Below are 230,686 nucleotides of genomic sequence, written 5' to 3'. Positions count from 1 at the left end.
TGCGCGCTTCACAATCGGCACATCGTACGGAATGCCCGGATTCTTCACCATCAGATCATAACCGGCATCCAAAAGTTCTGGTTTTTGTTCCCCAGTTACCACGGTAAAGCCCGCCTGCTGTAATTCTTGGGCTTCCGTATTTTGGGCTAGGGGTTGTACGTCACTGACCGTGACCTGTGCGCCTAGCCGCTTCAACAATTTAGCGGCGTTAAAGCCACTCTTGGCCAGCCCTAACACTAACACCCGTTGGTTGGCATACGTCGTGATTTGTTTCATAACTGCTCGCTCTCCGTTCCAAATAGTTTAAAAGGGGATTTCTACGGTAAACCTGCCCCCAAAATGTCAGACAAGTCAAACGTTGCCCCGAGGCACCAAACTAGTCGCTGCCCCTAAAGTTTAACGTACTCAATTCAAAAAATGGGCTAACTTGACCCTAACGAGCCCAGTTAGCCCATTAGCCGGAATTTGGTTTTACTTTGCAAGGATGGCCCAGACACCCGTCAAGGCCGTCAATAAGCCCACACCCCAGAAGGTGAAGTCAATCTTCCACTCACTCCAGCCTAACATTTCAAAGTGATGGTGAATCGGACTCATTAAGAAGATCCGCTTCCCCGTCAACTTAAACGAGGCCACTTGCAAAATAACACTGGCCGTCTCAATCACGTAAACCAGGCCAATCCACAGTAGGGATAATTCATGGTGCAACAGGATCGATACGGCGGCTAAGGCGCCCCCTAACGCTAACGATCCGGTATCCCCCATAAAAATCTTGGCCGGTTTGTGATTAAAGATCAAGAAGCCTAACAGACTGCCGACTACGGCAAAACAAAAGATACTAATATTTACTTGATGCTGTTGCCAAGCCACGACCCCGTAGGCCGCAAAAGAAATGCTGGCGAGGCCACTGACCAGGCCATCTAACCCGTCAGACAAGTTCACCGCATTGGAGAACCCAACCAACCAGATAATGGCAAAGATGGCATACAACCACCCCATGTGCCATTCACCCAGACCGGGAATGGCTAACGACATGGGTAACTGTTCGTGAGCGTACACCCAGAAGAGCAGGAGTGCCCCTACGATTTGCCCCAACAACTTCTGCCAGGCCTTTAATCCCTCATTTTGCCGGTGAAAGAGCTTAATACTGTCATCCCACGCGCCCAAGAAACCATAGAGCACCAGAATGAACAATAAAATCCAAGTGGTGGACAATACGTGATGCGGCGCCAACGTCCAACTAGTCGCCAACGTCATCACAATGATGGCAATGATGAAGAGTAAGCCACCCATGGTGGGGGTTCCCGACTTTTTCTCGTGCCAAGTCGGACCCTCTTCCCGAATCATTTGTCCTTCATGCCGCGCGCGAAAGTATCGAATTAGTGCTGGCATAAACGCCACCGTAATTATTAAGCCCCCAAGAAAGGGCACAAGTGCAGTTATCATGTTCTCTACTCAATCCTTATTCTCATTTATTTTGTTTCAAAGTGATAGTCAATGCCGACCCCGTTGAAACGGTCGTGCCCGCCTTTAAACTCTGCTTGGTCACGTAACCATCCCCGTTGACGGTCAGCTTAATGCCCACCAACTGTGCTAATTTTACCACATCACCCTTCGACCATCCCGTCAAACTTGGTAAGCTGACGGTGCCGCCGGTGGTGAGAAAGACTCGCTGGTCTTGGTACAGCGCCGTTCCCGCACTGACCGATTGTTTTTGAACCTTCGTGCCGTTCCCTAACGTCGTCACGGTCATCCCCAACTTGCTCAACTGATTCGTGGCAGTGGTGGTGGACTTCCCCGTAACCGTCGGCATCTTCACGGTCTTCGTGGTGGTCGTGCTATCTTCCTGTAACGCTCGCGCCATGACGGGCTTCATGATCGACGCTAGCAACTGCGTGGCGGTTTTGCCACTCAACCGGGGCTGTTTCATGGTGATATACATCACGTACTTAGGGTGACTTGCGGGAACCATGGCCGCCACGGAATAAAGGTAATTGTCATCGCCCGACAGGTAGCCGGACTTACCATTGCTGACCTGGGCCGTCCCCGTCTTAACGGCAACCTTATAACCGCTCATCTTATAATCGCTACCGATACCGTAACTCTTGTACACCACGTCTTCCATGTGCTTACGCACGGCCTTAGCGGTCTTGGCGGTAATCGGCGTCCCCACCTTAGTTGGTGAGTAAGCCTTGACCGTCTTGTTGGTGTTCGGGTTGACCACCTTACTGATCACGTACGGCTTCATCATTGTTCCGTCATTGCTGACCGCCGTTAAGGCTTGCAACATCTGAAAGACGGTGACTTGAATCCCCTGGCCAAACGAAGTATCCGCCTGCTCGATGGGCCGAGTGAAGGCAATGCTACCGCTCAGCTCCCCGGGTAATCCGGAGTTGGTACTCTTCAGGAAGTGGAAGCGATTGATATACTTCTTCCAGGTTTTAGCGCCCATCTGTTGTTCCAGGTGCGCCATCGCCACGTTACTGGAAACCGCAAACCCCTTGTCATAGGTGATGGTCCCCCACCCGGAGGTGTTCCAATCGGGCACAATCTGATTACCAATCATGTATCTCCCGGATTGGTAAGTGGCGTTACCGTTGTAGTTACCGCTATTGATGGAAGACGCCAGGGTGAAGATCTTCATGGTAGACCCGGGCTCGTAAGCGTCCTGGACTAGGGTATTGCGCCAAACCTGACCCAACCCCGCCTTAGTCGTCGCGTTAAACGTCGGTCGCTGGGTGGCCGCCAGAATGGCCCCCGTCTTGGCGTTCATCAACACGGCGTTCATCGAGTTGGCCTTGACCTGACTCTGCACGCTACTCATCTCAGTTTCTAGCAGCGTCTGCAATCTGGTATCCAGCGTGGTGTACACGTTGTCCCCATTTTGGGCCTTCTTATACTTCTGCTTAGTACCTGGTAGCTGGTAACCGTACATATCCTTCTTGATCTTCTGGGAACCGTCCTTCCCCGTCAGTTCCTTGTTAAAGGCTTGCTCGATTCCCATGCTCCCGGTTAAAGTGGTCTGATTGTCCTTGGTGGTGGCCTGAGCTAGCCCAATCAGGTGAGAAGCGAAGACCCCGTTCGGGTAGAGTCGCGATTCCTGTTGGACAAAGTTAATGCCACTTAAATGATAACTTTGGATTTTTTGCTTGGTCGCCAGCGAAATGTTCTGCCCCGCCGTCCCAAATTCCACTTGAAAGGGTGTTCCCTTGCTGGGATTCAGGATGCTCAGGGCCTTCTTTTCACTAATTGGTAGGTACTTCGCTAGGACCTTAGCAATTTTAGGCTTATTTGTGGCATACAATTTCTGATTATTCAACCCAACTTGCCGCTTGTCTAATACCACGTAGAGTGAGTACACGCTGGTATCTTCAGCAATGGGTTGATCATTGGCGTCATAGATGGTCCCGCGCTTGGCCTTCAACGTTTCGTTTGCCGTATACAATTTCTGGGCCGCCGCGCTTAAATTCACGTTTTGAACCTTCTTACCAATCGAAATGTAAGAAAAACGCACCGCAATGAGGATAAAAACGCCGATGAAAAGGAAAAACAGAAACTGGCCAACGATCTTCCGGTTTCTGCGCGCGTTCGTATTCTTCATGGGATGCTTTGGGGAATCATTCATTATTTATTAACAGTCCTTATTCGCGCATTTTCCAAACTCAGTCCTTGCTTCTGCGCAACCTTATCCAACCGACTCCGACTCTGCAACTCGTTAATCTCTTGTTGCGCGTTGGTATTACGGTTTTGATAAGTGGCCGTGGTCTGATTAATTGTTTGTAAATCATGTTGAGCATTACTCATTGCGATTTTGGCGGAGACGACACAAACCATCAATACAGCCAACACTAAACCACAGGCCGTGACCAGACATTTCTCAAATTTGGAAACGGGTAATTTTTGTCGTTGCGGTTGTCCTTGGGGTTGGCCCTGGGGACGAACCCGCGGTTGTGGGTGTTCTATGTTTGGGCGTCGTTGCGGTTCCGTTGTTAACGGAACGGCTTCTGCTAAGCTATTTTGCGCCATAAATAATCATCTTCCTATGTCGAATAATTAAGTTCTCATCAGGGGGCTTATTAAAGCTTTTCTAAGATGCGTAATTTAGCACTATGAGCTCGGTGATTGGCGGCCAATTCCGCCGCTGAAGGCAGAATTGGTTTCCGATTAACCAAGCGATAATCCGGTTGCATATTTTCTGGAATCACCGGCAACCCGTGTGGCAGATCGGGTAACGATGATTTTTCACGAAACATGGTCTTCACCAGCCGGTCCTCCAAGGACTGGAAGGTAATCACACTGATTCGTCCGTGGGGCGCCAATAACGTGATGGCTTGCTCCAGCGAGGCTTCCAACGCTCCTAATTCGTCGTTCACGGCGATTCGAATTGCTTGGAAAACCTTCTTGGCGGGATGCCCCCCGTGGCGCCGAGCCGCCGCGGGGATCCCCTCCTTAATGATGTCAACCAACTGTCCCGTGGTGTCGATGGGTGCGGTGGCGCGATGGCGTTCGATGGCGCGCGCGATGGGTTTGGCAAACTTTTCTTCGCCGTACCGGTGGAAAATGCGCATCAAATCGTTAAACGACCATTCATTGACCACCGTCCAAGCCGTCAACGGCGCGGATTGGTCCATCCGCATGTCGAGGGGGGCATCGTGTTGGTAACTAAATCCCCGATCAGCCTCATCGAACTGCGGTGAAGAAACGCCTAAATCATACAAGATACCGTCAACCTGAGTGACCCCTCGTGCGGCCAACTGGGCTTGAATATCCCGGAAGTTGCTCTTGATAAACGTCACCTTACCGGCAGCTAGTGCCACCGCCAAGTGTTCTTGATTATAGTCGATGGCGGTTTGGTCTTGATCAAAAGCGTACAAGTGGCCGGTTGTCAACTGTTCGAGAATATGTTGACTGTGGCCACCGCCACCCAGCGTGCAATCCACATAGGTGCCGGTTGGTTGAATGGCCAACCCGGCCACCGCTTCATTTAAAAGTACCGTAACATGATGAAAGTCTTCCAATGGGCACGCTCCTTTCGCCAAGATCTTTTAAAGATCAAAGTCAATTAGATTTTCTGCAATATCGTCAAAGTTGGCTTCGGCTGTGGCGGAAAAAGCCGCCCAACGCTCAGCACTCCAAATTTCAAACCGGTTGGCTACCCCCACGATGACGCACGCCTTCTCCAGGTCGGCGTGCGTGCGTAATGTCTGGGGTAGATTGATGCGGCCCTGTTTATCCAGGTCACATTCCGTGGCCGCTGAATAGAAAAAACGCACAAAGGCCCGGGCATCTTTCCGGTTCACTGGTAAAGTTTTGAGCTTATTTTGTAACGTTGCCCATTCCGACATGGGGTAACCGAATAAACACCCATCCATGCCCCGGGTCACCACAAAATGCTCGCCCAATTGCTCACGAAACTTAGCGGGAATAATCAGCCGGCCCTTGGCGTCAATTGAATGCTCAAATTCGCCCATGAACATAGCCATTACCCCCTACTTGTAACTATTTCCAAGTTTACCACACCCCCCCACTTTCTACCACAACGTTTCCGAATTTTTATAAATTTCCCCACCAACACCAAAAAAGCCACGGCGAACACCTGTTCACCGTGGCTGAAACCGCTTTTTGACCCACCGTCAAAATGGGTCAATAATCAATTGAATTCATATTTATGCATTATTCTAACTAATTGTAAGTAGGAAACAACTCACAAACCCTAATAGCCAATACAGATCCGATAGGCGCCAAAATGTCTTCATAAATTGCGGATACAATAGCTCATGATTATGGATTGCCTGAGCCAAAGCCACCCCAATTCCAATCAGCATCCACCCCATGACTAGCCAGGGTAAGAGGTCGCCCGCGCCACTAGGGACGAGAACGATACTACAGATAATTAATAACGGCGTCATCAAATCCCAGGTAAATAATGCCGCGGGCCAATGGCGCCGAAACAGCCGGCGGACAGTGGAAATCACCAGCCACCCCAACAGTAAGATCACCAGCTGCCCCGCGGGTGATGCCCAAAATTCCATGTCGATCCCCCCATGCTTAACTTCCGTTTTATTATAGAGATTTCGTGATTAACTTGCAATTCGATTTGTCGCCGTCTTTCCCCCACAGAAATGCGGCCAACGGTTGCAATTCCGCCGCACCCACGGTACACTATTTGGGTAGCAACGCACGTAAAGAGGTGGCTTAAGCTAATATGGAAAAGAAAAAGAAATCAACGTTTCAAAAAATCACGAACGTTTTCGTCTGGATTATGATTATCGCAACTTTAGGCTCACTGATCTTTGGGGCCATTTCCTCAATCATGACTTCCTAATCACGGCTAACTTTGACTAAATCTAAAAATGACGCCCCACCACAAACATACTGGTGGGGCGTCATTTTTGTGTTGCAGTTAGGTAGGTCACTAAACCAACCTACGATTGCGGCGGAGTCGTCGAATCCGCCGACGGCTCCGGTTGTTTATAGACCTGGCGGGGCTTACTGCCCTCTTGCGGACCAATGTAGCCCCGTTGTTCTAGATCGTCAATGATCCGGGCGGCCCGATTATAACCAATTCGGAACCGGCGCTGCAGTAACGAGGTGCTAGCCTTTTGTTGGTCCACTACAAAGGCTAATGCGTCATCGAACAGGTCGTCATCACTGTCTCCCTGCTCACTTTGCTGCATTTCTTCGTCGGTCACCATCATATCTTCATCGTAATCGGCCGTTTGTTGCTGCTTAATGAAGTCGACCACGTTGCTAACATCTTCATCGGGAATAAACGCGCCCTGGACCCGGACGGGTGAATTAGCATCCACCGGTTGGTAGAGCATATCCCCCCGCCCCAGCAGTTTTTCGGCCCCATTGGCATCCAGAATGGTCCGCGAATCGATCCCACTGGATACCGCAAAGGCAATCCGGGACGGCACGTTGGCCTTGATCAACCCGGTGATGACATCCACGGAAGGTCGCTGGGTGGCCAAAATCATGTGAACACCGGCGGCCCGTCCCATTTGCGCTAAACGGATAATAGCGTCTTCTACTTCGCTGGACACCGTCATCATCAAATCGGCTAATTCGTCGACGATAACCACGATGTACGGTAAGGTCGGCCGCGCCTGATTGTCTTCGGCGTTAGCCTTCTTCACGAAGGCGTTATACCCCGAGATTTTACGCTGCCCGAACTGCGAGAACAACTCGTAGCGTCGTTCCATCTCGGCCACCACTTTATGTAACGCGCGAGCGGCCTTCTTGGGCTCGGACACGACCGGGGTCAACAGGTGGGGAATCCCGTTATAAACGCTTAGTTCCACCTTTTTAGGATCGATTAGCATCATCTTTACCTGGTCAGGCCGGGCGTTCATCAAGATACTGGTAATAATCCCATTAATGGCCACGGACTTCCCACTTCCCGTTGCTCCGGCAATCAGCAGATGGGGCATCTTGGTCAGATCCATGGTGACCACTTGTCCCGTGACGTTACGACCCAAGGGTACCTCTAAGGGATGTCCCGGGTGTGGCGGTTGGGCTTCGACCACGTCACGAAAGGCTACGGTGGACACTTCTTTATTCGGCACCTCAATCCCAATCAGGGATTTCCCCGGGATTGGCGCTTGAATGCGGATTCCCTTAGCCGCCAAAGCCAAGGCTAGGTCGTCGGCCAAGTTAACAATCCGGGACACCTTGACCCCAATAGCGGGATGCAGTTCGTACTCGGTTACCGAGGGACCTAAACTGACGTTTTTCACCTCGGCGTCCACCCCGAAGCTGTCTAACGTTTGCTTCAAAATTTTGGTGTTAGCATCGATGGCGTTGACCTCAGCGGTCTGATCAGCCGGCGGTACCTGTTTCAACAAGTCCGGTGTCGGCAATTGATAGTTCGGATCAACCTCGGTATTTCCCACTAATGAATCGGCCGTTGCGGTGTCAGCTTCCGCATTCTCTGGGGTCGGCTGTGGTCGCGGCGTTTCGTTAGCCGCAACGGTCACGTGATAGCTCGGCTGGGCTGGCGTTGCCGGCTGAGTCGGCTGTTCGGGTGGCGTCGGTGCTTGTGACGTGACGGTACTTCGTGGATCCGGTAGGTCCTTATCAGCCGTTGAGCCCGTATCCTGAACATCCTGGTGTCGAGCTTGGATTGCCGCTCGCCCACGTTGTACGGCTTGCGTCAAGCTGCCCAGTCCCCGCCCTAACCACTGACCAATTCGTTGTAAAGCGTGTTGCACATCGGTTAAGGGAATCTGAAAGAAGACCAAAACGCCCCCAGCCATCACTAGCCAGGCAGCGATTTGTGCGCCGAGCAGGGCAATCAACCAAGCAATCACGGTGAGCGCCAGCGCCCCCACCAGGCCGCCCCCTAAGTCGGTAGTCCGGCCACCAGAAACTAGGTCGGCCAAGCCACTATGCCAAACCGTATTGAGGAACCCACTATGCTGATTAGCCACTGCAAAGGCCGTGGCACTCGCCCAAAGCAGCCAGCCACCATAAATCAAGCCACTGCCCAGCCAATAGTGGTGCGCCAGTTGGGGCCAAGTTCCCGTCACGGCTAGGGTCACACCCAAAGCTCCCAGAACTACTAGTCCAAATGGGTAGGTCTCCCCCACCACCAGACGAATCAGATTGGCCCAAAGTGTGCCCAACAACCCAAGGTGAAAGAGTCCCAACGCGGCTAGCACCAACAAGACCAAGCCCACCACGTTCCGGGTGTACGGAAAAGGTTGGGCACTCTTCCGCTTAGTCGTCCGCCGCCGCGTGGTCTTGCGGCGGGTTGTTTTTCGTTTCGTCGCCAACTTGCAGTCTCCTCTCTAAACTTAGCGTTATTTTAATTTGTCGTGAGGGTAACGGTGAATGCGTTCCAGATTCGGAAAGGCCTGTTGCCGCAAAACTTCGTAAATCACAATGGCCGCACTGTTCGATAAGTTTAACGCCCGAATATGACCGTCATCTTGGGGAATCCGGATGCACTTTTCTTCGTGTTGGCGCATGAACGGTTCCGGTAACCCGGTCGTTTCCTTCCCAAATAGGAAGTAGTGGTCGTTATCGTTCAACGAATAATCGGGTTCCGTGTAATCCTGTTCGGCAAACTTCGAGACCAAGTATAGCTGGGTCGGATCGGCAATCGAGTCTAAAAAAGCGGGCAGGTTGTCGTGGTAACGCACATCCACCTTATCCCAGTAATCCAAGCCGGCGCGTTTCAAGTGCGCATCATCGACCGAAAATCCCAGGGGTTTGATTAAATCTAAAACGGTATCAGTTCCGGCACAGGTCCGGGCGATGTTGCCCGTATTGGCAGGAAATAGCGGTTCAAATAACGCAATATGGTTGGTCATAGTTTCTCTTCTCCGTTCTCTTCTCAAACATTCGTTCTGTTTCATTATTATAGTCAACTCCGCTGGCCTTTGACAAGGTCGGACCCACAAAAAAAGCAGCTCCTCGGTGTGGGCACGGCGAGGAGCTACCTTAGTGAAGTACTACTTGTCAGTCGCTAACAGTTACCCGCTGATATCGACCGCCAAACGATTTCTCACTGCTCAATATAACACGCCGTTGTCAGGTCTTCAAGGGGCACGCCAGATTTCTTTTAACGGTTTACCTCGCTCGGTTGTGCACATAATAACGTCACGTCGACCGTAATCGCGGGGAACGGCTGCGCGGCAACTTGGTCGAGTCGGTCCTGATCGGCGCCCCAGTGCATCGGCGTCATCAACATCAAATCGGCAAACCGTTCTGGGGCAACCGGGACCTGGTAGCGAATTCGTTCGCTGGTGGCCTGCGGATAATGTTGTTTGAAAAGTTCCAAAACATTGCTGTTGTCGTACTGGGCATGGGCGTTACCGGCCGGGAAAATGGCCTGCCGCAGTTCGATCAGGTAATCAGCGTTAGGAATCACCTTCAAGAGTTGCCCGCCCGGCGCGATGATCCGGTTGAATTCCTTGTAAGCCGACGGCGAAAACAGATCCAATACCGCCGTAAATTGCTGGTCGGTAAACGGCATCTGCGCCAAATCGGCCACGCAGAAAAAGGCCTTGGTGTCGAGTTGGGTCGCCAGGTTGATCCCCGGCTTCGAGATGTCAAATCCCACGGCCGTGTCCTGGCCGTTCCGGTGCGCCAACACGGCGGCTAACGGGGTCCCTTCCCCACACCCAACATCTAAAATCGTTTGGGACGTTGCCGGCAGGTGAGCCGCAAAAGCATCGGTGATTCCGGTAAACAGGCCGGCCTGCAACATCCGCCGCCGGGCGGCCAACATCGCGTCATCGTATTCGCTGGCCACGGCCCGCTGCATGAAGTACAGCATCCCCTTCTTGGAAAGGTCAACGTTGTGGCCCTGGGGACAGACTAAACTATGTTCGGCCACGTGGTCGTACGGGTCGTGACACACGGGACAACGGAAAAGGCCGGCATGCCGGTCTAAAAAGGCCGCGGCCCGATCAATCTTTTTCATATACTTTCTCGCGCTCCAATCGTCACTAAGGAGCATCCCTTTACTTCCGGCCCTCAGTCTGCGTAAAATAGTGAGTGCATCTTAACCACACTTACCTATTTAACGCATCGTATTTTGGTCGAACAGCTTCCCGGTACCCCCGTGAAATAAGTGCATCCATTGTACCATATTCCCCGGAAGTGTCGGCTGATTCGCCCAAGTTTAGAAAGGATGATCGGTTTTGCGATTAATCGAACCGTTATTAGAAAACTACGGCCCCCTGTTGGCCGCTGCAGAAGCCGGAGCCAAACGCGTCGCCCTGGCGGACAACCTCGCCGTGGGCGGGACCACCGTCAGCAAGGGCGTCATGGGCGAGGCCGTTCGGTACGCCCACGAACACCGGATGAGTCTCGACCTGGTGATTGCACCGCGGGGCGGCAACACGCCCTACGACGACGTGGAAATTAAAATCATGGAGGCCGACCTCCTCGAAGCCCAGCAGCTCGGCGTCGACGGCGTAATTTTGGGTGCCCTCGACGCTAACCGCCGCATCGACCGCGAAGGCTTACGGCCCCTAGTGGCCGCGGCTGGCGGCATGACCATGACCTTTAGTACCGACTGGGACGCCATTCGGCCCCAAGACCGCGGGGGCGCCATCGACTGGTTAGCCACCCAGGGCTTTGAAAGGGTCCTGAGCGCCGGGGACCCCACCGACCGGTTGGCCGACTGGACCGCCACTAAGCGCCTGACCGACAGTGCCGGGTTGACGCTGGTGCCGGCCGAAGTCGCCGCGACGGATATCCCGCAAGTCGCCGACGCACTCAAAGTCAACTTCTTTCTGGGCACCAACAGCCTAATCCTTTAATTAAATCAGCCCATTTTAAAAGAGATGTCCCCCAGGTACTTTCGCCTGGAGGGCATCTCTTTTCGCTGCTTGTGAGTCTGTCGTTACAGGTCGCCCCGGCGGAAGGCTTCGATCATGCTCCACGACAAGCTCAACGTAGTATCGTCGTGGGGCAACTCGTCGCGCCGGAACCACTTTGCCTGGGACAATTCATCGGTCTCTAACGTGAGGGGGAGACTCTGGTCCAACTCCGCCACAAAGCCCACCAGTAACGCGTGCGAGGCCGCCCAGGGTTGACTACCCCGGTAGCGAATGTGGTGCACGCTCAGTCCGACCTCTTCGTGAACCTCCCGGCGAACCGTTTCTTCGAGGGTCTCCCCGATCTCGGCGTACCCGGAAATCAGGGTATATTTGTCGTAACCGGTCAAAAACTTAGTCAACAGGAGCTGGTCGCCGTGCGTGACCGCCACAATGATTGCCGGGGCAATCGTGGGATAAATCTTCTGGCCACACTGCGGACAAGTCAAGGCCCGTTCAACGGTGTCTGGCACGTACGCGTGACCACAGTGACTGCAGAACCGATGGGTGGCGTACCACCAGCCCAGTTGAGCCGCCGTCGCCGCGGCAAAGCCCAACCACTGGGGCGTCAACCGCCGTAACGCCGCGACCGGAGCGTACCGGTACCGGGGCGGTGACCAAAAAGATAGCCGTCTGGTCGATCGTCAACAGGTACGTAGCTTGGGCGGGCGTTACCGCCCAGGTCTGGGTGACCGCGGTCCACCGCGGCAACGTTTGCGCTTGGTCTAACAGCACGTGTTGGTCGTGGTAGACCACCACGAAGTCGTCAGGCCGCGGCGTGCGGGGCCCGTGAAATTGATTATCTAAACGGTGTGGAGCAATATCTTGAAACAACGGGGACACCAACTTTCAATTCGAATAGTCCCCATCTTGCGCGTCTAGCTCAAATTAATCAATCGCTTAGCTCCGGGGAGCGTGCCGTCTCATCCGTTTACGGCAACGTGTCGGTTGCTGGTACCAACAGTCCCTGAGCGACCGAATAGCGGTAAGCCTGTTCGTAGCGTGGGTACTTACCCTTTAACCGTTTTTCCAACTGCGTCCAGTACTTGGGATCATGGGTAACCTCTAAGACCATTTCTAAGACCCGTTGGCGGGCGTTGCCCTGCTTCGCCACCCGTAACCGGTCAATTTCGGTATCAAACAGGGCGACAAGTTCTGCCGGTTGTTGCCCGACTAACTGTTCAAAGGCGGCAAACCCGGTCGGGAAGAACCGTTCAAAGACGTACTTAGCTTGGACCACCGTGCTTTTTTCGACCGGTTGGCCCTGCTCCACAAAATACAAGTAACGTGCCAGGATGTACCCCGCAATTTCGGCGTTCATCTGGTGGTGCCGCACGTGAAAGCTACCGAAAAAATTAGTGATGCGCAACGCTTCGGCCTGATCCGCCGGCGACAACCTGCCCGCCCGTAATAGCCGGGCGACCATCAGCACACTAAAGCGGTTATCCGTCCGGGCGCTACTCATGAGATACGGTGCACTATCCTGCGGGGCTATCTCGTGAGCAAACCAGAAATTAAGCAACACCCGGCTGGCATTACCGCTCTGCTCGCACTCCCGCCACAACGCCCGTTCCTGTTCGGTGGTCAGACCGGGCAACCGGTAAGCTACGGATTCCACGTAATCAGCGGCCTGTTCCTTAAGCTCCGGGGTAATTTGGCGTAACCAGGGGTGCGGCGAAAAGTCTTGATTGGCCGCAAAGGTCTGAAGTTCTTGGTATTCGGTCGCCGTCATCTTCCCAACCAGCTGATCATTGGGTTGCCGTAAGAGGTGTAAGAGCCGCTTGGTCGCGGTCTCCGTCACCACCGGTTGCGCGGGTGCGGGCGTTTTTTTCCGCCACCACCGTGACTTGGGTGCGGCATCATCCGGCAATGATTGCGCCAAGAAGGTGTCCAGGACCGCTTGCGAATTCAACGTCACGCCCAGTTCGTCGTGGACCAGGTGGCGAACCTGCCCCGAGTGAAAAAGGTCCGAAAACTCGATGGGCCCACTGATCTCCCCTAACCGCTTTTGGCTGAGGAGACTCCCGATACGAAAATGCGTCGCTAGTAGGCCAAAGTAGGCGGCGTACAGACGGTGAAAGAACTGCGGAAACTGGGTACCCCCGTTGCGGGTGTAGGTGTCGAGATCACCCAACAAGAATTGAAAATTAATTACCCGGTAGTAGTCGCGTAAGACCGGATAGTCTCGGATGAACGGGTAAATGAAGAACTGAATATTGGCGACTAGCCCTCGTTTAAAGGTCAGCGCCGCAAAATCAAAGTTCAACAATTTCGCCACGTCCTGTCGGTACCCCAGAAACGAGAAATCGGCGAATTGCAGCAGCCGCCCGGTCCGGGCCTTGAAAATCGCGATTTGGCGGTCAAACTCGCGGGGCAAACTGGTGAGTCCCCGTTGCTTTTGCACGGCCGCCACGTAAGGTAACGGTTCGGGCTCGTCCAGCATCTGAATTAGCCGCCGAGTGGTGGGCATCGCCCGATCAGTTCTGGTCTTTAGTACCATAGCATCTTCTGGAATCATATCCAGCGCTGCTTGAATTTGGGTTGCTTGACGCCAATAATTAACGGAACCCGTGGTCGTCTCCCCAATCGTTTGATCGATTGGTTTAGACGTCACCACGGCCACCTGATTAGTGGCTAACTGTTGGGCGAGCCCCGGTACCGTCGCCACTTCACCTTCCCAGGTGCTTAAGACAACCCCTTGGATAATGCCTTGATCCCGACACCGTAAAAGGTAATCCAGCATCAACCGAAAATCGACCTGATCCCGTAACGTTCCACAAATCACTGCCCATACCGTTCTCACATTAACAACTCCTAGCTATCGTCCAAGATTGAATTGGAGACTTTTGTCTTCTCGATTAATGTTCCATTCCGAGAGATCACTTTTTTTCTGAATAAGTCCCTGGATAATTTGTTCAAAATCTGCCGCTGTCACCCAATTGGGTTGAAATTTAGTCATCTGATTATTCGCCTGGATAAATCGCAGGGTGCATCCGACGGTCGGCTTACCCCAGCAAATCTCCAAAAGACCACCGTATGGCAACGCGGTGGGATAGGTGGCAAACTCACCATCACTATTAAAAAATGCGTCCCCTAAGCCATAGATCACCGGATGGCCATCTAGCATCTCTATCCCCTGCAAGGCGTGCGCACCGTGTCCCACAATCATGTCTGCTCCCGCCGCCACCAACTGTTTTGCCAACCGCCGTTGTTTAGTGGTGACATCTCTAAAGTCTACGCCCCAGTGCGGCGAAACAACGATTAAGTTCTGCGGGTGATCCTGACGTTCCTTTTTTATTTTTGCCAGAAGGACTCCCGTGATGGGCGCTACTCCCCATTTATCAATCAATGGGTACACGTTCAATTGCCGATAATTCCTGTCGTTATACCAATATCCGTTAAACACGGTGAGCGTGCCCTGGCCGGTTTTAATCCGCAAGGGAACGGTCGCCTCGTCGATATCTCGTCCCACCCCGATATGCGTCATCTTGGCCTGATCCAAATACTTAACCGACTCACGTAATCCGGATTCTTCATAATCCGCCCCATGATTGTTCGCCATCAACGCAACGTTTAAATTCGCCCGCTTAAATGCCGCCAATGTGGGTTGGGGCTGACTGCCCAATACAAATTTCTTTAATTGCCACAGGCGAGAATCCTTTAAATCATCAACTAAGGCCGATTCCATATTAAAAATATTCAAATCCGTTTGTTGCAAGTATGACTGTAGTTTTTCAAATGTATAGTTATATCCTTGCGTAACCAAGGGATCCCACCGGTTTCTTTTCTGCCGGCGCGCCGTGTAAAATTCTCCCGGGTAAACATCTCCAATAATTGTTATGGTTGGCTCCTTAGCCCTCACCGCAAGTTGGGGCGTCGCATAGTCCGAGTCGCCATTTTGTAAAGCCGTGGTCTTTTGGTGCACCAGCTGCGACAAGACGACCTCCCGATCGTAACTACTCGTCGCCCCCAAAACTACATACAGATAGCGCCGATCAAACGCAATCGCGGACTCACCATTTTGGCCCCAAAAATAGCCTCCCAGCAATTGTCCCTTTTTTACTAACATCGTTGAAGCATAGAAATATTTTTCATGCTGGACAACGTCCGTCTGATGTAGCAAATCCAAATTCTCTGACGGTAAGTGACTCAACAAAATCCCCAGGGTGATCAAGTCTTTTCCACTGTAAGTTTGTTTAACCGTTTGCCGGACCCGTCCCGTTTGGTTGGCAAGGGCTCCCTTTAAACTTTCGTAGCCAGGTAACGAGCGGTACCAACTACTCATCTTTCTAGCGGTCTGTTCTCGAACCATTTGACAAATGGCTAGCGCCACGATGGGTTCCGAAGTGGTTAGCATCAAATTGAGTAATTGTCGCGCATTGACCCGTTCATTAACTGAAAATAGAGAGGTTCGCTGGTCGTGCTTTAATAATTCCGCTGTTACAGTGAGGGTGGTTGTCGGTAAAATTCTTTGATTGCTCATTAGCCTCAAAAAAATTAAAAGTGTGGCCACGTTACCTAATCCAGCATTCACGACCGTTTGTTCATCACCGATACTCTGACAAATTTTGTGCTGCTCTAAATCATACTTTTGCGCCAAAGACACAACCGCTTCACCTCTCTTCCTCAAAACTCACGTTGAATTGGATTTCTTCGCTGATCCTGCATTAATCCAACTTCAATTTCATCTCGAATTGTGCATAAACAATGGCCCGGTCGCTTTTCCAGCCATCACCCCCGTGCCTACATGTCGCCCTATTCCGCAGGGACCTCATCTCGAAAGACCGCCAACTCTTCGGGCGTCCCTAAGACGTGCACGGCGTCGGCCGGAATCGTCTTGACCGTGATGGTCCCCCGGTGTTCTTGAATGAAGTAATGGTAAAACGGGGCCACGTAGGTCTCCCCGTAATCTCTGCGGACGTCCGCAGCGTGGTGGTGATACAGCCCCGCAAAATCCACGAATCGGTCGAAATAGTAAAACCCGACCGACGCTAAATCAGAGATTCGTCGCTTCTCGACCACGTCGACCACGTGGTCCTGATCGTCAAGCTTGACGAACGACCAATGATCGCCGGGCGCCTTAAACGTGGTCAAATGACCGTCGCATGCTGCCAAATCCGCGCGTAAGATGTGACCCGGTTCCACGTAGGTATCGATGTTATAGATGGCCACCCCCTCGTGGGGATTCATGGCCGGCATGGCCGCCATCACGGTAGCCGCCTGTCCCGACGTCACGGCATCGATTGGGACGATTTCGTAGTTCTCAATTTCTGCCGCGGCAATCAACTGTTTCAACTGGTCGCGGTCATAGGCGCCTTGCCGGACCACGAACACAAACTTTTCATTTTTAAAATCGCGTAACGAGTCCATGGCCCACTCAAAGAGCGTGCGGCCCCGTACCACAATTTCGTGCTTCGGCTGAGTATAGCCCACCTGCCGAAAGCGCGACCCGCGGCCCGCCATTGTAATCACAACTTGCATGGTTATCCCTCCGTTATCTTCGCCATAAACGGCGCAAACTTGGTGACGCCAACCGCCAACATGGCTTTTTGCCGCTGTGGCTTATCCTGGTGGAGCGGAATCATACTCAAGAAGAGCAGTGATTCGATCAATTGCACCTGCCGGTAGGTCGCCGCATCGCCTAAATGCTCACGTAACCGCTGCTCGAATAATTCGCCGACCTGCCGTTCGTTCCCCGTCACGTCGAGTTCGTAATCGATCTGCCCCGTCGTATCCGCACTGACCTTGAACATGTCGGAAATGATGTAATCGTATTTCCCCGAGAAACTGTGCATCATTTTGGCGTAATCGTACTTGGCGTCCCCGTAAATATCGAACCGGCCGAACTTCCCCCGGAGATCGATCAATCGCATCACGTGTTGGGCGTTGTCGTACAACACGTTACTCATGCAAAAGTCCCCGTGGATCACGCTAAAGTGGTCACCGGTCAGCACCCCGGATTGGGCCAACACGGCTGGCAGCGCTGTCAAAATTTCCGTGATGCTGGGGTAAGTTTGCCCGTTGATTACCAAGGGTTGTTCGGCGATTTGGGCAAAGAATTCTTGTTCGTCAACTAGCCGGTTCAAGCGGTCAACCGTTTTATTCAAATACATTTCCGCAACGGTCTCCTGGTATTCGTCCGGAGCCACTTGGACTCGATATTGTCCCATTTCGGACCGCAGGAAGAACAGTTCATCAACGATTTCGCGCCAGAATCCCAATTCTAGGTTTCCGTAAAGAAACAAATTATGCAGACTTTCATAGGAAAAATATTCCATCTCCACGAACGGCGCGTTGTAGTTTAGCGAGTAGTCAAAAATTCGGGGCGCTAAGTACGCCAAATTCTTGGGTAACTTCAGGTACCACTGGATCTCTCCCAAGAACTTATCGACGTCGGTACTTTCTTTCCGTAAAATTCCCCGTTGCGAGTCAATGGTAGTGTGGTTAAAGAAGCGGGCTTCCACGGCTTGCTTGGCTTCCACGTACTTATCACTATGCCCGAAGTCCAGCCAGTGCTGCGCGGTCAGTGGCGTTAGTGGATAGACTTGATTGTAACGACACAGGTTGGTGTAAAAATCCTGATCAGCTTGCCAATAGTCGCTTAACCAGTCCCCCGCTTGGAGGGTGAAGACACCGACTGCGGCTTGTAAATCCGTGGTCGGTTGTGTCGGCACCACCTTATCGTTAAAGGTCAATTGCTGCTGGTCATCAACCGTCACGGTAGTCCACCGACCGGCGTCCCCCACGGGATGGGTCCAAACCACGTCGGGCTGGGTGATATCTTCAACGGTAACTACGGTGTCCCCAAAGACCAGCGTCAACGTCCCTAAAGGCCCCTGGTCCTGCAGCTGCGCCAAAACCTGGGCCACCGATTCGCTCAGCGTCAACCCGTCGGCGACCTCTAAGGGTTGAATCGCCAGTTCCCGGTATTGAACGTAATCGGTGATTGTGGTGTCGGTTGCGTTGACCGCAATGAACAGCCGATCGTAGACGTCAAGGTATTGGGCCACGGTGCGGTCGAGAATCCGTTCCCCGTCGGTCACGGGAATCATCGCTGGATAGATGGCCCCGAAGTTTTGCTGCATGTCTTCGGCAACCTTTGCGGCCGAGAGCATTACTAAGGTTTTCAATGCACGTCACGCTCCTTATCTACTAGGGCTTCGAGTTCTGCCGGGGTGTGGTTGAGAAATTCACTGGGGCGAAACGCCCGGTCGTCGATGTAGTAACCACCCCGGCCGGCCCAGGGTTTGCCGAACATGATTTCATCGTACGGCACATCGTAGCGGTCTAACCATTTGGCCGTAACGGGGGCCGTGTACTTGTTGATCTGGCCCAAGTTGCCGTTGTAGGTCCGCATCTGGCGCGAGGTGAATAACACGATCCGAAATCCAGCCGTTTGGTAGGTTCTTAACTGCTCAATCACGCTGGGCTTCGGGGCCACATCGAGGTAACTTTGTTCGGGTGTCTTGAGGTCGCATAAGGTGCCGTCAATGTCGACAATTAAGCTGGTTGTTTGATCCATAATGGCATTCCCCCCATTGGTCTGCGTGAATCACTTAGCCGAGTGTGGCCGCGATTGGTTGCGCTGTGCGGGTCGTTTGCTGATCGAAGTAGTCCAAGAGTTCCTGCCACTTGGCAAACACGGCGTCTTCGGAGTAGCGCTGAGCGTTAGCGTAAGCGGCTTGCCGGTACTCATCAAGCTGCTTCGGGTCGGCAAGCAATTGCCGCATGGCCGTCGCCAGTTGATCGACCTGTCCGTCTTGGGTCAGCACCCCGCTGACACCGTCTTGAATGATGTCGCTAGGCCCGTATTTAACGTCGTTGGCAATCATCGGTACCCCGTGGGCCTGAGCTTCCAGTAAGGTTAAGGAGAACCCTTCCGCTCGACTTGGCAGTACGCCTAACACGGCCCGGTTATAAACGGCATTGATGTCGTCGGTGTAGCCCTTAAACAGGACGCTGTCTTCAAGGTGCAGGTCCGCGACCTGTTGACGTAGCGCCTTAGCCGCATCCCCGTTAGCGTACCCCCACAGTTCGAGCTTGGCCGCCGGAAAGTCTTGGTGGATCCGGGCAAAGGCTTCAATCGAATGGTTCTGTTGCTTTTCGGGCGCCAACCGCGCCACGTGCACGATCAGATCCTTTTGACGCTGGGCTTCCGTGACCTGCGGCGCCGCTAACGTCTGATCACTGACGTAACCCACCGGAATCGTGAAGGCCGGGATGTTAGTCCCAAACCGCGCCGCCACGTCACGCGATTGTTCCGGCGTGGCCGAAATCACCGCGTCCCATTGCCGCCAGTTGTCCAACGCGTTTTGGTAATTGTTGTTCAACGGCGAGTGCAACATGTCGCTGGCGTCACTCACGTGATTGTTGTGGAGGTGTAAGACCCGGTAAACTGGTGTGCGCATGTGGAACAGGCCCCAGTCGCACTCCACGGTCCGGTCACAAATCATCACGTTGGTTTCCCCGTTGGCGTTAAGTTCGTCGTAGAAGAACCGCGTCAATTCGTTCATCCCCCGGAAGGTCCAACTGCCCTGCTTGTAGTTCAGGACCCGCCAGCTGATGCTTTCCTGGCCGGCCCGGTTCAAGAGGTGACTCTTTTCCACGTGGACCTGCCCGTCGGGACCGAAATACTGTTCGAGGGCGATTTTGCCGTCCCAATCGAAGTTTTGTTCCAGGCATTTAAAGCCCCGCACGTCCCACCAGGTCATCTTCAACGTTCGGCCGTTAACGTCGAAGTACTGAATATTGCTAATCTCGTCCGACTGTGCATCACGTAAATAAATGATCATCAGCAGTTTGCCTTGTACGAAGACCTGACACTGTTTATCTTTACGCGTCTGCGTGCTATTCAGGGGCAACGCCAAGGATTGTAAGGTTACCTTGCGGGTGGGCACTTCGGCACTCCCACAGAAGAATTCGAATAAGTTCACGAAATTTTGTCGGTCGATGTGGGCCTGGGCCAACACGTCGGTCAGGTTCATGGCAAACATCCGGGTGACGATTTTGGCGGGAACACCGTGTTTTTGGAACAACCGCAACCGCATGATTTCGGCATGTTCAATTCCCGATTTAGAAAATTGTAGATTATCGTTTAAGAAATAGTACATCGTGCTTCCTCCTTTACGCCAACACACGTTGCCAGCGGTTCCAAACTTTTCGGTGGGTCCAGGTGGTATGGGCATCTTGATAAGCAGCTGTGCTTAGCTTGGTCAGCTTGGCTGGGTCCTGGAACAGGCCCGCAATCTTCTCGGCCATCGCCAACGGATTACCCGGAGCAATCAGGTAACCGTTTTGATCGGAGGTTACCAGCTCCTTGACCCCATAGTTGAACGGGTAGCTGACCACCGGAATGCCGTGGGCCATGGCTTCCAACATCGCTAGGGGTTCGGCATCGGCCAGTGACATGTTAGCCATCACCTGATACTGATCATATTTTTGGACGAGTTGGGGATCATAGTCCTTGAAGGTCACCTGTCCCGTTAACTTCAGTTCGGCGACCAAGTCCGTCATCTGTTGCACGTACTCTGGTTGGCCGTATCCATACAGATCAAACATGGCGTCGGGAACCCGGTCTTTGACCAACGCAAACATTCGCAGCAGTTGGTCAATTTGCTTGTCTGGGGCGATTCGTCCCGCATAAAGTAGGCTGTGGGCCCGCCGCAGATTCTGGGCTACCGGTTGAGCCTCGGCCCCTGTTTTGGCCAGCGGCGTCGTGGTCACCGGTGGAATCGCCGTGACCTTAATTCCCGGAAAACGGGCCGTAAGGTGTTCGGCCTGCTTGGCACTAGCCGTCACGAAGCCATCAAATTGTTGATAATGGTCGAACGCGGGCTGTAAGAACCCGTCCAGCTCCGCGTGTAATGGGTCGTTAGGATTGCGGACGTGGTTAATGGGGAGGTACAGAATCTTACGCGCCGCATTGGTTAAGCCCAACAACGGTTTGACCGCCGTCCCCGGGCGATCCCCAATGAAGGTGGTTTGGCCTTGATCTTGACGAGCTAATTCCTCCAAGAAGAAGGCAAACAGGTCGTCGGCGTTCTGGAAGAAGCGATCGCCCTTGCCCTGATAGTCCTTCAAGATAATTCGTGACGTGAGCGGATTGCCCGCCGTATCGGGCACCAGGTACTCGTCCATCACAATGCGGCCTTGCGGCGTGTAGTAACGTTGCATCATCAATTTGCCATTTTGTCCGAAGTACTGGGTCGTTGACTTAAAGCCCCGCCAATCCCATAAATCCGTTTCGATGGCGTTCCCCTGGACGTCGAGAAACTCTTGGTAGAAGACCCGGCCAATGGTTCCCGGAATGAATCCCACGTGACTGGTCAACATGTCGCCGTCAGCCACCTTGCTGACGTTGGCACCCACCGTGATTTCGGATTCTACGGGTAGATGTAAATCGGTCGTATGAATGACCTGCGGCGTCACCGCCGTGGCTTCCTGGAAGAAGTCGTACATGTTGACCACCGCCGAATCGGTCAACTCGAAATCGGTGAGCGTGCGGTGCAGGAGCCGGTCATAGATCTTAGTTACGATTTGGGCCGGCTGGTGGTAATGGTTGAAGAGTTTCACCCGGTTCATGGCCGTATGTTCCACACTCGAATTTTTTTGTAAGATGTATTCGTTAATAAAATAGTACACAGCACTCACTCCATTTCTCGTTTAATTTTCCCACGGGTATTTCCCGTTCTTATCCCGCTTGGTGTGCTTCATCATATAGGCGGTCCGTTCATCCATGCGCTTACGGGTCTTTTTTTTGTTCCGGGCCCGCATCACTAGGACCAGCACGCCCAGAATCACGAACAGTAGCATCCGAATGAAGAATTGGATGCGTTTATAGGCAATGGCGGCGGCTAAAATCGTCATCTAATCCCCCCTTGATTCGCGTAGTCGTAGTAGTTGATCAACCCGGAAAGGAAGTGTTCACAGTCGTCGATTCTGGTCCGGAAATTATCGTGGCGGGCAAAGAACCCCCCCGATAAACTTTTCGGGATAGTAGAAGTACATCGCTAACTCCGGCTGGAAGCTGCCGGTCAATAGTTCGTAACCGGCCCGGTAGCGCCATGCCTGCCGCAACCGACCGAGATCGTATGGTTCCAACAAATCCTCATTACCAGTGCGCTTGATCACGTCGGTCATCTTGACCGCCGCGTTCAGCAATTCGAGTAACGTCGGGTACGCCGTGTCCCGTTGCTCGATGAAGGTTAGATGGTCGTAAACGTTTTGCAGGCCCATCTGCATATAGTCTCGGTTGGCCGGAAAGATCTGCAAGGCCTCATTAATGGCGTAGGACAACCAGTGATCGTGATACTTGCCGTAGTTGTGGGCCACCATGAAATCAAGTGTTTGTTGGATCAAGTGAGCCACGGCATCGTCCTGGGTAATTTGATATAACCGGGCTAACGCAAAGGTGATTTCACCTTCGTAGTAGATGATGCGGAAGGCTTCCTTGACGGTCAGGTCGGGGTTCAACACGTGATTGAACCGTCCCGACGGTTGCAAGAATCGGGTCACGCCGTGGTAGGTTTCCAAAAGAACGGGAAGAAACTCCTCATCGTGCGCAACCTCCTGGTACTTGCAGAGCGCTAAGATCAGCATGGCTTGCGCGCCCAACTTTAATTCCGGCGTCTTGTTCTTACGTTGCTCCACCACGAAGCGGGCCCCGTCCGTGATGGTGGTCAACTGGTCAATGCCCCACTGAATCGCCTGCTTGACTGCCGGTAGGTCCGCCGTCTGCCCCGTAAACGCGATGGCTTCCAACAAGGCGTAAATGGACGAAAAGTGCCGCACGGTATTGTAACTACTAAGAATGCGCTGCTGGGCGGGATAGTAACCATAAATGAACTTACCATCAGGCTTGATCTGTCGTTGTAGGAACCGTTCCCCCGCATCAATGGTGGTTCGTAGCGTTCCGTTGAGGTCGGTGAGTTGGCGAATCCCCCGACTCGGCGCCGATTGGTCTAATTCGTAAATCTGGTCCCCGTCAAAGAAAATTCCCGCCGTTAAAAAGGTCCAGACATAGGGCGTCTGCGTCAACTCTGGCACGGTTTGGCCGTTCCGCCGAGTCAGATACCGTTGAACGGCCGCGAAATCGATCCAGCTAGCCGACGCGTTTTTCCCAATCTTATGTTGTGGACCGGGCTTAAAGAAGGCGTGACCGTTGATTTCCATTTCCAGGAGCGCCGTGTGAAATTCGGCATCAAAACTGACGCCTTGCCGCCAATAGTTCATGCGTGGCATCGCTTTCAATTTCTCCTGTAACTGCACTAACGTGATCCGTTGAATCGACTGGACGACGTCAATCCGTACCCAACTCGTCAATGGAGTGGCCGCTAGTGCGTCAGCAATCTGGTCCCAGGCCTGATTAAAGCTGGTCCCTTGAACAAATTGCACGGTCGCTCGGTGACGCTTATCGGAAACGGATAAGGCTAACCGTACCGTTCCCGTCGCCACGTCCTGAACGTTTCCGAGATTTACCACGTGCATTTTCAATTCTTTGATTGCTGACTTTTTCATTGGATCACCCTCCTGAATGTTTTTTGAAAATTTTATGTATGATACGTCATAGTTCGACCTATGACGTATCTGTTATTTAACTTGATTGTACTAACCTAATTTGAATATCGAAACTAATTAGACTCAGTTTTACTTATCATTTTGCTTACGTCGCTTACCGAAGAACCACCAGGAACCGCCCCCAGCGGCAATCAGAGCCGCAAGTGCGCCCCAAAGGGTCTTGGCATGATTCGTTTCCTTGGCTGGGTCCGTCTGGTTAGCACTATTCGTGGCATCATCCGCCGTCCCGCTCGTCGTTGCGCCAGCCGCGGCTTGCTTGGATTGCTTATCTGCTGGCGACTTTGAACTATCAGTTGAGTCACTCACAGCCTGGTCTGTTGCTGACGCTGCTGTGAGATCAACCACCGGCGCTGCCGTCGTTGCCGCATCAGTCGTCCCTGCCGGTGCAGCTAATGCAGTTGGCACTGCTGACGTTGTGATCGTTTGACCAGCAGATGCTGGTGTTCCGTAGCTAACCGGAGCAACGGTGGCATTAGCACCGCCCGTAGCTGCGCTGGTCGTGTTACCACCATTGTTAGTGCCACCACTGGTGTTGGCGCCAGAACCGGTGTTAGTGCCAGAACCCGTTCCATTTCCGGAATCGACTCCCAGATCACCACCGCCACCAGAGTCAATATCAGAATCACTGTCGGAATCCAGGTCACTGTCAGAATCTCCGCCAGAACCAGAACCGCTACCAGAATTGTTATCGGAGTCGCTGTCAGAGTCTGAATCGCTGTCCGTGTCGGAGTCACTGTCGGAATCGGAATCACTGTCGGAATCCGAGTCGCTATCTGAATCTGAGTCACTATCCGTGTCGGAGTCACTATCCGAATCCGAGTCACTATCCGAATCCGAGTCACTGTCGGAATCTGAGTCGCTATCTGAATCTGAGTCACTATCGGAATCAGAATCACTGTCGGAATCGGAATCGCTATCCGCGTCCGAGTCACTGTCGGAGTCCGAGTCGCTATCTGAATCCGAGTCACTATCCGAATCCGAGTCACTGTCAGAGTCGGAATCAGAGTCGCTGTCCGTGTCCGAGTCACTGTCAGAGTCTGAATCGCTGTCAGAATCAGAGTCGCTATCAGAGTCTGAATCACTGTCTGCGTCAGAATCACTGTCGGAATCGGAGTCGCTATCTGAATCAGAATCACTGTCGGAATCAGAGTCGCTGTCGGAGTCTGAGTCGCTGTCGGAGTCTGAGTCGCTATCTGAATCGGAGTCGCCGTCAGAGTCTGAATCGCTATCAGAGTCTGAATCGCTATCTGCATCGGAATCACTATCCGAATCTGAGTCACTGTCAGAGTCTGAATCGCTGTCAGAATCAGAGTCGCTATCAGAGTCTGAATCACTGTCTGCGTCAGAATCACTGTCAGAATCTGAGTCGCTATCGGAATCAGAATCACTATCCGAATCGGCATCACTGTCGGAATCTGAGTCGCTATCGGAATCGGCATCACTGTCGGAATCTGAATCGCTGTCTGCATCAGAGTCGCTATCAGAGTCCGAATCACTGTCTGCGTCAGAATCACTATCCGTGTCGGAGTCGCTATCGGAATCAGAATCACTGTCGGAATCTGAGTCGCTGTCAGAATCGGCATCACTGTCGGAATCTGAATCACTGTCTGCATCAGAGTCGCTGTCAGAGTCGGAATCACTGTCAGAGTCCGAATCGCTGTCTGAATCAGAATCACCGTCAGAATCTGAATCGCTATCGGAATCGGTATCGCTATCAGAGTCGGAGTCGCTATCTGAATCGGAGTCGCTATCCGCATCAGAATCACTGTCGGAATCAGAGTCGGAATCACTGTCAGAATCTGAATCGCTATCGGAATCGGTATCGCTATCCGTATCTGAGTCGCTGTCAGAATCCGAATCACTATCGGAGTCGGAGTCACTGTCTGAGTCAGAATCACTATCCGCGTCTGAATCACTGTCGGAATCAGAATCACTATCCGCGTCAGAGTCGCTATCAGAATCCGAATCGCTATCTGTGTCAGAGTCACTGTCAGAATCCGAATCGCTGTCAGAGTCTGAGTCACTGTCTGCATCCGAATCACTATCGGAGTCCGAGTCACTGTCAGAATCGGAGTCGCTATCCGCGTCAGAGTCGCTATCCGCGTCAGAGTCACTGTCAGAATCGGCATCACTATCGGAATCGGAGTCACTGTCCGAGTCTGAATCACTATCCGAATCGGCATCACTGTCGGAGTCTGAGTCACTGTCAGAATCAGAATCACTATCGGAGTCCGCGTCGGAATCCGAATCACTATCCGAATCGGAGTCGCTATCTGAATCAGAGTCGCTGTCGGAATCGGCATCACTATCCGAGTCGGAATCACTGTCCGAGTCGGAGTCGCTATCCGCGTCCGAGTCACTGTCAGAATCAGAATCGCTGTCGGAATCGGAGTCGCTATCCGCGTTGGAGTCGCTGTCAGAGTCGGCATCACTATCGGAGTCTGAATCACTATCGGAATCGGAGTCACTGTCTGCATCCGAGTCACTGTCGGAGTCCGAGTCACTGTCAGAGTCGGAATCACTGTCAGAGTCCGAATCGCTGTCGGAATCAGAATCGCTATCTGAATCCGAATCACTGTCAGAATCTGAATCGCTATCGGAATCGGTATCGCTATCAGAGTCGGAATCACTGTCCGAATCCGAATCGCTATCTGAGTCAGAATCACTATCCGAGTCAGAATCACTATCCGAGTCAGAATCGCTGTCCGTGTCGGAGTCGCTGTCAGAGTCGGAGTCGCTGTCAGAGTCGGAATCACTATCCGTGTCCGAATCACTGTCCGAATCGCTGTCGGAGTCTGAATCGCTATCCGCATCAGAATCGCTATCAGAGTCTGAATCACTATCTGCATCCGAGTCACTATCGGAATCTGAATCACTGTCCGTGTCGGAGTCACTATCGGAATCTGAATCGCCGTCAGAGTCTGAATCGCTATCCGAGTCAGAATCGCTATCTGAATCGGCATCACTATCCGTGTCCGAATCACTGTCCGAATCGGTATCGCTATCTGAGTCGGAATCACTATCCGCGTCGGAGTCGCTATCTGAGTCTGAATCACTATCCGCGTCGGAGTCGCTATCTGAATCAGCATCACTGTCGGAATCAGAGTCGCTATCCGCGTCGGAGTCACTGTCAGAGTCCGAATCGCTGTCGGAGTCCGAATCACTATCCGCGTCAGAGTCGCTATCTGAATCAGAGTCACTGTCGGAATCGGAATCACTATCCGAGTCTGAATCACTGTCGGAGTCCGAATCACTATCCGAGTCTGAATCACTATCCGAGTCTGAATCACTGTCGGAGTCCGAATCACTATCCGCGTCAGAGTCGCTGTCTGCATCCGAGTCACTATCCGAGTCTGAATCGCTATCCGAGTCTGAATCACTGTCGGAGTCCGAATCACTATCCGCGTCAGAGTCGCTGTCTGCATCCGAATCACTGTCAGAATCGGTATCGCTATCCGAATCGGAGTCACTGTCAGAGTCGGAATCACTATCCGAATCCGAATCACTATCGGAATCGGCATCACTATCCGAATCTGAGTCGCTATCTGAATCTGAGTCGCTGTCGGAATCGGAATCACTATCGGAGTCCGAGTCGCTATCTGCATCCGAATCACTGTCAGAATCGGCATCACTATCGGAGTCCGAGTCGCTATCTGAATCCGAATCACTGTCAGAATCTGAGTCACTGTCTGCATCCGAATCGCTATCCGTATCTGAGTCGCTGTCAGAGTCCGAATCGCTATCTGCATCCGAATCGCTGTCGGAATCAGAATCACTATCGGCGTCTGAATCACTATCTGCATCCGAGTCGCTGTCGGAATCAGAATCACTGTCAGAATCAGAATCACTGTCAGAATCCGAATCGCTGTCAGAGTCGGAGTCACTGTCTGCATCCGAATCGCTGTCGGAATCCGAGTCACTATCTGCATCCGAATCGCTGTCGGAATCAGAATCACTATCGGCGTCTGAACCACTATCTGCATCCGAGTCGCTGTCGGAATCAGAATCACTGTCAGAATCAGAATCACTGTCAGAATCCGAATCGCTGTCAGAGTCGGAGTCACTGTCAGAATCCGAATCACTATCGGAGTCCGAGTCACTGTCAGAATCGGAGTCGCTGTCCGCATCAGAATCACTATCGGAATCAGCATCACTGTCGGAATCACTGTCGGAATCCGAATCACTATCAGAGTCGGAATCACTGTCCGTGTCCGAGTCGCTGTCAGAGTCTGAATCACTATCGGAATCGGAGTCACTGTCCGAGTCTGAATCACTATCGGAGTCCGAATCACTATCAGAGTCGGAATCGCTGTCGGAGTCAGAATCGCTATCCGCATCAGAATCGCTATCAGAGTCGGAATCGCTATCGGAATCAGAGTCGCTATCCGTGTCCGAATCACTATCTGCATCGGAGTCGCTATCAGAGTCGGAATCACTATCGGAATCAGAGTCACTGTCCGAATCGGAATCACTATCAGAGTCAGAGTCGCTATCAGAGTCAGAGTCGCTATCTGAATCAGAATCACTATCCGAATCGGCATCACTGTCCGCGTCAGAGTCGCTATCTGAATCGGAATCACTGTCCGCGTCAGAGTCACTATCTGAGTCGGAGTCGCTATCTGAGTCGGAATCACTATCCGAATCAGAGTCACTGTCGGAATCGGCATCACTATCCGAGTCAGAATCACTATCAGAATCGGCATCACTGTCGGAGTCCGAATCACTATCCGCGTCAGAGTCGCTATCTGAATCCGAGTCACTATCTGAATCGGAATCACTGTCGGAATCGGAATCGCTATCTGCATCAGAGTCGCTGTCTGAATCCGAGTCACTATCTGAATCGGAATCACTGTCGGAATCGGAATCGCTATCCGCGTCCGAGTCACTATCGGAGTCAGAATCGCTATCTGTATCAGAATCACTGTCAGAATCGGAGTCGCTATCCGCGTCGGAATCGCTGTCCGAATCCGAGTCGCTGTCCGCGTCAGAATCACTATCTGAATCCGAATCACTATCGGAGTCAGAATCGCTGTCCGCATCAGAATCACTATCGGAGTCACTATCTGTGTCCGAGTCACTATCCGAATCGGAATCGCTATCTGCATCAGAGTCGCTATCCGAATCCGAGTCACTATCCGAATCGGCATCACTATCAGATTCTGATAGATCTTCCGCGGCCACCGCTAAGTCTGCATATGAATGAGCATCGTTGGCGGCACTTGAGGCTTTGTCTTTAGCCTCAGCTGCCGAGGACGCAGCCTGTGAAGCTTCTTTAGCATAGCTAGACGCCGCAGAGTTATCACCAGCAGCTTCAGCGGAACTAGCCGTTTCATAAGCGGTCGAGGCAGCTGCCGCAGCTGAGGAAGCCGCATCCGCCGCCGAACTGGCTACCGCGGCAGCCGAGACTGCCTGATCCGCGTAGGAACTCGCCGTTGAGTTCTTGTCAGCGTATTGGTTCGCAACGTTTCCGTAAGAACTAGCCACGCTAGCATAAACCCCGGCCTCATTGGCTGCCGAAGCGGCTAATGAAGCGGAAGATGAAGCCGCTTCACCCGCAGAAGAATTTACGGTCAGTTGTCCGGCCCCTAACGTGATACTGGAAGTCCCGGATTTAACCACTAAATAGTGGTAGATTGCAAATTTAATCCGAATTTTTGGACAAATTGGTCAGCATAACCTGATACGGTGTTTGCCAGTCGAGTATTTTAAGCGGTCGCTGGTTAATTTGGAGTAACGTCGTCGTTAAATCTTGAGCACTAATGTGCTCAAAACGAGTCCCCTTAGGATAAAAATAACGTAAATTCCGATTAAAGCGTTCATTACTACCACGTTCAGCTGGCGTATAAGCATGACAGTAATAGGTCTTAATACCATATTGTGATTCAAATGATACTAGCCCACTAAACTCAGTACCACGGTCCACAGTAAAACTGTGCACCGGTCCATTAAAAGTTGTTAGGAACTTAGTCAGTGCTTCATTAACACTCGCTGTCGTTCGATCTTTTAACCGGTATGCCCAAAGGAACCGTGATTTTCGATCGATTAAAGTTAATAAAACTGCCTTACTATGCCCACGAGGACCAACGACTGTATCTAGTTCAAAATCGCCGATGCGATTACGTTGATTAATCATCATGGGACGCTGTTCAATTGATCGCCCCAAAGATTGATTATATTTGGATCGTTGGTCAACGTTACGCCGTTGGCGTACGCCATGTTCAGGTAGATCATTCAAGGAGAAATCAATTCTCCCCTGATTTAGCCAATTATAAATAGATTTAGTAGCTAGTTTAAATTCGTGAGCAATCATTCCTGGTGACCAGCTTAGACGTAAATGGTTGAGAATTTTTTGCTTTAACTCATCGCTCAGCTTAGTTTTCCGACCACATCGTGATCGCTTGTATTCGGCATCTGTTTGTGCTAATTCAGCCTGATAAGGTTGACATCGAGATAATTCATAAGAAATTGTTGACGGTGATCGGTTCAGCCGAACGCCCATTTGGATATTGGACAGCCCTAGTTCACAAAAGGTTTCGATTTTAATTCGTTCGGAATAGGTTATACTAGACAAAAGATCAGCTCCTAAAAGATGGGTTTGTGGTAAACACCATTTTAAAGGAAGCTGATCTTTTTTGTCCGAACAGCGTTCGGATTAATTTTACAATCTACCTAGTAGTATCCGCTATCACTGGTTTTAGCACTATCCAACGTTAACGTTGAGCTAGTCGCACCTGCGATTGCCGTCCCACCGGAAGTGGCATTAGTCTTGGAATAATACCATTGGTAGGTGAAGTCTGACGTATCGTTAATGCCTCCAACCGGCTCCATCGTCACCGTCTCACCCGCATTAACGGTCTGATCTTGTAACCCATTGCCGACCGTCACATCCTTAGTGGCCGAGAAGGTTGACCCATCAGCGTTGGTGACCGTTGCTGTCAACGTGACCTTACCAAACGCAGTATCGGAGGTCGGTATCAGCAACCCATCTTCGTTCACCGTCGCGATAGATTCGTCACTCACGGACCAAGTCACCGTTCCCGTGGCGTTACCAGGGTTAGTGGTGGCCGTGTAAACGCCCAATGAGGAATTTAACAGGTAATCTGCCCCGGAAATTTCAATCCCTGTTGCGGCGATGTCCTTGTCATAGACGTTAACCTGAGCCAAATTACTGTAGAAGTTTGTCGTCCATACGGGCAGTGGCTGAGGGGACAAACTGTAAGCACCTCGGAATTGGAAGACTAAGCTTCCCGTGAAGTCGCTCTTGGTGGTTACCGTCAGCGTGTTAGAAAGATCCGCCAGGTTCAAGACGCTCGTGTTACTCTTCTTGGAATAAGACTCGATAATCCCTTTTTCCTGAGCCGTATCCATGTCGTACCAAACGCCTTCATACTGCACGTACCAGAACGATTTAGTTGTTGCGCTCACTGTCATTAAACCGGTTCTGGAACCACCCGTTAACGTAAACGTGCTCCCCGAAGTAGTCGAGGTAACCGGTGTTGGCTGTTGCGTAATTCCCCCGGTAATGACCCAGCCAAACAAGGTGCCGGCATCCCCGTTAGGAATGAATTTTCCACCATCCAGATTGTTCGAGTAAGCCTGAGCTTCGATGGCCGCCGAGCTTGCTAATTCGGCAGCGGCCGTCGCTTCTACCGCATAGGAACTCGCGTCTGCGACCGACTCATTGGCCGCTGAAACGTAGGAACTCGCTTCATTAAAGTTACCCGCCGCCACGGCTGAAGATGCCATGGTCATATAGTTATTGGCTGCCGCAGCCGCTTCAATTCCTAACGTCGCCGCAGATTGCGCGTCTTCCGCGTAGGCACTGGTTAAAGCCGTGTAGGAAGCCCCTAAGGCGGTGTTCACCGTATTCGCCGTTGCTAAAGAGTTAGCCACTTGTGCGGCCGAGTATCCCATCGAGTTGGCAAGCGAATTTGCAACACTCGCGGCACTGGCCATGGACGCGGCATAGGAGAACTGCGTGTCAACCACTGTTTTGGTCGTCATTGCCGCTGCACTAGACGCTGCGCTTAGATTATCTTTAGTCAAAATCAGGTAAGTGTTTGCATCATCTGCTGCGCTGGACGCCGAGGCAAAATCTTTCCCCGTAAACGTCGCGGCTAACGATGCGGCCGAGCTGGCGGCTGCCGCCAAGGAACTGGCGGTGCTGGCCGCAGAATTGGCCTGATTCAGATACTCCAGGGCCGCCGAATTCATCCCCGGTGCCGACGAGTAGGCATTATTGGCATTGTTAGCGTGTGATCCCGCCGCCACGGCCGCACTAGCCGCCGCGCTGGCTGAAGCCGACGCGGCTGCCGCGTAACTGGAGGCCAGATAGTCTGCCGTGCCCTCTTGGCCCTCACCTTGGGCCGCCTTTTCTAGGGCGGTGTCCACTAAGCTCAACGTTTTAGTTGCCGCCGTACTGGTCAGAACATTGTAGGAACTGGCTGCCGTTGCCGAACTCGCCGCCATAGCCGCGTAGGAGCTGGCTGCTTCATAGTTGCGGCTCGCTTCATTTTCGGCCGCTAAGCTTTGCGCCTGACTGGCCGCCGTCGCCGCCGATTCGGCTAACGTGGCGTAGGAGTTGGTTTCCTGGGCACTGCTAACGGCCTGATTGGCCACAGAACTCGCCGTGATCCCGCTCATGTCCGCGATTTCGTACATGTTATCGACCGCGGAACTGGCCGCTGCCGCTGCCGCCGAGGCGTATTCGCCGGCTAGGTTCGCCGAACTGGTCGACTGGGTCGTGTAATCCCCCTTGGCATCCGTGACCACTACCGTCACCACGTTAGACGCCGAGGAGAAGGACGAGGTCCCTATGATTAAGGTCTTGCTTCCGCTGGCGACCGCTTGATAATAGTAGGTTCCGGCGGTATTCATCGTCGCCGTATAAGTACTATTAGTCCCGTCAACTGCGATCCAGTTCTGACCATCCGAAGACACGTACCAGGTGTAGGTCACTTTGGACGTTGAGTACCCCCCACTATTTTGCAAGCTAGTGGTCAACCCAATCGTTTCCCCCACGTTCAGCGTATCGTTTGCGATGGCCAACGTCGTGGTCACGTTTTTATCCGTATCCGTCTGCTGGTTGGTTACGTTGGTTTCAAACGACTGGGCAAATGCCGCTGCGCTGGAGGCTTGCTGCATGGCTTCCTGGGCCGTGTTGGCTGCCGAAGATGCTACCCGGTAAAGGGAGTTGGCTTCCTTAGTGGTGGTTGCCACTGCCGCCGCAGCGGCCGCACTACTAGCCATCGTGGATGCCGTCTGGGCATCGACCGCGTAACTGGCCGCAGTAGACGCGTACAGAACGGACTGATCTCCGCTGTACTGGGTGGCATCGTTAGCGTAACTAGCAGCTAACGTTGCGCTACTGGAAGCTAACTGGGCACTACTGCTGGCCAAATTCGCGGCGTTGACGACCGCCATTCCAATGGCAGCGTTTGCAGCGGATTGTGCGGTACTATCCGCGTCGCTAGCAACTTGGTAGTTGGTCGTAGCTTGGCTCGCTAAATCACGGGCCGTGACCAGCGCCTCACTAGCGGCTAAATAGTCACCGCTAGTTGCCGCACTATTGGCCGCGTTGTAAGCGGATTGCGCCGCGCTGGCAAGACTGTTCGCCGTAATAGCCGCACTGGACGCCACCATTGCGGCGCTGTTAGCTTGCGAATACGCCGATAAGGCCGCCGAATTGGTCTTGTCGTACTGCGTGGCTTCGTACGCGGCACTGGCCGCAGCCGAAGCCGTGCTAGCGGCTTCGTTAGCCGCACTGGCGGCCGAGAACGTGGCACTGTTGGTGCTGCTGATTAGGTCCTTGATATTTTGCGCAGCCGCTAATTCGGCCGCACTAGCCGCGCTGGACGCATCACTGGCATAACTTACGGCGACTAACGCGTAAGATTCCGCGGCCAACGAAGCGGTCGCGTATTTCGTCGCCATGTCTGCGGCGCTAGACGATACCGAAGTCGCATTTAAATACATGGACGCCAAACTATTGTAATGCAACGCCAAATCGGCGGCCGTCGAAGTGGCCGCATAAGCACTCTGCGCTGCACTATTGGCCGTCTGCGTGGCCGTCACGTTGACCAGTTCGGCGTAACTGTTAGCCGCCGTCGCGGACGATGAAGCCCCCGCCGCAGCGCTGGTCACCGTATTAGCGATCGAATCGAAATTCGACTCATCGGTAGCAGCTGAACTGGTCGAATCAATAGTCGCTGGTGTCGCGACTGTCGTGGTGACACTCTTCTTGGTGGTCACCGTGCGACTAACCGCCGAGGTCACGTTCGTGGTCAACGTGACATCCGTCACCGTTTGCGCCGCTAAACTAGCGGCCGCCGATTGAATGGCCGCCGCGTTATCGGTGGTCTGATTAGCCGCCGTGGCCGCCGCACTGGCTGCGGTCGTCGTGGCAGCCGTAGTGGCACTCGTGGCGTTAGCTGTCGATTCAGTCGTGGCAGCACTAGTTGCCGCTGAACTGGCCGTGGTACTTTCCACCGTTTGATTATCGGCGCTGGCACTGCTAGTCGTTGTGTCATTAGTCGTTGTCGCTTCATTAGTAACTGTTTCGCTAGTGGTCGTTGCTTGTGAATTAGCCGATGAGGTTGTCGTCGCATCGGTTGTCGTGGTCCCACTGGTTAGGGATGCTTGCGACCCAGAAGTATGCTTCATACTCTCCGAATCAACGCTTGCTGAGTCATCTGCCTAACTGGTCGTATCCGCATGTCCGGTCAACTGTGGGGCGCTTAAAAGTGAGAATGACGTGATGGCGGTAAAAACCCAAACCTTCCCTGCCTTAAACATCTTATATCTCAACTTAGGATCGCCGTTCACAGCTTTATTCCGCATGGATTTCACTTAGGACGTCCTCCTTTAGCTTGTATCTGCACTGGGGTATAAGTCTGAATAATTATTTCAGTAAGTAGATAAGCGATTCGCCAGCAGCACAACCTGCTGCTAGTACCAATTAATCAATCGATAATCGCTTATTTATTGAGTTATACTAGCACACATACACTATGTATACCATTAAACAGAGAACATTATTTGACTGTAATTGTTTAAATTAAATCTTTAGTTTGTCAGGTTTACGCCGAATTATTCCGGAAAATTAAATTTTTAATCGACGTCTTAATTTTCAAAAACATCATCTTAAATCCTTGTACATCCCACAATTTATAGGCTTTTAAAATGCTGCAAGTAAGTACTTGCAATACGCTTTTTCATTCTTAATTTTCAAAATCATAGTTTTGAAAATTAGCTGGCGTACGCGTCTTAGGATTAAAAATCAGCGCATTTCATTTCTATCCACATTGACTATTTTGTGCAAACACGGCTTTTTTATTTGTAAAATTTATTTTTATTTGTAAAATTCTCTGCGCAAAAAATAAAATAATAGATTCCAAAATTGCGTCAAACGTTTGGCCGCCCCCCAGTCACCTTAGTGATAACCACCCTTGCCACGTCAACTTTTTCGCTCAAAAACGCCCATTCTAGCAGTTCGCTAAAATGGGCGTTAAAGATATCGTTTTAAGCTAAATTAACTTCTCTTGGCGGATGACCCGGGCCATATCCGGGGGTAGCGGGGCGTAGCAGGTAATCCATCGTTCCAAAAACGGCTGGTAGAACCGTACTCGCGCGCAGTGTAAGGCCTGGCGGTGAATCCACGGATTCGTAGGCTGACCGTACAACCAATCTCCCAGTAACGGATGGCCGATCGCCTGGCAGTGCACCCGGATCTGATGAGTCCGTCCCGTGTGCAGCTTCAAGGCCAATAACGTAGCCGTTTGTGACCGGGAACGCACCCATAATTCTGTGGTGGCGGCACGGCCATCCGGGCGGACCTGCCGCTTGATAAACGAGTCACCGGCCCGACCGATAGGCAGGTCGATCAACCGATGATCCACCGGTACTCGGCCCCGGGCAACTGCAATGTAACGTTTGTCGAGTTGCCCTAATTTAAGTTGCTTATCCAAAATAGAGTGAGCAAAGTGGTGTTTGGCGAATAAAACCGCCCCACTGGTCTCCCGGTCCAACCGCGTAACAATATGCGTAACGTTACTAGGCGCATCAATCGCTATCAAGTGTCCCTTGACCCGATTGGCTAATGTATCGTCTGGATAAAGATGCGACGGCACCGACGCCATCTCAGCCGGCTTGTTAACCACCAGAAAATGCTCATCTTCGTAGAGAATATCTAACGACCCGTGAGACACCGCCACGTGATCGTTCGACGCTTCCGGAGGTAACTGTAACCCCACCTGCTGACCCGGGTGCGCCATGGCGATTACACGTACCGCTTGGCCGTCCAACGTGACAACTCCCCCGTGAAACTTGACCCGTTTCAGATAGGTTCGGGTGACCCCGTGGGCCATCAAGACGGTCCGGACGTGCACGGGACTAGTCCCACCCACCGTCCAAGCAAACGCCGTCATGAGCGCTCCCGGCCGATGAACGAGGTCTCGACCCGCTGCCAGAAATGCGTGTGCCGATATTCCGCAAACGAAATTCGTTGCTGGGCAATCCGGTAAGTAATGGCCTTGACTGGGCGCCCCTCGATGCTGAGTTGATCACACATCAAGACGTTTCCCGCCGACTCCGTGGGTTCGATCCGAATCCACTCGTCATCGGGGATAATCAACGGTGACCCTAACGTTCGAAAGACCAAATTGTTGATTGACGCAATTTCTGCCATTTGAATCGCGTTAAAGCGCGGGTTAATCACCGCGCCACCGACGGATTTATTGTAGGCCGTCGACCCGGTTGGCGTGGAGATACACAGGCCATCCCCTCGGAAACTTTCAAAAAATTCACCTTTAATGTACACATCGGCGACCATGGTTCCCGATACCTTCTTGATGGTTGATTCGTTCAGCGCCAGTGCCTGATCGGAGTGCGTCCCGTCCGCATAATCCACCTGAATGGTCAGCAACGGGTAACTCACACTTTGGCCGTTATCCTGCACCAAGCTTTGGATCAAGTCGTTCACTTCGTAGTCCCGCCAATCCGTGTAAAAGCCCAGGTGGCCGGTATGAATCCCCACGAAACGAATCTTGTCCAACCGGTCGGTGTAATGGTGAAACGCCGATAATAACGTCCCATCCCCACCGACCGTCACCACAATGTCGGGATTTAAACTATCGATTTCGACACCCCCCGCGATTAAGCCGCGATGTAGTGCCGTGGCCACCTTCCGCGAAGATTGGCCGTTATTACTATAAATAGAAACCTTCATCTTATTTAGTCGTCCTTATCGTGAGTTGGTGTCGTCGACCCCTGCTTACCCTGCGGCGTGTAATGCTGCGCTTCTTGAATCTCTTCGCGAATTTCGGACATTTCCGTATCCAACTTAAACGCAGCCTCGGCCGCCCGCTGTAATCGTTGGCTTAAATCGTCGGGAAAAGCCCCCTGGTACTTATAGTTCAAGGAATGCTCAATGGTGGCCCAAAAATTCATCGCCAACGTCCGTACCTGGATCTCCGCCAAAATCTTTTTTTCACCCGTGACTAACTGTACCGGATACTCCACCACGATATGGTAAGAGCGGTAGCCACTGGGTTTTTCGTTATGAATGTAGTCCCGTTCTTCTAAAATCGTCAAGTCCGTTCGTTGACGTAACAAATCAACGACCTGATAGATATCTTCGACAAACTGGCACATGATTCGTAAGCCCGCAATGTCTTGCATGTCCTGTTCCAGCCGTTCCTCAGCGACGTGCCGGCGCGTCATTTTTTCCTTAATACTGGGCACCGGCTTTACCCGACCGGTCACAAATTCGATGGGCGAGCGCTGATTCTGGTTTTCAAATTGCTTACGCATCCCGCGTAACTTCACCTTCAACTCGCTGACGGCTTGTTGATAAGGCAATAAAAATTGATCCCAATTTTCGATCATCGCGACTTCCCCCAACCTTAATTCCACATTTCACCTCTCGATTTTACCATATTTCGGGGTAAATCGACTCTAATTCCCCACTTTCCCCGGAAAACTTGTGAATTACTTTTCAAGTTCCAGAAATGGCTTTCATAAGGCGTTTAGCTTTACCTCTATGCAAAAATGTTGCATGATTAGGTTGCGTCAAAACGTAACGGCCCTTAACGACCACAAACAAACGTTCTGATTGCGTTTTTTTCATTTTTTGCTAATGTAGTGATATTGTGACTTTTAAATTTGGTGCCTCAACGCGCCAATTGAGGACAGATTATAGGAGGAAGCAATGTGTTAGAAGTCTATTTATTCGTCAACCCATTGGGCGCACGGTGTATGCGATCCGAGCGCAACATTATGAAGTTGGCCGATCACCTCAATAGCAAGGTTTCGTTTCAATTTGTGCCGTTGCTCAATCAGCAAATTATTGAACAGGCCTTAGCTTCAGTTCATCCTTCGTTAGCCGAACGGAATGCTTGTTTTCAGACCTATTACCAAGCCATTTTAGCTTATAAGGCGGCCCTTTTTCAGGGGAAACGTAAGGGGCGGAACTTCTTACTGGATATGCAAACTGCCATCGTGAACCAACATCAAGATTTCTCAACCGAGTTAACGCTCGCCTTAGCCCAAGCATCGCACTTAGATTTGGATATGTTTCAGGAAGACTGGGCATCTGATCTGGCTAAGCAGGCCTTTCAGACCGATCAAAAGTTAGCCGCTGAGATGAAGATTCAACAAGCCTCATCCGCCGTCATCTTCAACTGTGACGTCTCCCAATATGGCTTATTACTCGACGACGTGACCTACGAATCCCTCTGTGACGTTTGTGAAAATCAGGGTGTCGCCACCAAGGCTTCCCTCATGCAAGAACTTGGTTACCCCCAACCGGCTACCGCCGCTAATGACGCCCATCGGCCTCATCTCCACGTACTTTAACGGTAGCTGAATCGTTTTACCGCAAGACCTCCCCCAAGGACGGTCTTTTTTTCTGTCCTGTTTAACTAACGGTCGCCCTAGACACTATGATATGATGGACCCACTAATTTACTGAAGGGGCGACACTATGTCTATTGCCATCGTTACCGATTCCGCGGCCTACCTGACCCCGGCACAACTTAACCGTTACGCTATCACGGCCCTCCCCATTACGGTTATCCTGGGCGCACACCAGTACCCTGAATCCGATTTATCAGCCACGACCTTTTACGACTACCTCCAAAGCAATCAGCCGTTACCCACGACCGCTCAGGTTTCCTTAGGTCAGATTGAAACGGCCTACGATCATCTGGTTCGTCAAGGCGTGACACAAATCATTTCAATTCACCTCTCCAGTGGGATTACTTCGTTTATGGACAACTTACGGGCCTTTTGCCAGACCTACACCAAGGCCGAAGTCTACCCCATTGACTCACTCATGGCCAGCGCCGGTGAAGCCAATCTGTGCTTACTGGCCGGTCGTCTGATTGAAGCCGGCTACGACGCTGCTGCCATCGCCCACGCACTCCTCACGTTACGCGACACCCAGCAGGTCTACTTCGCCGTCGACAGCCTCCGCCATCTCTCCCGAACCGGCCGACTGAGTAACCGCTCGGCCATGGTCGGCAGTCTGTTAAACATCAAGCCCCTGCTCACTTTTGACGATGCTGGTAAGATTGTCGCTATTGGTAAGGAACGCACCATGCGCCGCGCCTTTCAGTACATGGAAGCCCACCTAGCCACCGATCTTGACCAGGTTGACTACCCCTTACTGGCGACAATTATCGACGCCAACAATCCGGAACTAGCCCAACGGTGGCAGGACCACTTGGTGACGCAGTTTCCCCAGATACGATTCAATCGAAGTCAGTTGGGACCGGCCATTAGCGTGCACACCGGTGAGAAAACCATGGGGCTCTTCTGGCAACAGGACTGGCAAGAATTTTAATTTAGAGCTAAAAAGCGCGACTCCTGCGGGAATCGCGCTTTTTTTGGTATCAATTAGTTTTGCTTAAGCTGGTGAGCCAAGGTGGCAAATTCCTTTAATCGGTCGGCAAAGGTCTGAAAGGCCGTTTCCAAATAATCTGGCTGGGTCATGTCTACTCCGGCACGCTTCATCACATCAAGTGGCAGCGCTGAACTACCGGCTTTCAGATAACCTAAGTAGGCATCCCGCTTGGCCGGATCGCCACTCAAAATCCGCTGGGATAACGTGGTGGCTGCCGCGAAACCGGTCGCGTATTGGTAAACGTAGTAATCGTAATAGAAGTGCGGAATTCGGGCCCACTCGTCAGCAATCTGCGGATCCGAAATGACCGCATCCCCGTAGTACCGTTGATTCAACTTCCCATAAAAATCACTCATGAAGTCAGCGGTCAACGACTTGCCCGCTGCGGCCTGCTGATGAATGTAGTCTTCAAACTCCGCAAATTGCGTCTGCCGGTAAACCGTCCCCTTGAACCCGTCTAGGTAATGGTTGAGCACGTAAGCCCGCACCTTGGGATCCGTCTGGGTCTTTAACAGGTAGTCGGTTAGCAGATTTTCGTTGGTCGTCGAAGCAATTTCGGCCACAAAGATCGAGTAATCTCCGTATTGATAAGGTTGATTACTGCGGGTGTAGTGACTGTGAATGCTGTGTCCCATTTCGTGGACCAGCGTGAATAGACTTTCCAGACTGTCCTGCCAGTTCAGTAAAATGTACGGCTTAGTATCGTACATTCCCCCTGAGTATGCCCCAGAACGCTTCCCCTGATTTTCAACCACGTCGATTGCCCGGCCAGCAAACATCTTTTGCACGTTAGCCCCATAATCAGGACCTAGCACGGCCAGGGCCTTTAATGCCTCGGCTTTGGCTTGTTCATAGGTGTACTTCAGACTCGGTTCCCCGGTGATGGGCGTATAAAGATCGTACATATGCAATTCGGGGAGTCCCAGCAGGTCTTTGCGTAACGCGACGTATTGGTGTAAGAGGTCTAAATGGTCATTCACGGAACGAACCAGGGTGTCGTAGACCACCGAAGGAATATGATTGGCACTCATGGCAGCTTCCCGAGCACTACCGTAATGCCGCACCTGAGCCGTGAAATTATGCGTTTTAACCTCGCTGGAAAGTGTTGCGGCAAAGGTATGCCGGAACTGCTGGTAAACGCTATAGAGGGCCTTAAAGGCCTGCTCACGGACCTTAGGCGTGGTGGATTCTAGCAAGACACCATATAGCCCTTGCGATAACTTCACGTCGTTGCCATCTTCGTCCTGTACCACGGGAAACTGTAAATCGGCGTTATCCAGTACCCCATAGGTCTTCTCCGAGGCCGCAAAAATGTCACTGGCACCGGCCAAGAGTCGTTCTTCCGGAACCGATAACGTATGCGCGCGTTGGCTTCCCAGTACATCAAAGAAGTGTTGGAAGGCGGCCAACTTGGGTTCCGCCGTCACCAATGCCTGCAGTTGTTCAGCGGAAAGTGCCAACACTTCAGGTTCAAACCACGCAGTGGCCGTCGCGACCGTTGCCACCAGAGCACTGGTCTGATCAGCGAAATCTTGATATTGTGCGTTCCCGGTATCCCGATCGTTTTTCAATGACGCGTACACGTAAGCCCGCTCAAGTTGCCGGTTCAACGCGAAAACGGCCGTGGTGACCCAGTACAGCTCGGTACCACTTTGGGCCAAGTGCCCCTTTAACTGGGCGATCGTTTGGGCCTGCTGCTTAATCTCGGCTACGGCCTGGATAAACGCCGCATCATCGGCATAAATGGGGGTCAGGTCCCAGGTTAGGGCTTCAGGGACCGCGGATCGTTCTGGAATTTGTCGCATATCTAATTGCCTCCTTAAAAGTTCTCTAGGCCTAGTGTAGCACTTTAACCACTTAACCTTCGCAGCCAAATTTCATTTTTCTCATTATTTTTTAATCATCAAAGTTGTTCGGACCGCCACCGCGGTTGCCGGCGAATCCGCCAGCCGCCCGGTACCACATCGAGATAACCCCGTTGCACGAGTTCGGTCACAAATTGTGTTTGTAACCGCGCTAGCAAGTGCGGAAAGCTCACTCGCACGGTCTGGACGTGTCCGCCCACCAAATCCAGACAGTTCTGCGCGATCGGTCGCAACCGCGCCGGGGTCAGCGGGCCTTTCAACGCAAAGAGTGCCGTGCCAAATAGGATTCGCCACAATAATATTCCTTGGCCCAAGACGGGGGGTGTACAGTCGGTGGCGGCGAAAGCGGCCGGAAACCCCAACAAGTGATGACCACGCAGATACAAAAACTCTTGAATTGGCCGCAACTGGGGGGTCGCCCGGGCGAGTTCCTGAGCCCAGTGATACCGTACCCGGACTAACGAGAGCTGCGGATAAGGATCCACTCGGGCTGGCCCCGCCATCAACGCCGCCAGATTCGTCACCCGCGTCACCTGCCCCCCGTAGTGCCCCGCCACATCCTGATAGAGATGGTGAGTTAACTGTAACTGCCGGTGCTCGACATCCCAGAACAGCAGGCAAAGTTCCCAACGGGGTAACCAGCCCATAAACCGCTCAATTAACGCCCAGTTCAATCGTTGTCGTCGGTAGCGATGGCCTAAGAGCCAAAACGGGTAACAACTTAACTGGTGATAGCCTGCCGTTCGCTCACTCACCCGCCCCAGCGCCAACGGGCTACACTGAAACTCCACGGCCACCGGTTGGGGCGTCCTGGCCACCCAGACGTCGGCCCGTTGCTGCACCGTAGGTAAGACGTGTTCCAGTTCGGTGGTTCCCCAAGCCGCAAAAAAAGTCGCTAACTGGCGTTTCCCCGTTAAATGCTCGGTGGTCTCACCTTCTCCTTGAATCGTGCAGGGACTCTGGGGTAAATGCGCAAAATACGGGATAACCTGTGCTCCTCGGTGTAATCGCACCGGTTCGTGACAGGCCGGACATCGATAATCTTCGCGGCGCGTGGCGTTTTGGGCGTCAACTAAGCTGTTTGCAAGTTCTGCAAGTAACATACAATCCCCTCCTTACAGATAGGTCCGTAAGAAGCGATGATTTAATCAAAAAAAAATAACCCTCATCCACAATGGACCAGGGTTACAGGTTGCCAGTTAGGCTTGTTTCGGGAAGTGGGCAATCACCTGATAGATGGGCCCCTTCGCCGAGAATTTTTGTTCATATTCGGTTTGAATATCTTCGACGTCATCGGTGGCTTGGTGTAAATCCAACCACACCCCGTCAAAAACCATCCCGAAGTTGTTTAGACTTTGGAGGGAATATTCAAATAGGCCCCGATTATCGGTCTTGAATTGCAGTTGGCCTGCGGGGGCCAAGACATCTTGGTAGTGAGCCAAGAAAACGGGTGATGTTAACCGCCGCTTAGCGTGCCGCGACTTTGGCCACGGATCCGAAAAGTTTAGGTACAAGCCCGCCACTTCTCCGGCAGCAAATAGCGTATTTACGGCCTCACCATCCGTGTGGACCATTTGAATGTTGGTCAGTTCGCTAGCCACGACCTTCTTCAAGGCCACAGCAATCACAGACATCTGAATTTCGATCCCGATAAAGTTGCGTTCCGGATGTTGCCGGGCCATCTCGACAATAAACTGGCCCTTCCCCGTTCCGATCTCAACGTACAGGGGTTGCTCCGTCGGGAAACGACTTTCCCAGTTACCCTTCAAGGTTTCCGGCGCCGTCACCATCAGTTCATCATGTTCGGCCAGGTAGTCTTTGGCCCAGGGTTTGTTACGCACACGCATGTAAAACGTCCTCCTTAAGACGAACGGCGGGTATGGAAGTTGGCTCCCACCCCGCCGTCAAAGTTAATCATGTACTGACTCACGCGTCAGTTTCTCTAATAAAATCAAGTGTTGGTTCATCAACTGGAAGCGCTGCTGCTGATAGCTTTCGGCAATCACAATGATGCAGTGCATCCGCGCGTACCAGTTCACTCGCGCCGTTAACGTATCCGTCACGCGCTCGCCGTAGTCGCGCAGCCACCGTTGCCATTCTTCCAATGGCACGTACTCACACAACAACGAGCCCAGATCGAAGGCCGGATCCGCAAACGTCGCGGCATCCCAATCGACCAGATATAATCGTTGGCGATCGGATAACAGCCAATTTTTATGGTTCAGGTCACCGTGACAAACTTCATACGCAGTCGTGGGCAATTGTGGCTGTTCCGCGTTCAACGCCTGTAAAGCGCGTTGAATCAACGGATGTTGGCTCAGCTCCGGCGCAATGGTCGGCGTTAAACGGTCCAACAATTGGGCGGGCGTCGTAGAACGGCCGCCGACTTTGGTCAACATGTTATGAAGTAGTTCGGAATGATGCACCTTGTGGAGTAAGCGGGCCACGCGTTGTTGGCGCATCTCAATCCGGTGAAGGGTGCGGCCGTTCAGCCATTCTTGGGCGGTCATCACATCGCCGGTGGCCAACCGTTGCGTCCAGACCAGCCGGGGGGTGATGCCTTCCATAGAAAGCGCGGCTAAAAACGGTGACGCATTTTGCTTTAGGAAAACCTTTTGGGAGGCCTTAGTCCCCATAAACGCCGTTCCGGTATTGCCACCCAATGGGTATAATTGCCAGCCATCGCGTATATTTGGTGTCATCGTGCCACCCCTTCCTCAATTTGTCAGCTATCATCCATTTTAAGGGGCAACGGTGACAGCGTCAACCTTTATTTTTCGCCGCACGCTTCAGGCGTTGAGGCGTATAAATCCGGGCCAGATAGCCCACCTCAATCGCGGCAACAACAAAGGTCACGCCAGCCGTCAAAAGGTCGCGGTTGACGGCCACCACCACTAACCATAGCAGGATGGCGGTGGTAGTTAGAATCCCCGTAACCAACGTGACAAAGCTTCCCAGTCGTTGGTCCCAACTCAGAGGATAGACGTGCGTAAACACGATGTCGTCATACTGCTGAAAGAACGGCAACAACTGAAACCCGATCAAGTAGATGAATAACGCCGTTAAGATGACGGGCAGCCATCGTCCCTGAATAAAGGCCAGTAGCAGCATCCCAATCACGGTTAACCGTACCACTAACCCGCTAAACTCGGTTCCCCGTAACATCCCCCGGCTATAGAGATAGAGATAGGTCTTGTCGTGTCGCACCGGAATCCGCCGCAACAAGCCGTCTAGATACCGCCGCCGATGAATCGTTCCTCTGACCATGGGCACGTCGGTAAATAGGTTAAAGAAACGGTAAATCCCCAACATGCGGTTATCCTCGATGGCGATTTGTTCACGCCACCGGATCTGCTGATGTTCCCAATGCCGTTGAAACCACCCGGCGACCGCAATGTCAGCCACCAAGCTCAGACCAGCCGCCAAATACGGCGTTACCCACAGGGCTACCGCCAAGATGAGGAGGCTCACTCCCCATTTAACCGTCCAGTGATTCATCCGCCGTTGCCCGGTGACTTGGTAAGCACTCGCCAGATCCAACCGCAAGAGCGTGTCCTTCAAGAGAACCTGCGCTACAACCAAACCGGCGACCTGAACCAACGTCCAGGCCAACGTCACCCGCAAAAACGGGGTCAGAATAAACAATAAAATCAGCTGAGTCGCCTGGGCTAGCCACAGACTGTACCGACGGGATACGACCAAGTAAGCGTGCATGGCGCGTTCCTTAGGCAGCAAGAAGACCCGGTCGGCGTCCTCAATCAGGGTGGCCAACCGTCCTACCTGCGCGGTCGTTGCCAACACCGCCAAGGCCACGATGGGCGCCCACCACAGGCCGTTAGTCAGTTGTTTCAGCACGTTAGAGTAGCCCAATCCCAGACCACCCAAGAAAAAGAGCAACGCAAAGACAAAAAAGTCGTTAAAGACCAGCCGGAGATACTTGGCCATTTCCCGGAGATGGCGTTGCCGGCGAGTTTTAAAGAGACCGATCATGCGCGGTCGACCTTGGTCATCGAGAGGTAAATATCGTTCAGTGATTCCCCCGCTTCCGGAAGAGCGGCTTGTAATTCACTTAACGTGCCCTCAGTCTCGACCTGACCCGCATGTAATAACACAAACCGGTCACAATACCGCTGAGCCGTATCCAAGACGTGCGTCGACATCAGAATGCTAGCGCCCTGTTGCTTTCGTTGTTCAATCAAGTTCAACAGGTCGTTGACCGCCAGCGGATCCAACCCCAAGAAGGGTTCATCAATAATGAACAACTTCGCCTGCGTTAAAAAGGCGCAGACGATCATGACCTTTTGTTTCATTCCCTTAGAGAAGTTAGCCGGGAACCAATCCAGCTTATTATCCAGCCGGAAGGTCTTCAACAGCTGGTGGGCTGTGTCCCAAGCCTGCTGCTGATCCAGGTCATAAGCCATCATGGTCATTTCCAAGTGTTCGCGTAACGTTAGTTCTTGGTACAACACCGGTGTCTCGGGGATATAGGCAATCTGTTGCTTATAGGCCTGGCTATCCTGCGCAATCGTGACGCCGTTAATGGTAATGGTCCCCTTATGGGGCGTTAATAATCCAATAATATGGTTGATAGTGGTCGACTTACCAGCCCCGTTTAGGCCAATCAACCCCACCAGTTCACCGTCTCGCACGTCAAAGCTAATATCTTTTAAGACGGGAATTTGGGAGTATCCTCCCACGACATGGCTAACCGTTAATGCCATCTAATCATCCCTTCGTGTTTGAAATTCTCTGATTAATCGTCAACCGAGCTCAGCCCATGAATGCGGCCGACCGTTAACGCTTTTCACCGACGGGCCCCGCCAAATCCCCCTTACGGCATTCCGCGTTGGTCCACGTCGAACCGCCTTATTATACCATAGCTCCCCGGGCAAACGAGCAATGCGCCTGAACCTGGACCCGTTGGTGGTGTATAATGGATGAAATCACTACGAAAGAAGGAGTTTCCATGGAACCAATGACCCTTGACCCCCACTATGACGATGATTGCATCTTCTGCAAGATTCTTAAGGGGGACATCCCGAGTTATACCGTTTATGAAGACAACATCGTGAAAGCCTTTCTGGACATTTCCCAAGGCACCCCCGGCCACACGCTGGTGATCCCGAAGACCCACGTTCAGGATATCTTCGCCTACGACACCGACCTAGCTGCCGCGGTCTTCGCACGCATCCCCAAGATTGCTCGCGCCGTCAAAGCCGCTAATCCGGCTATCGTTGGCATGAACATCGTCAACAACAACGGGACGGTGGCCTATCAATCCGTCTTCCACTCCCACTTCCACTTGGTTCCTCGTTACAGCGACGATGACGACTTCCGGATGATCTTCAAAGACAATTCTGACCAATACACCCCGGACAAATACACCGCCATCCAAGAACAAATCAAGGCGCAACTGGAGGACTAACTTATGGGCTTAGGACGTTTTATGGCTGGCGTGGGCTTAGCGGCTGGCGTTGGTTTGGCTACCTATCTAACGTTAACGCAGCAGGATCCCCGTACTTGGGGCCGGAAGGTTCAGCACTCCGTTCAGCAAACGACCCAGCAACTCGACGACATTCGTCAGGCTAAGGCCCGGGTCGCGACCAACGCGCGCAAGCTTTCCGACGCGATCGAAGACGGGACGCAAACTTTGAACGCCATTCAAACACAAATTGACAAGTTCCAATTCAAGGTGGCCCCCCGGGTGACCGCAATTGAAGCGACTTTGGCCCGCCTAGAAGCTCACGAATCTTGAAGGTTTTGTAAAAGTTCCGGGACCTTTTTAGGTTTGCCACTTTTTGTGTTATGATGTCTGAGTATGGTGTTTACACCAATTTTGATGAATGGATGTGTTGAGGAATATGAAGAAATGGTTTATCGCCCTGGCCGGTGTGCTGTTATCAGTAACGCTTGCCGGTTGTGGGAGCCAGACCGTTGCCACAACTAACGGTGGCAAAATTACCGAAAGTGCCTACTACAGTAGCTTGAAGGGAACTTCTTCCGGTAAGCAAGTCTTGCAACAAATGATCTTAAACAAGGTCTTAGAAAAGCAATACGGTAGCAAGGTCAGCAAGTCGGCCGTTACCAAGCAATTCAACAAGTACAAGTCTCAATACGGTTCTTCCTTTAACAGCGTACTGTCCCAAAGCGGCATGACGCAATCCGGTTTAAAGACCGAAATTCGGTCGAACTTATTGCTGAAGGAAGCCGTTAAAGACAACGTCACGGTAACCAACGCGCAATTGAAGAAACAGTTCAAGAGTTACGAACCAAAGGTCACGGTAGCCCACATCTTAGTTGCTAAGAAGTCGACTGCCAACAAGATCATCAGCGACTTAAAGGACACCAAGAAGAGCAACTTGACGACTGAATTCACTAAGTTGGCCAAGAAGTACTCTACGGATTCGGCAACGAAGAACAAGGGTGGCGCTTTGTCCGCCTTTGATAGTACCGACACTTCTTTGGACTCAACCTTTAAGAAGGCGGCCTTCAAGTTAAAGACTGACGAATACACCACGACGCCTGTCAAGACGCAATACGGTTACCACGTCATCTTGATGAAGAACAACCCTGGTAAGGGAACGTTGAAGCAGCACAAGGCTGAATTGACGCAACAAATTATCGACAACGACATGAACGACAGCACTGTCTTACACAACGTTGTTTCCAAGGTCTTGAAGAAGGGTAACGTTTCTATCAAAGATAACGACTTGAAGAACATCTTATCCGACTACCTGTCCTCAAGCAGCTCGTCATCTTCTAAGTAATCCCAACGCAATTTCTAAAAACACGCTTCGTCCATTGACGAGCGTGTTTTTTTGTTTATGCCGACCTTGCTCCCGTCACGCGACGTTAATTCATCAAATAGGCCCTAGCCCGTGTCGATCGAATCGGCATGGGCTAGGGCCTGTTTGAATTGCCACTATCATGACTAAGTCATTGTCGTTTAATCGGAAAAACAGTTGCGACTGTCATGCACCACGTAACCAGTACCGCTTCCCCGCCTTAGCTTTCCGGTTTCGGCTGATTGGGCGCTTGGTTGGGCCGGTAGAACCGCCGACCATCCAAGGCAAAGACCCGTTCGGAAAATTCACCCGGCGCCGTGTGATCGACCACCGTGTCCAGCATCATAATCGAGGCATCGAGTTCATCCAGCTGATGCAAGACCTCGGCTTCACGCAACGCGGGGCGCACCGGCGAGCCGTATTCCAGTAAGCCGTGGTGACTGAGCACCATGTGCCGCAACAAGAGCACGTCTTCGGCTTGTGGATCTAACTTCAGGGGGTCACAGGCCCGGACCAGTTCGCCGTCTAACAGGACGATGTGCCCCACCAGATTACCGGCCAAAGTGTAAGTCGTGGCTTTAGGTCCGGATAACTCGATGGTTTTGCCCAAGTCGTGCAAAATTGCTCCTGCATACAGCAACGAAGAATTGAGGTCCGGATACTGCGCCACCACATGATGTGCTAATTTCAGAATTGAGATCGTGTGAAACGCCAATCCCCCCTGGAAGGCGTGATGGTTACTCTTGGCTGCCGGATACGTGAAGAATTGATCACGATACTGCGTTAATAGCTTCCGGACCAGCCGTTGCCAGGTGGGTTGCTCAATTTCAAAAATCGTTTGGTTGATATAATCTTCCATCGCTTCGCGGGACATCGGGGCCCGTTCAATAAAGTCATTCGCGGTTAAACCCGTCTCCGCTGGTGCCACCTGTAGGTGAAAAATCTTAATCTGGGGGTGAGTCTGGTATTTCTCCCGTCGCCCCTGCAGGTGGACCACTTGTCCAGCCACAAAGTTCTCAATATCGCTGGGTGACGCATCCCAATACTTACCGGAAATTTCTCCCGAACGGTCCTCGAACACCATGGCAATGTAAGGTTTCCCGTTCTTGGCCGTCCGAACGTCAGCGGACTTCAACAACACATAGAGGTCCACCGCATCGTCCACGGCATAGTCTAACAACTGTTTCTTGGTCGTCATTCGAAAATCCCTCCTAAACTGAGGTTAATCTGAGCACCCGGTTAGTCGGCCCCTGCACCACGTTCTGCGCCGCGGTATCCGCCGTCAATAGAATAATTTGTAGGTGGTGGCCCAACTTCGCTAATAATTGGTAGGCCGCTTGACGCCGGTCCGCATCGAAGTTCACCAGCCCATCGTCGATAACAATCGGCATGGCGGCTTGGGGCTGCATAACCACGGCAAACGCCAACTTAACAGCCAGATCAAGCTGTTCGGCGGTCCCCCGGGACAATTGTCCCACGGTCCGCCAGGCTCCATCGGCCCGCTGTACCCGTAAGGTCGCCGCAGTTAATTCAATTTTAGTATACCGGTTTTCGGTGAGCTGCGCATAAAAATCTCCCGCCTGCGCCACAATTTGTGGTAACCGGTCGCCGGAAGCGGCCTCTAGCGTCGCTGCTATCCATTGACTGGTCAACCGGTCGAGTAACCATTCCCGGGCGGTAGTTTGCATCTGCGTTTCCAAATTGGCTAATTTTTGACGCAGAGTGGCTTGGGTCCCACTAGTGGTCAAATGGGTCAATTGACCGGCGAGTGTGGCGAGTTGGGTCGTCACCGTGTCTAATTGGTGCTGTAAATCGGCGGCCGTCGTCTGGGCCGTCGTCGCCGCCTGGGTCAGGGTCGTTAGATCAGTCTGCTGCAGCTGCGTTAACCGCGCGGCCCCCAGCTGAGTGGCGAGGGCCTGCCGCTGGGCCGCACGATTTCCCTGTTCACGAATCGTCTGGTATTGCTGATAAAATTCAGTCTCATCGCTGACGTTACGCGTCTGTAAAAAGGTGCGCTGGGCAGCCTGAGCCGTAGTCAAGGTGACCTGATCCCGTTTTAATTGTGCGGTCAATCCCGCTAACTCCCCATCTTGTGTCGCGAGTTGTTGCTGCGTGGTTTGCAATCGTTCCAATTGTGCGAGCACCTCCCGCAATTCTTGCTGGGCTAACGAAGGTAATAATCTCGTCACGGCCGTGTAGAAGTCCTGCTGCGTCGCTGCCGTAGCGGCTAACCGTTGATGCACGCTGTCCAATTGCTGGGTCAGGCGCTCCCATTCCCCGATAGCGGCCTGCGCGGCTAGCCACTGTTCGGCCGGCAACCGCCCCAAGTCGTGCGCGGCCCCGATGGCGTCGATCTGGTCGGTCACCTCATCGATCCGTTGCCCACCTTCACGTAGCTGGGCTTGTAAATCCCGGATGTCGTCGCTCAATTCCTGCAACTGGCGACTGGCGGGTGTCTGACTGTCCACGATAAAGACTCCATAATAGCCAATCACGATTCCTAGCGCCGCCCCGACCAGCTTAAACACGGTCCCGGGCAAAAACATGGCCCCAATTAAGGTGACCAGTCCCGCGGCTAACCACCCGACCTGCTTATCCGCCAGGGGATTTCGCGATTGACGGGTCGGTTGTAGGCGGCGATAATCCTCGTTGGCCTGATTAAGCTCCTGTTGAAGCCGCCGGCGTTTCTGGTTAGCTAAGGTCAGGTTATCCTGCAACTGCTTAAATTGTTGGGTAGTTGCTAACGAAAACGGGCGGGGCATCCGGCCGGCCGTCGTCGCGTACTGCCGCTCGATTCCTGTGGTGCGTTGCTCCAGATCCCGTTGTTGGGCTAGTAAGCGGGCGCGTTCCTGTTCGGTCTCCGTTACCGTCGGCAGCTGTTCTAACAGCGGGGTCAACTGCGGGGTGACCTTCAAGGCTTCCTGAAAGAGTTTTGGCAGCTGAGTATGTGATTGTAAATTCTGCAACCGCTGCTGATCGGCTTTTAAGGCGCTTTGCGCTGCGGTCACCTGGCTGGTCACCCGCTCAAAGGCCGTCACGTCGTCTTCCGTAAAGCCCGTGTCTGGAACCGAAACCGTTTGTCCTAAGTCGACCCACTGTTGGTAGATCGGCCAGGCCTGCCGCTGCTGCGTTAGCTCATCTACTTGCCGCCGGGCGGTCGCTAATTTCTGCTGTAGGTCCGCTTGTCGCTGATGCGCGGTTGCTTGATCCTGCAGGAGTTGCCAGTAGGTTTGATAGGCGGCGTTGGCCTTTTCTAGACGATCGGTGAGCTCTCGGTGCTGACGTAGTTGTTGGTTCAGCAATGGATTACGTCCCTGCGGCTTATACCGCTCGTCAGCCGCCTTATCAAGTTGCTGAGCTTGGGCCAACCAAAAATCACTACCCACCGCGCCCACGTGCCGTAAGTGAGCCACAACCGCTTGCTTAGAGGCCTGAAATACGGTGCCTAAGCGTCGTTCGTCGAGGGCGTACACGTTGGCGAAGAGTTGCGCGTCCACCGGGGCTAATAATTTCGGTAACTGTGTCGCGGGTAACGCCAAATCCGTGGTGAGGTTTTTTAACGTCACCTTACCACCCCGCGCACCGTCTACCCGGGTGACCTGATAGGTATTGCCGTCCTTCACCAGCTCTACGCTCCCCCCGAACCGGCTACCATCGAGTGGTTCGTAACGCAGCTCGGGGTGTTTTTTGGTAGGGAACCCAAATAAAATCGCCGTGATAAATTGCGTAATGGTGGACTTACCAGCCTCATTGGGTCCCAATAAGACGTTCAACCCCGGCGCAAGCTCGAAGGTTCGGTCGTGAAATTGACCGAAGCCAAATAGCGTGAGTCGTTTAAGATACATCGGTGTGCTCCCCCCTTAACCATTGATTGAGCCGCTGACTGGCTGCTTGCTGCAAGTCCTGCGGTGCCACCTGTTCTAACCAATCCGCCAGGCTGGGCTCCTGGGTCAACTTACCAAAAACGGTCTGTAAATTAGCCGGTGTGAAGACCTGCGCCGCCCCACGCGCCCAGTAATCTTGGTCCAGTTGAGGCGCCGCTAGCGGAGTGGTTGTGGCATGTACGGTCAGCCGGACAAAGTATCGCTGGGCCGCCTGCAACGCCGCCCGCTGGGTCCGCTGTAGCAGCGTCGGCCAATCGGCTAAACGCGCCTGATCAGTTGCGCTTAACGGTTGGGTCGTTTTGATGGTCAGAGCGGTAAGCGTCGGCAACTGGGCGGGATGTTCCGTTAACCAGGTCACCACTGCCCGTCCCAACGCCACTAGAGTCGTGGCCTGGGTGGTTAACGTCGCCGTTTCCCAGGCCAGTACCGCCGTGGGAAAGAACGTCGGCACCAACTGCCGGCCCCGACTGGTCACCAGGTAAGCCCCCCTGGCGCCGGTCTCGTTAACGGCACGCCCTTGTGGATTTCCCGCGTAGACAATGGGCGGTTGGGTCGCTAAGACCTGGTGCTGGTGAATGTGCCCCAACGCCCAATAATCGTAATGCTTTGGCTGTAACTCGGCCAGGGTAAACGGCGCGTAGTGATCGTTGACCCCGCCCGTGGTTACCGCCCCGTGCAGCATTCCAATGTGCCAATCCGTTGCGGCGTGCGCCGGATAGGTTGCCGCGACATCGGCGGTAACCCACCGTTGGGGGTAACTGAAGCCGCTGATGGCCACGGTCTCACCCGACCCTAACGTCAGCGTCGTCGTGGTGACCTGCGGGCCAAAGACCGTCACGTTATCCGGATAAGCCACCACCTGGTGTTGGTCGGTGGCATAGTCGTGATTGCCAAAGCTAATCACGACCGGAATTTGGGCGGTTTGTAACCGCGTAAACTGATCAAACAGGTAGGCTTGCGCCGCCACGCTCTGCTCGGCCCGATCGAACAAATCGCCCGCCAACAACACAAAATCGACGTGTTCGGCTAGCGCCCGGTCGAAAATTTTGGTTGCCGCATCGAAGGTCGAGCGTCGCACCCGGGCCGCCAACTGCGCGGGCAAACTGGTCAGACCTAGAAACGGGCTATCTAAATGTAAATCGGCGGCATGAATAAATTTCACGGTTGCTCACTGTCCCTTCAAAAAAATCGCCGGTGCGCCCCTCATAAAGAAGGAAGACACCGACGATTGATTTTTTAGCCTCGATAGATATTTTGGATCGGCTTGGTAATCGTACTGTTTAAGTCGTTTAAAATCTGATTGACGTCTTTTTCCTTCGCCATCAAATCCTTAATGGCCGGCTTAGCCCCCACTTGGGTGGCTAATTCCTGAGCGTGCTTGAGTTCATCATCACTCAGGTCTTGTCCGGACATTTGCTTTTGTTGCAAGTTCATCTGTAGCATTTGAAAGTCTTGGAATAACTTGTAGGTATCCGCGTCCGCCTTCATCGTGGTAAAGGCAGCTTGGAGTGCTTGGTATTCCGGCGTTGCTTGTAATGCTTGAGCGACACTGGCGCCCAAGTCTTTTAGGTTTTCGGCCATGTTGGGAGTTCCTCCTCGAATTTAAAACGTTCATCTAATATTGTACCATGCTTTGCAACCGCTCCCTAGGAGAGATTGTAAATTGATGCGGTCTTTTGCGTCTCGCGCGTAACCTAGTCGATCACTGATTTCGCCTTTTCCCACCAGGACTTGACCTTGTCGGCCACGTTATTAAACGACTTACCGGCGTTATCAATGCCCTTCTGGACGGAATCCCAGATATCCGTCGAACTGGACGACCCACTATTCTGGGCGTTGGCCAGCGTCGACGCATCCTTGGTGTCAAACGAAGTTCCCTTGGTGTTCGGCAAAATCCCCTGCATCTCGGCCTGGAAAAGCGGGCCTTCACCGGTGCCGCTAACGTCTTCCAAGTGATGCTTACTACTGGTGCTATCGAACCCTTCCCAGGTAGTGACCACGACGTCAGGCGTATAACCGACGATCCACTTATCCCGGGTGGCATCGGCGTCCCCGTCGGCCTCGGTACTCCCGGTCTTCCCGGCAATCGTGTAACCGTAGGGTTTAGCCGTTGTCCCCGTTCCGTAATTGAAGACGCCCATCATCATACTGGTCATCTGTTTAGCGGTCTTACTGGACATGACCTTGGTCGACTTGGCCGCCGTGTCGTTAGTATCAACGACGACGTTACCCGAAGCGTCGACAATCTTACGGATATAGTGGGCCGAATGCATGGTGCCACTATTGGCAAACGCCGTATAGGCCTGGGCCAATTGCTGGGGAGAAACCCCGGTCTTCAAGCCGCCCAGCGCTAAGGCTAGGTTCTTATCCGACTTGCTGACGGGCAGGCCGAACTTCTTCACCGATTCATACCCCTTGTCTACGCCAATCTTATTGAGGAGCCAAACAGCCGGCGCATTAGAACTTTGGGCGAGCGCCTGATACATCGGTAATTTACCACTATAGACGCCCCCGTAGTTGTGCGGGGTGTACTTGTTACTACCATATGACTGCTTCTTATCGGTCAACTGAGAATCGTAGTAATAGCCGTTCTCCAACGCGGGAGTGTAAACCGCCAACGGCTTAATGGTCGAACCGGGTTGCCGGCGCATTTGCGTGGCCCGGTTGTACCCCCGGAAGACGTGTTTGCCCCGACCACCGACGACGGCCTCAACCCCCCCCGTATTCGGATCGATGGCGATGCTAGCCGCCTGGACCTTGGTGCCATCGCTGGCGTTTGCCGGGAAGTAGGCGTTGTTCTTGAAGAGCGTCTGCATCTGAGTTTGGTTCCCTTGGTCAAGGGTGGTATAGATCTTGTACCCTTTATTCATGATTTCGGATTCGGTCAAGCCATATTTACTGATGGCTTCATTAATCACGGCATCAAAGAAATACGGGTACTTATAACTATTCTTATAGGTGTAGTTGTCGTTCGTCGTGATGGCGGTCGCCTGATACTGCTTGGCCTGGGCCGTCGTGATGGCTCCGGTCTGCGCCATAAGGCCTAGCACCACGTTTCGGCGTTGCCGAGCGGCCTGGGGGTGATCAATCGGATTGTACCCGTTCGGATTGGTCAACATCCCAGCTAAAACAGCGGCCTGCGGAACCGTTAAGTTGGCCGCGGAAGTCCCAAAGTAACGTTCAGACGCATCCTGGACGCCCCAGACCCCGTTGCCGAAGTAAGCGTTAGTCAGATACATGGCCAAGATGTCCTTTTTACTGTAGACATTTTCGACTTCGATCGATAAGAAGAGTTCCTTGAACTTCCGGGTAAAGGTCTGTTCCTGCGTCAAATAGGCGTTCTTCACCAACTGCTGGGTTAACGTACTCCCCCCACCACTGATGTAGTCCCGACCTAATAACTTATTTTTGGCGTACAAATAAAAGGCCCGACCGATCCCCTTAACGGAAAACCCGTGTTCCTTATAGAAATTCCGATCTTCCGTCGAGATGACCGCCTGTTGAATGTTTGGCGAAATTTGCGATAACGGTACGGATGTCCCCTTCTGCGAGTACAGCGTGCCTGCTTTCTTGTTGTGCCGATCATAAATCTGAGTGGGGTTATCCAATGCGGCCTTTAAATCGCCGACGTTAGCGGTTTTAGCCATAAAGGTGAGATAGCCACTCATCAGTAAAAAGCCGGTCAGCAGAATCACGATCAGCCACCGCGTCAACTGAAACCGACGCCAGAAGCGCTTGAAGCGCGCTTTGAATCCCCGTTCGGTTGTTGGGTTTGGTTGTTGGTTATCCATGAAATAGCCTCTTCTAATAGAAAATAGACGCTAGGACTGAGCTGCACTCAACGGTGGTCAAAAAGTCGGCCACGGTGAGGCCGGAAACTAGAGACCCGGTCCGCACGTCAGTGGAAAGATGGGCCCACCTCGGGGTGAGTCCCACCACATAATATGCTCTATTTTAGCATAGACCGGCCCCCATGCTAGGCTTTCACGGAAACTTTATGAAGCTTTAAGCCACCTTAAAAACCAACGAAAACCCGATCCAGTCCCTGGATAAAACGGGGGCTGGATCGGGCTTGATAAACCGTCCTAGTGCGCCACGGCAGTGCAAGTCAGTCTTGAAAAGACTTTTAGGCCAACTTTCCCAACAACGATGCGCGTTTTGTGACCGGTTAATGACCAAGTAAATGGGCCGTTCGAGCGACCCCTTGCGTTTTTAGACCACGTTCTAGTGAACAATTTCTGGATTCATTTCAGCAGCAATCCGGTCGTGCAGTTTTTCAGCCACGGCCGCGCTGGGACTGATGATAAAGATGGTATCGTGACCCGCCAACGTCCCCGCGATCTCGGGTAGATTGAGGTCGTCAAAGATGGCTGCTAAGAGGTTTCCGTTGCTCGGCAGCGTTTTCAAAATATTAACGAATTCGACGCGGGTCAGCCCGGTAACCACCTCGTTAATGGTTTCACGGAGGTGCTCTTCCTCACTCCGATTACCCGCCTTAAAAATGGTATAGCGCAGATGGCCGTGCCCATCCTGGGCCTTCACAATCTGCATCTCGCGAATATCGCGAGAGATGGTTGCCTGGGTCGCCTGAATATCTACGGCTTGAAGCCGTTCCATCAGCTCTTCTTGGGTGCCGATGGGATACTGGTTAATCAACTGCTCAATGCGTGCTTGGCGAATGCTCTTCTTCATGACAAAATAGCCCCCTCCGCATAAAATTGCATTGCGTAAAATCCAAGAATGGGGTTTTCGCCACCAATCATTGAATATTTATGAACTCAGTGTACCAAATATTCGTTTTCAACGCAAAAAAAGGCACCATTGCCGCTCAGCAATGGTGCCCTTCTGGCTAATGCCCATGATTACATTTCGTCTGGTGCTTGAACCCCTAAGAGCCGCAGCGCTTCCTTCAAGACCGTCGACACGGCCTTGACTAAGGCTAACCGCGCAGATAATTCCGCATCCTCGGTCAGAATCTTGGCGTGCGCGTAGTATTTGTTAAAGGTCTTGGCTAACCGAATCGCGTACTTGGCGATTACGGATGGTTCCAATTCGTCGCAAGCCATCTTTACGATTTGCGGGAAGTCGGCCAGTGCCTTGATCGTATCCCAAGCCAACGGATCGGTCAGCTGATTAGCTTCGGCCTGCACGTCAACGTGGGCCGCCTTCCGCAGGATACTTTCGGCCCGGGCGTGGGCGTATTGCACGTACGGCCCCGTTTCCCCTTCAAACTTCAACTGGTCGGCTAGAACGAAGTCAATGTTGTTAGTCCGTTCGTTCTTCAGGTCACCAAAGACGATGGCCCCCACCCCAACCTGCTTGGCTACTTCATCCTTGTTAGCCAACGTGGGGTTCTTTTCGGCAATTTCTTCTTGGGCCAACTTGACGGATTCTTCCAGCACCTTGGCCAACAAGATAATCCGGCCGGACCGGGTGGACAGCTTCTTGCCATCAACGGTGATCAGCCCGAACGGCACGTGTTGCAAGTTCGGTGCCGACTTCACGCCCATCTCTTCCAAGACCGCCTTCAATTGCTTGAAGTAGTAGGTCTGTTCGGAGCCCACGACGTACAGGTTCTTGACGGGACTGTAGGTCCGATCACGGTACAGGGCCGTCGCGATGTCTCGCGTAATGTACAGCGAAGCCCCATCACTCTTCAGGATCAAGGCCGGGTTCAGGTCGTACTTGCTTAAGTCAACCACTTGCGCGCCTTCGGATTCTACCAGCAGGTGCTTGTCCTTCAAGAGTTGCACCACTTCGGCTAATTTATCGTTGTAGAAGGCTTCCCCGTTGTAGGTGTCGAACTTAACGCCCAATTCCTTGTAAACGGCGTTGAATTCTTGTAAGGAAACTTCCCGGAACCATTCCCATAACTTGTGAGCCTCGGGATCGCCGGCTTCCAGCTTGCGGAACCATTCGCGCGCTTCGTCGTCGAGTTCGGGTTTATCAACGTCTTCCTTGTGGAAGCGAACGTAATATTCCACCAACTTATTGATGGGGTCCTTCTTGACGTCGGCTTCGTTCCCCCACAGTTTGTAGGCGGTGATGAGTTTCCCGAACTGGGTGCCCCAGTCCCCTAAGTGATTATCCTTAATGGGGTGGTAACCGTTCTTGGTCAAAATATTCGCAATCGAGTTCCCAATCACCGTGGAGCGCAAGTGGCCCATGGACATCGGCTTAGCGATGTTCGGCGACGACATATCGATCGGCACGTTACCATTGGCACCGTCCTGGTTCTGACCGTAATCAGCCCCGGCCGTTAAAACTGTCTTTAACGTATCGGCACTGTACCCCGCCTTATCGAAGAAGAAGTTCAGGTAAGGTCCCACGACTTCCACCTTTTCAAAGTCGGTGGTATCGAGCTTCGCTGCAAGGTTTTGCGCAATTTGTTGTGGTGCTTGGTGCAGCAACTTAGCTAAGGTAAATGTCGGGAATGCAAGGTCCCCTTTATCTGACGTCTTGGGCCGTTCCAGCTTAGCCTGCACATCTTCAGCCGTTAACTGACCATCTAGGGCTTGCACCAACACAGCGGTCACTTTTTGTTTGTAATCCATCCGAATTCCTCCTTGATTAAGCGGGTCCCCGAGACAAAAAAACGCCCCTTACACTTGCTGTAAGAGACGAGATTTTCCCGCGGTACCACTCTAATTGACTTTAACAGTCCACTTAAATGATTAATTCATCTTTGACCGGCTAGTCCGTTTCGAGTCATCGATTAGTCCGGCTATCACCCACCCGAACTCGCTGTGTAATCGACTTAACCCTACTCATCTAACCGCTGATACTAAAACCTTCGAATAAAATAAGAAAGACGGCCCAAATTGGCCGCCTCATTCGAAAGCGGGTGACGGGAATCGGACCCGCGACACAAGCTTGGGAAGCTTGGATTTTACCACTAAACTACACCCGCACAACACAAATGAGTATAGCATACCATTTGTGAGTTGTCATTACTTTTTGCAAAAAAATTCAAATTTTCTATTTTTATCCTAACTTAGTCCTGGGGAGCACTGGTCAATTTGGCCGTTGACTTCCGAACCACGGCACGGTTATTCATATCGCCAACCGCCGTTTTGTCGGCCGGATCATAATCTCTGATTTCAACCAGAACTGAATTATCATACACCTTCGTGATCTCACCGGTAAAATTGTGTTCCAGCGGGCCAAACTTCTTGGCCTTGATGTAATCGCCAACCTTGAGCGCATCCTTTTCGGGTGTCTCAGTCTTTTCCGTCTTATCAGCCATCACTGGTCGCCCCTTTCATCATGCAATATCCCATTATAGCCAAGTTCTTCAAGGACCGCAAGCACCTTGTTTGGCGTTTGCAACTGAATTGTAAGGTGTTTGCAACAATCTGAAAAAGCCGAACCATGTATCCGGTTTCGCCAATTAGGCCCGCAAAACCCGATATTTACCACGATTCAAGTCACGATGTTCACACAATCTGGTTTGATTCCCGAACGACAAAATACTTCATCCCAAGTTCTCCCGGATACCCAATCGTGAAAAGATACGTTATAATCGAACCATTGTTGCACGGAAAAAATTGAGGATGAGCCACTTACCATAGGAGGAGAACTTATTATGAAGAATTGGCACCATTGGGTGGTTCGAGGCACCGCCCTCGTTGCTGGCTGTTTAGGGCTGTGGTTAGGGACCACAACCGTTGCCAGTGCTAACACCATTAACGACTACATTGCAAACCAGGGGTACGGAACACCGACCATCACACAAAACATCTGGTCCGGTTTTCCCAAGCTAAAGTATCGCAATAACCGGCCCGAGGGCGTGGTGGTCCACGAAACCGCCAACCCCAACTCGACGATTTATAACGAAATCACGTATATGAAGAACAATTATCAAAATGCGTTCGTCCACACGTTCATCGATGCCAGTCACATCATCAACATTGCGAACACCAACTACCTATCCTGGGGATCGGGCTATCAGGGTAATCAGCGTTACGTGCAGTTCGAACAGGTCGAAGTCCACTCTAAAGCGGCCTTCGCTAGCGAATTGAACAACGCCGCCTACTACACGGCCTACGTCTTAAAGCAGTACGGTTTAACGCCCCAGTACAAGTCAACCGTGCTCTCACACCACAACGTATCGACCCTACTGGGGGGCACCAACCATACCGACCCGGATGGTTATTGGTCTAGTAACGCCCGGAGCTACTTCGGAACGACCTACACCATGACCGATTTCATGGCCCTGGTGAATACCCAGTACGCCAAGTTGGGCGGCACCGTCACGACCCAGCCGGATACTAACACGACGACGGACTCGTCGTCTAGTTCCACCACGACCAGCAAGCCCCACGTGACGGCGGCTAAGAAGACGGTGACCTACAACCACGGTGGCAATAACGAAACTGCGACGTTGGCGAACAACTACACCAACTGGACGGTCTACAACCACGTCAAGGGCACCAAGGGTGCTTACAAGATCGGTTGGGGCCGCTTAAGTAGCGATCACCGGGGCACCAAGGTTTACGTCGACAGTCGTGGTGTCAAACGCGGCGGTTGGAGTGGCACCTGGTACCGGATTCGCTTTGCGAAGAACTCCGGGTACAAGTACTGGGTCTACAGTAAGGTCTTGAACTTCCCGAAGGTCACCTACAGTGACGCGAGCGGCAAGGCCACGTTGAATACCACCACTAACGCGCCCCTGTATAACCACGTCCTAAACTCGACCTACCTGTCCAAGACTACGGCCCACACTAGTGACTTTAGTGCGGGAACCACCGTCAAGGTCAATAAGAAGGGCTACAAGGCCACGGATGCTTCAACTTGGTATCGCGTGACCTTAGCCGGTAAAACTTACTGGGCCAACGAAAATAGCCTAAATTTCTAAACCAGCGTTTCATCCGAAGCGGTTGTGACTTCACCAAAGTCACGACCGCTTTTCTATGTCTAGTCAAAGGCAGCTTGCGGCCATCATCCGCCCCACTTGGTTCTGAAGAGACCAAAACGTGTAGCCCCCCCAATGAGCCCAACACCGCCACTGCGACCTTCCCCCGTTCTTTTGTTCATCTTTAAAACCCATTTTCGCCTGGGTGTCTTCGGCCACTTAACCTACTGGTCAACGCTGATCTGCCAGATGATTGACAGCCCTAATGATCACGCATAACTTAATTTTTAGTTATCAGTGGTTAAATTAATGCCGCGGTAGGACTCAGGTATGGTAGGCTAAAGTTAAACGTTTGGGGGAAGGAAGCGATTGTATGTGGTTAGCCCTACACTTTTGGACTTGGGTCGTGCTGACGCTGTCCGTACTGCTCGGCTTAACGCGACATGCCGAAAAGCGCGTCACCCAATTTCTCTTACTGGCGCGCTGTGCTTACTTAATCATGATTATCAGTGGCGTAGTCCTCAGTATTCGCACTTTTGGCCACAATCCATTCTTAGTGAGTCTAAAGTTTGCCTTGGGGATCGGGACCATCGCGTTAATTGAAATTAGCTTCGGTCGCAAAATGGAACGGGATCAAACCCATCTGGTGTACTTTATCATGGGGGTCGTTGGCTTGATTACCGCCGGACTGGGTTTAACGCTGGCCTTTAAGTAACGTGGTCACGGAAGACCCGCCCGTTTCCTAGAACAACCAAAAGCGTCGTCAGAGAGTTCAACCTCCCTGGCGACGCTTTTTGAATTCTTATTTTTTCTGTAATTCAAGTGCCTTTTCCAATGTTCGGTCCACCAAGATGGACTGCCCGTCGGCCACCGGATACTTGGTTTCCGGTTCTCGTTCGTTGGCTAAGGACAACTCCGTACAGCCGAGGATCACCACATCGGCGTGTTGATCCTCAACCATCTGCCGGACGATATTGTGAAATAAGGCCGCATCCACCGTATTATTTTCTTTGATATCGTCGTAAATCAGTTCCATGGTCTGCTTTTCAATGGCCGCCGTGGGCAAGACCGGCGTCAAGCCCGCACGGTTCAACTCATCTTCGTAAATCTTATCGGCGATGGTTCCCCGCGTTCCGGTAATCCCGATGCGCTGAGCTGCCGGATATTGGCGTTGAATCTCCTTGACCGTTTCACGTGGCATGTGCAGGATGGGCACGTCCGTCGCCGCCTGTAAGTCATCAAAGAAATAGTGCGCCGTGTTGCACGGCAAGGTGAAGAATTCCGGTTTCAACAAGCTCTGTTGCCGGATATCCTCCAATAAACTGGGCAACGGGCTCTCCTGGGTGTGGTCCAGAATGTAGGTGGTCCGGTCTGGTACCGTCGCGTGATTTACCAAGATGTAATTCAAATACTCCTGATCAGCGTGCGCTGGTGTCCGTAAGTTCAACTGGTGCAGGTAACTTTCGGTGGCCATGGTGCCCATGCCGCCAATAATCGTAAAGAATTTTTGCATAAGTCTTACCCCTTATTTTCCGCAAAGTACTTCTTGAAGTTAACCGTGTAGTTGTGTTCCATCCACTTAATCAAGGCCCACCGCTTCAGATTCATATCCTGATCGTACCGGTAAGTCGTCCCGTAGTGGCCCGCCGCAATCAACTTCAAGGCGCGTTCCTTATCCGCATTCTCTCGGGTATATTGTTTAAAGACCTTGACGGGTACCCCGAGCCATAAGGCGTGTTGGGTCTCGTCTTGGTTGCCGTAAACGGTCGGGGCGTCCTTTAAGCTGTGCTTCACGTAGTCCTTAACCACCCAATCGGCCAGGTTGTAACCATTCAACGTGACGAAGAAGCTGCTCCGGCCCTGCCGTAAGTTGATTTCAAATAACTTGAAGGACTGATCACGCGAGTCGTACTTCATATCAAAGTTAGCGTAACCGGTAAAATTGATGGCTTCCAAGAACTTTTGAATGTCCTGGTAAATCGTTTCGTTGTATTCCGGAATGATCGCCACGTAGTTACCAATGGCCGACGGGGCACAGTCTTCCAATAGCGGGTGGCCCAGACACATCATCTTAACGTGATGGTCTTGATCCACGTAGGCGTTAAGCACCCGCATGTTACTGTCATCCCCGGGGATGAAGTCTTGCAAAATCAGGTCCGAAGTGTACCCGTTAGCGTAAATCTTCCCCACGATATCCTTGAACTCGGCCTCCGATTGAATCCGGAAGGCCTTCTTGCGTCCCTCGAAATGCACATCGAGCCATTCAACACTGTTGGCGGGCTTGAGGGCTACCGGGTAACCAAACGGCTGATCGATGGGTTGACCACTGGTGGCTTCGGCCTGGGTAATGATCCGCGTGTGCGGGTAAGGCAAGCCATATTGGTCACAAACCTTGTAAAAGTTCTCCTTATTGTTCAACTGGCGTAACTGATCGTAATCAATGTACGGGCAGATGAAGACGTCTTCGAGCTCGGCCTTATGCTTACTGATTAGCTCGGCGTACCCATCCCCGCACCCAATCAAAATGACGGGTTCGGGATGGTTGGCGTAGCGTTCCTTTAATTTGCGCATGGTTTCGATCCAGACGGGGTCCTCATCGAACCCGGGAATCAATTCCAAGTTAACGACTTTGGTGTAGCGAGTCGGTGCCAGTTGAATGCTGGCGAAGGCCTGCACGGGTTGGTGGTACAGATCGTAAAACGACCGGGCCATCCCGTAAACGTTAAAGTCGCTCCCCAATAAAACTGGGGTAAATTTGACGCCGTTTTTGGTTTCCATAACTAAACAAAGTCCCTTCACAACTACTTATGCAACGTTTGCGGTTGCTGATTTTTTATCATATTGATGCGTGGTCCCTTATCGGGATAAACCCGGTCGCCTACCAGTCGTTACTGACGGCAGCGATCCGGTAATGCTGAGTCCCGGATTAGGTTAATTAGCACAACGCTTAGGTTGAAACCCGCGTGGGGCAATTCGTCAGCGGTTTAGCCGCCGTGAACGTCCTACTCCGAACCTACCACAACTCTTTAACAGAATCGATAGTTATGCTCAAAAAATACTTTTTCCTAATAAACAAAGTGCGTTTCACCGGTTAGCCCCGTGCGGAATCAATCAAAAAATCAAGGTTGTTAGCGGACGAGTCCAATAACAACCTTGATCGTTAGTGGCGCAACTCTACGTCGTCGCCGATTATTTAGATTTGGGTCCGGTGCACCAGATCCACCGTCTTGGCCGTAGTGTCTTCTGGGAAGTACACTTCGTACCAGAGAATAAACGTGTAGATGGTGAAGATCTTTTGCATACTGGACTTACCGTTGATGTGTTCGTGCAAGATATCCATCAAGGCTTCCGTGTTGAAGAACTTGTGCGCCACGTCGGAATTGAACGCTTCAATGATCCGTGACTTGTAAGGTTCTTCCTTGATCCAGGTTGCGATTGGGGATGGGAAGCCCATCTTTTCCTTCTTCGCGACCCGTTCTGGTAGTTCCGCTTCAGCCGCCGTCCGCAGAGAAATCTTGGTTTCGTCCGCGTGAATCCGTGTCTTGACTGGCATGGTGGCCGCAAACTTAGCGACTTCCTTATCAACCAATGGCGTCCGGACTTCCAGCGAGTTCGCCATACTCATCCGGTCGGCCTTGTGCAAGATGTCATAAGGTAACCAGGTGTTGATGTCGAAGTATTGCATCTGCGTCATTTCGTCTAAGCCCTTCACATCATCGAAGAGGTGTTGGGTGTAGGCCCCGGCGTCTTGGTTGAGCTTCGGGTTCTTCAAGATCTTGTTTCGATCGTGATAATCGAACACGTAGTTAACCCGGTAGTAACGTTCGCTCAACGGCTCCGCCCCCCGGACTAAGAACCGGCGACCATGGAACCGTGGCAAGCGTTCGGCAATCGCACCTAAGCCCTTCCGAATCGGCTTTGGGACCCACTTTTGGTAACGTTCGAACGGAATGGCTTCCAGGTAGGTGTTGTAGCCACCGAAGAATTCGTCGGCCCCTTCACCAGACAAGGCCACCTTCACGCTCTTGCGCGTCCCCTTGGACAGGTAATACAGTTGCATGGCCGACGGGTTGGATAACGGTTCGTCCATGTAGTACATGATGGTTGGTAGGATATCGAAGTAGTCGTCACCAGTCATGTACAGTGGCGTGTTCTTCTGCTTGATTTCCTTGGCAAATTCCGTGGACCAACTCAATTCACTGTACTTGGAGTTCTTGAACCCTAAGGAGAAGGATTGAATTGGCTTTAGCTTGGACGCTTCGTTCAGCACGTAGGAAGAATCGATCCCACTGGATAAGAAGCTCCCGACTTCCACGTCGGCAATCATGTGGGCCTTCACGGATTCGTCCACGATACCGCGAATCTTCTTGGCATCTTCTTCGACCGTTTGGCTGTTGTCGATGTGATCATAACTAAACTTAAAGTACCGGTGCGTTTCCGTCTTACCGGCCTTGTGTAAGAAGTATTGACCCGGTAAGACCTTGTAGACGTGCTTAAACATGGTATCGCGCGACGGAATAAATTCAAAGCTCAGGTGAATCGGTAAGAGTTCTTCGTTGAATTCCTTCTTGAAGTTCGGGTGTTCCAAGAACGCCTTAATTTCAGACCCCCACAGGAAGGTATCGCCATCATCATAGTAGTATAACGGCTTAATCCCGAAGTGATCGCGGGCACCGAACACTTCATTTTTGGTCTTGTCGTAAATCACGAAGGCGTACATCCCCCGTAACCGGTCGAGCAGCTTGGGACCCCAAGCGTCGTACCCGTGAATCAAGACTTCGGAATCCACATCCGTTTTGAATTCGTAACCTAACTTCTGCAGGTCGGCCCGAATTTCTTGGTAGTTATAGATTTCACCATTAAAGGTCAAAACCTTGGTTTGGTCCCGGTTGTACATCGGTTGCTTCCCGTGAGCTAAGTCAATGATTGACAACCGCCGGAACCCCATAACAGCTTGGTCATCGCTGAAGTAGGCCTCGTCATCGGGCCCCCGGTGTTTGATGCGATCCGCCATATCGTTAATGGTATTAGCGGGAACATCCTTTTGGTTCACATAACCAACGAATCCACACATGTGCGTATCCCCTTTTGATTTTAATCTGTCTGTTGTTACTCTAAGCCTCTATTGAAACACAACACTCATCATTTTAGCAAATTTAATTGGTGAATACCATCATCTGACGGATTCTTTACCAGACCGTTAACAACTGTTCCAGACCAGTTTCGCCGCGCCGTTTACTGCGGCGCGACCGCCTGTAATTGCGGCGCATCGACCACCTGAATCGAGCGCCGGCCACTGGTGATGATGGCGCCGGCCGTAACTAACTGCTTGAGCTTACGACTGAGTGACTCCGGCGTCATCCCCAGATACGCGGCTAGGTCCTGCTTACTCATCGGCAGCGTCACCGTCGTGGCCTTACCCTGACTAAGATCCACCAGGTATCCGGCTAAACGGGGCAACGCATCGGGAATTGCCAGTAAGGTCGCCTGGTGTTCGGCACTTTTCAGCCGGACCGCCAGAGCACTAAGCAAGGCTAGGGCCAGGGGCGGCAGCCGCCGGACCAAGTCGGTCAGGGCGTCACGAGAAATCGTGCAGAGTTCCGTGGTCTGGGTGGCCTCGGCGTAGTTACTGTGAATTTCATCCGTAAATAGGGCAATCTCACCGATGAAGTCGCCCGGGTTTAGTACCCGTAAGACCCGTTCCTTACCATCATCAGCCAAGTGGTACAGTCGGACTTGCCCGGTGTTGACGATGTACAACGTCTGGGACACCTCTTCGGGCCGGAAAACGGTCTGCCCCTTCTTCGCGTGAATCGGCCGGGTCACCTCAGCGACCGAGGTCAACTGCGGCTGAGCCAGTTGTTGAAAAATTGGCACCCCAGAAACGCATTCCAATTCACGGGCCAGCGAATGTTGATGCTCTGCTACGTGTTCTACCATTATTCTGCCGTCCTTTCTGTCAATTCAACCTCTATTTTAGCAAATTTAGCCCTAAAACTGCGAAAATATGTTCCGATTAGAAAATGTGCTATATTAGGATTAACTTTAAGCAGCGGTCACTGCTAATGCTAGTAGCGATCATCCGGTCAACCGGCAGTGCCGCCACCCTTGTCAGGAGGAATTCTTGTGACCCGTCAAACGCATCAAGCCTGCACCTCATTTCTAGCCGGGAAGCTCGCCACCCTCGATGGCAGCACCCTCATCGCCCGCAACGAAGATAACTCGGTGGCCATCTGGCCCAAGCGGACCCTGGTACACCCGAAAAACGAAGCCCGCAACCTGCACTTCGTCTCTAAAAATAACCAATTTACCACCACCCTCCCCGCAGCGGCCGCACAGTACACCGCCGTTCCCGATAGTGACCCCAGTGCGGGTGATTACGGCGAAAGCGGCATCAACGGCCATCAGGTGGCCATGAGCGCCACCGAAAGTGCCTACACCAACAGTCGGGTCCTGGGCGTCGATCCTCTGGTCCCTGACGGTCTCGCCGAAGACGCCATGTTAACGGTGGTGCTCCCCTACGTCGACTCCGCCAAGGCCGGTATTCAACGCCTGGGACACCTGGTCAGCACACAGGGGGCCGCGGAAACCAACGGGGTCTTGTTTAGTGACCTCGACGACGTCTGGTACATGGAAATTCTCAGTGGGCATCACTGGGTGGCCCAACGCATTCCCGACGACGCCTACGCGGTGGTGGCCAACCAACTCGCCATCGAAGACGTCGATTTCGACAGCCCCAATTTTCTGACTTCGCCCAATTTGCGGCAATTCGTCCAGAGCCACCGGCTGAACCCGGACGGTGGTCGCTTCAACTCCCGGCACATCTTCGGGACTCACAGCGATCAAGACGCCCACTACAATACCCCCCGGGTCTGGTTCGGCCATCATTTGCTGACCCCCAGTGCCTTTGAGGAACCCACCAGCATGGACCTGCCCTTCATCCAACACGCCGAACGGAAGATTGGACTGGATGACGTGGCCGCCATTTTAGGCTCCCACTACACCGCCACCCCTTATGATCCGTTGGGCACCGGGAGCCCCGCCGACAAAACCAAGTTCCGGGCAGTGGGCCTGGCCCGCACCGAAAATAGTCACATTCTCCAGCTTCGGCGCGACGTCACACCCCAACGGGCCGGGATCATTTGGCAGGCCTTCGGTAACCCGGCCTTCAATCCTTACGTCCCGTTCTTTGCGGCCGGTGACCAACTAGCCCCAGCCTACGCGGCGGCTAACCCCACCTATAGTGCCACCAACCCTTGCTGGCAGGCCAAGCTGTTAGAGGTACTCAGTGAGGCCCACTACCACCAAAACCGCGCGTTACTGGACGATTTTCTGAAAGCCAGTCAAAGCCAAGGTTTCCAACGGGTCACCGCGGGGGACCAACTGGTTTCCCCGTCCGCCCACGACCTCGGGACCTTTAACGCTGCGACTGCCACGGCCTTTATGGCCGCTCTCCAGACGCAAATTGGGCGGTTGGTCCAGGCCAACGCCGAGCAATCCGCGCTATCATTTACCATGGACGCAAATTTGTAAATTGATATCGTTTTCATGGGAACTGCGGTATAATAAAACCAGTAACTGATCCTGAAAGGAATGATTGTGATGGATGAAGTGGTACTTTTCAATCCCGGCGATTCTATTGGTAACTTCCACGATTATAACGAGGCCATTCAAACGGCGCAGATCTATCGGGACCGGCACCTGGACTCAGGACACGTCCTCGTGGTGAAGAGCCAAAAGGGAGAACCGTCCTTCGACATCTTCTTGGCGGACCAAAAGCTTAGCGACGCCAACATCAAGACGTCCCAGAAGTATACCGTGTCTAAGGAAATTAACTAGCGAATACTCAAAGTGCCGTGGCGATTGCCACGACACTTTTTTGTTGAAACGTTCCTGCCAAAAAGGCCGCTCAAAACTCTAGCACTTCTGGTGCTGGAGTTTTGAGCGGTCTTTTTTAAAGTTTTACCGAACTAGGGTTGAAACACGGCCTGATCAAAGGCCCGTTTCAGATACTGTCCGGTCACACTCTGCGGGTTAGCACTCACGGCTTGCGGCGTCCCCGTGGCGACCAGTTGACCGCCCAGTCGACCACCGCCGGGACCCATGTCGATCACGTAATCAGCGTTAGCAATCAACTCCAAATCGTGCTCGATGGCCAGCACCGTGGCGCCCTGTTGTAGCAGTTGATCGAAGACTCGGATCAGTTGTTGAATGTCTAAGGGGTGTAAGCCCACCGTGGGTTCGTCGAAGACAAACAACGTACCGGTTTGGCGTTTGCCCAACCGTGAAGTTAATTTCAACCGTTGGGCCTCCCCACCGGAGAGTAACGGCGTACTTTCACCCAATAGCAGGTAACCCAGCCCCATATCATGGAGCGTCTGTAGCGTTTGTTCGATGCCCTTCTCGGTCGCAAAGACCAGTAACGCTTCGTCGACGGAGAGCGCCAGGATATCGGCAATGCTGTAGTCGTGCCACTTGATGGCCAGCGTTTCGCGGTTATACCGTTTCCCCTGACACTGTGGGCAGACCTGGGTGATATCCGGCAAATACTGGACGTCTAACGAGATTTGCCCGGTCCCGTTGCAGACCGGGCAGGCCCCCGCCGCCACGTTATAGGAAAACCGGCTGGCGGTGTAGCCCTTGGCTTGGGCCGCCGGGGTCGCCGCAAAGAGTTTCCGGAGATGGGTCAAAATATCGGTGTAGGTCGCCACCGTGGAGCGGACGTTCTTGCCCACTGGTACGGAATCGACCACGACCACGTGCCGCACCCCGTTGCGTTCCAACTGCTTAACGTGTTTCGGCAACGGCGTCTTGGCCACCTGAGCCTTGATGGCCGGAATTAGACTGTCCAACACTAAGGTGGTCTTGCCGGCCCCGCTCATCCCCGTGACCGTGGTCAGGCGGTTCTTAGGCAGCTTGGCCGTCACGTCGTCGATGTTAAAGCGGTGTTGGACCTCCAGCCCGATGGCCCCCTTGGCCCAGAGTTGTTCGGCGGGCACCTGCGGCCGCTGCCGTAAGGGCGCCTGCCCCGTTAGAAACGGCGCAATCAACGACTTAGGACTGTGAGCCACCTGCGCAACGGTCCCGTGATCGACCACGGTGCCGCCCAGTTTGCCGGCGCCCGGACCAATCTCCAGCACGTCGTCGGCCGCGGCGATGATCCGTGGGTCGTGGTCCACGACTACCACGGAATTGCCCTGGGCCACCAAACCGCGGAAGGTCTTGATCAACCCGGTCACGTTCGCCGGGTGCAGCCCCACCGAGGGTTCGTCCAATACGTAAAGCACGCCGGTCGTTGCACTGCGCAGGGTCCGCCCCAACTGAATCCGTTGGAGTTCCCCGGTCGATAACGTTGCGCCCGGGCGACTTAACGTCAGATAGTCGAGCCCCAGGTCAAATAGCGGTTGTAGGCTATCTTTGAGTTCGCTGACCAAACTAGTGCCCATCTCGTGCATCGCAGCGGGTAACCCAGCCACGATGGTGTCCGCAAACTGCGTTAAGTCGCTTAACGGGAGGTCACAGAGTTCGGCAATATTGCGGTCATTAATGGTCTGCTGCAGGAGTTCTGGCTTCAAACGCGTGCCGTGACAGGTCGGACAGGTTGAGAAGGTGTAAAACTTGTTAAGCTTGGCAATCGTCCGCTCGTTCTTGGTGGTCTTCACGCTGTCCTCGACCGCCGCAAAGGCGTTTTCGTAGACGGCGTTATCCATGTGAAAGATTTTACCCTTACTGCTGGGAATGTTGAGCGACACCGTTTCCTTCTTGCCGTGCAGGACCCGTTGCTTCATCTCATCGCTAAGATCCTTGTAGGGCACGTCGATGGGAATGCCGATCGCATCGGCCACCACCGGCATGAAGTTGCGTCCCGGTAGGTGCCAAGAGGCCACCGCCCCCTCGCGCAAGGTCTGGTTCTCGTCGGCAATGATCAGGTCGGGGTCCAACTGCCGGACCTCGCCTAGACCGCCACAGGTGGGACAGGCGCCATCGGAATTAAACGCAAAGTCTTCGGCCCCGGGTGCCGTGAAGTGCACGCCGCAGACCGGGCAGGTCAGATGACCCATGTTGCCCGCCACGTCGAGCGTCGGCTTCAGCCGGTGACCGTTGGGACAGACCGGTGACCCCAGCCGGGAGAAGACCAGCCGGAGGATATTTAGGCTTTCGGACATGGTCCCCACGGTCGAGCGGACGCCGGGAACCGCCGGCCGTTGTTTCAGGGCCAGCGCCGAAGGCAAGTATTCGACGGAATCCACTGCGGCCTTACCGACCTGGTTGATGCGCCGCCGGGTAAAGGTCGACAGCGCGTTCAGGTAGCGCCGCGCGCCCTCGGCGTAAAGCACGCCCATGGCCAAAGAAGACTTCCCCGAGCCACTCCGACCGGTAATGGCGACAAATTTGTGAAGCGGAATGTCAACGTCGAGGTCCTTTAAGTTGTTGACCCGCGCGCCCCGTACCTTGATGGCTTGGGGTAATTTAGGTGTTGCTGACATGTCATTTCCCCTTTCGTCACGAAATGTTTAACAGATTAATTTTCCCGCTAAGTGCGGGAGAGGGCAAGGAAAGACACTGCCAATCGTTGATAGCGTAAAAAGCTGCGGCAACGCTGCTAACCGCTGAACTCGTCTTAGCTGAGAAACTATGCATGATTTTAACAATCTACATTGAATAAAAGCCCGTCCCCACTCAGGAACAGGCTCTATTTACTATTTATGGGCTACTTTTACCCGGTACCAATTGCTCGTCAGTCCTTGATAGCCATACTGATTAAAATACTGCTTCAAGCACGCACGTTTCTTTCCCGCAACCCGCTTAGTGGTTCGTTGGAAATAATCCCGGCTGGTCCGCGTAACGCCATTTTGGCGCCAAAGAATCGAAAACTTAGTTTTGGTATCTTACTTCACGGCATGCCGCTTAGCCAACTGATACTTAGTCGCTCCTGAGCGATCCGTCAGCGTCATAGACCGCCGTGTGACCTTCATCTTTGTCCAGCCGAGCTTTTTCGAGTTATAGGTATACCAAGTTCCTCGCATCGACTTCGGCAAGCTAGCGCTAGCACTAGCCTGAATCCCCGTAGCTAACGCGAGACAAATAATCATTGCTAACCCCATCAGGCATAAAGCCTTAGCGCCTTTTTTCATCATTAACCACCCTCATTAGCATTTTTTAATAGCGCGTGTAAGACCGGACCAGATTTCCCATCGCATCCCGGCCAACAATGGCCTGTCCTGCCCAGGTAAACGCTAGATGCTTAGCGTTCAACAACTTAAACTTCAGATTGCCGGTTTTACCATAATGTTTAATTTGGCCACGAACGATGTAAGTACGTCCGGTCTTACGCCATTTAGGCCGTGTAATGTAATGATGATCATTCGGCAATAACACATGTACTTTCTTTTTGGTAAACGTCACCCTTAGACGACTAACCGGAATTTTTTGAACATCCGCTCCCATGTAGGAGATTGCCTTGGTGCGCCATTTGCCCCGTAACGCGGTTGGAATTCCCGTATGCCATTTAGCCTTTGCTTGGGCTTCCGTTGAGCCCAGCGCACCAAACAACCCTAACGCGAGACTACCGACTATTAAGCTTCTTATTTTCAAAATCCCCGCTCCTGTCTCATCACATTATTCCCTGAATCCCTGGTTGATGTTCCCCCTGTACGTGAACGAATAATGGGGTTTAAAGTGCGTATAGTAGGCCTGAAACCCGCCATTAGTTGGGAGAATTAGAATATGGCGCTTTTTATTTTGAATTCGCTTATACGCTGAGCGAATATTAAAACTACCCATAGCTTTTCCTTTACGGGCAATACTGTAGTATGTATGGTGGCCGCTCTTAAGTTTCGAGACAGCTACCCGCTTAGCGCCATACGCCAAGTTCATGTCGGGATCACTATGGCGAATACTGTGCTTCGTGATGACCATCTTATCTAATCTGATTTTATGATTTAGCCGGTACTCAAATTGAAAGTACCAGGTTCCTCGTAAGACTTTAGGGGTCGTGTAGGCCTTTTTCGCTGCCCGTGCGGTCGTCAGATTACCTGCTGGAAGCATTAGGAAGCCCGTCATGACCGCGACCAAGATCCTCTTTAGTTGCACCCTAGCAAACCTTCCTTCGCTAATGACTTTTCCTTTAGACGTTTACATCTGAGATTGGTACGACTTAATGCCAAACGCTTTTTTCATGAAGCTCTTGGTCACGGGTTGATAACCCCCACTTAACCAAACCTGGTGTCCCTTTTTGATTGGCTTAAGCTTCATTCTATCCGTGGACCAACTTGACTTCTGTTTTAAATGAATCGTCCAATACCCAGCTTTATTCGGCTTCTTGCTAATGGTAAAGGTCTGATTGACTTTTACCTTTTTACCCAAATGTAGTACCTTGTCTTGTTTATAACCCCAGCGTCCCTTGTCGTAAAATCCGACGGTACTCCGCAGCGTCTTTTTAGTGATCTTCAGATAATACGGAACCTCAGGTGCGGTTTGAAACCATTCGCCCCGTAGTGCCTTGGGGGTAGTCCGGGCTTGGGCACTGGCCGTGACTGGCGCCAACCCGAGACTTCCAGTAACCGTCATGACGCCCAAAAGTGCCAAGCCCTTAACTAAGCTAAGTTTTTTCATGTTTTATTCACCCATTCTTTACCGATGTTAACGAACCTATTTGATCTTTTCGTTTGTGATCGCTTCAATGTCCGCTTTCGCGATTTTACTAATATTTTTGCGAATATGTTTCATATCGTGCTTATTGGTAATAAAGCCCGTTTCAATGAGACTATAGTCAATCCCGCGGCGCCGCAACACGTTACAATTCCGCAAGTTCGTTCGGAAGCTGTAACCCCGGTAACCCGGATTGAGTCCCACATACTTCTTGATGACCTTCGCAAGACGCTTGTCCCGAGCAGTTGGCTTTCGCTTATGAATAATGACATGACCACCATGCCCGCCGGCCGCATCTAAATGAAACATGATCACCGTCGTCTTTTTATTAATCTTATACGACCCCTTGTGGAACACTAATGTGTCGCGGACAATATTGTGCTTGGGGTTGTAAAAGGTTACCCGACTCCCCTTCACTTGCTTAGCATACTTTTTCAATTGCGGTAACAGGTGCTGCCGTAAAAATCGGGCTTCATTAGTGCCGTTGCCTTGCGCACCGCCATCCCCGGCACCGTGCCCCATTACCAATAGATAATGGTGTTTAGCTTTCGGCTTCACGGTCTTTGCAGCTGTAGTCGTGGTCGCCTTGGCCTGTGCCGTGGTCGTGAACACACTACCAACCGTTAACGGTAGCAATAATAAACTTAAACTAATCCACTTTTGCCATTGTTTCATCCTGAATCCCAGACTCCTCTATGCTATGTATTTTTTGGTTCGTGTTGTTTCAACGTTTGCTTGACCCACCGCTGTGAATAGCCATATTGATCCGAGAGCTCCTTGATGGTCATCGTCGGATAATTCTTTAAAATGGCTCGAGTGGCCCCCTCACGGTCATACAGCTTCATGGGTAAATTCAGCTGTGAGCCCCGAAACTCTTCATAAAATTGTAACAGCAGGTCACTGCCGAGGAGTTCGTCTAACCGTTTATACGTTGGTTGGAGCGCATCCTTATCTATCATCATACCTTCCACCACCTCAAACTATTTTTCTGACGTTATGTTAGCAAACTTTCATGGCAGATAAAAACCTGAGCAGCAGTAAACATTACACGTTAAAGTAACTGTTAAATTACTTAGAATTTAACTGAACGTAGTGCCGCACCGTCCGTTCTGCTAAATCGTACTTCTGACTTAGCTGGTGAACAGACAGGCCCCGTTGATGGTCGAGCTGAACTTGCCGGACCGTGATTTCATGCCGCACCAGTCTAAGGGGAAAGTTCACGGTACTTCCCCGAAAGTTTTTAAAGAGGCAAATTACAAGTTTAATCCGAACAAGCCCGGAATCTTTCAATGGCAGTCTGTTGATGATGTATTTTTAATGGTCGTTGATTAATTAGTTCAAGTGCTGCTAGGATCTCATCAGTCGTTACTTGGCTAAAATTGGTCTTTTTCGGGAAGAACCAGCGTAACCGTCTAGGCAAATTCTATAATTAATCCGAACAGAAATTAAAAAGCCCAAAGCAATCACTTACAATGGTAGTAGCTAATTCCAACCAATATAGGGAGTGATTACTTTGGGTACATCTACTTTATCACGTTTTCAACGTGGCGCACTAGCACAACTGGTCAATGAAGGGAATAAATCTTACCAAGTAATGGCTGACGCCTTAGGCGTCGCCAAAGCTACGATTAGGGGCTATGAGTTGGACCGGGTTAAACCTTATGATCCAGAATTAGCTCAGCAAGATGCAGATCGCAGAAGGCGGAATTGCGGTCGTCGTTCGATGCTGACGGCAGCATTAGCGACTTTAATTACCAATCACTTACGATTAACCTGGTCACCAGAAACCAGTTGCGGCCGCTTATAACTTGAGCACTGCGTCAATTTATAATTGGCTTAATCGTGGCTGGCTCCCATTCAAATTGACTGATCTACCCAATCGGAATGTCCGCCAGCACCGAGTGAGCGAAAATCGTGGGAAATTTACAAGTGGGACTTCAAGTCGAACAACGGCCAACAACTGTTAATCAACGGTTAGCTTTTGGTCATTGGGAAGTAGATACGGTGCTTTCTAGTCGAAGTGAGTCACGATCATGTCTGGTTACATTCGTAGAACGTAAGACCCGACTTCTATGGGCCATCAAAGCCCCTAATAGAACGGCTAAGGCTCTAAACACCGCCTTTGGCAAGTTTATGGGGGCCTTCGGTCCCCAAGTAAAATCCATTACTGTTGATCATGGTAAAGAGTTTGCCAATTATCAGGCCTTAGAACAGGATTATCAGATCAAAGTTTATTTTGGGCTTATTCACCATGGGAGCGAGGTTCCAATGAATATTTTAATAGAGGTAGATTGTAAAATTAATCCGAACGCTGTTCGGACAAAAAAGATCAGCTTCCTTTAAAATGGTGTTTACCACAAACCCATCTTTTAGGAGCTGATCTTTTGTCTAGTATAACCTATTCCGAACGAATTAAAATCGAAACCTTTTGTGAACTAGGGCTGTCCAATATCCAAATGGGCGTTCGGCTGAACCGATCACCGTCAACAATTTCTTATGAATTATCTCGATGTCAACCTTATCAGGCTGAATTAGCACAAACAGATGCCGAATACAAGCGATCACGATGTGGTCGGAAAACTAAGCTGAGCGATGAGTTAAAGCAAAAAATTCTCAACCATTTACGTCTAAGCTGGTCACCAGGAATGATTGCTCACGAATTTAAACTAGCTACTAAATCTATTTATAATTGGCTAAATCAGGGGAGAATTGATTTCTCCTTGAATGATCTACCTGAACATGGCGTACGCCAACGGCGTAACGTTGACCAACGATCCAAATATAATCAATCTTTGGGGCGATCAATTGAACAGCGTCCCATGATGATTAATCAACGTAATCGCATCGGCGATTTTGAACTAGATACAGTCGTTGGTCCTCGTGGGCATAGTAAGGCAGTTTTATTAACTTTAATCGATCGAAAATCACGGTTCCTTTGGGCATACCGGTTAAAAGATCGAACGACAGCGAGTGTTAATGAAGCACTGACTAAGTTCCTAACAACTTTTAATGGACCGGTGCACAGTTTTACTGTGGACCGTGGTACTGAGTTTAGTGGGCTAGTATCATTTGAATCACAATATGGTATTAAGACCTATTACTGTCATGCTTATACGCCAGCTGAACGTGGTAGTAATGAACGCTTTAATCGGAATTTACGTTATTTTTATCCTAAGGGGACTCGTTTTGAGCACATTAGTGCTCAAGATTTAACGACGACGTTACTCCAAATTAACCAGCGACCGCTTAAAATACTCGACTGGCAAACACCGTATCAGGTTATGCTGACCAATTTGTCCAAAAATTCGGATTAAATTTGCAATCTACCTATTAACCGGATTATCGTTAGCAGCATGTTCTGACGACTCTGCGGACACGTCATCATCCAGCACAACAGATACCACTAGTAAACTTGCTTCTACTTCCTCTAGTTCGTCCTCTGAAGTACCAGCTGAGTATGGCGCCGCCTTAGATAAAGCAAAATCTTATGCCACAACTATGAATATGTCGGAGCAAGGCGTTCGTGATCAATTATCTTCATCTAGCGGCGAAGATTTCCCAGACAAAGCTGTAAACTATGCAATGAAAAACCTTACCGGTGTTGATTGGAACAAAAATGCCTTGGAGAAGGCCAAATCTTATCAGAAAGATATGGATATGTCCGATAATGCCATTAGGGAGCAATTAACCTCATCGGCTGGTGAAAAATTCACTGCTACTCAGGCCGAATATGCCATTCAGCATCTGAATGGTTAGTCTTTAAGATCCACCGCAATTCAATTCTGCTTAATAAGCTTTAAAAAATACAGAAAAAATGCTCCTCTCGCGGGGAGCTTGCACTATCCCCCCGCGATAACCAGGCATTAGTTCGACTTTAGTAGCGAAAAACAGACCCGATACGGATGTCTTTAAAAGCTGAATTTGGAGGTGGAAGTATTGTTTAAAAAGTCTTTAATGGTTGTCCTTGCAACTATAGTGTTTAGTGGCACAACTATATGCATCAATCAAGCTACAACCACTAACGCTAAAAAATTAACGCCTAATTTAATCAGAAAATACTATCCAAAGGAATATAAGATAAAGGTCAAAAAGACTCGCCGCGCCGCCATCGTTAAGTACCGCAAACGTGGTGGATTCTATATCGCTGGCCACGTCACCATTCACAAAGGAGAAACTGTACGAACCTATTTTCGTGGTGCCGGTCCCTTTGAATGGCAAGTTACTGGTGGAAAACATGGGAAATATACGACTAAAAACAAAAAATATTCTGTGAATTGGACCAACACCAATCAATTTAAAATTCTACATGCTTATCCCATTCCAAAGACCCCGGTTTAGAACCCTACTTAATTCATAACAGAATAAAAAAGGACATCCATCACTAGATGTCCTTTCACGTCATATCAATGCCCCGAGCAGGATTCGAACCTGTACTTGGTTTCCCAAACAGCGACCTGAACGCTGCGCGTCTGCCAGTTCCGCCATCGGGGCATTTCTTAACAACAAATAACATCTTACACTATCTGGTTAAAAAAGGGAACCCCTTTTTTAACTTTTTTTCTGTGGAAAGGTAATTGCCGTGCCATAACCGTGCACCACCAGGAACTTCGGCGCTACGTTCATCTGAACCACCTCGGTATTGAAGCGCACTTCGATCAAACCATCCGCGCCCGCCTCCTGTGCCTGCCGCATCAAATCCTGCTTCACCTGGTCAAACAACGGGTCGAAGCGCTCAAATTCGTCCGGTTTTTCCGACGTCAGCATCGTGTGCGCCGTTGCCGTGATGATGCCCTGAATTGCGTGTGAGCGATTTAGCCCACCTGTCGTCATAAACATGGTTATTCCCCCGTTTTCACACTCATTACTTCTATAGTGACCTATCCGCTAAAGCTTGTCAATCACCATCACCGATCCGGTCAGGACAGCTTAATGGTCCCTCGTCGAAGCAGCCAGGCCATCAGCAATGCTCCCAGAACCACTCCCGTAAAATTCGTGATGACGTCGTTAATATCAACCCAGCGTCCCAGACTAACCAAAGCATTACCGATAGCCTGGCCACCTTCAAGGGCTAGCCCGGTCCCCAGCCCCGCTAAGAGCCACTGCGGCCAGCGGAGTCGGGGCCAATTTAACTGTAACAACATTCCTTGGGGCATGGTCATCACGATGTTTAGCCAAAACGACGTGTCCATATCGGCCGGGTCAAAGGGTCGTAAGACCCAGACGCCACCGGACCACCAACTCGTATGGATCTGGGCCAGCTCACCGTTGGTGCCGAACGAAAAGGCCACAGGCGTCCAGGTTAGCGCACTCAACCCCCAACAGCCTAGCCACCATAGCGCTCGCCGATAGTGGTGCCGCCGACAATTCTTCACAATGACTAACAGCCAGACTAGGCTGACCAAACCAAATGGTACCCATCGACTCATTCTCAATCCCCCTCTTATAAGTGAGGTTTAGTATAGGCCAATTCATTGACGGACACAACGCTCCCGCTGATTCCGTGTTTTCCTCCCCAACACCTTGACGACGTCAGCCGCCCAACATTTGGTCAGATTTGACAACTTTTTTGAGATTATCCGTTTAGCCTTTAAACGACTAGCCTTCTTTCTGTCTCCCATCACACCATTCCCGCTAATCAGAAACCATCCTTCGCCCTCGCTGGGAGTAACCACACCTAGGTCAACCTGGCTAAATCTGTCAATTCGTCACTTTACTTTGCTTTACTGTCGAAATTTGGTAACTTCTCCCGGTCGTTAATCAACGTATTAATGGTTAGCACGGGGAAATACCACCGTTTACTGTTAGTTCCGTTGAGCACAGGTCCCCAGCCATGAGGGACTTAGCGCAACTTTAAAGACAACCGGTTGAATTTTTGCGTCATAAGTGTTTCTTTTTTGACCCCATTCTGGTAAACTTGCGCAATTAGTAAGTTTCCCCACCAAAGTCCCCTTTGACCAATCAATCTTCCCTATTAGTGAATGGGGTGACGATTTTTGGGGAAAAATGATAATTTACCTAATTATCATTGAACTGGTCGATGGGTCTGCTATATAATTATCATGATGTTACAGTTTTGTCATGATGTGGTCTTGGCAAGTGAACCCTAGCGAGTTTTTCTACTTGCTAATGACAATTAAATTGTATACAATACTATTTGAGATAAAGAAACGAGGCCGCGGACATGTCTGAAGTTACCCCGGTATTACTGGACGAACAACTTTGTTTCTCCCTCTACTCTGCCAGCAAGAAGTTCAATCACTTCTATCAAAGTGCCTTAGCACCCTTTAAGTTAACCTACCCGCAATACATTGCGTTGTTAGCTCTTTGGGAAGATGCACCCTTAACGGTCCACCAGTTAGGCCAACGGTTAGAACTTGATAGTGGGACGTTAACCCCACTGCTGAAGCGGTTAGAAAAGCAAGGTTGGGTGACACGGGTGCGGAGTCGCACCGATGAACGCCAGGTTTTGATTCATTTAACGGCAATGGCCACGGCCAAACGCGATGAAGTTTATCAACGTATCGGCCAATGCCAAACCCTCTTGGGAATGTCGGACGAAGAAATCGAAACGTTAATGACCGACTTAGTGACCGTCAAAGCCCAACTAGATCAGGTTAGTCACCAACGTCTGATCGATAAACAGGTTAACCTACAAAAATAGCTTACACATCAAAAAAGTGCCCACCATTAGTTGGTTGGCACTTTTTTCGTTTCATTCAACTTGTTCGGTCAGACATAGAGGCCCCACAACAGGATGCCCATCGCCAGTAAGTTATTCAGACCATGTAAAATAATGGTGCTCTGTAACTTACCGGTCTTACGGTAGATGTAGGCGAAGGTCCCACCCATGACGGCGTAAATCAGCCAACTGGCAACCGTTGAATTGGCGTGAACCAACGCAAACGCGATACCACTGATCACCACGGGGGGCCAAAACGACAGCCCGTCTAGACAACCGTCAATCAAAATCCCCCGGAAGATGAACTCTTCGATGAAGGGGGACACACAAATTGCTGTGAAACTAAGTAATACCTGAACTAACAGTCCCTGTTTCAGCAACGCCGCAATGGCCTGATTATTCGCCGTGCTGACCTGATGGAACCACACCCGATTCAACCACGTCAACCCCTGCTCAACCACCAGAATGAAGACGTAGCCTTTGACCATCATCCCCCAATCAGCACGGGTCAACCGTTGCCACCGTGGAGAAATCCGCTGGTATACCCAGGCGGCTAACCCTACGGTAACCCCAAATCCTAGTAGATAAACCCCACTCCACAGAACTCGCTGCCAGCCGTTAGGCGTCGTTAAGGCTAATAGGGGGCGTTGGATCACCCCCGTTAGAATGACCAACCCAATCAGCCATAGCCAATTCTGATTACTAACCCGTTGTTGCGGTTGCGGCACGATTGCCATCTCCCTTGTTTTAAAATAAAAAGATGCGGTACTATAGAGTTGCGGATGAGTTTGGACCAACCTCCAACTTGTGCGTGAGGATTCTGTCCTCATTCAACAGACAGATTTCATTTTACTCCCCCAAAGTAGATGAAATTTTTACAACATAATCCCCCAATTATGTTGTAACCTTACTCTTTGGCCATTGCGACTTATCGTAATGGCTTTTTTTAATGCGTTGAATGTTCGTCATCCTCATCTAGGTCTTCAGCAAGCGGTCGTCGCCACAAAAACCAATATAGTGGGAAGCTAGCCAGGGTGCTCAATAACAGTCCCCCAAACCCCACGGCCCACTTGGCCCAGCCAATCAATGACCAGCCTAAAATAGCCCAGATGGTCCCGCCCACGATGGCCGCGGGGACCAACATGATTAATAAGGAAGCTAATATTTTCAATGAGACGGCTCCTTTCTATCGAACGACTCGGTTGAGATAAATTCTACCATAAGTTCTTCGCAAAGTGGGCTCTGCGACGCGTTTCTTTTTGTTAGCGGTTACAATAAAGATAATCGGCATCTTCCGGGTGACCCCCCGTCGTTAACTCCCTGAACCACAGCAGGTTGGCCGGCTCCCCCAATTGAATCGTTCTTCAATTTCTGCAACCGATTGCAATTTTGCTCTGGCGGGTTTTGTGCTACGATTATTTTGGAGCTGATTTGGGGAAATAATTGTCATTTCCGTCAGTGGCGTCTAAGCTTGAATGTGAAGCGACACACGAAATTGACAGAAAGGAAGCCGATTCAGTTTTGAAAATCATCACACTTCACGTTTTGGATGACGCCCTACAGGTCAGCTACACCCCAGCGGACCATACGCATCCGCAACGGTCGTTCACCATTGCCTATAACGCCGAGCAGACTATCGGGGAGAACCTCGAAAATCTTCGGGTGAAGTTAGTGGGCCTGGCCGTTGACGCGGCCGTGGTCGACAATGCCTTAAGTTACCCCTTCTCCGATACGGTGGTGGGCATCAATCATCAGCGCATCGATATTGGTCTAGCCATCACCAACATGCTTAACATCCCCGTGGTGAGCCAACAGGCCGTTCAACAACACGGCCTCACCCAAGCGTTGGCCACCAAACGCGACTACTTGACCTGGCACTTGGACTATTACGGCCAATATCAGGGAAAGTGTAACTACGGCCAAGAAGCCATGTTAACCGTGGGAAACGGCTTCTTTGGGGTCCGGGGGGCCTACGTGGAGGCCCACGCCGATGCCGATAACTATCCCGGTATGTACGCCGCCGGATTATACGATCAACTAACCACTAATCTCAACGGCCGCCAAGTGGTTAACGAGGACCTGGTTAACCTCCCCAACGCTCAGGCGCTGACCTTTGGCGTCGATCACCAGACGCCCTTTCAGATTAAGGCCAGTGACATTCAGGACATCTATCGCAGCCTTGACCTGCACACCGGGGCACTGACCACGACCATGCTGGTCCAACTGTCCACCGGCCACGCCCTGCAGATTGAAACGACCAAACTAGCGAACTTCAAAGATTGGCATCGTCTGGCAATTCGTTATCGGGTGACCCCCCTCAACTTCGCCGGGAGCCTTCAACTCTACTCCGAAATTGATGGTAGCGTTATCAATAGCAACGTAGACCGGTATGCCGCTTTCGATCAGCACCACCTTCAAATCACCGGTACCACTCAGCAACCCGAAACAATCTACCTCGAAGGCCAGACCAGAACCTCACAGGTGCACTTTGTCTTCGGGTCACGGCTCACCGGGCCCGGTCAAGCTCAGGCCACGCCGACCGACACCCAGCCACACGCCCAACAACGGGTGCGGCAGATGCGTTCGGTCACGGTAGCCCCTCATCAGACCTACACCTTTGAGAAAAACGTGGTCTTCTTCACCGACCGCGAAACAACCACGAACCTGATGACCGCGGCCACCCACGAATTACCACTCGCCACCTTCGCCGACACCCTGAACAGCAGTACGGCTTACTGGACCAAGCGCTGGGGGCAAGCCGATATCCAAATCACCGGAGATATCACCGCTCAGAAATTGATTCGGGTCAACCTCTACCACCTTTTCTCGGCGGTTCAGGCGATTAGCTCGGGGAAAATCGACGCCTCGGTTAACGCCCGGGGGCTGGACGGCGAAGCTTACCGGGGTCACGTTTTCTGGGACGAGATGTTCGATCTCCCCATCTACGCGTTAAACGATCCTCAACTGGCCCGCCAACTGCTCCTTTACCGCTATCGGCGACTTCCCGCGGCCAAACAAAATGCGCGACAAGCCGGGTACGCCGGGGCTATGTACCCTTGGCAATCCGGTACTAAGGGCGACGAGCAATCGCAGGTTGTCCATCTGAACCCGTTAACCAACACCTGGGATCCCGACTACTCGTCACTGCAACGCCACGTGTCGTTGGCCATTGCCTACAACGTGCTCCTATACGTGCACGTCACGGGAGACCAAGACTTCATGGTGCGTTACGGCTTAGAAATGCTCCAGGAAATCGTGCAATTCTGGCTCAGTAAGGCCCAATTAGATCCACAAACGGGCCGTTACACCATTGATCAGGTCATGGGCCCCGATGAATTTCACGAAAACTACCCGAACGCCGACACAACGGGCTTGGCGAATAACGCCTACACCAATCTCATGGTGGCCTGGCTGTGCCAACAAATCATCCAGGTTCGGCACCGATTGGCCCAAGCAGCCGTCACGGCTGTGGACCAGCGAACCGGCTTTACCGCCCAGACGTTGACCCAACTCGACCAGGTGGGCCATCACCTTAAGCTCGATATTAACGATCAGGGCATCATCGGTCAGTTTGAGGGTTACTTCAAACTCCCCACCCTCGACTTTGCCAAGTACCAGAAAAAGTATGGTGACATCTCCCGGATGGACCGGATCTTAAAGGCTGAGGGTAAAACGCCCGACGCCTACCAGGTAGCTAAGCAGGCCGACGCGTTAATGGCCTTCTATAATTTAGATGCCCCACAAGTGTTGGAGCTACTAACCCAATTAGGGTACTCGTTGCCTAAGGGAGCCTTAAGTCGCAACCTGCAATTTTACCTGGACCGCACCACCCACGGTTCCACCCTATCGCGGATCGTATACGCGGCATTAACCGCCATGGCCGATCATCAGGACCAATCCTGGCAGCTTTTCTCTCAAGCCCTTTTATCCGACTACTACGACATTCAAGGTGGTACCACGGCCGAAGGTGTCCACTTGGGCGTAATGGGGGCCGTAACGTTCATGTTGACGCGTTTCTACGCTGGCGTAGACGTCTTGGCTTCCCACGTCACAATTGCGCCGCACTTGCCTCAAGCCTGGCAAGCTGTACGTTTCCGCCAGACCGTGCGTCACGTCACCTATGACCTCACCATCGATCACCATCAAATTCAGATTACCGCAGATCAGGATAGTACCATCGAATTCAAGCACCAACCGGTTGCGCTGACCGCTCATCAACCCGTTACACTTACCTACTAACTTTTTTTAAGGAGTGTTCATTATGACCAAATTTGCAGACATCAAGGGCTTCGTTTTCGACCTCGACGGCGTTATCACCGACACGTCCGTCTTACACGGCACCGCTTGGCACCAACTCGCTGACTATTTAGGTGTGGCGTGGTCCAAGGAACTAGCGGACGGACTGAAGGGAATTAGCCGGATGGACTCGCTGGAGATGATCTTAAAGGCCGGCGGGAAAGAAAACGACTATACGGCCGACCAAAAAGTGGCATTGGCCGCCAAGAAAAACACCAACTACGTGGCCGAGGTCGATAAGATGACGCCCGCGAATATCCTTCCCGGGATGAAGGCCTTCCTCGACGATATTCGCGCTAAGGGCTACCTATTGTCCCTGGCTTCCGCTTCCAAGAACGCCCCGCGCGTCTTGGCTAAGTTGGAATTAACCGATTACTTCCCCGAAATCGTCGACCCAGCCAGCCTTAAGCACGGCAAACCGGATCCCGAGATCTACACCAAGGGTGCCCAACTCCTAAATCTGGATCCCGCACAATGTGTGGGCTTGGAAGACGCCGCCGCTGGGGTTCAAGCCATCAACGCCGCCGGTGAGACCTCACTAGGAATCGGTGATGCAACCGAACTGGGAGCTGCCGATATGGTCTTCGCCGACACCTCACTGGTAACCTTAGCCAACATCGAAAAGCACCTGGCCTAATCCCTGAACGGCACATCGTTCAATTAGGCCCATGGCCGCTTAATTGGTGAGCATGAACGCAAAAATGGCCCTTATTCCTGTACTGGGAGTAAGGGCCATTTTAGGCCTTAAAGTATCATTTTCGGCACCGTGGCTACAAATCTGATTGTAACCCGGTTAAGAACCGAGGGTGAACCAGTAGTCTTAATGCAGGCCCGCTGAATCTCATTACTTTTAATCTTTAATCAATGAGGTTAAAGTGCTTGAGTCCCCGAACGATTCCGTCCGTCTGGTTGGTAGTGGTCACGTAAGCCGCTTGGGCCTTGGCCGCCGGCACCCCGTTTTCCATGGCAATTGGCACATCCACTTCGTCAAACATCTGCAGGTCGTTAAACCCATCCCCGAAGGCATAGGTCCGCGCCGTTTCCAGGTGAGCCGCTTGTAGGAACGTTCGAATCCCGGTTTGCTTGCTGACGCCCGTGACCATGGTATCCAACGCGCGCGGGTTATTGCGCACAAAGTTGAGCTGACCGGCAAACCGGTCCTGATACAATTTTAACTTATCGCGGTTAAACACGTTTAAGAAGTTGATGGGCTGCGTACGGTACCAGTCTGGGTCCACCACAGCGTGGAGCCGCAAAAGCTGAAAATTATCCCGGGTGTCCGGTGTCGCCTGACTCAGCCGAAAGCCCCGGTTGTTAAAGTAGCCCACCGGGTCGCCCTGCTGTGCGGCGAACTGGGTGACCGCCGTTAACACGGTTGGCTCAATCACCGCGGCCGAGAGTCGCTGCCCCTGATACTGAACGTAACTACCGTTGGCGCTGACCACGGCATCGATTCCCGTGGCGTCCAACACGTCCTGAATTTCAAAAATGTTGCGACCGGTCGCAATTACCGGTAGCCCGTCGTGGCTTTTTAATTTCTGAATCGCGGCAATGCTTTCGGGTAACACATTCTTGGCGTTATCGAAGAGCGTCCCGTCTAAATCAAAAAATACGACTGCTTGCGTCATTCTGTTAATCCCTCCAAATCCACTATTACCAACACTTCCATTATACAACAATGCCCAAACTCGCCAAAGTGGACCGGAAATTTCTCGCAAGTAGATGTGGTATTGGTAATTTTTGTGGTACACTATATCTTGTATTTTCTATAAAAGAGGGGCTATCATGGTGATAATTACAGCAGGAATGATTGGGGTCGGTAAGACGACCCTTACAGGCAAAATTGCCGCACACTTGAACACACAAGCATTTTTCGAACCGGTCGGTGATAACCCAGTGTTACCACTCTACTACCGGAACCCGAAGCAATACGGCTTCTTGCTGCAGATTTACTTTCTCAACAAGCGGTTCAGTATGATCAAGCGGGCGTTGGCCGACGATAACAACGTCCTGGACCGCTCAATCTACGAAGATGCCCTCTTCACGCGTGAAAACAACGCTGAAGGGAACATCACGGATACGGAACTGGAAGTCTACTTAAACCTTCTGGACAACATGATGAACGAGCTGGACGAAATGCCTAAAAAGGCACCGGATTTGTTGGTTTACGCCGACGCCGACTTTGACACGATCCTCCACCGGATCAAGAAGCGGGGCCGTGATTACGAACAATTCGACAACAATCCCGAATTGGAAGCCTACTACAAGAAGATGTGGACGGCCTACAAGGGTTGGTACGACGACTACGACGTCAGTCCTAAGATCAAGATCGACTTACAAAAGTACGACTTGGAAACGCCGGGAAACATCGACATCGTCTTAGGTCAGATCGACGATGCGTTGAAGGACATCCGCGTGAACGCGTAATTTTTATGGACAACGACTGTGCCTAGTGCGGTCGTTGTTTTTTATTGAGGACACCAAAAAGCCACCGATAATCGGTGGCTTTTTATCGTTTAATTCTGATTCGTTTCGGAGGGTAATAAGATAATTTGACTATCCCCATCGTCGTAAGCCAGGACCGTCTCCGGCAGGTTCGAACTATAGGCGTAGTCGGTATCAAAGGCGGCCCCGAAGGTCTGTTGGGCCTGCTCGTCCGTTTGCACGTACTCAAAGGTCGTGTGCCCTTGATGGTTGTGGAGTTTAAACGTGAGTAAGTTATCTAGCGGGAACAGGCCTTGCAGATCCTGATCGATAATCTTCCAAACCACATCAATCATTTCACCCGGCAGAACGGCTACGGTTCCGTAGCTCGCATACCGCGCATGATTACTTTCAAACATTTGATCGCCTCCACTCGTTATCTCGCTAACCTTAAACTATATTATAGCGTAACTTTTCTTAAAACGGGACTAATTACCCCTGTTTGCCGGTTAACCGTTGGGTCCCCTTCCGATCCAAAAAGTTGACCATAAAGGAAATCACAATCAAAATTACGGCCGCGATAAAGATGACGTGCAATCCCTGATACAGGATGCCGTGAAGTGTGGGCAACAGGTCACTCGGTAAACTTTTAGCGGTCTGCGGGTTGATCAGCTGATTCATCATGGTCAGGCTGGTTCCCTTGTGTGTTGCCACACCGCGAGCCATGGCCAGATTCATGATGATCCCAAAGACGGAGATCATGATGGTCTGCCCCAGCGTCCGCGAAAGGGTGTTAAACGAGGTGGCCACCCCGACGTCTTCGACCGGCACCTGGCTCTGAACGGTCACGGTCGTGGTGGTAATGGTAATCCCAAAACCGGTCCCACAGATGGCCGCAATCACGAAGAAGCACCAGAATGGCGTGGTCATCGGTACAAAGGCCATCAATAAGCCACCCACCAAAATGAAGCTCAGACTGATATTGATAATTTGGTACGGTGTATGCTTGAGCATTAAGCGGCCGGCGATAAACGAGCCCACGATCCACATCAACGAACTGGGCGTGATGGCAAATCCGGCCTGAGAAGCCAAGAGACCTAACAAGCCCTGAGTCCAGGTTGGGAGATAGACTTCAAAGCCCATCAAGAACCCACTCACCAACGCGGCAATCAGATTTTGAATCACGAAGGTCCGGTTCTTAAACAAGGTTAACGGGATCAACGGGTCGGCCGTGCGCTTTTCCTGGCGCAAGAACAGCCAGAAGGCGAGCACCGTGACCACCAAGCCGGCGACGACCCAGGCGACGCTGAGCTGCCCGTTTCCCAAGAGCTGGAACGTCAGCATCAGGGCTAATAAGCCCACGGACAGCCAGAGACTCCCGCCCCAATCCATGGTGAATGGTTTACGCTCGAAGTTGTCGTCCAAGAAAAACCAGATTAACAACACCGTAATAATCCCAATCGGAATGTTAATAAAGAAAATCCAGTGCCAACTCAACTGGTCGACGATAAAGCCCCCCAGTAATGGCGCGACCACGGCGGCAATCCCCCAAGCCGACCCGTTCAGGCCCATGACCCGGGCCCGTTGCTCGACCGGATAGATATCCGCCAAGATGGTAAAGGACACCGGCATGATCGCCCCGGCCCCGATCCCTTGCAAGGCACGCCAGGCAATCAAGGTCTCCATACTATGGGATAACCCGGACAGTGTCGATCCCACAATAAAGATCAATAACCCGGCTAAAAAGATTGACTTACGACCGACCGTATCGGCCAATTTACCGTAAATCGGCGTGGCTAACGCGTTAGTCAGTAAAAAGATTGAGAAGACCCAGTTCATCAGGGCCACCCCGTGTAGGTCCCCAACGATTGTTGGCATGGCCGTGGACACGATGGTTCCCTCGATAGCCGACATGAAGGTCGCGACGAAGACGGCCCCCGTGACGACCCCAACGTTAGTGTGTTGCTTACTCATCATTCAAAAAAATCCTCCTACCGTTGGCCCGCCACAACGTTTTTCAGTAGTCAAAAATACCTACCGCCCAAGTTTGTTTCAAACTGTCCTTAATTATCCGGGGTTCCGTTTCAAATTACAAGCCCTTTGCTTGATAATTTTTACCGTTAGCACCAGATAAGAGTGGGATAAAAGGCGGTTAGCTGGCGAGCATTAACGTCGTAAGGCAGATCATCCTAGGCCTGGATTGTCTGTCTTACGGGGTTAAGCGGAACCAGCTGCCTTTTGGCGCACGTTTCGACACCAGATATTCGGAAACGAAAAAAGTCTGAGATTTTGGTCCCAGACTCATCGTCATCAAGCTTCCGTTCCAAACGCCGTGAGGAGCTTAGCGGTATACAAGGCCGCCTGCTGGTAGTCGGCGACCCGCACGTTCTCGTTAGGTGCGTGGGGACCGGAGCCCGCCCAGGTACTGCCCACCGCGACGATGGGGGCCTGCACAGCGGCGAAGAAGGGGGCTTGCGGCCCGGTACCAGCCATGTTAGGTACCAACCGGACCCGGTCACCGTAAACCTCGTGGGCCGTTTGCACGGCGGCTTTCACGAACGGTGCGGTCAGGTCGGAACGAAACGGCGCTTCCCCCAGTAGGTAGGTTACCTGAACGTCGGCAAACCCATTCCGGCCGAGCTGATCACGAATCAACTGGGCCTGACGCTGCGGATCTTGCCCCGGCACTAACCGACAATCGACCTTGGCCGTGGCGGTCTTCGGAATCACGGTCTTGACCCCTGCGCCCTCGTAACCACTCGATAACCCGTTGATGGTCATCGTGGTGCCGTTAACCAATTCAGTCACCGGGTCAGCCGTCACGAACGGCCGCTTGAGGCCAAAGTGCCGTTGGACTACCTCACCATTGAAGGTCATCGCGGCCACGGCTTGTTGTTCGGCTGGACTCAACGGTCGAATATCGTCGTAGAACCCGGCGACCTTGATCCGGTTATCGGCGGTACGTAGGGACGCCAACGCTTGCGTCAACCGCCAGGCCGCATTGTCGGCGTAGGCCCCCAAGGAGGAATGCAGGTCCTTGTCCGCTGTGGTCACACTAAGTTCTAGACATAGGATGCCCTTGGCACCACAGGTCACCTGAAAGTTCTCGTCGGCGTCCTTACCGCCGGTTTCCCAAACCACAGCGTCAGCGGCTAAATCGGTGGCGTGCTGCTGGGTCATCTGAGGAATATGGCGACTCCCAATTTCCTCTTCCCCCTCGACCACGAATTTCAGGTTGCAGGGTAAGCCACCGCTCGCTTGCAGGGCCTTGACGACCGATAACCGTAGCATTAATTCTCCTTTATCATCAGCAATCCCCCGCGCATAATAACGGCCGTCTTGTTCGGTCAGGGTAAAGGGATCGGTCTGCCATTCGGCTAAAGGTTCGGGTGGCTGTACGTCGTAGTGATTATAAAACAGTAATGTCCGGTCGGCGTTACCGTGCGGGCCAGCCGCTAAGGTAGCGAAGACAAACGGGTTGCTGCCCGCTACGTCACGCCAAACCTGGACTTGGGCGCCTAACGCTTCAAATTCGTGGGTCAAAAAGTCGACGGTGGCAGCGATCCCCCGGTTCTGTGCGGAAACGGTCTGGAGCTTGAGGTAGGCGGCCAACCGGTCACGGTCGGCGGCTAGCGCGGCGGTCACCGCGGTGGTTAAAGCTGACATCTAATCATCCTTTCAAAAATTATTTCCAGTAAGCGTAACGGTATTGTGCGGCCAGATTATAGGTTGAATAGTGGATCCCGCCCACTTTATCACTGACCAGATTGACTTGTGACTGCTGATATAGGGGGTTGAAGATTCCGAGTTGCATCCCGCGTCGATTGGCCTGTTTGAGGAGTGCCATTCGCTTCTTGGTGTTCGTTTCCTGGGTCGCCCGGGTCATCAGCTGGTTATATTGCCGATCATTATAGTTCGAGAAGTTGATGGAGTTGCCCTTTTCCAGCAGGTTCAGGTTATTCGTCGGATCCGGTTCATCCCCGGTCCACCCGAACATCGCCACGTCAAAGTTCTGTTTGAACATCTTATTGATTTCCTGTTGTAACGGTACCGCCGTGATGGTGACCTTCAACCCTGGCATGTCCTTTTCCCACTGACTTTGGATATATTCTGCCACGTTTTTAGAGCCATCGGTATCGTTACTCAGGAGATTGATGGTTTGATTGCCGCCACCCAATTCCTTTTTTGCCTTGGCCCATAGGCGTTTGGCTTGCGCATCGTTATGCTTGGTATAATTCCCCGTGCTGACCGCAAAATCTTGATTACCATTATTCGGATCGGTTGTCACCCCCTGGGCAACTAGGTTTAATAACGGCTTGGACCCGTCCTGATTAACCTTTTGCGTCAACTGCTCACGGTTCAAGGCGACATTGGCCGCCTTGCGGAAATTCGCATTGGCGCCTAGTCGGTTCTGCTGATTAAAGTATTGCAGTGAGACCGCGGTCGTTAGGGTCGTGCGCAGTTGCTTGGCCAATTTGGCATTATTTTTAACGCCCGGAACGGCACTCCCACTGATAGCCGTCTCTTGAACTTTCCCGGCGGCAAACAGTTTTTCGGCGGTAGAGGAATCCTTCACGACCTGCACGTTAATCTGCTTGAGCCGGACACTCTTAGCGGCGTAATATTTGGGATTCTTAACGTATTCCCAAGTGGTCTTGGTCCCGTTCCACTTCTTCAACACGTACGGGCCGTTCGCCGCCACGCGATCCGAATTGGTGCCGTATTTGGCGCCATACTTCTTAACCAATTTTCGATTAACCGGTAAATATTCGGTGGCCGCTTCATAGTTAAACGAGGGGTTCAACTGACTTAACGTGATTTGTAACTTGTACTTGCCCAGGGCCTTGACCCCTAAAGCCGAGGGTTGCTTCTTCCCGTTTTGCACGGCCGCATAATTTTTAAAACTAGCAAAGCGGTTCGCGTACTGAGCCTTGGTGGTAGGGTCAACCTGACGGCGAAAGGACGTCACAAAGTCTTGCGCCGTGACGGCATCCCCGTTACTCCACTTGGCATCATGGCGTAAAGTCAGCGTATACGTTTTGCCCTGGTTAGTTGGTTTAACCACTTTCGTCGCCATTCCCGCAACGACCTGCCCACGATTATTCAGCCGGTATAGGCCCTCTGTGGTTTGCTTCATCATGTAACCGGAATAGGCATCCGTGGCCTTGTTCGGATCAGCCGTCTGCATTTCGGAAGCCATGGTCACGTTTAGCGCTTTGCTTTGCTCCTGATTGGCGGAAGATGATTGCCCGCAGCCAGCTAAGCCACTAATCGCCACCGCCACCCCCATTAGTCTTAATGCCACTCGTTTGTTCATCGACAATCCCTCCTAATCCTCGCTTCCAATTTCGGTAAACGCCAAAAAGCGCCCTGAATAAAGTTCTGCCTTTACTCAGGACGCTCCCGCGCGGTACCACCTGTTTTGCGACCCGTTCCGGGCCACCACTTCACGTACGGCCAATGGCGATACGCTAGCACGATAATGGGTGCCACCAGCACGGTTACTGTCGTTTCACCGCGTAACTCCGAAGTGATTTTCACGCCTTTAATCTGTCTCCCCTCGCACCCACCGGGAGTCGCTTGTCCAGAACCAAGTCGCTACTGTCTTCATCAACGTTATTTTTGTTGCGATTGATGTGTTTTAGATTAAATATTGATGAGAGATATGTCAAGCTTATTTTCATTATATTTTAATTTTAGGGGGTTTATCTACGCTTTTTAAACGAAAACCAGCTCATTAAAAAAAGCGCCAACCACCGACAAGTTATCAGTGGCTAGCGCCAATTAATTGAATTAAGCTTGATCGGCCTTCAAAGCCGCCTTTAAAGCATCAACCTTGTCCAGGTGTTCCCATGGCAAGTCAATGTCGGTCCGGCCAAAGTGACCGTAAGCCGCCGTCTGCTTGTAGATGGGCCGCTTCAAATCCAGCATTTGAATAATCCCGGCTGGACGTAAGTCGAAGATTTGCCGCACGGCAGCAGCGAGCTTACTCTCGGCCACCTTGCCCGTCCCAAAAGTATCGATGGACACGGAAACGGGTTCCGCCACCCCAATCGCGTAGGCAATTTGAACCTCACACTTTTGAGCCAAATCGGCCGCCACGATATTCTTGGCGATGTACCGGGCGGCGTAACTAGCTGACCGGTCCACCTTAGTGGCGTCCTTACCGGAGAAGGCCCCGCCACCGTGACGAGCAGCCCCACCGTAGGTATCCACGATAATCTTACGACCGGTTAGCCCGGCATCCCCTTGGGGACCACCAATGACGAAACGGCCGGTCGGGTTGATGAAGTACTTGGTTTTCTCGTCCAACAATTCGGCCGGAATCGTGGCCTTCACAACCTGTTCAATCACGTCCTGACGAATCTGATCCAACGTCACGTCGGGATCATGTTGGGTACTTAGGACCACCGTGTCGACGCGTAACGGCTTGTCGTTGTCGTCGTATTCTACCGTGACCTCTGCCTTGGCATCCGGCCGCAGATAAGGGATTGTCCCGTCTTTACGCAACTTAGCAATTCGCCGCATCAGCGCATGACTTAACGTGATGGGCAGCGGCATGTATTCGGGCGTTTCGTTGACCGCATAGCCAAACATCAACCCCTGATCGCCGGCCCCAATCTTATCGAGCGGATCGCCGTCGCCTTCCCGTGTTTCCAAGGAATCATCGACCCCTTGGGCAATGTCGGGAGACTGTTCGTCGATGGCCACTAAGACGGCACAGTTATCGCCATCAAAGCCGTATTGACCGTCGGTGTAGCCGATTTCCTTGATGGTTTGCCGAACAACCTTTTGGATGTCGACGTAGGCTTTGGTCGAGATTTCACCAAAAACCAAGACTAACCCCGTGGTGACGGACGTTTCACAGGCCACCCGTGAATCGGGGTCCTGGGCTAACAACGCATCCAAGATCGCGTCACTGATCTGATCAGCAATCTTATCCGGATGTCCTTCAGAAACGGATTCCGAAGTAAATAAATGTCTTTCTTGCACTTGAATATTCCCCCTAGCTATAGTGGACGTCAGAGTTGACCGATAATCTCAACGTCGTTCGGTTACAAGGCAGCTTCACGGTCACCCGTGAATCCTATCGGGAATTGACTCATAACTTAAGCAGTTTAACACAAATCTCGGCGACTGACAAAGATGTCCCGGACAAAATTAGCGAGTAACCGTTGACCCCGCCAGCCACAACCACTATGATGAAAGATAACTTTAACTTTGTCGAAATGGAGCGATTCCATGGCCTATCTCACGGCTTTTATCAAGAATCGGACGGTACAACAACTCGTCATCTTTACCGCCTGTCAAAACTTACTTTGGTGGTTGGTGGGGTCGACCGCCTCTACGGGTACCCCACTGGCTTGGAACGTCAAACTCTGCCTGGTCGGCTACGGGGGCTTAGTGGCCGCCGGCTATTTTCTGATTTTACGCCACCGTTTTCACTCAACCATCGGTCCCATCCTGGTAGTGGCCGCGGCCACGCTGGGACTGCTCGCCGCCCCTAGTGAGCACCTGATTCAGCTCTTTGCGATCTTACTATGCGTTTTTTTGGTGCTGACCTACATCCCCCAATTAGGACTTCAATCAGTCTATGGGCTGATTGTTTTTAGTTGTCTCGCGGCTTGCGGGGTGCCCGTGATTTTATTTCTGTTGCGTAATCACTATCTGTCCAGCCAATTTTTGGTCACCTTGCTTCCGATTATTGCCAGCTACCTCGCCCTGTTCGAAAACTACTATTTGCTAGCAGATCTCGATTGGCGCTTGACCTTGATCACCCCCGCCATCTTTGCCCTGACCACGTTGTTGCTGGCCTTTTCTTGGGCCGGGGTTCTGGCCATTCTGTTGGTTGGGGGCCACTGGTGGTTACAACGGCATCTAAAGAGCCACTACCAACTGGTCATCACCGGGGTCGTTCAGGTGCTCGTCGGTTATTTGGTGCTCAAATAACGTTAGGGACTTAACCTTTCTGACCGCAGACCAGCAGACTTTAAAGTTTCGCTAAGCCCGGGGTTCGGACATGAGTTCTCCGACGGAAATATGCTAGAATGAAGCATCATCTCGTAATGGAGGAACCCATACATGCCTGAAATCAAAGTGGTGGGCGATATTCGCAGTGGCAAGTACCAACCCACCCTGACTGGCAACGCCATCGTGGACGCTGCGTTAATCGACCATTTCTGTCAACAGCTCGCAGCCGCCTTGCATCTACCGGGACAACGAATCCAAGCTGAACACCACTGGGATCAAACCGTTGATAACCAGACTATCTACATTATTGATAACCGGATCTGGCGAGCCAGTGCCACTCCGGGCGATCATCATAATGTGATTACGGTGTCGGGGAGTGATCTCCAACGGGGCCGCATCACGGCCGCCTATCACCGGTTACTCAACGTGTTACCCCACCCGTCTACCACCAATAATTGACGCAACCAACCTGACCTATTCGTCCGGCTGGTTGCGTTTTTTGGTGGGGTTACTACGTATAGTCATGAATGGCTAAGAACCCCTGTTGGAGCCAAACGGCATGGGGACTTAGTTGCTGTTGAAGGTGCATTAAGCCATCCACCCAAGCCATTTCTTGACCGTGTACCCAAATTTGATTTTTCTCCCAGTAAAGATGATGGGCCTGCACCGTATAGATTCGCTGTATTTTACAACCGAGTTGCCGGTAGTTTAAAGTCTCTAACACGGTCCCTTGTGCCACCGGCTGCCGATGAACCTGATCCAGGTGTTCAACCGTATAGGTCCGTTTTCGGTGAGAACCGTGCTCCACAACCGCTAATTGATAGGTCAGGTTCACTCGTTCTCCCAAAAACTGCCCTACCGTTCCAAAGAAGTTACGTCGAAAATGGGTTAACCCCGTGACATCTTGGAAAAATAACCGCTGCTGTTGATAAGGAGCCAGTGGGCCTAAAACATCTTCTAATTGCTGAATAACACGTCGTTGAATCGCGTTAACCATGAAAAAACGCTCTAATAATTGACGTTGCTGTTCCGTTAAGGGCTGCCGCCCAGGAAAGTGATCTTCGTACCGACTCATTGTTCGCTTCCTTTCAGTGGTAACCCTTAGCGGCTATCCACTGAAGACTATATCATATAACATTCACTAATAACACTAGTGATTATTAATCAATCGTCTGGTCTAGTTGTGCGTTTTTTCCGCAAAGGGATCGTGATTTTTCATGGAATATTCAAGATAACGGTCGCAAATTGAATAAATAGTTAGTTTAATGTGAATTGGACCAAAACTATCAATAACAATTTTTATGAAATTCTTTTGGTACTTTTTGTTTGGTCGCCAAACTTGTGCTCCGTAGCCAATACCGGTATATTATGGTTAGTTAAGTTGAAGGAGGAACTAGCATGTCAGTAACTATTTTAGTGACCACCACCGAACATATTCCTGGCCACGATTACGAGGTACTCGGTGAGGTATTTGGCCTAACCACGCAGTCCAAAAACGTGATTCGCAACCTGGGCGCGTCCCTGAAGAACGTTGTCGGCGGTGAAATTAAGGACTACACCAAGATGTTAGACGAAGCCCGCAATATTGCTGTCGATCGGTTAAAGCAAAACGCCGCCGACATGGGAGCTGATGCCGTTGTCATGATGCGCTTTGATTCCGGGTCAATTGGGACGGACATGCAATCCGTTGCCGCTTACGGTACCGCTGTTAAGTATCGTTAGACCTGTTTCTATTGAACAAGCTATGCCCGATGACCCCTGCTAAGAGCGGCTCATCGGGTATTTTTGGACTTCTGTCTCATAACCTTAAATTGAGCCTAGTGCGGCCGTTCTCTCGCTTATTGCCCCCTAATCTGTTATCAGTGAGCATCGGCGGGACAAGGCGACATTCTTTTGGATAACAAAAAAAGTAGCTTATGCGTTAATCACACATAAGCTACTTTTGCAGACGAGGTGTTACTTCTGATACCGGAGGTGGGGTTCGAACCCACACGTCCTCAACGGACACTGGATTTTGAGTCCAGCGCGTCTGCCAGTTCCGCCACTCCGGCAAAAAATATTTGATTGGATACACCCAAGTCAAAGGTGGTAATCGGATTCGAACCGACGATGAAGGTTTTGCAGACCTCTGCCTTACCACTTGGCTATACCACCATAATCGTCTATCCAATCTGACTGGACCAACAATCCTCAGAAAATGCCCCAATCATAGGGCGGTATGTGGGAATCGAACCCACGCGTGCCGGAACCACAATCCGGTGTGTTAACCCCTTCACCAATACCGCCATAACATTACAACAGGGATAGTAGGAATTGAACCCACACCGACGGTTTTGGAGACCGTAGTTCTACCTTTAAACTATATCCCTATATGATGGAGGGGAGTGGATTCGAACCACCGAACCCGAAGGAGCGGATTTACAGTCCGCCGCGTTTAGCCAGACTTCGCTACCCCTCCATAAATGGCGCGGGACGGAATCGAACCGCCGACACATGGAGCTTCAATCCATTGCTCTACCGACTGAGCTACCGAGCCATTTCACCATTCATGTAATGTTGTTGTGTTAAATTAATAATAACATAACAACGGTCCGTACGAGACTCGAACTCGTGATCTCCTGCGTGACAGGCAGGCGTCCTAAACCAACTAGACCAACGGACCATAATAAAGTTATGTTACCAATGGAGGATACAGGGCTCGAACCTGTGACCCTCTGCTTGTAAGGCAGACGCTCTCCCAACTGAGCTAATCCTCCAAAATGACCCGTACGGGATTCGAACCCATGTTACCGCCGTGAAAGGGCGGTGTCTTAAACCACTTGACCAACGGGTCATGATAAAATCATGATGATACATCTGACAACGGAGAGTGAGGGATTCGAACCCTCGAAACAGGTTAGTACCCGTTTACAGCATTTCCAATGCTGCTCCTTCAGCCGCTCGGACAACTCTCCACTATAAAGCTCCGGCAGGCGGGCTCGAACCGTCGACAACCTGATTAACAGTCAGGTGCTCTACCAACTGAGCTATGCCGGAATAATCGCGTGGCAACGTCCTATCCTTGCAGGGGGCGATCCCCCAACTACTATCGGCGTGCTGAAGCTTAACTTCTGTGTTCGGCATGGGAACAGGTGTATCCTTCAGGCTATCGCCACCACACTATTGAGAGCTTATTCCCTCAAAACTAGATATTACCAATTGATTTTCTTTGAGAACACCACTACTTGGTTAAGTCCTCGACCGATTAGTATTGGTCCGCTGCACACCTCACGGTGCTGCCACTTCCAACCTATCTACCTGATCATCTCTCAGGGGTCTTACTTCCATAAAGGAATGGGAAATCTCATCTTGAGGCGAGTTTCACACTTAGATGCTTTCAGCGTTTATCTCATCCATACATAGCTACCCAGCGATGCGCCTGGCGGCACAACTGGTACACCAGAGGTATGTCCATCCCGGTCCTCTCGTACTAAGGACAGCTCCTCTCAAATTTCCTACGCCCGCGACGGATAGGGACCGAACTGTCTCACGACGTTCTGAACCCAGCTCGCGTACCGCTTTAATGGGCGAACAGCCCAACCCTTGGGACCGACTACAGCCCCAGGATGCGATGAGCCGACATCGAGGTGCCAAACCTCCCCGTCGATGTGGACTCTTGGGGGAGATAAGCCTGTTATCCCCAGGGTAGCTTTTATCCGTTGAGCGATGGCCCTTCCATACGGTACCACCGGATCACTAAGCCCGACTTTCGTCCCTGCTCGACCTGTCTGTCTCGCAGTCAAGCTCCCTTCTGCCTTTACACTCGTCGAATGATTTCCAACCATTCTGAGGGAACCTTTGGGCGCCTCCGTTACTTTTTAGGAGGCGACCGCCCCAGTCAAACTGCCCACCTGACACTGTCTCCCGCCACGATAAGTGGCGCGGGTTAGAGTGTTCACACAGCGAGGGTCGTATCCCACCAACGCCTCCATCGAAACTAGCGTTCCGATATCTACGGCTCCGACCTATCCTGTACAAGCTGTGTCAACACCCAATATCAAGCTACAGTAAAGCTCCATGGGGTCTTTCCGTCCTGTCGCGGGTAACCTGCATCTTCACAGGTAATATAATTTCACCGAGTCTCTCGTTGAGACAGTGCCCAGATCGTTACGCCTTTCGTGCGGGTCGGAACTTACCCGACAAGGAATTTCGCTACCTTAGGACCGTTATAGTTACGGCCGCCGTTTACTGGGGCTTCATTTCTGGGCTTCGCCGAAGCTAACTCATCCACTTAACCTTCCAGCACCGGGCAGGCGTCAGCCCCTATACTTCATCTTACGATTTTGCAGAAACCTGTGTTTTTGATAAACAGTCGCCTGGGCCTTTTCACTGCGGCTACACTTGCGTGTAGCACCCCTTCTCCCGAAGTTACGGGGTCATTTTGCCGAGTTCCTTAACGAGAGTTCACTCGCTCACCTTAGGATACTCTCCTCGACTACCTGTGTCGGTTTGCGGTACGGGTAATTAATATCTAACTAGAAGCTTTTCTCGGCAGTGTGACATGGAGCACTTCCCTACTAAAATTCGGTCCTCATCACGCCTTGTCCTTAGCGATAAGCATTTGACTCATCACCAGACTTGACGCTTGAACGCACATTTCCAATCGTGCGCTTGCTTTAGCCTCCTGCGTCCCTCCATCGTTCAAACAATATTAACTAGTACAGGAATATCAACCTGTTATCCATCGCTTACGCCTTACGGCCTCAGCTTAGGTCCCGACTAACCCTGGGAGGACGAGCCTTCCCCAGGAAACCTTAGTCATTCGGTGGATCAGATTCTCACTGATCTTTCGCTACTCATACCGGCATTCTCACTTCTAAGCGCTCCACTAGTCCTTGCGATCTAGCTTCGTCGCCCTTAGAACGCTCTCCTATCACGCGACATAGTCGCGTCCACAATTTCGGTAATGTGCTTAGCCCCGGTATATTTTCGGCGCAGAGTCACTCGGCTAGTGAGCTATTACGCACTCTTTAAATGGTGGCTGCTTCTGAGCCAACATCCTAGCTGTCTATGCAATTCCACATCCTTTTCCACTTAGCACATATTTAGGGACCTTAATTGGTGGTCTGGGCTGTTCCCCTTTCGACGGTGGATCTTATCACTCATCGTCTGACTCCCGGATATAAATCTGTGGCATTCGGAGTTTATCTGAATTCAGTAACCCATGACGGGCCCCTAGTCCAAACAGTGGCTCTACCTCCACGATTCTAAATCCGAGGCTAACCCTAAAGCTATTTCGGAGAGAACCAGCTATCTCCAAGTTCGTTTGGAATTTCACCGCTACCCACACCTCATCCCAGCATTTTTCAACATACACGGGTTCGGTCCTCCAGTGCGCTTTACCGCACCTTCAACCTGGACATGGGTAGGTCACCTGGTTTCGGGTCTACGTCAACTTACTGAAACGCCCGTTTCAGACTCGCTTTCGCTACGGCTCCGGTCTTAACACCTTAACCTTGCAAATTAACGTAACTCGCCGGTTCATTCTACAAAAGGCACGCTATCACCCATTAACGGGCTCTAACTAATTGTAGGCACATGGTTTCAGGAACTATTTCACTCCCCTTCCGGGGTGCTTTTCACCTTTCCCTCACGGTACTGGTTCACTATCGGTCACTAGGGAGTATTTAGCCTTGGGAGATGGTCCTCCCGGATTCCGACCAGGTTTCACGTGTCTGGCCGTACTCAGGATCCTGAACTGAGGGTTAACGATTTCACCTACGGGGGTATCACCCGCTCTGCCACACCTTCCCAGATGTTTCGGTTATCCTTAACTTTGGTAACTCAAATGTTCAGTCCTACAACCCCACCGAGCAAACTCGATGGTTTGGGCTGTTCCCCGTTCGCTCGCCGCTACTTAGGGAATTGATTTTTCTTTCTCTTCCTGTGGGTACTTAGATGTTTCAGTTCCCCACGTCTGCCTCAACTTGAGTATGTATTCGTCAAGTTGTAATCATCGGTAAAGATGATTGGGTTTCCCCATTCGGAAATCTCCGGATCAAAGCTTACGTACAGCTCCCCGAAGCATATCGGTGTTAGTCCCGTCCTTCATCGGCTCCTAGTACCAAGGCATTCACCATGCGCCCTTCATAACTTAACCTAACGGTCACTTCGTGACCGCTGATTAATTGAGTATTAGCGAATAAACTAATTAAAAAACTCAAAATAAACGCGGTGTTCTCGGTTTAATTATCTTTAATAATTAAAGGAAAATAATTGATAATATCTAGTTTTCAAAGAACAAACTTGATGCTCTCGCATCAATGGAGAATAACGGGATCGAACCGTTGACCCCCTGCTTGCAAAGCAGGTGCTCTCCCATCTGAGCTAATTCCCCATATCGACCTTACGGTCAATGGGCATAAATGGACTCGAACCATCGACCTCACGCTTATCAGGCGTGCGCTCTAAACCAGCTGAGCTATACGCCCAAAAAAGCACATAAGGTTTGAGGGTAGACCCCTCAAAACTGACCATTGTTCCGACAAAGTATGTGTAGCCTCCGTATATTCCTTAGAAAGGAGGTGATCCAGCCGCAGGTTCTCCTACGGCTACCTTGTTACGACTTCACCCTAATCATCTGTCCCACCTTAGACGGCTGGCTCCCGAAGGTTACCCCACCGGCTTTGGGTGTTACAAACTCTCATGGTGTGACGGGCGGTGTGTACAAGGCCCGGGAACGTATTCACCGCGGCATGCTGATCCGCGATTACTAGCGATTCCAACTTCATGTAGGCGAGTTGCAGCCTACAATCCGAACTGAGAACGGCTTTAAGAGATTAGCTTGGCCTCACGACTTCGCAACTCGTTGTACCGTCCATTGTAGCACGTGTGTAGCCCAGGTCATAAGGGGCATGATGATTTGACGTCATCCCCACCTTCCTCCGGTTTGTCACCGGCAGTCTCACCAGAGTGCCCAACTGAATGCTGGCAACTGATAATAAGGGTTGCGCTCGTTGCGGGACTTAACCCAACATCTCACGACACGAGCTGACGACAACCATGCACCACCTGTCATTCTGTCCCCGAAGGGAACGTCTTATCTCTAAGATTGGCAGAAGATGTCAAGACCTGGTAAGGTTCTTCGCGTAGCTTCGAATTAAACCACATGCTCCACCGCTTGTGCGGGCCCCCGTCAATTCCTTTGAGTTTCAACCTTGCGGTCGTACTCCCCAGGCGGAGTGCTTAATGCGTTAGCTGCAGCACTGAAGGGCGGAAACCCTCCAACACTTAGCACTCATCGTTTACGGCATGGACTACCAGGGTATCTAATCCTGTTCGCTACCCATGCTTTCGAGCCTCAGCGTCAGTTACAGACTAGACAGCCGCCTTCGCCACTGGTGTTCTTCCATATATCTACGCATTCCACCGCTACACATGGAGTTCCACTGTCCTCTTCTGCACTCAAGTTACCCAGTTTCCGATGCACTTCTTCGGTTAAGCCGAAGGCTTTCACATCAGACTTAAGTAACCGCCTGCGCTCGCTTTACGCCCAATAAATCCGGACAACGCTTGCCACCTACGTATTACCGCGGCTGCTGGCACGTAGTTAGCCGTGGCTTTCTGGTCGAATACCGTCACGATGTCAACAGTTACTCTGACACCCGTTCTTCTTCAACAACAGAGTTTTACGAGCCGAAACCCTTCTTCACTCACGCGGCATTGCTCCATCAGACTTTCGTCCATTGTGGAAGATTCCCTACTGCTGCCTCCCGTAGGAGTCTGGGCCGTGTCTCAGTCCCAATGTGGCCGATTACCCTCTCAGGTCGGCTACGCATCATCGCCTTGGTGGGCCTTTACCTCACCAACTAGCTAATGCGCCGCGGAACCATCCAGAAGTGATAGCCGAAGCCACCTTTCAAACAAAAACCATGCGGTTTTTGTTGTTATACGGTATTAGCACCTGTTTCCAAGTGTTATCCCCTGCTTCTGGGCAGGTTTTCCACGTGTTACTCACCAGTTCGCCACTCGTTCCAATGTTGAAATCAGTGCAAGCACGTCAATCAACGGGAACTCGTTCGACTTGCATGTATTAGGCATGCCGCCAGCGTTCGTCCTGAGCCAGGATCAAACTCTCATCTTAAAAGATGATAAGCTCGAATAGCTCATCGATTGTTGTTACATTTTTAAAGCGAATTGACTTCGCAAATATTGTTTGGGTTTGAACCTAAATCCAAACCGCCCTACACATATTTGGTTTGTCGAAACAATGTTCAGTTTTCAAAGGTCTACCAAGTTGTCATAAGAAGCAATTGCTTCGTGACAACTTTTAAAGTATATCATGTCGATAATATCGTGTCAACAACTTTTTAAACATTATTTTGAATAAATATTAAATGTTTTGCGAAGAAATTGAATAAATATTCTCAACAACGGTTACTATCATAACAATTATCCAACCGACCGTCAAGCCTTTTTTTAAATTGTTAATCAAGGGATGTTGCCGTTGCCATCACGTTTGTTTCCGTAAATGACAACAGAAATTAGTTTACCAATATCTCCGTCCGGGGTCAAGCAAAAACTGAATATTTACTGAAATTAATTTCAGCTACAGACTGTTAACCACACAAAAGCCCGCCATCACTAGGATAGCAGGCCTTAATTACGACTTATTTGAGTTCTGGAGCATCCGTCTTGTAGTCCGAAACGGTACTCTTACCGTCATGCTTAGCCAAGACACTGGTCTTTTCTTCCTTCTGTGCCTCAGCCAGTTTTTCCATGGCTGGTTTGTACTTATAGGTAAAGCTACTCTTATTAACCTTAGTAAAGCCCTTAGGTGTGTAGAACCGCAAGAGATCCCCATAAATCACCCGGTCAGACAGCGAGAGTTCCGTCGTCACGTGGTTTTGCAGTTGATCGACCTGCTTTTTCTGCGCACTAGTTAATTTCAGCACCTTCCCCGTCTGGGTATCATACACGGTACCCCCGATCTTGGTATAGGTTGGTGAGACAAAGTTCCCGTTTCTAAACGCAACGGTCTGATTCCGGTTCTTGGCCAACAAATCTTGACCAAACTGAATCGTATTGGTGTTCTTCACCCCTAAGAGATCTAACAAGGTTGGCAAGACATCAATTTCGCCACCGTACGTATGGTTGATGCCCCCCTTGAGACCCTCCGCATGAATCATCAGCGGAACCTTCTGGAATTGGGCTAAATCAAAATTAGTAACCTTGCTCTTCCCCAACAGTTGGGCAATGGCCGGTCGGTGGTTGTTAGAAATTCCATAGTGATCCCCGTAAGCCAAGATCACACTATTCTTATAGAGCCCCACCTTTTTGAGGTAACTGATGAATTCCGCAAACGCCTGGTCCAGATAATGGGCCGTTTGGACGTACGGATCGACCGTCTTGTCCCCGGTCTTAGTGGCCGGAAAGTCGACGTTCTTCTTATCTAACTCGTACGGGTAGTGGTTGGTCAACGTAATGATCTTCGCGTAGAACGGTTGCGGCAACTGTTCGATATACTTCGCCGAATCGCGTAAGAAGATCTTATCCTTTAACCCGTAACCGACACTGTACCCCGCCTTTTGCTGATAATAGCTCGAACTAAAGAAGTACTGGTAACCCCACGACTTATAGGTGTTGTCTCGGTTCCAAAAGCTTGGAACATCCCCGTGAAAGGCCGCGGTACTATACCCGCCCTCTTGGCTCAGGATAGCGGGTGCCGCCTGGAACGTGTTTTGCGTCCCGTAAGTCGTCATGGCTGACCCCTGCGGCAACCCAAAGAGCGAGTTTTCCAACATCATTTCAGCGTCGGACGTCTTCCCTTGGGCCACCTGATTATAGAAGTTATCAAACGACAGGGTATGTTGATTATGGTAGAACTTATTCAGCGTCGGGGTAACTTCCTTCCCGTCCACCTTATAATCCAATAGGAATTGCTGGAAACTCTCCAAGTGAATGATAAAGACGTTCTTGCCCTTTTCCTTTCCATAATAGGAAACGTTGGGACTCACGCGGTTTTGCTTTAGGTACTTCAAGACACTCTTCATATCACTGGCGTTCGCACTAGCTCGGGTGGCGCTTTCCTTTTGCGTCTGATAGGCGTTAAAGGCCGCATACTCGTTTAACCCGAGGTACTTAACAATATAATTATTGTCAAACGTCCGGGTTAGCAGCCCGGAACGATCAGCGTTAGCCATGCCGAACTCCGCAAACATTAACCCAAACGACAACACCGAAATGGTGAACGCGTAGCGCCGTTTAAACGGCCGCGGATCAATGCGAATCACGTGGGTTAGGAGCAACCCGATCAAGATAATTAAATCGAGATACACAAAAAAATCATACAGGTGGGTAATCTGCGCGAGACTCTTACCCAGGTTGTTTTGGACGTCGCTAGAGCCCTTCATGATCCCGAACGACAGGAAATCCGAGAATTCCCGGTAATAGACGACGTTCGCGAAAATCCAAGTCGACTCTAAGAAGTCAATAATCAGCATCAGCCAATACGCCAACCGCCCCCGAAAGTATAACGCGATCCCAAAGATGAGTAACGCGGCGGGAATGGGGTTAATCAGCAATAAGAACTGCTGCACGCTCCCCTTGGCTCCCAGTGTAAATTCGGTTTGGTAGGCAATGTACGTCTTAATCCAAAATAAAACGACGATCAAGAGGAAGAACCCCATACGGGTATTCACCCAGTTCATCCTTCGTTTAACAAAGTTTGCCATGAGACTGCCTCCACAAAATAATTAACATTACTCCAGTATAACGGATAGCGCTGGGTAATCAATTCTAACGGGCAACCTTTGGAAAAATTCAACTTTTCAGCCTATAAAAAAACAAAACTATGGCACCCATAGTTTTGTTAGTTATCCGTCAATAAATCAAATAATTCGATAGCCACTAAATCAATGTTATCAAACTCGAAGGTCGTTTCCGGATTGTGTTCGGTTAACGTATAAGTCTTGTTCGCCGCGTTGTAAACCACTGTGGCTTGTTCAACGCCTTCCTTTTCGAATCGACGGGGTTGTGGCTCGTCGGTGGCATCCTCTTGCATCGCCTTTAAGCGATTGATGATGCCAATCAGTTGAGATTCTTCCATGATTGGTCCCCTTTCTGAGCTTCACTATGATTTTACCAAACTTAGGGGCAGATGACACGCCTTAATCCAAAAAACTCACAGATTTGTGGGGCCACTTTCCTCAACAACCTTGTCCGGTTTAATCACCATCGCCACCAGACCGGTCAACATTCCGAAGTAGTAAGTCAATAACCGCCACAAGATCATGGCCAAGACCAGCTTACTGTTCGACGCAATGTAGCTTTTAAAAATCATCTCAAAACTGTACTCGGCCCCCCCAGAGCCCCCCGGAATGGGGAATAGGGAGATCACCATCACAATCAGGACGTGCATACTGGTGACCATCACGATATTGGCCGTGGTGTAACCTAAGGCCAGCATGATAAAGTACGGAATCAAGTAGTAGAACAACAGCTGAAAAAACGTGATCACGAAGACCCGTAGCATCAGCTTGCCCTTCCCACTAATCCGCACACTCTCGGCATAAAACGAATCGATTTTACTATCAATGTTAGCCGCCATCCGCTCATAACGGGCCGGCTTCATGAACCAGTGCATCGGGTAGAGAACCACCGCCACGGCTCGCTTGGTGAAGGCGTGCCAGAACATCACCATCAACAGCCCAATGATGACGGCCAGGTGAATGGTGAAGCCAAACACCACCAACCAGGCTAACGCATGCAGCTTATCCTGGATGTAGTGGAAGCCAATCACCAACGCAATCAAGAAATTGATCACGATCATCGATTGAAAGACCACGAACTTCATCAATAAAATGGAGCTGGCCTTCCCCGCATCAACTCCCGTTTGCATCAGCGCGATCAGTTGTGCCGGCTGCCCGCCGGACGAAAACGGGGTAATCCCGTTGAAGAGCTGTTCCACCGCCGGAATCCGCAGGGCGTCTTTGAACGAAAAGCCCTCGATTCTGTCGGAGATGAAGACCTTAACGATCACGGCCTCCAGCCCCAGATACAGCAACATGCACACAACGGCCACGCCAAACCACCAAAAATTAATATGCACAAAATCGTTAATCAACACGGGGAACTTAATGTCCCGTAACGAATACGCAAAGATGACAATCCCGAGGAGCAGCATCAACGTCAAAACCCATTTATTTCGTCGTGTCATCGCACTACCCCTCTTTTGCTTGTTGCTGGTAGAAGTCCCGCCAAATCTGAGTGAGGTGCTCCTCCGAATAATGGTCAGCCGCCGCCAAACTGCGCTGGTGCCAGTGTTCTAGGGCTGCCGCATCATGGGGTAAGCTGGTTAATAACTGATCCATCTCCGCATAGTCCTTAGCGGGTTGGTAATCGCCGGCGATGATGGCTTGATACAAATCCAACTCGCGGAGCAACACCGGCGTCCCCGTACTGAAGGCCTCCAAGACCGACATCGGAAAGAGTTCGTTAAAGGACGGTAGCAAGAATAAATCGGCTAAATTATAATAGTCTACCAATTTATCCCGATCAACGATCCCCGGAAAACTCAAATTAGCCGGGGGATTATCCACCACCCGTTTGAGTTCCGCATAGCCATCGGTAATCCGACCAAACGAAAAACCGCCCGCCCAGATGAACTGAATCTCCGGGTGATGTTCGGCCAACTTGATAAAGTCAAAGAGCCCTTTACGTTCCTGGATTTGCCCAATGCCTAACACCGTAAACTTAGTGGCGGGATAGTCGTATTGTTGGCGCAACGCCTGTTTTTGCGCCGCATCAACCGGATAAAATTCCTGGCGACTCACAAAGTTGGGGATATAAGTAATTCGATTCTCTGGAATCCCATAGGCCACTAACTTAGGAATAAACGTGGGATTGACCACCACAATATGGTCCATTCGCCGGTAAAAGGCAATCACATATTTATAAAAAATCCCCCGAAAAGGTTGGGGAATCTTGAGACTGCCCTCTAGCGTTTCTGGCAAAAAATGGACGTAGCCAATCTTGCGACCCCGTCCGGGCAAAAACGTCGATAAGTAATAGGAAAAGTTAATCGTATGGTAGTGCGTCAAATCCGCCCGTCCATACTGGTTAACGGTCACCGTAAACTCCTGTGATAATCGGGTTTTAAGCAGGTTCATGAGCTCGTTATACGCGCTGCCGACCCCCTGACCCTTCACCGAATCCGCGGCGGAAAACATGTTGATTTTTAACATTCAAGTACTCCTCTAATTACTGAAATCCGGGGTGTCTTCGTGCGCTTGTTCGTAACTGACCTGCGCATCCCGGTAAAAATTAATGATGCGTTGGCCAAACGTATCCGCAGAAATCTCGGACAGCTTGCGGGCCAGCAGGTCAGGATCCTGTTCATCATCCCCGTGTAACAGGTAATCGATCACATTTTTGATCATATCGTCCGGATCCTTAAAGGTCACTCCCAGGGCCCGACTCGACAACAGTTCGTCGGTATACGGACTGGTCATGACCACGATCTTGGTTCCGGCCGCCATGGCTTCAATGTAGGTTAGTCCCTGAGACTCAGAATCCGACGACGATAAGAAGACGTTGGCCATGTGGTAGTACCGAAAGACATCGTCGTTGTTAACCTCCCCGGTGAAGGACACGTGGTCCGTCAACTGAGCGTCTTTAACCTGTTGTTCCAAGTCTTCACGTGCCGGCCCATCCCCGACAATCAGGAGTTGCGCGTTGGGCACCTGGGCCAAGATCTTAGGCATGGCCGCAATACTAGCGGTGATGTTCTTCTCGTAAGCCAACCGACTTAAGGATAAGATGACCGGCGTATCGGGCGCAAAGCCTAACTTTCGCCGCAGATCCGCAGTATCCGGTTGTTCATATTGGTGCAGGTTGACCCCCGTAGGAATCACCCGAATCGGCGCCTTAACGCCATAGTCACTCAGCGTGGTCAGTACCCGATCACTGGGTGCCACCACGCCGGTTAAATGGTAACAAAAAGCCAGCGTCCCTTGTTTAACGTGGACGGGTTTTAAAATTTTGCCGTTCGCCACGTAATGTAAATAGTCCTCATACATGGTGTGGTAAGTGTGTAGACACGGAATCTCTAAGTTCCGGGCGACAAACTTACCGATCCACCCCATCGAAAATTCCGTCTGAGTGTGGACGATATCAAGATTTAATTCCTTTGCGATTTGGTAGGCTTGAAAGAGTCCCCGTACGGCAATCCGCCGGTCCGTAAACGATACGAAGGGAATGCTTGAAAAACGAAAAACGTTGCGTTCATAGACATTCCGCTCCACGTGCGGGTCGGTGGTCGTAAAGATATACACCTGATGCCCCTGCTTTTCCAACTGGTCCCGCAGCGTCTTGATGGACGTTGCAACCCCGCTTACTTGAGGGAAATAGGTATCCGTAAATATGCCGATATTCATTGCCAATCCCCCTTGTATCTGGCTATGTTCAAAGTTTTTGGCGCCATGTGTTATACAATCATCACAATTATATGGGTTTGCCTAGATGATTGCAAACCACAACCAGTATCCGACCCAAATAAACGGGGGTAAGCCCCCACCCGGATGCAAAAAACAGCAAGGTAATTCTCAATTTATCGAGAATTGCCTTGCTGCTTTAACCATTTATTCTTAGGTACCGCCGCATGAACGGTGCCGCAACGTGCCCCAAGGGCCGCCGGCGCCGCGCTTGTCTAACCGATCGGCTTAAGTTAAGAGTCCCGGCACCGCCGCTTGAACCATCGTAATGACCTCTTGGCTGGTGCTGGCCTGGTTCAGCGTCGTTTCCACCAATCCCTGCAGGTCGTGAGCGCTTAATTGCCCAATGAGCCGCCGAGTCTTGGCAATGGCCCCCGCACTCATCGAGAACTCGTCCAGCCCCATCCCCAAGAGTAACGGTACGGCGATCGGATCGCCGGCCATCTCGCCACACATGGCCACCGGAATTCCCGCACCGTACGCCGCCGCAATCACCCGGTTAACCAACCGTAAGATTGCGGGATGGTACGGTTGGTAAAGGTAGGCCACGTCCTGATTAGTTCGGTCGGCCGCCATGGTGTAGCCAATCAAATCGTTGGTCCCAATGCTCATGAAGTCTACTTCCTGGGCAAAACGATCGGCTAATAGGGCCGCCGCGGGAACCTCAACCATCATGCCAATCTTAATCTCTCCCAGCGGGACCTGCGCCACCGTTAGCTTCGATCGTTCGTCGTCATAGATCGCCTTGGCCTGCCGAAATTCATCAAGCGTGGTAATCATGGGAAACATGATCCGCAGTTTGCCGAAGGCCGAGGCCCGCAGTAACGCTCGCAATTGACTTCGGAAGATTTGCTGATGCGTTAGGCTCTGGCGAATGGCTCGGGTCCCCATGAAGGGGTTGGTCTCCGGTTTAGATTGAAGATACGGTAACGGCTTATCACCACCGACATCTAGGGTTCGAATCACCACCGGTCGCGGCGCCATGGCCGCTAAGACCCGCTGGTAGGTGGCAAACTGTTGGTCCTCACTCGGCAGCCGGTTGGCGTCCATATAGAGAAACTCCGTCCGCATCAGCCCCACGGCTTCGGCATCGTGCTGCAAGACGCCGGGTAAGTCGTTGACCGTCCCAATATTGGCGGCCACCGTCACCCCGACCCCGTCCTTACTAACCGTGCCGTGATGCTGCGATTGACTCAAATGCTTCAAGTTAGCCGCTCGTTCATGCATCGCCGCTTGGGCCGTTGCTAATTCGTCAGCGTCAGGGGCAACCACGACTTGCCCCCGGGTGCCATTCAAAATGACCATATCGCCGTTAGCCAACCGCTCCGTGGCGTGCTGGGTTCCCACCACCGCGGGAATGGCCATTGAACGCGCCAAAATCGACGAATGCGACGTCCGGCCACCCAAATCGGTCACGAACCCTAAGATATTGTGCGGGTTAATCGCAACCGCATTCCGGGGAATCAAATCGTGGGTGACCACGATGACCGGCTGATTGATTAACGCTAAATCCGGTAGACTGACCTGTAAGAGGTGGGCGGTCACCCGCTTCGTCACGGCGCGTAAATCCGTCAGTCGTTCTTGTATATACGGATTATCCGTGAGGCCCTTAAATGCCGCTTCACGTACCCGAACCACCGCGGTCAAAGCTGCTTCGGCGTTAATCCGCTGTTGCCGAATCCGTTGTTCGACCGCCGTGATCAATTCCGGGTCCTGGAGCAAATCAATGTGCGTACTAAAAACCTGGGCACTATCAGCACCCAGGTTTTTAGTCGCACGAGTTTTAATTGTCTCAACATCGGAGACGGCTGCTTCAAGGGCCCGATGGAATCGATTTAATTCGTAATCCAGATTAGTGATTGCCCGCTGTTGGACGGTTAACTGTGGGTCGACCAAGCGATAAACCTGACCACACACAATTCCGTCACTCGCGGCAATTCCCTTGAGCATCGCTCTCATTAGTCAGACAAGCCCTCTTTTTTCAGCGTTTCAGCAACGGCAGTCATGGCATCGGCTTCGTCGTCACCGTCCGTCGTAATCGTAATGTCGGCGTTTTGACCAACACCCAAAGACATAACGCCCATGATGGACTTTAAGTTAACGGACTTGTCTTGGTATTGTAAGCTAACTTCAGAGTTGAACTTACTTGCTGCTTGTACCAATAAAGTGGCGGGACGGGCGTGGATCCCCGTTTCTGCCGTAATATGAAATTCGCGTTTTTCCATAATTGATCGATCTCCTTTAAGCTTCGGTTGATAATTTAGCGAACGCAGCGTCTTTTGATCTTGCGCATTGATCAAACAACCATTCGACGCAACGTCTACCTACTTAGAATATCAATCTTGCCTTTAAATTACAAGTGATACCTGAACCGCTTTCATTGTCAGTCTCATAGGTGCTCTCGCGGCCCACTCCACCGTCAACCGGTTGTCAGCCATTAACTTGTTCTAGTCCTAATTATAGCATGATTCCACCAGAAACGACGATGCTGACCGCTTTTCCGGTGGATTTATTCGACCAAGCAGCCCTAATCTCGAATACCCAGCGCTTTCAGATCGTCTCAGTCACTTCACCACCCACGCTATGGGAGTCCGCTAGCCCTGGTCCCCCGTATCGTGGTCGTAGCGGTAAATCAACTTGCCATCCTTGTGAGCCTGACCAATCACGCGCTTGCGCGTATCGAAGGCCATGTACGCTTTTTGGAACGCCTGAAACTCGTCCGGTCCCACTTCGAATTGGTCAATTTTCTGATCCTTTAATTGGTTCATTAAGTCAGTAAAGTCTCGTGCCATCGGCAACTGCCCCCTTTTCTTTCCATATTCTACGTTGAAAATTTGCTGAGGTCAAAAAAAGAATTTTCCAAATCGGACGTGAGTTTTAGCATTCTATTAAGGGGAGTGCTAAAATGAAGTCGTTCAAATTAAATGGCTGCCTTAACCGTTGAGCGTGGTGAGACAAATTACTTGCACCCACCGCGTGAGGCGGTATAATGTGGTCAATGGTCAAGAAAGGTCAAACTCTTTCAACTGACCGGTGTGGGTTTACTCACACTTACTCCAGGGCAGAAAGGAGACGACAAGATGCTATGTCAAAACTGTCACCGTAACGAAGCGACCATTCATTTATATATGAGTGTGAACGGACAACGGCAGCAAGTTGACCTATGCCAAAATTGCTATCAACTACTCAAGGAGCAGCAAAACAACTCTGGAAATGGAGGTGGCCGTATGGCACAAGATCCATTCGGCTTTGGCAACCTGGATGATATTTTCCGGGCCATGCAAGGCGGCACCCCGAACCAAAGCGGCGATTACCGGCAAGCGGCTGGTCAAGGACGACCAACCCAACCCGCGGGCAATCAAGGCAACGGTCAGGGCGGCCTCCTGAACCAATATGGTCTGAACCTCACCCAGTTGGCTAAAGACGGCAAGATTGATCCCGTGATCGGACGGGACAAGGAAACGGCGCAAGTCATCGAAATTCTGAACCGGCGGACTAAGAATAACCCCGTGCTCATCGGGGAAGCCGGTGTCGGAAAGACGGCGGTCGTCGAAGGGTTAGCCGAACGGATTGTGGAAGGTAACGTTCCACAAAAGCTGATGAACAAGCAGATTATCCGTTTGGATGTCGTTTCACTGGTCCAAGGAACGGGTATCCGGGGCCAATTCGAACAACGCATGCAGCAATTAATGAAGGAAGTCCAAGCTAATCCCGACATCATCCTCTTCATTGACGAAATCCACGAAATCATGGGTGCCGGCAATGCCGAAGGTGGGATGGATGCTGGTAACGTCTTGAAACCCGCCTTAGCACGGGGCGACTTCCAATTAATCGGGGCCACGACGTTGAACGAATACCGGGATATCGAAAAGGACCAAGCCTTAGCACGGCGGTTCCAACCGGTCACGGTTAACGAACCGAGCCCGGACGAAGCCGTCAAGATTCTTAAGGGGATTCAAAAGAAGTACGAAGATTACCACCACGTTCACTACACGGACGCGGCCATCGATGCGGCGGTCCGGTTATCCGACCGTTACATCCAAGACCGGTTCTTACCGGACAAGGCCATCGACTTACTCGACGAATCCGGTTCACGGAAGAACTTAACCATCAACGTTGCCGATCCGCACGCTATCGACGAAAAGATCGCTAATGCGGAGAAGCAAAAGCAAGCCGCTTTGAAGCAGGAAGACTACGAAAAAGCCGCTTACTACCGTGATCAAGTCACGAAATTAAACAAGTCCAAGGAATCCGCCACTAACGCGGACCAAACGGCTTCTACGGAAGTCACCGAAAAGGACATGCAACAGATCGTCGAAGAAAAGACCAACATTCCGGTCGGTGAACTCCAAGCCAAGGAACAACACCAACTGCAGAGTTTATCCAGTGACCTAGAACAACACATCATTGGTCAAAACGAAGCCGTCGATAAGGTTGCCCGGGCTATTCGCCGGAACCGGATTGGGTTAAATGGTACGGGACGGCCAATTGGGTCCTTCCTCTTCGTCGGTCCGACCGGGGTCGGCAAGACGGAATTGGCCAAGCAGTTGGCCAACGAACTCTTCGGCTCGGAGGATGCCATGATTCGGTTTGATATGTCCGAATACATGGAACCCCATTCCATTTCTAAGCTGATCGGGTCGCCTCCTGGCTACGTCGGGTACGAAGAAGCCGGTCAACTGACCGAACAAGTTCGGCGTCACCCGTACACGTTAATCCTCTTGGATGAAATCGAAAAGGCCCACCCCGACGTCATGAATATGTTCTTACAGATTCTCGACGACGGGCGCCTAACCGACTCACAAGGTCGGACGGTTTCCTTCAAGGATACGCTGATCATCATGACCAGTAACGCTGGGACCGGGGACGTTGAAGCTAGCGTTGGATTCGGTGCCGAGGCGGCGGGCAAGACCCACTCCGTCTTGGGCAGTTTGACCAACTACTTCAAGCCCGAATTTCTCAACCGGTTCGACGACATCATCGAATTCAACTCCTTAACTAAGGAAAACTTGATGAAGATCGTCGACCTGATGATCGATGACGTGAACACCATGCTGGCCGGTCAAGGTCTACACATCCACGTCACGGAGCCGGTCGAAGAAAAGTTAGTCACGGAAGGCTACAACCCCGCCATGGGGGCGCGGCCACTGCGGCGAGTCATTCAAGAAGAGATTGAAGACCGGATTGCGGACTTCTACCTCGACCACGCCGACGTGAAGAACATCGTGGCGAAGATCGAAAACGGTAAGATTACCCTAGCCGCCGACGAGGACGCTACCACGGATTCCGCTAAATAATGTCATTTAAACGGTAACGCTGCCAATCGCGGTGTTACCGTTTTTATTTGGGACGAAAATCCCCTGCAGGCCCCGAATAGATGCGGTATACTGTATCTTAAAGGCACAAACGACTGGCGAGACAACATATCGCTAAAATTCTGGTGGAGGTGAACAACTATGGCGTTAATGGATTGGGTGAAACGACTGATCACGCCACGAGTGACTTCCCGACCAACTCCCGCTCACCGGGCCGCTACCCAAGACCAACCACCCGTTATGGATACACAACCGCCCAGAAAACCAACCGTCGCGTCGACCCCTACCGCACCGGCACCGGTAGCTCCCGTAACACCACGGCCCACCCCAACGGTGACCACCCAGGCTAAACCCGAAGCCACCTTAGTCATCCGGTTAGTCGACACCCACGACCGACCGTTACAACCGGCGTTGGTCTTAACTGGACGCTTAGGGGAAACCGTGCACCTCACCTTCCCCACCATTGCCGGGTACGTGCTACTCCGGATGGACGGCATGACGCAGACCTTCCTCAACGAATACGGGCTAACCACCCTGATCTATCAACGGCAATGGGGCCAACCCATCACGACCTACTTGATTGATTACGATTCCGGGCAACTGTTGGCGCTCCCCCGCCTACAACGCGACGTTTTAGGCGCCACTTTTCAGTTCACCCCCCCGGCCGTCGACGGCTACCACATCTTTCGGGCTCAAGGCGACCAGTATGGCACCTATACCACCCATCCCCAGCGCCTGCTGTATTTCTACCGACGTGACGCTTGGCAAACCGTGCAACGCGTCGAGCAGTACGTGACCCTCACTACCGACCATGCGGTCTATGATCTGCCCGCGGGTCAGGCTTACGGTTACCAATTTCCGGCACAATCGCTGTGGCGTCTCTTTGCCATCATCACCTTGACCGATCAATCCGTATGGTACAACCTGGGAGGTAATCAGTGGCTGAGCGCCCAAGATACGCAGCGCCACGAGCACCGAGAACGGCACCTGGAAATTCCGCGGGTCACACAATTGACCGGGCAAGACGTTCAGTTGACCGGGACCGTCGATTACATCCCCCACGGGACCGTGATGATCTACCGTGAACCTTACGGTGAAATTGCCGGTCAACTGGCCAATGGCGAACTCCTCGAGATTCGCCGCCGGGTGGTGGATGATCAACAACTCCGTTGGTACCAGATTGGACCAGCCGCTTACATCAACGCCCGCTACGTCCGTCTTGCTAAACAGCTCTAATTTAAAACGCAAAAATCCGCCCCACCGGCGACTACCGGTGAGACGGATTTTTTGGTCATAACGCGACTTATAGATTTTGATCCATGTTGAAGGTCAGACCCGACAACGTCAAGCCCTTTTCAATCAGGTCGTTGGTAAACTGCGTGGTGGTCTGCCGCATTGCCGCCGTAACCGCGTGATTCTGATCCGTCAGGTAGGCGGTCAGGTCCGCCCCACTGAGTTGATTTTGTTCGGCGTGGGCCAGCGTTTGGGCCACGTGGGTCCGCAGATTTTGCTTGGCTGCCGTGACATAGTCAACGTCTTGTTCGATGAAATCGCGATAATGGGATTCCACAATCATCGATAGCTTCCGATACATCCAGTAGGCACTCTGGTCGTCCAGACGCCGCGGCGTCTGGCTGTACGATGGATCGGTATCCGTGACGTTAGCGAAGAACGGCACGTAAGGACTGAAGGCCGGTACCCCAAAGCACAACCACATGATGGCCGACCGGTCGGCGGGTACGTCGTTACGAATCTGTAAGACGTGCGAATTTTGTGTCCGGTTCATGGAGATTGGCCGGAACTTGGTCCGCAATTCCTCGGGACCGTGACCCAACGGATCGTACGGTGTTTCGTTGTAGTGGGAGCTCAGGATGTATTCGACGTCTTCCACGCTGATCTTGTGACTCGTCCGGCAGATAAACGGCAACTCGCTGGATTGCGGGTCCTGTTCAATTTCCGGATTCAAGACGCGTTGGCCGAACCAAACTCGCGGCGTGTTGTAATGCCGGTCCTTTTCGGTACTGGTCCCAAAAATATGCCGGAAGTTCCAGCCGGCTTGGTCTGGATTCAGATGATGGTCGGCCACGAAGGCTTGAATGCCTGCGGAAAACATGAAATTATCGGGATCGTCAAACGTCACCTGTTGAATGGCCACCTGATTAGCCGTCACCGCGTAAGCGTCGTCCGGAATTCGTTGAGCCACCCAGTGGTGCCCGGTCACAATCTCCATGTACCAGACTTCCTGGCTATCGGAGAACAGCACGCCGTTGCCTTCCGGCGATCCGTATTGCTTGATTAACTTTCCGAGGTAGCGCACCCCATCACGCGCTGACGTGATGTAGGGTAACACCATGGTTTGTAACGAGTCCTCGGCTAACCCGTTGGCGACCAGCGGATCGTAGGCCAGCGCGTCCGGATTGCCGTACACACTTTCGGTGGCGCTCATCGCCACGTTTTGGTCGTTGATCCCACTTTCGGCGTATTCCCCGGTCTTGTCGATTTCCACGTTCGGCGTCGCCAAGTAACGGTGACCGTCGCTAGGAATGGGCGCCGTAAAGCCGTTTTGATTCGACGTCCAGGTCCGCGCCGGTTGATCGTGTTCAGCGGGATGCACGTAGAACCGTTGTGGCGTCAAGGGTAAGAAAGTATCGTCGTTACGCGCAATCAGCGTCGACCCATCCACGGTGGCCGCCTTACCGACCAGCACCGAGGTACAAGCGGTTAAATGTTTTCCAATCATGAATAAAGCACTCCTTTTCTCACTAATGTTGCCTTTAAGTTTACCGCTTTTACGCTCGGAACACTAGGCTAGCCCCCCAACCCCCGACACCGTAGAACGTTACACAATCGAAAAAGTGTTGACATTGGCGATAAGTTGGTTAAAATATAGTTGTTACCAATTGAATTGGATTTTTTATTTGTCATAGCTTGTGAAATTCAACTCAATCAAAAAATCACTTAATTTGGGAGGCACCACCTATGAAAGTCACAGTTATTGGTTGTACTCATGCGGGCACCTTTGCCATTAAACAAATCTTAGCTGACCATCCCGATGCCGAGGTTACGGTCTACGAACGTAACGACAATATTTCGTTTCTGTCTTGTGGAATCGCTTTATATTTAGGCGGTCAAGTCGCTGATCCGCAAGGTCTCTTCTACTCGAATCCCGCAGAACTCCACGCATTGGGCGCCGATGTCCAAATGAATCACAATGTCTTGGCTGTGGATGCCGCCCAAAAGACGGTGACGGTGGAAGATTTGACGACCCACCAACAAACCACCACGGCTTACGATAAGTTGGTCATGACCAGTGGTTCCTGGCCCATCGTCCCCAAGATTCCGGGCATCGATAACGCCAAGGTCAAGCTGTGTAAGAACTGGAATCACGCCCAAACTCTGTTCGAAGATGCCAAGTCTGCCAAGCGAATCACCGTGATTGGGGCTGGCTACATTGGCGCCGAACTGGCGGAAGCCTACTCCACCACCGGCCACGACGTCACGTTAATCGACGCCCAAGACCGTGTCATGCCGAAGTACTTCGATGCACAATTCACCGACACCATCGAACAAGACTATCGCGACCACGGCGTTCAACTGGCCTTAGGTGAAACCGTAGCCAACTTCGAAGATGCCGCTGACGGCAGCCTGATCATCAACACCGACAAGGGCAGCTATCCGACCGACTTAGCCATCCTATGTATTGGTTTCCGGCCCAACACCGGTCTCCTCAAGGGACAGGTCAACATGGCCCCCAACGGCGCGATTCTGACCGATGACTACATGCGTTCTTCCAACCCCGACATCTTCGCCGCCGGAGATAGTGCCGCTGTGCACTACAACCCGACCCACCAAAGCGCCTACATTCCCTTAGCTACCAACGCCGTACGGCAAGGAATCTTGGTCGGCAAGAATCTGACCCAGCCAACCGTCAAGTACCTGGGGACGCAATCCTCATCCGGGTTGGCACTTTATGGTCGGACCATCGTATCGACCGGCCTGACCTTAACCGCCGCTGAGCAGCAAGGCGTCAAGGCCGACCAAGTGATCATCACCGATAACTACCGGCCGGAATTCATGCCGACCACGGAACCCGTCTTGATGTCACTAGTTTTTGATCCAGACACCAAGCGGATTTTAGGGGGCGCCCTGATGAGCCACTACGATGTCTCACAATCCGCTAACACCTTATCTGTTTGCATCCAAAACAACAATACCATCGACGATTTAGCGATGGTTGACATGCTCTTCCAGCCCAACTTCGATCGGCCCTTCAACTACTTAAACATCCTGGCGCAAGCGGCCCAAGCCAAAGTGGCGCAGGCTTAGTCTGAAGTTAAGGCCCTACCAGGACTCATTTACAACGTCTCGTCGCTAACCAATCGCCTTGATGAAGGATCAATTCCGTTTTAACAATTAAAAATGGCGTCGTAAAACCAGACTAGTTTTACGACGCCATTTTTCGTTTGTTCGTATCAGTAACGATGAATCGACTTAAAGTCACCCCTTTTCGGCAAATAACTATTAAGCGGGCGCATCCGTCAAGGTCCAGTCGATCTGACCACTATAGTCGCCGCTTAAAGCGTCACCATCCACCGTTAATTGAATGCCCGTCTCGTCGGTCCAGTCATCCACCACGTCGGTCACATCCTGATTGGTGCTAGAGGTTCCTTGGTGAATGGTCGTGGGGGTACTAGTGAGCTTGATCGAGCTGTCACCGTCCGAATAGGTAAGTCCCCCCGCCAACTTATGGCCGTCACTGGTGGTAAAATCTCCCACGGCGGCCTGGAGACTCCACCGAGCCCCCGCCGCTCTGGTATCGAGGACTCGCACGGACCAGTCATTGGTGCGGGCGACCCGTTGGGAACTTCCCGTCAGCGTGGTCGCCTTAAAGGAGCTGTTAGTGGCCACCTGGTCAAAGGTTAAGCCACCGGTCACGTTGACGGTCACCGTAATGGTATTCGAGCGATTACCGTAGTTATCTTCGACGTACAACACCACCGTATTCTTGCCCGCCGGCAGATCGGTTGCCGCGGGCGTATAGCGCACCTTGCCGCTGAGGTTGTCGTCAGGGTCCTTAATCTGCTCCACGGGCATGGTCTTTCCATTAATGGTGGGGTGCACCGTTAAATCATCGTTAGTAATGGTAATGCCTTCGGGCACGAAGACCTGTCCCTTGATGGTGGTGGTTTCCCCCGCCGCCAGCGTCACCGTTGAAGCCGACGTCAATAGCAGGTCGATGTCGAGCTTCGGTTCGATGGTAAACCGGACCGTATCGGCCGTTGTCACCCCATTGACCGCGGTAAAGGTACTCGTTTTCGCAGCCACGTCGCTCGCCTGCTTCTGGTCGGTCACCGTTCCGGTTAACCGAATCTTAGCCGTCTGGTTAGTCGTCGAGAGGGCCGTATCCAACTTAAACGTCAATTGGTCATCGCTAATCGCCGTGGCATCAACCGTTTGACTATCTCCGTTCGCATAAGTCACTTTAATCTTCTCAAATTCTAGATTGTGGGGCAGCTTCAGCTTGGCCGTCACGTCCTTCCAGGCCTGCTTGCCCCCTTCATAGGTCAGGTCGTAATCCAATTGGACCTCGTGGGTCCCCCGAATACTAGCGCCATCCTTGACTACCTGCCCCGTGTTAAGGTCCGTCAGCGTTGCCGTGGCATCAGTTTCCACCAAGCCGGGAACACTTTCAAAAATAACCAAGTTATTGGCATAACTACTCCCCGTGGCCCCAGTAAAGCCCCACCGAATTTTCCCCGTCTGCTCGGGATCGACCACGGCCGGGTCGACCGTCACGGTTTGGGACGTTCCGGTCTGCTCATTACCGGTTGCGGGATCCTTATCGTCAAAAATGTAGGTCATCTTGTGGGCTTGGGCGTCCCAATCCATCGTCACGTGATGCCAACTGCCGTTCGATAGCAAGTCATTGCCCCCCGCGATGACCCCCTGGTGGTTCAGGGTGGCGTAATAGGCGGTCTGGGTGATGATAATCCCACTGGTAGTCTTCACCAGCTGGTAGCTACTCCCCTCGCCCGGATAAGCCGCGGCCAGATGCGGACCGGTCAGCCCCACGTCGAATGAATCGGCCCCACCGGCCTTACTATACGTATTGGACTTATTCAGGTGCGTGTCAAATTCAAGGGCCCAGCTATTCTGAATCGCCAACTTGGCTAGGGCCGCTGGATCGGTCTGCTTGGTATTGGTATCAACCGCCCAAACCCCAAGCGTTTCCCCAGAAATCTTACTGCCAAAACTGGGGGTGGCCGCCACTCCCCGCGGATCATTTTGCAACACAAACGCCATGCCATCGGCGGCATCGGCCCCCTTGTTCCCAAAGTACATCCACATCGAAACGCTTTCATCCTGATTAAGCTCAAACGCGTTGTCATCCGTAGACCAGATGGTCCCAAACTGATTCTTGGCGTTAGTCACCATCACGGCCTGGGTCCCAACGGTCTGGGCGTTCGTGGTGTCAACCACCTGTGCCTTGTTATTCGTGGTTTCCCCGGGCGTAAAAATCTGATCCAACGCAATGCCCTGGGGCGCGGTGGCCAATGCGTTATCATAATCCGCATCGGCGTGAGCCACAGTCAAGCCCACCCATAACGTCAAAAACACGCTAAACACCGCCCGTAGTCCTGGTCGTAAGTTCATCGCCGACGCCTCCTTCTTATACCATAACCATTTTATACAATGAAACAAACGCTGTATATCCAAACAGTCTCCCGCCCAGCGAGCTGCGCAAAAATCATTTGCTATTTTTCGTTTTTTGCGTTAACCGTCCACCGGACTAGGCCAAAGCTAACGTTCCGAACGCAAAAACGACCGTGTTTCCCCACCCGGGAATCACGATCGCTTTCGCAGTTAAGTGACGCAACCCGGAACCTCCGGGTCGGCCTGTCGATTAATCAAAACAAAGCACACCAGCAAAAACGGTTTTCAGCTCTAGCCTTCAAGGCTACGGATTGGGAACGTCATTCAATGACCAATATAAATCGGCCTGATAATCTCCCGGCAGGGCGTTCCCGTTCAGATCAAGATGGAGTCCCATCCCCGCCTTCCAGGTGGCGGTCACGTCGGTCACGGGTTGCTGGGTCCGAGCCATCCCCTGATAAACCGTCTGGGGCGTTGTGGTAATCCGGGTGGTCTTCTCCTTATCCGTGTAACTCAGTCCCCCCGCTAGCCGTTCCCCCTTGACGGTTCGAAACGGGCTAGCCACGAGCTGTAGCTGCCACCGCGAATTAGCACGCCGCGTATCGAGGACCCGGACATCCCAATCACCGGTGGGGGGGATGGTCGCTTGCGCCTGGCCCGTCAGCTTGGTGGCGCGAAACGACGCCGTTTTAAGGGTGTCAAACGAGAGGGTGCCAATCACCTCTACCCGGACCCGGATGGGAGCCGAAACATTGCCGTATTGGTCTTGCACCCGCAAACTTACCGTATTAGGTCCCGCTGCCAACTCACCTTCGGCCGGGCGATACCGTAAGTTTCCCGTGCTTGGATCAATGAGCGATGCCAAGGAAACCGGCGCTAATTCCTTCCCGTTAATAGTCGGATACACTTGCAACTCCTGGGCCGTCAAGCCGGCCTGGTCGGGCAAGGTCACCCGCCCTCGGATCTCGGGGACATCTCCGGCCAGGACTTCCACCGTCGCGTCACTAGTCAACGCTAGGCCCAGATCGTAGACCGGCGTCACCGTTAAGCCCGGAACCGCCGTCGTGGCGACCCCGTTAGCCGCCGTAAAACTTCCCCGCGTCGCCGTTGAGGTAGTGGGCCGCATCCCAGTTGTCGCACGTCCCTCCAGCGTCACGGTCGCCGTAGGATTAAACTGATCCAACGTGGACGCAAGCTCAAACGTCACCTGATCTTTTTGAAAACTAGCGGTTGGAATCACCTGGGCCTCATCCACGTCATAGGTTACCGCGCCCTGCGTAAATTTCAGATTCGCCGGCAACTTCAATTGCGCCTTCACCTGCTGCCAGGGAAGCTTGCCCCCTGGTAAGTCAGCTGGTACTGTAAGCGAACCCGATCCCCATTCTTGAGCCGGTCGCCGTCGCGGACGACCTGGTTAGTGGTCAGGTTGGTCAACTCCGTATGGGCCGAGATGTCTACTAGGCCCGGAACGCCCTCGAAAATCACCAGATTATTTGCTGCCGCTTCGCCCGTTGCCCCGGTAAATCCCCACATCGTCTCACCACTACCGGTCGGATCAATAATCTTCGGATCGACCGGAACCGTGCGGGTGTACCCCGGACGTTCCACGTTTGTTTCCGGGTCCTTATCGTCGAACGTATAGGTCATTTGGGGCAACGCCCTTTGCGGGTCCTCGGGATCGGCCGCTTGCCAACTTAGCGTGACGTGATGCCACTGCCCATCGGCTAAGCTGAGTTGGTCAATGGGCTTTTGGTGTACCAGATGATAATAAAAAACCCGGTCCATATTATACCGCACACCACTATGTTGTTGGTAGCTACTGGCCTCACCGGGATAGGCCGCCGCGATATGGGGACCCTTTAGCCCGATATCAAACGAATCCGCCGTCCCCGCACTGCGCAGATTATCCGAGTTATTCAGGTGGGTATCGAATTCTAACGCCCAGCTGTTCTGAATCGCCCGCTTCGCCAGCCCCTGAGCATCACGCAACTCCTTATCATCGTCCACCCCCCACACACCTAGGGGTTCCCCGAACGGGTGATCGCGGTAAACCGATTTAGCATTCCCACGCCGCTGATCATTTTGCAGCACCAGGGCCATCCCATCAGCCGCCGCGCCCCGATTGCCACCAAAGTACATCCACATGGACGCGACCCGGTCGTGCTTCAACTTAAACTTATTGGCCGCCGTCGACCAGATCGTGCCATACTGGTTCTTATCGTTCGTAATCATCACGGCTTCGGTGGTCGCCTTCACCTCATCATTGGTGACCGGGACCACCGCCGCTTGATTATCTTGCGGATCCCCCCGCTCAAAAATGTCTTTGACCAAGATCCCCTGCGGTGCGGTCCGCAAGGCCTTCTTGTAATCTTCCTTGTAATTATAAGGCTGTTTCCCTTTAGCTTGGCCCGTGCTCATCCCGCTCAACACGACACTTAACCCGAGCAAGACGACACTTAACCCGAGCAAGACGCCCCAGTACCACCGTAACTTCATGTTCCTTAACCCCTTTTCACTAACATTTCTTCCACGATAGCATGGGTTAAATTCTCATAAATTCACAAGGCTAAAACGATTAACCTCCCGCCGAAATTTGCGTTACGGACACCAAAAGCCCCAGACAACGCACATCGGCGCTGACTGGGGCTATTAAAATTTTTATTTTAGAGTTTAGCCGTTAAGTTAACGTCCGGATACTTATCCTTGAACCAACGTTCTGCAAATTGATTTTCAAACAGGAAGAGGGGTTGGCCCTGGCGATCCTTGACCAAGAGGTTGCGGGATGAAGACATCCGTTCATCCAATTGGTCGGGCTCAATCCAGCGCGCCGTCTTCTTACCCATCGGCTCCATGATGACGTCGGAATTGTATTCGTTCTTCATCCGGAATTGGAAGACTTCGAATTGCAGTTGACCCACGGCGCCCAAGATGTAATCCCCGGTCGAGTACGACGTGTAAAGCTGTACGGCCCCTTCCTGAACCAGTTGGTCGATTCCCTTATGGAAGGACTTCTGCTTCATCACGTTCTTCGCGGAGACCCGGGCAAAGAGTTCCGGTGTAAACTGCGGTAATTTTTCGAACCGAATATCTTTTTTACCGGTATAGATGGCATCACCAATCTGGAAGTTCCCGGTATCGTACAGCCCGATAATATCGCCGGCCACGGCCGTTTCCACGTTTTCGCGCGTATCGGCCATGAATTCCGTGACGTTGGACAAACGCAACTTCTTACCGGTCCGTTCCTGAATCACGTCCATCCCCCGGTCAAATTCTCCCGAACAGATCCGGACAAAGGCAATCCGATCACGGTGATGCGGGTTCATGTTGGCTTGAATCTTGAACACGAAGCCGGAGAATTCCGGATCGGTCGGCGCAACATCGCCGTCGGTTTCCGTGTGGTGGACCGCCGGCTTCGGCGCGTATTCCAGATAGGTCTCCAAGAAGGTCTGGACCCCGAAGTTCGCCAACGCCGACCCGAAGAAGACCGGTGTCTGATCCCCGCTCTTAATCTTAGCGGCATCAAACGGGTTCCCGGCTTCTTCGATCATTTCCATGTTATCGTGGGCTTCGGTGTACCAGTCGTCTTCTTCGATGGCGTTCGGCTCGGCGAGGTTGCCATCGGCATCTAACGGCAGATACTGCCGGCCCTGGTCGTCCTTGTGGAACAGGGCCACCCGGTGGTGGTAGCGGTCGTACAGCCCTTTCAGTTCCTTCCCCATCCCAATCGGCCAGTTCATGGGGTACCCTTCGATGCCCAAGACGTCTTCGAGTTCGGCAATCAGGTCTAACGGATCGCGGCCATCGCGGTCCAGCTTGTTCATAAAGGTAAAGATGGGAATTCCCCGCATCTTACAGATCTTGAACAGCTTCTTGGTCTGCGGTTCGATCCCCTTGGCGGAGTCAATCACCATGACGGCCGAGTCAACGGCCATCAACGTCCGGTAGGTATCTTCGGAGAAGTCCTCGTGTCCGGGGGTGTCCAGGATGTTGATGCGCTTACCCTGGTAATCGAATTGCATCACAGAACTCGTGACCGAGATGCCCCGCTTCTGTTCAATTTCCATCCAGTCAGACTTGGCGAAGTTCCCACTCTTACGCGCCTTGACCGTTCCGGCTTCCCGCACGACGCCCCCGAACAGCAGGAGTTGTTCGGTAATCGTGGTTTTCCCGGCATCGGGGTGGGAGATAATGGCGAAGGTCCGCCGCTTATCGACCGCCGTTGCTAAATTTTTTTCACTCATAGTTCGTTCCTCACAAATTTTTTAAGGTTTAAAAACACGTTAATAGACACAATGCTTTAATTTTAACACATGACCCCAGACAATTCACGAATTGCTCGGCGGCGTTTCCGCTATCCCCGGTTTAGTGGTATCATGGTGAATTGAATTCTATCGGAAAACAGGTGAACTTATGTCGGCAAGTACCGAAATCATCCTTATTGAAATCGTCTTTAGTCTTGGCGCCTTGATCGCCCTCGGTGGCTTGATTGGGCTAGTCTGGACCAAGCGTCACCGGCAAGCACTGCGGCCGGCAATGACCGTAATTATCTGCGGGGTGGGCATCGTGATCATTGCCAGTCTGCTCAACGTGTTATTGTTCAAGACCTACGCTGGCGTGCGGGTCAAGAAAAACCAGTACTACGAGATCACCAGCCTGACCACCAACATGCACGCTTCTCTGGCCAGCAGCCAGGCCCCCCACCAACCGGTCACGCCCCAGGCCAAGAAGGCCAGTCGCAACGTGACCTACCTGATCGACCACACGGGCCAACCCGCTAAGTCCAAACGCTGGGCTCAAGCCGCCCAAACGCAACTGACCCAACGCCAAACGCCCAACGTCGCGTTGGTCAAACGCAACTACCAAAAGATACTCCACCAGTACTTTCAGGGCATCACGACCTCGGCCAAGACGGTGACCAAGCTCGAGACCCACGCCGTTGCCCGCGTTAACCAGGTCCCCCGCACCAAGTAACCCAAATTTCAACAGGTTATCAGACTAATCATAAAGGGACTTCGCGAAAAAATCGTGAAGTCCCTTTAGGGTTAGTTAATTTTTTATGAAAAAACGTGATCGCAGTATTGTTCAACCAGATTGACCTACCACCCAGCGCTTAACTGGCGGGCCTTGGCTGAAAAGGTGCTCACCGGTTAACCCTGATTTTCGATCTGTTGAACCACATAGTTGACGACCTTTAACGAGCTTAACCCGTCATCGATCGCACAGAACCGGCGGTAGAAGTCCATGAACTTCGGATTATCGCTCATGTCTGGCGTTTGTAACTTGTCACCAATCATGGTCAACAGTTCCTTTTCGTTATGAGCGATTTCGCCCGGCAGGTCCCGTTCGTAGTCCAGGTAGAAGCCCCGGAGTTCGTCCTTGTACATGTGGTAATCGTACGGGTAGAACAGAATGGGCCGCTTGAGGTAGGCGTAATCGAAGAAGACGGACGAGTAGTCGGTGATCAGCATGTCACTGATCAAGTAGAGGTCCGAGATGCTCGGGTGGTTCGACATGTCATACACGAAGTCCTCGTACCCGCTAATGTCTAAGGCGTTAGAGATCAGGTAATGCATCCGCAAGACCAAGACGGCGTTGTCACCGTACTTTTGCTTGAAATCATCCAGTGAGAACGGCAATTCGAAGGTGTACTTCCCCTTCTCGGCGAACTGGTTGTCCCGGTAAGTCGGGGCGTATAACACGACCTTCTTATCCAACGGGATGCCCATCTGGGTCTTTAAGGCCACGATATCCTCCGCACTACTGTTGATGAGTTCATCGTTACGCGGATAACCGACCTTTAAGATCTGATTATTAAACCCAAAGGCCGACCGGAAAATCTGCGTAGAATAGTCGTTGGGGGACACCAAGGCGTCCCAGCGGTTGGCTTCCCGCACAAAGTTAGCGTGATACTTGGTGGTCGTGGTCCCCGGCATCGACACATTTTCGATATCCAGCCCCAACTTCTTCAACGGCGTCCCGTGCCAGGTCTGGATGTAGGTCACATAGTTGGGCTTCTTGACCCAGGCTGGGAAACGCGCGTTACTGATCCAGAAGGTGGCCTTCTCCAGCGTTCGCACCCATTTGGCCGTCCGCCGAATCACGAACGGAATCCCGTTTTGCTTACAGAACTTCTTCTGACTCCGGTCGATCGACCAGATAAACCGAAAGCCTGGGTAAAGTTGCGTAAATAACTGATAGATTGCATACGGTGAGTCGCTAACCTGCCGACCCCCGAAGCTTTCAAAGATTAAGGTTGGTTGCTCGTAAGCCCGGTGGCCGCGCTTAAACAGGCGCCGCATGTACATCAGGTTAACCTTCTCCATCAGAACACTCAGTAAGTGGGTGGCCCCGCTGACCTTATTAGGCAGGTGGCCCAACCGTTCAGGTAACGACGGTGCCGCCATTTCACGAATCAAAATACCGTTGTTAAACCGCTTTTCAATCACGACCAGGCGGTGATGACCGGTAACCGCCTGCGTGACCTGTCCAGCCAACGACTTGCCCAAGATAACGCGTTGTTCCAGCTCCTGGCCGTCAACCGTGGAACGCATAAACAGCTCTTGCTTGCTGTTCGACGCGAGATCACTCAACGGAATTGTGCCGCTAAACAACCCGTGTAACCCCATCTTGGTGATGGGCCATTCGGCTGTCCCCTGGTCTTGGCCGTTTTTCAAGACCAACCGCTGATTTTCAATCTTGCGATTATTGATGCGGTTGGGACCGGTGATCTGCAATTGATCGTTCTGCAGGTTAATCGCACTGATGGCAAATTCATCTTCGGGTTGGTTCGTGTGCAGGTTAAATAGCGCCATCCCGTTGGCATCACTATTCAACTGATAAAAGCTGGTCAGCGATAACTGGTGCCGGTCGCTCAGGTATTCACTTTCAACCTGAATCAGCCCCCGCGTGTCTTGCTGCTGAAGGTTAAGGTACAGTTCCCAGCTAAAATCGCTTTGGGTGCTGCCCGGAACCTTCAGGTCGCTGGCGTTAAGCCGTACCCGTACCACCCCGGCACTGATGACCTTGGTGATGGGTAAGGTCAACGACACTTGGGTCTGCTTCTCCAGGAAAGTGACCACTAAGTCGTCAAACGGTTCCGGCACGTCGATCAGTTCGAGTTCGAGTTCCTGTAGTTTCTTTTTATGATGTAATCCAGATAAAATCGCACGCACGATGGAATAACTCCTTAGTAATTAAAGATTAACTGGTGAGGCATCTGTGGGGACAACACGGCATTAACCGCCAAATCAACGTAGAGTTGCGTCTGGGGGGTCATTAACCGGTCTAGGACCGTCTGGTAAAAACTAAAGACGTCGTTAAACCGCCGATAGGTCGCGTACACCAGCACGCTGTAATAGGTCTCCGTGGTGGCAATCATCTCGGTGTGATCGACACTCTGGGCTAGCGTCCGGTCGCGTTTACGCTTCGACATGTTGTTCAGCGCAGCAACTTCCTTGGCACTGCTGAATTCCGTAGCAATCATCGCCGAATCGGCCCCGAGGTTGTAGACGTGTTCCACGGCGCGTTGGTGCCGGGTCAACCGAAGCACGGCTGCTCCCTGGGCGTTGAGCACGTAGCTGGTTTGCGCCACCCCGTTGGCCAATTGCGCCACCCCGACGACTTGTCCGTGTAGGTCGTAGGTGTCCACCTGTACCAATTGGTCGTCGTGATATTGCCGCAAAACCATCGGCGTGTTATCGTCCAACTGGTGTAGCTCAGCTGCTAAATGTCCGTGGTCCAAATACCGCCGAATCTGCCCCTGCTGATCGGCAAAGACCCGTTCGTCGTAAGCCGTTAGATCAGGCAGATGCCGGTCTTCAGCGCTCAACGCTAAGCCGGTCTCCTGGGCGTAAAGCTCCGCAATCGTGATGATGCGCACGCGACTGACCCGTTCGTCGTCGCGCGCCAAGCGTTCGATAAACTGGCGCACTTCCCAGGTGGCATCGAAGTCCACTAGGGCCACCAATAATTTAATGGTGACGTTTTGTTGTAAGGCCGCCGCCAACTGCTTGGTGAAGTTGGGTTTATGTAGGCCATCGAGTGACGTCACTAAAAAGATAATTTGCTGCACTGTCGTTCCCTCCGTTTACGCTGGCCACTATGAAAAAATCCCTAGTCAGCGACTAAGGATTTCTGGGCCATCGACTAATCTTCTTCCTTCCAGGCTTCGTCGTCCGCTAAGCCCAAGTCGTGCTTGATCTTAGTGGTTGAGATGCCTTCGGTCCGTGGCAGGTAGATGACTTCACAGTAGTCCTTCAAGAAGTCGAACTTTCCCTTCCAGTCGTCACCCATCACAAAAATATCGATGTCGTTGTCTTGAACGTCACGAATCTTCTGGTCCCAACCCTTTTCGGGAATGACCCGGTCAACGTAACGGATAGCTTCGAGAATATATTTCCGGTCTTCATAAGACGTGTAAGCGCGCTTACCCTTTTCGGCATTGAATTCGTCGGAAGATAAGCACACGGTTAAGTCATCGCCCAAGGCCTTGGCACGCTTCAATAGCCGAATGTGCCCCTTGTGGAGCAAGTCAAACGTTCCGTACGTAATTACTTTTTTCATGTAGAATCTCCTACTTATCTGGTAATTTCCCGACAGCCGTCGGGGGCATAATAAAAATCCAATAACAAAGTAAATAGTAGCATATTCAGCGGTGACGTCAACTTCTAACCGTAAACGTTAGTTATTTCTTGAGATTTTCTTGGGTTGACGCCGGGTGTTCCAACTGCCAAATGCTGTACAAGTATTGCACCACGGTCTTGACCACCGCATATAACGGGATAGCGAGAATCATCCCCAGTAACCCGGCAATGTTTCCCGCCGCCAGCAGGATAATGATGATGGTCAACGGATGAATCTGCAACGTCCGACCAATAATGTTGGGATACACCAAATTACCGTCAATCTGTTGCACGACCACGACCACAATGATCACGTATAGCACCACGTTGGTACTGATGGTAAAGGCCACGATCAGTGCGGGTAAGATCCCGAGGTAGGGACCAATGTAGGGAATCAGGTTACACAATCCCGCAAATACGCCTAACAATAGCGCGTATTTCTCACCAATCAGCATGTACCCCAACGCCGTAAAGGTACCGACAAACAAACACTCCAAGATCTGACCGCCAATGTAACGGGCGATCGTCGCGTTCATCCGGCTCAGCAATTCCATGGTCTGATCGGCGTGCTTTTCCGGTAAGAGCTTGCGGATGGCCGGCAACAATTTCTCGCCGTCCTTTAACATGTAGAACAACATCACCGGCACCGTCACGGCGGTCACGGTCACCGACGTCACGGTGCCCACCACGGTCCCAATGCCCGAGGTAATGCCACTCATAACACTCTCCGCGTATTTGGCCAGCGAGTTTTGCAGTTGCGTCAGGTACTTGGAAAAATCGATCTGTTGCAACCACGGATGATGAGCGGCCTGCTTTAAGACCGCCTCACTGGACCGCGCAAAGTCGGGAATGTTGCCCACCAGATTGGTAATCTGCGAGACTAACCGCGGCACCACCCAGGCCGCACCGTACCCAATCACGGCAATTAAGCCCAGAAAGACGAGCGCCACCGCAGCGGTGCGGTTAAAATGCAGTCGTTTCCAGTGCACCCGCTCCAAGAGCTTCACGATGGGGTTCAACAGATAAAAAAGAATTCCCGACAACAGTAACGGGGTAAAAATCACCGACAGAAAAATCCCAATCGGTGAGAACAGAAAACTAATCTGGGTACACACCCAAATCAACGTGGCGACAATCAATAGTTCCACCGACCAAAAGAGCAGTCGTGAATTAGCCAACCATTTCAACAGCATGCCTCCTAACCGTTCTGGGGGGAACGATGCGTCCAACCCGCTTAGATCCATTTTACCAATTTTTAACGCAAAAGACCGCCCATCTGTCGAAAAAAGGAGCGCATCCCCCAAAAGGATGCGCTCCGATGGTCCGGAAGACAACTCACAACAATCCGTCACCGCCACCCCTAATGGGATCGCCGCAGCAATTCTTGATAACGTTGATACCATAAATCAACGTAGGCCTGAGAAAAGGGGCCCTTATGGTGATTGATCCAATCGACCAGCGTTAAAACGTTGGCCTTTAAGATCCGATCAGTCTCCTCGCCGTAATGCCAGCGCTGACTGAAAGCCTCGTATTCATCAACGTCGAGTAACCGTTTCTCGCCGTCGGGAAAGACCTTCACGTCCAAGTCATAATCAATATACTTCAGCGCTTCTTTATCCAGCACGTAGGGGGATGCCAAGTTGCAGTAATACGACACCCCGTTGTCCCGAATCATCGCGACGATATTGAACCAGTAATGCTTGTGAAAATAAACGATAGCGGGTTCTCGAGTCACCCACCGCCGCCCGTCGTCTTCAGTGACCAGAGTGTGATCATTGACGCCAATCAGGGCGTTTTCGCTTGTTTTGAGTACCATGGTATCGCGCCAAGTTCGATGCAAACTTCCATCATGCTTGTAGCTTTTGATCGTAATGAAGTCGCCTTCCTTAGGTCCTCTAGCTTCGCGCGTCATGTCTATAACCCTACTTTCTAAGTAACGGGTAATTATAAAAAAATTCACTCAATATTATACCAGATTCGCCTTTATTAATGAACACCTTTGGCCAATTGGAACCTGAAAGTTCTTGGGTTTTCGCTAACAGCGGGGTAAACTGAACTTAAAAATAGTGTACCCGTGGTCACCCCCAACGTGACCACGGGACGTTAGGAGTGACCCGTCATGTCCCAATTACCATTAAGCGCCTACGAACCCCTGATTCCCCAAGTCGCCGACCTGTTAGCCGCCGATACCGATCTGCAAGCCTTTTTTAATGCCTTAACGCCCGGGTACCAACGCGAATGGGCCCGGTTTATCTTCGGGGTCAAGGCCCAAGCAACCCAACAACGCCATCTGGCCGTAATGCGCACGGTTTTTCGGGCCGGTTACAAGTCTAAGCGGGCCTACGACAGTCGGCCCAAGGAAGATTAGTGACTAGAATTCAACGGCATTGGTAGCCAACGTCCATTGGGGGACTCGCTAGTCGCGGCTGGCCCCCATGATCAGCTAAAAATACGCCACCGGCAGCTCACCGGTGGCGTATTTAAGCATTCAAGGTTAGGCTATTTTCCTAGCTCCCCCGCTTCCAGCAGATTCCAAATCTGAATGGCTGGCGTTTGGGCTAATTGATTGACCCGGTAATAGTTAGTCAACAAGACCACGCCGTCTTGGCCGTCCTTACTCAATAACGCCGTGGCTTCGTGACCATAAGCTAACCCGTGAACCCGAATGTAGCCCGGTTGGATGTAATCGCCACCCCCGTAAGTCGAAGCGGAACCCGGGGTCAACAACGTGTTGACGTCGGCTTGCGGATAGAGTTTTCCTTGCAGCATCTCCCGTTCCCCCACGTAGAGGTCGCGTGCCGACATGTAGACCTGTCCGGTCCCGTATTGGTAATACATCGACGCCCGCGATTCGGGGAACTTATTCTGATAATTCGGCACTACGTCGTTCGGGTCTTCATTCTGATACCCCTGGGCGTAATCGCGCTGCCGGTTCATGTTAAAGACAAACCCCGTGTGGGTCAACCCAAACGCCTGCGTAATGTTTTGGGTAAAGTACCGCTGGTAACTTTGCCCACTCACCTTTTGGATGATGCCGGCGAGTAACATATAGTTTACCGGCGCATAGTTCCACTGCCCAATCTTCGCCGGATTACTAATGACATTTTTGAGAATAAACTTGATCATCCCGTTTTCGGAATGGAGCTTATCCGGAAAGGCCTCCAACGTTAACCCACTCTTCATATCCAGCATATCGCGCAAAGTAATCTGCTGGGCGCCGTTAATCTGTGGGTAATACTTTGCCAGATTATCGGTCAACGCCAGTTTCTTTTCCGCAGCTAACTTCATGATCAACCCGGCGGTAAAGGACTTCTGCACGGACGCTAACTGGTACTCCGTGTTAACACCATTCTTGCGTTGTAGCGCGTAATTGGCGTACCCGAACCCCTTTTCGTATAACGGCTTACCCTGACGAACCACCAAGGCCGTCCCCACGAACCGGTTGGCCCGTAAAATGGCGTCAATCTTCCGGCTAGCTGCGGTATTCTTGGGTGCGGCCGGCTGCTTTTTCTTCGGTGCGACCTTCTTAGGCTTGGGCTTAACCGGCTTAACGGAACTACTCTGAACAGCCGCTGGTTTGGTTTCCGCCTGTGACTGATTCTGGTTATTCAACCAGAAAATCAGACCAGCCCCTAACCCAATCACTAGTGCCGTTGCCAACGCAAAAATCCCCATTTTTGCTTTCATTTCAGACTCCCCCTGTCTTACGTGTTACCTAGTCATCATCGGCCGCGGCTAACCCCACTAGCCAATGGTCGATTTCATCCAAGCCAAACCCCTTACGGTACAGGGCCTGCTTAGTCTTATACTTCCGTTCGTTGGCCGCTAGCGTGCGGTACTTGTGCCACAACTTCTCACCCTGCTTGGCCAGCAAAGCGGCCTGTTCATCAACGTCGGGTTGTAGATCAAGCGTCGCTAGCATCGCCGTAATCTCATCGCCCGCAAACCCGCGGGTCATCAATCCCTGACGGATCTTCTGCTCCTGGGTGTGGAAGGCCTGTCGACGGTACCGCTTCGCTAGCTTCTGCGCCACGGCCGTCCCCACGGTCTGACGCGCTGCCGGCGTGTAGAGCTTCAACGCCTCATCGATGGGGTGTTCGAGTACCCCTTTTTGTCGCAAATGCTGCCGAATCACACGCGGCCCCTTGTCGCTGGTCCGCATCATGGTCCGCACGTAGCTGGCGGCATAGTGCGCATCATCGACGAGGCTCAAATCTTCCAAGCGATCGAGGGTCTCGTCAATAACCTCCGGTGGGATCTCTAGTCCGGCCAGCTTGGTCCGCACTTCCTTGGCGGTCCGTAGTTGCTGTGAAAGATAATCCAATGCCCGGTTATAGGCTTTAGCGACGTCATCGGCGGCGCTAAGTTGGGCGGCCAATTGCTGATCGATTTCCATCCCCTTGAACAGGCGAAAATCAATTAGGACGCTTTCACTGACCGGGAACGCGTAGTGGCCATCCACGTACACGTTATACCGGCCGGCCCGTTTCTGAGCTTGAATCATGGTAATTATGGCCAAAATAAGTCACTCCTTGTTGAGACTGACTTAGAACCCCACTCTAACGAGGTCTGGTTCTAAGGGTTATTTTAACAGGTCTGCCGTCAACCTCGGTGGCAGAACCCAACATTAGTTAATCGATTAGCTTTTCATCACGCACACGTTGATTGGGCTTAATGCTGCCTAGCCGCGTTCCCTGGGACCTGCTATAATTAAGGGCAATTAAGCCCCCCGTGCGGCACCGTTAACCGGGGCCACACGAATAGGTAAGTCGAAGGAGAATCATTATGCTTACAGCACAAGTAGTCTTTGCCACCATCACCGGCAACAACGAAGACATTGCCGATATCGTTACCGAAAAACTCGAAGAACTCGGCTGTCAGGTGACCGAAACCGAAATTTCACAGACCGATGCCACCGATCTACAAGCCGCCGACATCTGCGTGGTCTGCCCGTACACCTATGATCAAGGGGCCTTACCCGACGAAGGGCTCGACTTCTATGAGGACCTGCAAGCACTCGACCTGACGGGCAAGGTTTACGGCGTGGCCGGGTCCGGCGACACCTTCTACGGCGACGACTACAACGTTTCCGTCGACAAGTTTGCCGCAGCCTTCCAACAGGCTCACGCCACGGCCGGCGCCCCGGACGTCAAGATCAACTTGTCGCCCGATCAGGCTGACGTTCAACGCTTGGACGCCTTTGCCCAACAACTGGTCACCAGTTGTCAGAAGCATTAGATTGCCATGTGCGGGGAATCTCCCCTGAAAATGGTTCGTTTAAAATAGAGAAGCTGGCCTGTAGGGGCTAGCTTCTCTATTTTAAGTCACGGGGTGGTCACTCGTCACGCTATGTGACCACCCACACGCAAATTTAAAAATCGCTACTCTTTCTTAGCATTTCGCCGGCGCAAGAGCTGGCGTAACTGGGCCTGTTCCTCCGCCGGGCCAGCCACGAGCTCCTGAATCGAAGCGTTCACGACCGCCCCAAACATCAGAATCATTCCGGTAAAATCCAACCAGAACATTAGGACGATGAAGGTCCCAATCGTTTTATAGCTATCAATGTTGTGCATAAAGTACTTCAGATATAACGAGAACGCCTGCGATAAAAGCAGCCAGCCCATCGCCGCAATCAACGCCCCTGGCCACACAAATCGCCACTTCAACCGGGCGTTCGGGACGAAGAAAAAGAGGATCAACAGGATAAAGAACGTGACCACGAAGGTGACCGGCCACCGAACCGCGTTGACGTAGGTCAGAATCTGCGTCGGCAGGTGTAGCAGGGGCGTCAACTGTTCGAGAATAATCTGGCTAAAACTAAAAACCAGCATCAACCCAAACATCAACGCAATCAACACGACCATCCAGAAGAAGGCCCCCACCCGGTTGACCAACGCGTTCTGGTGCTCGGCGACTCCGTAGGCCCGGTTCACGGTTCGCTGAAAGGCCGCAACTGCGCGGGAAGACGACCACAGGGCCACGACGACCCCGATGGACAGGACCCCCCCGCTGCGTCGATTCAGAAAGGAATGGATGATGGGGCCCAACATATCGTAGATGCTTTCGGGCACGATGGGTTCGATCCCGTTCAGTACCGTTTGCGTGTCAATGTGAAGGTACGGTAAGAGACTGGCCAAGACCAGCAATGCCGGAAATAACGATAATAAGAGATAGTACGCCAACACCACCGCCGAGTCGGAGACGTTAGCCATCTGGTAGTGCCGCGTGATGGTCGTAATCACCATGCGCGTGCGCGTGTAAAATTTTTGCCAGCGACTCACGGCCGGTCGACCCCCTTTAAAATGACCCGTAGTCCTCGGCGAATTTCAGGGTCCCAATCATTTTTTCGAGTGTGCGGCGACTGAACCGCACCCGCTTAGCCTGCCGGAAGGTTTCGATAAAGGTGGCTAAGTCATGGTAGTTGGCCACCGCCGTACAGTTATAGGCGTCGTGGGGATTTAACTTGGTCTTATTGCCGACGACCAGCGAGTTGCTGTGGTCGTACCGGTCATAATAGTTGTAATAGACTAGGGGCTTCACAAAGTCGATGATCCGGTCACTCTTATTTTCCAGTTGTTTGTGCATGGTAATTTCACTGTTGATGTAGCGCACCAGGAGTTTCGACGACAGTTCCGCCTGCGTGGCCGGGTTACCGATCCCCGTATGCAGCGTCACCGTGCGCTTCTCCCGCCCGTCTTGTTCCAGGCTCAACGTGTACCCCTGCGTCAACGATTCGTTTTCTTCGGAGAGGTTCGGTAAAAAGAACCGGTCCAGCTGGTTGGTGAGTGCCTTGGTGGTGTCCTTTTCCTTGTGCCGTAGATTGACCGCGGAAAATTCGTTCAAACTCGACGAGAAGATTTCATCGGATAAATCGTGAAAGATCATCCCCCGCCAGTATTTACTTTCTACGTTAATGACGCCAAACGAGGTCACCAGTAAATTATCGATTTGCATCACCCGCCAAGAATCCCCGTCGTTCATTTCTTGGGTGACCGGATTCTTGACCTTGTTAGCGAAGTGCACGTTCCGTAAGATCTTATAGTCAAACCGTTCGTGGTGCTTGCCCGCTTCATGATGAATATGCCGCATGATTTCGGACAACTGTTCGGTCGTCTTAATTTCCGCGCGGTCATACGCTGTTTCAGCCATTACGCTTTGCCTCCATTGATTTTTTCTTCAATTGCGGCCAAAATTTGTTCCGACGCGTGGCCGTCACCATACGGATTCTTGGCTTGGGCCATGGCCTGATAAGCCGTGGTATCGTTTAAGAGCGTTTCCATGGCCGTGGTGACCTTTTGCGGGTCGGTCCCGACCAACTTCAGGGTCCCACTGGTAACGCCCTCAGGCCGCTCCGTGGTGTCTCGTAGGACCAGTACTGGTTTATTCAGGGACGGGGCCTCTTCTTGAACCCCGCCCGAGTCGGTCATGATAAAGTAGCTCCGGGCCGCTAGGTTGTGAAAGTCGACCACGTCTAGCGGATCAATCAGGTGAATGCGGTCCATGCCGTCTAATTCGGCGTGGGCGACCTTTTGCACTGCCGGACTTAAGTGGACCGGATAGATGACCTCCACGTCGGGATGGGCTTCAACCACCTGTCGGATGGCGTGGAGCACCACGTGCATGGGTTGTCCCTGGTTCTCCCGCCGGTGCATGGTCAGTAAAATCAACCGGTGACCGGTTTGAACCTGGTCTAGTACGGCGTGGTGATAGTTGGCATCAACGGTCTGCTTAAGCGCGTCGATGGCGGTGTTACCCGTCACATAGATCTGATCATCCGGATGGGCCTGCTTCAACAGGTTCTGCCGGGACAGGTCGGTTGGCGCGAAGTACAGGTCGCTTAAGATGTCGGTTAACTGCCGGTTCATCTCTTCGGGATACGGCGAGTACTTGTCCCAGGTACGCAATCCCGCCTCCACGTGCCCCAGTAGGGTCTTGTGGTAAAAGGCACTCACGCTGGCCGCGAAGGTCGTGGTTGTGTCCCCGTGAACCAACACGATGTCGGGCTGCGCTTCGGTCAAAACCTGATCTAGATGTTCCAAGACCCGGGTGGTAATGCCACTGAGCGTCTGGTTTGGTCGCATAATATTTAAGTCATAATCCGGCTGAATGTGAAAAATCTCTAAGACCTGATCAAGCATCTCACGGTGTTGGGCCGTGACCACGGTGATCGGCGTAAATTCTGCTGGCCGTTGCTGCATGGCTAAAATGATCGGGGCCATTTTAATGGCCTCCGGTCGGGTGCCAAAAACGGTCATTACTTTAATCGGTTTCGTCATAATTCCCCTCTACTTTCCGAAGTCTTACGCCTAATTATAGCAGATAACCCTAGCGGCCGGGACCCATCCCCCCGCTAATTTCCGGATTTAAGTTCCGCGGCGCTAGCCCTCAGCAACCTCGTCGTTAACGGAGATTGTCATCATTTGACACGTCCAATCACCGTGGGGGTCAGTCGTGATGACCCGTGACTACCCGCCGGTTTAGTCATGGTAGTTGAGTTTAAAGACATCTAAACATAAAGGAAACGTAATAGCCAACCTCTAAGCTTTGCTGTAAAATTAAGCGTGTTGAGTGAAAGGAATGTCTATACATGAAAACTTTAAGTCTAGTCGTTCCTTGCTATAACGAGGAGGAGTCCATTCCATTATTTTACCGAACCGTTAGCAAGGTGATCGACAAAATGAACACCCCGACCCCCACGGTCACACCCGAATACATCTTCGTGGACGATGGGTCGTCGGATCACACCTTAGCGGAGATGCAGACGCTGCACCAAGCGCACCCGGAAACCGTCCACTACCGGTCGTTTTCCCGGAACTTTGGTAAGGAGTCCGCTTTAGCCGCTGGCCTACAGGCTACGACCGGGGAACTCGTAGCCGTCATGGACGTCGATCTGCAAGATCCACCCGAGCTTTTACCGAAAATGTTTGCGCTAATTGAACACGAGGGTTACGACTGTGTCGGCACCATCCAGAAGGAACGCAAGGGGCAAAGTAAGCTGCGCGCCTTTCTCTCCAGTAGCTTCTATCGGGTCATCAACTGGATTTCCGACGTGCGGATTGAACCCAACGCCAGAGATTACCGGTTAATGACTCGTCAATTCGTGAACACGGTCTTAGATCTGCCCGAATTTAACCGTTTTTCTAAAGGCATCTTCAGCTGGGTCGGCTACAAGACCACCTATCTGACCTACGAGAGTCAACCCCGGGCCGCCGGCAAGTCGCACTGGAGTCTTAGTCAGCTGTTCTCGTATTCGATCGAGGGCATCATCGACTTCTCCAACGCGCCGTTACGACTGGCCACCTGGGTCGGCAGCATCTCCTTTTTCCTGTCGATCATCGGGCTGATCTTCGTCGTGGTGCGCGCCCTAACCGTGGGTGGCTCCGTGGCGGGTTGGCCGTCACTCGTGGTCATCATGTTGTTGATTGGCGGGATTCAGCTGTTCTGCTTAGGTATCCTAGGCCAGTACATCAATAAGATCTACCTGGAAACCAAGCACCGGCCGAAGTACATTGTCCGGGAAGAAAAATAAGTCAAACGTCAAATCGACCAGAATTCCTAATTGGGAATCCTGGTCGATTTTGTATCTGGTACCCGTCACGAAGTTTAGCCGGAGCTACAAAAAAGCGGTCGACTTAGTGCCGACCGCTGACTAACGTTTTGCTTAATGGAAAATGGCGTTCATGATCATGACCATGATAACCCCCACGATGGAGATGACCGTTTCCAACGTGGTCCAAACTTTGAAGGTGTCCTTGACACTCAGGTCAAAGTATTCGGAGAACATCCAGAAACCGGCATCGTTCACGTGAGAAGCCGCCAATGACCCGGCCCCAATGGCCAAGGCAATCATGACAGGATCGGCCCCTAACGAATGCATTAAAGGCGTGATCAATCCGGAAGCCGTCATCCCGGCAACCGTTGCGGACCCCAGAGAAACCCGCAAGATGACCGTGATAAACCAGGCCAAGATGATTGGGGAGAATGACGAGTTAACCATCAATTGTTGGACGGCCTTCCCGACCCCACCATCAATCAAGACTTGCTTAAAGGCGGAACCCCCGGCGATGACCATCAGTAACATGGCAATCGACTTCACGGCACTTTCGATGGTCCCACTGATTTCCTTCATGGTCCGTTGACGGTGTAAGCCCATGGACCAGATGGCAAAGAGTAAGGCAATCACCATGGCGATGACGGGATTCCCCAGCATCGTCACGACGGCATCAAGACCGTGCGGATTCTTCGGCGCCTGACCACCGTTGACCACCATTTGGTAAATCGTAGCCAAGGCCATAAAGATCACTGGGAACAAAGAAGTCAACACGGAAATCCCAAACCCTGGGGTTTCCTTCAAGTCGAATTCCTTCACTTCACCAAAGGCGGGCAAGGACTTCTTAACCACGAAGAGTTCCGGACTAAACCGCCGAATAACCCGCGTCCAAAGCGGACCGGCGACGATCACACACGGAATCGCCACGATAATCCCGATTAACAGGACTTCCCCAATGTTGGCACCCAACGCCGTGGCAACGGCCGTTGGTGCGGGTTGTGGCGGTAAGAAGCCTTGGGTCGCGGACAACGCGGCCGCCATCGATATCCCGAGGTACAGGAACGGTACGTCGGCTTCCAGTGCTACGGCGAACACGATTGGCGTAACCAGGACTAACCCCACTTCAAACAGCAGAGAAATCCCAATCAGGAAGGAGGCAATCACGATGGCAACCTGTAACCGCTTCTTCCCAAAGATATTAATCAACGTCCGGGCAATCCGGTAAGATCCCCCGGCATCTGATACCAGTCGTCCAATCATGGCGCCGAACCCAAAGACGATAATTAGCTCGCCCATTGAGCTCCCAATCCCGTTTTTAATGGAATCGGCAATGTCGGCGGGGTTCATCCCCAAACCTAACGCAACCAAGATGGAGGTGGCAATCAGTGACACAAAAGTATTCAGCTTTACTTTGATGATCAAGAACAGTAGGAGCAAAATACCTAACAACAAAATCACGAACTGCATATTTTTCTCTCTTTTCCTATGCCCGATTCTGACGAATTAAATAAAAGTGCTAATTCAATCACTACGCATAGGACCCATTGTATGAAACTTTTTTTCGACATGCAAGCGTTTAACTGAATATAATTTTCAATTTTATTATGAAAAGGCCGTGAAAACGTTACCGCACAATCGGAAACCGGAGAATATTTTGCCATGTAGGCCGCCTGACTCCCGAAATATTTCCGGACACCGCTCTTGGATAGCGACCCAATCACTAAGATGTCGGGCTTAACTTCGGGGATGATGGTCTTCACCATGGTTTCACCGGGGTCGCCCTCGCCGATAATTAACTTAACCTTCTTGACGCCCACCCGTTCGGCCAAATTTTGGTACTGCTCCAAGTGCTTGACCAGTTCGGCCCGTTGCCCGTGGACGTAATCCTTACTGAGGGCCTGATAAATGTTCATGTTATCCGATTCCATGATCGAGCAAATCACCAGTTCGGCCTCGTCATACTTGGCCCGGTTCATGGCGTAACGAAAGGCTAGTTGGGCATCGGGAGAATCATCGACCCCCACTAAAATACGCTTAAACTTCTTCGGATTCATCGATTCCATCTTATCCATCTCTAACGACCTCCTCATACTCTTTGAATACCCTTTTTATTATACTAGGAATCGGTCCGAAAAGTGGCCGGAATTTAAATCCCACCAGATTGAACAGCACTTATCCGTCATCACCAACGGTCCGCCGCTCCTTGGTGAACACCCTTTTCTTCAAAATAATCCGCTCGCCTCAATTATTTCCGTGCTATACTAGATCCCACGTTAATTCACAAAGGAGGCCTAGCCGATGTTCTTAGCCCCATTATTCGAATGTGATGTGCCCATGTTCCGCTAATCAGCGGAGCATTGCCGCCGCTGATTTTTAACCTTTAAAAAAATTTAGCGGAGGAGCATATCATGCAATTAAAATCAATTTTTGGCGCGTTGTGTTTAAGTTTTGCGGCCTGTATCTGGGGCGGGATGTTCGTCGTCGTCAAGACCATCGTGGGGGAAATTCCCCCGATCCAACTGGTTTGGCTTCGTTACCTGATTGCCGTTGTCGTCTTGGGCCTGATTGCCTGGCAGCAGCATCTCACCTGGCACTGGGATTGGCCTAATCTAAGACTCATGATCCTCGCCGGACTCGTGGGCGATACGCTGTCCATCGTTCTGCAGGAAACGGGCACTTGGTTGGCTTCGGCTCAGTTAGGCGCAGTCATCACCACCGCCACGCCGACCGCCATGGTACTTTTCGGCTGGCCCCTGCTACACCGACGGCCCCACCGCAGTCATTGGGTGAGTCTGGCCCTCGCAACTAGTGGTGTCATTGCCATCGTGGGCGTCCAGGTGACCGGCCGACATGTCGGTTTAGGCGCTGGGTGCCTGTTACTAGCGGGACTCACTTGGGCCCTGATGTCCGTGCTGATTCAATTAATTGATCAGCGGTACAGTCCCTTACAGGTGACCCTTCTGGCAGCGCTGGTGGCGGTCATTTGCCTGACACCCGTAGTGATCTGGCAAGCCCCCATACTGACGCACATCGCGTGGACCAGGCTGCACGTCTGGGGGGAGTCTCCTGTATCTGGGAGCCGTCTCGACCGCACTGGCCTTCTTACTCTGGAATCTGGGGTTACGACTTCTGCACAGCCGCTTATCCGGTTTGTTTTTCCTGTGGCAACCCGTGGTGGGCGCTTTACTGGGCTGGTGGCTATTAGGCGAGCCCCTTTCGTTAGGCTTCGTCATCGGATTTTTGTTAATTCTCGCCAGTACCTGGGTGGCGAGCCGGTTTGACTAATCACTGACAAATAGAAAAAAGAACGCCTCCTACACGGGGCGTTCTTTTTTGTGAATTCATTTACTTAAACGGGTGACTAGGTGTTTACCCACCTGGGCTAGCGCCGGGTATTGCCGGTTGGCGTGGCCGCTTTGACTCATGGCCACCACGATAATTCGTCGGCCGTGAGTTTTGAAGTAGGCGGCATCGTTTTGGACACCCAGATCGGGATACTCTCCCGTCTTATTGAAAACCGTGGCGTGGGTGACCAGTCGGGGTAACTTGCTGTGATTGCGACAATGGCGCATCAACGTCAACATGCGTTTATCCTGCTTGGTTCCCAGTAAGCGGTGCTGGGCCAATAACGTTAAAAATCGAGTCAAGTCCCGCACCGACGTCCAGTTATCGTGGCCCCGGTGCAACGCTCGGGTATCCATTAGGTGTCGGCCCAGAGTCGTTTGGGTAAATCGGTGTTGGCGAATCACCCGATTTACGGCGGCTAAGCCCCCCGCCTGGGCAATCAATTGGTTGGCCGCAACGTTGTCCGAATTATAAATCATTCGCTTCAACCGGGCTTTCGTGGTCGCCGTTAGCTTAAGCTGGTGCCGTTGCACTCGTTGAAAAATACTGAGCATAATGTACAATTTGATGGTGCTGGCCGCCCGCTGTCGCTTCACGGCATGGTTGCCCACGGTCACGTTGACCGGCTGGGCGCCTAAGCGGGTGACCTGAACGGACCAACGCCCACCAACGTGGCGCATATCGTGCTTGACCTGGCGGCGAATCGTGGCGGAACTCGGCGTTGCCTGAGCGTGAATCGGTACCGATCTCCCGAAGGTCAGTCCCAGGCCGACGCCCAATAACAGGCCCCCCAGCAGAAGCCACGACCGTTTGCTTAAGTTAATCATCATACCTCCCTCACCCCGTGGTTTACGGTTTCAGCCACACCGGATTTTATTTTTAATACAAGAATCTTCCTATTAAATAAGTAATTTTAGTTAACTTACACTGATAACGGTCAAATTATCTGACCAATCCATCACCTAATCAGGCGACCGACTAACTTAATGACTAACCTAAAAGTCGGGCCAACCGCCTGGGGTGAAGTACCGCTACGCCACCACTATTTCGACCGGTGCCGCATAATTTGGAAAAAGTCCACAACGAGTGTGACGTAATAGAACAGTGCTGCCAGGACACTCAAGACCACAAAGATATCTTGGATGATACCGACGATGCCAGCGGCATGGTTTTGCGCATTGGTGTACCAAAAATACCCCGCTAAGACGGTCCAAAAGATCCCCCGAATAAAGCGTTTCAATTGCGTTCCCACCTTACCAACCCTCCCTTACAGTCGTTTCGGTTTACGATTCCCCTTTTAGGGGATTAAAAGATAAGTTCATTATACGTCATTGTCGCCCAAATAGGGACCTGTCTTGCAAATGATGCCCGGTCACAGGACCGGATCACTTGCTGGTCGGCGCCAAACTCGCTAACAGATCCGCTTCGACGGCGGCAACCGGCATCGGCTTACCCGTCCAGAACTGAAAGGCGAGGGCCCCCTGGCCAATCAACATGCCTAAGCCGTTGTGGGTGGTGCATCCTGCCTCTCGAGCCCGGGCCAAAAAGGCGGTTTCGAGGGGGTGGTAAATCACATCATAAACCACCTGACCGGGATGCAGGACCGCGAGAACGTCGGTGGGAACCGGTAAACCAGCCGTGGTCATGCCCACGCTGGTGGCGTTGATGACCAAGTCGGCCTGCGCCACCAGGTCGTGCATGGTCGTAACGTCCTCGTACGGATGAAGTTGCAACGGTGTGGCCCCGGTAGGCGCAAGGTCGGCTACCCAGTTAGCCACACTAGCATAACTCGGCGTTTGCCGTTTAAACACGTCCACGCGCGCCAGTTGGTAATCCAACGCCGCGGCGATGATGGCCTTACCCGCCCCACCGGCGCCTAAAATGACCACCCGTTGCCCCCGCAAATCGAACTCACGGGATTGAAGGCTCTGAAATAACCCGGCACCATCGGTACTGTCCCCAATCAACCGGCCCTGATCGTTCTTAATGGTGTTTACGGCGTTAATTCGTTGGGCCCGGGGAGTCAAGTCGTCTAATAATGGAATAACCGTTTGCTTGAACGGCATCGATAGGTTAACCCCCGCGATCCCCAGACTGCGCATGCCACCAATGGCCGCCGCTAAGTCACCGGGGGCCACGTCAAAGGCTAAGTATCGGGCGTTAATGTTCCAGTGGTCGAAGCTTAGGTTGTGCATTCGCGGCGAGCGGCTATGGTGAGCCGGGTGCGCGAGTAGTCCATATAATTGAGTCTTACCATCTATCATTAAAATCATCCTCCTAAAATTCCCTAACTTCCCAGTTGATTTCCCCGCAAGTGACGCAAAAAGCGCCCACAGACTGAACTGTGAACGCTGCGGTCACGAAAAAATGGCACCCACAACGTCGGCCGGTTTCCCCCACGTCCCCCTTGATGAGTCACGTCATATTTAGGCTCGTACCATTAGGATCTACTTAAAAAATTAATTATTATTTAATGATATTGAGTTTACGAGTCTGGCCGGACCTTGTCAATTGGTTTTTAATGAGTAATGGTCCTCACAAAATGCAGCGGGGGCAACCAGGGCCCGTCGACCGCCCCCAGCTAACGGGCACCTGGCCCCCAGGTAAGGGTTACAGGCCAAGGTTTCGGCTTAACGCGCAAAAAGCTTCCTAACCCCATGTTGACGGTTAGGAAGCTTTTAATTGACTGACCCCACCCGGACTCGAACCGGGATCATTCGCTTAGGAGGCGAGTGCCCTATCCAGTTGTGCTATGGGGCCAAAATCACAATCCGTGATTAATTCTGACACGGATTGCGTGAATTGTAAAGCAAACTTTAGGCTTGGTCGTGCTGTGCGTCGCGATCGCGCCACTTTTTCCGCATGCCTTTGTTCTTGTTGTGGCGATTCTTGTGTTTCTTCTTAGACTTCTTCGAGACCGGTGCCGCAACGGCCGGTACCGAAGCCTTCGTCGTAGTCGCGGGTACCCGTTTTCCCGCCTTCACGGCTGGTGTCAGGTGTTCGTGGGCTGGCTGCGTCGCCACGGTACCGTCTGGACGCGTCGCCGGCCGACTTTCCGCGCGCACAGCGGGGGTCGTTGGTCGTTCCGTGGTCAGTTGCTTACCTTGGAAGTATAGCGGGACTAACTGATAGTCCGTGTCCCGGAGCAGCTTCTTCAAGTCACGTAAATCATGGTCGTCGCCCAAGCTGATCACCTGACCAGGTTCTCCCATCCGACCGGTCCGTCCCGCACGGTGGACGTACTCGTTGACCGTGCTAGGTAAATCATAGTTAATAACGGCTGGTAACTTAGCAATGTCCAGCCCCCGAGCCGCCACGTCCGTGGTCAGTAACAGCCGGATCCGTCCCTGGCGAAAGTCCTGAAGGGCCTTCTCTCGCTGGACTTGCCGCAGATCACTGGTGAGACTGGTAGCGGACACATGGTCGTGATAAAACTTGGTGGCCGTGTGCTTCAAAGTGTTGGTTTGTTTAAAAAAGACCAACGCTCTGAAATTAGGTTGAGCCAGCAAGCGTTTTAACATCTGATCGCGTTTCCCCATGCCAACCTGTAACAGCCCGTGGCGAACCACCCCCTGGGTCTGGTCCTGTTGCCGCACGTCGATCCGGGTGACCGCCTGGCCGAACCACTGGGGAAGATCACTTAAAATGGCCGTATCCGTGGCGGAGAAGAAACTTAATTGACCATCGGCCGGTGCGGCTTGGGCCACCGCCCGCACCGTTTCCAAAGTATCGCCGGTCAACAAGTCGTCGGCTTCGTCCACGATAATGTGGGAAATCAGGTGCATCTTTAACTTGTGGTCTTGAATCAGGTTTAAAATCCGTCCGGGGGTCCCGACAATCACCTCAGGTCGCTTCTTCAAGCGTTCCGTTTGGCGTTTCACGTTGGCGCCCCCGGTCAAAGCGGCGACCTTCAAGTCAAGTAGTTTCGCCCAGTCGCGCATCACCCGGCTGGTTTGAATGGCCAACTCCTGTGAGGGCTCCAACACAATTAACTGGATACCGTCACCCGGCAATAGATTGGCTAAGGCTGGTAAGGTAAAGGCCACGGTCTTCCCGGAGCCGGTTGGGGCTAACCCCAACACGTTCTGGTCACTGGTCATGGGACCGTAGACCGCCGCCTGAATGGCGGTCGGTGCGTCATAGCCTAAGGCGTGAAAGTGCGCTTGATACTGTTCTAACATATTTGGTCCTCTTCTTTACTAGTTTTCGTCCGCTGGGAAGTACAGGTTGGCCGAAACCCGCAAGTCGTATAAGACTTGGTTGACCTGTTGGCTCCACCGTAACCACCGCCGGTAATCGGCCGCGTTCTGGGCATCGTCGGGGGCCTGTAAGATCCGCGCAAAGTCGTTGACTTCGGGCAGCATCGGGTTGACTAGCTCCGGTTGGGTCAGGTTCTCTTCTGCCCCATCTTCGTCGTAGGCCTTCACCCGCGTTAACTCACCGGCGCTATCCATCGCCAGGGTTTCCTTTAAGCCGTAAATCTCGGACCACGCGTAGGCGTTACTGGTCTTACCGAAGTTAACGGTCACGTCAAAGTCTCCGTACCGGAGGATGGCAATCCCCTTACCGTCGGCACCGGTGGCCACTAACGTCGGGAAGTACGCCACGTTGGCCGGTTGACCGAATAAGGCCACGGCTAAGTAGATGGGGTAGACCCCTAAATCCTGCAGAGCGCCTCCGGCAAATTCCTTGGTAAAGACGTTTGGCCGTTCACCCGCCAACACGTTATCGTACCGTGAGGAGTACTTCATGTAGGTCAACGTGGCTCCCTGTACCGTTGGCAACGCTGCGACGGCCTTTTCTAGTGCGTGGAAGTTAGGCGTGTGCACGTTCCGTGCGGCTTCTAATAACCGGACGTGAGGGTGCTTGGCCAATTCGGCCATGAGCGCCGTCATTTCACCCTGGTTGCTGACGACCGGCTTTTCGACGATGACCGAAATGTCGTGCCGAATCGCGGCTAAGGCTTGTTGGAAATGCAAGCTATTGGGCGAGGCTAAGTACACCACGTCCAGGTTAGCCTCATCCAGCATGGTATCGTAGTCCGTGTAACTGGCCTGCGCGTGGTTCTTGGTCGCAAACGCCTGCGCGGTATCCGTGTGCCGGGAATAAACTGCGGCGAGGTCGTATTGCTTCGATAAAGCTAACGCCTCAACCAACTGTTGCGTAATCCAATGAGTCCCCACTGTTCCAATTCGAATCATGAGTCATTCCTCCAATGCATCATTTGTTACTTCTTATTCTAACAGTCCCCGTCGCATAGGCATAGCGACGACCTTATATTTTCTTAAAATTGCTGGGGGTTTGGCGTGGCTTCTTTCTTAAAAAATGTTATATTGAAGACAGCTAGTAAATTCAAAGGAGGGATTACCGGTGAAAGGTCGAGAACTTGCGTTATTTGGGATTTCACTTCTGGCCGGACTGACCGGCGGCTTCTCACTGCGTAAAAAGCAACAGGGGCAGCCCCGACAGGCGTCACCGTTATTTTATGCGGGGACCTGGCAGTTCGTGGACCCGCATAATCAGCGGCACCACCGGTTAGAGATCAGCCCAAATCTGGATGTGCATATCGATGGCCGCTCACTGGAAGTCCGGGTCCAAAAACTGGACGATCACCAGCTGACGTTCCAAGATAAATTTGGGTATCACCTGGTCATCCACGCCAACGAACAACAACCCATCTCGTTTTTCGACGAAGCCGACGATTGTACATACACGGTCCATCCTGTCGACGGTCCATCATCGGCTAAATAATCTTGACATCACAACCGTTTAAGTAGCGGCGTTTTTAGTTAACCTAACGTAAAGGCGACCATCATTCCCAATTCAGGAATAATGGTCGCCTTTACGTTAGCTGACAACTTAGACCCGCGGGGCCTACGTTACCAGTCTCAGCTTTAATCTTGATCACTAAACTGGGCCCACTGCTGCTTGGTACCGTTAAAGACCGTAAACCCCACCGCCTGCGATTGACCGTTTTGGCTTAGTTTGCCGTTAGCGTTATACTCGATCAACCGCACCGGTGACCCGTAATGCCCCAGATGCCCATCGGCCATCCATTCATCCTGATTCGGTAAGACCGGCCGAACGAACTGGGTGAGCACCGTTTTATTGGCGTAAATCACCACGCCCTGCTGATAGTCTTTCTCTAGGGCGGTGACCAACGTCTTTAATTTCTGTCCCTGGGTGGCCATCGCCTGATTACTACTGTTATATTGGTCGTAATAGCTCACCGCAATCATGATCGGCAGTGTGCCGCTCTGCTGCCCCACCGTCTGTTCGAAATGGTGAATCTGTCGCCGAGCCGACGACGAAAAACTAAAGGTGTGCATGACCCCCACCTTGACGGCGGCCCCCTGCGCCCGCGAATAATTATTACTAAAATCATTATCGCTGTAGGTGGCGCCCGAGGTGGCCTGGATGTAGACGAACTGATTATGCTTGGCTAATTGCTGAAAATCTAGATAACCGCTGTCCTGGTTGATGGTGACGCCGTGAATCGGATACCGGGCCAGCCGCTCCTGGGTATACTGTTGCCAGGTTTGCCAGCCCCACACACCCAGGCTAATCACCAGCCCACACAGGAGTAGAAATCCCAAACGCCGCCACCGCCGTTGACGCCGGTGCCGCTTTTCATAAATTGGTTGATAATCCCGTCGTCTCACCGTTGTCACCGATCCTCGCGTCACGCTTTTGGACTATTATACCATGACCACCTTAAGGTTCTTCACGGGTTCGTTCAATCACGTCCCGGACGTGCATCAAAACCGGCTGAGTACGCGACGAACTGCGCAAAACCGTCATCATAAATAGGCTGTCTAGAATGGCAATTTGTGAGATTAACGAGTACATCCCCTCGGAGCGGTACTTAATCTCATCGGTCAGCGATAGCAGCGTCACCGTCGCCGCCCGGGCTAACGGCGATCCGCTGTAACTGGTAATGCCGATAATGGGCACGTGGTTGGCTTTTAATTCCTTCACGATCTGAATAGTTTCATAGTTTTTCCCGGAGTGGGAGATCACCACGGCACAATCGTCGGCGGTCAACTTGGCTGCCTGCATCAATTGAATATCGTAATCGGGATGGTAAGCCACGTTCAGCGAGGTCCGAATGAACTTATGGTACCCGTCTAGGGCCGCAATCGACGACCCCCCCAGACCGAAGAAGTTCACGGTGCCGGCATTGATTAACTTCAGGACCGCCCGAGCAATGTCGTTTTCGCTCAGCGCGTCGTTCGTGGCTTCCAGGGAGGCCATGGACGAATGGAAAACCTTGTTGGCAATGACGCCTAACGAGTCCCCTTCGCCCAGTTCTTTAAATAACTTGGCCCCCTCGTGCGCGTCAACGACAACCACGTGGGCCAACTCCATGGTAAACTCCCGGTAGTTAGCGTACCCCAGGCGCTTGACGAACCGCGAGATCGACGCGGTCGACGCCCCGGCCGCACTCGCAAGTTCGCGAATGGTCATCTCACTGACCGCCGACGGACTGTTGAGCGCGAGTTGCGCAATCCTCTTTTCTGTGGTGGATAAACTGTCATACTTTCCGCGCAGTTTACCCAATGCTGAACGTGCGATAACCACCATCACCCTTCTGGTTTTAAAAATCTTTTTGTAAATATTTTACAACACCCCACTTGAAAAGTGAAACTTTTTTACATATAATAAACAGCATTGCCTTCGGGGGCCTCTTTGTCTAAAATGGCATTTAAGCCAGGTTAAACGAAGGGATAACGCTTGCTTTTCGCCAAGCGACCCAGTACGCTATCCATGATAACGTTTTCTAGTTGGGTTTTGAAGGTCCCGACGGCGGATTTAGCGTTACTTACCCGGCGATAATGTCTCCTAAGTAGCAGTGCATGCGACTTAAACGAGTTACCACGAAAGGAAGAGTTTTATGGACTACATGATTGGCGTCGACATTGGGACAACCAGTGTGAAGACGGTATTGTACGACACTGACGGAAAGATGCAGGGGTATTCTAATAACTTGTATCCCCTCTACCAAGATGTCCCCGATATGGCGGAAGAAGATCCCGAAGAAATCTTCTCCGCAATTATTGACGGATTAACCACGGTCATTCGCAAGGCTGACCTGAAGCATGGGACCTTACACGGGGTTTCGTTCTCCGCCGCCATGCACAGTCTGATTTTATTAGACGACAACCACAAACCTTTGACGCGCGCCATCACCTGGGCCGACAACCGGGCCGTTCAATACGCCGACGAACTCCGTGAAAACGGTGTGGGTAAGCAATTGTACGAAAAGACCGGGACGCCAATTCACCCGATGACGCCGTTAAGCAAGTTAATTTGGTTACGCAACGAACAACCAGACCTGTTCAAGCAGGCGCGGTGGTTCGTCGGGATCAAGGAATACGTCATTTACAAGCTATTCGGTGTCTTACAGGAAGACTACTCCATCGCTAACGCCACGGGGCTGTTCAACATCTTCAAGATGGACTGGGACGACCAAGCCTTACAAGTGGCCGGCATCACCCGCGACCAATTACCCAAGCTGGTCGATACCACGGATCAAATCTCCGGGATGAAGGCCGATTACGCCGGCGTCATCGGAATGGATCCCAACACCCCATTCGTCATGGGTGCTTCCGATGGTCCGTTAGCCAACCTGGGAGTTAACGCCATCAACCCTGGTGTTGTCGCCGTAACCATCGGGACGTCTGGCGCCGTGCGGGTCGTGACCGACAAGCCGAAGATTGACCCTAAGGGCCGGGTCTTCTGCTACTACCTCTCCGAGGGCCGTTGGGTCGTCGGTGGGCCGGTCAACAACGGGGGGATTGTCTTCCGGTGGGTCCGCGATCAACTCTTCGCGCCCGAAAAGATTACTGCCGAACAAATGAAGGTTGACTCTTACGACCTGCTGACCGAAATTGCATCCAAGATTCCGGCCGGTTCCGACGGGCTGATTTTCCATCCTTTCTTGGGTGGCGAACGGGCCCCTATCTGGGACGCCAACGCCCGCGGATCCTTCTTCGGCTTGACGCGGACGCATTCACGGGCCCACATGGTCCGGGCCGCGCTGGAAGGGATTGTCTACAACCTCTACACCGTGATGCTGGCCTTAGAAGAAGTCGTCGGCAAGCCATCTAGCATCCAAGCCACTGGTGGGTTCGCCCGCTCCGCGCTCTGGCGGCAAATGTTGGCCGACATCTTCGAACAAGACGTCACGATTCCCGAAAGTCCTGAAGGAACGGCCTTAGGCGCTGCGACGTTAGGAATGTATTCGTTAGGGTTGATCGATGACTTGGCCCAGGTTAAGAACTTCATCGGGGTCGCTAACGTGCACCACCCGAACCCCGACACGTTCGAAGCTTACCGGGCGTTGGTCCCAATCTACATCCGGTTAAGCCGGCAATTGCAATCCGAATACAAGAACATTGCGGAATTCCAGCGAAAACACCCGCAACAAACTACCGAAAAACACTAATTTACGCATTTTCTGAAAAGAACCTTTCTAACTCTCGCGTTTTTGAAAGTTAGGAAGGTTCTTTAATATACAAATTGTGTGCTATCCAGTATAATGTGAATTGCTCATAGGCAGGCTAGTATAGGGGTGCTAGCCTTTCAAAAATATCTAAGATGAAAGGGCTTACTTCTTATGGAATTAATTGCACTTGTCATTGGGGTCATCTTTCTATTAGTCCTCATTATTCGTTTCAAGATCAACACCTTCGTCTCACTGATTATGACGTCCGTCTTAACCGCCCTCCTGTTGGGCATGAACCTGACCAAGATCATGACGACCATCGAAGCTGGGATTGGTAGTCAATTGGGGGAATTGTCCCTGGTCTTCGGGTTCGGGGCCATGTTGGGCCGGTTAGTCGCCGATGCCGGTGGGGCCAACGTGATTGCCACCACGCTGATCGATAAGTTCGGTAAGCAACGGTTGCAAGTTGCCATTATGCTCGCCTCCTTTATTATCGGGATCGCCCTCTTCTTCGAAGTTGGGCTGGTTCTCTTAATTCCCATTGTCTTTGCGATTGCGTTGGAAGCCAACGTCCCGATTCTCTACTTAGGGATCCCGATGGCGGCCGCATTGTCCGTCACCCACGGGTTCTTACCCCCGCACCCGGCCCCGGTTGCCATTGCGGCGGTCCTGAAGGCCAACGACGGGGAAATTCTGTTGTTAGGTCTGGTGGTCGCGATTCCGGCGGCCATCATCGCCGGTCCGGTCTTTACCAAGCTGGCCCGCAAGTTTGCGCCCAGCGCCTTTGAGCGCAAGGGTAACCTCTCGTCGTTAGGCGAGGTCAAAACCATCAAACCCGAAGACGCCCCTAGCTTTGGGTTATCCGTTCTCACGTCCCTCTTCCCGGTTATCCTGATGGCGATTACCACCATCTACAAGATGACCGTCAACGGCGGCGCCACCCCGACCAAGAACGCCACCATGCTCGATCAAATCGTGGCGCTGATTGGGGATCCCGCCATGGCCATGTTGATTTCGCTGTTGGTCGCCATGTTCACCATGGGTTGGCGCCGGAACCGCAAGACCGCCGACATCATGCAAACGCTGGAAGACGCGGTCAAGTCCATCGCCATGCTGCTGCTGGTTATCGGTGGTGGGGGGGCCTTCAAACAGGTCCTCATCGATGGCGGGGTTGGGCAAGAAGTGGCGAAGATCTTCGTCAACTCCAACATGTCGCCCCTGCTATTGGGCTGGCTGGTGGCCGTCGTCTTACGGGTGGCCTTAGGATCCGCTACCGTAGCGGCGTTAACCGCTGCCGGAATTGTAGCCCCACTGATGGCCCAGGCCGGCGTGGCACCCGCACTGATGGTGCTCGCCATCGGGGCCGGTTCCTTAGCCGCCTCGCACGTCAACGATGCCGGTTTCTGGATGTTCAAGGAATACTTTGACTTATCGGTCAAGCAGACGTTGAGTATCTGGACCGTGCTCGAAACGGTCATTTCGGTGGTCGGCATCATCATCGTCCTGTTACTGAGCTTAGTGATTCATTAACCCTGACTTTTTAATTGACCGGGACGCGGCTATTTGGCCGCGTCCTTTTTGCTTACTCGGCGTGCGTCGTTAGTCCCCCGCCCCTTAATTTCAGCAAATTGATTTGTATCCGGTTACATCATGATCCCCGGTGATTTCAACCGTCAACGCCCGAAATTTCGTGCTATAATTGTCGAATCAGTCAATTTAGAGAAAAGAGGCATCGTAATTTTGGCAAAGGCATTACGCCGCGAAATTGGGACATTTACCGCTCTGGCGACCGTGATGGGCACGGTCATCGGGGGTGGCGTATTCTTTAAAACCGCTAGTGTGGTGGCGGCGAACCATTCCGCCAACATGACCTTACTGGCCTGGGTCTTTGGGGGACTCTTAACCATCTGTGCCGGCCTGACCAGTGCCGAATTAGCCGCAGCCATCCCCAAGACCGGGGGCGCCATGCGGTACCTAGAATACGCCTACGGTAAACCCGTGGGCTTTTTGATGGGGTGGGCCCAGATCCTGGTCTACTACCCCGCAAATATCGCTGCCCTTTCCATTATCTTCGGGACCCAGTTCGTCGCCCTCTTTCACGTGGCGACCAATTGGCAATTACCCATCGCCATTTTATGTGGGGTCAGCATCACCGGGATTAATTTCCTAGGGGCCCGGGCCGGGGGCCGACTCCAATCCGTCGCGCTGGTGTTCAAGTTGATTCCCATCGCCATTATCGTGATTTTCGGCTTGCTGGCACCGGCTCATACGGCCGTTCCACTCTGGCCGATTGTCACCGGCGACCATCTTAATTGGGGGAAGGCCTTTGCGTCCAGCCTACTGGCCACCATGTTTGCCTACGACGGTTGGATCAGCATTGGCAACATCGCCGGGGAGATGAAGAAACCCGAACGTGACCTGCCCCGCGCCATCGTCTTGGGACTGGCCGCCATCACGGTGGTCTACACTTTGGTCAACCTGGTCGTCTTACGAACCTTACCGATTGACGCCATCGCCGGCAACCAAAACTCGGCCGCCGACGCCGCTATGCGTCTGTTCGGTCAGATGGGCGGTAAGCTGGTGACCATCGGGATTCTGATTTCGGTCTACGGCGCCATTAACGGGTATACGCTGACCGGGATGCGCGTGCCATTTGCCATGGCCGAAGAGGATAGCCTACCATTTTCGACCTACTTTCGGCGACTCTCGCGGCGGACCTACGTGCCCGACTTTGCCGGTAGCGTGCAGATTGGGATTGCCCTGATCATGATGGTTCTGGGAAGCTTCGATCTGTTGACCGACATGCTAGTCTTCGTGATGTGGGTGTTTAACTGTCTGATCTTCCTGGCGGTCTTCAAACTCCGCCACCGCGAGCCCGACATGGTCCGGCCGTACCGGGTTCCCGGTTACCCCGTGATTCCGTTGGTTGCGTTGATCGGGGGCCTCTTCATCCTGGTGACGACCCTGATCACCGAAACGGGGTTAGCCGTCACCGGGCTGGCTCTCACCCTTTTGGGTCTCCCCGTCTACTTCTGGCACCAAAAGCACCGTCAATCCACTCATTAGTCTGACATCTCAAACCACAAAAAGGCGTAACATCCACCCCTTGGGGCAGTGACGTTACGCCTTTTAAGCATTGAATCTAGGTTTAAGTTGGTTTAATCCTGGTAAATTTTCTGGGCTAAGCCAAACGCGGACCACGCCTTGGGCCAACCGGCGTAGAACGCCAGATGGGTGATCAATTCGACCATTTCATCTTTAGTCACCCCGTGTTGTTTGGCGATCTTCATGTGAGCCTCTAATTGGGGAACGCCCTGCGTTAACAGGCTGGCCACCGTGATCAGACTCCGGTCACGGGCGGACAACTTGTCCTCGCGGGACCAGACTTCCCCAAATAAGACGTCATCGTTTAATTCAGCGAATTTCGGGGCAAAATCCCCCAGGTTATCGCGACCCGCAGTTTGTTTTGCGGCCATCTTACTTCTCTCCTTCCACAGCGGCGTATTCTTCGTCCGATACCGGTTCGAGCCATTCTGGCGTGCCCGCCGTGATGGCGATGTGGGAGAACCAGCTATCCTTAGTGGCCCCGTGCCAGTGCTTGACGCCGTCGTGAGTCACGACCACGTCACCGGCCGTCAAGTGCCGCGCGGGCTGACCGGCTTCTTGGTACCAGCCTTCCCCACCGGTTACCAATAAGATCTGGAAGCCGTCGTGGTGAATGTGCCAGTTGTTCCGGCACCCGGGTTCGAAGGTCACGTTGCCGACGCCGACACTAACGTCGGGGTCGTTGACTAAACCTTGTAAGTAACTCTGACCGGTGAAGAACTTAGCGTACGCGTCGTTCTGGGGACCCATGGGAAAAATACCATTCTTGATGTTTTCGTTTTTAGCCATAATTCGTTTCCTCCTAAAATTAAGCCTGTTTGGTGGGGTAAATCGTAAATTCGTTGACGTTCACGTCTGCGGGTTGGTCAACCGCAAAATTAACCACCCGGGCGACGGCATCCGGGGTAATCCCCACGGCATCGTAGAATTGTTGCATCCCGGTCGCCGTGGTTTGATCGGTAATCGTGTGCAGTAGTTCGGTGTTGATGGCCGCCGGGTAGAGCGATGCGGTCCAAATGTTGGTGCCTTCCTGGGCACTTTCCATCCGAATGACCTCCATCAGGTTGCGCACGGCGAACTTGGTCGCGCCGTAAACCCCGGAACCGGCAAAACTCTTGATGCCGGCGACCGACGACGTGGTGATGATTTGCCCGTGTTTTTGGGCGGTAAAGGTCGGCATCACGGCCGCCACACCGTTGAGAACTCCCTTTAAATTAATGTCGATCATCGCGTTCCATTCGTCGACGTGCAACGCACTGATTGGGGAATTGGGCATAATACCAGCGTTATTGAAAATGACGTCCAAGCCGCCAAAGGTGGTTTTGGCGTGGTCGACCAGGGCCTGCACCGTAGTCGGCTGGGTGACGTCGGTGACGCGGTAGGTGGCGTGACCACCCGCTGCTTCAATGGACTGAACGATGGCTTGGAGTCGGTCGGCTCGCCGGGCTCCCAAGACGACCTTAGCCCCATTGTGGGCCAAGAGCTTAGCACTAGCTTCACCAATACCGGAAGACGCACCGGTAATCACGATAACTTTATCTTTAACGGTCATAACTTAGATCTCCTTTGATTGAATGCTGGGTTGATCAAAATAGGATTGGAGCCAATGGTCCACGGCCGGGGCCGCCCGGGCAACCCGCGACCCCCGAATCGGTAAGCCGGGTTGGACCACGGCAGTCGGACACAACCGCTGCAAGTCGGCCATACTCTGACCCAGGCCGCTGCCCTCGTGGGTGACAAATGGATAGATCACTTTCGGGGGTGTTGGCACCTGGGTCAGTAACGTGGCGATAACGCGGGGCACGTGGCCGAACCAGATGGGATAGCCCAGAAACCAAATCGGGGCTTGCAGCGTCGTACTCGATAACGGTTGAATGGCCGGTAACGCCTGACCGGTTAACTCTAACTTGGCCCGGCGCAACACCGCCTCGTAATCGACCGGATAAGTCGTCTGCGGCTGTAAGCTTAGCGGCGATACGTTCAGTCGGTCACCCAGTAACCGGGCAACCCGGGCCGTATGCCCCACGTGAACCACCGGGGTTGGGCCGTGAACCAGAGTTTCCCCGGGCAATGAAAACTCGATTAATGCAATCATCGGCACCCCTCCTTTAACGTTGCGCCCTGATAACAAAACCTAGTGTACGACCGAAACTGTCATAGGTCTAATGCTTGTTAATTTCGATTCAATGCCTTATGAGCATACCAATACGTGATTTGAGGCCACCAAAAAACGCGCCGCCTAGTTGGCGAACGCGTCTTGAAAGTAATGAATGAATTCGGTCACGACCGGCGTCAAAACCCGGTCCTTGCGCCAGACCAACACGCAGTTGGTCTGGATGGTTGGCTTAAGCGGGATGAACCGCGTTTCGGCCGGTTGCCGGTTAGTCACCGCCCCCGCAATCATTAACGCCGCGGCCACCTGGTGAGCCACCAGCGGCAGGACGTTAAAGCTCAGGTTATAGGTGCCTACAATATTGAGCTGCTCGCGGGTCAATCCCGACCAATCGGTCAATAATCGTTGGACCTCCGGCCGGTTGGATACCATTAACGGCATCCCGGCCAGATCACTCGGCGTCACATCAGCTTGGCGGGCCAAAAAGGCATCGGCGGCCACTAACAGCCCCCAGGTTTCGGTGCGGGGAAGCGTCAGCGTCGCGTATTTGTCGGTATTGACCGGCTCTAATAAGATGGCCACGTCGAGTAAGCCCTTGTCCAGCTGATCGGTGATAATGTCACTGGCACTACTGAAGATGTGAAAGGTCACTTGGGGATAATCACTCACGAAGTCTTCCAGCATCATCGCTAGGGTATCGGAGTTATCGGCTTCAACACACCCTACGGCCACGTGACCACTGAAGAGCTGTTGGCGCCGGTTGGCAAATTCCTGCTCCGTCTGCTGGGTCAGCTGTAAGATTTCGGCGGCCCGACTTTTCAAAAAGAGACCCGCCTCGGTGAGCACGAGTCCCTTACTTTGCCGCTCAAACAACGGGGTGCCGAGCTGCGTTTCTAATTCCTTTAATTGGCGACTTAACGTTGGCTGCGTCACGTGTAAAATCGTCGCCGCCCGCGAAATATTTTCCTCTTCCGCGATTGTCCAAAAATATCGTAGTAGCCGGAGTTCCACGCCGCCACTTCCTTTAGTTTAAAATTGCAATTCGGGGAACAACGCCTGTAGTTGTTTACGCGGCGTCTTGGTCTGCGTATCCCGTTCTTGTAAAACCTGGGTGACCCCCTGATACGTGAACATCAACAGGTCGGCCCCAAATTCGTCCTTGACCTGGTAGAATTGGACCCCCGCCTGCATCGCCGTGAGGATGAACTGTTGGCAACGGGCATTCAGGTCCCGGTACACCGGTAGCAAGGCGTCACTGTTCAGGCGCTGGTACCGCCAAGCGTTAGCGACCCGTAACCCGTAATCCATCAGGCTCTGGTCCGTAACGTGGGTCATGATCTTGGCCGCCGGAGTCAACTCCGGATGGGTTAAGACTTCGGCTAAATCGTCAATGGCTCCCCACTGTTCCGTATGGGCGTGCAGGTCGTGGGCCATGGTTTCCATGGCCTGAAAGATTTCCTCGCCGGCCGTCTGAAACTGCGTCGGTTGGTCCGGTTGTTCTAAGGCCACAGCGGTATTTTGCTGCCGGGCCGCCGCCAACACCGCCGCCAGGTTGGTGGTCGGTAGTGGCGTGATCAACAGATAAATCATGAAGGTCTTTAAGAAGTACAACGCGTGGCGACTAACCCCGTTAGCGGTAAACGGCGTGTTGTCGAAACCGTTAAACTCCAGGTACCCAATGCCGCCGGTCAAGAAGTCCTGCGGCGTCGGTTGGCCCTTCAGCGTTACGGGACCGGCGGGCGTCGCGTCACCGGTGGCCGCTAACCGTTGGAGTGCCCCGAGATGGGCTCCCAGTGAGGTGTAGGTCACCGGCGTCCCCGTCGGAAAGGCGCCACAGTGCCGCAGACTGCGGACCGGACGTTGCGGAATCTCCGGTAACGTGTCCAAGAATCCTTTCTCGGCTAAGGGCGCCCCCCCAAAGAGATAGGTCAGCAACCACTGGTAACGGACGAAGTTCTGGGCAACCCGGAAATAAAGCTCGTTTTTAAACGCCACCACGGAATCAAAATCAGCCGTGTAATGACTGTAGAGCCGATGAATCACCGGATCCGGCAGACTATAGCTAAGCTTAACCCCGGTCAACCAGTCGGCTTGATGGCCCGCCCCGGCACTGGCCAGTTCGGCGGCATCAATCACCGGTGGCATGGTCAACGGCCAGATGCGATCGTCCCCCTCTAAAGACCGGTAAGCCACCGTCTGTAGCGTATCTAACCGATCTAGGATGCCCCCAATATTGGGATTGGGTTCCGTCACCACGGTGATTTGGCTTGGTCGGCGTCCTCCCCGTAAATACGGGTGATCCGGTCGGTTAGCCCAGGCGTGCGGTTGGGGACGACGACTAAGCTGCCCCTGCTGGTCAACCCGTTGTTCCGTCAATTTAATTCCGACTAAACTATGATACAGTTGCTCTGATAAATTTTCTTCTCGAATAACCGCTAATAAGTTTTCCAGCATGGCGGTAACATCCCCTGACTGCAAATAACCCATTTACCTAAAGTTTAGCCAAAAGCGGCGGTTCTGTCACTAATCTGGCTTAATTTTTTTGCGAAAAACGCAACTTTTATTTTTGCCGGTCGCCGGACACGGTGACGGGCCAAACCAAGACTCAAAATCGGGCAATTTGGGGAGGATCCATGCGTCCGTTAACCCGCCCATTTTAGGACGTCCAGGAGGTAAAAAGGTCAGCAGCTTAACCGTCAAAAAGAGACGCCATCAGAACACTCGTTCCGACACCGTCTCTTAGGTCGTGCTTATTCGTAAACCGCTATCCTAATCGATTTGAATAATCGACTAAGGTTACACCCGTTCCAGCCCATTGCTGACTGGTCCGGAAGCGCTGAAGCTGCTAGTTCGACAAACTAGATTTTGAAATAATTCTACCGAATCGTTTCGTGAATCAACGTAATGGGTTCGGCGTGGTCGCTGATTTCGATGTTGTCGTACAACAACTGCTTGATGTCGTCCACGTCTTCACGGTCACTGTAGATGGTCAACAGGGGTTCGCCTTCCTTGACCTGGTCACCGATCTTCTTGTTCATCATGATGCCGACCGCGTAATCCAGCTTGTCGTCAGCCTTTTGCCGACCACCACCGAGTAACATGGAGGCAATCCCCATTTCGTCGGCTGCGACCTTGCTGACCACCCCAGCCGTCTTAGCAGGCAAGTCAATCTTGAACTTGGCTTGAGGCATGATTTCTGGGTGGTCAACCACGTTGCGGTCCCCACCTTGAGTAGCCACCATGTCGCCAAACTTCTTGAGGGCAGAACCATCGGTAATGGTTTGTTCACACATCTTGCGTGCATCGTCCAGGTTGTCGGCCTTCTTGGCCATCACGACCATGTGGGCCCCTAAGGTCAAGACAAGGTCGGTAATGTCCTTCGGTCCGTTCCCCTTCAGGATGTCGATAGATTCCTTGATTTCCAAGGCGTTCCCGATAGCGTTCCCTAACGGTTGGTTCATGTCGGAGATGATGGCCATGCAATCCATGCCAACCCCTTTACCGATTTCAACCAACGCGTGGGCTAATTCCCGCGAGTCGTCCAAGGTCTTCATGAAGGCCCCGGAACCGGTCTTGACGTCGATGACTAAGGCGTCGGTGCCGGAAGCAATCTTCTTGCTCATGATGGAGCTGGCAATCAACGGAATGGAGTCCACCGTGTCGGTGACGTCCCGTAAGGCGTAGATCTTCTTGTCGGCCGGAGCGATGTTCCCGGTAGCCCCGACAATGGCACACTTGACGTCTTGGACCTGCTTGAGGAAGTCCTTTTCGCTGATTTCAACCGTGTAACCTGGAATCGCTTCCAATTTATCCAAGGTCCCACCGGTATGGCCTAACCCCCGGCCGGAAATCATGGGTACCGGAATTCCTAAGGCCGCCACGATTGGGGCCAACGGAATACTGGTCTTGTCACCCACCCCACCGGTCGAGTGCTTGTCGGCCTTGATGCCGTCGATACTTGAGAGGTCCAGGTGGTCACCAGACTTCATCATGGCCATGGTCAATTCGGAACGTTCCGCATCGGTCATGTCCTTGAAGTAGGTCGCCATCAGAAAGGCACTGGTTTGGTAATCGGGAATTTCACCGGAAACGACCCCGTCAACGAAGGTTTGGATTTCTTCTTTTGTCAGTTCACCGCCGTTACGTTTCTTATCGATAATGTCAACCATTCTCATGCTTAGGTCACTCCATTTCTAGTCATTGACGCCCCATCGGACGCCAGGTCTACTGCTTATCTGGATAAGCGAAAGGCAGTCGCCGCCGTTCGGCTGGCGGACTGCCCCTGTCGCTTACGTTGTTGCTTTTAAAAGCTCTGCTGCTGCGTGTTGATCAATAATCAAGCAATTGGGATACCCGCCCCGCAAGGCTGCTTTGACTGCGGGAATTTTGGCATCGCCCGCCGCCACCAGGATCGAATGGTCCTTGTGGCGCAAACTATCTAGTTCAATGCCGATGGTTCGTTGATTCAACTCGGCATCGACGATTTCACCATTTTCATCGATGTACCGGGAGAAAATATCCCCCACTGCGCGCTGTTGCAGGTAGCGCTTTTCCTTCTCTTGAAGGTAGCCTAGCTGAAACACTAGCGCGGTGTTGCGCACGGTGCCGACCGAATAAATCGCGATATTGGCTTTTTCACCCAGCTGTAAGAGGTATTGAATGTGCCGTTCCGCTTCCACCAATTCCTTAGTTTGTTGGTGGTCGAAAATCACCGGTAGTGGCAGATACTGGGGCATGGCGTGAAAGGCATTGGCAAAGGCATCAATGCTTTCGTACGCGTAGGTATGCTCCGTAGAGTAACTGACACTCCCCTTCAGCTGAATCACCTCCACCCCCGTCAGGGTATCGGGTTGTAAATTTTGGCCAATCGCGTAGATTGTTTTCCCCCAACCAATCCCGATGACATCGTGTTCCGCCACGATGCTTTCGAGGTAACGGGCTGCGTACTGCCCAACGGTATTGAGGACTTCGTTAGCTGCCGTGAGTTGCGTCGGGACCACGTGTACTTCCACGTGGTAGGCGTCGTGTAACGCCTGTTCGAGCGTCTGCACGTCTTGAACCGGATCAATAATCTGAATACGGACCAGGCCTTGTTTCCGGGCAAATTGTAAGAGCCGGGAAACCGTGGGCCGGGAGATTCCAAGTTGCTGGGCAATCTGACTTTGACTTTGGTCCGCTTGATAGTACAGCTTCGCGACGGTTAGCCCTTGGGCGATCCGTTGATCCGTGGTCTCAGTCATAGTGTTGCCTCCTTAGTGATTCAGGGTGGTCATCTCTCAGGATGAACGGTTAACCAAAGATCTAGCGAATAGCGGCTTCCAAGGCGACTTTAATCATATCATCGAAGGACTTTTCCCGTTCTTCAGGCGTCGTGGATTCACCGGTAATCAGGTGGTTACTAATGGTCAGAGCGGACATTGCCTTGACGTGGTACTTTGCGGCGATCAAGAAGAGCGCTGCAGATTCCATTTCGGTCGCAATGACCCCGTAATCAACCAACTTTTGCCGGTCCATTTCGTCGTTGTAGAACCGGTCTTCGGCCAAGACGTTCCCCACCTTAACCGGAATGTTCAAGTCCTTAGCGGCGTGGTAGGCGTTATCCAACAGACCGAAGTCACTGATTGGCGCATAGTAGATGCCCCCACCAAAGATATTGTGAATAATGGAAGAATCAGTGGTTGCGGCTTGGGCTAAAACCACGTCACGAACGTGCACATCGGGGCTCATCCCGCCGGATGTCCCGACCCGGAAGAGCTTCTTAGCACCGTATTCGGTGACCAGTTCGTGGGCGTAGATGGAGATTGAAGGAATCCCCATCCCGGTCCCTTGAACGGAGATCCGGTGACCCTTATAGGTCCCGGTATACCCGAAGGCATTCCGCACTTTGTTGTAACATACCGGATTGTCTAGGTACGTTTCGGCAATGTACTTGGCCCGTAACGGGTCCCCAGGCATTAAGACCGTATCCGCAATGTCGCCCTTTTTCGCTTCCAAATGATTACTCATGATTCATTTCCTCCTTAGTGTTGACTATTTCAAATCCGCTAAGAAACTGTGTCCTTCATTGTTACCCTTAACACCAAAGTTATCTAAGACCGTGGCCCCAAAGTCGGAGAATGGGGACCGAATGCCAAGGCTCCCACCCTGCTTGAAGCTTGGGGAGTAAACCACTAACGGCACAAATTCACGGGTGTGGTCAGTTCCACGGTAAGTTGGGTCGTTCCCGTGATCGGCGGTGATCATCAACAGATCGTCGTCGTGCATGTTGGCCATCACGGTGCCCAAGCGCTTATCGAAGTCCATCAGCGCGTTCCCAAAACCTTCTGGGTTCCGCCGGTGACCGTACATCGCATCGAAGTCCACCAGGTTGATGAAGCAGAAACCGGTGAAGTCTTCTTGCATCACGTGGTCGACGTGGTCCATCCCGTCCATGTTGCTTTCGTTATGGTAGCCTTTGTCAATGCCGTGACCGGAGAAGATGTCGTTGATCTTACCGACACCCACTACGTGCACGCCGGCATTTTGCAGACGGTTCAAGTCAGTTTCGTCGGTTGGTTCCAACGTAAAGTCCCGCCGGTTGGCCGTCCGGGTGAAGTGTTGCGCATCGGGGCCCACGTATGGCCGCGCGATGATCCGACCCACTAAGTATTCGGGGCCATTCACTAATGAGCGGGCGTATTCACAAATCTTGTAAAGTTCGTCCAGCGGAATGACCTCTTCGTGCGCGGCAATCTGCAGAACGGAATCTCCGGACGTGTAAACGATCAGGTCCCCGGTCTTCATCTGTTGTTCCCCGAGTTCGGCGATGATCTTGGTCCCGGATTCTGGCCGGTTCCCAATCACCTTACGGCCGGAGAACTTTTCCAGCTTATCAACGATGTCGGCTGGGAAGCCGTTCGGGAACGTGCTGAGCGCCTTACGAACGGGCAGGCCCATCATTTCCCAGTGACCGTCCATGGAATCCTTACCGGCAGAGATTTCTTGCATCTTGCCGTAGTAAGCGTGGGGATCGGTCGCAGCGGGAACGCCTTCGATTGGCGTATCGCGCAGGTTCGAGATCCCGATCTTAGCTAAGTTCGGCAAAGCCAGCTTGCCGGCAAAGTGTTCGCCGACGTGGCCCAGGGTATCGGCCCCTTCGTCGCCGTACTTAATGGAATCGGATGCGGCACCCGTCCCAACAGAGTCCATGACTAATCCAAAAATTCGTTTAAATTTCATCCTTGATTGCCCCGCTTTCTTCCAAACTATGTTTTAGTAACCGGCCTTTTTTTCGGCTGGCTTACCAGTTAAAATCGCAACCGTTGCGCTGACCCCTAAGCGGCTAGCGCCGGCATCGATCATGGCTAAGGCTTCTTCCTTACTGTGAATCCCACCGGAAGCCTTGACGCCTAAGCGGTCACCGACCGTTTCGCGCATCAACTTCACGTCGTCTAACTTCGCACCGGCCGTGGAGAACCCAGTGGACGTCTTAACGAAGTCGGCGCCGGCCTTTTCACTTAATTGGCAAGCCTTAACGATTTCGTCCTTAGTTAAGAGGCAGGTTTCCAAGATAACCTTGAGCAACTTACCCTTGGCGTGAACGGCGTTAGCCAAGCCCTTAATGTCTTCTTCGACAACCTCGAAGTTACCGGACTTCATTTCACCGACGTTTAAGACCATGTCGATTTCTTCAGCCCCTTGGTCGATGGCCGTGGTGGCTTCGAAAATTTCACTTTCCGTGGCCATGGCCCCTAGTGGGAAGCCGACAACGGCGATTGGGTTCACTGAACTGTCCTTTAATTGTTCAGCAACGAACGGAATCCAGTAGGAGTTCACACAGACGGAAGCCGTGTTGAATTGCTTAGCTTCTTCGCAGGTTTGGCGAATGGATGCTTCGGTGGCGTCCGCCTTCAAGTTGGTGTGGTCAATGTATTTTGCGAGTTGTTCAGTGGTTAATGTCATTATTTTGAAACCCCTTTCATTTGTCACCAATAATATACCTAATTTTTGCACGTTTGTAAAGCGCTTCCTTGAAATTCTGTTCAAACGCGTGCTTTTTTGTAGGTAAATTCACAGGTTCTTTACAGACGTTTATCGATTTACCTGTACATGAAAAGCATTGCTGGTGCGGGAGTTTCAAGGGGCTAGCTCGAGCCTTAATTGATGTGAAAAAAGTGATTCAGACTATTTTAAATTTTTTTGGCAACCATACCCGCTAACCCCACTTTTGATGAGACCCAAAAGGCTGCAGTCGCACTCTCAAAAAGTGCGACTGCAGCCTTAGATGACTATTGTGGGAAAGCGCTCATTTTAAATTAGTCGTTAGCGTGCACGTCAAACGCGCTTAACAACATTTCCTTCACTCCGGGGGCATCGGGATCGTGCTGACCTTGACCCTTATCCAACGTCCGTAACTGGGCTACTTCATCGGCCGTCAATTCGAAGTCGAAGATGTCCAAGTTACTCTTGATTCGGGCTTCATGAACGGACTTAGGAAAGACAACGACGCCTTCCTGATTTTCGAACCGTAAAATGATTTGGCCCGCATTCTTGCCGTATTTTTCGGCGAGCTGGGTGATCACGGACTCGTGCATCAGGTTCTGGTTCCCTTGACCCAGAGGTGCCCAGGCTTCTAGCTTCACGTCGTGGGCCTTTAAAATGTCGCGGAGTTCCGTTTGCTGAAAGTACGGGTTAAATTCGACTTGGTCGACCGCCGGCATCGTCGAAAATTGCGGCACAAACTGGTTCCAAATCTTGGGCGTCATGTTGGAGACCCCAATGGACTTTAACTTACCGGCCTTTTTCGCGTCTTCCATGGCCCGCCAAGCGCCTGGCACGTCACCGTAGGGTTGGTGAATCAAGTAGAGATCGATGTAGTCCAAGCCCAGTTGCTGGAGCGACTTATCAATGGCACGGCTTGCGGCTTCATAGCCAAAGTCCTGCAACCATAGCTTACTGGTGATCCAGATTTGATCACGGGGAATGCCACTATCACGGACGGCGCGACCTACCTCGTCTTCGTTGAAATAGGCCACGGCCGTGTCAATGTGCCGGTAACCTGCGGCTAAGGCGTCTTTGACGGCTTGGTACGTGGTGCCATCATCGGGAATTTGAAAGGTCCCAAAGCCAATAGCGGGAATTTGGTGACCATCGTTAAGTTGAATCGTTGGAGTTGTCATATTTGGTTTCTCCTTCATTAATCGTGTAGTTGACGTAAGCTGGAGCCGAAAATTTGTTCAATGGTGACCGGGTCGCGGTGGTCAAAGAATTGACTTTCCTGACGGTCCAGACCGGCCAGAGTACTCATTTCGGCGGTCGTCAGTTCAAAATCGAAAACATCCAAGTTTTCGGCCATTCGGTCGGCATGAACCGACTTAGGAATCACGGTGATTCCCCGTTGCAATAACCAGCGTAAGATCACTTGACCGGTCGTTTTGCCGTGGGCCTGAGCAATCTTAGTAATGGTTCGGTCGGTAAAAACGCCGTGCTTCCCCTCCGCAAACGGGGCCCAGGCTTCGACCCGGACATTTTCGTCCTGGTTGAATTGAACTTCCGTGGGTTGTTGGTACCAGGGATTAACTTCAATTTGGTTGATCACGGGTTGAACGTTCATGGTCAATTCAAGGTTCTTCAACTGGTCGGCGTAGAAGTTCGACACCCCGATGGCCCGAATCTTACCGGCGTGATAGGCTTCTTCCAGCGCACGCCAGGCACCCATCACGTCACCGTAGGGTTGGTGTAATAGGTAAAGGTCCAGGTAGTCCAGGCCCAGTCTCTGTAACGACGCGTCAATTCCCTTTTGCGCCCGTTCGTAGGTGAAATCGGACACCCAGAGTTTCGAGGTGATAAACAGCTCTTCACGGGGCACGTCACTCTTGGCGATAGCCCGGCCGACAGCGGCTTCGTTCTGGTAAGCCGTGGCGGTATCGATTAACCGGTAACCGGCTTGGATGGCGGCGGTCACGGCCGTTTCACATTCGGCCAAATCTGGGACCTGGAACACTCCAAAGCCGAGTTGGGGCATCGTGACTCCGTTATTTAAAGTTGTGGTTGGTATTGGCATCAAATCGTTCCTTTCTGACTCATTCACTGGGACTATCATAAGCGCAAATGCTTGCCGTGAAAATTACTCATTCGCTATACTAGTATACGAATGTCGTATACTAAGGAGCCGATGCCAATGATTGATAACTACCTTTTAGAAGAGCTGGTGACGTTTGCCCAAACCGGTACCCTCGCTCAGACCGCTGCGGCTTTGAACGTGACCCAACCGACGGTGACGCGGGGCATGCAAAAGCTAGAAGACGATTTAGGCGTCCGTTTATTCAACCGGCAGCCCAACCGTATTCTATTGACGGCCACCGGCGAATTAGCGGTTGCTAAGGCCAAGGAACTCCTGACCCTAAACCGGGAGCTGGTAACCACGGTGCAAAATTTCGACCGCAGCCAGCAGCGACTCACCCTAAGCTCGACACTTCCCGGTCCCCTACTGGTCGCTCGGAAAATCCAGGCCCAGTTTCCAACTCTACAACTCGACAACCAGTTACTGCCGACCGACCAACTTAGCGATCAGCTTACTAGTCGTGCCGCAACACTGGTTCTATCTGATCAAGAACTCCTGACGAACACCGTGGAATCGTGCTACCTGGGCACCGAACGACTAGCGGTTAACCTAGACCAGTTCATGTACCACGCCAACCAGTCCACGGTCCAATTTAAAGAACTGCGCGGCTTGAGTTTCCTAGTTCTCCAAGACATTGGGGTCTGGCGTGGCATTATCCAAGCTCAAATTCCCGATGCGCAGTTCATGTACCAGGCCCAGCGTGACGCCTTCACCAAAATTACCAAGTATGCCGATTTCCCCTACTTCAGTACGAATCTTTCGCCCCTAGAACCCGACGCCCAGACGGTCAGCCAAGACGATAACCGCGTTTGTCTTCCCATCAGTGACGACATCGCGCAGATGCCAATTTACGGGAGTTATTTGAAGGCAGAACGGGAGCGGGTAGCGCCGGTACTCGAGATGATGAGTCAGGCTTGGCCGCAATGAGACCGATAAAAAAACTATGAACTGCCAATTTAGTGGCATGTCATAGGTGTTTTTTATGGATTCACCCCATACGTGTGGGGAATACTGTGATGATATGGAAAATCGATTAGTCGATCCTGGAATCACCCCCACACCTGTGGGGAATACTGCCATCATGGTCTAACCCCCATCAAATAAGCGGAATCACCCCCACACCTGTGGGGAATACTTGGCAATTTAATTGAAGCAACTGATGAATATGGAATCACCCCCACACCTGTGGGGAATACTTTTAGAACCTTTGATAATGGCTGACTCAAGTGGAATCACCCCCACACCTGTGGGGAATACATGGTGAAACGACACGTGATGTGACTGGGGGTAGAATCACCCCCACACCTGTGGGGAATACATCTATGCAGCTTTGATGGTTATCATGAAGCCGGAATCACCCCCACACCTGTGGGGAATACCCGGAATGAATGGCGATAGTGTTATCAGCTTTAGAATCACCCCCACACCTGTGGGGAATACGTTAATCAATTCTGCCATTGCTTCAATAATATAGAATCACCCCCACACCTGTGGGGAATACAAAGCACTGACTAACTGGCTGAGTGACTGCTAGGAATCACCCCCACACCTGTGGGGAATACACTCTTGCTCTCTCGGTAGCAATTCATAGCCTTGGAATCACCCCCACACCTGTGGGGAATACACGGTTGCGCGTATCTGAAAAAGCTGTCAGTAGGAATCACCCCCACACCTGTGGGGAATACCGTACATCGCCTTCGACATTGTCTAAACGTTCGGAATCACCCCCACACCTGTGGGGAATACGTCGTCTGGAACGTCCGCATTTAATGATTCATAGAATCACCCCCACACCTGTGGGGAATACCTGGTGCAGTGATTCCAGATGGTGAGTATAAAGGAATCACCCCCACACCTGTGGGGAATACCAGCAACGGCTAGTGAAGGCGATGGTTACTTAGGAATCACCCCCACACCTGTGGGGAATACCGGCAACAGTCGGAGTAGACGTAGGAGGCGATGGAATCACCCCCACACCTGTGGGGAATACAGCATGATTCACCTGTGGACGACCACCACTAGGGAATCACCCCCACACCTGTGGGGAATACTCTACGTCGGTAGACCAGACTACGAACGTACTAGAATCACCCCCACACCTGTGGGGAATACTCTGCTAAGGATGAGTTTGGCGAAGAAAATGTGGAATCACCCCCACACCTGTGGGGAATACAATGATCCCATAAGGGAAGTATGTGCAATCTTGGAATCACCCCCACACCTGTGGGGAATACTCATAGTCAGTCATTTTATCAAGAACACCATTAGAATCACCCCCACACCTGTGGGGAATACAGAATAAAGGGGGCTTGTCTGAAGCTGATATTAGAATCACCCCCACACCTGTGGGGAATACTGATACATAATCATCGCCAGTAATCTGTTTGTAGAATCACCCCCACACCTGTGGGGAATACCAATTGGTACAATATCCAAATCGCCGTTATTAAGAATCACCCCCACACCTGTGGGGAATACTTTCAATACGTGCGCTTATTGGACCATCAGCAGGAATCACCCCCACACCTGTGGGGAATACTTTGGGAGCTTGTCAAAGAGCCTTATCCTGGAGGAATCACCCCCACACCTGTGGGGAATACAGCTCAGCTTCTTTGCTGTATTGAATATAATAGGAATCACCCCCACACCTGTGGGGAATACTTAGTGGATTCAATCGAAAATGTAGATTGATAGGAATCACCCCCACACCTGTGGGGAATACTTTGGGAGCTTGTCAAAGAGCCTTATCCTGGAGGAATCACCCCCACACCTGTGGGGAATACAGCTCAGCTTCTTTGCTGTATTGAATATAATAGGAATCACCCCCACACCTGTGGGGAATACTTAGTGGATTCAATCGAAAATGTAGATTGATAGGAATCACCCCCACACCTGTGGGGAATACCTAATAAGCAATTAGATGAACCTTTGCAAACTAGAATCACCCCCACACCTGTGGGGAATACACTAAACCAATCCCGTCATATCAGCATTCGTAAATTCTAAAACACTCGTTTTTCATTAGCTTACGTTTTCAGTCTACACAGTTCGACTTTCCATCACAACTTATACCGCTTACAAATTTTCTTGTAACTGTGAGACTTACTACCCATCAAAAATACCGCTAATCAAATGATCAGCATCATTTTTAGAGTCGACATTCAAAAAGTCGTGCCAGTGTATCCCCCACATCTTGATACTGCAGGGTCCGTTCCTGAGCAAAGGTAAACCCGTTTTTGACATAAAGTTTTTCGGCCGGTAAATTACCCGCCATCACATCGAGGTGCACGACCCGGCGCCCCTGATCACGCAGCGTTTTTAAAATTGCCTGCAGCATCGCCGACGAAACGCCCTGCCCCCGAAAATCGGGATGGACCGCAAACAGGTGCAAAATCGCAACGTCCTCATCCGCTACGGGGAAAGTCCACGGAACACTACGATAATCAGCCTGCTCTCCTTGAGTAATCCGCCCCGCAGCGACCAGTTGTCCGTCCTGAAAGCCGCCGATCATCTGACCCTGATGACTCATGCTCGCAAGATCCGTTGAGTTGGGATACACACCCCAATGCCAATCCGGACTATAGGTATCATGGGCTTGTTGGGCACAAACCCTTTGGTAAAACTGACTGAGTTGTGGCTCATCATCGGCGGTTAAGAAATGAACATCATCTAACATTAAAGCCCCTCCTGTCGTAACTTTTATAACTAATCCGTTAGCCCATATTCTACTGAGACAATCGCCAACTTACAATTTATTTTCCAATGAAAAAGCCCATTTCCGGCCGCAATCTAGCCGAAAATGAGCTTTTTAACATGTTTGGAGGGAGCGGATTAATCTACGTAGTTGGTGTTACCCGTATCCGTAGACGTGGTAGGCGCGTCACCAGTCTTGGTGGTTACCGTGTAGTAAGCCGTGACACCATCACCGTACTTGGTGTTGCTGTTAGCGGTCTTCGTTGTCGTAGCATCAAAGGTGTAGACCTTGTAAGTCTTGTTCCCGTCGGAATCGGTCTGGGTCGCACCAGTTAAGGTGTTCAACTTGCCAGACGTGAAGACGGATGCGGTACTGATGTCGATGGTGTCATCGGCGTCACCCGTGAAGACTTCTTGTTCCGTCGTAGTCAGGGATGGGAAGGCCTTGTCCGCTAAGCTAGCAGCGGTGATTGTGGCCGTGTCCGTCGTGGAAGACCCTTCAGACTTGAACGTCACCTTAGAGGTTGCCGCCTTAGCAACCTTCACTTGAATCGTGCTTCCGTATTTAGCGGAAGTCAAACTGGAATCCGTGACCGTGTAGCCGGATGGTACGTTAGACGTGATGTAGCTGTTCAGTGAGGACAAGTCACTAGTCCCTAAAGCAGCGCCTTCGGTCGTATCGCTCGTAGAAGTGACCCAAGTTTGCGCTGAGCCAACGGCACTATAGTTTGCATCCACGTACTTCACCGTGACACTGTTACTGCTCGTCGCCGTTGCGGAAGGGGCCGTGGTGGTCAAGCCACCCGCGTAGATCCACCCGGTGATGGCGGAGTTACTGGTATCGGTCACGTGATAGTACAGAGAACCTTCACGCGTCTTGGTTGCGGCTTGGTCCACCGTAAACTTGTCGGTTTTGGCGGAACTGTAAAGACTAACCTTGCTGGCCTTGTATTGCGTGTACTTAGGGGCCGTCCAGATGGTGTTCTTGGTCGTGTCCTTCAGGTAGTAGTTCTTAGTTTGCGTTGGCATCGTGGCACTAGTCGTGGTCGAAGCGGACTTGATACCACCGGCAAAGCTTGAAGTAGACTTCCCACCGTAAATGTAACCACGGTACTTACCATCCATGGAAACAACCCGGTAGTAAACGGAACCCCGGTTAGTCGTCTTCACCCCATAAGCTCGGAAGTAGTTGGCTGAGGACTTGGAAGACGCAAAGGTCGCCATCTTAGCCTTAGAAGCCACGACCTTGGCTCCCTTGACAGTCCCTGGTTTGGTGTACAAAGCGTTGGTCCCGGTCGATTCGACGTTCCGAGAAGTTGCGGCCGTGGTCAATGTTTTGTATGCGCCCGCGGTAGCGTAGGATTTGGCACTGGCGGTTGAAGTGGTGGCCACCGTCGCAACGGCACCAAAGCTTAAAGCCGCTAAGCCTAAGTATAATGACTTGGATAAGCTTGATTTCATATTAAAAATCCTCCTTGATATAAATGCCTTTGTTCTAACGAACGAGGTCAGTATAGCAAAGAAAATTCGAGAAAAACCGGTTGTGACAAATCCTTAATCTCTTTAAGATTTCATATAAAAAAATAGGCGACCCGTTAATCTCTGGGTTAGCGGTAGCCGGCTATAAGATGAATCCCTGTGTAGGTTCAGGTCTCTAGTTAGTAAAAACGGTTATCCGTATGAAATACTATTTTGACTACGCTTTCTTAAAGCTAGCTTAACGGCGACACAGAACTGTAATTTGATTTCTCAAATACTTTTAGTAAAAAGTGACCATTCAAGATTGAACAGTCATTTTAAAAGAGAACATAATATGAAATTGCCCCACACTTGTGGGGAATACTTTTTGTGCAGTGAGCGGTTAAACCAAGGAAAAGAATCAACCCCACACCTGTGGGGAACACCATTTTTTCTTAGCTTTGGTGGCCGCACTCGCGGAATCACCCCCACGCTTGTGGGGAACACCCGTAAATACCACAATTCCGTATCAAGTTTTCAGAATCACCCCCACACTTGTGGGGAGCACGTTCGGAAGACGGGCGGAATCCTCACGCAGCCGGAATCACCCCCACACTTGTGGGGAACACTGCGGCGTAGTATCGGCGGCGGTGCTGGTGGAGGAATCACCCCCACACCTGTGGGGAACACTTAGCATACGATTCAATCGCTACAACTACGTTAGAATCACCCCCACACTTGTGGGGAACACGGCTTAAGGGCCTTCTTGACCCCTTTGACAGCGGAATCACCCCCACACTTGTGGGGAACACCGAGCCATGTCAAGCATTTAGCGGACGCGGTAGGAATCACCCCCACACTTGTGGGGAACACTTCCATTCAAGGTTCAAATACCGACAGATAAAGGAATCACCCCCACACTTGTGGGGAACACCCATCGGTATGCTGGCATTACCACTGCCACTAAGAATCACCCCCACACTTGTGGGGAACACTATTGCGCAAACCCAAAATGCGAGTTCTATACGGAATCACCCCCACACTTGTGGGGAACACTCACTATTAAGCTTGGCCATCGTACCGTTCACAGAATCACCCCCACACTTGTGGGGAACACAGACTGATACAACGGTGAGCGATGCCGATAACGGAATCACCCCCACACTTGTGGGGAACACCCAATTAAGGGATGATAATCTATATTTGTTCTAGAATCACCCCCACACTTGTGGGGAACACTCTAGGACGTGATAGAATTGCTGGTTCAACTCAGAATCACCCCCACACTTGTGGGGAACACGCATACACATCATTCGAGTTCGTCATGGTAATAGAATCACCCCCACACTTGTGGGGAACACCAAGGACTCATCAACGACCACAAACGCATGTTGGAATCACCCCCACACTTGTGGGGAACACCGTGCCCAGCCTTGTAAGATTTCATACTGTTTAGAATCACCCCCACACTTGTGGGGAACACTAACGGACGGTTAGTGCGCTTTTAGTTTGTAAACAGAATCACCCCCACACTTGTGGGGAACACAGAAAAGGAATCGGTTATTGCCCAAGGTGTGTAGAATCACCCCCACACTTGTGGGGAACACAAGCTGGATAATCTCGTAGTCGAAGCTAACATGGAATCACCCCCACACTTGTGGGGAACACTTAAGAGTTAACCCACTATCATCGGCGTACTCGGAATCACCCCCACACTTGTGGGGAACACATTGTTGACCTATCCTCGTATCAATCCGATTCAGAATCACCCCCACACTTGTGGGGAACACCTACCTGCTCTTTAGTTGAGGCTGGCGTCAATGGAATCACCCCCACACTTGTGGGGAACACTCGTTGCACCGTTTTCAATTTTCCTAACTGTTAGAATCACCCCCACACTTGTGGGGAACACGCAATGAGTCACTGTTGAATGACATGGTTACCGGAATCACCCCCACACTTGTGGGGAACACTTGAAATTGATGCACAAGGTGCAGGGACGGCGGGAATCACCCCCACACTTGTGGGGAACACTCACATCACAGGTTGAGTCCCAATCACATACAAGAATCACCCCCACACTTGTGGGGAACACGTTGTCACGTACTAGTGGCTGGGTTGGCTTGCGGAATCACCCCCACACTTGTGGGGAACACTTAATTTGTGCTTATTTAATTGTCTACCTCCTAGAATCACCCCCACACTTGTGGGGAACACGGTAATAGAAAATCGGATTTCTAATTATGGATAGAATCACCCCCACACTTGTGGGGAACACTCTTGTAATTCTTTTAAATCCTCTTTAGTATTAGAATCACCCCCACACTTGTGGGGAACACTATTCAACCCCCAATACTTGACTAATAGCGTCAGAATCACCCCCACACTTGTGGGGAACACCATACTCATTAAAACCATACTTATTAATGCTTGGAATCACCCCCACACTTGTGGGGAACACTAGATAAAGTATCTGATACAGCTATTAGTAAAAGAATCACCCCCACACTTGTGGGGAACACTTATTCTACTGTATAATGCTATGATAATAACAGGAATCACCCCCACACTTGTGGGGAACACTACAATATCCAAATCGCCGTTATTAATTAAAAGGAATCACCCCCACACTTGTGGGGAACACTCTAAATGTCTAGAAGCTATCGAAAGAATCCTAGAATCACCCCCACACTTGTGGGGAACACACTAAACAAATCCCACTACATCAGCATTCTAAAATGCCAAGTTGGCCATTTTTTATTAACTTGCAATTTTATTTTACTAATCCGCCGTTTTCAGTTCAACGGAAACCACTTACTAAATTTTTTGTTGAATATCGTCAATGGTGACGACCAACACGGCTCGGATCCAATCGAATTGCGCTTTCATCCGATCAAAGTTAGCCCCGTTGGTTTCAAAAGTCCCGGTTCCGTGAATGTGATACCCACAACCCAGCCCTTGGGTCCCTTCGACCTTGTGACTACCAATCGCGATGGTCACGTGATTGTCCGTCTGAAAATCATTTTCAATAGAGTGCATCCCCGCTGATGGAATCAACAACGTCTGATCATTAACCACATTAATGTAGTGACTCCAGGTGTTAACCACGCTCGCCGGTTGCGCATTGATGGTCACAATGGTGGCCGGGGTTTCATCCTTGATGACATCTAAAAACTTTTGATCCATGATCCTTCACTCCTTAATTGATTGGTTAAAATTAAATTTTAGATAACACATTTATTCTACGGCGGATAATTCATTTTGTCGATCGGTCTCCGAAATGATAGCCCTTACGTGATACACTAAAGGCAACACCTGTAGAAAGGACCCTTGCCATGTCAAAATTACTGGAACCCGCGCACCTTGCCAAACTATCACTTAAAAATCGAGTGGTCATGTCGCCCATGTGCCTATACGCCGTGACCCAAGAAGACGGCGTTCTGACCCCCGTCCACTTTGCTCACTACCTGACCCGCGCCATGGGTCAAGTGGGCCTCATCATCCTGGAAGCCACCGCGGTAACCCCTGACGGTCGAATCACCAAGAACGATCTCGGTCTCTGGAATGATGCTCAGGCCGTTAAACTACGTGACCTAGTCACCAACCTACACCAACTCGGCGCCAAGGTCGGCGTTCAACTGAACCACGCCGGACGAAAAGCCGTCGACGCGGTGACTCCGGTGGCGCCCAGTGACCAACGCTATAGCCCCGATTATCGGCAACCTCACACCCTAACGATCCCAAAAATTCACGACATTGTCGCGGACTTCCGGGCGGCCGCCAAGCGTGCGACTGCAGCGGGGGTGGACGTCATCGACATTCACGGCGCTCATGGTTACCTCATCGATCAATTTCTCTCACCAGTGGTCAACCAACGGCACGATCCCTATGGCGGCTCCTTACGCGACCGGTATCGGCTCCTGCACGAAATCGCTACCGCAATTCGCGACGAGTTTTCCGGCTCGCTGTGGACACGGCTATCCCTCACCGACTACCAACCCAGCACCCAACAAAACTCACTTTCCGAGTGGCAGCGGGTGGCCCAGTGGCTGGAAGCCGATGGGGTCGACTTGCTCGACGTATCGACCGGGGGATTATTCCCACTAAAACCCAACTTCCCGGTTCACGACGGCTACCAAACTAAATTTGCCACCAAACTCAAGCACGCCGTCGACATCCCCGTTTCCACGGTCGGCCTATTGGATAATCCGGGACTGTGCGAGTATATTCTGCAAAATCATCAAGCGGACCTGATTTTAGAGGGGCGCGCACTCTTACGTAACCCGAACTGGGTCGCCACCGCGGATCTAGCACTACACGACCATAACCTAACCCGTGATACCTTTAACCAGTCGTACTACCGTGGCATGGACGAACGGTAATGAACCGCAAAAGCAGCCTTCTCCTACTCGAGAAAGCTGCTTTTAGTTTGGAAATGACGGTGGTTTTGTGCCCGTAAAGCATCCCAAAAGCTATCATATCAATATCCGTTTTAGTTCTTCATAAAAGTTTTCATGTGACCCGGCCAAAAAGATAACGACGATACTCCCGCCATCATCGATGGTATCCGCTAGTCGATCGGTCACTTGCACATACCGAGAAGTCGCTCAAAACGCCTCGTTTATCAAGCCGAACTTTATAGGCCAATTTGTTTTGCTGCCTCCGCTTTAGTTAGGGTCGGGGGCTGCGCTGCTTGCGTGACTAACCTGTCCACTGCGGCTGGAATTTCTTTTTTCCTTACCTTAAATTCGTTAATCAATTTCTGGCCTTGATACCCCTGATCCACCAAATCCTAATGACTTTTTGGTAAATCATTTTTGATAGGTTGGGAAAAAGGAAATTCATTTGTCGGCCGTCCTCCCCACCTTGGGCTACTGTATAAAATTGCTTCAATTTTAGCAATATCTCTTACGGGAATAAATATCAATGTGTCATCGAATCCCATTAGTTTAGAGCTTTTTTCATCTAAGTTATATCGAAAAATCTGAATTTGCTCGGGAAAATATGTAGTGAAAAACGTTTGCCAAAATCCAACATATTTTTGACCACTTGTTGTCGTAATTCTCACTTTTTCGCCCACTGGGTAATCCTCAAACTGATTGAAATCACTCGAATACCGTTTAATAACTTCTCCAGTTAAGTTGTACTGAATCACCTTCATAAATTCTCACTCTTTCCGTAGCAAAAACCATCTGTGGACCTGCCATTTTCCATAGCGTAATATCATCAAAATCTATTATTTAAGTTCTCTTATCAGACCGTTATCCAATGCATAACAGCCCAACACGAGCAAATCATGTTTTCCCAATAAGTACTTAAAAAGTGTACCTTTTCCATTATAAAGGAAAAAGTACACTTTCAAGTACCTGTAAATATCTAAGAGCAGTACTCAGATTTAACTAGTCAACACGTTTCAGCACCGTGACACTTTCCACGTGCGGCGTTTGCGGGAACTGGTCGACCGGCTGGATGTCGCCGTCGATGGCGTAACCCAGTTCCTGGAAGTGCGCAACGTCACGCACCAACGTGGCCGGGTTGCAGCTGACGTAGACGACCTTCTTGGGGCCCATCTGTGCCGCACTGTCGATCAGGCTGGGCGCCAGACCCTTGCGTGGTGGATCGACCACGATCACGTCCGGCTTGACACCGGCTTCTTGCCACTGGGCCATCTGATCTTCGGCCTTGTTGACGGCGAATTCCACGTTGGTCAGGTGGTTCTTCTGCGCGTTGATCTTCGCGTCTTCGATGGCTTCCGGAACAATTTCCACCCCGTAAACCTGCTTAGCGTGCTTAGCCAAGGCCAGTGAGATGGTCCCAATCCCACAGTACGCATCGATGACCGTTTCGTTACCCGTCAGGCCGGCCTTATCGATGGCCATCTGGTAGAGCTTTTCGGTCTGTTGCGGGTTGACCTGGTAGAACGACCGCGACGAGATGGCAAACGTCAAGCCCATCAAAGTATCTTCGATGGTTGGCTTGCCGTACAGCACGCGCGTGACGTTGCCCATGATGACATTGGTCCGCTTAGCATTGACGTTTAAAATGATGCTAGTCACTTCCGGTAAAGCCGCGTGGATCTGTTCCACCAGTTGGGCCTGACTCGGCAGCTTCTGTTGGCGACTGATCAGCACGATCATCATCTCGTGGCTGTAGTCGCCCCGGCGCACCATCACGTTACGAATGACACCCTTGTCGTTGATTTCGTCGTAAGCCGGAATCTCGAATTGGCGTAAGAGGTCACGGACCTTAACGATGGCCTTGTCGATTTCGGGGTCCTGGATGTAGAAATCGGTCAGCGGAATCAGCTCGTGACTGTGTTGGCGGTAAAAGCCGGTTTCCAGTTGGCCCTTCACCATCCGTACGGGCACTTGGGCCTTGTTGCGGTACTGGGTCGGGTGCGTCATCCCCAGCGTCGGCGCCACGGTCACGTCAATGTGGGCCTTGTTGAAGAGTTCAGCGATCTGGTGTTGCTTGAACTTCAGTTGGGCCGGGTACGCCAGATGTTGTAACGGCGCAATCCCGGTCTGCCGGTAGGTCTTGTCGACGTCTTCGACCCGATCGGGCGACTTGGTCTGCCAAGCCACCACGCGGGCGAACCCGTAGTGCTTTTGAACCTTGGTGACCTGAATCGTCACCTGTTCGCCCGGTAAGGCGTTTTCGACAAATAAGGAGAAGTCGTCGACCTTGGCGACCCCCATCCCCTGATAAGTCAGGTCGGCGATGGTCACGTCGAGTCGTTCGTTCTTGGTTACTGGTGCTTTGATTTTCATTAAATTACCTCATAAATTGATTAGACGTTAGAAAAGGGACTTTGCCCTATTATCACGCAAAATCCCTTTCCCGTAAACTTTTTAACTTTACAAACTACTTTTCGGCGTCCGCCGGCAGATCCTGGACCTGCTTGACGAACTTCTCTTCGGCCGCTAACATCTCGGCCGTTTCGCTGGTGACCGCGTGGTCCGGGATGGCGTCGAGGTTGGCGTACATCTCGATGTGTTGTTTCAAATTCCGAAACTTCATCGGCGCGTCGCCCCCGTATTCGCCGTCCAGGTTGATCATCATGCGGTCCTTGACCGGCCGGGCGGTAACCTTGTTGGTCTTGACGTACAGGATGTGCGGGTCGTTGATGTGCCGACCACCGTTCAAGACCAGGCCCATCAACCGGAGAATCTCCGGCAGACTGGCGGTCTTGACGATAATCATGGTGAACTTCCCGTCATCTAGCGCCGCGTCGGGCACAATCTGTTCGAACCCGCCGATGGAGTTGGTCAACGCCAGCAAGAACATCGAGGCCTGCCCGCGAAAATGGCCGCCGTCGTAGGTCAGATCCATTTCGATCGGCTTAATCCGTGGCAATAACTCGGCGCCCTTGACCAGGTACGCCAGGTAGCCAAAGATCGACTTCAAGTTCGACGGTACGTCGTAGGTCAACTCGGTGAGTAACCCCCCGCCCGCAATGTTGATGAAGTACTGCTCACCGGCCTGGCCGATGTCCATCTGGATGGTCTGATCCTTGAGAACCACCTTGGCCGCGGCTAAGGGATCTTCGCGCGGAATGTGGAGTGCCCGCGCGTAATCGTTGGTGGTGCCGGCCGGGATGATGGCCATCTTGGGCCGGTGCGGGAGACCGGCGATCCCGTTAACCACTTGGTTAATGGTGCCGTCGCCGCCCGCCGCCACGATTAATTCAAACCCCGCTTTGGCCGCCCGGGTCGCCTCGTCTTGTGCCGAGTTAGGTGCCGGGGTGGTCGCGTAGGCGCTGGTTTCATAACCCGCCTGTTCGAACACCGCTAAGATGTCGATTAAGTCCTTCTTTAACGCCTCGCGGCCTGAGGTTGGGTTATAAATGACCCGTGCCCGTTTACGCATGTTTGGTGCCTCCGTGTTTTCTCTAGTGATTCAAAGCCGCCATCAACAGCTTGTTGACGACTTGTGGGTTGGCTTGTCCGTGCGTTTGCTTCATGATTTGACCCACGAGGTAACCCACGGCCCGCTTCTTCCCGTTGTTAAAGTCTTCGATGGATTGCGGATTCTGGTCCAAAATGTCATCGATGATTGGTTGTAACTTAGCTGGATCGGATAATTGAACCAACCCATGCTTTTCGACGAAGGCCTTGGGTTCTTCACCGTTGGTCACGGCCTTGAAGACCTTCTTGGCCATCTTGGTCGAAATGGTGCCGTCGGAAATGAGGTTAATCATACCCGCTAAGTTGGCTGGCGTCAACTTAGTCTTGGCCAAATCAACTTGATTGTCGTTCAGGTAAGCGTTGACGTCCCCTTGCAGGTAGTTGGCCGCCATCTTGGGGTCCGCTTTTAAGTCGACCATGGCGTCGAAGAAGTCGGACATTTCCTTGGTCTGCGTGATGACCATGGCGTCGTAGTCCGTCAAGCCCAGGTCGGTGACGTAACGGTGCCGCCGGTCGGTTGGCATTTCGGGCATGGCCTCATCGAGTTGCTTGATCCAGTCATCGGAAATGCTCAGGGCTGGCAAGTCGGGTTCTGGGAAGTAACGGTAATCGTCGGAGCCTTCCTTGACCCGCATCAGGATCGTTTCACCGGTCTTTTCGTCAAACCGCCGCGTTTCCTGCCGCACGGAACCACCGGACATCAGGACTTGTTGTTGACGCTTTTCTTCGTATTCCAACCCGCGCTTGACGTAGTTGAAGGAGTTCAAGTTCTTTAACTCGGTCTTGGTCCCGAACTTGTCTTGGCCCACGGGACGCACGGAAATGTTGACGTCGACCCGCATCGACCCTTCTTCCATCTTCACGTCGGAGATCCCGGTAAATTGGATCCGCTGCCGCAAGGCCTCCAGGTAGGCGTAGGCTTCGGCCGGCGACGCGATGTCGGGCTTGGACACGATTTCGATCAGCGGCGTCCCCTGCCGGTTCAAGTCGACGTAGGAGTGGTCGCGTTCGTGGGTGTTCTTCCCGGCATCTTCTTCGATGTGCATTTCGGCGATCCCGATTTTCTTCTTCACGCCGTCGATGTCGATCTCGACCCAGCCATCGTGACCGATGGGCTTGTCGGCTTGCGTGATTTGGTAAGCCTTAGGGTTATCGGGGTAGAAGTAGTTCTTCCGGTCGAAGTGGGTGTGTTGTTCGACCGTCGCGTGTAAGGCGAGTGCGGCGATGATCCCATCGGCCACCACGCCCTTGTTGGTCGTTGGCAGGACCCCCGGGTACCCCCAGTCGATGACGTTGGTGTTCGCGTTGGGATCGTCCCCAAATTCAACGGGTGACGGACTAAAGATTTTCGAGTTCGTCTTTAACTCCACGTGGACTTCCAGCCCAATGGTGGTTTCAAAATTCATTAGTTTTGGCCTCCTAACGCGGGTACTTTAGTGTGAAATTCGGTGTTTTGTTCGAAGGCGTACCCGGCCTTGTAGAGCGTGCTTTCGTCGAACGGACGCCCGATCAGCTGCATGCCGACGGGTAAACCATTGCTGAAGCCGGCTGGCAGGGACAACCCTGGTAAGCCCGCTAAGTTCACCGGAATGGTTAAGATATCGTTCATGTACATGGTCAGTGGGTCGGCGATTTCGGCCCCGATGTTGAAGGCGGGCGTCGGTGCCACCGGTCCCATGATGAAGTCGTGATCCTTCAAGATGGCCTTGAAGTCGTTTAAGATCACGGTCCGCACCTTGGCGGCCTTCAAGAAGTAGGCGTCGTAGAACCCAGCCGATAACGAGAAGGTCCCCAACATGATCCGGCGCTTGACTTCGGCCCCGAACCCTTCGGAACGCGACTTCACGTAGACGTCTTCCAGGTTCTTGACGTCCTTGGCGCGGTAACCGTAGCGAATCCCGTCAAACCGTTGAAGGTTCGAGGAGGCTTCGGATGAGGCGATGATGTAGTAAGCAGCGACCCCGTATTTGTTGTGCGGCAGGGAAACTTCGTCGACCGTGGCGCCTAACTTGCGGTAGGTGTCGGCGGCGGCCAAGATGGCTTGCTTAACGTCGTCGTTAATCCCGTCGGCTAGGAATTCCTTGGGTAAACCGATACGCATGCCCTTGACGCTGGTGGCGGCGGTCAAGTCGGCCGCAAAGTTCGGCACGGCCTTGTCGGAACTGGTCAGATCGTGATCATCGTGACCGGCAATGGCGCTAAGCATCATGGCGTTGTCCTTGACGGAACGGGTCATCGGGCCAATGGCGTCAAAGCTTGAGCCAAAGGCAATCAGGCCCCACCGAGAAACCCGGCCGTACGTTGGCTTCATGCCGACGATGCCGTTAAAGGAAGCCGGTTGGCGAATGGAGCCACCGGTATCGGTCCCTAAGGCGACGGGCACCATGCCCGCCGCAACGGCAGCCGCGGAACCACCCGAAGACCCACCGGGAACCTTGGTTTGGTCCCAGGCGTTCTTCGTGGTCTTGAAGGCGGAGTTTTCCGTCGAGCCCCCCATGGCGAATTCGTCCAGGTTGGTCTTACCGACCGGCACCATCTTAGCAGCAGCTAACTTGCTGACCACCGTGGCGTCGTAAACCGGCGTGAAGTTTTCCAGAATCTTGGAGGCCGCCGTCGTGGGCTGATCCTTGGTGACCAGGTTATCCTTTAAGGCCAGTGGAATCCCGGCTAAAGGTTGGTCGTCGGTGATGCCGGCTTGGTCGAGCGCGTCGGCTTGGGCCAGGGCTTGGTCTTCGTTTAAGTGTAAGAAGGCGTCGATCTTGGAATCGGTCGCTTTGATGTTCTCGAAAGTGGCTTGCGTCAGTTCCTTGGCGCTAATCTTCTTGGCCACCAAGTCCGCGTGTAAGCTAGCGAGATCTTGCTTGAAATAGTCCATAAATTGATTAATCCTCGCTTTCGTCGATGATGGTTGGCACCTTGATGTAGCCGCGAGCGGCATCGGGTGCGTTCTTTAAGAGTGCTGCGCTTTGTCCCCAGTTATCGGCGACGTCTTCGCGCATCACGTTAATCTGATCCGTGACGTTGGTGGTTGGTTCCACGTTGTCGGTATCCACTTCACTCAGCGATTCGAATAGTCCAATGATATCGTCAAGTTGTGGGGTTAAGGCGTCCAATTGGTCGTCCGTAAACTCAAGCTTGGCCAGTTCAGCCACGTGCTTAACCTGTTCACGATTGATTCGATTAGCCATCAATTTGTCCCTCTTTCTAATTTATCCGTGACGTGTCGGTTTAAACTGTCGCCTTCCGGCCGTACACTGGTGCGCCAATTCTCCGTTCGAGTCAATCATTCGTCTCTCAGTCGGTAACGCAGCCCAGTGCTTAAATCCACACGTCTGTCTGCTAGGCCGCCGGCATTGATCTGCCGGGGTCCAGCGTGTAAACACACATTGCTATTCTACCATAGAACCGTAGGCGACCAAAACGAACTCATCAAAAATATTTGCCTGAAAGGGCAATCACGAGACATTCGTCAAATTTACAAGGCCCCACCCCGTTTTAGCCCAGTCTGACTTGACCGGAAGCCCCCCAAAAACTCTACTAAATAAAAACGGCCGCCCCACCGGACGACCGTTTACGTGCTGTTTAGTAACTGTTAAAGACGTGACTGGTGAACTTCTTTTCGTTCTTGGTCCGCGACAGGAAGCTTTGAATCCCATCCGTCGACGACACGGTAATATCGATTGGCACCCCGGACGGCAGGTACTTCTGCGCCGTAGTTTGCAGGTACTGCGTAAAGCTGATGATTTCCGTTTGACTGTAGAACTGCGTGGTGATGTTCACGTGCATCCCCGCCAACGATTTGCCATCGTATTGGGCTTGGGCCGTAACCCCACTTAGGTTCGGGAAGAAGTTTTCGACTTGGCTCTTGAAGTTAGAGAAGGAGCTGGCGTCGTTACTGTTCGAGCTGCTTTGGCCGCTCGACAACGGGAAGGTGTAGTTCTTCACGTTTAACGGCGTCCACTTGGCCACACTGGTTGTGCCGGCCTTGTTGGTCGAATAAGCCAGGAAATTCCCGCCAATCAGGCTATCGTTCGAGGCCTGCCGGTACACGGCGATCACGATCGGCACGTTCTTTAACGCCGACTTTTGCCGTAAGCGTTTCAGGACCGTGTTCGCCGCCTTCTTAGCGTAGGCTTCCCCGGTTGCCTGATCAATCTTGGTCTCGTAGGTCGCCCCGTACTGGGTCTTCTTGTAGTAATCCACGGAGTTGACCGCGATTCCGACGGTCACCCCACCCAAGGAGAGCTTGTTGTTCTTCTGGGTCATGTAGTCCTGTTCTTCCAGGGCCTGGATGTAAATCGGATTACGCTTATTCGCTGACTTCGAGCCGTTATCCGTCGGGTTTAGGCCCGTCGTATTGGTCTTAGACTTGCGGTCCAACCAGTTTTGCACCGTGGTGCTACTCAGGTACTGGCCTTCCTGGAAGACGTACTTCTTGGTGGAGAAGACCTTCTTGGAAACGTTCAACATCCCATTTTCAAAACTCTTCAGGTTGTAAGTGTTCCCGGAGTCTTGGGTGTTGGTCACGCCCCGCGACTTGCTGACCTGGTAGTGGCCACTTTGAATGACCCCTTCATAATCACTATCGGTGGACTGCCCCGTCAATTGGGTGCCCCCCGACTTACTTGAGCCCGAGCCAGACGACATGCTCGAGTTACTCAAATCCCCACACCCCGCCAAAACTAAGGGGACGGCGGCTAAGGCAATAAAGGTTCGTAACCGTTTCACGATTGTTTCCTCCTAAGATTATCCGTTATTTTCCGCCATGGCGTCACGCAGCTGGGCTTCGTTCCACACTGGAACGCCCAGCGCTTGGGCCTTGGTCAGTTTACTCCCGGCCGCTTCACCGGCGATCAACAGGTCGGTCTTCTTAGACACCGACCCGGTGACCTTGGCCCCGTGGGCTTCTAACCAGGCCGTGGCTTCCGGTCGCGTCAGTTCCTGGAGTTTACCAGTCAACACCACGCGCTGGTCGGTAAACTGATTCACGGGCGCCGTAACGGTTGGCCCACCGGTATAGGTCAAGTTGACCCTCGCGGCGGCCAGCCGGTCGATCAGAGCCTGGGCCTGGTCGGTGGCGAAATAGGTCACGACGCTGTCGGCAATGATTTGGCCAACGTTGTCGATGGCGGCAATCGTCTCGGCGTCCGCGGCCATCAGACTGTGCAGATCGCCGAAGTGTTCGGCTAAGACCCGACCGGCCTTGGCCCCCACGTGACGAATACCCAGGCCAAAGAGTAACCGTTCTAATGAATTATGACGACTATTATCAATGGCTGTCAAGAGGTTTTGGGCGGACTTGTCCCCAAATTTATCTAAAGTTAACAATTGTTCGGTCGTTAAATGATACAAACTCGCCACGTCGGTGACCAACTGCTTATCGAAGAGCTGCGCCACGATCTTGGGACCCAAACCGTCGATGTTCATGGCGTTGCGTGAGGCGAAGTGGTTCATCCCCTCGGCCAACTGCGCCGGACAACTGGGGTTGATACAGCGCAAGGCGACTTCCTCGTCCAAGTGGACCAGCTTGGCGCCACAGGACGGACAAAACTCGGGAATCGGAGCGGGTTGGGCGGTAGTTGGCCGCTTGGCCGCGATGAACTGCGAGATTTCGGGAATAATGTCGCCGGCCTTGTGTAACAGGACCGTGTCGCCTAAGCGAATGTCCTTGGCTTCTAGATAGTCTGGGTTGTGCAGCGACGCGCGGGCCACGGTACTGCCGGCCAATTGGACCGGATCCATGACCGCGGTCGGCGTGACGATGCCGGTCCGCCCCACGGTCCATTCGATGTCGCGGACCACGGTCTCCACCTCTTCAGGTGGGAACTTGTAGGCAATCGCCCAACGTGGGACCTTGACCGTTGCCCCGATGGTCCGCTGTAACGGTAACGGGTTGGCCTTGATCACGATGCCGTCGATGCCGTACGCCAAGTCGGCGCGTTTCGCCTGATACTGGTCGATATAGGCGGCCACGTCGTTCATGTCGTGGGCCACCTGGTAGGTCGGGTTGGTGCTAAAGCCTAGCTCGGCCAGTTCATCGAGTAAGCCACTTTGCGTCCGGGTGTCCAACGGCTCGTAGTCGGCGATGTTATACATGAAGGTTGCTAGCTTCCGGTCGGCGGTTACCTGCACGTTGAGTTGACGCAGGCTACCGGCCGCGGCGTTCCGGGGATTGGCAAAGGGCGCCTCCCCTTCGGCTTCACGGCGAGCGTTGAGGTCCAAGAAGGCCTGCTTCGGCATGTAGCATTCGCCCCGCACGTCGATGGTCAGCGGCCGACTCAGCGTTTTCGGAATCGACGGGAGAGTCGCCAGATTGGCGGTGATGTCTTCGCCGATCCGCCCGTTGCCCCGCGTGGAGCCCTGGACGAATTTTCCGTTTTCGTACCGTAGAGAAATCGCTAAGCCGTCGATCTTCAATTCGCAGTTATAGTCGAAGCCAGCGTCATCCCCGTCTTCGGCGTCCACGTCCTTTCGTAACCGGGCGTCAAATTCCTTGAGTTCGTCGAGCGAAAAGACGTCGCCCAACGACAACATTGGGATGTCGTGGTTGACCTTGGGCAGGTCACCGCGGGTGGTGCCGCCGACGTGTTGGGTCGGCGATTCCGGCGTCACGATGGCGGGAAAGGCGGTCTCTAAGGCCACCAACCGGGCGTAAACTCGGTCGTAAACGTCATCTTCGACGGCCGGGGCGTCGGCGTCGTAGTATTGTTTCCCCCACTGGATGAGTTGGGGCCGCAGGTCGGCGGCTTCCGCGGCGGCCTGTTGTTGGGTTAAGTTCTGTACGGGTTTGTCAGTCATGATCTGAATTGCTCCCCCTTCAGGTTTTTATCAAAATTAAATGTGGTGCAGCATTGTCGCTCCACTCCACCGAGCAAGATTAGCTATGGTGGGCACGATTCTGAAGCCGCGCATAACCCGCGCGTCTCCAGAACTCGACCTTGATGTAAGCCGACCAAACCCGTCGACTAACATCAATTTCACCATGGCCAATCCAGTCGGTTCCGTTGCGCTACGAATTGATGGCAAATTACACAATTAGTGGCGATCGTTTAGCCGCCAAAAGTACTCACGAGATTACCCACCATTAACCCCGGTTGCGTCCTTGGCTATTAGTGAGGTCCTAACTCATCCGCAGCCAGCAACAACTAACGTGAGCGTAACAGAGTCGAGTGGTGACTGGTAGTGAAATGATGGTTAGTCAGCGTTTTGGGCTGGCTTACCATCAGGTCGAGTTCTGGAGACTCGGCACTTTCGAGGCTTCAGAATCGTGCCCACTACCAGTCGCTAATCGACGGCGTGGAGCGCCAACCCACACACCATAACACCCTAATTTTACGCTAGATATCCCAAAAATGTTACTTGCTACCCCCGAAAAAAACGCCACCACGGTCGGTGACCGCCGTGACGCTGGTAACTTAAATTTAGTCCACCCGCTTGATAGGGGCGAAGGCGGCCAAGAGCCGCTTAACGCCCTGCTCTGGAAAGGCAATGTCGAGTTCGGCATCTTCGCCGGTCCCGCTGACCTTGACCACGGTGCCGACGCCCCACTTCTTGTGGCTGGCCTTGTCACCGACGGTCCAGGCAACCTTGCCGGCCCCGGTACCCGTGTCGGTAGTGACCCGGCCGGTCTTGCCGTGGTACGGTTTGGCAACCGCACTGGCCGTCCGTCGGGCAAACGGTACGTCCCGGCGCGATGGCGTCAGGCCACTCTTGCTTTCGCTGTAGTCCAGGTGCAGGAGTTCCGGGTTGATCTCGGTCACGAACCGCGATTCTGGATTATTCTGCCGACGGCCATACAGCATCCGCGAATAGGCGTTGGTCAGGTACAGCTTGTCCTGCGCCCGCGTGATCCCCACGTAGGCCAGCCGTCGTTCTTCTTCCAGTTCGTCTTCTTCGAGCATGGCCCGCGACAACGGGAAGATGCCCTCTTCCAGACCCATCAGGAAGATGACCGGGAATTCCAGCCCTTTGGCGGCGTGTAACGTCATCAAGGTAACCTCGGCGGGTTCTTCATCGACGTCGTCTTGCGCGGACACTAACGCTAAGTCGGCTAGGAATTCGACCAACCGGTTGTCGTTCTCGTCGTGGTCGGCCTGGTCCCAATCCGTGTCGAACTTCTGGGTCACGGACAGGAATTCCTCGATGTTTTCCACTCGGGTCTCGGCCTCCAGCGACTTGGCGTCCTTCAGGAGCTTCAGATAGCCGGTCTTCTCTAAAATATCATTGGTGATGTCGGACACGCTGGCCGTCGCCGCCGTGGCCTGTACCGTGGCAATCGTGTGGCCGAACTTGTCCATGGCGTTACGCGTCCGGGTGCTGATGTTGGTGGCCAGTGTGATGTTTTGCGTGGCCTCCAACTCCGTCCAGTCGTTGTAGTCGGCGAAGTCGCGCAGCTTTTCGAGGCTGGTGGCACCGATACCGCGCTTGGGTTCGTTGATGATCCGTTCCAGGCTCATCGAGTCGGCCGGGTTGGCGATCAGCGTCAGGTAGGCCAGGACGTCACGGATTTCCTTACGGTCGTAGAACTTGTGGCCCCCGACCATGGTATAGGGAATGTTAGCCTTGACCAGGGTTTCTTCGATCACCCGGGATTGCGCGTTAGTTCGGTACAGCACGGCGAAGTCACCGTAGCCACGGTGGTGTTGTTCCCGTTCCTCTTGAATCTTAGCAACCACGTAATGGGCCTCGTCGTTTTCGTTTTGCCCGCGGTAATACGAAATCTTGTCGCCCTCCGGATTTTCCGTCCAGAGGTCCTTTTTCTTCCGGTTGACGTTTTGTTGGATCACGTCGTTAGCCGCTTCCAGGATGGTCTTGGTCGAGCGGTAGTTTTGTTCCAGTAAGGTCACGTGAGCCCCCGGATAATCCCGTTCAAAGTTCAGGATGTTTTCCATGTTGGCGCCCCGCCAACCGTAGATACTCTGGTCACCATCCCCGACCACGCACAGGTTATCGTGCTTTTTGGCCAACATGTTGACCAGCATGTACTGCGCGTCGTTGGTATCCTGGTATTCGTCGACGTGAATGTATTGAAACTTGTCCTGGTAGTAGCCCAGCACGTCGGGATTCTGTTGAAAGAGCTGAATCGTCAGCATGATCAGGTCATCGAAGTCCATGGCCTGGTTGGCCTTAAGCGCTCGTTGGTAACGGTCGTAAACCTCGGCGACCTTTTGCTTGAAGGGATCACCCGCCGCGGCCGCCAGCATGGCCGGCGTCTGCAAGGCGTTTTTGGCGTTCGAAATGGTACTCAGTACCGAACGCGGGTCGTATTTCTTCACGTCTAAGTTGAGTTCTTGGAGGGTCCGCTTGATCAACGTCCGCTGTTCGCCGGTGTCGGCGATGGTGAAGGCGCGCGTGTAGCCTAATTTATCGGCATCGCGGCGCAAGACCCGCACACACAAGGCGTGGAACGTGGAGACCCAGACGTCGTTACCGTCGGGGCCCAGTAGCTTGATCACCCGTTCGCGCATTTCCTTGGCGGCCTTGTTGGTAAAGGTGATCGCCAAGATGTGCCACGGTAAGACGTGGTTGTGTTCGATCAGATAGGCCACCCGGTGAGTCAAGACCCGCGTCTTGCCACTCCCGGCGCCGGCCAATACCAATAAGGGGCCTTCCGTCTGCAGGACGGCCTCCGTTTGTTTGTCATTCATGCCCGTTAACAATTCTTCTCCTGCCACCGTGAACACAATCCTCTCTGTAGTTAGTCCTGACTATTATACCAAAGAAACATACGTTCTGCTGAGTTCCCGGGGAATTTAAGGGAAAATTTGGCGGGAAAATGAAGAACTAACCACTGAAGCTCTAGATGATTAACCCCACTCGCGTTAACGACTTAAAAACGGCTCTTTAAGACTGACGGTCTGTCCCCACCGAGCCTTAAAGAGCCATTTCTAATGATTAATCAGTGCCCAAACAACCTCTACGTGCTACCTCAATCGCATGGTCAGCACCGGGTACGGCTGGCCCTGCTCGTCCGTGGCACTGCGGTCGACCACCTGAAAGCCCATGTGTTGGTAAAAGCCCAGGGCGCCGGGATTCTGTTCGTTGACCGTCAGTTGGTTGACGCCGTAGTGACGAATCCCGTAGGCCAGCAGCTGCTTCCCCAGCCCGTGGCCGCGTTGGTCGGCGGCGATGAACAACATATCGAGGTGGCGAGCGGTCAGCCCCATAAACGCCACTAATTCCCCGTTATTATCCGTCAACACTACCAATTTAGGCACCTGCCGCAGTGCCTGGGGTACGTAGGCCTTGATCTGGACGATCTCGTCGTCGGTTAAGAATAAGTGGGTGGCGCGTACCGAGCCCTCCCACAGCGCCACCAATTGGTCAATCCGCAGCTGGGGGCGGGCTTGAACTTCGTGAATCGTCATACTACGTTCCTCCTCCGTTAAAAAAATGACCACCCACCCCGGGGTAGTCATCAATCAGCCTATTTTGCTTCGTCCAGTGCCCGGGGCAACGAAGTCTGTTGCGCATCGAGCTGGCGCACCTGGCGCATGGATTCTTGAATCCACGCCTGATGGGCCGGATCGCACAACACCAGCTGGTTAGCTCGCAGGTTGCGGTAATCCGCTTCGGAAATGATCACCACTTCATCACCGTTCTTGGCCGTGACCGTCACCGGTTTACGACGATCCGTCACCCCATTTAAGTAGTGACAAACTTTGCGTTGTAACTCCGTATCCGTGATGTACTCCATCGTTAGGGCCCCCTTAACCGTTTGCGTTGCTCGAATTACGTTTATCATACCCGATAGCCCCGCGAAAAGCTTGCCCAACGATTTACCGGGGGCCAACCCTTTAAGCCACTAACTTAACCAGCTGAGAAATTTAAAAGAGACCCACCCGCCAGTTGGCCGGGCAAGTCTCTTCGTTAACTACAATTAATCAGCCGGCTCGTCATCCGCATCATGGGACGACCAGATTCCGGTATCGTCGAGTTGGTCCAACATGGTCTTGACCGACTCGCCTTCTACGGCAATGTGGCCCATGATGTCGTCGGGCCGTTGGTTGCGCAGGTGGTAGAAGTTAAAGTGCCAGTTAGGCTTGATCTGCCACTGAGTCCGCATGGCCGGCTGTTGGCTGACCTTAAAGGCCACCGTGACGGCGGGCGTCAGAATCTGGGGCGTGGCGAGTGGTAAGCCACAGATGGCCCGCAGGTGTTGGTCGAACTCGTCGACCGTGGCAGCCACGGCAAAGACGTAGCCGTTCTCACTCGGCGCTGGCGTAATCTTCTTGACGTAGATGGCGCCACTCTTGGTCAGGTAGAAGCTGACCTCGTAGACCCCCACGTAGTTGACGTGCTTCCCGACTTCGCCCGCGATGCGTTGCAGTTCACCGGCGACGGCTTGATCCACGTTAGCCGGGACCCAGGTTTTAAACGGGCGGTCGTCGATGGTCTGGGCCTCGGTGATGGGGAAGAGCTGTTGCGCCCCGGTTGCGTCCCGCGCCACGATCAGGGAGTATTCCTTATCGTAGGCAATCTGGGATTCCAGGATGTAGGTCCCCCAGTCCAGTAGCCCGGCCGCCTTGGCGATGTCCGTCTGGGTGTGAATCACTAACTCCCGGCCCCGCGACCATTCCTTTTGAATCGGCTTAAGGACGCACTGGTACCCGATGGAGTTTACGGATTGATAAACGTCATCGAGACTAATAATCGTGGCGTACGGCGCAATATTGACGTTGAGTTGTTCGAAGAAGGCCCGTTCGAGCAAGCGGTCCTGCATCATTTCTAGCAGGTCGCTGCCTTGCGGAATCCGGGTGAATTGGGCCAAGAACTTCACGACGTCGGTGCTGACGTGGTCGGAGTCGTAGACCACGGCGGCACAGCTTTCCGCAAAGTGTTGTAACTTATCCTTGTCTTTGGTGGTGCCCACTGCCTTGAAATCGGCGAGCTGTAAAGCTTCGCTGGTTTCGTCGGCACCGTACGCCCCCACGTGCAACCCCATCTTCCGGGCCGTCGTGACCAACATCGCGGCGTTCGCGCTGTTGCCAATCACCCCAATGGTATCTCCTGGATATAAGACCGTATTCGCCAATTTACTCCCTACTTTCCACGTTTAGTTTAATTTTAATTTTTTTAGTTAAGCATTGCCGCTGCGCTCCGTCGAGCAAGATTCGCTATGGTGGGCACGATTTCGAAGCCCGCCAAACCCGCGGTCTCCGAAACTCGACCTTAATGTAAGCCGACTAAAACCGTCGACTAACATTAATCTCACCATAGCCAATCCAGTCGACTCCGCTCCGCTAAGGTTAGTGGATCATCCACCAGGTAGTATTAGCTACCTTCGACTATAACATTACGTCTTCGCCAATAAAACTGGCAACGACCAATTGACAGCCCGGAGGTGAGCAGGGGCTCAGCCAGCGACCTTATAGTCGACGTTCTTTGTCGGCTTAGGATAAGGCCGAGCTTCAAAACTCGCGGGTCTTGCGAGGTTCGAAGTCGTGCCCGCAGGCGGTTCAAATGTTCACCCTGAGCACCGGAGGGCGCCCAGTTTCATCTAACCTAAGTTTAAAGTTTTGCCGCGCCGGATACAAGCACCATCCGCTAGTCTTGCGCGAAGGTCACCGTGCCGTTCTCGAACTTGGCGATGCTGGCCAACGCGACCAACGGAATTCCCGCGTCCTGAACCAGCTGGTGGCCCTTCTGGAAGCGTTTCTCGATGACCACGCCCACGCCGGCCACCTTGATCTGAGCCGTATCAGCGATGTCCAATAAGCCCTGGACCGCCTGGCCGTTCGCCAAGAAGTCGTCGATGATCAAGACGTTGTCGTCGGCACTTAAGAAGCGCCGGTCGATCGAGATGTCGTTATTGACCTGCTTGGTGTACGAGTAGACCTTAGCCGTGTACAGGTGGTCGGTCAGCGTCAGACTCTTGTGCTTCCGGGCGAAAATCATCGGCACACCCAGGTGTAGGGCCGCCATTACGGCCGGCGCAATCCCGGACGACTCGACGGTGAGGACCTTGGTCACCCCGGCGTCGGCGAACTTCCGGGCGAACTCGGCGCCCATCTGATCCATCAGCTGGGGATCGACTTCGTGGTTCAAGAAGTTATCCACCTTCAAGACGTTCCCGGGTAAAATCGTGCCATCCTTTAAAATGCGATCCTCTAAAATTTTCATGGTTGTCCTCCAAGCTCTCGTTTGCCAGTTAAACTGTTACTTTCCATTCTACCCGACTTCTTGGCAAAAGCACAACGACTCCGCCGATAAATTTAGGAAGCTTTAAGGCTACAATAATCCGATGGCTTCACTAACCACCGTGAAGATGGCTAATAAGCCGAGGTTTCGGACAGCCAGAATGAAGGTTTCCTTCTTAACCTGAACCCGAAAGAAGGCCCGGATGTTCTTGCCTACCGGGATAGCGCTGACTAAGGCCAGTAGCGACCAGACCGGCAACGCCCCCAATAAGGCGCTGGCAATGAGCGTCAGATACCCCACCACGTAGAAGCCCGCAAATAGCCACAAGGCGCGGCGCTTACCAATGAAATACACGATGGTGGTCCGGTTGAGGTCCAGGTCTTCTTGGGCGTCGCAGATGTTGTTGGCCAGCAGTAAGGCGGCGATGGCCATCACGGCCACTCCGGAGGCCAGCAGGACCCGGCCCCACAGCACCCAGGTCAGCGCGGTGGTCTGATACAGGTTCAGGTAGACGGTAATCGCCATGATCATGAAGCCCATGGTGAAGCCGGCGAAGAACTCCCCGGTCGGCGTCCCGGATAACGGCTTGGGCCCGCCGGCATAGAGGTACCCCACCAGAAAACAGAAGATACCCATCACCAGTAGTGGCCAACCGGTCACCCAGACCAGGTACAGCCCGATTAGTGCGGCCACCACCGTGAAGCTGGCCATCAAGGCAAAGATGCCGCGGACGTTCAAGTGGTGCACCCCGATAATGTTGGTATGCTTCTTCCACTCGGCGGCTTGATTATCGTCGGCCTTGGTGTAGTCTTGGTAGTTGTCGTTGATGTCCACGGCCATGTTGAACAGGAACATGGCGATGAAGAACAACAGGCTGACGCCCCCGTTTAAATGACCATAATTATGGAAGACAAAAATAAGTCCCAGTAAAAACGGCCAAACGGACGCAATTTTGGCTTTAATTTCAACTAATTCTAGAAAAACTTTCCAGTTCACACGAATTTCCCCCAGTTTCGGCACCCCGCGGGGCGGCGATGTTTGACAACGTTTCCAGTTGTCGGTAAGATTAATTTTGACTAACGAACGAGGTGCAGTATGGATCGACAACTTTGGCGGCAATTCCCGCAGGTTGAGCCAGAACTCAACGCGTTACAGCCCTATCTGCTGGATGCGGTAAAATTGACCAACCAACCTATCCACAATAAAATATTAGCCTTATTGGAATCCGGCGGCAAGCTTCTACGCCCCGGGTACTTTTATTTATTTACCAAATTTGGCGAACCCACGTCGGCCGAACGCTTACGGGCCGGGGCCGCGGCGCTAGAAATTCTCCACGTGGGCACGTTGATTCACGACGACGTGATCGACGAGTCCCCCACCCGCCGCGGGGTGCGGACCATCCAGATGAAGTACGGGCAACGCAACGCGATTTACGCCGGCGACTTCATGTTCACGGTCTACTTCGACCAGGTCTTAAAGTCGACCAGCGACACGGCACTGATTCAAGCCCACATCAACGCGATGCACAAGATCTTAACCGGCGAACTGGGCCAGATGGCGTTGAACTACCGCGAAGACGCCACGTTAGACGCCTACCTTAGCGAGATTGCGGGTAAGACGGCCGAACTGTTCGCGCTGGCGTGCTACCAGGGCGCCCAGCTGACCCACGCGCCACAAGCCGTGCAGGATAGCGCCCGGCCGATTGGCGAGGCCATCGGGAGTGCCTACCAGATGTTAGACGACATCTTAGACTACGCGGGCGATCCTAAGAAGACGCGTAAGCCGATCCTAGAAGACCTGCGTTCCGGTGTGTACTCGTTGCCGCTACTGCTGGCCATCCCCCACGCTAAGCGCGATTTCCACCAATACCTGAAGAAGCGCCAAGACATGACGACAGCCGATATCCAGGCCGTGCGCGCACTGGTCACCCAACACGGTGGCGTCGAAGCCGCCCGGCAACTAGCCACCGAGTGGACCGACAAAGCCCTAGAGCTGATTGCCGCGTTGCCCGCCGGGAGTACCCGGGAGGCGTTGGCGCGGTTGACGGGGATGCTGTTGAAGCGGGATCACTAAACTCAAATTTAAATTTTGGCTTGTTCAGGCTCGCGGGCCGTCGTTCCTACCAATATCATATCAGTAATGCCAAAAGACCAGAGCAGCTAATTCGTTGTTCTGGTCTTTATGTTCATATCATGCTCCGTTAAATACGGACATTGTCCCTGTCGCGCAGGCAGTTCCCATATTACCGTTAATACCTTAATAACAATTGTAAAGGTTACGTCACGGAAAGCTCAGATTCCATACAGACAGACATTTAAGTGTTTAGAAAGTAATCAAGTATGATAATTTAACTTTAAACGTTTATCCTATATCGCTTGTTTTCTATAGCTACCATACATATATACAGATTGGCGCAAAATTAAACTCTACTAGGGACTGTCTGAAAACTAAAAATTCAGGTATAATCTGAGGAAAAACGAATCGAGGCATTCCGATGACAACACCTAAACGATACGAACTGGAAGATGCTCAGTGGGACCGAATCAAAGGATACTTCCCGCCATACCGGACTGGCCGTCCATCAAGCCTAGACAACCGTACCGCCCTCAACGCTATCCTCTGGCTCATGCGCAGCGGGGCTCCTTGGCGTGATCTACCTGAACGCTATGGCTCTTGGAAAACGGTGTATAGTCGCTTCCGAGCCTGGGTAAGTTCAGGCTTGTTCGAACAGGTTTTTCTCGAATTGATTGACAATCCCGACATGGAAAACTTGAGCTTAGATTCAACGATCGTTCGAGCGCATCAAAAGGCCACTGGGGCAAAAAAAACGCCGAATGTATGGTCGAAAATCAAGCTATTGGACTAAGTCGAGGTGGCCGAACGACCAAGATTCACGCACTCGTTGACGGATTAGGGAATCCCTTGGGTTTTCGCCTAACAGGTGGTCAAGTACATGATAGCCAAGTTGCCAGTGAGTTGCTGGAAGGCTTCGATATTTCTCAATCAAATATTATCGCGGATAAAGCCTATGGCACCGCGAAACTTCGCCAGTATATTAAAGATAAAGCAGCCGTCTATACCATTCCGCCAAAGGAAAATACCAAAGACAAGTGGACCTGTGATTACCACGTTTATTGTGAGCGCCATTTGATTGAGAACTTCTTCAATCAGTTGAAGAACTTTCGTAGGATTGCAACGCGTTATGATAAGCTCGCTCATGTTTATCTGGCTACGGTTTACATTGCCTCAATTTGCATCTTACTTAAGTAGTTTTCAGACGGACCCTAGTGTTATTTTCATAGATACGCTTAATAAAATTTTTTGTTGTTCTGTATAAAAGAGAAAATATTACAGCACCTATAAAGACTAAGACTATATTTAATAACATAAATATTACATTGTTCGACAATTCATCATAAAAATCGTTAAATTTTTCTAATGACACTTTAGGTAAGCATAGCACTATTACTAGCTACCCACAATACGCTTCAAGCCTACGCCATTAACAGCTTTCGCGTTCAAGGATCGTTACTAAGATTTAAAGAACACGCGTGCTAGTTACCTTTAGTTATCATCTTTGTTACCAATTATCGGGACCAATTGCGTTATTTTACAAATATATTTCAAATCAGAAAGCGTTTTGAAAAACCATTAATCCGGCAATTGCCCTCAAACATTTTAATTGACCCCATTACAATTATCAAGGACCAATTACGTTTTAGTGTTCGTTACAATAGATTCAACTAATTATTGGTGCAATTTGTTTAATCACGTTCCTAACTCTACCACACTTAAATCGCGCTCGCCACGGTAACTTTCCCGGTCGTTTTCCTTTAAAAAAGCCCACAGACAAGGGGTGTCAACTCACGCTCAATCCGTGAATTGACACCCCTTGTCTAAGGCTAATGGCCCCGGTCCAAATCGTATAACGCCCGGAAACGCGCGTTATCGCGATACAGCTCCTGCGGGGTCCCCTGCATATCGAAGCGCCCGTTTTCAATAAAACGGACCTGGTCGACGTGCTGGATCCCCGTCAGGTGGTGGGTCACCCAAATAATCGTTTTATCCTGCAGGACGTCAAAGACCGTGTCTAGCAGGTGTTGTTCCGTAATTGGGTCCAAGCTGACCGTGGGTTCGTCTAGGATAATCACCGACGTATCCTGCAACAGGATCCGCGCTAGCGACAACCGTTGGCGTTCACCCCCGGAGAAGCGACTCCCCGCCTCCTGGACCTGCGTGTTATAGCCGTCCGGCAAATTGGCAATCAAGTCGTCGAGTTCGACGGCCTTGATCACCCGGCGAACATCCTCATCCGTGGCGTTAAGGTTCCCTAGCCGCACGTTATTCAGTACCGTGGTATTGAACAGGTAGGGTTGCTGGTCCAACACCCCGAAGAGCTGAGCCCGTTGGTCCTGCAACTGCGCGACCGGCACACCGTTAACCGTGACCTGACCCTGAGTCGGCGTTTCGTCGCCCAAGATCAATTTCAATAAGGTACTCTTCCCGGTCCCGCTGGGTCCCAGCAAGGCCAATTTTTCGCCCGGTTTCAGGGTCAATGATAGATCATTAATTACCTGGCGTTGGGCCCCCGGATAGGTGAACTGCACGTGGTCGATGGTCAGTGTCTCAAAATCCCCCACCGTGGTTTGCGGGGCCTTGACCGGTTCGTGTTCGTCCAGCCGGTTGACCCGGTTGATCGAATCGCGGTAGACCGGCCACTCGCTGACCCCCTGGCTCATGTCCGCGAAGGGTTCGACCGTCGGAAAGAGTGCCAACCCGAAGGCCGCGACCCAGTTGGCCTGCACCTGGTCGTGGGTGAACATCAAGCCGGCCCACCAGACCAGGAGGATGACCGCGGCGCCAAAGATCACCTGAATTGCCAGGTTACGCCACCACTGGAAGTAGTGGTCGCTGCGCCGCAGGGTCGCAATCTCGTCGATGGGCGCGTCCTGCTGGGCCAAAAAGGCCTGCCGGCGCCCGGAAATCAACCAGTCACCCAAGCCCAACACGGAATCCGTCAGCTTGGTATAGAAGGTCCGCTGCACCTGACGCGCCTGGAACTCACGCTGGCCGTTGACCGCCACCGACAGTAACGGCATCAGGATCACGATAACCCCCAACAACAGTAACATCAACAGGCCGAACGCCCAGTTAAAGTAGCCAATGCCGATGACCACGAACAGGTACAACAGCCAGCCAATCACCAACGGAAAGACCGTGCGCAGGTAGAGGTTTTCGATGTGGTCGATGTCCTCGGCCAGGATGCTCAAGACATCCCCCGTTTGGTGCGTTTGGCGAATCGCCACGGCCTGCTTCTCCACCGCCTGATAGAGGCGTTTTCGAAAGTCCGACACGATCCGTAGCACCCAGTTATGGCTGGTCAGCCGTTCGGCGTAGCGAAACGCCGGCCGGCCAATCCCGAAGGCCCGGGCCAGGACGATCGGCACGTAGATCATCAGAATGTTATAGGGGTGGGTGGCCGCCTTACTGATCAGGTAGCCGGAGTTAAACATCAGCGCGCCCCCACAGAAGAAGGTCATGAAGCCCAGGAAGAGGACCAGCGCCAAGAGTCCCTTATACCGCTTCAGGTACGGCATCACCCAGTGGTCGTGTTCAAACGTTTTCCAGAACCCCTTCATGCCGGTTCATCCCCTTCCATTTCGGCCCGCAGCCGGACATAGGCCCCGTTTTGTGCCTGCAGCTCGGCTGGGGTACCCTGTTCTACCACGCGCCCGTGGTCGAGAACCACGATATAGTCCATCTCGTTCATCCAGTGTAGCCGGTGGGTGGCAAAGAAGACCAGGTGGTGGTCAAAAACCGGCAGCATGGTTTGTTTCAGTTCAATCTCGGTTTCGATATCCAGGTGCGCCGTGGGTTCGTCGAACAGCAAGATGCGCCGCGAGTCATCCAGAAAAGCCCGGGCCAGCGCAATCCGCTGAGCCTGTCCCCCGGAGACCCCCCGGGAGCCTTCACCAATCTGCGTCGCCAGCCCGTCCGGTAACGTGGCGATCCAGTCGGTCAGCCCGGCCCGCTTGGCGGCTTGGGCCACGGCGGCGTCACTGGCATCCGGCGTGTAGAAGGCGATGTTGGCGCGTAGACTGGCGTGGAACAGGTACGGCGCCTGGGGAATGTAGACGAAGCTCCGCTGCCAGGCGGCCTGATCCAGGTGCGGCACCTGGGTCCCGCGTACGGTGATCTGGCCGGCTTGCGGACTCAGAAAGCCGCTTAGTGTGTTAATCAGGGTCGACTTGCCGGAGCCCGACGCCCCGATGAGGCCGACCTTCTGGAACCCCTTGACGTTTAAGGTCACGTCCTTTAGCGTGGCGTGGTCGGCGTCGTACCCCACGTTGACGTGTTGGAGGTGTAACTCGTCGTCGGCCGTCCACGCCGGCGTCCGGGCCGGTAACGTTTCCCGATCGCTGGGGGTGTCCCGGTGGAGGATATCCAAGACCGCCGTTAACGCATTCTTCCCGTTTAACGTCGCGTGATAGTCGTTGGCAAAGTTGCGAATCGGTGCAAAATAGTCCGGCGCCAGCGTCAAGATAATCAGCGCGGGTAACAGTTGGATGGTATTATCCATCAGGCCGAAGCCCAGAAACACCGCAATGATGGCAATCGACAAGGTGGTGAAGAAGTCCAGCGCAAACGTCGAGGTCATCGCGATGGTCAGCGTCGCCATGGTCTTCTTCCGGTAGTCTTCACTGACTTCGTAGACGTTGCCGGCGTATTGTTCGTTTAACCCCAGTTGTTTCAACGTCGGCAGGCCCCGTAAGGTGTCAACGAAGTGGTTGGATAGCCGCTGATACCCCGCGTACTGCCGGTCGGCCTTGGCCTGCGCCGCCAGTCCCAAGATGATCATGAACAGGATAATCAGGGGATAAATCGCCAGAAGAAAAAGCGCTTCCTTCCATTGTATAAACGCGATATAGATCAGAATCAGCCAGGGGGTAATCGCCAGGTCCAAGACCTTACCGATGATCATCATCAGGTAGGTCTGAATCTTGTCGATCCCCTCCAGAGCCATGGTGACCACGTTCCCGGTCCCCTCTTGGGCCACGACACTGGGGCCCAAGTCGAAGAGCTTCGCCATGAATTGCTTCCGCAACCGCTTGGTGGTGCCCGCCACGAACGGGTAGGTCAGCCAGTTCTTTAGCACGGTGACCAGGTGGCGGCCCAGAAAGGCCACCGCGAAGATGGCCAGCGGCGCGCCGATGGTCCCGACACCCTTGAGTTGCCACAGGTTGACAATGGCCACCGCCAGGTACTTAGCCTGTAAGATAATTAACCCCGCTTGAATCAGGGTCAACAGGAGCTGCCAGATAATGACTTTACGCACTCCCGGAAATTGAAACACACGTTGATCAATCAATGAAATCCCCCCAATACAAGTTCTGCTTAGCGGATAATGCTTCATGAGGCCTAAACTGATCGCCCTCCGGCGCTCAGGGGCTGGAACGCTTGCGGGCACGATTTGAAGCCCCACAAAACCCGTGGGTCTTCAAACTCGGCCTTCTGGTAAGTCGGCCCAAAACGCCGACTAACCAGAATTTCGCTGGCTGAGCCCCTGCTCGTCTCCGGGCTGTATATAGATGCAAGAAGGCTACGATAGTCTGACTGGCAACATCATCTATAGTGGTATTACCCGAATCACTTTTGTATGTATCCCTATTGGGCTTCTATGTTGCCCGTTATTTGATGACCGTCAAAACCATTATTTAACCATTTTAATGCCCCATCATCGTTTCTCAGATAACGACCACTAATGCCACACTATCCGCTGCTTATACCATTTATGATACTGCTTTCATTTCGCTTTGACGAGTATGGTGACCGCCGAAAAATATATGCGTCCCTAGTGTGCTAAGTCCTAAAACCACCTGAATATCAAAAGAACCGCCCACCGATGCACAACACCGGCAGGCGGTTCTTGGGGTATCGCCACTTAAGCGACGACACCAGCTCAATTCAGTTTAAATAATCTAATCCATCTTCACCAACAACGACCAGTGTCCAGCCTGGAGGCGAAAACTCACATCTAGCGTAGCTTTAAGCGTTTTGCTTCGGTGAAGCCAGCCGCTTGTAGAAGACCCAGTAGCTCCAGATGAAGTAGACCAACACGATTGGCAGGATGGAGAACGTCAGAATCGTCATCAGGTGCAGCGTGTACGGCGAGTTCGACGAGTTCTTGATCAGCAGTGAGTACGCCGGATTGTTGGCGACCATGACCCGCGGGAACAACCCGTTGAAGATCAGGACCACCACGCTAATCAGTGACAGCCCACTACCGACAAATGAGAGCCATTCGTGATTGCCCAGGACACCCCAGTAAGCTAGGGCCGTGACAATCACCAGGAAGACCACAATCAGCGTCGTGGAGAGTGGCTTCTTGGCGAAGAAATCCGTCGAGAAGAACAGCAGGATGGCGAAGACCACTTCCCCCGCGAATAAGACGGGGTAGAGAATCTTATTCCAATCCCGCGCGCGGTCGCGTAACTCACCGGACGTCTTCAAACGGATGAAGTTCAACCCGTGAACCAGGCAGAGCACCGTGACGGCGACCCCACCCACGATGGAGAACAGGTTGACGTAATCGGTAAAGTGGGCGGTCATATCGCCGTTTTTATCGATTGGCATCCCCTTGATCATGGCCGTAAACAGCATCCCGAACAGGAAGGCCGCACAGCCCGAGCCAATGGTGCCGGCCCATTCCCAGAAGGTTTTCCAGCGTTCCGTTTCCATGTTGGCCCGAAATTCGAAGGAGACCCCCCGAAAAATCAGGCACGCCAGGATCAGGAACAAGACCAGGTAGAAACCGGAGAACAACGTCGCGTACCACATCGGGAAAGACGCGAACATCGCCCCGCCGGCGGTAATCAACCAGACTTCGTTACCGTCCCAGTGTGGGCCGATGGTGCGAATCACCACGTCGCGTTCCGCATCGTTGCGGGCAAAGCTCTTGATCAGCATCCCGACCCCGAAGTCGAACCCTTCGAGGAAGAAGAACCCACTGAACAAGACGCCAATCAGAATAAACCAGAGTAATTGTAGATTAGTCATGGTTGAACGCCCCCTTCGAGTAAGGATCGATGTCTACGTCAGAAGCCGAGTACCCGTCGGTATTTTCCGCGTCCGGCCCGGCCTTTAAGGTCCGGTGACACAAGACGACCATCACGACACCCATGCCCGCAAACATCAGGAAGTAGACAATGTTCGACGTGAGTAATGACGCCACCGAAACGTTCGGCGAGACCGCATCTGCAATCGTGAGTAACCCGTAAACCACCCACGGGTAACGCCCGAATTCGGTGATGAACCACCCACAGGTATTGACGATAAACGGTAACCACAGGCACAACCCCATGATGTATAAGAACCACTTCTGCTTCAAGATGGCCTGCGACTTCTTGCGGTTAAAGATAAGTCCCACGATGGCCAGTAAGGCGAACAAGGCGCTGGCCCCGGACATGATCCGGAAGCTCCAGAATAGCGTCTTGGTTGGGACGTAATAGTTGATGTCGCTGCCAAACTTCTTATCGTACTTCGCGTGCAACTCCTTGTTGGCCTGATTCATCCCGGTAACCGTCCCGGTTAATTTATGATAACTTAATAAGTTCAGCACATACGGAATGTCAACGGACCAGGTGGTCTTGTGGGCCTTGGTATCGAAGCCCGCCACGGCCGTCCATTCCCCCTTTTCCGTGGAATTCTTGTAAATCCCTTCCATGGCCCCAACCTTCATGGGTTGGTTGTTCAGTAGGTAACGCATCTGCGTGTCCCCACTAGCAATGGAACCTAACGAGAAGATTAAGCCGATGACCAACGCGACCTGCAATGACTTGCGGTAGAAGGTCACGTGATCCTTCTTCAGTAAGCGCCAAGCGGCACAGCCCGCAATGACGAAAGCGGCGGTCACGAAGGACCCGAAAATCACGTGCGGAAATTCGTTCCACAGCTGCGGGTTGCCGACGATGGCCCCGAAGTCCGTCATTTGAACGTGGCCGGTCTGCTTATTGATGATGTACCCCAACGGGTTTTGCATAAAGCTGTTGGCCGCCAAAATCCATAGGGCTGATAATGAAGAACCGAACATAACTAGCCAAATAAAGAGCACGTGCACCCATTTGTTAAACCGATCCCAGGTGAACATCCACATCCCGATGAATGTGGATTCCATGAAGAACGCAGCGAGCGCTTCGATGGCTAACGGCGCCCCGAAGATGTCCCCCATGAACCGCGAGTATTCCGACCAGTTCATCCCAAATTGGAATTCCTGGATGATCCCCGTGACCACCCCGACGGCGAAGCTATACAGGAACATTTTGCCCCAGAACTGGGCCATCTTCTTGTAGTCTTTGTCGCCCTTGACGGCGTACATGGTTTCCATCACTGCCACCACGAACGCGAGTCCAATGGAAAATGGTACGAAGAAGAAATGGAAGACCGTGGTCATCCCAAATTGGAATCTGGCTAAACCAAGTATGTCTAGACCAAGATTGATCATTTTTCTAACCTCCCCAAACGTCATGTGTGTGAACAAATAATTGCTAACTTGTCTTCATTATATCGAGTGATAAGCCATTATTCAATGATTCACGATGATTATTTGCTCAAAAGGTGATTTTTGTGAGCGTTTCCACGTTATTTTGTTCGTTCACCTTGGTAACACATCTAGAAATGTGTCCCAGTCAAATCCCGACAAATGGTAACGATTTCTTGCAGCTTATCGAAACCTTCCGTGCTAAAATAAATGTATACCTTGACGACGGCTTGAGTTAGTTAAGTCGGCTACCCGTGACTCCCAACTGGTGGGCGCGAGCAGCCCCGCTCACCGATCCCCGCCGTCTCATTATTGTGCTTCACTTAGGAGGATTTTTGCGATGACAGAACGAATACTTGCGTTACAATCCCTAACCGCCGACCACCTCGCCGCCCTAAGAGCGGACGGCCTAGACGTAGTCACGGCGGCCGACTACCAACCCGGCGGCGCGCCCGTCACGATTCTTTACGGCTGGGATGACGATTTAGGGCCCGCCGTGATCAACGATGAGCATAACCAAATTCACTGGTTGCAAACGCTCAGCGCCGGCATCGACTACCTACCGTTGGACCTGATCCGTGATCACCACATCAAACTGACCAATTCCAGTGGCGTCTTCTCCGACGCAATCGCCGAATCCACCATGGGCTACCTGCTCTACTTCCTGCGCGGCTTTAACGAAGCCGTCAAGAACCAGGCCGGCCACTTCTGGATTCAACCGGCCAGACCCGACCTGCACAACTTAAGCGACCAGACCGTGGTCATCTACGGAACCGGGAGCATCGGGCAAGCCATGGCTAAGCGCTTAAACGGGTTCGATAATGCGCCCATCGGGGTGAACCGCAGTGGCCACCCCGTCGACGGCTTTGCCAAGACGGTCAGCCTGGCCGAAGATGCCACCGTTCTGGGTGACGCCGATATCGTGATTAACGCGATGCCCGCCACACCGGAAACCAACCACTACTTTAACGCCGCCTTCTTCAAGCAGTTAAACGGCCTGCGGATCTTCGTGAACGTGGGTCGCGGAACGGCCGTGGACTTAGCCGCCCTCGAAGACGCCCTGCTCTATCAGGAAGTCTTGCACGCCGCCTTAGACGTTTTCGAGACCGAACCTTTCCCTAAGGACGCCAAGCTGTGGGACTTCCCGAACGTGTTGTTGACGCCGCACCAAACCGGCTTTTCGGATAACAACCTGACGCGCACCTTTGAAATCTTCCGCAAGAACCTGACCAGCTACCTGCAAGACGGTACCCTGGTTCAAAATATCGCCGACCCGTTACGCGGGTATTAACCTGAGGGAGCGACATTCCCAGGAAGATTGGGTCTAACCGTCAAAATGACCATGGTTCCGCAATTGGGAATCATGGTCATTTTAACGTTTAGGCTTACCAACGAGGCACCGCTGAGGTCCCTACGCTTCGCATCATCACTCGATGCCGCCTTCTTCTATTCGTGCTGGTACTGCGGTAGCGCTCAGATAACTGACCGCTCCGTCTAAGATGTCGGCCACGTTACCGGTGAGTTCGTCGATATCGGTGACCTTATCGTCTAACAACTTCATGATTTCCTCTATCTGGGCTAGTAACCGGTCCCGGTCCCCCAGCTGTTGGCGCATTTGTTCCGGCGTTAACTCGTAATAGCTGTCGGGCGGTGTAAGCTGCCGCAACGCCGGTTGGATCAAACGACACACGGCCATGGTGGTCGCGCAGGCGTTCTGTACGTTGCCCGCCACCATCTGACCGTACTGCAGCTTGACTAAGGTCTGGGCTAACTGTTGACTACTTGGTTTCTTCAAAGTAACGTCCCCCTCACGTCCTTTAGTTACTAAATAGGATAAACCATTTTCAAACATAAGAATTAGCGAAAGGGGTTTCTTTGGTATGTGAGCTCCTTAACTGCGGGGTCCCTTGAGGGTTAGGGACCAACTGGGACTCGGCCCCCAACCGGGTTTGTGGTAAACTAAGGCATCTAGACGACTAAAGGAGAGCAATAACCATGCCTAACACGAATCAACCCGACGAGGCCACCCGTGCCAAAATTCGGCGCAAGAAATTTAAAGCCAAGGTCGGTGACGAGATCTGGGACCGTTACGCGCGCAGCGTGAAAAACGGAATCCTCACGCAAAAAGAAGCCGATGCGGCCATGCTGGTCGAACACAAGAAGGCCGTGACCAAGAAGAACCGCGAACGTAAAGCCAAAGGACCCAAGCCTAAGAGTAAGAAGGTCCTGCACCGGGAACACGCCCAGAAGCGGGCTGCCAAGGAATGGGCCGAACGCAAGCACGCCACGGGCCACCGGGCTCGGCGCCAAATGGACGATTACGCCGATCCGGCCACGTATCAGTTGAATCGGCGCCCGGGCGGCCGGGGCCGACGATAATTTTCCCGTTCAGCGCAATTAAAAACTAGTACTAATCGTGATGCCATGATTAGTGCTAGTTTTTTTAATGAAATCGTTGTCCGATGGCAATTACCGTCGGTGTTTAAAGATTCCCATCAACCCTAAACACCCGCTCAGGATGGACAAACCTAGCAGCTGATAAAAATTAGCCGACCTCTCGTTGGTCTGCGGCAGTTGCCCCTGGGGTTCGGCCGGTAACTGTGGCGTCCTTGCTGGCGACTGCCCTGCTAGCCGCCGAGCTGGCCGGGACTTCACGATCGGTCGCGTCTGGAGGTCCGGGGACGAATGTACGGGGATCGTCCCCGTAATCAACGGTTCAACAACGCCATTCTGTTGGCTCTCCGGCCGCTCTGGATGGTGAATTTGATCGTCGCCAATCGCCGTGTGGATCACCGGTGGCTCCGGTGTGGGGGTTACCACCGAGACTCCGGGTGCCGTGGGTTGCACCGGTTGTGGCTGCGGGGTCGCCTGTAGGGCGTAAGTCACCGTGATGACAATGTCGGCGGCATTAGCCGTGGTTGCTAACGCCGGGGTCTGCGTCAGGTCCTGATCAACTGCCGTCGTGGCCACCACGCGTTGCCCCGCCACTTGCGGATTTTCCACCGCCGGAAACTCAAAACTTTGGGTTAGTGTCGCCAACCGCCATCCCGTCCCCTGAGGATGACCCGCTGCCGTCAACTCGGGAAGCGCCACCGTACCAGCGTGTTGATAAATCGTCACGGCCTTTGTCACTTGATTAGTCACCCACAGAAAGGTCATGGTTTGGATCTTAGTCGGTGCTACGGGGTGCTGGTTATGATCAAGATAGTGGATAACTTCTTGTTGGGTTTTCAATTGCGCCGTTTGTGACTGGGCAACCAAGATGACGTAGTTAACCACCGGTGCCGCCTGTGCGGCAAATTTAATGGTCTTGGTTGGATCTTGAATCACCCGGTAGCCCCGCTTCACCAGCGCCGTCAGGTAGGGCGCACTCGTAAACTCACTGGTGGTGCCCCATGCGCCCCGCAAGCTAGCATCCTGCGTATAAGTCAACGTTTGTAAGGTTTTGCCGGTCGTCATGTTCTGGATGGTCACCGTCGCCCGGTTGACTGGATGGTAAATCAGCCGAATCTCCTGCTGGTCCCCCAGAAACGAAACCTGTGCTAGGCTGGGCAGTGGTTGCCAATCCCGATCATTTTGACTAATTTCGGCCCCCTGATACACGTAATCCGGAAAGCTTTTTTGGTATGTCGCCAAAGACCGGACCGGGGCCGCTAAGTCCTGAACCCGCTCCTCTAACGCGTGACCATCAGGATCTGTAATCGGCACCAACTGATGATCCGGCGTCTCCCAAACATAATGAATGTCCACGTTCCACGGTGCAACGTCCCGGTAAAATAGCATCGTGAGGTGCTGGGAGTGAGTCGTCAACACGAATTGGAAATTGTTTAGCTTATGGGTTTTACCGTTCCCCGCCAAGAGATCGCTGTACTGACCGGTCCCATCCAAAAACATCGCGAGGCGATACCCCTTCGCCGTTTGTTCTTGCAACAAATTCAATGTAGCCGCATTATCATTCAAATCGATAGTGGTTCCCACGGTTCCCGAAATCAAGGCTGTCGGCCCTAGGTTCAATTGCCGCCCATCGGCCTGCAGAGCTTGGGTCTGAACGGTGACGGTCCCCACTTGATCGGCTAACGCATAGGGTTGAATGATAATTCCCGAAAAGTCACAGTCAGGATCCGACCACGACGCGGTTAAATTCCCATAGTCCGTCGTTGAATCCGGCTGAAGGTGAAACCAGGTGAGCGTGTTGGCATTGGCATTTCCCACCGCCCCCGTCGTCGGAAAACTATTGAGGTAGACCCCGGCAGTTTTCGAATCCAAGCCCGTTATTGGTAAATTCTGTGCTTGTTGGTTTTTGATAATAAATGAGGGGGTCGTATAGCCTAAGTTACTGGTCGATACCTCCTTAGGGAGCGTTACCGGCGTTAGGAGGATATGCTGGTTTCCCACGTTAACGGACGTTGGCGTCTTAAAGTTCAACTGATGATCCGTCGCCAACGGTGAGATGTCCGCAATTTGATTATGATCCAAAATAGCCGCTTTGAGTTGAGCCTTGTGTGCCAAGGCGGAAATATCGTTTATCGAAAAACTACTAAGATTAACCTCAGTCAAATCGTTGAGTGACGCTAACGCTCGGATATCCCATAGATTCCCGTTACGTTGGGCTTGACTGGGTTGATTTCCCGGCTTATTAGGATCAGGGGTATTATAGCCAACCAGTGGATCGGGTGATAAGTAAATGGTTTTGAGATGGGTAGCGTTTTGCAACCCTTCCAGGGAATGCATACTCATTAGTCCCTTGTAATACAGCGTTGACACCTCCCCATCGCCATTTTCCGACTGAAGCCCCTGCTGCGTAGAAAATCGACCAGTGAGGCCAGCTGGGCTTTGGTAAAATTCTGCCGAAAACTCTCATAGGAAGTATATTTTTGGGCAAAGCTACTTTGCCACAAAACTATCTGCAGACCCATGTCTGGGAGCCACTCATCAATATAGAAGGGATGGCTCCCATCACCATAACTCAGTTCCGAATGAACGTCTTCCCCCTTAGCATCTTGAGCAATCCCGTTCGCGTACGTTTCCCCCTGCCAGGCAATCTGACCAGGAACCTGATGCTGGGGGTCGTACCGATCGACTTGCCGTAGGTCGGTGTTATACCCCCCTACGAGATGTGAATAGGTCAGTTGTTCGTGTTGGCCCTTGGGATGGGTTAAAGGTTGCGACGTCGGTGCCGTCATCACGTGAGTCAGCTGGTGGGGATTAACTGGCGCCACACCGGGATCAACCGGCGTTACCGCCACCGGAGATTGGCCAGCCGGTGCCTGGGTCATATCCGGTGACGTCCGCGGAGTCGGAACGGCCGAGGCTAAACGGTTGACGGTCGCTGCGGCTAGCGGCACCGCGCCCGCTTGCACCGTCACGGACGACCGGGAAGGCGCGACATCATTGACCGTTTGACTCGACTGAACTTGTACAGCCGGGGGTTTTAAAGGCGTTTGATCCGTTGAGGTCGCTTTAGCGGCGCTTTTATCCGTAGTGACCGTTACCGGGGCGGTCCGCTCGTCTGCCCGTGCCGCTATAAGGTTGGCATTAACCACAAACAAAACCGTTCCGGCCAACGTTCCCGCCGCCAACCATCGCCGATGCCGCTGTTCCCAATTCTCTACTCCCTGCCGCATACGCGAACACTCCTATCCCTTAAATGTCGTTTTTCACGATAACTATAGACGGATAATCGGTTAATTTCAACAGAGAAAACTATTTCTTGTATTAACAATATTATAAAACGTCATTTTCACATAAATTATCTGATATTAGGCCGCTAATCTGACCAGTTATCTAGGTTAAGCGGTTCTGATTAGCGAGATAACCCCCCCGGCCCCACAAACCGATCTCACTAGGTGCTAGCCGGGGCACGCCTAAGCCCTCACTACCAGCTTTTCCACTAATTTATTTGTAAGCGGCTCTCCTAGTAATCTGCAATCGAGCTAGCTATTATACAGACATAGGTTATGGTATGAACGATCATTAAAATTCTTTTAATCGGCAGCGGAAAGAAGCCACGCGTGGACACTCAGCACCCCGGCTACTCCCGCAAACGGGGATTAAATCTTAGGAGGAAAACTCATCACAAAGCAGAAATTCATCACCCTATGTCTAACGGCCTTCAGTCTCTCAAGCATGGCCCTATCCTTGACCAGCACGCCCACCCAAGCGGCTACTTGGCATCGTGGAACCCCTAAAGTGCTGCGTGGTCACTGGGCATACGGTGTCACCAAGGACCATCTGGCCGGTCATCTTCATATCTCGGCAAACCGGATTTGGTGTCAGCAGCCGCAAAGCACGCCCTGGAAAGGTAAGCAGATGACTTACCGGTCTTTAGGGCACGGTAAATACAAAGTCCGACTACGGCAATGGCGACCCAACATGGCGGCTCCGACAAAATGGCACTGGTTCACCTTAACCTTCTGGCTTCACCATGGTAAACTAACCGACTACGTCTACCAGAACAGTCGGGACCCCTGGTACCATCGAACGGCGTTGAAGTAACTGGTTCGCTGCCACTTGTATCTGGGGGTGATCACTCATAAAAGTTGTTATCTAAATTGTTATCCCTTGAGCTCACAATGGTGGTATCGTCTGGGACTTGTCAAAACCAAAAAGCCGTCATACCGGTGTTTCCACCGTGTACGACGACTCGTGAGCATATATGATTGGGTATACTGGGATCGAACCAGTAAATTACGGATTCAGAGTCCGGTGCCTTACCATTTGGCGAATACCCAATAAACTCTAGTGTTGTGCGAAACAACTATTTAATAGTACCTTGTTTGCGATTTCGTGTCAACCAGTTTTACCGAAAAATGTATATCTCCTAATTCGCAGAATTTTTATGCAGGACCCGTTGACAATTTTCGCCAAAAAGCGTAAATTAGATGTTGCTAGTCAATGACATTGCCCGCTGGTCAAACTGGTTTAAGACGTCGCCCTCTCAAGGCGGAGTTACGGGTTCGAGCCCCGTGCGGGTGATACGATAGGCGCTAAACGTTGCGAGATCAACGTTTAGCGCCTTTTTGGTTACCTAAAGTAAATGGTTAGTTCTTGGCTTACAGAATAAGCCAATCCGTCTGATAATCATTAGAAAATAACTATAGTAATAAATAAAAACGAGTTTCCCCGTTAAGGGCTACTCGTCTTTTTCAATCACTTAATGTCTGCGGCGTAAGCCCACCCAGCCTAATAGGCTTAAGCCTAACGCCCCGAGCCAGCTCCAGGCCGTCGTCCGATCGTTGGTCTGAGGCAGTTGGGTCGCCGGGGTGTCCGCCGCTTTGGCTTCGCCTGTGGTGGTTTTGGCGGTGCCTGACGTTCCGGTCAGTGTCGTCGGTTGACCGCCGGCGTTTGACGTGCCCTGAGCCGCAAGGTTGTCCAACCGCTGAGCCGCTTGCTGGGAATCCGCCAGGGCGGTCGCCGCTAGTCCGCCCTCGGTAGGCCCCGGTTCTAACACGTCGTCTTCCAGTTCCGGCTTCTCCGGCAGAACCGGTACCACCGTCCCCTTAACCGTATAGGTCACGGTCGTGGTCAAATCGGCGCTCGTGGCCGTCACGTTCGTCACCGCCGCGACGGTTGGCTGGTCGGCCGTGTACCCCGCAATCACGGGTGAACTTTTAGCCGCAAAGCCGCCCCGACCGTCAATGTTTTGCCAAGCGCCCCAGACCTCGGTCCCGGTCACCTGATCGCGCGTCCCCGTCCGGGTAAACGTCAGCCAAGCCGTGTAATCGGGCGCCGCTGGGGCGCCATCGGCATAGACGTAGTGGATCGTCTGGGTGACGCGTTTACTATTACTGATAGTCTGAGTTCCGTGGGTCAAATGCACGGTAAAAGTCTGTGCGTTAACGGTAAACGTCACGCCGTCCGTGGGATAGTCATCACTAACCAGCACGTAGCCCTGCTTGAGATACGCCTGAATAGCGGCGGCCGTCCGGTACTCACTGGTCGTACCAAAGGTGCCCTGTAGCGACTCCGTGTGCAGCGTCTGCCCCGTGGTATCGTCCACGTAGGCTACCGTCACGTTCTGCAGCTTTTGGGCCGTGTAGGTCACCGTGGTTGCCAGATTGGCGCTCTCGGCGGTAATGCCATCAACGGCGGGCACCACTAATTGATCGGCGGTATACCCCGCAATGGTTGGGGAAGGTTGGGCCGTAAAGCCAGTCTGGCCGTTGGCACTTTGCCAGGCCGCCCAGGTCGTCGTCCCCGTCACTAAGTCCTGGCTGCCGGTCCGCGTGAACGTCAGCGCCGCAACCTGATCGGGGGCTGCCGTAGTCCCGTCGGCGTAAACGTAGTGGATGGTCTGGGTGACCTGTTTCGTATCGGTCAAGGCCTGCGTGCCGTGACCCAGACGGACGGTAAAGGCCTGCGGTGCGGTAGTAAACTGCACCCCGGCTGCGGGATAGTCGTCGCCCTTAAGCACGTAACCCTGATTCGTATACCCGCTAATTGTCGTCGCGGTCCGGTAGTCGCTGGTCGTGCCCACAACGCCCGTGAGCGTTTCCGTGGCCAAGGTTTCGCCGGTGGTGTCATCCACGTAGGTCACCGTGGCGGTGGAGGTGGCTTCACCGATGGGCTGGTAAAATAGGGTCCCCGTAAATAAGTCCGTTTTCCCCATTGGTTGTCCTACACCATTTTCAGTATAAGTTGTTCGTCCTGCGTCATCATAATAAAATTGGCCATATCTGATTTCACCATTTGTGATTAACGGATTTACTAAGGTATATTTCCAGACCTTCTTGGCCTGTCCATCTTCGATCACCGTCACTTGCTGACTATCTGCCAACTTCAGCTCCCTAGTATCATTATCTTGATACCGGACTTGATAATTAAACGACTCTCCTTGTAACCCTGTAATTGGAGAAAAAACTTCCAGCGTCTCACCTGGATGATATGCAATCTTCGACGGACTTCGATAAAACTGAAAAGTGCTAGTCACTAGAGGCGTCAAAGTAGATTTTAGATTCTTTAACGGGCTAAAATCAGTCACACTGTTCCCACTCAACGTGACTGCTTGTGACCAATTTCCAGAAGCCGTAGATTCAAAAATCATTTGAATGACCGGGGACAAAATGGCAAATTGATGATTTGTCAACCCATCGAAATGGACTTTCATGTTATTAACCGCTGATAGGTCAAACGACCGCGTTCTCGAATAATCTGGTTGTAAAAAGTATCGCAATTGTTCGTCGCTAACCGCTCCCCAGTAGTCTGTATGCAGGGATAAGGTAAAAATCTTCAGATTAGCCAACGGCGAGAAATCCATCTGTTCAATGTCAGCTTGATTATTCCCCAATTGGGCAGTTAACTGTACTCCCGAAACGGTCGTCCCACTCTCCAAAACCTTTGGTAAGTATGCTAATATTTCTAATCCTTTCAAACTGAAAATCGTTGAAGTATCGACGGTAAAAGAGCCGACAGAATAATTCTTAATCATGTCTAAGTAGATGGCGTCCCCGTCGTTCAGTCCCAACGTTTTCCGCACTGCCGCCAATAAATTAGCGTCTTCAAACCGGGTGCTCAGGTCCTCATCCGCACTAATCTCATCCGGCGAGACCGTAACCGGGGTGGGCACTGTAGCTGCCGCCAGAGAGAACGTCCGGACACGGTTAGCGACCGGGGCCTTAGTTGGAAACTGGGTTACCGGTTCTGAGATGGTCTCGGACTTAGTCGCTGGTGCCTTCGGCGTTGCGGCTGGCTCATCAGCTGCTGGTTTATCCACTTCCGCTGTCTCGGCATCACCCGGGATTACGGGGTCCGCGGTGCCCTCCTCTTGGCCGGCTAACGAATCGTCCGTGGTCCCTTCTGCCGCATCGTTCGTCGTGTCCGGCCCCTTGGTTGGCTCACCGGCCTGCTCTGTCGGCGTCGGGTCGGTCGGCGTTGCGGGTGGATTTGTTGTATCTTCATTAGTGGTCGTAGTGGCATCAGTAGTCGTTTCGTCAGTCGTAGTGGCTGGCTGCGACCCTAACGTGACTTGATCGTCTTGCAGCTCCGACTGTGTAGCCACCGTTTGACCGGTGGTAGCAGCCGTAGTCGGCGTGGTCGTGGCCGCCTGCGCCGTGGTGCCGGCGAGAATCATACTGGCCAAGACGGCCGTGGCTAGGCTGGATGTGACCCACCACTTGCGTTTATTGATAGCGATTACATTAAGATGTGTCATTCTAGTTCCTCCCGTCAGGTGGTCCCCGCCACCTTAACTTGTCCTGTGATAGATTATTGATTAGGATAATTAGAACAGCTTATCAACCCTCTGTTTATGAAATTAATTATACACTATAAGTTATCCTAAGACCATTTCACACTAAAGCTATCAACGGCATAAGCTACCATTTTGGCCGGTCAACTAACTATCTTGTGAAGACATTGGTGTCCATGATAAACGGCGTTGCAACGGTAATTCAAGCTACTTTTCAATCGATAATTTAGCAATCCTTAGTTTCTGAACGAGTTAGTTCCTCGTGCCCTTAGTCGTTCGCCCGCTGCCGGACACTTTCTCTTATCAGTGCAAGTCATTATCGGATTACGCCACCAAACCATGAGATTATGGGCCAAAATGGTCTGGTTTGTAACGCAGATCCAGTATGGTCGCAAAAATATTTTTTATTACCCACTTCTAAGAGGGCCGTTTCTAGCGCTGTTTTTCCCTCTAAACGTCGCTAAATCACGCCAAAAGCGCCCCCAACTTAATCGTTGAGAGCGCTTCGTCAAATCATTTTAAATTAAAGCCGGGCGTTTAACTGCTTGCCGAGGTCTTCAAAACCAGGCTTGCCTAACAGGGCAAACATGTTGGTCTTGTAGGCTTCCACGCCGGGTTGGTTGAATGGGTTGATCCCGTTTAAGTAACCGGAAATCGCAATGGCCACTTCGAAGAAGTAGATCAGGTAGCCCAAAGTGTATTCCGTTTGGTCCGGAATGTGCACGCTCATGTTCGGCACACCACCATCGGTATGAGCCAAGGTGACCCCTTCAAAGGCCTTGGTGTTGGCAAAGCCCATGGTCCGGCCTTCCAGGTAGCCTAAACCGTCTAGGTCATCGGCTTCCTTCGGAATATCCACGTCGTGTTCTGGTTGGTCCACCATCACAACGGTTTCCATCAGCTTGCGTTGACCTTCTTGGATGTACTGGCCAAACGAGTGCAGGTCGGTACTGAAGTTAGCGGAAGATGGGTAGATCCCCTTGCCGTCTTTCCCTTCGGATTCACCGGTCAATTGCTTCCACCATTCGGCGAAGGCGGCCAGGCGAGGTTCATAGTTTTCCAACAATTCAACCGTGTAGCCCTTACGGTACAAGATGTTCCGTAAAGCGGCGTATTGGTAAGCTTCGTTCTTGGTCAAATCAGGGTTAACGTAAGCGTCTTGCGCGTCGGCCGCCCCCTTCATCAACTGGTCGATATCGGCGCCGGATGCGGCGATCGGTAACAGACCCACTGGGCACAAGACGGAGTAACGACCACCCACACCATCGGGGATGACGAAGGTCTCGTAACCGGCAGCGTCGGCTTCGGTCTTCAGAGCCCCTTTGGCCTTGTCGGTCGTGGCGTAGATCCGCTTGTTAGCTTCGGCTTGGCCGTACTTCTTGATCAACATGTTCTTGAAGATCCGGAAGGCAATGGACGGTTCCGTGGTGGTACCAGACTTGGAGATCACGTTAACGGAGAAGTCCCGATCGCCAATCAGGTGAACCAGGTCGTGCACGTAATCGGCACTGATAGAGTTCCCCACGAAGAAGACTTGCGGGCCCTTACGTTGGTCGGCGGGTAAGGTGTTGAAGAAGGTGTCGTGTAAGAAGTCCACGGCCATCTTAGCGCCTAAGTAGGAGCCCCCGATTCCAATCACGATTAAGACTTCGGAATCTTGGCGAATCTTCTTCGCCGCGGCCTTAATCCGGTCGAATTCGGCATGGTCGTAATCATGAGGTAAGGTTAACCAATCCCGGAAGTCACTCCCGGCACCGGTTCCCTGCCGCAATTCAGCGTCCGCGGCGTTAACCATGGCTTGGATTTCTCCAAGTTCATTATCATTAACGAATGGTGCAAGTTTGGAACTATCAAAGGCGATATGTGCCATATTCAGATAACCTCACTTTGTATTTGTATTGACTAGTCCATTATAACGCTTTCGCCCCGAAAGTAAATGGTCTAGTCCATGGTTTTTATATAAATTTAACCATAAAAAAAGGCCGACAACGCCCGTCATCAGCCAGTTTATGCCTATTTCATTAAACCGAGAGTGACCCCACCGGCGATGACCAAAAGTGAGCCGATCGTCGTGTAGACCATTTCACGGCCAGTCTTCTTTTCGCCCAGTAACCAGATACTCCCGAAGGTGGAAATCACAATCCCACATTGGGCTAACGAGTAACTGATGGCCAGTCCGACCTTGGGGATCGCCATGAACATGAAGAAGTTCCCAATCCCCCAGACTAATCCGGTGATGATGTTCTTCGCGGTCGCCGTGTGCCAGACCTTCCGGCGGTTCTGCGGTGACAAGACGATAAAGATCAAAGCCCCTAAGATCATCCCTAAGGATTGCGGGAACAAGATCAGCTTGGAATCCAAGCCGGATAGGTTAACGATGACCGTGTAGAGCACGTAACCCACCGTCGAGATGGCGATGGCCGTAGCCCCGCGCCCGGCTTCAACCGGTTCGCTGCTAACCCCTTGCCGCTTGTCCCGTAAGGACGTTAAGGCGGCCCCGGCAATCAAGACGATCACCGCGATGGTCCCCATGGTCACCATGCTGGTGGTCTTCCATTCGTGGAAGAGTAACACCCCGGCCAAGGCGGTCCCGGCGAGTTGTAGCCCGGTCGAAATCGGCACGGTCCGTGAGATCCCAATGAACTTCATCGATTGGAACTGTTGGAATTGTCCCACCGCCCAGCAAAGACCGGACGCAATTCCGACCAGCATCGCGAAGCCAGTCAAGTGCACGTGAAAATACATTAATGAAAATAACCCGAACAAAACCGCGCCGGCCGTCATTCCCAAAGTCTGCTGGTAGGAAGTCCCACCTAACCGGCCACTGATCAGGCCGATACTGCCCCAGCAAAGCGCCGGAATCAGTGCGAATAAAATTGCCATTTGTAAATACCCACTCTCGTTTCATTTATGCCGAATTTATTGAAAACGCTTTATCTTTAACGCATATTTAAGTGTAATGGTTTCTTCACTAAATGTAAACTATTATCTTTCAAAAAAAGCGCGAAAGAACAGTGGTCTAACCGTTCAGTCGCGCTTGATTGTGAAATTTTCATCCGTTTTCATTAATTAACTGATAGCCGAATTCCCTTCAGAACTTCGCTTTGACGGTCGGCATCGTTGGTTATAAAGTCGTCCGGTGAGTGGAACGTCGTGGAAACTGTTACATGACCGGTATATTTTTCCACCGCATCATTTACCGTTGCCCGGAGTCGTTTTAATGAGTAACTCGGGGCCGTCGTGGTGATGACCACCTCTGCCCCACTGGCTGCGACCTGTAAGGCCTGTTGGACCAGGTCTTCTAAGTCCTGAGTCAAATCGAACTTCCGCTTCTTGCCCCGAACAAAGGCTGGCGGATTAATCACGATCGTGTCAAACGTCAAGTCGTGCTTAATGGCGTAATCCAAGTAGTTGGCCACGTCCATGGTCCGCATCTCCACGGCGGCTTGATCGAAGTTGTTGGCGGTCAGCTGAGCCTGCGTCAAGGTAGCGGCCCGGTTGTTCGGGTCGACCGTGACGGCCTCGATGGCGCCCCCCACCATGGCGGCGGTCACCACTCCGGTCTCGGCGCTAAAGAGGTTCAGGATGCGCCGTTGTTGACTGTTATCGTGAGCCCAGGCCCGCACGTCGCGGAACTCCAGGGCCAACTGTGACCGCGTCAGACTAAGGTCCACCGGATAGCTAACCCCGTCTTCGGTAATCGTCACGGGACCCTGCGGCAACGTGCCGGCAATCACCTGCATCTTTTCCTGGCCCGGAGCGGCGGACAACATCGTGACGTCCTGGCCCATAACCTTCTGGAAGCCGGCATAGATGAGGCGAGCTTGGCGCTTTAACGCCTGGTTCTGCCAGCGGAAAACAAAGATGTTTTCGGGGTAGGCGTCAATGATCAACCCACCTAAGCCGTCGCCCACGTCGTTAAAGAAGCGGTAAGCGCCCTGGGCATTGATTGCCACGCGCTTGGCGTTAGCGGCCCGGAACTTCCCGGCAAAGAAACGTTCATCGATAGCGTCGCTTTCACGCAGGCTCAGCACGTAGCCGGCCCCGCGGTGTTGCTTAGCAAAGTAGGCCGTGGCCACGAAATGGCCGTGGTTTTCCAGCTGGACCCAGGCGCCGTCGTCGAAGTCCTGCCGGTTTTCTAAATCAGTTAAGGCAATCACGGGATAGCCGTCCTCGAATTTCCGAACGGACTTCCCGGTAATTTGTATACGTTTCAAATTTTTCCTCCTCATATGGGTGGTACTTTTGGTTTAAGAGCGGCACTGGCGTCTTCCGGGTCAACCTAAACTGGCTCAGGGGCCCCACAGGCGTTGCCTTATCTCAACGTGAATTTACCTCAGTCACGAAGTTAAAGCACACTCTCCACATTTCAGCTCACACTTTTCTCTTCATTACAGATACGTCACACGACCAGGTCCAGGTTGACTTGACCGAAAGCGCTCGGTTTGCGCAATCCACACAACCCCTTAACACTCTCCACTATTCTAACATGCTCGGGTTAATCCGTCTTGGCCCGGTCGACGTTTGTCTGGTGTTGATCCGGGAAAATCACGGTGAAGGTCGTACCGACGCCTTCCTTACTGGTCACGCTAATCTTCCCGTGATGCAGCTGAACCAGCTGATGCACGATCGATAGCCCCAACCCGGATTCACCGTACTTGGTGTTCTTCCGCGACGGGTCGGCCTTGTAGTAGCGTTCCCAGATATTCTTCAGCTGTTCGTCACTCATCCCCATCCCAGTATCGGCGATTCGGATGATGGCCTCTTCGTACCCACGCTGCGCCGAGATCGTAATCTGGCCGTCCTGAGTGAATTGAATGGCATTTTGGGTGATGTTAAACATAATCTGGACGAACCGGTCGTAATCCGCGTAAACGGCAACGGACTCGGGCACTTCCAATTCTAGTGTATCGCCGGAGTCTTCGGCCTTTTGCTTCAGCTGCTCGACAATGTTGTGCAGCGCGTCAACCGCGTTAAACTCGTGCAGGTTCAACGTAATCTGGTTGGACCGAATCTTTTCGTAGTCCAGGTTTTCGTTGACCAACCGAATCAGCCGACTGGTTTCACTACGCATCAGGTCGATGCTTTCTTCCTTACTTTCTTCGGGAATCGCGTCGTAGGCTAACCCCTCCAACAGGCCGTTGATCGTGGTCAACGGTGTTCGCATTTCGTGAGATGCGTTAGCCATGAATTCCCGACGCCGCTGTTCCTGGCGTTGAATTTCTTCTTGGGATTCCTTCAGTGAGTGGGTCATCCCGTTGAAATCGTTGATCAGGTCGTCGATTTCGTCCCGGTTACGGCTAACCATCTGCACGTCGTAATCGCCCAACGCCACTTGGTTGGTGGCCGCCCGCAAGCGGTTAATCCGGTTGGTGTAGTAACGCGCCAGAATATAGCTAGCCACGATGGCCACCAGAATCGACACGAACAACGCCCGAATCAGGTTACGGTTAATCTGGTTGATGTTGGTGTTGATGTCGGACACGAAGGCCCCCATCACCACCACCGCCACTAACTTGTGGTTGTAGAAATACGGTTTCATGACCTCGGTCATCGCCGGGGTGATGCGCCCGTTCTTGTTCCGCACGCGACGATCAACGACCTTGTGGATGATCTGGTTATCCTTCAACTTGCGCCAATCCGTTTTATTAATGGATTGTTGGTAGAGGTTGGCGGGAAACACGATTTTGTTGTCCGCACTATAAATGGTGACGCTAATCGCTTGGTTTTGGAGCAGTTGCTCGCTATTCTCTAACGCCGTGGTGTCGAAATTAACCGTCTTCGGGTTATTGGCACTAATCCGCAGGGATTGTTCAATCAGGCTATTCGAGTACTTTTCCAGCGAATTCCAGGTGTTACTGTACACCATCCGCCGGGTCATTTGGGTATACGACACGCCCAAGAGGACCAGAATAATCGTAATGGCCGCGAAGAATCCCAGCATTTGTTGATACATTAACTTCATTGCTATTCGGCTCCACTATCGTCAAATTTATACCCCACGCCCCAGACCGTCTGAATGATCTGCGGGCCGACCTTTTCGATCTTTTGCCGCAACTTTTTGATGTGGGCGTCTACCGTCCGTTCGTCGCCGTAGTACTCATAGTCCCAGACCAGCTGCAAGAGCTGTTCACGGGAGAAGACCTGCCGTGGCTTTTGCGCCAACGTCTTTAGCAGGTCGAACTCCTTGGGGGTCAAGTCCTCGATCTGCCGGCCATTGAGGTAGGCTTCCCGGGTCTTGGTATTGAGTTTGAAGTGCTCGGTCACCACGTCAAAGGATTCGGTGTCGTCTAACGGGGCGTCTTCGCTGCCCTTGGACACGGGGCCTAACTCGGCACGGCGGTGTAAGGCCTTAATCCGTGCAATCAACGTGATGGGGCTAAACGGCTTGGTAACGTAATCGTCGGCCCCCATTTCTAGGCCCAGAACTTGATCACTTTCCGAGTCACGCGCGGTCAACATGATAATCGGGACCGTTGGCGATAACTTCCGAATCTCGGCGCTAACCTGCATCCCGTCTAAACCGGGCAGGTTCAAGTCCAGCGTGACCATGTCCCAGTCGTTGGAACTGGCGGCAAACATTTCGACGGCTTCGTTGCCATCGTAGGCAAACTGGGCATCCCACTTTTCCTTTTTAAAAAACATCGACATCATTTGTGAGACGGAATGATTATCTTCGATCATTAATAGCTTCATATCGGGGCGACCTCCAAAATGGTTCTAATTTGTGGCCGACTAAAAGTTGGTGGTGGTACGATCCCGAGCTTACCCGGTGAATCAGTCCGCACCATGATAGAATCGTGAAGTTTCTGTAACTTTTAGTGGCAGCCGCAACGTTGCGGCTTGGTTGTTACCTATTATACTATACTGTCCGGATAGAATTTTCCTTAAATTACCCACGATTGAACGAAATATTTTGCAGGTTTCGTCGAGTATGGTAAACTTGATTAGTATCGTTTTGGGGCCGTTCTGGATTCGACTGGTATAGGTCGAGCCTTGGTTGCACTCCGTAGCGGCATCTACGTTAAAAGGTCCAGTTTATTATAACTGCAAAAAATAATAACAATTCTTACGCTTTAGCTGCTTAATAGGCGCTTAACGTAGATCCTCCTAGTCTTACCCGCGGGCTAGATCTGGGTCCTAAATTTAACGGGTTACGCTGACTGGCTTCCACCTGGAGCTGTTCAGAAGAGCTTAATCAGGTTAGCTCAGCATGTTGGCCCTGACAGGCGGCAAGTTGTTGGGTGAAAATTTAAGTAGTCTGCCTATGAGTGTAGAGGCTGGGGTGGCGATATGCTAGGACGCGGGTTCGATCCCCGCCGGCTCCATATAAGACTTTTTGCGGGATGAGATAATCCCAGAAGCGCTGATAAATCAGCGTTTTTATTTTGACTAATTTTAATGGCTAGCGTGATTTGATTACCTTTGATTACCTTTTAAGACAAAATAAACTTGCATGGGGGCAGCGAACTCATCGGCTAATATAGTCGGTGAGTTTTTTATACCTCTCATACGCGTAAATAGACCGTGATACAGACCGGATCATTCTATGAAAATAGCACTCCAGTTATAGACAGGCAAAAAAGGATGCCCACAACGGGACACCCTCATTGGGCTTAGATTTATATGAATCTAATTTACCGACTATTTGCCGACTTGGCTTATCATAATTAAGTTTTGGCATGGTGATAATTTCATACAAGACCACTATCCTTACATCAATGTTGCATTTAACTCTAGAGGCAAATGTTACCTTAATAACCCGTTGGATCCCATGCATTGTTTAATCTTAATTTTTTAAACCACTTATTAAATTCAACATGAACTGGGACATTATCCTTCACTCATTTCAGCTCACAACCAAATTCGAAGATCATTTGAATTTAAAATTCTTAATTATACCTTTTAATAATTTTTTATAGGTTCAACAGTAGTAGTAATATCAGAATTGGAAATTTCATTAATCCCACTATTGCCAAAAACTTTCGTTGTTAGTGTCATACCATCTCTCTCAGTTCTTAACTGATCCAAAATATCTGAAACTTTTTTATCCTTAATTGCAATGTTTTGTAAGTTAGTATCGCCATTTCCCACAATGTTGAAACTGTACGATAGTTTCTCCCCTGCCAGAGTATCACCAACAACTGTAACCTTGCTTAGCTTATAATTTTCAAATGGCAAGGCAATAATTACAGGAGTATCCGTGCTAATGCTCGATACGGCATAATTAATTGTTCTACTTTTACTGTCCGCATCGACTACGTAATCAACGTTAATCAACGTTTTAACAAATTTATGCATTGCCAAATTTTCAATACATAACAGAGGATTCACTAAGTTAGTATCAGCCATATATTTATACTCGTTTACATCTTCAAAAAACTTGGAAGCCGGCGGAACAGTACCATCTTTATCCTTCTCACCGTCATCCTTCTTATCATTATTTTTAGTAACATCTTCTCTTTTTAAAGTTAACAACATCCCTTTCTCAACATAAAAACGATAACTAAAATATAATTCCGGCCTAAAATCTCTCTTTTTATCTCCAAATTGAATCCTCAATTGGATATAAACACCTAATACGGTGATGGCTGCACCTAAATATCCACCCCAGAAACCAAGCCAACCATCATTACTTCCACCACCAGTACTCGCAAATGTTCCTGTCATAAGTGATTGAACCAAAAACGGAATACCAATAATAACCAATACTAGTACGATCCATCCCAACAAGTTCCAGCCATTAAAACGATTCTTCATTAATTTAATTCCTCCAAACTGCTTATAAACATCCCCCCAACATCTCTGCTAGGGGTCCTGAGCTCCATTCGGATTAGACTGACGCTAGCTTTTCAACCACCGCTAGCCGTCTCCTTGAATGGCATCTGGTAATACTCAGCCAATACTACATCCCCTAATGGTTAATTCTCATTCTGGAAACTCTTTAAGCGCAATAATTCTAGTTCATCATCATTTAGATACGAGAGACAGTAATAGAGATGTTTTGTCTGCCTCATGGCATATTACCAAAATCATGCTCTGCTCGCCACAACAAACGTACAACCGGTTCGGCCAGTCACCAACAATTAACAATCTATTCAGTCCTTTTATACTCTCTCACCTCTACCTATCGCTTAGAGTCTCTACTCCTTTTATTTATAATCCCCACCTAAACTAATATTTCGTACTGGATGCTTTGTTACATAGCGACATTGACAAAAATAAATCCAGCAGTTAATTATGGGTAACAAGCTGTTAGCGTAACCGCCAGTAATTTTATTTTATGGTTTAAATTGGATTTTCAACCTCTCCCCTGCTATACTGAAAGTACAAAAAAGGTTTGAAGCATTAAGCTCACCAAAGCCCCTGACTATGCCAGTAGTCAGGGGCTTTTTTATACGTCTATGTAGTAGCTATAAACGGGTGGGTCAGCAGTTACCTAATACTACCTGTGTCGCCTACGGTCTAACCAGTCCGTAAATAAGGCGATCAGGATGCCAACAACAAGTGGCGCAAAAAAAGTTTGAAACATGTAAGCTCACCTCCCCACTGTTGCTAGTGTGGGTTAGGCAACTGCTTAATTATGAGTGAACTAACAATCAATTACAACAAAAAACGCATCTCACTTAACCCCCGTCACCGTCCATAGCCCCCCATCAGTCTAATTATCAGTGATCCAATATAATTATTCGAATGATTGATGAGAAATTGGCTTAAAGTGGATTTTCAACCTCTCCGCTGCTATACTAAAAATGCAAAAAAAAGATTGTACCATTGGATTCACCAAAGGCCCCGACTATGTGGAGTAGTCGGGGCCTTTTTTATACGCCCAATTGTCGTTTTAACGTTCGTCCTTACACTTTTGCTTCACGCCGGTACTGTTCGCTCAGTCCCCTGCCGCTGGATCAGCAGATTCCGCAACAAACGCCCGGTACGCCGCACCAAATTGGGTCATAAATTCCGCCAATAATTCCGGATCCTGTCGGGCAACGGTGACTGTCTCACCCCCAGCATCTCCCAGCAACGGCTCTTGCATCCCCGCCGTTAACGGCCAGAAGTGTGCGACCGTGGTGGCCAAGTCCGGTGCCGTCACGTGGTGGGTCACGTAGGCGTCCCAGAACCGTTTCATCTTAGTCGTCGCTTCTCGAAACGCCTGATATTCCCGATCGCTTTGAACCAGGTCGTCCTTGAACCGCTGAATCGTCTGCTGACGTTCCACGGCTTCCACCCCCGAGAACGTGATTTCCCACAGGAGCCACGCCAGTCCTTCCCAGAAGTGATCCGGGGGTAAGGTGACGTCCATCCCCAACAATTCGGGGTACGAACACAGGTACAGGCCACCATAATCTCGCCCATCCGCATCGTCGTGCAACTGCTCGTCCCAGGGACGGTCGGCCTGACGCGGGCGGTAGGTCACCACCAGGTGTTTTTGCGTAGTCCATTCGGCGAAGTCGCTAAAACTGCGCAATTCCGTTAACGCCGTGGTCAAAATCACCCGGACCTTGGCGTCATCGTACGGCTCACCCAGTTGGGTGGTCAGTTCAGCGACCATCGCCGAGAAATTCGTCGGATCGTCCGCGGCCGGCAAGATGTCGGGCCACCGGTTGGTCGTCACGGGCCAAGCCCAGACCGTCAAGCGGTCCGCCGTTAATTCCACGTGTTGGTTCAGATTTTCCTGATCCACGTGCGACAACGGGTTCCAGGTCACCGTGTAGTGCCGGTCGGTCGTGGCCGTGTGAATGATGATCTGGGTGACGTCCTGATAAGCCAATAACCGGTCGCGGCCGTCACTTAAATGTGCCTTGGTCATCGCAAAGGTGTGGGCGTGAAAGTGGGTCACGGCCGGCTGGACCTCTAAGCCAAATCCCACCAAATCGCGTGACGTCTCCGACTTGCCCGGCAGCACCCACATCCCCGTGATGGCCGTCGCGTCGACAATCACGGACTCGACGTTTTCGAACGCCAACTCGACGGTTAACGCCATTAGCGCCTTCAGGTCCACTACCGTCGCCGCCTGCTGTAACCGTTGCTGATAAACCCGGGTCGCCCCGGGTGACACTTGTCGTTGATAATTATGTGGGTTCATAGTTCTCCTCCTTCTTCCCCATTCGCCCCCTATGATAGTCATCCGCCACCCAGAAAACCGATTTAACGTCTTACAAATTTATTAATGCAAAAAGACATATGGTGTCCATCCAATTTGTCCCCACATCACGCGTCATCAACGACCGAGAACGTGCGATGGCTTGGGGCCCAACAACTAGCCGAATTTAAGCGGCCATTAATTCTGTCATAGACTTAATTTGTCATTTTGACAACCGTTCAAAGACCACAACTACCGCAGCCCATTTACCGTCATTCCACCATACCAACGGCATTTCAAATAGTTTATAATGGAGCGTAATTGTGGTTCATTGCCCCGCGGAAAGGAGTCCCCCCATGCAAGTTCAGCTAACCGATATCACGTTACGTTACGCGCAACAACCCGTTCTTGCGCACCTCAACTTCACGGTGCCAGACGGCGAACTAGTGGCCTTGCTGGGCCCCAGCGGCAGCGGTAAAACCACCCTCTTGAACCTGCTGGCCGGCCTCCTCACCCCTAGTGCGGGGCGGCTTACCTTCAACGGGACCGACGTAACCCACCAAGATCCCCGCCAACGCCACGTCGGCATGGTCTTTCAAGACTATGCGCTCTACCCCCACCTCAATGTGCTGGATAACATCGCCTTTCCCCTGAAGATGGCCCACGTCAAACGAGCTGTCCGCCGCGAGCAGGCGCAAACCTACGCCCAGCTGGTCCACGTCGACGACCAACTGACCAAGTTTCCCCGGGAGCTCTCCGGAGGGCAGCAACAACGGGTCGCGCTGGCCCGAGCGCTCATCAAACACCCCGACCTTCTGCTACTCGACGAACCGCTGTCCAACCTAGACGCCGCGTTACGGGTCGAGCTTCGTGACGAGATTCGGCGAATCCAACGATTGACCGGCGTCACCACCCTCTTCGTGACCCACGATCAGGCCGACGCCCTGCGGATTGCCGACCGCATCATCGTCCTGGCTAACAGATGCGTCCAACAAAGTGGCACGGGCGCGGACCTCTACCGCCATCCCCGCAACCAATTTGTGGCCCAGTTCATTGGCACCCCCGCCATCAACCTGTTGGCCGTCGACACCATCCGGCCATTCTTAAACTCCCAAATTCCCTCGGACCGGCTGCAATCCGCCACCACCTTGGGCATTCGGAGTGAAGCGCTACAACTGGCACCCCTTCCGCCGACAACCACCACGTTGGGCCAGTTACCCGCTACGTTAACGCGCCAGGTACTTATCGGACGCGATCGACAAACCTCCCTAGCCACACCGGCGGGCTCGCTTCTCAGCACCGCCATCCCCACCAATTTTCCGGCCGGACAAACCATCCAGCTGACCGTTGCGGCGTCCGGCAGCTTTTTATTCGCCGCCGACGGTCGCTGTATCTGGGACGGTGATGCTGATGCTTAATGCCAAACCCACTCTCAAATCAACCCTGGTGGCTCTGCTCTACCTGGCCCCCCTCCTACTGGTCGTGGGCGTCTTTACGTTGTGGCCGCTCATCACCTCATTTCTCATGAGCGGCTATACCCACTACAACTACTTCACCGACCACGTGGGGGGCTTCGGGGCGGCCAACTTTAGGTTCCTGTGGCACGACCCCAATTTTCACCTGGCCTTACAGCACACCCTAATCTTCGTACTGGGCGTGGTTCCGGCTACGGTCGGTCTTTCGCTGGGCATCGCGCTACTCTTGAACCACCTCCCCCACCTGGCGACCTTCTTTCGGACCATCTATTTCTTACCGTTCGTCACCTCGACCGTGGCCATCTCGCTGGTCTGGAACTGGCTGTTTCACCGGCAGAACGGCCTGATCAACCTGCTTCTACATACCCACATCGATTGGTTGAACGACCCCCGTTACTCGCTGGGGACGCTCATCATCGTGTGCATCTGGCAAAATCTCGGGGTCAACATCATCTTATTTCTAGCCGGGCTGAACCACCTCGACCCGCGCTACCAAGCGGCCGCCAGCCTCGACGGCGCCTCCACCTGGCAACGCCTGACTAACGTCACCTGGCCACTCCTGCTGCCGATGACCGTCTTAATCACGGTCAACGCCATCATCACCAGCTTTAAGGTCTTCAACCAGATCTACGCGCTGTTCCACGGCACCGCGGGACCGGCCAACGCCGACCTCACGCTGATGTATTACCTCTACCAGAAGTTCTACGTCGAAAACCAGTACCCGGTCGCGGCCGCCTGTGGCGTGGTACTATTCGTCCTCATTCTGCTGGTGACTGGGATCGCGGCGGGGTACTTTCACCACCATGCCTGGTGGGCTGGGAGGCGTTCTTCATGAAAATCACAAAACTTACCCTGGCCTACCTATTATTGACGTTGGGGGCAATAACCATGCTGCTGCCCTTCGTCTGGATGATCCTGACCAGCCTACAACCGGCCACCGCCGCGTTAACTGGTCCGCCATTACGACTCCCGCACGCCTGGCAGTGGTTAAACTATTCCCGGGCCTGGCACACCGCGCCGTTTGCCCGGTACTGTCTTAATTCCCTGTTAGTAACCCTGCTCACCACGGCGGGGCAGGTGATCACCAGTATTCTGGCCGCCTTTGCCTTTACCCACCTACGCTTCTACGGACGACGGCTCCTTTTCAACGGGCTAATTGCCCTGATGATGGTGCCCGGCGAGCTCCTCCTGATTCCCAACTTCGTGACCATGACGCGCCTGCACTGGGTCGACACCTACGCGGCGCTGATTGTCCCTTGGTTGGCCAGCATCTTTGCGATGTTCACCCTGCGTCAGGCCTTTAGCGGGCCGACGTTCACCACCTACTACGCCGCAAAACTCGACGGGGCCAGCGATTGGCAGTACCTCTGGCAGATCCTGGTGCCCGCCAACCGCTCAACCATCACCGCGGTGGCGATTCTCCAGCTGATTGGCTCCTGGAACGCCTTCATGTGGCCCCTCATCATCACCAACTCGGAGACTCTCCGCACGTTACCGGTGGGGCTCGTAACCTTCACCAGCGAGACCGGTGCCGACTACCCGTTACTGATGGCTGCCACGGTCTTCGTGATCTTACCGTTACTTATCTTGTACCTGTTCCTCCAAAAATACATCATCGCCGGGATCACCCGCGCGAACTTGAAAGGATAACCCACCAATATGAAACATTTCCGTCCATTACTACTCCTCGGCCTGGTCCTGCTTACCGCCAGTACGTTAGCGGCCTGTGGTCGGCCCAACGCCACCACGACCACCAAGCCGGTCACCATCACCTTCTGGCACGGGATGACCGATCAACATCAGGCCACCTTAGACCACCTCATTCGTCAATTTAACCACTCCCAAACCCGCTACCGCGTCGTCGGCAGTGGTCAGGGCGACTTCGCCAGTCTGCAACGCAAGATCATAGCAGCCGCCAAATCTAAGACCCTGCCGACCATCGCCCAGACAGCCTACACTAACGTGCCGACTTACGTGCGCGGGGGCTTCGTCACACCACTGAATCCCTACCTCACCGCCCATGATCTCCAGGACGTCTACCCGGTCTTCCTGGACTCGGCGACCTACCAGGGCAAGACCTACGCCTTTCCGTTCTCTAAATCGGCCCGCATCCTGTTCTACAACCAGAAACTCTTGACCAAGACGGGCTTGCGCGTCCCACGGACCTGGTCCGAATTAGCCCAAGATGGCCGCCGCGTTCACGCCCAGGGGTTAACCGGTGTCGCGTTTGACCAAAGCTTCATGAGTGAGCTCGACGACCTGATTCAACAGACCGGAACGCCGCTGGTCAACTCGAAGCTTAAGGTGAACGCCAACAGCAAGTCCGCGTTACGCGCGACCCACGTGATCTACGACATGTTGCAGGCGAAGACCGCCACCACCGCTGGCACGGACGGCTACGGTAGTACCCAGTTTTTCGCCGGTAAGACCCTCTTCTACTGCGGCTCGTCGGCGGCCATCCCCATCGTTCAACACAGTGCGCCTAAGGGCTTTCGGTGGGGCACGGCCCCGCTCCCCAGCTACCAGGGGCGGCGGGCCACGTCGATTGCCGGTAACGACCTGGTTCTGTTCAAATCCGCGTCTCCCGCTCAACGTCGGGGCGCCGCGGCCTTCATGAAGTTCATGCTGGCCAAGCCGCAAACCACCTACTGGGCGCAACGGACCGGCTACCTGCCGTTGACCAAGGCCGCCCAGAAGGACGCCGGCTTCCAACGGTACCTCGCCCAGCACCCCACGGCGAAGGCGGCAAACCAGTCGCTTAGCTTTGGCTTCCAGGACGTGGCCTTTCTGGGTTACCCGCAATACCTGTTGGCGCTGAGCCAGGCGACCGATAAGATGGCCAGCCAGCACCAGGCCCCGGAGAAGGCCATGGGCACCCTACAAACCCAAACCGAAAAAATTATCCAAGCCAATCGTTAACTGCACAAAACACCTCTTATTCTCGAGTCAGGAATAAGGGGTGTTTTGTGCTCATCACGTGATTGGCAACTAGGCTTTTAAGTTAAACAACTTGGTTGTGTAATGCACATCCGCCTGATTGGCAATGTGGCTGATGGCCACCGTATAGGTGTGGTTGACCTTTACCTGGCTGGCTCTAGGTAGGAAATAAACCGTCGTTCCAAACCAACCATAATTCGAATTAGAAATCCCAATTTGACTGAGCGAAACGGCCTTGTGTGCCGTTTGGTCGTAGACGCTAACCTGTGGTTTAGGCGCATTCTCGCCGCAATCGTCCGCATAGGAAACCGACCATGGTGCTCCGTGGTT

General features: G+C 52.3%; 187 protein-coding genes, 18 tRNA genes, 3 rRNA genes, 1 other RNA gene, 4 pseudogenes, 2 CRISPR repeat arrays, 1 riboswitch and 1 other annotated feature (2 of these 217 only partly in view). Of the genes and pseudogenes, 48 read left to right on the top strand and 165 right to left on the bottom strand.

The features are described from left to right. The 7 genes from murD to RI501_RS06005 all read right to left on the bottom strand — a co-directional run. On the bottom strand, nt 1-276 hold the 5' portion of the coding sequence (gene murD, locus RI501_RS06035) for a UDP-N-acetylmuramoyl-L-alanine--D-glutamate ligase (RefSeq protein WP_313820818.1). It extends 1,104 nt beyond the left edge of the window; only the first 276 of its 1,380 coding nucleotides appear in the window; the start codon lies at nt 274-276; its stop codon lies off the left edge, out of view. Between the two features lie 195 nt (nt 277-471). Continuing rightward, nucleotides 472-1,443, bottom strand: a complete 972-nt coding sequence (mraY, locus tag RI501_RS06030) for a phospho-N-acetylmuramoyl-pentapeptide-transferase (protein ID WP_313820816.1) — start codon at nt 1,441-1,443, stop codon at nt 472-474. Between the two features lie 22 nt (nt 1,444-1,465). Next, the gene (locus RI501_RS06025; RefSeq protein WP_313820814.1) at nt 1,466-3,622 is read right to left on the bottom strand and encodes a penicillin-binding transpeptidase domain-containing protein; all 2,157 of its coding nucleotides are present in this window, start codon (nt 3,620-3,622) and stop codon (nt 1,466-1,468) included. Next, nucleotides 3,622-4,023: a cell division protein FtsL gene (ftsL, locus tag RI501_RS06020; protein WP_313820812.1), complete on the bottom strand. Its 402-nt coding sequence runs from the start codon at nt 4,021-4,023 to the stop codon at nt 3,622-3,624. Before ftsL ends, RI501_RS06025 begins: the two co-directional genes overlap by 1 nt. A gap of 50 nt (nt 4,024-4,073) precedes the next feature. Further along, nucleotides 4,074-5,015 (bottom strand): 16S rRNA (cytosine(1402)-N(4))-methyltransferase RsmH, encoded by a 942-nt coding sequence (rsmH, locus tag RI501_RS06015; RefSeq protein WP_313820810.1) that lies wholly within the window; start codon nt 5,013-5,015, stop codon nt 4,074-4,076. A 27-nt stretch (nt 5,016-5,042) separates the two neighbouring features. Next, nucleotides 5,043-5,474, bottom strand: coding sequence for a division/cell wall cluster transcriptional repressor MraZ (gene mraZ / locus RI501_RS06010; protein WP_313820808.1), 432 nt, complete (start codon nt 5,472-5,474; stop codon nt 5,043-5,045). A 201-nt stretch (nt 5,475-5,675) separates the two neighbouring features. Further along, the gene (locus RI501_RS06005) at nt 5,676-6,029 is read right to left on the bottom strand and encodes a DUF3397 family protein (RefSeq protein WP_313820806.1); all 354 of its coding nucleotides are present in this window, start codon (nt 6,027-6,029) and stop codon (nt 5,676-5,678) included. A 173-nt stretch (nt 6,030-6,202) separates the two neighbouring features. Between RI501_RS06005 and RI501_RS06000 the strand changes: the two genes are divergently transcribed. Further along, a complete protein-coding gene (locus RI501_RS06000) occupies nt 6,203-6,322 on the top strand; it encodes a DUF4044 domain-containing protein (RefSeq protein WP_083484143.1) in 120 nt (39 codons plus the stop codon). 100 nt (nt 6,323-6,422) lie between these two features. Here the strand turns inward: RI501_RS06000 and RI501_RS05995 are convergent, their stop codons facing one another. The 3 genes from RI501_RS05995 to RI501_RS05985 all read right to left on the bottom strand — a co-directional run bounded on the left by RI501_RS05995 (nt 6,423) and on the right by RI501_RS05985 (nt 10,429). Then, nucleotides 6,423-8,774 carry a DNA translocase FtsK gene (locus tag RI501_RS05995; RefSeq protein ID WP_313820804.1) on the bottom strand — a complete coding sequence of 784 codons (2,352 nt, stop codon included), beginning with the start codon at nt 8,772-8,774 and terminating at the stop codon, nt 6,423-6,425. Nucleotides 8,775-8,801: 27 nt separating this feature from the next. Next, nucleotides 8,802-9,314 (bottom strand): tRNA (cytidine(34)-2'-O)-methyltransferase, encoded by a 513-nt coding sequence (locus RI501_RS05990; RefSeq protein ID WP_313820802.1) that lies wholly within the window; start codon nt 9,312-9,314, stop codon nt 8,802-8,804. Nucleotides 9,315-9,565: 251 nt separating this feature from the next. Then, the gene (locus RI501_RS05985; RefSeq protein ID WP_313820800.1) at nt 9,566-10,429 is read right to left on the bottom strand and encodes a methyltransferase domain-containing protein; all 864 of its coding nucleotides are present in this window, start codon (nt 10,427-10,429) and stop codon (nt 9,566-9,568) included. A gap of 220 nt (nt 10,430-10,649) precedes the next feature. Here RI501_RS05985 and RI501_RS05980 point away from each other — a divergent pair, with 220 nt between their 5' ends. Beyond that, nucleotides 10,650-11,273, top strand: a complete 624-nt coding sequence (locus RI501_RS05980; protein ID WP_313820798.1) for a copper homeostasis protein CutC — start codon at nt 10,650-10,652, stop codon at nt 11,271-11,273. Nucleotides 11,274-11,356: 83 nt separating this feature from the next. Here the strand turns inward: RI501_RS05980 and nudC are convergent, their stop codons facing one another. The 18 genes from nudC to yjbM form a co-directional block, all read right to left on the bottom strand. Continuing rightward, nucleotides 11,357-11,887 carry an NAD(+) diphosphatase gene (nudC, locus tag RI501_RS05975; RefSeq protein ID WP_313823162.1) on the bottom strand — a complete coding sequence of 177 codons (531 nt, stop codon included), beginning with the start codon at nt 11,885-11,887 and terminating at the stop codon, nt 11,357-11,359. Further along, nucleotides 11,787-12,164, bottom strand: coding sequence for a hypothetical protein (locus RI501_RS05970; RefSeq protein WP_313820797.1), 378 nt, complete (start codon nt 12,162-12,164; stop codon nt 11,787-11,789). Before RI501_RS05970 ends, nudC begins: the two co-directional genes overlap by 101 nt. 97 nt (nt 12,165-12,261) lie before the next feature. Next, a complete protein-coding gene (locus tag RI501_RS05965) occupies nt 12,262-14,133 on the bottom strand; it encodes a protein kinase family protein (protein ID WP_313820795.1) in 1,872 nt (623 codons plus the stop codon). Between the two features lie 15 nt (nt 14,134-14,148). Further along, nucleotides 14,149-15,930, bottom strand: coding sequence for a CapA family protein (locus RI501_RS05960; RefSeq protein WP_313820793.1), 1,782 nt, complete (start codon nt 15,928-15,930; stop codon nt 14,149-14,151). A 155-nt stretch (nt 15,931-16,085) separates the two neighbouring features. Next, on the bottom strand, nt 16,086-16,811 hold the full coding sequence (locus RI501_RS05955) for an NTP transferase domain-containing protein (protein ID WP_313820791.1): 726 nt from the start codon (nt 16,809-16,811) through the stop codon (nt 16,086-16,088). 2 nt (nt 16,812-16,813) lie between these two features. Then, nucleotides 16,814-18,460, bottom strand: a complete 1,647-nt coding sequence (locus RI501_RS05950) for a phosphotransferase (protein WP_313820790.1) — start codon at nt 18,458-18,460, stop codon at nt 16,814-16,816. Next, a complete protein-coding gene (locus RI501_RS05945) occupies nt 18,457-18,852 on the bottom strand; it encodes an HAD family hydrolase (protein ID WP_057730116.1) in 396 nt (131 codons plus the stop codon). The genes RI501_RS05950 and RI501_RS05945 overlap by 4 nt, the downstream gene beginning before the upstream one ends. A gap of 34 nt (nt 18,853-18,886) precedes the next feature. After that, the gene (locus tag RI501_RS05940) at nt 18,887-20,440 is read right to left on the bottom strand and encodes a glycosyltransferase family 4 protein (protein ID WP_313820787.1); all 1,554 of its coding nucleotides are present in this window, start codon (nt 20,438-20,440) and stop codon (nt 18,887-18,889) included. A 13-nt stretch (nt 20,441-20,453) separates the two neighbouring features. Continuing rightward, the gene (gene asp1, locus RI501_RS05935) at nt 20,454-21,971 is read right to left on the bottom strand and encodes an accessory Sec system glycosyltransferase Asp1 (protein ID WP_313820785.1); all 1,518 of its coding nucleotides are present in this window, start codon (nt 21,969-21,971) and stop codon (nt 20,454-20,456) included. A 21-nt stretch (nt 21,972-21,992) separates the two neighbouring features. Then, nucleotides 21,993-22,196, bottom strand: a complete 204-nt coding sequence (locus tag RI501_RS05930) for a hypothetical protein (RefSeq protein ID WP_057730121.1) — start codon at nt 22,194-22,196, stop codon at nt 21,993-21,995. An 84-nt stretch (nt 22,197-22,280) separates the two neighbouring features. Continuing rightward, nucleotides 22,281-23,846: a glycosyl transferase family 1 gene (locus tag RI501_RS05925; protein ID WP_313820782.1), complete on the bottom strand. Its 1,566-nt coding sequence runs from the start codon at nt 23,844-23,846 to the stop codon at nt 22,281-22,283. A gap of 129 nt (nt 23,847-23,975) precedes the next feature. Then, on the bottom strand, nt 23,976-29,390 hold the full coding sequence (locus RI501_RS05920) for a hypothetical protein (protein ID WP_396442511.1): 5,415 nt from the start codon (nt 29,388-29,390) through the stop codon (nt 23,976-23,978). 157 nt (nt 29,391-29,547) lie between these two features. Further along, nucleotides 29,548-30,477 carry an IS30-like element ISLpl1 family transposase gene (locus tag RI501_RS05915; protein WP_313819825.1) on the bottom strand — a complete coding sequence of 310 codons (930 nt, stop codon included), beginning with the start codon at nt 30,475-30,477 and terminating at the stop codon, nt 29,548-29,550. Nucleotides 30,478-30,575: 98 nt separating this feature from the next. Continuing rightward, nucleotides 30,576-34,568, bottom strand: coding sequence for a beta strand repeat-containing protein (locus RI501_RS05910; protein WP_313820781.1), 3,993 nt, complete (start codon nt 34,566-34,568; stop codon nt 30,576-30,578). Between the two features lie 33 nt (nt 34,569-34,601). Beyond that, entirely contained in the window at nt 34,602-34,745 is a 144-nt protein-coding gene (locus tag RI501_RS05905) for a KxYKxGKxW signal peptide domain-containing protein (protein WP_313823160.1), read from the bottom strand. A 686-nt stretch (nt 34,746-35,431) separates the two neighbouring features. After that, nucleotides 35,432-36,331, bottom strand: coding sequence for an RluA family pseudouridine synthase (locus RI501_RS05900; protein ID WP_313820779.1), 900 nt, complete (start codon nt 36,329-36,331; stop codon nt 35,432-35,434). Next, nucleotides 36,328-37,131, bottom strand: coding sequence for an NAD kinase (locus RI501_RS05895; protein WP_313820777.1), 804 nt, complete (start codon nt 37,129-37,131; stop codon nt 36,328-36,330). The genes RI501_RS05900 and RI501_RS05895 overlap by 4 nt, the downstream gene beginning before the upstream one ends. A gap of 5 nt (nt 37,132-37,136) precedes the next feature. Continuing rightward, complete coding sequence (yjbM, locus tag RI501_RS05890; protein ID WP_313820775.1) at nt 37,137-37,790, bottom strand: GTP diphosphokinase; 654 nt, start codon at nt 37,788-37,790, stop codon at nt 37,137-37,139. Nucleotides 37,791-38,114: 324 nt separating this feature from the next. Between yjbM and RI501_RS05885 the strand changes: the two genes are divergently transcribed. Further along, nucleotides 38,115-38,759, top strand: a complete 645-nt coding sequence (locus RI501_RS05885; protein WP_313820773.1) for a DsbA family protein — start codon at nt 38,115-38,117, stop codon at nt 38,757-38,759. 127 nt (nt 38,760-38,886) lie between these two features. Further along, entirely contained in the window at nt 38,887-39,747 is an 861-nt protein-coding gene (locus RI501_RS05880) for a DegV family protein (RefSeq protein WP_313820771.1), read from the top strand. A 53-nt stretch (nt 39,748-39,800) separates the two neighbouring features. Here RI501_RS05880 and pepF read toward each other — a convergent pair whose 3' ends face one another. The 6 genes from pepF to RI501_RS05850 form a co-directional block, all read right to left on the bottom strand. Next, complete coding sequence (gene pepF, locus RI501_RS05875; RefSeq protein WP_313820769.1) at nt 39,801-41,612, bottom strand: oligoendopeptidase F; 1,812 nt, start codon at nt 41,610-41,612, stop codon at nt 39,801-39,803. Between the two features lie 98 nt (nt 41,613-41,710). Further along, a complete protein-coding gene (locus RI501_RS05870) occupies nt 41,711-42,775 on the bottom strand; it encodes a competence protein CoiA (RefSeq protein ID WP_313820767.1) in 1,065 nt (354 codons plus the stop codon). Nucleotides 42,776-42,871: 96 nt separating this feature from the next. Beyond that, nucleotides 42,872-43,519 carry a tRNA (guanosine(46)-N7)-methyltransferase TrmB gene (trmB, locus tag RI501_RS05865; RefSeq protein ID WP_313820765.1) on the bottom strand — a complete coding sequence of 216 codons (648 nt, stop codon included), beginning with the start codon at nt 43,517-43,519 and terminating at the stop codon, nt 42,872-42,874. 63 nt (nt 43,520-43,582) lie between these two features. Further along, nucleotides 43,583-44,374, bottom strand: coding sequence for a phosphotransferase family protein (locus RI501_RS05860; RefSeq protein WP_313820763.1), 792 nt, complete (start codon nt 44,372-44,374; stop codon nt 43,583-43,585). A 61-nt stretch (nt 44,375-44,435) separates the two neighbouring features. Beyond that, the gene (locus tag RI501_RS05855; RefSeq protein WP_313820761.1) at nt 44,436-45,662 is read right to left on the bottom strand and encodes an ABC transporter permease; all 1,227 of its coding nucleotides are present in this window, start codon (nt 45,660-45,662) and stop codon (nt 44,436-44,438) included. Next, entirely contained in the window at nt 45,659-46,393 is a 735-nt protein-coding gene (locus RI501_RS05850; RefSeq protein ID WP_313820759.1) for an ABC transporter ATP-binding protein, read from the bottom strand. Before RI501_RS05850 ends, RI501_RS05855 begins: the two co-directional genes overlap by 4 nt. Before the next feature lie 245 nt (nt 46,394-46,638). Between RI501_RS05850 and RI501_RS05845 the strand changes: the two genes are divergently transcribed. The 3 genes from RI501_RS05845 (at nt 46,639) to RI501_RS05835 (ending at nt 48,439) form a co-directional block, all read left to right on the top strand. Continuing rightward, complete coding sequence (locus RI501_RS05845; protein WP_396442510.1) at nt 46,639-47,097, top strand: HIT family protein; 459 nt, start codon at nt 46,639-46,641, stop codon at nt 47,095-47,097. A gap of 3 nt (nt 47,098-47,100) precedes the next feature. Further along, entirely contained in the window at nt 47,101-47,427 is a 327-nt protein-coding gene (locus RI501_RS05840) for a hypothetical protein (RefSeq protein WP_313820757.1), read from the top strand. A 106-nt stretch (nt 47,428-47,533) separates the two neighbouring features. Further along, nucleotides 47,534-48,439 carry a peptidylprolyl isomerase PrsA gene (locus tag RI501_RS05835; RefSeq protein ID WP_313820755.1) on the top strand — a complete coding sequence of 302 codons (906 nt, stop codon included), beginning with the start codon at nt 47,534-47,536 and terminating at the stop codon, nt 48,437-48,439. Between the two features lie 238 nt (nt 48,440-48,677). Here RI501_RS05835 and RI501_RS05830 read toward each other — a convergent pair whose 3' ends face one another. The 9 genes from RI501_RS05830 to RI501_RS05790 form a co-directional block, all read right to left on the bottom strand. Then, nucleotides 48,678-49,655 (bottom strand): 3'-5' exoribonuclease YhaM family protein, encoded by a 978-nt coding sequence (locus RI501_RS05830; RefSeq protein WP_313820753.1) that lies wholly within the window; start codon nt 49,653-49,655, stop codon nt 48,678-48,680. Nucleotides 49,656-49,668: 13 nt separating this feature from the next. Continuing rightward, entirely contained in the window at nt 49,669-52,302 is a 2,634-nt protein-coding gene (locus RI501_RS05825; protein WP_313820751.1) for an ATP-binding protein, read from the bottom strand. Then, nucleotides 52,292-53,503, bottom strand: coding sequence for a metallophosphoesterase family protein (locus tag RI501_RS05820; RefSeq protein WP_313820749.1), 1,212 nt, complete (start codon nt 53,501-53,503; stop codon nt 52,292-52,294). The genes RI501_RS05825 and RI501_RS05820 overlap by 11 nt, the downstream gene beginning before the upstream one ends. A gap of 74 nt (nt 53,504-53,577) precedes the next feature. After that, complete coding sequence (locus RI501_RS05815; RefSeq protein WP_313820748.1) at nt 53,578-53,922, bottom strand: YlbF family regulator; 345 nt, start codon at nt 53,920-53,922, stop codon at nt 53,578-53,580. 113 nt (nt 53,923-54,035) lie between these two features. Beyond that, on the bottom strand, nt 54,036-56,132 hold the full coding sequence (locus RI501_RS05810) for a PBP1A family penicillin-binding protein (RefSeq protein WP_313820747.1): 2,097 nt from the start codon (nt 56,130-56,132) through the stop codon (nt 54,036-54,038). Nucleotides 56,133-56,565: 433 nt separating this feature from the next. After that, entirely contained in the window at nt 56,566-57,033 is a 468-nt protein-coding gene (locus RI501_RS05805) for an arginine repressor (protein ID WP_313820746.1), read from the bottom strand. Between the two features lie 170 nt (nt 57,034-57,203). Next, nucleotides 57,204-58,895, bottom strand: a complete 1,692-nt coding sequence (argS, locus tag RI501_RS05800; RefSeq protein WP_313820745.1) for an arginine--tRNA ligase — start codon at nt 58,893-58,895, stop codon at nt 57,204-57,206. 285 nt (nt 58,896-59,180) lie between these two features. Continuing rightward, a tRNA-Gly gene (locus RI501_RS05795) sits at nt 59,181-59,251 on the bottom strand. Nucleotides 59,252-59,335: 84 nt separating this feature from the next. Beyond that, on the bottom strand, nt 59,336-59,587 hold the full coding sequence (locus tag RI501_RS05790) for a DUF2187 domain-containing protein (protein ID WP_313820744.1): 252 nt from the start codon (nt 59,585-59,587) through the stop codon (nt 59,336-59,338). A 339-nt stretch (nt 59,588-59,926) separates the two neighbouring features. Between RI501_RS05790 and RI501_RS05785 the strand changes: the two genes are divergently transcribed. After that, a complete protein-coding gene (locus tag RI501_RS05785) occupies nt 59,927-61,198 on the top strand; it encodes a peptidoglycan recognition protein family protein (protein WP_313820743.1) in 1,272 nt (423 codons plus the stop codon). Between the two features lie 370 nt (nt 61,199-61,568). Continuing rightward, nucleotides 61,569-61,910 carry a DUF1516 family protein gene (locus RI501_RS05780; RefSeq protein WP_313820742.1) on the top strand — a complete coding sequence of 114 codons (342 nt, stop codon included), beginning with the start codon at nt 61,569-61,571 and terminating at the stop codon, nt 61,908-61,910. A gap of 87 nt (nt 61,911-61,997) precedes the next feature. On the opposite strand, the gene RI501_RS05775 is transcribed toward RI501_RS05780, so the two are convergent. The 4 genes from RI501_RS05775 to RI501_RS05760 all read right to left on the bottom strand — a co-directional run bounded on the left by RI501_RS05775 (nt 61,998) and on the right by RI501_RS05760 (nt 67,135). Beyond that, nucleotides 61,998-62,708, bottom strand: coding sequence for an aspartate/glutamate racemase family protein (locus RI501_RS05775; protein ID WP_313820741.1), 711 nt, complete (start codon nt 62,706-62,708; stop codon nt 61,998-62,000). Between the two features lie 5 nt (nt 62,709-62,713). Further along, complete coding sequence (locus RI501_RS05770) at nt 62,714-63,973, bottom strand: carboxylate--amine ligase (RefSeq protein WP_313820740.1); 1,260 nt, start codon at nt 63,971-63,973, stop codon at nt 62,714-62,716. A gap of 415 nt (nt 63,974-64,388) precedes the next feature. Continuing rightward, the gene (gene asnB / locus RI501_RS05765; RefSeq protein ID WP_313820739.1) at nt 64,389-66,269 is read right to left on the bottom strand and encodes an asparagine synthase (glutamine-hydrolyzing); all 1,881 of its coding nucleotides are present in this window, start codon (nt 66,267-66,269) and stop codon (nt 64,389-64,391) included. 161 nt (nt 66,270-66,430) lie between these two features. Continuing rightward, nucleotides 66,431-67,135, bottom strand: coding sequence for a Crp/Fnr family transcriptional regulator (locus RI501_RS05760; protein WP_313820738.1), 705 nt, complete (start codon nt 67,133-67,135; stop codon nt 66,431-66,433). Between the two features lie 186 nt (nt 67,136-67,321). On the opposite strand from RI501_RS05760, the gene RI501_RS05755 reads away from it, so the two are divergent. Both RI501_RS05755 and RI501_RS05750 read left to right on the top strand, forming a co-directional pair. Beyond that, nucleotides 67,322-68,728, top strand: a complete 1,407-nt coding sequence (locus tag RI501_RS05755) for a C69 family dipeptidase (protein ID WP_313820737.1) — start codon at nt 67,322-67,324, stop codon at nt 68,726-68,728. A gap of 69 nt (nt 68,729-68,797) precedes the next feature. Continuing rightward, nucleotides 68,798-69,034 carry a hypothetical protein gene (locus RI501_RS05750; RefSeq protein ID WP_313820736.1) on the top strand — a complete coding sequence of 79 codons (237 nt, stop codon included), beginning with the start codon at nt 68,798-68,800 and terminating at the stop codon, nt 69,032-69,034. 131 nt (nt 69,035-69,165) lie between these two features. Here the strand turns inward: RI501_RS05750 and RI501_RS05745 are convergent, their stop codons facing one another. The 9 genes and pseudogenes from RI501_RS05745 to RI501_RS05705 form a co-directional block, all read right to left on the bottom strand. Further along, the gene (locus RI501_RS05745; RefSeq protein ID WP_313820735.1) at nt 69,166-71,682 is read right to left on the bottom strand and encodes an excinuclease ABC subunit UvrA; all 2,517 of its coding nucleotides are present in this window, start codon (nt 71,680-71,682) and stop codon (nt 69,166-69,168) included. A gap of 402 nt (nt 71,683-72,084) precedes the next feature. Then, a complete protein-coding gene (locus RI501_RS05740) occupies nt 72,085-72,333 on the bottom strand; it encodes a hypothetical protein (RefSeq protein ID WP_313820734.1) in 249 nt (82 codons plus the stop codon). Nucleotides 72,334-72,355: 22 nt separating this feature from the next. Further along, nucleotides 72,356-72,790 carry a hypothetical protein gene (locus RI501_RS05735; RefSeq protein ID WP_313820733.1) on the bottom strand — a complete coding sequence of 145 codons (435 nt, stop codon included), beginning with the start codon at nt 72,788-72,790 and terminating at the stop codon, nt 72,356-72,358. Between the two features lie 24 nt (nt 72,791-72,814). After that, nucleotides 72,815-73,288, bottom strand: a complete 474-nt coding sequence (locus tag RI501_RS05730; protein ID WP_313820732.1) for a hypothetical protein — start codon at nt 73,286-73,288, stop codon at nt 72,815-72,817. A gap of 42 nt (nt 73,289-73,330) precedes the next feature. Beyond that, the gene (locus tag RI501_RS05725; RefSeq protein ID WP_313820731.1) at nt 73,331-73,810 is read right to left on the bottom strand and encodes a hypothetical protein; all 480 of its coding nucleotides are present in this window, start codon (nt 73,808-73,810) and stop codon (nt 73,331-73,333) included. Between the two features lie 36 nt (nt 73,811-73,846). Continuing rightward, entirely contained in the window at nt 73,847-74,521 is a 675-nt protein-coding gene (locus RI501_RS05720; RefSeq protein WP_313820730.1) for an N-acetylmuramoyl-L-alanine amidase, read from the bottom strand. Between the two features lie 23 nt (nt 74,522-74,544). After that, nucleotides 74,545-74,808 carry a hypothetical protein gene (locus tag RI501_RS05715; protein ID WP_313820729.1) on the bottom strand — a complete coding sequence of 88 codons (264 nt, stop codon included), beginning with the start codon at nt 74,806-74,808 and terminating at the stop codon, nt 74,545-74,547. Between the two features lie 106 nt (nt 74,809-74,914). Beyond that, nucleotides 74,915-75,067, bottom strand: a complete 153-nt coding sequence (locus RI501_RS05710; protein WP_313820728.1) for a hypothetical protein — start codon at nt 75,065-75,067, stop codon at nt 74,915-74,917. 40 nt (nt 75,068-75,107) lie between these two features. Next, a pseudogene (locus RI501_RS05705) lies at nt 75,108-75,260 on the bottom strand (IS30 family transposase); the annotation flags it as partial. A gap of 99 nt (nt 75,261-75,359) precedes the next feature. On the opposite strand from RI501_RS05705, the pseudogene RI501_RS05700 reads away from it, so the two are divergent. The 4 genes and pseudogenes from RI501_RS05700 to RI501_RS05685 form a co-directional block, all read left to right on the top strand. Further along, nucleotides 75,360-76,131, top strand: a pseudogene (locus RI501_RS05700) (IS30 family transposase); the annotation flags it as partial. A gap of 99 nt (nt 76,132-76,230) precedes the next feature. Next, nucleotides 76,231-77,160, top strand: a complete 930-nt coding sequence (locus RI501_RS05695; RefSeq protein ID WP_313819825.1) for an IS30-like element ISLpl1 family transposase — start codon at nt 76,231-76,233, stop codon at nt 77,158-77,160. Then, on the top strand, nt 77,138-77,602 hold the full coding sequence (locus RI501_RS05690; RefSeq protein WP_313823156.1) for an Ltp family lipoprotein: 465 nt from the start codon (nt 77,138-77,140) through the stop codon (nt 77,600-77,602). The genes RI501_RS05695 and RI501_RS05690 overlap by 23 nt, the downstream gene beginning before the upstream one ends. A 180-nt stretch (nt 77,603-77,782) precedes the next feature. Further along, nucleotides 77,783-78,184 (top strand): hypothetical protein, encoded by a 402-nt coding sequence (locus RI501_RS05685; RefSeq protein ID WP_313820727.1) that lies wholly within the window; start codon nt 77,783-77,785, stop codon nt 78,182-78,184. A 69-nt stretch (nt 78,185-78,253) separates the two neighbouring features. Here RI501_RS05685 and RI501_RS05680 read toward each other — a convergent pair. The 3 genes from RI501_RS05680 to RI501_RS05670 all read right to left on the bottom strand — a co-directional run bounded on the left by RI501_RS05680 (nt 78,254) and on the right by RI501_RS05670 (nt 79,272). Continuing rightward, nucleotides 78,254-78,337, bottom strand: a tRNA-Leu gene (locus RI501_RS05680). A 57-nt stretch (nt 78,338-78,394) separates the two neighbouring features. Further along, entirely contained in the window at nt 78,395-78,682 is a 288-nt protein-coding gene (locus tag RI501_RS05675; protein ID WP_313820726.1) for a heavy metal-binding domain-containing protein, read from the bottom strand. An 80-nt stretch (nt 78,683-78,762) separates the two neighbouring features. Beyond that, nucleotides 78,763-79,272 carry a VanZ family protein gene (locus RI501_RS05670; protein ID WP_313820725.1) on the bottom strand — a complete coding sequence of 170 codons (510 nt, stop codon included), beginning with the start codon at nt 79,270-79,272 and terminating at the stop codon, nt 78,763-78,765. Between the two features lie 755 nt (nt 79,273-80,027). On the opposite strand from RI501_RS05670, the gene RI501_RS05665 reads away from it, so the two are divergent. Next, on the top strand, nt 80,028-80,507 hold the full coding sequence (locus RI501_RS05665; RefSeq protein WP_313820724.1) for a MarR family winged helix-turn-helix transcriptional regulator: 480 nt from the start codon (nt 80,028-80,030) through the stop codon (nt 80,505-80,507). A gap of 68 nt (nt 80,508-80,575) precedes the next feature. Here RI501_RS05665 and RI501_RS05660 read toward each other — a convergent pair whose 3' ends face one another. Next, the gene (locus RI501_RS05660; RefSeq protein ID WP_313820723.1) at nt 80,576-81,253 is read right to left on the bottom strand and encodes a CPBP family intramembrane glutamic endopeptidase; all 678 of its coding nucleotides are present in this window, start codon (nt 81,251-81,253) and stop codon (nt 80,576-80,578) included. Nucleotides 81,254-81,471: 218 nt separating this feature from the next. Beyond that, nucleotides 81,472-81,696: a hypothetical protein gene (locus RI501_RS05655; RefSeq protein ID WP_313820722.1), complete on the bottom strand. Its 225-nt coding sequence runs from the start codon at nt 81,694-81,696 to the stop codon at nt 81,472-81,474. 350 nt (nt 81,697-82,046) lie between these two features. Between RI501_RS05655 and RI501_RS05650 the strand changes: the two genes are divergently transcribed. After that, nucleotides 82,047-84,764 (top strand): glycoside hydrolase family 65 protein, encoded by a 2,718-nt coding sequence (locus RI501_RS05650; RefSeq protein ID WP_313820721.1) that lies wholly within the window; start codon nt 82,047-82,049, stop codon nt 84,762-84,764. A gap of 22 nt (nt 84,765-84,786) precedes the next feature. Further along, nucleotides 84,787-85,458, top strand: coding sequence for a beta-phosphoglucomutase (gene pgmB, locus RI501_RS05645; RefSeq protein WP_313820720.1), 672 nt, complete (start codon nt 84,787-84,789; stop codon nt 85,456-85,458). A 220-nt stretch (nt 85,459-85,678) separates the two neighbouring features. On the opposite strand, the gene RI501_RS05640 is transcribed toward pgmB, so the two are convergent. After that, complete coding sequence (locus tag RI501_RS05640) at nt 85,679-86,449, bottom strand: Cof-type HAD-IIB family hydrolase (RefSeq protein ID WP_313820719.1); 771 nt, start codon at nt 86,447-86,449, stop codon at nt 85,679-85,681. A gap of 157 nt (nt 86,450-86,606) precedes the next feature. Here RI501_RS05640 and RI501_RS05635 point away from each other — a divergent pair, with 157 nt between their 5' ends. Further along, complete coding sequence (locus RI501_RS05635; protein ID WP_313820718.1) at nt 86,607-87,248, top strand: deoxynucleoside kinase; 642 nt, start codon at nt 86,607-86,609, stop codon at nt 87,246-87,248. An 89-nt stretch (nt 87,249-87,337) separates the two neighbouring features. Here the strand turns inward: RI501_RS05635 and RI501_RS05630 are convergent, their stop codons facing one another. From RI501_RS05630 to metK, 5 genes are all read right to left on the bottom strand, one after another. Continuing rightward, complete coding sequence (locus RI501_RS05630) at nt 87,338-87,664, bottom strand: DUF960 domain-containing protein (protein ID WP_057734418.1); 327 nt, start codon at nt 87,662-87,664, stop codon at nt 87,338-87,340. A gap of 73 nt (nt 87,665-87,737) precedes the next feature. Further along, nucleotides 87,738-89,219: an MDR family MFS transporter gene (locus tag RI501_RS05625; protein WP_313823154.1), complete on the bottom strand. Its 1,482-nt coding sequence runs from the start codon at nt 89,217-89,219 to the stop codon at nt 87,738-87,740. A 336-nt stretch (nt 89,220-89,555) separates the two neighbouring features. Continuing rightward, nucleotides 89,556-90,911, bottom strand: a complete 1,356-nt coding sequence (locus RI501_RS05620) for a M20/M25/M40 family metallo-hydrolase (RefSeq protein WP_313820717.1) — start codon at nt 90,909-90,911, stop codon at nt 89,556-89,558. A 19-nt stretch (nt 90,912-90,930) separates the two neighbouring features. After that, nucleotides 90,931-92,562: a peptide ABC transporter substrate-binding protein gene (locus tag RI501_RS05615; protein WP_313820716.1), complete on the bottom strand. Its 1,632-nt coding sequence runs from the start codon at nt 92,560-92,562 to the stop codon at nt 90,931-90,933. 73 nt (nt 92,563-92,635) lie between these two features. Then, nucleotides 92,636-92,868, bottom strand: a binding site (T-box leader). A 170-nt stretch (nt 92,869-93,038) separates the two neighbouring features. Next, nucleotides 93,039-94,238: a methionine adenosyltransferase gene (metK, locus tag RI501_RS05610; protein WP_313820715.1), complete on the bottom strand. Its 1,200-nt coding sequence runs from the start codon at nt 94,236-94,238 to the stop codon at nt 93,039-93,041. After that, a riboswitch (SMK box riboswitch) is annotated at nt 94,236-94,358 on the bottom strand. (Overlaps the previous gene by 3 nt.) A gap of 129 nt (nt 94,359-94,487) precedes the next feature. On the opposite strand from metK, the gene RI501_RS05605 reads away from it, so the two are divergent. Beyond that, nucleotides 94,488-95,195 (top strand): hypothetical protein, encoded by a 708-nt coding sequence (locus tag RI501_RS05605; RefSeq protein WP_313820714.1) that lies wholly within the window; start codon nt 94,488-94,490, stop codon nt 95,193-95,195. Between the two features lie 132 nt (nt 95,196-95,327). Continuing rightward, nucleotides 95,328-95,675: a hypothetical protein gene (locus RI501_RS05600; protein WP_313820713.1), complete on the top strand. Its 348-nt coding sequence runs from the start codon at nt 95,328-95,330 to the stop codon at nt 95,673-95,675. Between the two features lie 52 nt (nt 95,676-95,727). Here the strand turns inward: RI501_RS05600 and RI501_RS05595 are convergent, their stop codons facing one another. Further along, the gene (locus RI501_RS05595; RefSeq protein WP_313820712.1) at nt 95,728-96,291 is read right to left on the bottom strand and encodes a hypothetical protein; all 564 of its coding nucleotides are present in this window, start codon (nt 96,289-96,291) and stop codon (nt 95,728-95,730) included. A 323-nt stretch (nt 96,292-96,614) separates the two neighbouring features. On the opposite strand from RI501_RS05595, the gene RI501_RS05590 reads away from it, so the two are divergent. After that, entirely contained in the window at nt 96,615-96,938 is a 324-nt protein-coding gene (locus RI501_RS05590) for a heavy metal-binding domain-containing protein (RefSeq protein WP_313820711.1), read from the top strand. 244 nt (nt 96,939-97,182) lie between these two features. On the opposite strand, the gene RI501_RS05585 is transcribed toward RI501_RS05590, so the two are convergent. The 24 genes from RI501_RS05585 to RI501_RS05470 form a co-directional block, all read right to left on the bottom strand. Further along, a tRNA-Leu gene (locus tag RI501_RS05585) sits at nt 97,183-97,267 on the bottom strand. A gap of 32 nt (nt 97,268-97,299) precedes the next feature. After that, nucleotides 97,300-97,370: transfer RNA gene (locus RI501_RS05580), tRNA-Cys, on the bottom strand. A gap of 58 nt (nt 97,371-97,428) precedes the next feature. After that, nucleotides 97,429-97,501: transfer RNA gene (locus RI501_RS05575), tRNA-His, on the bottom strand. Between the two features lie 13 nt (nt 97,502-97,514). Further along, nucleotides 97,515-97,585, bottom strand: a tRNA-Trp gene (locus RI501_RS05570). 6 nt (nt 97,586-97,591) lie between these two features. Beyond that, a tRNA-Tyr gene (locus RI501_RS05565) sits at nt 97,592-97,674 on the bottom strand. Nucleotides 97,675-97,679: 5 nt separating this feature from the next. Then, nucleotides 97,680-97,752: transfer RNA gene (locus RI501_RS05560), tRNA-Phe, on the bottom strand. Between the two features lie 51 nt (nt 97,753-97,803). Beyond that, nucleotides 97,804-97,878, bottom strand: a tRNA-Asp gene (locus RI501_RS05555). A 21-nt stretch (nt 97,879-97,899) separates the two neighbouring features. Then, nucleotides 97,900-97,972 (bottom strand) — tRNA-Val (locus RI501_RS05550). A gap of 4 nt (nt 97,973-97,976) precedes the next feature. After that, nucleotides 97,977-98,049: transfer RNA gene (locus RI501_RS05545), tRNA-Glu, on the bottom strand. A 30-nt stretch (nt 98,050-98,079) separates the two neighbouring features. After that, nucleotides 98,080-98,170 (bottom strand) — tRNA-Ser (locus tag RI501_RS05540). A 9-nt stretch (nt 98,171-98,179) separates the two neighbouring features. Continuing rightward, nucleotides 98,180-98,252 (bottom strand) — tRNA-Asn (locus RI501_RS05535). A gap of 6 nt (nt 98,253-98,258) precedes the next feature. Then, nucleotides 98,259-98,375 (bottom strand): 5S ribosomal RNA (rrf, locus tag RI501_RS05530). Between the two features lie 65 nt (nt 98,376-98,440). Continuing rightward, nucleotides 98,441-101,355 (bottom strand): 23S ribosomal RNA (locus tag RI501_RS05525). A gap of 164 nt (nt 101,356-101,519) precedes the next feature. After that, a tRNA-Ala gene (locus RI501_RS05520) sits at nt 101,520-101,592 on the bottom strand. Between the two features lie 19 nt (nt 101,593-101,611). Beyond that, nucleotides 101,612-101,686: transfer RNA gene (locus tag RI501_RS05515), tRNA-Ile, on the bottom strand. Nucleotides 101,687-101,772: 86 nt separating this feature from the next. Then, nucleotides 101,773-103,338 (bottom strand): 16S ribosomal RNA (locus tag RI501_RS05510). The 16S, 23S and 5S rRNA genes sit together here with 13 tRNA genes alongside, the layout of an rRNA operon. A 526-nt stretch (nt 103,339-103,864) precedes the next feature. After that, entirely contained in the window at nt 103,865-105,928 is a 2,064-nt protein-coding gene (locus RI501_RS05505; protein WP_313820710.1) for an LTA synthase family protein, read from the bottom strand. A gap of 137 nt (nt 105,929-106,065) precedes the next feature. Next, nucleotides 106,066-106,302 carry a YkuJ family protein gene (locus RI501_RS05500; protein WP_057731789.1) on the bottom strand — a complete coding sequence of 79 codons (237 nt, stop codon included), beginning with the start codon at nt 106,300-106,302 and terminating at the stop codon, nt 106,066-106,068. 75 nt (nt 106,303-106,377) lie between these two features. Next, the gene (locus RI501_RS05495) at nt 106,378-107,412 is read right to left on the bottom strand and encodes a lysylphosphatidylglycerol synthase transmembrane domain-containing protein (RefSeq protein WP_313820709.1); all 1,035 of its coding nucleotides are present in this window, start codon (nt 107,410-107,412) and stop codon (nt 106,378-106,380) included. A 4-nt stretch (nt 107,413-107,416) separates the two neighbouring features. Beyond that, nucleotides 107,417-108,439: a glycosyltransferase family 4 protein gene (locus RI501_RS05490; RefSeq protein ID WP_313820708.1), complete on the bottom strand. Its 1,023-nt coding sequence runs from the start codon at nt 108,437-108,439 to the stop codon at nt 107,417-107,419. Nucleotides 108,440-108,451: 12 nt separating this feature from the next. Further along, on the bottom strand, nt 108,452-109,630 hold the full coding sequence (locus tag RI501_RS05485) for a glycosyltransferase family 4 protein (RefSeq protein ID WP_313820707.1): 1,179 nt from the start codon (nt 109,628-109,630) through the stop codon (nt 108,452-108,454). A gap of 285 nt (nt 109,631-109,915) precedes the next feature. Then, nucleotides 109,916-111,646 (bottom strand): phosphoenolpyruvate--protein phosphotransferase, encoded by a 1,731-nt coding sequence (gene ptsP, locus RI501_RS05480; RefSeq protein ID WP_313820706.1) that lies wholly within the window; start codon nt 111,644-111,646, stop codon nt 109,916-109,918. Beyond that, entirely contained in the window at nt 111,646-111,912 is a 267-nt protein-coding gene (locus tag RI501_RS05475; protein WP_313820705.1) for a phosphocarrier protein HPr, read from the bottom strand. Before RI501_RS05475 ends, ptsP begins: the two co-directional genes overlap by 1 nt. A 369-nt stretch (nt 111,913-112,281) precedes the next feature. Next, entirely contained in the window at nt 112,282-112,479 is a 198-nt protein-coding gene (locus RI501_RS05470; protein WP_057731802.1) for a hypothetical protein, read from the bottom strand. A gap of 288 nt (nt 112,480-112,767) precedes the next feature. On the opposite strand from RI501_RS05470, the gene RI501_RS05465 reads away from it, so the two are divergent. After that, complete coding sequence (locus tag RI501_RS05465) at nt 112,768-114,984, top strand: ATP-dependent Clp protease ATP-binding subunit (protein WP_313820704.1); 2,217 nt, start codon at nt 112,768-112,770, stop codon at nt 114,982-114,984. A gap of 159 nt (nt 114,985-115,143) precedes the next feature. Then, nucleotides 115,144-116,238 carry a MucBP domain-containing protein gene (locus RI501_RS05460; RefSeq protein WP_313820703.1) on the top strand — a complete coding sequence of 365 codons (1,095 nt, stop codon included), beginning with the start codon at nt 115,144-115,146 and terminating at the stop codon, nt 116,236-116,238. Between the two features lie 67 nt (nt 116,239-116,305). On the opposite strand, the gene RI501_RS05455 is transcribed toward RI501_RS05460, so the two are convergent. Next, nucleotides 116,306-117,742 (bottom strand): C69 family dipeptidase, encoded by a 1,437-nt coding sequence (locus RI501_RS05455; protein ID WP_313820702.1) that lies wholly within the window; start codon nt 117,740-117,742, stop codon nt 116,306-116,308. A gap of 239 nt (nt 117,743-117,981) precedes the next feature. Here RI501_RS05455 and RI501_RS05450 point away from each other — a divergent pair, with 239 nt between their 5' ends. Then, on the top strand, nt 117,982-119,328 hold the full coding sequence (locus RI501_RS05450; protein ID WP_313820701.1) for an FAD-dependent oxidoreductase: 1,347 nt from the start codon (nt 117,982-117,984) through the stop codon (nt 119,326-119,328). Between the two features lie 195 nt (nt 119,329-119,523). Here the strand turns inward: RI501_RS05450 and RI501_RS05445 are convergent, their stop codons facing one another. The 4 genes from RI501_RS05445 to RI501_RS05430 form a co-directional block, all read right to left on the bottom strand. Beyond that, nucleotides 119,524-121,656, bottom strand: a complete 2,133-nt coding sequence (locus RI501_RS05445) for a lectin-like domain-containing protein (RefSeq protein WP_313820700.1) — start codon at nt 121,654-121,656, stop codon at nt 119,524-119,526. 304 nt (nt 121,657-121,960) lie between these two features. Next, complete coding sequence (locus RI501_RS05440; protein WP_313820699.1) at nt 121,961-122,962, bottom strand: AsmA family protein; 1,002 nt, start codon at nt 122,960-122,962, stop codon at nt 121,961-121,963. Nucleotides 122,963-122,970: 8 nt separating this feature from the next. Next, nucleotides 122,971-124,152 carry a lectin-like domain-containing protein gene (locus RI501_RS05435; RefSeq protein WP_313820698.1) on the bottom strand — a complete coding sequence of 394 codons (1,182 nt, stop codon included), beginning with the start codon at nt 124,150-124,152 and terminating at the stop codon, nt 122,971-122,973. Nucleotides 124,153-124,319: 167 nt separating this feature from the next. Then, the gene (locus tag RI501_RS05430) at nt 124,320-125,897 is read right to left on the bottom strand and encodes a peptide chain release factor 3 (protein ID WP_313820697.1); all 1,578 of its coding nucleotides are present in this window, start codon (nt 125,895-125,897) and stop codon (nt 124,320-124,322) included. Nucleotides 125,898-126,066: 169 nt separating this feature from the next. Here RI501_RS05430 and RI501_RS05425 point away from each other — a divergent pair, with 169 nt between their 5' ends. Then, the gene (locus RI501_RS05425) at nt 126,067-126,627 is read left to right on the top strand and encodes a hypothetical protein (protein ID WP_313820696.1); all 561 of its coding nucleotides are present in this window, start codon (nt 126,067-126,069) and stop codon (nt 126,625-126,627) included. Between the two features lie 176 nt (nt 126,628-126,803). Here the strand turns inward: RI501_RS05425 and RI501_RS05420 are convergent, their stop codons facing one another. The 5 genes from RI501_RS05420 to ntdP form a co-directional block, all read right to left on the bottom strand. Further along, nucleotides 126,804-128,828, bottom strand: coding sequence for a CDP-glycerol glycerophosphotransferase family protein (locus RI501_RS05420; RefSeq protein ID WP_313820695.1), 2,025 nt, complete (start codon nt 128,826-128,828; stop codon nt 126,804-126,806). Nucleotides 128,829-128,842: 14 nt separating this feature from the next. Beyond that, nucleotides 128,843-129,727, bottom strand: coding sequence for a hypothetical protein (locus tag RI501_RS05415; protein ID WP_313820694.1), 885 nt, complete (start codon nt 129,725-129,727; stop codon nt 128,843-128,845). Nucleotides 129,728-129,801: 74 nt separating this feature from the next. Beyond that, the gene (tagD, locus tag RI501_RS05410) at nt 129,802-130,218 is read right to left on the bottom strand and encodes a glycerol-3-phosphate cytidylyltransferase (RefSeq protein ID WP_057731823.1); all 417 of its coding nucleotides are present in this window, start codon (nt 130,216-130,218) and stop codon (nt 129,802-129,804) included. A 121-nt stretch (nt 130,219-130,339) separates the two neighbouring features. Beyond that, nucleotides 130,340-131,470: an AI-2E family transporter gene (locus RI501_RS05405; RefSeq protein WP_396442509.1), complete on the bottom strand. Its 1,131-nt coding sequence runs from the start codon at nt 131,468-131,470 to the stop codon at nt 130,340-130,342. A 167-nt stretch (nt 131,471-131,637) separates the two neighbouring features. Continuing rightward, nucleotides 131,638-132,189 carry a nucleoside tri-diphosphate phosphatase gene (gene ntdP / locus RI501_RS05400; protein ID WP_057800607.1) on the bottom strand — a complete coding sequence of 184 codons (552 nt, stop codon included), beginning with the start codon at nt 132,187-132,189 and terminating at the stop codon, nt 131,638-131,640. A gap of 207 nt (nt 132,190-132,396) precedes the next feature. On the opposite strand from ntdP, the gene RI501_RS05395 reads away from it, so the two are divergent. After that, nucleotides 132,397-132,645: a YdeI/OmpD-associated family protein gene (locus RI501_RS05395; protein ID WP_313820693.1), complete on the top strand. Its 249-nt coding sequence runs from the start codon at nt 132,397-132,399 to the stop codon at nt 132,643-132,645. A 131-nt stretch (nt 132,646-132,776) separates the two neighbouring features. On the opposite strand, the gene RI501_RS05390 is transcribed toward RI501_RS05395, so the two are convergent. Together RI501_RS05390 and recX are read right to left on the bottom strand one after the other, a co-directional pair. After that, nucleotides 132,777-133,964: a serine hydrolase domain-containing protein gene (locus RI501_RS05390; RefSeq protein ID WP_313820692.1), complete on the bottom strand. Its 1,188-nt coding sequence runs from the start codon at nt 133,962-133,964 to the stop codon at nt 132,777-132,779. A gap of 28 nt (nt 133,965-133,992) precedes the next feature. Continuing rightward, nucleotides 133,993-134,781, bottom strand: coding sequence for a recombination regulator RecX (recX, locus tag RI501_RS05385; protein ID WP_396442533.1), 789 nt, complete (start codon nt 134,779-134,781; stop codon nt 133,993-133,995). Nucleotides 134,782-135,062: 281 nt separating this feature from the next. Between recX and RI501_RS05380 the strand changes: the two genes are divergently transcribed. Further along, entirely contained in the window at nt 135,063-135,515 is a 453-nt protein-coding gene (locus tag RI501_RS05380; RefSeq protein WP_313820691.1) for a flavodoxin, read from the top strand. 143 nt (nt 135,516-135,658) lie between these two features. Here the strand turns inward: RI501_RS05380 and RI501_RS05375 are convergent, their stop codons facing one another. The 3 genes from RI501_RS05375 to wecB are packed head-to-tail and all read right to left on the bottom strand — an operon-like array spanning nt 135,659 to nt 138,553. Further along, nucleotides 135,659-136,558 (bottom strand): YihY/virulence factor BrkB family protein, encoded by a 900-nt coding sequence (locus RI501_RS05375; RefSeq protein ID WP_313820690.1) that lies wholly within the window; start codon nt 136,556-136,558, stop codon nt 135,659-135,661. Between the two features lie 16 nt (nt 136,559-136,574). Beyond that, nucleotides 136,575-137,426 (bottom strand): nuclease-related domain-containing protein, encoded by an 852-nt coding sequence (locus tag RI501_RS05370; RefSeq protein ID WP_313820689.1) that lies wholly within the window; start codon nt 137,424-137,426, stop codon nt 136,575-136,577. After that, a complete protein-coding gene (gene wecB, locus RI501_RS05365) occupies nt 137,426-138,553 on the bottom strand; it encodes a non-hydrolyzing UDP-N-acetylglucosamine 2-epimerase (RefSeq protein ID WP_313820688.1) in 1,128 nt (375 codons plus the stop codon). The genes RI501_RS05370 and wecB overlap by 1 nt, the downstream gene beginning before the upstream one ends. A gap of 311 nt (nt 138,554-138,864) precedes the next feature. On the opposite strand from wecB, the gene RI501_RS05360 reads away from it, so the two are divergent. Next, complete coding sequence (locus RI501_RS05360) at nt 138,865-139,806, top strand: glycosyltransferase family 2 protein (protein WP_313820687.1); 942 nt, start codon at nt 138,865-138,867, stop codon at nt 139,804-139,806. 132 nt (nt 139,807-139,938) lie between these two features. Here the strand turns inward: RI501_RS05360 and RI501_RS05355 are convergent, their stop codons facing one another. Both RI501_RS05355 and RI501_RS05350 read right to left on the bottom strand, forming a co-directional pair. After that, nucleotides 139,939-141,294, bottom strand: a complete 1,356-nt coding sequence (locus RI501_RS05355) for a gluconate:H+ symporter (protein ID WP_313820686.1) — start codon at nt 141,292-141,294, stop codon at nt 139,939-139,941. Nucleotides 141,295-141,464: 170 nt separating this feature from the next. Then, a pseudogene (locus RI501_RS05350) lies at nt 141,465-141,890 on the bottom strand (universal stress protein); the annotation flags it as partial. 345 nt (nt 141,891-142,235) lie between these two features. On the opposite strand from RI501_RS05350, the pseudogene RI501_RS05345 reads away from it, so the two are divergent. Further along, nucleotides 142,236-142,595: pseudogene (locus RI501_RS05345) on the top strand (EamA family transporter); the annotation flags it as partial. Between the two features lie 298 nt (nt 142,596-142,893). Beyond that, nucleotides 142,894-143,112, top strand: a complete 219-nt coding sequence (locus RI501_RS05340; protein ID WP_313823148.1) for an EamA family transporter — start codon at nt 142,894-142,896, stop codon at nt 143,110-143,112. 56 nt (nt 143,113-143,168) lie between these two features. Here the strand turns inward: RI501_RS05340 and RI501_RS05335 are convergent, their stop codons facing one another. The 6 genes from RI501_RS05335 to RI501_RS05310 form a co-directional block, all read right to left on the bottom strand. Further along, complete coding sequence (locus tag RI501_RS05335; RefSeq protein ID WP_313820685.1) at nt 143,169-144,002, bottom strand: serine hydrolase; 834 nt, start codon at nt 144,000-144,002, stop codon at nt 143,169-143,171. Between the two features lie 212 nt (nt 144,003-144,214). Further along, nucleotides 144,215-144,424: a hypothetical protein gene (locus RI501_RS05330; protein WP_313820684.1), complete on the bottom strand. Its 210-nt coding sequence runs from the start codon at nt 144,422-144,424 to the stop codon at nt 144,215-144,217. A gap of 133 nt (nt 144,425-144,557) precedes the next feature. Continuing rightward, nucleotides 144,558-145,436 carry a shikimate dehydrogenase gene (gene aroE / locus RI501_RS05325; protein WP_313820683.1) on the bottom strand — a complete coding sequence of 293 codons (879 nt, stop codon included), beginning with the start codon at nt 145,434-145,436 and terminating at the stop codon, nt 144,558-144,560. 423 nt (nt 145,437-145,859) lie between these two features. Beyond that, a tRNA-Arg gene (locus RI501_RS05320) sits at nt 145,860-145,932 on the bottom strand. A 56-nt stretch (nt 145,933-145,988) separates the two neighbouring features. Beyond that, entirely contained in the window at nt 145,989-147,353 is a 1,365-nt protein-coding gene (locus tag RI501_RS05315) for a DEAD/DEAH box helicase (protein WP_313820682.1), read from the bottom strand. A gap of 18 nt (nt 147,354-147,371) precedes the next feature. After that, nucleotides 147,372-148,373, bottom strand: a complete 1,002-nt coding sequence (locus tag RI501_RS05310) for a Gfo/Idh/MocA family protein (protein ID WP_313820681.1) — start codon at nt 148,371-148,373, stop codon at nt 147,372-147,374. A gap of 169 nt (nt 148,374-148,542) precedes the next feature. Here RI501_RS05310 and RI501_RS05305 point away from each other — a divergent pair, with 169 nt between their 5' ends. After that, nucleotides 148,543-148,923: a DUF4828 domain-containing protein gene (locus RI501_RS05305; RefSeq protein ID WP_313820680.1), complete on the top strand. Its 381-nt coding sequence runs from the start codon at nt 148,543-148,545 to the stop codon at nt 148,921-148,923. A 143-nt stretch (nt 148,924-149,066) separates the two neighbouring features. Here RI501_RS05305 and RI501_RS05300 read toward each other — a convergent pair whose 3' ends face one another. Together RI501_RS05300 and RI501_RS05295 are read right to left on the bottom strand one after the other, a co-directional pair. Beyond that, entirely contained in the window at nt 149,067-149,834 is a 768-nt protein-coding gene (locus tag RI501_RS05300; RefSeq protein WP_313820679.1) for a GH25 family lysozyme, read from the bottom strand. Between the two features lie 52 nt (nt 149,835-149,886). Further along, nucleotides 149,887-150,753, bottom strand: coding sequence for a MurR/RpiR family transcriptional regulator (locus RI501_RS05295; RefSeq protein WP_313820678.1), 867 nt, complete (start codon nt 150,751-150,753; stop codon nt 149,887-149,889). Between the two features lie 313 nt (nt 150,754-151,066). Here RI501_RS05295 and gntK point away from each other — a divergent pair, with 313 nt between their 5' ends. From gntK to RI501_RS05280, 3 genes are all read left to right on the top strand, one after another. After that, the gene (gene gntK, locus RI501_RS05290) at nt 151,067-152,620 is read left to right on the top strand and encodes a gluconokinase (RefSeq protein WP_313820677.1); all 1,554 of its coding nucleotides are present in this window, start codon (nt 151,067-151,069) and stop codon (nt 152,618-152,620) included. 171 nt (nt 152,621-152,791) lie between these two features. Next, nucleotides 152,792-154,150, top strand: a complete 1,359-nt coding sequence (locus tag RI501_RS05285; RefSeq protein ID WP_313820676.1) for a gluconate:H+ symporter — start codon at nt 152,792-152,794, stop codon at nt 154,148-154,150. A 207-nt stretch (nt 154,151-154,357) separates the two neighbouring features. Continuing rightward, a complete protein-coding gene (locus RI501_RS05280) occupies nt 154,358-155,686 on the top strand; it encodes an APC family permease (protein ID WP_313823146.1) in 1,329 nt (442 codons plus the stop codon). Nucleotides 155,687-155,778: 92 nt separating this feature from the next. Here the strand turns inward: RI501_RS05280 and RI501_RS05275 are convergent, their stop codons facing one another. From RI501_RS05275 to RI501_RS05215, 13 genes are all read right to left on the bottom strand, one after another. Next, nucleotides 155,779-156,096: a carboxymuconolactone decarboxylase family protein gene (locus RI501_RS05275; protein ID WP_313820675.1), complete on the bottom strand. Its 318-nt coding sequence runs from the start codon at nt 156,094-156,096 to the stop codon at nt 155,779-155,781. Nucleotide 156,097: 1 nt separating this feature from the next. After that, nucleotides 156,098-156,514 carry a cupin domain-containing protein gene (locus tag RI501_RS05270; protein ID WP_313820674.1) on the bottom strand — a complete coding sequence of 139 codons (417 nt, stop codon included), beginning with the start codon at nt 156,512-156,514 and terminating at the stop codon, nt 156,098-156,100. Between the two features lie 19 nt (nt 156,515-156,533). Beyond that, nucleotides 156,534-157,277 (bottom strand): SDR family oxidoreductase, encoded by a 744-nt coding sequence (locus tag RI501_RS05265; protein ID WP_313820673.1) that lies wholly within the window; start codon nt 157,275-157,277, stop codon nt 156,534-156,536. A gap of 3 nt (nt 157,278-157,280) precedes the next feature. Beyond that, on the bottom strand, nt 157,281-157,820 hold the full coding sequence (locus tag RI501_RS05260) for a flavodoxin (RefSeq protein WP_313820672.1): 540 nt from the start codon (nt 157,818-157,820) through the stop codon (nt 157,281-157,283). Between the two features lie 144 nt (nt 157,821-157,964). Beyond that, complete coding sequence (locus RI501_RS05255) at nt 157,965-158,849, bottom strand: LysR family transcriptional regulator (protein WP_313820671.1); 885 nt, start codon at nt 158,847-158,849, stop codon at nt 157,965-157,967. An 18-nt stretch (nt 158,850-158,867) separates the two neighbouring features. Then, nucleotides 158,868-160,292 carry a gamma-glutamylcysteine synthetase gene (locus tag RI501_RS05250; protein ID WP_313820670.1) on the bottom strand — a complete coding sequence of 475 codons (1,425 nt, stop codon included), beginning with the start codon at nt 160,290-160,292 and terminating at the stop codon, nt 158,868-158,870. A 422-nt stretch (nt 160,293-160,714) separates the two neighbouring features. Continuing rightward, nucleotides 160,715-162,013 (bottom strand): pyrimidine-nucleoside phosphorylase, encoded by a 1,299-nt coding sequence (locus RI501_RS05245; protein WP_313820669.1) that lies wholly within the window; start codon nt 162,011-162,013, stop codon nt 160,715-160,717. A gap of 114 nt (nt 162,014-162,127) precedes the next feature. After that, nucleotides 162,128-163,078 carry a sugar-binding transcriptional regulator gene (locus tag RI501_RS05240; protein WP_313820668.1) on the bottom strand — a complete coding sequence of 317 codons (951 nt, stop codon included), beginning with the start codon at nt 163,076-163,078 and terminating at the stop codon, nt 162,128-162,130. 61 nt (nt 163,079-163,139) lie between these two features. After that, nucleotides 163,140-163,844 carry a purine-nucleoside phosphorylase gene (gene deoD / locus RI501_RS05235; protein ID WP_313820667.1) on the bottom strand — a complete coding sequence of 235 codons (705 nt, stop codon included), beginning with the start codon at nt 163,842-163,844 and terminating at the stop codon, nt 163,140-163,142. 24 nt (nt 163,845-163,868) lie between these two features. Next, nucleotides 163,869-165,056: a phosphopentomutase gene (locus tag RI501_RS05230; protein WP_313820666.1), complete on the bottom strand. Its 1,188-nt coding sequence runs from the start codon at nt 165,054-165,056 to the stop codon at nt 163,869-163,871. 33 nt (nt 165,057-165,089) lie between these two features. After that, a complete protein-coding gene (gene deoC / locus RI501_RS05225) occupies nt 165,090-165,779 on the bottom strand; it encodes a deoxyribose-phosphate aldolase (RefSeq protein WP_313820665.1) in 690 nt (229 codons plus the stop codon). Between the two features lie 353 nt (nt 165,780-166,132). Beyond that, complete coding sequence (locus tag RI501_RS05220) at nt 166,133-166,996, bottom strand: aldo/keto reductase (protein WP_313820664.1); 864 nt, start codon at nt 166,994-166,996, stop codon at nt 166,133-166,135. A 17-nt stretch (nt 166,997-167,013) separates the two neighbouring features. After that, nucleotides 167,014-167,880 (bottom strand): aldo/keto reductase, encoded by an 867-nt coding sequence (locus tag RI501_RS05215; RefSeq protein WP_313820663.1) that lies wholly within the window; start codon nt 167,878-167,880, stop codon nt 167,014-167,016. A 117-nt stretch (nt 167,881-167,997) separates the two neighbouring features. Between RI501_RS05215 and RI501_RS05210 the strand changes: the two genes are divergently transcribed. Then, nucleotides 167,998-168,867: a LysR family transcriptional regulator gene (locus RI501_RS05210; protein WP_313820662.1), complete on the top strand. Its 870-nt coding sequence runs from the start codon at nt 167,998-168,000 to the stop codon at nt 168,865-168,867. 119 nt (nt 168,868-168,986) lie between these two features. After that, nucleotides 168,987-170,906: a CRISPR direct-repeat array (repeat unit 28 nt; unit sequence GAATCACCCCCACACCTGTGGGGAATAC). A 182-nt stretch (nt 170,907-171,088) separates the two neighbouring features. Here RI501_RS05210 and RI501_RS05205 read toward each other — a convergent pair. The 3 genes from RI501_RS05205 to RI501_RS05195 all read right to left on the bottom strand — a co-directional run bounded on the left by RI501_RS05205 (nt 171,089) and on the right by RI501_RS05195 (nt 176,277). Further along, nucleotides 171,089-171,616, bottom strand: a complete 528-nt coding sequence (locus tag RI501_RS05205; protein WP_313820661.1) for a GNAT family N-acetyltransferase — start codon at nt 171,614-171,616, stop codon at nt 171,089-171,091. Between the two features lie 155 nt (nt 171,617-171,771). Beyond that, nucleotides 171,772-173,094 (bottom strand): S-layer protein, encoded by a 1,323-nt coding sequence (locus tag RI501_RS05200; RefSeq protein WP_313820660.1) that lies wholly within the window; start codon nt 173,092-173,094, stop codon nt 171,772-171,774. Between the two features lie 354 nt (nt 173,095-173,448). Further along, nucleotides 173,449-175,796: direct repeats of the CRISPR family, unit length 28 nt; unit sequence GAATCACCCCCACACTTGTGGGGAACAC. Nucleotides 175,797-175,908: 112 nt separating this feature from the next. After that, the gene (locus tag RI501_RS05195; RefSeq protein ID WP_313820659.1) at nt 175,909-176,277 is read right to left on the bottom strand and encodes a pyridoxamine 5'-phosphate oxidase family protein; all 369 of its coding nucleotides are present in this window, start codon (nt 176,275-176,277) and stop codon (nt 175,909-175,911) included. A 149-nt stretch (nt 176,278-176,426) separates the two neighbouring features. Between RI501_RS05195 and RI501_RS05190 the strand changes: the two genes are divergently transcribed. Then, nucleotides 176,427-177,473, top strand: coding sequence for an oxidoreductase (locus RI501_RS05190; RefSeq protein WP_313820658.1), 1,047 nt, complete (start codon nt 176,427-176,429; stop codon nt 177,471-177,473). A 410-nt stretch (nt 177,474-177,883) separates the two neighbouring features. Here the strand turns inward: RI501_RS05190 and RI501_RS05185 are convergent, their stop codons facing one another. The 14 genes from RI501_RS05185 to RI501_RS05120 form a co-directional block, all read right to left on the bottom strand. Continuing rightward, nucleotides 177,884-178,252: a hypothetical protein gene (locus tag RI501_RS05185; RefSeq protein WP_313820657.1), complete on the bottom strand. Its 369-nt coding sequence runs from the start codon at nt 178,250-178,252 to the stop codon at nt 177,884-177,886. A 238-nt stretch (nt 178,253-178,490) separates the two neighbouring features. After that, on the bottom strand, nt 178,491-179,861 hold the full coding sequence (rlmD, locus tag RI501_RS05180; RefSeq protein ID WP_313820656.1) for a 23S rRNA (uracil(1939)-C(5))-methyltransferase RlmD: 1,371 nt from the start codon (nt 179,859-179,861) through the stop codon (nt 178,491-178,493). 94 nt (nt 179,862-179,955) lie between these two features. Beyond that, complete coding sequence (locus RI501_RS05175) at nt 179,956-180,960, bottom strand: diacylglycerol kinase (protein ID WP_313820655.1); 1,005 nt, start codon at nt 180,958-180,960, stop codon at nt 179,956-179,958. 22 nt (nt 180,961-180,982) lie between these two features. Further along, nucleotides 180,983-182,404, bottom strand: coding sequence for an Asp-tRNA(Asn)/Glu-tRNA(Gln) amidotransferase subunit GatB (gene gatB, locus RI501_RS05170; protein WP_313820654.1), 1,422 nt, complete (start codon nt 182,402-182,404; stop codon nt 180,983-180,985). Next, nucleotides 182,404-183,873, bottom strand: coding sequence for an Asp-tRNA(Asn)/Glu-tRNA(Gln) amidotransferase subunit GatA (gene gatA / locus RI501_RS05165; RefSeq protein WP_313820653.1), 1,470 nt, complete (start codon nt 183,871-183,873; stop codon nt 182,404-182,406). Before gatA ends, gatB begins: the two co-directional genes overlap by 1 nt. A gap of 7 nt (nt 183,874-183,880) precedes the next feature. Then, nucleotides 183,881-184,186 (bottom strand): Asp-tRNA(Asn)/Glu-tRNA(Gln) amidotransferase subunit GatC, encoded by a 306-nt coding sequence (gene gatC / locus RI501_RS05160; RefSeq protein WP_057731926.1) that lies wholly within the window; start codon nt 184,184-184,186, stop codon nt 183,881-183,883. A gap of 394 nt (nt 184,187-184,580) precedes the next feature. Beyond that, nucleotides 184,581-185,726 carry a CamS family sex pheromone protein gene (locus RI501_RS05155; protein WP_313820652.1) on the bottom strand — a complete coding sequence of 382 codons (1,146 nt, stop codon included), beginning with the start codon at nt 185,724-185,726 and terminating at the stop codon, nt 184,581-184,583. Nucleotides 185,727-185,744: 18 nt separating this feature from the next. Further along, a complete protein-coding gene (gene ligA / locus RI501_RS05150; RefSeq protein WP_313820651.1) occupies nt 185,745-187,796 on the bottom strand; it encodes an NAD-dependent DNA ligase LigA in 2,052 nt (683 codons plus the stop codon). 623 nt (nt 187,797-188,419) lie between these two features. Beyond that, nucleotides 188,420-190,672: a DNA helicase PcrA gene (gene pcrA, locus RI501_RS05145; protein ID WP_313820650.1), complete on the bottom strand. Its 2,253-nt coding sequence runs from the start codon at nt 190,670-190,672 to the stop codon at nt 188,420-188,422. A 249-nt stretch (nt 190,673-190,921) separates the two neighbouring features. After that, nucleotides 190,922-191,365: a GNAT family N-acetyltransferase gene (locus tag RI501_RS05140; RefSeq protein ID WP_313820649.1), complete on the bottom strand. Its 444-nt coding sequence runs from the start codon at nt 191,363-191,365 to the stop codon at nt 190,922-190,924. A gap of 59 nt (nt 191,366-191,424) precedes the next feature. Next, nucleotides 191,425-191,694, bottom strand: a complete 270-nt coding sequence (locus tag RI501_RS05135) for a type II toxin-antitoxin system Phd/YefM family antitoxin (RefSeq protein WP_313820648.1) — start codon at nt 191,692-191,694, stop codon at nt 191,425-191,427. 183 nt (nt 191,695-191,877) lie between these two features. Continuing rightward, nucleotides 191,878-193,032 (bottom strand): ATP-grasp domain-containing protein, encoded by a 1,155-nt coding sequence (locus RI501_RS05130; protein ID WP_313820647.1) that lies wholly within the window; start codon nt 193,030-193,032, stop codon nt 191,878-191,880. A 512-nt stretch (nt 193,033-193,544) separates the two neighbouring features. Continuing rightward, nucleotides 193,545-194,120, bottom strand: coding sequence for a xanthine phosphoribosyltransferase (locus RI501_RS05125; protein ID WP_313820646.1), 576 nt, complete (start codon nt 194,118-194,120; stop codon nt 193,545-193,547). A 108-nt stretch (nt 194,121-194,228) separates the two neighbouring features. Next, the gene (locus tag RI501_RS05120; RefSeq protein WP_313820645.1) at nt 194,229-195,134 is read right to left on the bottom strand and encodes a 1,4-dihydroxy-2-naphthoate polyprenyltransferase; all 906 of its coding nucleotides are present in this window, start codon (nt 195,132-195,134) and stop codon (nt 194,229-194,231) included. Between the two features lie 99 nt (nt 195,135-195,233). Between RI501_RS05120 and RI501_RS05115 the strand changes: the two genes are divergently transcribed. Continuing rightward, the gene (locus tag RI501_RS05115; protein ID WP_313820644.1) at nt 195,234-196,211 is read left to right on the top strand and encodes a polyprenyl synthetase family protein; all 978 of its coding nucleotides are present in this window, start codon (nt 195,234-195,236) and stop codon (nt 196,209-196,211) included. Between the two features lie 421 nt (nt 196,212-196,632). Continuing rightward, nucleotides 196,633-197,408, top strand: a protein-coding gene (locus tag RI501_RS05110; RefSeq protein ID WP_096109514.1) for an IS5-like element ISLpl3 family transposase whose coding sequence is annotated in 2 segments (ribosomal slippage) — nt 196,633-196,957 and nt 196,957-197,408 — 777 coding nt in all. Because the reading frame shifts where the segments join, the coding sequence is not laid out codon by codon here. A 632-nt stretch (nt 197,409-198,040) separates the two neighbouring features. On the opposite strand, the gene cydC is transcribed toward RI501_RS05110, so the two are convergent. The 4 genes from cydC to RI501_RS05090 form a co-directional block, all read right to left on the bottom strand. Next, nucleotides 198,041-199,777 (bottom strand): thiol reductant ABC exporter subunit CydC, encoded by a 1,737-nt coding sequence (gene cydC, locus RI501_RS05105; RefSeq protein ID WP_313820643.1) that lies wholly within the window; start codon nt 199,775-199,777, stop codon nt 198,041-198,043. Continuing rightward, the gene (cydD, locus tag RI501_RS05100; RefSeq protein ID WP_313820642.1) at nt 199,774-201,507 is read right to left on the bottom strand and encodes a thiol reductant ABC exporter subunit CydD; all 1,734 of its coding nucleotides are present in this window, start codon (nt 201,505-201,507) and stop codon (nt 199,774-199,776) included. Before cydD ends, cydC begins: the two co-directional genes overlap by 4 nt. Before the next feature lie 677 nt (nt 201,508-202,184). After that, nucleotides 202,185-203,195: a cytochrome d ubiquinol oxidase subunit II gene (cydB, locus tag RI501_RS05095; protein WP_313820641.1), complete on the bottom strand. Its 1,011-nt coding sequence runs from the start codon at nt 203,193-203,195 to the stop codon at nt 202,185-202,187. After that, nucleotides 203,188-204,639: a cytochrome ubiquinol oxidase subunit I gene (locus RI501_RS05090; RefSeq protein WP_313820640.1), complete on the bottom strand. Its 1,452-nt coding sequence runs from the start codon at nt 204,637-204,639 to the stop codon at nt 203,188-203,190. The genes cydB and RI501_RS05090 overlap by 8 nt, the downstream gene beginning before the upstream one ends. Nucleotides 204,640-205,015: 376 nt before the next feature. Between RI501_RS05090 and RI501_RS05085 the strand changes: the two genes are divergently transcribed. Further along, nucleotides 205,016-205,966: an NAD(P)-dependent oxidoreductase gene (locus RI501_RS05085; RefSeq protein ID WP_313820639.1), complete on the top strand. Its 951-nt coding sequence runs from the start codon at nt 205,016-205,018 to the stop codon at nt 205,964-205,966. Between the two features lie 135 nt (nt 205,967-206,101). Here the strand turns inward: RI501_RS05085 and RI501_RS05080 are convergent, their stop codons facing one another. Next, nucleotides 206,102-206,470, bottom strand: coding sequence for a hypothetical protein (locus RI501_RS05080; RefSeq protein ID WP_313820638.1), 369 nt, complete (start codon nt 206,468-206,470; stop codon nt 206,102-206,104). 200 nt (nt 206,471-206,670) lie between these two features. On the opposite strand from RI501_RS05080, the gene RI501_RS05075 reads away from it, so the two are divergent. Then, the gene (locus tag RI501_RS05075) at nt 206,671-207,054 is read left to right on the top strand and encodes a hypothetical protein (RefSeq protein ID WP_313820637.1); all 384 of its coding nucleotides are present in this window, start codon (nt 206,671-206,673) and stop codon (nt 207,052-207,054) included. A 90-nt stretch (nt 207,055-207,144) separates the two neighbouring features. Here RI501_RS05075 and RI501_RS05070 read toward each other — a convergent pair whose 3' ends face one another. Further along, nucleotides 207,145-209,406, bottom strand: a complete 2,262-nt coding sequence (locus tag RI501_RS05070; protein ID WP_313820636.1) for a mucin-binding protein — start codon at nt 209,404-209,406, stop codon at nt 207,145-207,147. Between the two features lie 5 nt (nt 209,407-209,411). Then, on the bottom strand, nt 209,412-210,299 hold the full coding sequence (locus tag RI501_RS05065; RefSeq protein ID WP_313820635.1) for a RodZ family helix-turn-helix domain-containing protein: 888 nt from the start codon (nt 210,297-210,299) through the stop codon (nt 209,412-209,414). A 502-nt stretch (nt 210,300-210,801) separates the two neighbouring features. Between RI501_RS05065 and RI501_RS05060 the strand changes: the two genes are divergently transcribed. Beyond that, nucleotides 210,802-211,170, top strand: a complete 369-nt coding sequence (locus RI501_RS05060; RefSeq protein ID WP_313820634.1) for a hypothetical protein — start codon at nt 210,802-210,804, stop codon at nt 211,168-211,170. Between the two features lie 164 nt (nt 211,171-211,334). On the opposite strand, the gene RI501_RS05055 is transcribed toward RI501_RS05060, so the two are convergent. Further along, a tRNA-Gln gene (locus RI501_RS05055) sits at nt 211,335-211,406 on the bottom strand. Nucleotides 211,407-211,576: 170 nt separating this feature from the next. On the opposite strand from RI501_RS05055, the gene RI501_RS05050 reads away from it, so the two are divergent. Continuing rightward, nucleotides 211,577-211,650: transfer RNA gene (locus tag RI501_RS05050), tRNA-Glu, on the top strand. Nucleotides 211,651-211,828: 178 nt separating this feature from the next. Here RI501_RS05050 and RI501_RS05045 read toward each other — a convergent pair. The 6 genes from RI501_RS05045 to RI501_RS05020 all read right to left on the bottom strand — a co-directional run bounded on the left by RI501_RS05045 (nt 211,829) and on the right by RI501_RS05020 (nt 221,557). Beyond that, on the bottom strand, nt 211,829-214,825 hold the full coding sequence (locus tag RI501_RS05045) for a mucin-binding protein (RefSeq protein ID WP_313820633.1): 2,997 nt from the start codon (nt 214,823-214,825) through the stop codon (nt 211,829-211,831). 559 nt (nt 214,826-215,384) lie between these two features. Further along, entirely contained in the window at nt 215,385-216,731 is a 1,347-nt protein-coding gene (locus tag RI501_RS05040) for a glucose-6-phosphate isomerase (RefSeq protein WP_313820632.1), read from the bottom strand. A 143-nt stretch (nt 216,732-216,874) separates the two neighbouring features. After that, nucleotides 216,875-217,744, bottom strand: coding sequence for a GRP family sugar transporter (locus RI501_RS05035; protein WP_313820631.1), 870 nt, complete (start codon nt 217,742-217,744; stop codon nt 216,875-216,877). A 182-nt stretch (nt 217,745-217,926) separates the two neighbouring features. After that, a complete protein-coding gene (locus RI501_RS05030) occupies nt 217,927-219,078 on the bottom strand; it encodes a class I SAM-dependent methyltransferase (RefSeq protein ID WP_313820630.1) in 1,152 nt (383 codons plus the stop codon). Nucleotides 219,079-219,359: 281 nt separating this feature from the next. After that, nucleotides 219,360-220,826 carry a HAMP domain-containing sensor histidine kinase gene (locus tag RI501_RS05025; protein WP_313820629.1) on the bottom strand — a complete coding sequence of 489 codons (1,467 nt, stop codon included), beginning with the start codon at nt 220,824-220,826 and terminating at the stop codon, nt 219,360-219,362. A 2-nt stretch (nt 220,827-220,828) separates the two neighbouring features. Further along, nucleotides 220,829-221,557, bottom strand: coding sequence for a response regulator transcription factor (locus RI501_RS05020; protein ID WP_313820628.1), 729 nt, complete (start codon nt 221,555-221,557; stop codon nt 220,829-220,831). A gap of 264 nt (nt 221,558-221,821) precedes the next feature. Here RI501_RS05020 and ssrA point away from each other — a divergent pair. After that, nucleotides 221,822-222,192, top strand: a transfer-messenger RNA (tmRNA) gene (gene ssrA, locus RI501_RS05015). A 574-nt stretch (nt 222,193-222,766) separates the two neighbouring features. On the opposite strand, the gene RI501_RS05010 is transcribed toward ssrA, so the two are convergent. The 3 genes from RI501_RS05010 to RI501_RS05000 form a co-directional block, all read right to left on the bottom strand. Then, nucleotides 222,767-223,621 (bottom strand): hypothetical protein, encoded by an 855-nt coding sequence (locus RI501_RS05010; protein ID WP_313820627.1) that lies wholly within the window; start codon nt 223,619-223,621, stop codon nt 222,767-222,769. A gap of 685 nt (nt 223,622-224,306) precedes the next feature. Then, the gene (locus RI501_RS05005) at nt 224,307-224,393 is read right to left on the bottom strand and encodes a type I toxin-antitoxin system Fst family toxin (RefSeq protein ID WP_313823144.1); all 87 of its coding nucleotides are present in this window, start codon (nt 224,391-224,393) and stop codon (nt 224,307-224,309) included. Nucleotides 224,394-224,747: 354 nt separating this feature from the next. After that, nucleotides 224,748-225,947: a hypothetical protein gene (locus tag RI501_RS05000; protein WP_313820626.1), complete on the bottom strand. Its 1,200-nt coding sequence runs from the start codon at nt 225,945-225,947 to the stop codon at nt 224,748-224,750. 353 nt (nt 225,948-226,300) lie between these two features. On the opposite strand from RI501_RS05000, the gene RI501_RS04995 reads away from it, so the two are divergent. Genes RI501_RS04995 through RI501_RS04980 form a run of 4 tightly spaced genes read left to right on the top strand, consistent with a single transcriptional unit; the run spans nt 226,301 to nt 230,338 of the window. Next, nucleotides 226,301-227,362: an ABC transporter ATP-binding protein gene (locus RI501_RS04995; RefSeq protein ID WP_313820625.1), complete on the top strand. Its 1,062-nt coding sequence runs from the start codon at nt 226,301-226,303 to the stop codon at nt 227,360-227,362. Further along, on the top strand, nt 227,355-228,254 hold the full coding sequence (locus RI501_RS04990) for a carbohydrate ABC transporter permease (protein ID WP_313820624.1): 900 nt from the start codon (nt 227,355-227,357) through the stop codon (nt 228,252-228,254). Before RI501_RS04995 ends, RI501_RS04990 begins: the two co-directional genes overlap by 8 nt. After that, nucleotides 228,251-229,069, top strand: coding sequence for a carbohydrate ABC transporter permease (locus tag RI501_RS04985; RefSeq protein ID WP_313820623.1), 819 nt, complete (start codon nt 228,251-228,253; stop codon nt 229,067-229,069). The genes RI501_RS04990 and RI501_RS04985 overlap by 4 nt, the downstream gene beginning before the upstream one ends. Nucleotides 229,070-229,078: 9 nt before the next feature. Next, nucleotides 229,079-230,338, top strand: a complete 1,260-nt coding sequence (locus RI501_RS04980) for an ABC transporter substrate-binding protein (RefSeq protein ID WP_313820622.1) — start codon at nt 229,079-229,081, stop codon at nt 230,336-230,338. Between the two features lie 289 nt (nt 230,339-230,627). Here the strand turns inward: RI501_RS04980 and RI501_RS04975 are convergent, their stop codons facing one another. After that, nucleotides 230,628-230,686: the final stretch of a CAP domain-containing protein gene (locus tag RI501_RS04975; protein ID WP_313820621.1), read on the bottom strand. The gene runs 796 nt beyond the window's last position; 59 of the gene's 855 nt are visible here — the last part of the coding sequence; its start codon lies beyond the right edge, outside the window — the gene reads right to left on this strand; its stop codon occupies nt 230,628-230,630.

This window comes from Levilactobacillus zymae, assembly GCF_032190635.1.
Classification (GTDB): domain Bacteria; phylum Bacillota; class Bacilli; order Lactobacillales; family Lactobacillaceae; genus Levilactobacillus; species Levilactobacillus zymae_A.
Note: the sequence above shows the minus strand (reverse complement) of the source record. Positions and strands in the feature narration are given on the sequence as shown.

Excerpts from the sequence above, each read along its gene's own strand:
- ntdP (WP_057800607.1), bottom strand. The coding sequence starts at position 132,189 with ATGACGCGCGAAGCTAGAGGACCTAAGGAAGGCGACTTCATTACGATC.
- RI501_RS05500 (WP_057731789.1), bottom strand. The coding sequence starts at position 106,302 with ATGGAAGAATCTCAACTGATTGGCATCATCAATCGCTTAAAGGCGATG.
- RI501_RS05860 (WP_313820763.1), bottom strand. The coding sequence starts at position 44,374 with ATGACACCAAATATACGCGATGGCTGGCAATTATACCCATTGGGTGGC.
- RI501_RS05840 (WP_313820757.1), top strand. The coding sequence starts at position 47,101 with ATGGGCTTAGGACGTTTTATGGCTGGCGTGGGCTTAGCGGCTGGCGTT.
- RI501_RS05600 (WP_313820713.1), top strand. The coding sequence starts at position 95,328 with ATGCCTGAAATCAAAGTGGTGGGCGATATTCGCAGTGGCAAGTACCAA.
- RI501_RS05675 (WP_313820726.1), bottom strand. The coding sequence starts at position 78,682 with ATGTTTATGACGACAGGTGGGCTAAATCGCTCACACGCAATTCAGGGC.
- RI501_RS05760 (WP_313820738.1), bottom strand. The coding sequence starts at position 67,135 with ATGGTAGAACACGTAGCAGAGCATCAACATTCGCTGGCCCGTGAATTG.
- RI501_RS05135 (WP_313820648.1), bottom strand. The coding sequence starts at position 191,694 with ATGGAGTACATCACGGATACGGAGTTACAACGCAAAGTTTGTCACTAC.
- RI501_RS05220 (WP_313820664.1), bottom strand. The coding sequence starts at position 166,996 with ATGACAACTCCAACGATTCAACTTAACGATGGTCACCAAATTCCCGCT.
- RI501_RS05035 (WP_313820631.1), bottom strand. The coding sequence starts at position 217,744 with ATGGCAATTTTATTCGCACTGATTCCGGCGCTTTGCTGGGGCAGTATC.
- RI501_RS05810 (WP_313820747.1), bottom strand. The coding sequence starts at position 56,132 with ATGGATAACCAACAACCAAACCCAACAACCGAACGGGGATTCAAAGCG.
- yjbM (WP_313820775.1), bottom strand. The coding sequence starts at position 37,790 with ATGATCGAAAATTGGGATCAATTTTTATTGCCTTATCAACAAGCCGTC.
- RI501_RS05205 (WP_313820661.1), bottom strand. The coding sequence starts at position 171,616 with ATGTTAGATGATGTTCATTTCTTAACCGCCGATGATGAGCCACAACTC.
- RI501_RS05115 (WP_313820644.1), top strand. The coding sequence starts at position 195,234 with ATGGATCGACAACTTTGGCGGCAATTCCCGCAGGTTGAGCCAGAACTC.
- RI501_RS05835 (WP_313820755.1), top strand. The coding sequence starts at position 47,534 with ATGAAGAAATGGTTTATCGCCCTGGCCGGTGTGCTGTTATCAGTAACG.
- RI501_RS05010 (WP_313820627.1), bottom strand. The coding sequence starts at position 223,621 with ATGAAGAATCGTTTTAATGGCTGGAACTTGTTGGGATGGATCGTACTA.
- RI501_RS05805 (WP_313820746.1), bottom strand. The coding sequence starts at position 57,033 with ATGAAGAAGAGCATTCGCCAAGCACGCATTGAGCAGTTGATTAACCAG.
- RI501_RS05595 (WP_313820712.1), bottom strand. The coding sequence starts at position 96,291 with ATGAGTCGGTACGAAGATCACTTTCCTGGGCGGCAGCCCTTAACGGAA.
- RI501_RS05460 (WP_313820703.1), top strand. The coding sequence starts at position 115,144 with ATGGCGTTAATGGATTGGGTGAAACGACTGATCACGCCACGAGTGACT.
- RI501_RS05955 (WP_313820791.1), bottom strand. The coding sequence starts at position 16,811 with ATGCAAGTTGTGATTACAATGGCGGGCCGCGGGTCGCGCTTTCGGCAG.
- RI501_RS05855 (WP_313820761.1), bottom strand. The coding sequence starts at position 45,662 with ATGATCGGTCTCTTTAAAACTCGCCGGCAACGCCATCTCCGGGAAATG.
- RI501_RS05070 (WP_313820636.1), bottom strand. The coding sequence starts at position 209,406 with ATGCATTCCCTGGAAGGGTTGCAAAACGCTACCCATCTCAAAACCATT.
- RI501_RS05790 (WP_313820744.1), bottom strand. The coding sequence starts at position 59,587 with ATGGCTGATAAGACGGAAAAGACTGAGACACCCGAAAAGGATGCGCTC.
- RI501_RS05315 (WP_313820682.1), bottom strand. The coding sequence starts at position 147,353 with ATGTTAGAACAGTATCAAGCGCACTTTCACGCCTTAGGCTATGACGCA.
- RI501_RS05615 (WP_313820716.1), bottom strand. The coding sequence starts at position 92,562 with ATGAACAAACGAGTGGCATTAAGACTAATGGGGGTGGCGGTGGCGATT.
- RI501_RS05270 (WP_313820674.1), bottom strand. The coding sequence starts at position 156,514 with ATGGCTAAAAACGAAAACATCAAGAATGGTATTTTTCCCATGGGTCCC.
- RI501_RS05285 (WP_313820676.1), top strand. The coding sequence starts at position 152,792 with ATGGAATTAATTGCACTTGTCATTGGGGTCATCTTTCTATTAGTCCTC.
- RI501_RS05725 (WP_313820731.1), bottom strand. The coding sequence starts at position 73,810 with ATGAAAAAACTTAGCTTAGTTAAGGGCTTGGCACTTTTGGGCGTCATG.
- gatC (WP_057731926.1), bottom strand. The coding sequence starts at position 184,186 with ATGGCTAATCGAATCAATCGTGAACAGGTTAAGCACGTGGCTGAACTG.
- RI501_RS05020 (WP_313820628.1), bottom strand. The coding sequence starts at position 221,557 with ATGAAGCTATTAATGATCGAAGATAATCATTCCGTCTCACAAATGATG.
- RI501_RS05370 (WP_313820689.1), bottom strand. The coding sequence starts at position 137,426 with ATGGCTGAAACAGCGTATGACCGCGCGGAAATTAAGACGACCGAACAG.
- RI501_RS05175 (WP_313820655.1), bottom strand. The coding sequence starts at position 180,960 with ATGCGTAAACGGGCACGGGTCATTTATAACCCAACCTCAGGCCGCGAG.
- pepF (WP_313820769.1), bottom strand. The coding sequence starts at position 41,612 with ATGCGACAAATTCCAGAACGATCCGCGGTCCCTGAAGCCCTAACCTGG.
- RI501_RS05425 (WP_313820696.1), top strand. The coding sequence starts at position 126,067 with ATGTCGGCAAGTACCGAAATCATCCTTATTGAAATCGTCTTTAGTCTT.
- RI501_RS05045 (WP_313820633.1), bottom strand. The coding sequence starts at position 214,825 with ATGACACATCTTAATGTAATCGCTATCAATAAACGCAAGTGGTGGGTC.
- RI501_RS05770 (WP_313820740.1), bottom strand. The coding sequence starts at position 63,973 with ATGGAAACCAAAAACGGCGTCAAATTTACCCCAGTTTTATTGGGGAGC.
- RI501_RS05745 (WP_313820735.1), bottom strand. The coding sequence starts at position 71,682 with ATGTCAGCAACACCTAAATTACCCCAAGCCATCAAGGTACGGGGCGCG.
- RI501_RS05230 (WP_313820666.1), bottom strand. The coding sequence starts at position 165,056 with ATGAAATTTAAACGAATTTTTGGATTAGTCATGGACTCTGTTGGGACG.
- RI501_RS05450 (WP_313820701.1), top strand. The coding sequence starts at position 117,982 with ATGAAAGTCACAGTTATTGGTTGTACTCATGCGGGCACCTTTGCCATT.
- RI501_RS05405 (WP_396442509.1), bottom strand. The coding sequence starts at position 131,470 with ATGCTGTTGAAATGGTTGGCTAATTCACGACTGCTCTTTTGGTCGGTG.
- RI501_RS05200 (WP_313820660.1), bottom strand. The coding sequence starts at position 173,094 with ATGAAATCAAGCTTATCCAAGTCATTATACTTAGGCTTAGCGGCTTTA.
- RI501_RS05445 (WP_313820700.1), bottom strand. The coding sequence starts at position 121,656 with ATGAACTTACGACCAGGACTACGGGCGGTGTTTAGCGTGTTTTTGACG.
- RI501_RS05435 (WP_313820698.1), bottom strand. The coding sequence starts at position 124,152 with ATGAAGTTACGGTGGTACTGGGGCGTCTTGCTCGGGTTAAGTGTCGTC.
- RI501_RS05265 (WP_313820673.1), bottom strand. The coding sequence starts at position 157,277 with ATGACCGTTAAAGATAAAGTTATCGTGATTACCGGTGCGTCTTCCGGT.
- RI501_RS05210 (WP_313820662.1), top strand. The coding sequence starts at position 167,998 with ATGATTGATAACTACCTTTTAGAAGAGCTGGTGACGTTTGCCCAAACC.
- RI501_RS05775 (WP_313820741.1), bottom strand. The coding sequence starts at position 62,708 with ATGCAAAAATTCTTTACGATTATTGGCGGCATGGGCACCATGGCCACC.
- RI501_RS05785 (WP_313820743.1), top strand. The coding sequence starts at position 59,927 with ATGAAGAATTGGCACCATTGGGTGGTTCGAGGCACCGCCCTCGTTGCT.
- RI501_RS05360 (WP_313820687.1), top strand. The coding sequence starts at position 138,865 with ATGAAAACTTTAAGTCTAGTCGTTCCTTGCTATAACGAGGAGGAGTCC.
- RI501_RS05930 (WP_057730121.1), bottom strand. The coding sequence starts at position 22,196 with ATGACGATTTTAGCCGCCGCCATTGCCTATAAACGCATCCAATTCTTC.
- RI501_RS05490 (WP_313820708.1), bottom strand. The coding sequence starts at position 108,439 with ATGTTAAAAATCAACATGTTTTCCGCCGCGGATTCGGTGAAGGGTCAG.
- RI501_RS05065 (WP_313820635.1), bottom strand. The coding sequence starts at position 210,299 with ATGCGGCAGGGAGTAGAGAATTGGGAACAGCGGCATCGGCGATGGTTG.
- RI501_RS05485 (WP_313820707.1), bottom strand. The coding sequence starts at position 109,630 with ATGAATATCGGCATATTTACGGATACCTATTTCCCTCAAGTAAGCGGG.
- RI501_RS05620 (WP_313820717.1), bottom strand. The coding sequence starts at position 90,911 with ATGTCAGCTTTAACCACCGCGGTGACCGCCGCGCTAGCCGCCGACCGT.
- RI501_RS05215 (WP_313820663.1), bottom strand. The coding sequence starts at position 167,880 with ATGCCAATACCAACCACAACTTTAAATAACGGAGTCACGATGCCCCAA.
- RI501_RS05275 (WP_313820675.1), bottom strand. The coding sequence starts at position 156,096 with ATGGCCGCAAAACAAACTGCGGGTCGCGATAACCTGGGGGATTTTGCC.
- RI501_RS06025 (WP_313820814.1), bottom strand. The coding sequence starts at position 3,622 with ATGAATGATTCCCCAAAGCATCCCATGAAGAATACGAACGCGCGCAGA.
- RI501_RS05240 (WP_313820668.1), bottom strand. The coding sequence starts at position 163,078 with ATGACTGAGACCACGGATCAACGGATCGCCCAAGGGCTAACCGTCGCG.
- aroE (WP_313820683.1), bottom strand. The coding sequence starts at position 145,436 with ATGATAGATGGTAAGACTCAATTATATGGACTACTCGCGCACCCGGCT.
- RI501_RS05625 (WP_313823154.1), bottom strand. The coding sequence starts at position 89,219 with ATGAGTAAGCAACACACTAACGTTGGGGTCGTCACGGGGGCCGTCTTC.
- RI501_RS05895 (WP_313820777.1), bottom strand. The coding sequence starts at position 37,131 with ATGAAGGTTTCTATTTATAGTAATAACGGCCAATCTTCGCGGAAGGTG.
- gatA (WP_313820653.1), bottom strand. The coding sequence starts at position 183,873 with ATGGACTATTTCAAGCAAGATCTCGCTAGCTTACACGCGGACTTGGTG.
- RI501_RS04990 (WP_313820624.1), top strand. The coding sequence starts at position 227,355 with ATGCTTAATGCCAAACCCACTCTCAAATCAACCCTGGTGGCTCTGCTC.
- RI501_RS05090 (WP_313820640.1), bottom strand. The coding sequence starts at position 204,639 with ATGATCAATCTTGGTCTAGACATACTTGGTTTAGCCAGATTCCAATTT.
- RI501_RS05465 (WP_313820704.1), top strand. The coding sequence starts at position 112,768 with ATGCTATGTCAAAACTGTCACCGTAACGAAGCGACCATTCATTTATAT.
- asnB (WP_313820739.1), bottom strand. The coding sequence starts at position 66,269 with ATGTGTGGATTCGTTGGTTATGTGAACCAAAAGGATGTTCCCGCTAAT.
- RI501_RS05910 (WP_313820781.1), bottom strand. The coding sequence starts at position 34,568 with ATGAAGCATACTTCTGGGTCGCAAGCATCCCTAACCAGTGGGACCACG.
- gntK (WP_313820677.1), top strand. The coding sequence starts at position 151,067 with ATGGACTACATGATTGGCGTCGACATTGGGACAACCAGTGTGAAGACG.
- RI501_RS05845 (WP_396442510.1), top strand. The coding sequence starts at position 46,639 with ATGGAACCAATGACCCTTGACCCCCACTATGACGATGATTGCATCTTC.
- RI501_RS05815 (WP_313820748.1), bottom strand. The coding sequence starts at position 53,922 with ATGGCCGAAAACCTAAAAGACTTGGGCGCCAGTGTCGCTCAAGCATTA.
- ptsP (WP_313820706.1), bottom strand. The coding sequence starts at position 111,646 with ATGAGAGCGATGCTCAAGGGAATTGCCGCGAGTGACGGAATTGTGTGT.
- RI501_RS05635 (WP_313820718.1), top strand. The coding sequence starts at position 86,607 with ATGGTGATAATTACAGCAGGAATGATTGGGGTCGGTAAGACGACCCTT.
- RI501_RS05495 (WP_313820709.1), bottom strand. The coding sequence starts at position 107,412 with ATGACACGACGAAATAAATGGGTTTTGACGTTGATGCTGCTCCTCGGG.
- RI501_RS05075 (WP_313820637.1), top strand. The coding sequence starts at position 206,671 with ATGCCTAACACGAATCAACCCGACGAGGCCACCCGTGCCAAAATTCGG.
- RI501_RS05085 (WP_313820639.1), top strand. The coding sequence starts at position 205,016 with ATGACAGAACGAATACTTGCGTTACAATCCCTAACCGCCGACCACCTC.
- RI501_RS05245 (WP_313820669.1), bottom strand. The coding sequence starts at position 162,013 with ATGAGAATGGTTGACATTATCGATAAGAAACGTAACGGCGGTGAACTG.
- RI501_RS05060 (WP_313820634.1), top strand. The coding sequence starts at position 210,802 with ATGGCCCTATCCTTGACCAGCACGCCCACCCAAGCGGCTACTTGGCAT.
- mraY (WP_313820816.1), bottom strand. The coding sequence starts at position 1,443 with ATGATAACTGCACTTGTGCCCTTTCTTGGGGGCTTAATAATTACGGTG.
- RI501_RS05850 (WP_313820759.1), bottom strand. The coding sequence starts at position 46,393 with ATGGCATTAACGGTTAGCCATGTCGTGGGAGGATACTCCCAAATTCCC.
- cydC (WP_313820643.1), bottom strand. The coding sequence starts at position 199,777 with ATGAAGGGGTTCTGGAAAACGTTTGAACACGACCACTGGGTGATGCCG.
- RI501_RS05720 (WP_313820730.1), bottom strand. The coding sequence starts at position 74,521 with ATGAAACAATGGCAAAAGTGGATTAGTTTAAGTTTATTATTGCTACCG.
- rlmD (WP_313820656.1), bottom strand. The coding sequence starts at position 179,861 with ATGAAAATCAAAGCACCAGTAACCAAGAACGAACGACTCGACGTGACC.
- RI501_RS06000 (WP_083484143.1), top strand. The coding sequence starts at position 6,203 with ATGGAAAAGAAAAAGAAATCAACGTTTCAAAAAATCACGAACGTTTTC.
- RI501_RS05140 (WP_313820649.1), bottom strand. The coding sequence starts at position 191,365 with ATGACGATTCACGAAGTTCAAGCCCGCCCCCAGCTGCGGATTGACCAA.
- RI501_RS04995 (WP_313820625.1), top strand. The coding sequence starts at position 226,301 with ATGCAAGTTCAGCTAACCGATATCACGTTACGTTACGCGCAACAACCC.
- RI501_RS05040 (WP_313820632.1), bottom strand. The coding sequence starts at position 216,731 with ATGGCACATATCGCCTTTGATAGTTCCAAACTTGCACCATTCGTTAAT.
- RI501_RS05925 (WP_313820782.1), bottom strand. The coding sequence starts at position 23,846 with ATGAAAAAGTCAGCAATCAAAGAATTGAAAATGCACGTGGTAAATCTC.
- deoD (WP_313820667.1), bottom strand. The coding sequence starts at position 163,844 with ATGAGTAATCATTTGGAAGCGAAAAAGGGCGACATTGCGGATACGGTC.
- RI501_RS05505 (WP_313820710.1), bottom strand. The coding sequence starts at position 105,928 with ATGGCAAACTTTGTTAAACGAAGGATGAACTGGGTGAATACCCGTATG.
- RI501_RS05195 (WP_313820659.1), bottom strand. The coding sequence starts at position 176,277 with ATGGATCAAAAGTTTTTAGATGTCATCAAGGATGAAACCCCGGCCACC.
- RI501_RS05670 (WP_313820725.1), bottom strand. The coding sequence starts at position 79,272 with ATGAGTCGATGGGTACCATTTGGTTTGGTCAGCCTAGTCTGGCTGTTA.
- cydB (WP_313820641.1), bottom strand. The coding sequence starts at position 203,195 with ATGACTAATCTACAATTACTCTGGTTTATTCTGATTGGCGTCTTGTTC.
- RI501_RS04985 (WP_313820623.1), top strand. The coding sequence starts at position 228,251 with ATGAAAATCACAAAACTTACCCTGGCCTACCTATTATTGACGTTGGGG.
- RI501_RS05750 (WP_313820736.1), top strand. The coding sequence starts at position 68,798 with ATGGATGAAGTGGTACTTTTCAATCCCGGCGATTCTATTGGTAACTTC.
- RI501_RS05640 (WP_313820719.1), bottom strand. The coding sequence starts at position 86,449 with ATGACGCAAGCAGTCGTATTTTTTGATTTAGACGGGACGCTCTTCGAT.
- RI501_RS05990 (WP_313820802.1), bottom strand. The coding sequence starts at position 9,314 with ATGACCAACCATATTGCGTTATTTGAACCGCTATTTCCTGCCAATACG.
- RI501_RS05310 (WP_313820681.1), bottom strand. The coding sequence starts at position 148,373 with ATGATTCGAATTGGAACAGTGGGGACTCATTGGATTACGCAACAGTTG.
- RI501_RS06005 (WP_313820806.1), bottom strand. The coding sequence starts at position 6,029 with ATGGAATTTTGGGCATCACCCGCGGGGCAGCTGGTGATCTTACTGTTG.
- RI501_RS05665 (WP_313820724.1), top strand. The coding sequence starts at position 80,028 with ATGTCTGAAGTTACCCCGGTATTACTGGACGAACAACTTTGTTTCTCC.
- RI501_RS05740 (WP_313820734.1), bottom strand. The coding sequence starts at position 72,333 with ATGATGAAAAAAGGCGCTAAGGCTTTATGCCTGATGGGGTTAGCAATG.
- RI501_RS05715 (WP_313820729.1), bottom strand. The coding sequence starts at position 74,808 with ATGATGATAGATAAGGATGCGCTCCAACCAACGTATAAACGGTTAGAC.
- RI501_RS05590 (WP_313820711.1), top strand. The coding sequence starts at position 96,615 with ATGTCAGTAACTATTTTAGTGACCACCACCGAACATATTCCTGGCCAC.
- RI501_RS05905 (WP_313823160.1), bottom strand. The coding sequence starts at position 34,745 with ATGCGGAATAAAGCTGTGAACGGCGATCCTAAGTTGAGATATAAGATG.
- RI501_RS05825 (WP_313820751.1), bottom strand. The coding sequence starts at position 52,302 with ATGTATCTTAAACGACTCACGCTATTTGGCTTCGGTCAATTTCACGAC.
- RI501_RS05475 (WP_313820705.1), bottom strand. The coding sequence starts at position 111,912 with ATGGAAAAACGCGAATTTCATATTACGGCAGAAACGGGGATCCACGCC.
- RI501_RS05380 (WP_313820691.1), top strand. The coding sequence starts at position 135,063 with ATGCTTACAGCACAAGTAGTCTTTGCCACCATCACCGGCAACAACGAA.
- wecB (WP_313820688.1), bottom strand. The coding sequence starts at position 138,553 with ATGACGAAACCGATTAAAGTAATGACCGTTTTTGGCACCCGACCGGAG.
- pgmB (WP_313820720.1), top strand. The coding sequence starts at position 84,787 with ATGACCAAATTTGCAGACATCAAGGGCTTCGTTTTCGACCTCGACGGC.
- RI501_RS05430 (WP_313820697.1), bottom strand. The coding sequence starts at position 125,897 with ATGAGTGAAAAAAATTTAGCAACGGCGGTCGATAAGCGGCGGACCTTC.
- RI501_RS05605 (WP_313820714.1), top strand. The coding sequence starts at position 94,488 with ATGGCCTATCTCACGGCTTTTATCAAGAATCGGACGGTACAACAACTC.
- RI501_RS05190 (WP_313820658.1), top strand. The coding sequence starts at position 176,427 with ATGTCAAAATTACTGGAACCCGCGCACCTTGCCAAACTATCACTTAAA.
- RI501_RS05125 (WP_313820646.1), bottom strand. The coding sequence starts at position 194,120 with ATGAAAATTTTAGAGGATCGCATTTTAAAGGATGGCACGATTTTACCC.
- RI501_RS05395 (WP_313820693.1), top strand. The coding sequence starts at position 132,397 with ATGTCCCAATTACCATTAAGCGCCTACGAACCCCTGATTCCCCAAGTC.
- RI501_RS05880 (WP_313820771.1), top strand. The coding sequence starts at position 38,887 with ATGTCTATTGCCATCGTTACCGATTCCGCGGCCTACCTGACCCCGGCA.
- deoC (WP_313820665.1), bottom strand. The coding sequence starts at position 165,779 with ATGACATTAACCACTGAACAACTCGCAAAATACATTGACCACACCAAC.
- mraZ (WP_313820808.1), bottom strand. The coding sequence starts at position 5,474 with ATGTTCATGGGCGAATTTGAGCATTCAATTGACGCCAAGGGCCGGCTG.
- RI501_RS05005 (WP_313823144.1), bottom strand. The coding sequence starts at position 224,393 with ATGTTTCAAACTTTTTTTGCGCCACTTGTTGTTGGCATCCTGATCGCC.
- RI501_RS05900 (WP_313820779.1), bottom strand. The coding sequence starts at position 36,331 with ATGACGGCGTTTGCTTGGACGGTGGGTGGGACTAGTCCCGTGCACGTC.
- RI501_RS05335 (WP_313820685.1), bottom strand. The coding sequence starts at position 144,002 with ATGATGATTAACTTAAGCAAACGGTCGTGGCTTCTGCTGGGGGGCCTG.
- RI501_RS05985 (WP_313820800.1), bottom strand. The coding sequence starts at position 10,429 with ATGAAAAAGATTGATCGGGCCGCGGCCTTTTTAGACCGGCATGCCGGC.
- RI501_RS05830 (WP_313820753.1), bottom strand. The coding sequence starts at position 49,655 with ATGACGACCAAGAAACAGTTGTTAGACTATGCCGTGGACGATGCGGTG.
- trmB (WP_313820765.1), bottom strand. The coding sequence starts at position 43,519 with ATGCGTGTGCGTAACAAACCCTGGGCCAAAGACTACCTGGCCGAACAT.
- RI501_RS05940 (WP_313820787.1), bottom strand. The coding sequence starts at position 20,440 with ATGTACTATTTCTTAAACGATAATCTACAATTTTCTAAATCGGGAATT.
- ftsL (WP_313820812.1), bottom strand. The coding sequence starts at position 4,023 with ATGGCGCAAAATAGCTTAGCAGAAGCCGTTCCGTTAACAACGGAACCG.
- tagD (WP_057731823.1), bottom strand. The coding sequence starts at position 130,218 with ATGAAAAAAGTAATTACGTACGGAACGTTTGACTTGCTCCACAAGGGG.
- RI501_RS05630 (WP_057734418.1), bottom strand. The coding sequence starts at position 87,664 with ATGTTTGAAAGTAATCATGCGCGGTATGCGAGCTACGGAACCGTAGCC.
- RI501_RS05000 (WP_313820626.1), bottom strand. The coding sequence starts at position 225,947 with ATGAACCCACATAATTATCAACGACAAGTGTCACCCGGGGCGACCCGG.
- RI501_RS05355 (WP_313820686.1), bottom strand. The coding sequence starts at position 141,294 with ATGCAGTTCGTGATTTTGTTGTTAGGTATTTTGCTCCTACTGTTCTTG.
- RI501_RS05260 (WP_313820672.1), bottom strand. The coding sequence starts at position 157,820 with ATGATTGCATTAATCGAGTTTTCATTGCCCGGGGAAACTCTGGTTCAC.
- RI501_RS05780 (WP_313820742.1), top strand. The coding sequence starts at position 61,569 with ATGTGGTTAGCCCTACACTTTTGGACTTGGGTCGTGCTGACGCTGTCC.
- RI501_RS05455 (WP_313820702.1), bottom strand. The coding sequence starts at position 117,742 with ATGATTGGAAAACATTTAACCGCTTGTACCTCGGTGCTGGTCGGTAAG.
- RI501_RS05870 (WP_313820767.1), bottom strand. The coding sequence starts at position 42,775 with ATGTTACTTGCAGAACTTGCAAACAGCTTAGTTGACGCCCAAAACGCC.
- RI501_RS05250 (WP_313820670.1), bottom strand. The coding sequence starts at position 160,292 with ATGCTGGAAAACTTATTAGCGGTTATTCGAGAAGAAAATTTATCAGAG.
- argS (WP_313820745.1), bottom strand. The coding sequence starts at position 58,895 with ATGGATTACAAACAAAAAGTGACCGCTGTGTTGGTGCAAGCCCTAGAT.
- ligA (WP_313820651.1), bottom strand. The coding sequence starts at position 187,796 with ATGACTGACAAACCCGTACAGAACTTAACCCAACAACAGGCCGCCGCG.
- RI501_RS05945 (WP_057730116.1), bottom strand. The coding sequence starts at position 18,852 with ATGGATCAAACAACCAGCTTAATTGTCGACATTGACGGCACCTTATGC.
- RI501_RS04980 (WP_313820622.1), top strand. The coding sequence starts at position 229,079 with ATGAAACATTTCCGTCCATTACTACTCCTCGGCCTGGTCCTGCTTACC.
- RI501_RS05185 (WP_313820657.1), bottom strand. The coding sequence starts at position 178,252 with ATGAAGGTGATTCAGTACAACTTAACTGGAGAAGTTATTAAACGGTAT.
- RI501_RS05470 (WP_057731802.1), bottom strand. The coding sequence starts at position 112,479 with ATGGCACGAGACTTTACTGACTTAATGAACCAATTAAAGGATCAGAAA.
- recX (WP_396442533.1), bottom strand. The coding sequence starts at position 134,781 with ATGATTCAAGCTCAGAAACGGGCCGGCCGGTATAACGTGTACGTGGAT.
- RI501_RS05390 (WP_313820692.1), bottom strand. The coding sequence starts at position 133,964 with ATGAAAGCAAAAATGGGGATTTTTGCGTTGGCAACGGCACTAGTGATT.
- RI501_RS05025 (WP_313820629.1), bottom strand. The coding sequence starts at position 220,826 with ATGAAGTTAATGTATCAACAAATGCTGGGATTCTTCGCGGCCATTACG.
- gatB (WP_313820654.1), bottom strand. The coding sequence starts at position 182,404 with ATGAATTTTGAAACCACCATTGGGCTGGAAGTCCACGTGGAGTTAAAG.